Origin of the sequence: Pseudoduganella sp. UC29_106 (assembly GCF_044055365.1) — a bacterium.
In the GTDB taxonomy this organism is placed as follows: domain Bacteria; phylum Pseudomonadota; class Gammaproteobacteria; order Burkholderiales; family Burkholderiaceae_D; genus Rugamonas.
Map to the genome: position 1 here is coordinate 4935668 of NZ_CP171977.1, position 227694 is coordinate 5163361.

A 227694-nucleotide genomic window follows, 5' to 3' on the forward strand; every position below is an offset into this window, starting at 1 on the left:
CTTGAACGGCTTGCTCGCGTTGACCAGGGAGCTGACCAGATAGCGGCGTGCCTGCAGGTCATAGATGACATCGCAAGCGGGCCCGTACGCCGGCGCGGCGCTATACTGCAGGCCGTGCATCTCGTGGACGCGCCACAATTCCCCGCGGCCATCGAAGTTGTCGGCATGGACGAGCGCCCAGCTGTCTTCATCGATGTAAAACACCGCTTGGAATAGACATGGCGTTTGCCCGGCTTGAGCGTCGCCTCCACCACCCAGACGCGATGCATTTCATACCGCACCAGATCCTGGTTCATGTGCCCGGGCCTGACGATGTCCGTCGGCTTGACCTGTTTGGCGATCAGCCGGTTGTTGTTGTAGGAAACAATCATCTCCTTCTTGCCAATCAGTTTCCAGTCAAAACGGTCCGGCGCGCCGTCGAAGCCGTCGAAATCGTCTTGTGTCGCCAACCCGTCGGAACCGATCGCCGGTGAATCGTGAGGAGACATCCGGCGCGCGCATGACACGACGCGACCCCGGGTTGTAAGTCCAGACGAGTCGCTGCTCCTTTGACCTGGTCGAGCGGTTCATAGTCCAGCAATGCCGTGCCCGCCTGGCTTGACGGCGCGGTGTCGGTTCGCATGTAGTACATCAGCCGGTTCGGTTCCGCGTTCTTGACTTTCGAGGCCATCGCAATGTGTTCGATACGCACCACCGGCGTGAAGGCGCCGTTGACCTGCACCGGCAGCAGGGAGGTGTACCGAATAAAGCTTCCCCCGCGATGGCGCGTCATGTGATTCCAGATGGCTTCCACGCCACTTTTCGGCATCGGGAACGGCACCGAGGAATTTTTCACATTGAGGATCCCGTTGCCGCCCTCGGCCAAGGCGGCCTTGCCGGCTTCGGCCTTGATATGGTCGTATTCGCCCTGCTCCAGCGCTGCGGTGCGGTGACTCGGATAGACCAGCATCTTGTACTCCGGGAACCGCTTCAACATCTCGATCTGGCCGGTCGTCAGCTTGCCCTGATACTGTTGCAGGTTGGCCGCCGTGATCGTATACAGCGGCTTTTCCTTGGGGGAACGGATCGGCATACACTTCCTTCGGATCGACACCGGGAGGAATTGTTGGCAACCCGCCGTCCCAGGCGGGAATGCTGCCGTCCTTGTTGCCCGCCTTTTCGGCGCCCATCGCGGGTCAGGTCCTTGCCCAGGCGTTCGAGTTCCTGCGCCGTCATCGTGGCACCCGCGCCGCCGGCGCCGGCCACCAGCGCGGCGATCAAGGTCAGTGAAAATAGTGATTTGGTTTCATTCCAGTATCTCCTTGGTGCTTAGAAATTGATGCCGGCAACCACAGAGTAGCGATCGCGGTCGTGGAAAATGTCGTATTTGGCGCTGCGCTTGTGGCCTGTATAGCTGAAGTCGACGTAATACTGCGTGTTGTATTCCGCGCGCAAGGCCAGGCTGAGAATTTGCTTGTCTTCGACGAAGGTGCCGTCGGCGGAATAGCCTTTCACATCATGTGACCAGAACAGCCGCGGCTTCAGGTTGACACCGGCGAAGACATTCGGATAGCTCGACTCGGCCTGCACACGGTATCCCCAGGCGTTGCTGGTCGCGAATCCCTTGTTCTCGCAATGGTCCGGGTTGGGATTGCCGGTGAATGCGCCACGGGATCGTTGCCGTTTGCGCCAGGCCGAAGACCGAGGCGCGTCCGTAGCGAGTGGACGTGTCGGGGTCGCCGATGCCCGACCAGCGCTGATAGGCGACTTCGCCGACCAGTGTCAACGATTCGGCTGCCGCGATTCGAGGGAAGATCTTGACAGTCGATATCTGCAGCTGTGTCTTGTTCTTCAGATCGTAGCCACGCGCCGCGCTCCCGGCTGGCAGAGCGGCCAGACTTGCCTGCGGGCCGGCGCCCTTGACAAAGCCGGCGACCAGGTCGGTGGAGTTGATCTGCACTGGCAAATCCCTGGTATAGCTCCCCTCGCCCAACAGCGACCAGCCGCCCACGACGGTCGAGGCGCTCAGGCCGAAGACCTTGCTATTCTGCGCGGAATAATCCCAGAAGAATTGGGCCGGGCCGACACCACCGAACGGCGCCAGCGCGCCGGACCAGACCGAAGCACCCGGCGATGGTGATCTCACCATGCTGAAGACCGGACTGCGCGCATGGAAGTTGGCGAAATAGGCGCCGATCTCGGTGTCAATCGCCGCGACCTGGTAACGCGCCGCCAGACCGAATTGGCCGCTATTCTTGGGCTCGACATCGCCGGCGCGCCCCATGCGGAAGTTAAAGGGAGGCAGCCCGGGCGCGACCGGCACACCGTTGTACTGCGCCTGATCCGGCTGCGGATCGCCACCGATGAGCGCTCCGCCGGGGCAGTTCAGGAGGTCGCTCAACGACCAGTAGGTGCCGCACCCATCCAGGTTGTGCTTCTTCCACTTGAACTGATAGAACGCTTCCACATTCACACCGTTTTGCAGGCTCAGGGTGGCCGACACCTGCGGTATGGGCAGCAGGATATCCTTCACCTGCGCACCCGGGCGATTGGCTGCCGTGACGTCGAAGGCGCCGAACTGGTTAATGCCAGGGATGAACAGGCTTTCCCCCCAGTTCACGACATGGTTGCCGAGCTTGACGTTCAACGGCGTGCCCGCGGCCACATCGAAGGTGCCAAACACATAGGCATTATCGAGCGCGACGCCGGAAAACTTCGACAACGGGGCGAATCCGGCATCGTCCAGCGTTGCGCCTGGCACATAGCCATTGGCGAAACTGCCGTGCACGACATTCTTGTCTTTGCCAGCGTAGTCATACCAGCCCTTGGCCCCGATGACCGCGCCGATGTTGTCTTTCTTGAGCTTGACCTCGCCGTTGACCTTGGCAATCGTCGAAAACGCTGAACCCTTGCCATAATTCAGGTTGCCATCGTCATTCAGGCCGACGCTGCGTCCGCCGTTGCCGACGCCAATCAGCGCCGGGTCGGCATCGCGTGCACGCCAGCTGCTGCCGATCGAGGCGCCGAGCGACCATTGCCCCTCGATGCCGTTCGCCAGGCTGAAGTCGCCGGCACTGGCCGATGCCGTGTAACCGGTGCCTAGCAAGGCCATCGCCGCGGCGCACGCTTGCGCCACAGCGCTGGGTTTGAAACGGTTTCGCGCTTCGTCGATCCGTCTTTCGTGAATTTTCCTCATATTCGTCTCCCCTCCTTTTTGGACTGCGAAAAAAAAATTCTTCTTCCTTGAATGCCATGGGAAAAGGCAACAAGCTCCCCTACCGGCGCGCAGGGCGCGTCGGGCGCACAAAGATCAAATAAGCTGTTGAGAAGTGACAAGGCGGCAGCGAAGTCGCATTCAAGCTGTGCCGCTGTTACCCCTTGTTTCGCCGCTGTCGGCTATCGCATCAAATGGACCCGCGACCAGCGGGATGGTCGCCTGTGCCGATTGGAGGATAGGTGTTGAAGTGTGTCCATAGTGTGTCTCCTATATTGTTTGATGTATGGCTGTTCCGCCGTTTGCATCCGTGGATTTAGTTCAGTAATTATTGGTGAGACGCCACCATCGCTAGACGGTGCAGGCTTGCAGCGAAGACGGCAAGGACTGGGCCTCTTTGGCGCCGGCGACCGCGAACAGTCTCGGTATTTCCGCTCCATTCTTGACCGCGACGATTTCGGCCAGGATCGACAACGCAATCTCCGGCGGCGTGCGACTGCCGATGTAAATGCCGGCCGGCCCGCGCAGGCGTGCCAATTGGTCTTCAGCCAACCCGAAGTGTTCCTTGAGGCGTTCCCGCCGCTTCGCATTGTTGACGCGCGAGCCCAGCGCACCGACATAGAAAGCGGGTGTTTTCAGGGCATCGAGCAAAGCCAGGTCGTCCAGCTTCGGATCGTGCGTCAGCGCAATCACGGCGCAGCGCTCATCGAGTTTCATGTCCTGCACGGCGTCATCGGGCATGCAGCGCAGCAGCGTGATACCCTCGACTTCGAATACGTCCAAGTAGTCGCTGCGCGGATCGCACACCGTGACGTCGAAGCCCAGGCCACGCGCCGTTTCGCACAGATAGCGCGAGAGCTGTCCCGCGCCGATGACCAGCAGCCTGAAGCCGGCGCCAAGCACGAGCTCCAGATAGCGGCCATCGAAGCTCAAGGCATCGGCCTGGCCAGCATCGCCCAGGTCCACGATCCCGGTCGCCATGTCAAGCCGGCGCCGCGTCAGCTGACGCGCCGAGATGCGGCTTACGAGCTCGCAAATGGCGCTGTGGTCGCCCAGTGGTTCAAGCACGAGTTGCAGGGTGCCGCCACACGGCAGCCCGAACTTGTGCGCTTCCTCCGCCTTCACACCATAGGTAACAGAACGGGGCAGGCCGTCCGGCGCGAGGGCTGCAATGCCGCCTTGCTGCACCGTGGCGATCAGATCGTCCTCGATGCAGCCGCCCGATACAGATCCGGCCACCTGGCCATCGTCGCGCAACGCCATCATCGCGCCGACGGGACGGGGCGATGAGCCCCAGGTGCGCACGACGGTAACCAGCAGTACGGCGCGGTCGTTCTTCTGCCAGGCCGAACAAGTACGCAAAACATCCAGATCAACCGCGTCCATGACCGATTACCTCCACATGGTATAAGCCGCCGCCACGCCAGCCGCCAACAGACCCCAAAACCACCTTTTTGCCGACGACCCGGTCTTGGCCGGAACCGCGGACCGGTCCGCCGCCATGTTGGCCGTTGCCTGCAACAAGTGGGCCTCGAACGCCGAAAAGAAAGACTTGGCGACCTGCGCCGACACAGCTTCGATCATGCGCGCCCCCACCTTGGCCAAGGGGCCCCGGACCTGGGCCTGGAGCGCGTAGCGCACGCGCGTCTGTCTGCCCTCTTCGATCAACGAGATGTTGGCCGAACCCTTGGTGCCCCCCTCCCCCTCGAACGACAGCACATAACTGGTTGGAATCTGCATGTCGCTCACCTGGAATGTGCTCTTGAAGCGCGCACCGACCGGCCCGATGCCCAGAGCCAGCACAGCCACCAGCGTGTCCGCCCGCAGATGTTCCAGCGACTCGCATCCGAAAATGCAGGACTTGAGCACATCGGCATTGTTCATTGCATTGAAAGTCGGCAAATATCGGTGCCGGAAACACTCTTTCGCCAACAAGCTGGATCGGCGTGGCGGCAACGGCCGGACGCGCCGTGGCCAGCGCGCCGGTCCTGACGAAAACGTTAGCCTCATCCCCCGCCGCTGCAGCCGATACGCGCTGCAACCGCATCACGGCCGCCGGCAAGGAATGAGTGCTGACCTTCGGCGCGGCGGCACTGGCCAGGCGCGATGTGGCAGGCGCTCCGGCTTTGCCGAGGACGGCGGGCTGATTCGCCACCGCTTCGACGCTGGCCGGCAGCAACTGGACTTCGAAGGCGGCAAAGAAAATCCTCAGTGATCTTCGCAGCGGCAGCATCGATCAGCCGCGATCCAACCTGGGCCAGGCGGCCACCCACCTGGGCACGGGCCGAATAGCGCAGCAGCGTCTGATCTCCCTGTTCCGTGAGCGAGACGTCCGCCGATCCCTTGCCAAAACCGGCGATCCCGCCCTGTCCTTCGAAGGACACCACGTAGCTGTGTGGCGGGTTCATGTCGCTCAATGTCAACGTGCCCTTGAAGCGCGCCTTGACAGGTCCTATTTTCAGCGCTACCTGAGCGGCCAGCATGTCCGCCTGCACATGGTCCAGCGACTCGCATCCCGCAATGCAGGACTTGAGCACCTCGGCATCGTTCAGCGCCTCCCAGGTTGCCGAAATCGGTGCCGGTATCAGCTTTTCTCCAATAAGTTCCATACATCCAAGCCCAAGGGCCCCAAAAAGTGATTGATCAAACGGAATCTATTTGCTGACTTCCATCAACAGATTCTTCAGCGTGACGTCGAGTTTCGCGGCGACGTTGTCGATCGTGGCATCGCCGAACAGCCCGAACATCGAGGAGGGTTTGTCGTACTCGAACAACGCGGTACCGTCGGCTCCCTCATACAGCACCACACGGATGGGTGCGTAGAGACCCGCGGCCAGATTGTGTTTGTTTCATGGAGGCCGCGATCAGGACATTGCCAATCCCGTAACCCACGGCTTTCCGGGGGGCGCCCTCCAGGGAAAGCGCGAGGCCATGGTCCAGCGAATACAGGATCGACAGGCCCGTGGGCGCTGCCAAGTGCTCCAGCTCGGCGCGCGCGCCGGCCATGTCTCCCTTCATCACGAAGGGCATCACCCGCTCAATCTGGAACGGATGAATCCGGGATTCAAGCGCGGTTCTCACTTCGTCAAACGACCGTTTCGAAGTGATACGGATATGTTCCACCGTCAAAGGCCGCATGCTCGCGCGGTCATCCATGCCTGCCTCCGCGGCACGACTTGGGCCCGCCAAAAGCGCTCCGCTTGCCAGCACCAGCAGCGCGCCCTTTGCCGATTCCAACGGCACTCGCTTCAGGCGGCTCTGCGTATTCAAGGTTGCCGCCAGCGGTTTGCTCATGGTCATCCCTCCGGTTGTAGTCATTGCCGTCTCCTCGTGTTTTGGGTTATTCATTGGCAATCGCATCTGCCAGCGCACGGCGCAACATGGTTCGGCCGAGCTGGGTGCGGTAGTCCGCGTCGGCGAAGCGGTCCTCCAGTGGAGAAACCCCATCGAACACCAGGTCGAGCAAGCGCTCCGTCTGGTCCGGCTGGCCGGCATATCCCGCCAACGCGGCTTCGGCCCGATGCGCGCGGAATGCATTTTCGGCAAAGCCGGTCACTGCGATCCGCCCACCGCCGCATCGGCCCGACTCGAAGTCCAGCACCACGGCCACGCCGGCGACGGCGTAGCCCGAAGCCGGATGGCGGAACTTGCGGTACGCCATGCGCCGGCCTGGTGCCACTGGAATGCGCACGCGCATGAGGACCTCATCGAGCGCGAGATCGGTTTCGAACAGGCCCTTGAAGAAGGCATCGACCGGAATCGAACGCGAACCTTGCGGCCCGATCACATCAATCATGGCATCGAGGGCCAGCATGGCGGCCGGCCGATCCGCCGACGGGTCGGCGTGCGCCAGCGAGCCGCCGATGGTGCCGCGATTGCGCACCGGCGGGTCCGCAATCAAGTGCGCCGTGGCGGGAATCAGCGGCAGCGCCCTGGCCACCTCGGCGTGGTGTTCCAGCTGAGCGTGAGTGGTGGCGGCGCCGATGACGACTTCGTCCGTACCGACGCTGATGCCTTGAAGTTCGGCAAGCGCGCTGACGTCAATCAAGGTCGACGGCGCGGCCAGGCGCAGCTTCATCATGGGCAGCAGGGAATGGCCGCCACTCATCAGCTTGGCGCCCTCGCCCCCCTGGGCGAGCTGGCCAAGCGCTTCGGCCACGCTGCCGGGTCGTACGTATTCAAAAGCACTGGGGATCATGGGTTCAGCTCCTTTTGTTCAGTGGCTTGCGCTGCGCGAATGGCGCGCCACACCTTGGGCGGCGTCAACGGCATGTCGAGGTGGGTGATACCGAAGCTCTCGAGCGCATCGCACACCGCGCTGACGATGGCCGTCGGCGCGCCGACACAGCCGGCTTCACCGATCCCCTTGACGCCCAGGGGGTTCACCGGGGTCGGCGTCACCTGGAAGCTGGTGCGCATCGACGGGATCTGTTCGCTTTTCGGCAAAGCGTAATCAAGCAATGAACCGGTCAGGAGCTGGCCGGTCTCGTCGTAGTCGACACCCTCGTACAAGGCTTGGCCGATGCCTTGGGCGATGCCGCCGTGCATCTGGCCATGGCACAGCATCGGATTGATCATGTTGCCGACGTCGTCCACCGCGACATAGTCGAGAATCTTCACCTCACCCGTTTCGATGTCGACCTCCACCACAACGGCGTGGCTGCCGAATGGCGCCACCATGTCTTCAGGTTGGTAAAATACGGTTTCTTCCAGGCCCGGCGCCATGCCCACCGGCAGTCCGTAGCTCACATACGCCATGCGCGCGACCTGGCCGAAGCCAACGTTGCGCTCCGGCTGGCCGGCGACACTGAACGTTCCCTGCGCATAGTTGACTTCATCGGGCTGCGCCTTGAGCATGCAAGCGGCAATGCGCTGCGCCTTGGCCAGAATTTTCCCCGCCGCCATGTGGGCCGCGGTGCCGCCCACTACCATGGAGCGCGAATTGAAGGTGCCGTGCCCGAAAGGCACCCGGTCGGTATCGCCCTGGACGACATCGATATGGTCGAGCGGCAGTTGAAGCGCATCGCCAATGATCTGCGCGTAGCTGGTCGCGTGTCCGTGACCCTGCGGCATGGACCCCGAGAACAGTGTGACCTTGCCATCGGAATGCACGCGCAGCAGCGCGCTTTCCCATCCGCCGCGGTCGAATCCGAGCATTTTTTAGCACGGCCGAACTGCCCATCCCAACCAGTTCCATGTAGCAGGTGACGGCAACGCCGATATAGCGCCCCTGCGCCAGCAACTCGGCCTGCCGCTGGCGCCATTCGTTGTAGCCGATCTCCTTCACCGCGGCTTCGAGACAACCCTCGTAATTGCCGGTATCCCACAGCAGAAGCGGGTGTCCGTAAGGCTTATAGGGAAACTGATGCGATCGAATCAAGTTGATACGGCGCAGTTCGACCGGGTCCATGCGCAATTCGGCAGCAACCGCATCCATAGTTCGTTCGATGATATACGCGGCCTCCGGCCGGCCGGCGCCGCGATAGGCATCCACCGGCGTGGTATTGGTCGTCACCAGCCGCATCTCCCCATCCAGCGCGGGAATGTCGTAGTTGCCGCAGGCGAATGACACCGTGTTGATCGTCGGGATGCCGGTCCCCATGTTCGACAGGTAGGCCCCTAGATTGGCGTATGAGCGCAACTTGATGCCAAGCACACGGCCGTCTTTCCTGACCGCAGCTTCCACGTTCTCGATATGCGCACGGCCGTGGGTGGTGGCCATGTGCGCCTCGCTGCGTGTTTCGGTCCAGCCGACCGGCCGCCCGAAGTGTTTCGCAGCGAATGCGACCAGAATTTCCTCGGCATAGAAGTGCATCTTGCATCCGAACCCCCCGCCATATCGGGCGCGATCAGATGGATCTTGTGTTCGGGCCAGCCCAGGGTTTCAGCCAGCCAGCGCTTCGACATGTGCGGCACCTGCGACGGCAGGTAGAACGTCAGCTTGTCGTCCGACGTATCGTAGGCCGCGCGCACAGCCCGCGGTTCGATGGGACTGGGAATGAGGCGATTGTTGACCAGCCGTACCCGAACAATGTGGTCAGCCTGGCTGACAGCCGCCTCGTAGTCGCCGCCACCGGTCCGGTATACGCTGAGAAGGTTGCCGGGCACATTGTCATGCAATTGCGGCGCACCTTCCCGCACGGCCAGTTCCTCGTCCACCACGGCAGGCAACACTTCATAATCAACGACGATCGCTTCGAGCGCATCGGCAGCCTGCTGCCGCGTATTGGCGACCAACAGCGCGACCGATTCGCCAACATAGCGCACCCGCCCATCCGCCAGCGGAGGATGTGCCGGGATGTGAACCTCGCCCACCACCCAGTTGGGGCGGGATATCGCCGACCTTGCCGCGCAAGTCGTCATAGGTCAGGATGCCCACCACCCCTTCCATGGCCAATGCCGCCGACGTGTCGATCGACTTGATCAGCGCGTGGCCGTGGGGCGAGCGCAACACCATTGCGCACGTCAGGCCTGCAATCGCGATATCGTCGGTAAAGCGGCCGCGGCCGGTCAGCAGGCGCGGATCTTCGCGCCGGGTGACGGATTGTCCGACCAGGCGGGCGGACGGCACATCATTGAGCTTGCTCATTGCAGGCCCTCCTTCGAATCGGCAGACGTGCCGGCTGCCTGATACCCGCGGCTTGCCGCCAGCAGGACCGCGTTAACGATGTTCTGATACCCGGTGCAGCGGCACAGATTGCCGTGCAGGGCTTCACGTACCTGCTCTTCGGTCGGGTTCGGGACCCGGTCCAGCAATGCCTGCCCCGCGAAGATCATGCCCGGCGTGCAGAAGCCGCATTGAAGCCCATGCGCTTCCATGAAAGCTTGCTGCAGCGGCGTCAACTCTTTCGGCGTGCCCAGCCCCTCGATCGTGATGACGTCGTGGCCTTGCGCCTGAACCGCCAGGACCGTGCAGGACTTGGCCGTCTCGCCATCAATCCGCACCAGACAGGCCCCGCATTGCGAGGTGTCGCAGCCAATATGCGTCCCCGTCCCCACGTGGTCCCGCAGAAAATGCACCAGCAGCTCGCGCGGCTCGATCTCGGCAGTCACCGGGGCACCGTTGACTGCAATCGTCACTTTTTGCAGCGTCATTTCATCTCCTTCAAAATTTGCGCCTTGCACTCGCCGAATCCGATCGGCCGGAAGCCATCCCGATGGCACACACCGCGCAGCCATATGATGTCGCCGTCTTCCAGGAACAGGCGCGTTTCTCCCGAAGGCAAGCGCATAGGCTCCTTGCCCCCGGCATTGAACTCGACCAGGCAGCCGCTGTTCTCACGCTCGGGGCCAGAGACAGTCCCGCTGGACAACAAGTCTCCAGTCTGCAAGTTACATCCGTTGCTGGTCTGATGCGTCACCATCTGCGTGAGCGTCCAGTATTGATCTTCAAAGCGCGGCTGCGACAGCACCACCGGGTCCATGCCTTTCTCCCGCATGTCCTGCGTCTGCAACAGCACTTGCAGCGCGATCGAGATGCCTCCCTGGGCCGCATGCGCGGGCGACGTCAGCCCCGCCGGCAGCGCAGGCTCGTCTGCTCCCCGCGTCGGCGCGGCCACGCGAAATGGCGCCAGCGCGTCCAGCGTGATGACCCATGGCGACACGCTGGTCATGAAGCTCTTGGCGAGGAAGGGCCCTAATGGATAACTTTCCCAAATCTGGATATCGCGCGCCGACCAGTCATTGACCAGGCATAACCCGAACATGTGGCTCTCGGCATCGTCGATCGAGATCATCGTGCCCAATGGATTGCCCCCCCCGACAAAGCATCCCACCTCGAGTTCGAAGTCGAGCCATTGGGACGGTACGTACCCCTGACCCGCAGCCACTGAGGCGCCGATTTGTCCGCGTGGCCGGACGCATGGCGTTCCACTCACGACCACGCTGGAGGCGCGGCCGTGGTAGCCAATCGGCATGTGCCTGAAATTGGGTGCCACCGGCATGTCGGGCCGCGACAGCTCCCCGGTGCGGCGGGCATGATGGATCGATGTAAAGAAGTCCGTAAAGCCCCCGATACGCGCAGGCAGATGCATGCGCGCGCTGCTCATCGGAACCAGGCGGCGAGCTGCCGCGGCGATGTTCGCATTGCTTGCGTGCAGGAGTTCGAATACGGCCCGCCGCAACGCCAGCCTTGCGCTCGCTCCATGCGACATCAGCAAGTTGAGGCTGTCGCTATGTAGTGCGGCGGTATGGCTTTCAAGCCCTGGCAACAGGCCGCCGTCCAAAGCCGCTGCCAAATCCAGGATCTGATCTCCGATCGCGGCACCGATCCTGCCAGCCGATGCCCCTCCTGAAGAAAAGACCCCAAGCGGAAGATTCTGGATAGGAAACTCGGCGCCTGGCTCATTGGCACTGCTCACCCAACTTTGCGCGCGCGGGTCATGTGTGTGGTCGATTTTCGTGCTCATGGCGCTTCCTGGCGGCCGCTATGCGGCCATAACGCCCGCGGCCGCCGTGCTGGCCCGGTCCGCTGATTGCGTCGTTTGAGGAGCCGGAACGACCGGACTCGAACGCTGATGCTCGACCAGCATGCCGGCGGTCTTCAGTGCATGGATTTCCTGCGCGCTCATGCCGAGGCCGGCAAACACTTCAGCATTGTGTTCGCCGCGGAAAGCGGGCAAGCCAGGCGGATCCAGCGTGTCCTCCGAGAACCGCCATGGACGGCCATGCAGCCGATACGTGCCACCGTGCCGGTTCGAAACGTCGTGCACAGCGCCCCAGTATGCGGCCCATTCAGTTTCCGCAAGCTCCTTCGTGGTGCGGATTTCACCCATCGCGATCTTGGACTCGTCCAACTGCGCGTCGAGCGCCTTCATGTCGCGGAACGTCAGCATCCAGGTTTGGATGATCTCGTGCAGGGCGTCATAGTTTTGAGAGCGCAACGCCGCGGTGGCGAAACGCGGGTCGCTGGCAAGCTCAACCCGGCGCATAGCCATCAGGTACTGGGGAAAGGTCAGGCTGCTGACCAGGCTCGCTGGCGTCAGGAAGCGCTCGCCGCCCGGGCCGACCCAGAATGCGCCATCAGTTGCGCCCAGAACCGCCGGTTCGGCGCCGGTATCGACACCGGCCAGGTCAACGTGCGCGCGCTCGTTGATCGCCAGCATGACCGCCGCCATGGCCACGTCGATGTATTGGCCGCGGCCCGTGGTTGCGCGCCGCTGTACCGCCGCCAGTACGCCAATCGTCGCTTGCAGTCCGGCGTAGACGTCCGCGTGCGATAGCGGGTCCGGCCGCCACCGGGTCAAATTGTCGCCGTAGTGACGGAGGGTATTGTGCGTAAAGCCTGTCTCGGCCTGCACCGTCGGTGCGTAAGCCATGCGCGAGGCCCATGGGCCGCCCTGGCCGTAACCCGAGATCGACACGTAGATCAGGCGCGGATTGTGGCGTGACAGCGCCTCATAGTCGAGCCCAAAGAACTTGAGCGTACCGGCGCGAAAATTCTCGACGAAGATGTCCGCGTCTTCGCACAGTTTGAGGATCAGCTCACGCGCACCCGGTACGTTCAGATCGATGCTGACATTGCGCTTGCCCACGTTCTGCTGCGCGTAGTAGCCGGACATGCCATCATCAAACGGGAAGGAAAAGCGCGAGACGTCGGGCCGCGGCGGCTCGACCTTGATCACCTCTGCCCCCAGATCGCCCAAGGTGCGGGCGCACAGGGGCCCCGCAAGCACGCGGGACAAGTCGACGACCTTCAGGCCTTGCAGTGGTCCGGACATGATTAGCACCCCTCGAACTTGGTCAAGCCGGGGCCTTGCGCCAGGAAGGAGGCGAGACCGGCCTTCACGTCTTTGGATGCCCAGATGGGCTTCTGCAACTCGGCCATGGCCAGATCGGCTGCCTCGACGCCTTCGTTCGCGGCAATGGCCGCGACCTTCTTGGTCGCAGCATCAGCCACAGTCGGTCCGTTCGCGAGTTCCGTGGCCACGCTCAGGGCGACCGTATCGAGGCGGTCGTCGGGCACGACCAGATTGATCAGACCCCAGCGCTCCAGGGTTTCGGCGTCATAGCGGCGGCCAAGCATCGACATTTCCTTGGCGCGCGCCAAGCCGATGCGCTGCACCTGCCGCTGAATGCCGCCCATGAGCGGGTGCAACCCCAGCGCGCTTTCGACCGAGCCCAACTTCGCCGACGCGGCGGCCACGACGTAGTCGGAAGCCAGCGCCAATTCGAGTCCGCCGCCAAGGCAGGCGCCACGAACGCTTGCCACAATCGGGATCGGCAGCGCCTCGAAAGCTTGCAAGATATCTAGCACGCCCAACTCCATCGTGGGGGCAGAGGCTTTCCCAGTAGTGGCTTCTTCGATCAGCGCATCGAACAGCGTGACGTCGGCACCGGCGCAAAAGTTCCTCAGGTTGCTTCGGAGCACAATCGCACGACCGCCCTGCTCGACCGCCTCCCGCATCGCCGCGACCAACGGGGTGAGCAGCCTTGGCCCCATGATGTTGTGCGGATTGGAATTCATCGATAGCACGATCACACTCCCATGCCGCTCTTTGAGGATAACATCATCAGTCATTACTTATCTCCTATTATCGCACCCAATCCTATCAATGATAAGTTCTGTGCGGAAGTTGAATTTTTTTATCTAGCACGACGCCACTGGGCTTGCTTTCCCGGGAAATCCGGCATTAGCTCACTCCCAAGCAAAGCAACATTGATTCGGCCAAGCCGGGCAATCGATACCACACGGTGGACAGGGCCGCATTTCCATGCATCCGATTGAGGAATGCCCCCCTTTGATTCACACATCATCTTATCAATGATAAGATAAACTAAAAAAATGAGCCGGCAGAGGAAAGATATGTGATTGGAATACGAATGTCAAGTGGTCATTTCAAGGGCTAACCTACCCTGAATTGCCGCTGCCAGCAGCTCGTTCCGCCACCCACTGATGGTCCCGATCAGATTCATTCTAAGTGATAAATTTATTCATCTTAGCAGCGCTAATATTGCTACAATCACTTTACTGCGGAAGCTTGTGAGTCCTCGTAGCCCATCAAGACCACGTACGAACGAAGGACCACCGCTTGCGCCAGGAATGGAACACACGCGTATACAATCTCATCATGCAAAAAATATCCCTTTCGACTCCATCCAAAGAGTCTGACGCAGTGGCCGAAAATACTTCCGGCGTTGCGAAAAAAAACGTCGCGCGCATCTAGGGCAGCCTTCACCTCGTATCACCATGGCGACCTCCGTAACGCCCTGATCGTTGAAGGACGCCGTCTGCTGAATGAGATCGGCGCCCACGAATTGAGCCTCAGGCACGTAGCCCGCTCGGTAGGCGTCTCCATTGCAGCGCCATCCCACCACTTCGAGGGCAAAGATGGATTGCTGGCCGCAATCGCTGCAGACGGCTTCCACGAACTTGCCGCGCTGCGCCGCGGTATCGTTGCGTCAACAACCGATCCGCTCCGAAGGCTCTATCGGATTATGGAGTGTTATGTCAGCTTTGCTGAGCGTGAAAAAGGGCTCTTCTACTTGATGGTCGGCCCTCGAACGTGGGACAAGAAGAAGCCCCCCAGGGAACTAAATGCATTGGCAACATCTTCGTTTAACCTGTTTGCATCTGCCGTCTGCGAGTACGCCAGTACCAAAGGATGGGCAGAAAAGGATTTTGAACTGTTGGTACACGCCGCTTGGTCAGTTGAACATGGGGTGGCGATGCTGATCCTTTCAAATCAAGTTCCTGGCCCCGGTCGCAAGATGAAAGCCGAGCACATGGTCCTATTTTCGCTTTCGATGTTGTTGAACGGCATCGCAGCTGGCCCCGAAAATTTTGCCCATATAGAAAGCCAAGTCGCTCCCGGTAGCGCTGCGTTCGATTCTGCCCGTGGCGGCAGGAAGAAGCGGTAATGACCCGGCCATATAATGAACTGGTTACTCGTCGGGCGAACTGAGGATAAGAGGTGAGCTGTTGAACATGAATAGAGCAGCCATATCCCCAAGCCCGGCCCGTGGCCCGATCGACCATGAGGTGCGGGATCGAATCGTTGCGGCAGCGACCGAGCATTTCCGCTTGTACGGCTACGAGAAGACGACCGTTTCCGACCTTGCCAAGGCCATCGGCTTTTCCAAGGCCTATATTTACAAGTTCTTCGATTCCAAGCAGGCCATCGGCGAACTGATTTGCGCAAAATGCCTGCACGAAATCGAAACGGATGTCAGAACGGCCATGGATGCAGTCGACCGTCCGCCCGAAAAGCTGCGGCGGATGTTCAAGGCGATCGTCGAGTCGAGCCTTCGCCTGTTCTTTGAAAATCGTAAGCTCCATGACATTGCGGTCTCGGCTGCCACCGAGCGCTGGGACGCAGTGTGCGCCTTCGACGGGCGCATCCAGGCGATGTTGCTAAACACCCTGCGCCAAGGGCGCGAAACGGAGGAGTTCGAGCGCAAGACGCCACTCGACGAAATGGCGACGGCAGTTTTCCTGGTCATGCACCCCTACTTCAATCCGGCGCTATTGCAGTTCACCTACGATTACGCCGAGGATGCACCGACCCATCTCTCCAGCCTCGTGCTCCGCAGCTTGTCGCCGTGATGCGCTATCCCCGGATTCCCAACCCGCGTAACTTGGTCCGCTGGCCTGGCAGGCGATTCATGTCTGAGGTCAAAGCCTAGCTCGCGCCGCCGGCAGCAGGTGAAGGTGAACGAAGCCGTGGTTCAAATGGGGGAAATTCGATGGAACGACTATAGACCGGCGCTCCTCCAGATTGTTGGAGAGTTACGCCCACAAACAGGCATGCCTGGTTTAGCCCTGTCCGGAATCGAGTTGTCTAATCGGCATTTCATTGGCATGCAGCGTCGGTCGCATTCACAACAGGCAAACCCGCAGGGTGCGCACTCTCGGCACCCATGCTCGTCGAGGCGCCCCACGCCGCCGGAATCTGCGCCATCGCGTGTTCGGCAAGCGCCGTGATCGTCAGCGACGGATTCACCCCGGGATTTGCCGGCATCGCGGACCCATCACACACCAGCAAGTTGCGGTAACCGAACACGCGCAGTTGGCGGTCAACCACGCCGCTCGCTGGATCTTCACCAATGACGGCACCGCCGATCAGGTGGGCTGTCGTCGGAATGTTGCCCAGTGCCTCAAGCGTATTGCTTTGAGCGATGCCGCCGGTGTGCCGGGCCAACCACTGGCCGCCCGGTTGCCGGCTTCGATGTACGTCGGGTTCGGCTTGTCGCGATTCTGGGTGGAGGCAAGGCGGTAGCCGCCGCCAAACCAGCGCTTCCTGGCACGCAGCGCGATGGCGTTGTCGAGCGCCTGCATCACCAGCAGCATGACCATGCGCCGGCTCCAGCCCACCGGCCACAGCGTCTTCAGCCACTGCACCGGGTGCGCTGCGATGCTGCCCAGCCACTTCAGCGGCCGCGTGATGCTGTTGCCCTTGCCGACCAGCACCGTATAAAGCATGCCAACGAAGTCGGCGTTACGGCCATAGTTGATGAACTCGATGTGCGTGTCATGATTGACGTGCACGCTGCAGCTGATGGCCACATCGTTCCAGGTGTTGCGGTCCTCTGGCAGGAGCACGGTCAGGATCGACTCGCTGTTGGTCCGCACCAGCTCGCCGAGACGGTCGCTGATCCGGGGCAACGAGCCGCCGTGTTTGCAGTTGGCCAGCAATTCGTTGGTGCCGAGCGCCCCGCCGGCGAACACCACGCCGCGCGCGGTATGGGTCTGGCGATCGCGCGCAAACCAGGCGCCAGGGCGCTGCGTGGTCACACGATAGCCTTCGCTGCCGTCGGCAGCGCCGAGCGGGGTCACGTCAACGACCTCGCGTTCCGCCAGGATTTTGCACGCCGCGCTTCTCGGCGAACCATAGGTAGTTCTTCACCAGCGTATTCTTGGCGCCGACACGGCAGCCCACCATGCAGGCGCCGCAGCGCGTGCATCCGGTGCGGTCCGGGCCTTCGCCACCGAAGTAGGGATCGCTGACGGTCATACCCGGCTCGCCGAAGTACACCGCGCAGGGTGTGCGGGTGAACGTGTCCTCGGTTCCGAAGTGTTTGGCCATCTCGCGGATCAGTTGCTGGCTGACCGAATCGAAGGGCACGGGCGTCACGCCGAGCATGCGCTCGGCCGTGTCGTAGTGCGGCTGCAGCAGCTCGCCCCATCTGCCGAGCGTGCGCCACTGCGCATTCTCGAAGAATTCAGGCTTGGCGCGGTACAGAGTGTTGGAGTACACGATGCTGCCGCCACCGACGCCGGCTCCGCTGACGGCTAAGGCGTGTCGAAACAGCGCCATGCGAAAGATGCCCTTCAGGCCCAGCGCCGGTGCCCACACGAACTTGCCTAACTGCCAGGCTGACTTGGGGAAGTCTTCGTCGCGATAACGCCGGCCGCGCTCGAGCACGCCAACGCGATAGCCCTTGTCCGCAAGACGCAGCGCCGAGACGCTGCCACCAAAGCCGGAGCCTATGACAAGCCAGTCGAAATCAAAATTGGCGGATTTCATTGATGTCTCCATTTTTTGTAATTAATTCTGGCGGCGCCGGACGCCGCTCATTGCAGTTGCCAACTATTTGTCTAAGTTGCCATCGCCATGGCTCGAACCCGTCCGCCACTCAAGTGGCGACGCGAGCGGCCATCTGCTGACGCTTCAAAACCGACTTTTCCTGTAAAGCAAAACCCAGCGCGCGGTCCGGTGAAGTACTGTCCGAAAACAGTGCTTCCAGACCATCGTCCGCTTCAAGGACTTCCCATGCCCCCTCAGCACGGGAAGGCGGCGGACATACGACCGTCGGACACGCTGGCGTCTTCACCGTAACAGGCATGGCGGGATACTTAACCACGGTGGGCGTGCCAGTCAGCGTCGCCGCCAACGCCCGGCATTGGAACATGATCGGCATAACGAAAGGCAGCACAGAGCAGCCCACTTCGGCGCAGTCGCCTATGGCGAATACCCGCGGGTCGCTGGTCATCAGTTTTCCGTCCGTGACAATTCCGCACTGAACCTCGAGACCTGCCTGCGCCGCAAGCCCAATCCGCGGCTTCAGCCCGATGGCGGACATAATGAGATCACACCGCATCGCCGTGCCATCCGAAAACTCTACCGCTAATCCCGCAGCTGAGCGGTTCACCGATACGACTGCAGCCTTGAACCGGAATGCAGCGCCGGCGTTTTCCAGCCTGGTTTGCAAGCGCCGGCTGGCTTGTGGTGGCAACAGACGCTCCAGCACCCGATTCGCCACATCCACGACGGTCGGATTGAATCCGCGGGCCAACAAATCGTTGGCGAATTCGCATCCGATCAAGCCAGCGCCCAAAATCAGTACATTCCGTGAGGTGTTGCGGGCCTCAAGCTCCGCCAGTGATTTCTCAAACAGAGAAAAGTCGCCCAGGTCATTCACGGACAGGACACTGTCCACGCCATTTCCCTCCAGTACCGGGCGAATGGGATCTGCCCCCATCGCCAGCACCAGCGTGCTGTAGAACTGATTGCCTCCGCCTTCAAGGTGGACGCAATGTGCTTGCAAGTCAATTTTCACTACCTGGGTATGCGAGAGAATCCGCACACTCAGTTCTTCCTCCATCGCCACCGATGATTTCAGGACGAGCGATGCAGCGGATTTCTTTGCGCAGAGCGCGTTGGACAGCATGGGCTTTGAATAAAAATCCCCGGCGTCCCTGCTGATCATCACGATAGGAATAGTGGCGTCGAGCTTGCGCAACTCTTTGGCGAGGCTGTATCCGGCCAGTCCGGTGCCGATAATGACAATAGGTGAAACCATAGTCCAACTCCCAAGTGCTACAGAACCTGATATGCCAGGTACTCGTTGACGCGCGCCCCCCCTCTGTGGCAGAGGGACGGAGCATGGCCATGTTTTAGTCTTCAATAAGACGATAGTCGGACTTGAGTGCGCCGCATTCAAGGCATTGCCACTCGTCGGGAATATCTTCGAAGCGTGTGCCCGGAGCAATGCCGGAGTCCGGATCCCCCTTGGCTTCGTCATATACATGGGCACAGTAGGTACAGCGGAACTTTCTCATGGTGTCTCCAGATGGTCTCTTGTTCGTGAAGGATTCAGTCAGCGATCAGGGGAAGCCGCTCTAAATCACGACAGGATAATTCTCGCGACTTTTTTCGGATTCTCGACCGCCGAGAAATGACCTGTGTTCCGGAGCGTGAACATGCGGGCGTTTTTCAGCGCGTCCTTTGTGCGATTCCGCTCCGGCACGCGTGACCAGTCCTTCTCGCCATAGATGAGCGTCACAGGCGCTTCCACACCGAAATACCTCTCACGCGCCTTGCTCCAAGAACGCCATACTGCCAGCACCCTTCGCTCAACGTAGTGGAAGTTGGGGCGGCTGCCGGTCTTGAAGAATAAAGCAAGCAGGTCAGCAGGCAATTTACGTGGATCCGCATAACCGCCCCCCATGATCTTGCGGACAATCCAGGGAGTGGCGATCGCAGCGGCAATCGGTCCGAAGACAGGGACTTGCAAACTGCCGATAATCATGTTTGCAAACCAGTTGCCGCGGCGGATACCATCACCGTATCGCGTCTCGTAGTCGTAAGTATTGAGCGCGTAGACCGCTTTGATGCGGTCAGGAATATCGGAAGCTGTCGTCAGCGAGATCACGGCTCCGATCGATTCACCCACCATGGTCACTGCACGCAGATCCAGGGCCTTGATAAAGGTGATGATATTTTTTCGCATGTACGGCTCATCGTACGGCTCCGAGGTGTCGATGGAAGACAGACCATGCCCGGGTAGATCCACAGCGTAAACCGTGAACTTCTTTGCGAGAAGCGGCACCAGGTCGCGGAAATACTCAATCTGTGTGCGGATCGTGTGGAGAAGAATCAGCGGCGGGCCATCCCCCGACTGCTCATAGCGGAGGGAGACCGAGTCGGAAACCTTCAGAAACGTAGGTTCGGCGGAATGATTCTTGCCGTTTTGCTTTGGATTGATCATTGTGGTTCTCTGTAATTAGTTGTGTTCCTACGGGGTGAGCAGACTAAGCCGCAAACTTGCTTGCGAAGGTGAGCCACAATCGCGGCGAGCTGCCCGGTACTTCCGTTTATTACCGCTTGCTCAGCGGGCGCCCACAGCAGTCGTGCCGCCGCGGTGCAATGTGGGAATCAGATCGAAGTTGTACTGAATGCGCAGGTCACGCGCGCGCAGTTCCGGCTCCATGAGTTTCCAGACCTTGGCGTGGTTGTAAGACGGAGTGGTGGGCCAGAGATGGTGAATCAGATGATAGTTGTGCCACTGCATCAGGAAGTTCAGAACCCCCTCGCTGCCGAGGCGCATGGTCGTTCCTGCGGTCAGGTTGTCCGCAGTCGATGCGGCGCTAGTGATATGCCCGACTTTGCCGTTTTCATCTCCATCCAGGTGAGGCAACCACAGGAATACAAATGCAATCAGCCCAGACACGATGCGTGTAGGTATGAACCACAGCATCAGCACATGCCAACCATATCCTTGGTCGATCAGCCAGCCTGCGACCAAAGCGGTGGCGATCATATTGGGTAGAGCTTGAAGCATGACTTTTCGGCTGCGCGGGTCATCATTGGTCAGGTTGTACCACGCGTAGCTAAAGTCAAAAGTCATCCAACGCAGCGGCAGCGTCCACCAACTGCCGTGGATATAGTTGTCTGGGTCCCGAGCATCGTTGGTGAAACGGTGATGCATCATGTGCGAATAACGACACAACTCTAACGTGGTATGTGGTCCCACCACGAGTAGGTCGATGCGTCCGATCCAATCATTCAACTTCACATTGGATGACGCAGCACGATGCATCGAGTCATGCATCACATGGAACATGGGAAACATTGTCGCCACATTCAAGAGCATTCCCGCCCAGAGTGGGATAATGCCCCGCACGGCTGCCACGTCGACGGATATCACGCCAACCACGATGTAAGCCAACACCATTACAGTAGGCCACGCCACTTTCGGCGGGTTCGTCAAGCGGTACAGCTCGGCCTTCTTTTCAGGCGGGACCCTGACAGGATTTTTGGACGAAGCGTTAGAGGACATGGCTGCGCTCCTCCAAGGATTTGAATTTTTGTTGATGGTTCATTGTGTCTCCAGATGGTCTCTTGCTAGTCACGGATTCGGTCTGCGGTCCGTGACAGATTATCGAATCCAGAGGCGGCATCAACAATGCTTGATAGTGCCAAATATTTGTCTTAAGATGACACCACTCCTCTCGAATCCATGTACCTAATAGCAAAGCCTTCCATGACCAGATTCAATAGCGCAACGGGCACAAGGAGCAGCGAGTTGCCCTCGTCATGGTTTGAACCCAGCATCCACTCCGCGTACTACCAGATCTTTAGCAAGCTCCTTGCCGCGCATCGCCTTCCCCTGCCGCGCCCCTTTACCGGCCAGCCGCGATTGCTGCCCCTCTTGGACTTTCTTCCTTCAATTGAGGTGTTTCATGCGCTTGATACGCCAGAGGCAGGCATCGAAGTAGGTTTGGCGGTTCCTGGCGCCGCACACGGAGCGATGGGGCTTGTCGCGCTGTCCAGCGATACCCTGTGGGACGCCATGGTGACGATGGTGCGCTATGGGCCCATTCGCAATCACCTATTCAATTACCGATGTCTGCAACAGGCTGACATGGCGGTCCTGGAGGTCCGGCCACGTTTGAACCTTGCCCGTTATGAGCGGTTTCTGATGTATTCAACCGTGCTAGCGATTTTCAATGTATTCAAAGCCATTTCGGAAGATACGGCGTTCAATGCAATGCGACTCACGTTCCCTTGGGAGACGCCATCCCTGCTGGAGCGCACCGCCATACCTGCCAGAGTTTTCGACTTCAACAAGCAGTCCCTCAGCCTCCAGATTCCAATGGAGGTGGCGATACAACCATCTCAAACCGCGGACCCGGATTTATGCATGCGGCTCAAGATGGCGGGCGAAGAAGAATTGTCCAAACTGAAGGGCAGCACGGGAGCCAAGGTTCGCCATTTGCTCCATCAACGAACACCCGCATGGCCATCGCTGCAAGAAGTCGCTGACAAGCTGGCCATGTCAAAAAGAACCTTGATTCGAAAGCTGGAATCAGAGGAACTGAGTTATCAGCTCTTGCTCGATGAAGCCCGTGGTGAATTGGCTTGCTGGTTCCTGCGCAGGTCGGGTTTGCCGCTTCACGAGATCGCCGAGAAAACCGGCTTCAGCGACCAAGCGAATTTCACGAGAAGTTTCCGACGCATGCAGGGCTGTGCCCCCAGTGAATACAGATCCAATTTCCGCAGGGTCCTGGATCTAGACTGATCAGATTTGAATCCCTGGAGGCCCGTCCTCGTCCCCTTCAATGCGTTGGCAACCAGCGTCGCTTCGACCTGGGTGACATCGGCGAATTGGACCTGCCCCGTGCGAAGACAGAGCTGTCGACCACGCGCTCCGAAGTGATTGGCCTGCAGCAGCAGCGTGTAGCGACAGCACATGCGCTGGCGCTCCTCTTGGGCAAGCCTGCGGCATCATACTCTGCGGATCCGAGCCCGGTCCTCGACGTATTGGTAGAAGGGCGTGGAAGTCAAAGAACTGGTGGCTGGAGCCCATCTCGCCTTCCCTGGGTTAGGCCGCATTCGCCATAACGGCAATGGCTACGCTTGGGTACCAGTCAACTACACTCGCATGCGCTAAAGCATGCCAGGTAGGGTCCCGTCGGCTCACGCAGAGTTGGGCGTGAGCCGTTACCGCCGCCATCTATCGAACATTCACAGGCAGAAAAACGAGAGCCGGGAGCGCATACTGGAAGCCACAGCGGTGCGGATAGGCAGTTCGGGCTCGGATAGCCTAGGCATTGCCGACATCATGCGCGAGGCAGAGCTGACTGCGGGTGCGTTTACGGCCACTTCAATTCGCGCGGGCACTTGGTTAACGAGGTGGTGCGGCGCATGATGGAGAAGGGGCGGACGCGTGTGGCGGACGCGTGTGGCGGGCGCGTTTGCCATGCTCCCTGCCGACGCTGGGGCCTACCTCGACGTCTACTTTGATGAGTCGCATATCCGTGATAGCGCTGCAGGTTGCGGCCTATGTGCGTTTGCCCGGGAAGACCGCTTCGCGCCGCCATTTGTGCGCTAAGCGCTGGCAGAACAGTATGAACTCAGCGTGCGCTATATTGTTGACCTACTCGGAACGCGGCCGGACGCAGAGGTGCTGGCGCGGGACGTCATGGCGGCCATCGTGGGAGCAGTCAGGCGCACTAGCCCTAGTTGGGGGCGCCTCTGGCCGTCACCATAAATTCCATCATGTCCTTCGCCGCAGGCCACTCTATGCCTGTATTCCGGCACGAACGACATTTCCTTAGGTATTATTGGGGGGAATTTTCCGTGTCCTCCTGCCATTTCTCAATCACCTTTTCAGCGCACCTGAACGCTTCTGCTGCGAGAGGAACACCACAGTAGATGGCGGCATGTAGCAGTATCTCTCTGATTTCTTGCTGTTTCGCGCCATTGTTAAGCGCGCCGCGCAGGTGTCCGACCAACTCGTGTTGGCGACCTAACGCAGTTAGCATCGCAACGGTAACAAGGCTGCGCGTCTTGAGGTCGATACCGCCTCGACACCAGACCGTACCCCATGCATTCTCAGTAATGAACCGCTGCAGCGGCTCGGGTAAATTCGGTGGCGTTGGCAAATGCGCGATCGACGAAGTCGTCACCCATCACTTGCCTGCGCATCGCCAGCCCATTCTCAAATCCGTCACTCATTATCGTCACTCCTTAAAAAAGCCCCCGCTATGCTCCAGGCATGACGGCGGCGGAGACTGCTCAGCGTTTTGTCGGTCAGAATGAGTGCCGCATGCCGACCATGACACCGTTCCGGGACCCGCTTGTGACGACAGTGGCGCCGGCGCTCAAGGCTATCGCCGCCGCCCCGACTATTTGTCGTCCTACCCACCGCCCCATATACCGCCGTCCGTTTGGAGAGATAGTAAGTCCCGCGTACCACGTACAGGTTGGTGTCATTCGGGCTATCTTTCACATCTAGGCGCGCGATCTGCGCATCGAGCACGAACGGGAGCGTGAAGCTATAGTTGACACCCAGGTAGGCCAAATCACTGCGAGGCGTGATTGCATTGCTTTCGTTCTTGCGGCGCATCAGCCCCCTCCAACTTTTGCTGGCCCAAAACTTGGCATAAGCGCCTACGTGCCAGCGGGAATCGGACTGGTCACTGCGCGTTGGGCCAAAGGCCGCTGCAGCGCCGGGACCGCCATTGTACGTGTCATATCCTCCCACTACGCCCCAGCTGGCAGCGTCATAAGCGAGCATGGCGTTCCATTCCCTGCATGCCTTGCTATCAACTGCGTTTTCACCACCGCAGTTGGTGGCACCGGGTCCACCGGCGTTCGACACATCCCGACCGAAGGTATATCCGGCGCCGACCGTGAAGCCCTTGAATTTGCCCTTATAGGAAATGGAGTTGTCGTTGCGCAGATTCAAAATCAGCGGATCGATCGAGCCGATCGAAAATTGCCCGGTACCGATAACGTCTGTATCGAAGAACGTATAGAACAGCATACTGTACGTTCTACCGACCGTAACCTGCCCCCAGTCTCCGCTGAGCCCCACCCATGCCTGCCGGCCAAACAGCCTACCACCCTGATTGAGGGTACCGCTGTCAGGCGCGAATCCGTTCTCCAACGTGAAGATGGCCTTCAGACCGCCGCCAAGGTCCTCCGTTCCGCGAAACCCGATTCGCGAGGGGAACTGGCCCCCGGAAAGGTTTGGCATGCGGGGTCAGGCTTGCTCCGCCGGACGCCGTGTTGGTGATGTGCTCGACCGCGGTGTCGATCAGACCATAGACCTGGACGGACGATTGTCCAAATGCGGGCACTGCGCCCAGCGCCGCAAATACGCCCAGCACTGCCCAGTGATACTGTTTCTTCATTGCGTCTCCTCCTTTTGAAATCGTCGCGCAGCGGCTACCCGTTTTCCTATGCCGACTGCCCCCCTTATTTGTTCCCATATCGCGAGTTGCATTGCGAGGCACTCAGTTGAGTGGCAAAAGAATCTCCATACCAGCGGCGCTTAGCCCAGGTTCCCTCACATGAAATCTCAACTGGATGTCTTACGAGCAGAAGGTGTGACTACCGGGGAAATAGCCCGTTGTCCTTCCCTTCGCCCGCGAATTGGGCAGTCCTACGACTCGCCGCCGGTCACCCGCCCCGAGCACGGCCCGAATCCAATCGGTACGAATCCGGCTTTCTCACATCGGCCTCGGAAAGTGATCTCGTCGCCGTCTTGCAGGAAGGTCCGGCTTTCACCAGTGGGCAAATAGATCGGGCGGCTGCCACCAATCGTCAGCTCCAGCAGACTTCCCAGCTCATGATCTTCTGGGCCGGAGATTGTGCCCGTGCCAATCAGGTCACCGGCATTAAGTTGCAGCCGTTAATGGTGTGATGGGCGATCATTTGCGCCGGAGTCCAGTACAAATGTCTGGCATTGGAGGTAAGGATTTTTTCGCCTGCTACCGCCTCGGCACGCATACGTTCAGTTGACAGCCACACTGACAGGCCGACGTCGAACCCGCCTGATTGCTGGTCACGTTCATCGAACAAGTACGGCAATGGTGCTGGGTCGCTTTCCGGACGCGGCATCGCAGGCACACGGAACGGTTCCAATGCGTCGACAGTCACCACCCAGGGCGATACGGTTGTCGCGAAGCTCTTGCTCAAAAACGGTCCAAGCGGGAACATCTCCCAACGCTGCAAATCTCGGGCGGACCAGTCATTGAGCAGACACATGCCGGCGATATGCTGGCCAGCTGTTCCGACACTAATGGGCCGGCCTTGGGCGTTCCCCTGTGCGATGTACAGGCCCATTTCCAACTCGAAGTCTAGCCGTTCGCTACCGCCAAATCGTGGCGGAGTGCCGCGCTCTGCAGGCGGCATCTGGCCATGCGGACGAAACACCGGAGTCCCGCTTGCCTGAATGGACGACGCCCGGCCGTGATAGGCAATCGGCACCCATTTGTAATTGACGGGCAGCGGGTTCTCGGGAGTTAGCTGCGCTCCGGCCGCCCGCGCATGATGAATGCCGGCGTAGAAGTCGGTGTAGTTGGCCGATGCCATTGGACGGTGCAGCCCGCATCCGGCGATATCCTGCAGTAATTCTGCGGCATGGGGCCGGGCCCTTCCATCGGTGCCCGACGCATCAAGCAAGTTGGCCAGGCACGCGCGCAATTCCGTCATGATCTCTCGGCCAAGCGAGAACAACGCATTGAGCGAGCTCTGGCGGACCACTTGTGCGGTGATGGCGGGTGGCAGTAGCCGCAATTCCTGTGCGACGGCCAAGTCCAGCACCTGGTCACCAATGGCGACACCTACACGAAGGTCATCGCTGGTCCCGCGGCTAAAGATGCCAAATGGTAAGTTCTGGATTGGAAAGTCCGTGTCAGCGCTATTGGCAGACTCGACCCAGCTGCGGCGCTTGGGATCGTGCGTTTCGTTCAGAGCCATAATATCTCCGTGTGTGCAGGGTCAGACGCGGGCGCCTGGATCATCTTCGGCTTCGCGAAGCAGTTCGCCGCCTTCGAAAACCTGGAAGCCCGGAACCTCAACGAGGAACATGGCAACCTCGGTAACAGGCTCCCCTGTCGCCTCGCTCGATGCTTGCGCCAGCTTAGTGAGCAATTCTCGTTTCAGGGCTTCGGAGCGGCGGCGGATTGTGCCTACCATGCGGGTCCCGCTCACTGACTTACCAGCCAGGAAGAGATTGCTCTTGGGGACGTCGATAAAGACAACGCTCACATAATTGCTAGGTGCCCCCGTGACTTCACAATGGGTGGCAGTAATCGCTTCGGCGATCTGCGCTTTCTTCCTTGCGCTGACGCTGTCTTCGGTCACGGTAAATTGATAGATTGGCATATAAGGTCTCCATTAGAAATTAGTCAGTGAAGTTGGCGCCCGGTCGGCAATGTGCGACCCGATTACATCCTGGGAGAGCCGCGTCTCCTTCGACAGGGACAAGGCGGTAAGCGATATCAGGCACAATCCCGCGGTGTAGTACCCCACGGCAGAGGAGCCGAAATCAACGATCAGCTGGCTCGCAATAATGGGAGTCAACGCCCCGCCGATTACCGTAGCAATGTTGTAGGCAAGCCCGGCCCCGGTGTATCGATATTGGGCGGCAAACAGCTCTGGCAGATACGCGCCAAGTGGCCCATAGGCCAACCCGATTGCTCCCTGCAGCAAAACGAGACCGAGCACCAATGCTGCAGGTTGGCGGGTTTCGATGAGCGGGAAGAGTAAGAGCGCAAACACGAGGCAGGCGGCGTTACCGATTAACAGGACACGTTTGCGTCCAATCTTGTCGGACCAGACTCCACCGATGACCGTGAACACTGCAAGTGACACGCCACCGGCCATGCCGATCGGAAGCATCTGTGACTTGCTCAGGCCAAGGGTCTGCGTACCGTAGCTGGTGATGTACGTGATGGCGAGGTAGAACAGGCCGAACACAGCTATCGTGCTTGCAGAGGCAAGTGCTAATTCCTTGGACTGTTCTCGAAATAGGCTCACAACAGGGAACTTGCGCACGCCATTTGAACCTGCTGCCGCTTTCTGGAACGTCCCGGTCTCCTCCAGCGCGATACGCACTGCCAAACCAACGACGATCAGAATAGCGCTAGCCAGGAATGGAACGCGCCAGCCCCAATCGAGAAATGCCTCATTGGTCATTGTCAACGAGGTGAGCAAGAAGGTCGCGCTGGACAGCAGAAAACCGAGCGCCGGGCCCAGCTGCGGGTACATGCCGTATTTGCCGCGGCGATCAGCGGGCGCACTTTCCGTTGACACCACGCTGGCACCTGCCCACTCGCCGCCCATGGCCAAGCCTTGAATGATGCGCAAAGCAACCAGTAGCACCGGCGCCCATGCGCCAATGGACTGTGCGGTTGGCAGTAATCCTATGCCGACCGTCGCAAGTCCCATCAAGAGCAGCGTGATGACGAGCGTATTCTTGCGCCCTAAGCGGTCACCGAAGTGGCCAAAGAAGATGGCTCCAAACGGCCTGATAACGAAAGCGACGCCGAACGTGGCCAACGCGACGGCGGTGGCGGCAGAGCTACCTAAAGAGGGGAAGAACACTTTACTGAAGACCAGGGCAGCGGCCGTGCCGAAGATTGTGAAGTCATAAAATTCGATCACGGTACCGATGGTGGCGGCCGCTGCGATGCGGGCCATCTGGCCTTTGCGTGGGGCGGAGGATGACATGGCTTTGCTCCTACTCAGCTTGCTTTTGGAGTGCCTTCAAATGCGGCGGCAACTCTTCCAGGAACTGCGCCTTGCCGTTGCCCAGGGAGAAGTCCGCTGGGCCGACTTCGAGCAAGCTGATGAAGACATCCTCCGGCCGGACGTTGGCCGCCTCATTGAGCAACTCGGCGATGCGGGCGTACAGCTTTGTCTTCACTTCGTCGCGGCGGCCTGCGGCCAGCGTGATCTGAATGGCGATGAACCCTTCGGTCCTGTCGATTCCATAGAAGTTGGCGTCATAGATGATTTCACCGGGTGCGTGGCTGGTGATGATCTGGAAGCGGTCGCCCGTGGGGATATCGATGGTGTCCACCATGGCTTGATGCACGGCGTCCCCGATGCGGCGGCGCACGTCGGCCGCGCTACTGTTGAGCGAAATTCGAACGAGTGGCATTGCTTGTCTCCTTGATTGATGGTGTAGCCAGCATAAGTTAACTTCATCTGATATTCAACAAGAATATAGATATTTTGTGGAATTGTTGCTTAACCAGGTTCTCGTCGCTATGATTGAACTATGTCTGATATTTCCACAAATACTGGAGCCGATTCCAGCTCGCTGACACTCTCCACTTACCGGCGCCTGCAGGCGGATGTCGTCACTGGCCGCCTTGCGCCAGGCGCAAAGCTGAAGATCCAGGATCTCGCTGAGCAAATGGCCGTGAGCCCAGGGGTGGTCCGTGAAGCACTTTCCCGGCTGGCTTCAGAAAGCATCGTCATCGCCAGCCCGCAGCGAGGCTTCCGGGTGGCCCCGATCTCAGCAGAAGACGTGCGTGACCTAACTCAAGCGCGCATTGAGATTGAGCGCGCATGCTTGCGGCGTTCACTGGAAAACGGAGACGTGGCGTGGGAAGCGACGATCCTTGCCGCACTCCACCGTTTAAGCCGCACTCCCCATGAGGCAGCTGAACTGAGCGAGCCGTGGGCCGATTCCCACGCGCAGTTTCATAGTTCCTTGGTCGACGCTTGCGACAGTAAGTGGCTTTTGCGAGTCCGTGAACAGCTGTACGTGCAGGCCGAGCGGTATCGCCGGATCAACACGCGCTTGTCCGCTGACATTCGTGACTTGCGCGCAGAACATGAAGAAATCGCCAAGGCGGCTATCTCGCGTGACGTTGAACGCACTTGTGAGCTGATGGAACATCATTTGAAGCTTACCGAAACGCTGACTCTTCAGACGCTAGCGGCCGAATAGCCGAGGTTTCCCTCGGCGTTAGGATGCGCCATTCCATTGCGGGACAAAGCGCACTCAGCAACGTTGCGCGATGTAGGCGCATCTGCGTTACATTGCGCGACAATGCCTGCGATGAGAGCGAGGTTCGCTTCAATGCACAATCCTGAGACCCCGTTGGCCGGGCAAAATCCCCCCACCCCTGGCCGGGTCAAAATCCCCCACCTCCTGACCGAGTAGCGCTGCTGTAGGCTGGCGGTCCCCGGAGAGCAATCCCGCTGGCAGGACGTAACCTTACCCCTTCGACCATCGAAGGGGAGCATGGAGGGTGAACGTCTTGAAACCAAACAAACGCACCACAGTCGCCACGCTGCTGGCAACCGGCACCAGCCAGCGCGAGATAGCGCGGCTGACCGGGGTGGACCGAAAAACCATCCGCCGCCTGGCGCTGGGCACGACCGGGCCGGAACCAAATTCCCCCACCCTGGCCGCCGGATCAGCGACAGCAAATTCCTCCACCCCGGCCACCGGCGCCCCGCTTGAAATTCCCCCACCCCGGCCACCGGCTCCAGATACCGGCCCGCAGTCCCTGTGCGAACCACACCGTGCCTTCATCGAGGCCCAGCTGCGCCTTCGCCGCAACTACACGGCGATCTATCAGGACCTGGTCGACCAATTCGGCTTCACGGGCCGCTACAACAGCGTCAAGCGCTTCGCCGGCCGTCTGGTGCAGCGCGATCCGGAGCAGTTCGACCGCCTTGAGTTCGCGCCCGGCGAGGAAGCCCAGGTCGACTACGGCGAGGGCGCGCTGACGCGCATCGCCGGCAGCGACCGATACCGGCGGCCACGCCTGTTCGTCATGACCCTGCGTTACTCGCGGCGCTGCTTCCGGCGTGTGGTCTGGAAATCATCGAAGGAAACGTGGGCCCAACTGCACGAGCAGGCCTTCCGGTACTTCGGCGGCACCACGGCCTACGTCGTGCTCGACAACCTCAAGGAAGGCGTCATCAAGCCCGACCTGTACGAACCGGAGCTGAACCCCGTCTACAGGGACGTGCTGGCCCACTACGGCGTCGTCGCCGACCCGGCCAGGGTGCGTGACCCAAACCGCAAGGGTACGGTCGAAAACGCGATCCAGCACACCCAGAGCACCGCGCTCAAGGGACGCCGCTTCGAGACCATCGAGGAGCAGAACGCCTTCCTCGAACAATGGGAAATCAAGTGGGCGGCGCCGCGCATCCACGGCAGCGCAAAGCGCCAGGTCGAGGCCATGTTTCAGGAGGAACGCGCCCACCTCGGCGCGTTGCCGCAGCAGGGCTTCGGCTATTACACCGAGTGCGAGCGCACCGTCGCCGACGACACCTGCATCCGCATCGACCATAGCAGCTACGCGGCGCGCCCGGCGAAGATCGGCAGCCGGGTGCTAGTGCGCCTGTTCGAGCGCCACGTCGAGATCCGCGACCGCTTCACGCTGGCCCTATTGCGCACGCATCCGCGCGCCCAGCGCCCCGGCAGCGTGCTGCTGCCCGACGATGAGCGGCCCTTCAACCCCTCACGCGAAACGCGCCGCATCCTGGCCCAGGCCGGCGACATCGGCGACGCCGCGCTGGCCCTGTGCCAGCAATGGTTCGAGCATGAAGGGCGAGTGGGCCAGCGCAAGCTGCGCGGCGTGGTGGGTCTGGCCAAGCGCTTTCCGCGCCGTCTGATCGACCAGGCTTGCGCCCAGGCTTTGCAGGAGAACGTGCGCAACTACAAGTCGATCAAGGTCCTGACCGAACGCTTGCTGGCGCAGGCGCTGGCCAAGATCGACGCGCCGCTCCAGGCCGAACTGGACCTGCAGCAGCACCATCCACTGATCCGCGAAGGCGAGGACTACGCCGACCTGTTCACGCGCGCGGCGAACGCCAGCGCCGCCATTACACCGACCACGGAGGCACCATGAGCATGAGCATGAACGAAATCGAGCGCGCCCTGCGCGAGCTGCGTCTGTCGGGCATCCGCGCCACTCTCGACACCCGCATCTTGCAGGCCCAAGCCAACCAGGAGCCCTTCCTCGACACCTTCTCGCTGATCCTGCAGGATGAACTGGACCGGCGCCGTTCGCGCCTGATGGAACGGCGCTTCCAGCAAAGCGGACTGGATGAACGGATGTCGCTGGCCGACTTCGACTGGCGTTTCAACCCCAAGCTGCCACGGGCCGCCTGCTTCGAGCTGCACACCCTCAAGTTCGTCGCCGAGGGGCAGAACGCCCTGATCATCGGCAGGCCAGGGACCGGCAAGAGCCACATCGCCAAGGCGGTGGCCTACCAGGCCACGCTGCAGGGGCACAACGTGCGCTACCTGGAGGCCGACGGCGCGTTCGCGGCCTATGCGCTGGGTGGCGATGCCGAACAACGGCAGCAGCTACGTACCTTGATCGACGCCGATCTTCTGGTCCTCGACGATCTGTTCCTGGCGCGCCGTATCGGCGACAAGGCCGGTGAGCTGCTGCAGACGCTAGTGCACCAGCGTTACAAACTCAAGCGCAGCATCGTGGTGACCTCCAACCGGGTCGTGCAGGACTGGGGCAAGTACCTTGGCGACAACACGATGGCGACCACCATCTTGGATCGGCTCATGCACAGGGCGCAGATCCTGGAGTTCGAGGGAAAAAGCTACCGACTGAAGGAGGCAGCGTCGCGGCTTACGCGCTTGACGTCTGCCGACGTCAAGCAGGACTGACAAGGCCGGCGGCAGGAACATGAACTACAATCCGGACTGTCCTGCCTGGGGGAATTTGACCTGGCCAAAGGTGGAGGAATTTAACCTGGCCAACGGGGGCCGTAAAAATGCCTGATGGTTTCATGCAATGCCATCCCGTCAATTCCGATACCGCGAATCTGTGGGGGTAAATGTGGGGGGTAAATTTCCCGGAAACGAAAAAGGCCAATCTGACGATTGGCCTAAGTCTTTGATTCTAATGGTCGGGGCGAGAAGATTCGAACTTCCGACCCCCTGCACCCCATGCAAGTTTTCAGCCGTTTCAGGCCATTCCACCCGGTTCCAATTTTCTACATTTATCTTTTAAAAAACAATAAGTTAGGGCAAATAGTTGTTCCGACTCGTTTCATCTGGTTTACTGCGAATTCTGTGAATTGGGGGGGAAATGGGGGGGGAAATCGAGGGTAAAATAGACCACCATTCCCATCCCTCAGCTGTCAAATGCCAAAGCTGACCCAACGAACTCTGGAGTCCTTGTGCGCGGATCAGGAAGGACAAATTCTGCGCGATGGAGGCAAACTAATAGGGACGGTCCGGGCCAGGGCCGACGGCACGATTTCCGTCTCGTTTTTCTATCGGTACCGCTTCGCAGGTAAGTACAGGGATTTCGCCTGTGGCACTTGGCCAGCCGCATCCCTGGCAGCAATTCGCGCAAAAAGAGACCAGGCGCGACTCGCCGTCATTGCTGGAAAAGACCCAGCTGCGGAAAGGAAAATCACCCGTCAAGAGCAACTGCAGGAGACTGCTGCAAGGCTGTCTGCTTTGGAAGAACAGCGCACAGCAAACCTGACCTTCGAGGACATATACAAGGCGTGGATTAAAGACGGCGTGCGCAGAAAAGACGACAACGCGGAACTGAAGCGCACTTTCGCCACCGATGTGCTGCCCAAACTTGGCACCACTCCCGTAAAGGAAGTAACGGAACACCTGCTGCGCGACGTACTTCGGGCCATAGTGAACCGGGGAGCCAATCGCTCCGCGGTGATCCGCCGCAATGACCTGACCCAAATGTTCGCATGGGCGCGCAAGCGCCAGCCTTGGCGCAAACTGCTGGTTGAGGGCGATCCAATGGAACTAATCGAAATCGAAAAGATCGTGGCGCCAGAATATGATCTGGACACCTATCGGAAACGAGTGCTATCAGCAACAGAGATAGCGGAGCTGCGCCAAACCTTCATTCGCCGTCAGGAAGAGTATGATTCGGCGCCGGACAAGCGCAAGGTGACGGAGCCACTGAATCGCACCACTCAGTTGGCAATCTGGATCATGTTGTCAACGCTGACGCGGGTGGCAGAAACGTCAATGGCACGATGGGAGCATGTCGACCTGAGTGCCAGCGAGTGGTTCATCCCAAAAGCCAACGTGAAAGACGCCGTCGGAGACCTGACCGTCTACCTCTCGCCCTTCGCGCTGGAACAATTCAAACATCTGAAGAAAATTACTGGCGACACTGATTGGTGCTTCCCGTCCCGGGACCGAACCTCACATTTGTATGAGAAGGCCATCACGAAGCAGATAACGGATCGACAGTGGATGTTTAAGTTTGATGAAGCAGGCAATCAGCGCAAACCGAAACAAAAGCGCGTTGCCGACAACAGTTTGGTACTCGCCGGCGGGGTGAATGGAAAATGGACGTCCCACGACTTGAGGAGGACCGGTGCGACCATGATGCAGAGCCTTGGCGTGCCACTAGATACAATCGACCGATGCCAAAACCACGTCCTTGGCGGCAGCAAGGTCCGACGCAGCTACCTGCACCATGACTATGCTGCGGAAACGCGTGAAGCCTGGCGCAAATTGGGTGAGCATTTAACTAATATGCTCACCGAGAAGATCAACTAGCGAATCGGCTTAGAAGGCGGCTACGATATGCTTTCCGTTGTTACCAATTCCCTTACAAGGCCTTGATTTTTAAGGATAAATAGCGGAATTTTGAACATAACCTCCCATCAATAGTTTCTGGATTTTGGCGTTATTTTGCTAGAATTTGCCTACGCAGTGCCTACGCAAAAAGCTCGCAGGAACGGTGGCAATGGCAAAGGTCAACTTCACGGCAGACAGGGCCGCGGCCTTCAGTGCGATCCGGGCAAACGACAATCTCTTCTGTGGGACGCAAAGACGCCGGGGCTTGGCATCAGAGCCAGCGACGGCGGTGTCAAATCATACATCTTCGAGACGCGCCTGAACGGAAAGACACTGCGTACTACTATTGGCGACGTCCGCACCTGTACGGTCCCCAAAGCACAGGCAGAAGCGACTCGACTGAAGGCACAGGCCGACTTTGGTTTGGATCCGCGCCAAAAGCGCGCGGAGCAGCTAGCGAGGAATGAAGCGGCATGGGCGCAAGCAAAGCGGCAAGATCTCACTCTTGCTGACGTCTGGCCGATCTATCTTAAAGATAGAAAGCCCCGCTGGGGAGAGCGCCATTATCAGGACCATGTGAATCTGGCTGCGCCTGGCGGTCGGCCCAAAAAACGTGGCAAGGGAAAAACCGTGGCCGGCCCCCTGGCCCCGCTGATGTCGCGAAGGCTAGCGCCGGCAAGTGCCTTCATGTCTCAATTGAAACCATTGCCTTGGAAACGGATACGGCGCCACCGTAAAGCAAATACGAGCCTGCCGCGATTACCAAAAGCCACCACAGCAATGCAGTCGGGCTCGCTTGACCATGCAGCGCAATTGCGACGATCAACGGCCCCGCTGCTTTTGCCAACAGCGCCGGTCCGGCCATCGCTCCCGCTATGGCACCGTAATGTTCTCGTCCGAAAAGCACCTGCGGCAGCGTCCCCCTCAGGATGGTCAGCACGCCGTTGCTGAGGCCATACAGCATGCAAAACACTGACACAGCCCAGGCATGAGTGCCGAACAGGACCAGCGCCAGGAGCGCCGCGGGCAGGCCTGCAAAGGTCAATTTGCCGACCGTCTGCGGGGACAGGCGTTGCGCTCCACTCCGCTCCAGTATGCGCCCGACAACTTGCATCGGCCCGATCAACGATGCCAGCAGCACGGCGAGACTGGTGGCATGGCCGAGATCTTCAATCAGCGGGATCAGGTGGACCGACATGGCCGAAAAGATCGAACGCGTTCGCTGCGAACGCCGCTGCCAATGCCCAGAAGGCGGGATGCCGGATGGCTTCTGCCAAGGTGTGTCCTCGTGCTTCCGCCCTCCCGCTCGTTCTGGTCGGAAGCGGTGCTTCTGCGCCTAGCAGCCAATGCAAGGGCAGACACACGACGAACTGTAATGCTGCAAAACAGAGGCAGGTATGACGCCACCCCAATGCGCCATTCAGCTGCGCCGTCAGGGGCCAGAAGATCGTACTCGCAAAGCCGGCAAATAGTGTCAACGTGGAGATCGCCTGGCGGGCGCCATCAACGACTTTGCGGTTGATGGTTGAAAGGCCGCTTCATACAGGCACAGCGCCATCCCGACGCCCAGCACTGTCCAGGCACCAAAATAGCCAACTGCCCCCTCGCAACAGCCAAGCCAAAGCAAGCCGCCGCCGCAAATGGCGGACCCTGCCGTCATCACGAGCTGGCCGCCGCGCCGGTCCACCGCCATGCCGACAGGTGTAGCGGCCAGACCGGCGATCAGGATGCTCCAGGAAAAGGCGCCATACAGGACCTCCGAACTTAGCGCCAGGTCACGGCCGATCGCGGGAGCGAGAACGCTGAACGCGTAGTACACGGAACCCCAGGAAGCAATTTGCGTTACGGCCAGGATGCCGATCGTGCGCCAAGGATGCTGCATCGGGCTCTCCTCAGTTCACGCCGCGGAACGACAGCAAGTGGGCAGGAACATCGAGGACAGCTGCGCTAGGAATGAGGCCCGTGCCGGATAGTGGCTGCCGACGTACAGCCCGACGCCAGCCGGATCATTGCCTGCAGGCGCGTAGCGGAAGGTGCCGAAAACCTGATCCCACAACACCAGTGCGCGCCCGAAGTTGCTGTCGCCCTCGCCCGCACAGCGCGAATGGTGCCAGCGGTGCACCTCATTCGTACTGAACACGTAATTGAACCAGCCGCTCTGCAACGGCAAGTTGGCATGCTGCAGCATCAGCACTGGATAGGTCACCGCAAAGTACCCGAGAATGACCTCTTGCGGCGTGCCGATAAGCAGCAGCGGCACAATGCCAAACACATAGTTGATGGCGTAGTTAAGTGGATGAATCCGGAAGTTGTTCAGCGCATACAAGCGCTCGCTCCCGTGATGCAGCGCGTGCAGCCACCACAATGCGGGGTGCTCATGATGCAGACGGTGCGCCCAATAACTGGCGAACTCGGCCAACAGCGCAGCTATCGCAATCTGCAAGGCGAAGGGCCAGTGCGACGGAAAGATGGTCACCATGCCGGAAAATGCGGTTCCCGCCAACAACCCGGTGACCACGACCGGCCGAGCCACTTCAGCATCGGATCGACCAGCGTGAACAGGACGGCGGTACTCAGCAGGTCAGTCGCTGTATCGCCCTGGCCCTTCGCCCAATCCTTGCGATATGGCACGCGCCGCTCGGCGGCCATAGCGACAAGCAAAATAGCGGCAGCGGGTACGATCACGGCCAACTGCAGATCCCGCCCTGTCGCATAGGCATACCAGAAAGATGCGACGCTGCCCAACATTGCCAGCGGCAGGAAACCACGCGCAAAGACACTGTGCATGACGACCCCTTTCCGTATCAGGCGCCGCACGCGGCGCGGGCAGCTTGTTTAGGTCGGCACGCTGTGGATGTGCCGCAGCTGGCGGCGCCCCTAGCCTTCTCCGCCACGTCGAGCGCGCAGCAGCTGTCGCTACCAGCCGGTGCGGGACCACCGCAACAGCCATCGGTGCCCACGGACGGCTGTTCATAGGCGAAGCGGGTATTGCACACGCCCGTCTCCGGCAGCTCCAGCTGCACATCGTCGGCCGCCGCCAGGTCGCCGGCCAATGCCGCCACGACCGACCGCACCTGTTCATAGCCGGTCGCCATCAGGAAGTTGGGCGCCCGCCCGTAACTCTTCGCGCCCACGGCGTAATAGCCCGCCTCCGGATGCGCCAGTTCGCGGTGGCCATGCGGCCGGACCGTGCCGCAACTGTGTTCATTGGGATCGATCAGGGGCGCCAGGGCATCGGTGCTCTCCAGCCACGGATCGTGGCGCACGCGCAGCTCGCGTGTCAGCGCCAGGTTCGGTCGCGCCCCAAGTCGCGGCAATGATCCGGTCAATGCCTTCGATCACGCTCGGCTGGCCGTCCGGCGACACACCGGTGACGTCTAATCCGTCGAGCCCTGGCTGCACGGCCTGGATGCGGAAGTTGGTGTGCAGCGCCAAGCGACCCGACTCCTTCAGAGCTTTCAGGCGCAGGCCGAGCTGTCCGCGCGCCGGCAAGCCGTCCGCCTCGCCGCCGCCGAAAACCTTTGCAAGCTGGTCGCCGCGAATGGCCCAGACAATGCACGTACCAGGTGCCTCGTCGGCCAACTGCGCCAGCGCCAGCAAGGTGCCTGCAGCGGAATGCCCGGCACCCGCCACCAGCACGCGCTGTCCGGCATAGTCCGCTCGCGCGCGACCAAGAACATCCGGCATGCCGTAAGCAATGCGGGCCGCCGCTGCTGCCTCGCCGATGGCCGGCAACCCATTGGCGCCGAGCGGATTGGGCTGAGACCAAGTCCCGGTGGCGTCGATGACTGCGCTGGCCAGATAGTCCCGCTCGCCCTCGGCGCTGCTGGTGCGGATCAGGAAGGGCGCGCCCTCCCTGCCCCGGGTCTTAACCTTGTCCACTCCCGCACGGGTAACTTGCAAACACGCGGTGGCCGAGTCTGAGGTGCGGCGCCAGCGCCGGCAGTTGCGCCAGCGGTCGCAAATAGTCCGCCACGATCTCGCCCGCCGTGGGCAGCCCGTCCGCCACCGGTGCCTGCCAACCGTGCGCTTCCAGCAGACGGCGCGCTGCCTTGTCGATGTTGTACTGCCAGGGCGAGAACAGGCGCACCTGCGCATAGCTCGCCAGATTGGCGCCGACCCGCGCTGCTTGCTCGAATACGAGAGGAGTAAAGCCACGGGCAATCAGGTGCGCTGCTGCCGCCAGACCGATCGGACCAGCGCCTAGGACTGCGACGGGAAGTGCAGAATGCGAAGGTGACATGATCCAGTTCCTTATACGGTGAGAGAGGCGGCCATGGCGCTGGCCGAAGCCGGGCAGACGCCCTGGAATTCGCGTGACGCCTGCAGCGCGGCAGGGGTTGCGTTGCGTTCAATCGGGACGAAGCCGCGCTGGGCGAAGAATGGCGCGGCGGTGGTCGTCAGCAGGTAGAGTGTGTCCACCCCTCGGGCACGGGCCTTGGCCTTGATCGCGCCGAGCAACTGGTCGCCGAGCCCCTGTCCGCGCAATGCACCCGCCACCGCCACGGAGCGCAGCAGCGCGGCGCCCTCGTACTGCTCGAAGCCAGCCACGCAACGCACTTGGCCGTCGCCCTCGCCGATCATAAAACTACCCAGATGGTCGCGGGCGCCGTCCAGCGGCAAGTTGGCCGCCACCAGCAAAGCCTCAATGGCGGGCCAGTCCGCGGCAGTGGCATCGCGCAGGGTCGTGGTGCTGTTCATCTCATCCTCCTTATACGCTATTCGTCGAATTACGAATTAATGATTAAAAAAATGCCGCTAAAGGGCATTGATCAACTGCTTGAGCTGCCCGATCCGCTCAGGGTTGATGCAGTAGCACACGCGTTGTGCATCGGATGAACCGAGGATCAGGCCGGCATCCTTCAGGATGGTGACGTGCTGCGAAATCGTGGATGGCGACAAGGGCAAGATGTCCGCCAGATTGCCAAAGTAGCAGGCGCCATAGGCCGCCAGATAGCACAGCAGCTGGACACGGGCCGGATGGGCCAGCGCCTTGCACAGCTGGGCTACTTGTTCTGCATCGACCGCCGGCAGCGTTCCCGTGGACGTGACATCGCAACAGCTCGTCATGACTTCCTCATTCGTTAATCTACGAACGAAGAATAGTTCCCATGTCATCAAACTGTCAAGATAATTCGATATTATTTGAATTGTCGCATCGATGGCCGTAACTGCGCTATTATTTCGACCATCGTGAAATCATCAAAATGAGTGAGCCTATGGAAACCAAGGAAATTCTGGCCGCCCTCGCAGCCCTGGCGCAGGAATCCCGCCTGAACACCTTCCGCCTGCTGGTGCAGACCGGACCACAAGGGCTGGCCGCCAGCAAGATCGCGGAGCATCTGGATATTGCGCCGTCGTCCCTGTCGTTCCACCTGAAAGAGCTGTCCCATGCAGGGCTGGTCACGGCACGCCAGGATGGCCGTTTCGTCATCTACAGCGCCAACTTCGACACCATGAACGGCTTGCTCACTTTCTTGACCGACAACTGCTGCGGCGGCGCCAGCTGCGCGCCCTCCTCCATTCCGGCCTGCGCGCCGGGCCAGGGTCCGTGCTAAGCGCAGCCATTTCCTTTTCAATCGATTCTTGACAGGCACTCACATGAACGTACTGATCCTCTGCACCGGCAACTCCTGCCGCTCCATTCTGGGCGAAGCCACCTTCAACCACTTGGCGCCGGAAGGCTGGCAAGCCGTCAGCGCCGGCAGCAAACCGGCAGGCTACGTGCACCCGCGTTCGCTGGCCCTGCTGGCACGCGAAGGCATCTCGACCGAGGGCTATCACAGCAAGTCGTGGGACAACCTGCCGGTAACCCCGGACATCATCATCACCGTCTGCGGCAGCGCCGCCGGCGAGGAATGCCCTGCCTACCTGGGCCCTGTGATGCGCGCCCACTGGGGCGTGGAAGATCCCGCCCACGCCACCGGCACCGACGAGGAAATCGACGCCGCCTTCATGCAGGCTTACCGCATCCTGCGTGCGCGCATTGAGGCGTTCTTCGCCCTGCCCCTGGAACAACTGAAACATCAGCCGGCCCGCATGAAGGCGGAACTCGATCGTATCGGCACCCTGCAGGCGTGAACTATTCGGAGGCTACAATGACCCAACGAACCTATAACGTGCTGTTCCTGTGCACCGGCAATTCGGCCCGCAGCATCATGGCCGAAGCGCTGCTCAATAGTGCCGACAGCGGCCGTTTCCGTGCCTTCAGTGCGGGCAGCCATCCGACCGGCGCCGTCAATCCGTTCGCCATCGAACAGGTCAAAGCAATCGGCTATGCACCGGGCGATCTGCGCAGCAAGTCCTGGGACGAGTTTTCTGCCCGATGCACCGGTCATGGATTTCGTCATCACCGTCTGCGACAAGGCCGCCGGCGAAGTCTGCCGCATTGGCCAGGCCAGCCCGTCACTGCCCATTGGGGCTTCCGCGATCCTGCCGCAGCCACTGGCACGGACGACGAGATCCGCCATGCCTTTGCGACCATCTGCCGCGAGATCAAGACGCGCCTGGATCTCTTCCGCAGTCTGCCAATCGAAAAGCTCGACAAGCTTGCCTTAAAGCGCGAACTGGCGAAGATCGGCGGAGGACAGACATGACGCTCGCACGACGCCTGGTGGCCGAAGGCCTCGGCACCGCATTGCTGCTGGCGGTAGTCGTCGGTTCGGGCATCATGGCCGAACGCCTAGCCGGCGGCAACGTCGCCATTGCGCTGCTGGCCAACACGATCGCCACCGGCGCCGGCCTGGTGGCGCTGATCCTGATGTTCGGCACCATCTCCGGCGCCCATTTCAATCCGGTGGTGACCCTCTCCGAAGCCTGGCAAAGGAATGTCGCCGCGGCCGATGTGCTGCCCTATGTGGCGGTGCAGGTGGCCGGCGCCTTCGCCGGCGTGGCTGCGGCGCACGCCATGTTCGGCGAGCCGCTGTTTTTCGCGTCCGAGCATGTGCGCACCGGCGGTTCTCAATGGTGGAGCGAATGCGTGGCAACCTTCGGTCTGATCGGTGTGATCATCGGCTGTTCGCGCAGCCGTCCCGGTATCACCCCATTTGCCGTTGCTGCCTACATTACGGCTGCCTACTGGTTCACCGCCTCGACCTCGTTCGCCAATCCGGCCGTGACGCTGGCCCGTGCCGCGAGCAACACCTTTGCCGGCATCCGTCCGGTCGATGCGCCCGGCTTCATCCTCGCTCAACTGGCTGGCGCCACTGCGGCAACTTTGCTGTTCACCTGGCTGTATCCCGCACCGCCCGCCAGCGCCACGGTTGGCGGTACGGTCGCACCTGGCGATTTCGCCAATCAACTCGAAACCCGCTAACGTATGTCCCTGCCTGACCTGCCCAATATCAAAGCTGACTTGCTGGATATTCCCAGCGTGGAGAAACTCGCGCCTGTCGGCGACCTGTCGCACCCGCCCCGCATCCTGATGTTGTATGGCTCCCTGCGCGAACGCTCCTTCAGCCGCTTCCTGACCGAAGAGGCGGCGCGCATTCTGTCCCACCTTGGGGCGGAAGTAAGAATCTTCGACCCGATGGAACTGCCAATGGCGGGCAGCGTCGCCGAGGACCATCCCAAGGTGGTCGAACTGCGCGAACTGTGCCTATGGTCGGAGGGCCAGGTCTGGTGCAGCCCGGAGCGCCATGGCGCTGTCACGGCCGTAATGAAAAACCAGATCGACTGGATCCCGCTTGAACAGGGCGCCGTGAGACCGAGCCAGGGCCGCACCCTGGCCGTCATGCAAGTGTGCGGCGGCTCGCAGTCGTTTAATGTGGTCAATACCCTGCGGCTGCTAGGGCGCTGGATGCGTATGTTTACCATTCCCAACCAGTCGTCGGTCCCGATGGCATATAAGGAATTTGACGAGGCCGGACGCATGCGCCCCTCCGCCTATTACGATCGCGTGGTCGATGTGATGGAAGAGCTGTTCAAGATCACCCTGCTCATGCGCGGACGCACCGACTACCTGACGGACCGGTACAGCGAACGCAATGAGCGTGCCGTCAAAGCGATCGATCGACAGATCCAGAAGTTGTAGCGCCTAACTGCACGCTGAATCAGGCTGGATCCGCTGCTGGCGATGGTGGTGGTGTCCCGCGGCGTATCTGCTGCGGCGCCGTTGGCAGCTATCGCGAGGTGCCTCCACTTAGCATCGGCGCATGCCTGATCTCGGCCAGGGCATGCCGCACGACCGTATACCCTGCCGTTACGCCCAGCAAGCCCATGACGGCAGCAACCGCGAGGTCAGGCCAACCGGAACCGGTCCCGAACACGCCTACTGCAGCGAGCATCACGGCGACATTACCGATGGCATCGTTCCGAGTGCACAGCCACACCGAACGCATATTTGCGTCGCCTTGGCGGTAGGCATATAGCAGCAATGCCACGCCGCCATTGGCCAGCAGCGCAAGCATACCTATCGCGCCCATCGTGACCGGTTCGGGGATAGTCCCGTGCAGTGCTGCCACCCCACCCTGCCAACGATTGCAATGCCATAGGTGCCCATCGTCAGGCCCTTGATCAGCGCGGTGCGCGAGCGCCAGACAGATGCCATTCCAAGCGCGGCCAGGGACAGCCCGTAATTGCCGGCATCGCCAAGAAAATCGATGGCGTCGGCCAGTAGTGAAACCGATTCGGCCCGCAAGCCGGCCGCCAGCTCCACAGCGAACATGATGGCATTGACGAACAGCGCAATCCACAAAAATGCGGCGATAGCGCCGGTCCGGTGGCGGGGTTTGGCCGGCGCAACTGCCAGAGCAGCAAGAAGACATGAGACATTCCTGAAAGTGCGATACTCTGTATTACAAACCCTGTAGTAGCTACAGAGTCAGAACGACCCGCGAGCAAAACGATGAAAATTGGCGAATTGGCAAAGACCACGGACTGCCCTATTGAAACCATCCGGTTTTACGAGCGATCCGGCTTGTTGGCTGCGCCCAGCCGTAGCGAAGGAAACTATCGTATCTATGGCCCGGACCATATCGAACGCCTGGCCTTCATTCGGCACTGCCGCTTGCTGGATATGTCGCTTGACGAAGTGCGGCACCTGCTTCACTTCAAGGACACTCCTGCAGCAGCCTGCGGCGAAGTCAATGACCTCCTGGACCAGCATTTGAATGACGTGCGCTTGCGCATCGCCGCTATGCAGGCTTTGGAGCGGCAGTTGGTTTCTCTACGCGCACGTTGCGGACAACGCAACTGGCCGCACAGTGCGGGATCCTGAAAGAGCTTGCTCTGCCCAATCAAGCGCCAGCAGATTAGTCTGGAGAAGACGTCTAGGTTGGGCTGCGTGCGTCACGTTTGCCATGCTCAATCCCCCATGGCTGTATGGCTGCGTCGACTTTCGCGCAGGCTGTCTGCCGTGATCCTTTTCTCACTATCGCGCGCTCCTCAATCTTCTGCCGCTCTTTGAGTCGTATCGGTCGGCTGCGGCACCACGTCCGGTGCCTTGCTGGCAGGCGAAGTATGCGCGGTTGCCGCAGCCGCCGCGGCAACTTGTTGCATGTGCTCGAGTTTTACTTTGCGTCTGTGTTCGATGACCTGCCAATCGGGACCAGCAAAGGCCGGCAAGATGGCGCGAATTATGAGTAGGCGCGATGTGAGCAAACCAACTGTCGCGCTGCGTCTGCCGTCAGGCTCACATGCAGCCGATCGTTCAGCACGTCCAGCGACGAAACGAGAAAGCCTTCCCAGAACGGGAGGCTGAGACTATGATTTACCATGAAAGCAGTGGATTGAGAATTGGGTTTGGTCACACAAACACAATAACTCTTCCTTACTGCTCTCTTGCGTTTAACGCATGATCATCTCGGAAATCCATGAAGAACCTTTTATTTAACCCATGGTAGAACCTGGTATCTGCCACGTCGTAGTAGGGCAGAGGCCGCCGTGCGGCTTCTGCCTTGGTTACGCCTCAGGTTGCCCGGAAATCCGTGTAGAACCTAAAAATAGGCTGGCCACAGCCCGCCAAAAACACACACTCTGCTGTCACTTACTTGATGTCAAAGGCGGCACTGACCTTGGTCTTCTTGTCCGCCAGCGTCACGACCGTCAGCACTTTGCTGCCCTTCGCCACGCCTGCCGCCTTGCCCGTCAGCTTATTATCACCGGCTGGTGCAAGCGCGAATTCCTTCTTCGCGGCGCCGTTCACGACCGTGAAATTGCCGCTCATGCCGGCGCTGGGCAGATCGTCGCCATTGTCCTGCACGTAGAGATCAACGGCGTCGCCACGCACGACCAGCTCCAGCCAGGTTTCGCCGACTGCCTGCACAATGCCGCCATGGTTAGGCTGCGGCGAACCGTGGGCGCGGGACAGGTTGCCGGTCAGTGCCGCGGTGATTGTGGCGCCACTCAGCAGCAGCGCAGTGAGGATTCGTTTCATGTTTCAGTCTCCAAATTTACTCAGGTGCATGAGGCAGCACGAAGGATAGCGACGCCAGATGCTCGGTGCGGTTGTATTTCGCCGGCTGTTCGGGTTCGGTTTCGTAGATGGCCACGATCACGTTCAGGCCCTGATTGCGGATTTTGATCGTCACGTATCCGTCCTTATCGCTCAGCACCGGCGCGCTATCCGGATCATTGATAAAGTCATGCTGCACCTTGGCGCCGGCGATAGGCTTGCCCTTGTACAGCACGCGCAGCTTGATCGGCTCGCCGAGCAGCACGGGTAGCTTCGCTTCCACCGGCACAATCTGCAGCACCTGGTCCGGCAGTGGTGCCAGTGGCGCGGCCAGCGGCGCACGCAGGTGCACGGCGTACTTCCACGTATGTTCGCTCACCACGGCGGTCGGCACTTCATCCTTGCCCTTCTTGTGCCATTTGCCGTCCGGCGTTTTGCTCCAGGTGCCGTTATCCAGCACAGCAGCGACAACGGCCGGCTGGTTCTCCAGGTTCACCAGCACCAGGCGACCATCCGGTTCCAGCTTGGTCGGCACCGCCTTGCCGCTGGCATCGTAACCGGCCATGCTGGTCACTTGCGGCAGGCGTTTCAGCGAATCCAGGTCGTCGGCGCCAACGCCGTACAGAAAGGCCAGCTGGGTGGCGCGCTGCGCGAACCAGATGCCGTGGGCCTGAACGCTGCCTGCCGTCAGGCCGGCTGCTACCAGGGCGGCAATCGCTAACTTTCTCATCGTCGATCCTTTCAGAACTTGTAATTCAGGTTGAGGGTGATGGTGCGTTCCTGGCCTGGAGCGACCCAGACCTGCTGGTAGGAGCTGGCGTAGTAACGCTTGTTGAACAGGTTGTCCACGTTCAGCGCAAGACGCAGGTTCTTGGTCGGCGACCACGAAGAAATGAACTTGAACGTCGTGTAGGCCGGCAGCTTGAAGTTACTGGTGAAAGCCACGTCGCCCAAGCGCTCGCCGACATAAGTCACACCGCCGCCCAAGGTTGCGGCTTGTCCGTTGACGGTAAAGGCCTTGGTCAGCACGATGCTGCCGCTCTGGCGCGGTACGTTCGGGAAGCGGCTGCCGGTAACGATGGTCACGTCGCCCTTGGTGACTTTGGCGTCGGTGTAGGCGTAGGCCAGCGCCAGGCGCAGGTCCTTATACGATTTCGCCGGACACGTCCAGTTCCACGCCCTTGCTGGCCACTTCACCCGCCGGAATCGAGTAGTCCGTGTTGACCGGGTTCGTGGTCAGCACGTTCTCCTTAGTGATGCGGTAAAAGGCCAGCGTACTGGTCAGCTTGCCGTCCGGCGTTTCCAGCTTCACGCCCGCTTCATAGGATTTGCTCTTCTCAGCCGGGAAGCCCTTATTGTCGATGCTGATGCCACTGTTGGGGCGGAAGCCCTTGGATGCGGTGGCATACAGAGACAGCGTGGGAATTGGCAGGTACACCAGGCCGCCGCGCGGGCTGGTTGCGCTCAGCGACTGGTCATTCACGGCCTTCGTGCGGAAGTTTTCCACGGTCTGGTCGTACTTGTCATAGCGCACGCCAAGCAGCATTTTCCATTGGTCGGTCAGGTCGATCTGGTCCTGCGCGTAGAAGGCGTGCGACTTCTGGTTCTCCTTGGTGTCGATTGAGAGGAGCAGCGGATCAGCCTTGCCGCCATAGACCGGATTGTAAATATCGATCGCGTAAGCATTGGTCGCGCTGGGGTTACGGCGGGTCTGGATGCGGCGGTCATCAAAGCGATAGAAGTCGGCGCCGACCAGCACATTGTGCTTGATTGGGCCCGTGTCGAATTTGCCTACCAGCTCAATACGACCGGACTTGTCGGTCGCTTCGAAGTCGCGATAACGGCGCTGTCGGCGCAGCGTGCGGCCGTCGGCCAACAGATTGTTCGCCTCGGTGGAGAAGCCAATCAGCGAACTGTCGCGGTAGGACACGCCAGTCTGCAGCTTCCACTGCTCGTTAAACTCGTGCTCGAGGAATATCTGGTGGCCGAGCGACTTGACTTCAATCGGCCCGTCAGCCGGTTCACCGAGGAAGCGCGAATTGGGAATCAGTCCCAGCACGCCGTTCACGGCCACCACGCCACGGTCAAATGGCACTTTCTGCACGCTGCGCTCCAGTTCGTACGATACTTTCGTGCTGTCTCCGATCAGCCAGATGAACGAGGGCGAGATGAAGCTGCGCTTGGTCTCAACGGTGTCGCGGAAGCTGTCGCCCTTTTCGTAGGCTGCGTTCAGGCGGTAAGCCACGTCATCGGTGATGCCGCCCGTGAGATCAACGGCGGTGCGGTAGGTATGGAAGCTGCCCACCGACAGGTCGACCGCATAGGCCGGGTCGAAGCGCGGCTTCTTGGTGGTGATATTAACAGTGCCGCCTGGCTCACCGCGGCCGTACAGTGCGGAAGACGGGCCTTTCAGCACCTCTACGCTGGCAGTGCTGGCCGAGTCGCGCAAGCCGTTGTAGCCACGGCTGGAACTAAAGCCGTTCACCAGATAATCGGAACCGAAGTTCGGATCGCCGGTAAAGCCGCGCATCGAGTAGCTGTCCCACAGGCCGCCCAGATTGCTCTGGCGCGTGATGCCGCTGGAAAGGTCCAGCGCGCTGGCCAGGCTGGTCACGCCCACATCCTTCAGCAGGTCGGCCGTCAGCACGCGCACGCTTTGCGGCAGGTCTTTCAGCAGCGTATCCGTTTTGGTGGCGCCGGTGGCGGACAGCGCGCGGTAATTCTGACGCGCACCCTTCACATAAACCTTGGTTCGCTCAGCGTCGGCCTGGGCGCCTTCTGCAGCCGGCGCTGGGGCCGGCGCCGGAGCTACGGCCTCCGCAGCAGCGGGGACTTCGGCTGCAGCGGCTACGACAACAGTCGCTGAAGCTTCCTGCTCTTTCTCGGCATCGGCCTTGGGCTCGGCAGAAATAGCTGCCAGCGGATAGGTCGCGGCCAGGAACAGGGCCAGGGTGCGGTGGCGGGTGGGATGCATGACAAGACTCCTCTTTTATATAGTTGGCTACGTATTTGCTGCTTCTTCTGTAAGCATTACATCACGCGGTTCTTGCCATTTATCCTGTAATCAACCTATCACGAAACAGATTTATATGCTTTTCCACTCCTTCCACAGCACGTCTTGCTGACCTGTGCAAGCTTGCACAGTGAAAGTGCCCCCGGCGCCAATTTGCACACTTCCGGTGCGAATTTTGCCACTCAAATATCGATCAAAACGCTCTTGAAGCGCAAATTTGCCTCGTAAGCCTGCTTGCCGAGGTCCTTTCCGATGCCCGAACGCTTGTAACCACCGGTCGGAATCACGTAGTCGTCGCTGCGACCGTAGCGATCTACCCACACTGTGCCGGCTTCGATGCTGCGGGCGCAGCGCAGGGCGCGGCTGATGTCCGCCGTATGGATGCCTGCGGCGAGGCCATAGGAAGGATGGTCGCCCAGCGACAGCGCTTCTTCGTCGTCATCGAAGACCTGCACGGTCAGCACGGGACCGAAGATTTCGTCGCGCACCACTTCCATTGAAGAGTTCACGCCGGTCAGGATGGTGGGCTGGTAATACGCGCCCTCGCCTGCCGGCTGGCCGATCCTGCCACCGGCAGCGAGCTGCGCGCCTTCCGCCAGACCACGCTGCACCATGCTATCGATGCGCTGCGCGTCTTTCGGCGTAATGATGGAGAGAGCGTGGTGTCAGCGCTCCATGTCGGGCCAGGGCGCAGTTGCGCGAAAGCGGACGAGATGCCTTCTATCAGTTGTTCGGCCACCGCGCGCTGCACGATCAGGCGCGAACCGGCCACGCAGACCTGGCCGGCGTTGCCCTGCGATGGCGCCGACCACCATGCGCGCCACCTTGTCCAGGTTCGGCGCATCAGCGAACACGATCTGCGGGCTCTTGCCGCCCAGTTCCAGCGTGACGGGCTTGGTGCCGGTCTGCGCGCAGGCCTGCATGATGGCGCTGCCCGTGCGGGTAGAGCCGGTGAAGGTGACCTTGGAGATCAGCGGATGGCGCACCAATGCATCGCCCGTGGTGTGGCCCAGGCCCTGCACAATATTGAAGATCCCCGGCGGCATGCCCGCCTCCACGGCCAGCTCGGCCAGGCGCAGCACCGAGAACGGTGTGAGCTCGGAAGGCTTCAGTACCACGGCATTGCCTGCTGCCAGCGCGGGCGCCACCTTCCAGGAGGCCATCACCAGCGGGAAATTCCAGGGTGCGATGGCGCCGATCACGCCATAAGGCTCGGCGATCGTCATGCCCAGCGATTCGCGGCGCGTGGCGGCCACGTCGCCGCCGATCTTGTCTGCAAATTCGGCAAAGAAGCGGATGCCTTCGGCGGTGAACGGCACGTCCCAGGCAATCGCATTGGCGATGGGACGGGTCGAACCCAGCGCTTCCAGCTTCGCAAGGTTCTGCACATCGGCTTCTATTAGATCAGCCCAGCGCCGCATCACGCGTGCGCGCTCGCGCGGCGCTCGCGTCGCCCAGTTGGTCTTTTTGTAAGCTTGACACGCATCCTGCACCGCCTGGTCGACCAGGTCCGCCTCAGCCACCGGCAAGGCCGCGTACGCAAGGTTGTCGGAAGGACGGCGCACGTCCAGGGTATTGGAACCGCCACTTACATAGTGGCCACCAATGAAATGGGCACTGTTAATGGAGAGCTGGTTGGGGTCAAAAGCTAGGCATCGCGTTATCCTTGGAATAAAAAGTGCATTCAAAGATGCTAAGGCCGAACGGCCAGCATTAAATGCGGTCGGAATGCCATGCGAAGGCGCAAGCTTGTGAAGTTGGGCTGGTTTTCGCACATCCTGCTACTGGGGAAAGCCCCTATGGACGCTCCGCACCGGGCCGCAGCAAAGTGTGCTGCCGAAGGATGGAAAAACCGTTCATTCTGTTTCGCGGATCGGGCAATATGGAATAAAGCGCATCGGCGAACATGATGTAATGGCTATGCACTTAACCGACACAGGAATATGCATGAAGCTTGAATCGTACTGGCTCGACACAGCGCCGCCCTTCCTGGCGGCTGCCCAGGGAGCCGTGCCGTCACGTGCAGACGTGGTGGTGGTCGGTGGCGGATTCACCGGCCTTTCGGCGGCCCTTGCGCTGGCTCAGCGCGGCGCAACGGTAGTGCTGCTGGAAGCAGGACGCGTCGCCGGCGAGGCGTCCGGACGCAACGGCGGGCAATGCAATACCGGGCTGGCGCACGATTATGCGGACCTCTCGTCGCGCCTTGGCGAGGATCGGGCCCGCGCTTATTACGATGCCTATAATGATGCGGTGCGCACCGTGGACGCCATCGTGGCGCGCGAAGGCATCGATTGCGATTTCCATCGCTGCGGCAAGCTGAAACTGGCCGCCAAGCCCGAACACTACGACAAGCTGGCGCGCGCCTGCGAATACCTGCGCAAGGTCGAACCGGATGTGAAGCTGGTGCCGCGCGAAGCCCTGGCCTCCGAAATCGGCTCCGATCAGTACTACGGCGGCCTGCTGCAACCGCAGGGCGCCCAGATGCATATGGGGAAGTTCGGCGTGGGCCTGGCCGAAGCGGCGTCGCGCGCCGGCGCCCTGCTCTTTCAGGATGCAGCCGTGAACGATATTCAGCGCGTAAATGGCGGATTCCGCGTGAAGTCCGCCCGCGGCGACATCACGGCCGGCCAGATCTTCCTCGCCACCGGCAATTCCAGCCTCGGCCCCTTCGGCCACTTCCGCCGCCGCCTCGTTTCCGTCGGCAGCTTCATCATCGCCACCGAGCCGCTGCCGCGCGAAGTGCTGGAGCGCATCACGCCGACGCGCCGCAACTATGTGACGACCAAGAATATCGGCAACTACTTTCGCATCACGCCGGACGACCGCCTGCTGTTCGGCGGCCGCGCGCGTTTCGCGTTGTCCGATCCGAAGTCGGATGCCAAGAGCGGCAAGATACTGCAACAAACCATGGCCCATGTGTTCCCCGAATTGGCGAACACGCGCATCGATTACTGCTGGGGAGGTCTGGTGGACATGACCGCCGACCGCCTGCCGCGCGCAGGCCAGCACGAGGGCATGTTCTATTCGCTGGGCTACAGCGGGCACGGCGTGCAGATGTCCGTCCACATGGGCCAGAAGATGGCGGACGTGATGGCCGGACGCGCCGAGAGCAATCCCTGGCGCGACCTGGACTGGCCGGCCATTCCCGGCTATCACGGCAAGGCCTGGTTCCTGCCGTTCGTGGGCGCGTATTACCGCCTGCAGGATATTCTGCACTGAGGGCCGACCATGAACAAGACCATGGCAAATCTCCTGCTGAACCGCGTGGCGCTGGCCTTGCTCACGCTGTTCATTGTCTCTATCGTGGTGTTCGCGATCACCAACCTGCTGCCGGGCGACGCGGCCGAGGAATCGCTGGGCCAGGCCGCCACGCCGGAAACGGTGGCCGCCCTGCGTGCGCAATTCGGCCTCGACCAGCCGGCGCCGGTGCGCTATGCACGCTGGCTGGCGCATATCGTGCGCGGCGATGCGGGCACCTCGCTGGTCAGTGGACAGCCAATTACCGAGATGATCGGCAAGCGCCTGCCAAATTCGCTGGTGCTGGCTGGCGCCACGGCGCTGGTTTCCGTGCCGCTGGCGCTCTCTTTAGGCATCCTGTCCGCCATGTTCCGCGGCTCGATTTTTGACCGCGGCATGAACATGCTGGCGGTGTCGCTGGTGTCCGTGCCGGAATTCCTGATCGCCACGCTGGCCGTGCTGTTGTTCGCGGTGAAGCTGCGCTGGCTCTCGGCGCTGTCGCACACGGCGGACATACAGACACTGGGCCAGTTCCTGCGCGCCTACGCCATGCCGGTCTTCACTTTGTGCTGCGTCATCGTGGCGCAGATGGCCCGCATGACGCGCGCCGCCGTGATCGATCAGCTGCGCTCTCCCTATGTGGAAATGGCGCGGCTGAAGGGCGCGAAACCGGTGCGTATCGTGCTTACTCACGCGCTGCCGAACGCCGTCGGCCCGATCGCCAATGCGGTGGCGCTCAGCCTGTCCTACCTGCTGGGCGGGGTGCTGATCGTGGAAAGCATCTTCAACTATCCCGGTATCGCCTCCCTGATGATCGACGCCGTGACCACCCGCGATATTCCGGTCGTACAGGCCTGTTCGCTGATCTTCTGCGGCGCCTACCTGCTGCTGGTCATGCTCGCCGACATCGCCGCCATTGCATCCAACCCAAGGTTACGCAACCCATGAACATGCCCGCTGCCCTGCGCTTGCGCCGCCCTAGTTTCCCCATCACGCCGCTGGCCCTGCTTGGCGCGCTGATTGTCGGCTTCTGGCTGCTGGTCACCCTGGCCGGTCCGTCGATCGCGCCGCACGATCCGGGCGCCATCGTCGATGCCGACGTGTTCGGCGCCATCAGCGCCGCCTACCCGCTCGGCACCGACTATCTGGGCCGCGATATGCTCAGCCGCGTTCTCGTCGGCGCCCGCTATACCGTGGCGCTGGCTCTGGCCGCGGCCATGCTGGCCAGCAGCATCGGCACCCTGCTCGGCCTGTACGCAGCCGTTTCCGGCGGCTGGGTCGATGCGACCCTGAGCCGCGCGCTCGATGCGCTGATCTCCATCCCCAGCAAGATGTTCGCGCTGATGATGGTGGCATCCTTCGGTTCCTCGGTGCCGCTGCTGGTGACCACGGCGGCGCTGAGCTTCATGCCGGGCGCCTTCCGCATCTCACGCTCGCTGGCGGTCAACGTGCAGGCGCTCGACTTTGTGCAGGCGGCCCGCTCGCGCGGCGAGGGCCTGGGCTATATCGCCTGCGTTGAAGTGCTGCCGAACATCATCCGCCCGGTGCTGGCGGACTTCGGCCTGCGCTTCGTCTTCACGGTGCTGCTGCTAAGCGGCCTGCTCCTTCCTCAGCCTTGGCGTGCAGCCACCGGACGCGGACTGGGGTTCGCTGGTGCGCGAAAACATCGGCGGCCTGTCTGAAGGCGCGCCCGCCGTGCTGATGCCGGCGCTGGCCATCGCCACACTGACCATCGGCGTCAACCTGCTGATCGATAACCTGCGCGGCCGCCGCGGAAAGGGTATGTAATGGCACCACTGGTACAAGTTAGCGGCCTGCGCGTCTGTGCCCGCAACGATGAAGGCGTGGATATCCCCATCGTCAAGGGCGTCGATTTCAGCATCGCGCCAGGCGAGGTGTTGGCCCTGATCGGCGAATCCGGCTCGGGCAAGACCACGATCGCGCTGTCGCTGATGGGATATGCACGCCAGGGCTGCCGCATCGCCGGCGGCAAGGTGCAGGTGGCCGGCCAGGATGTGCTGTCGCTGGACGATAACGGCCTCGCCGCTCTGCGCGGCCGTACCGTGTCGTATATCGCGCAAAGCGCCTCCTCGGCCTTCAACCCCTCGCGCACGCTGATGGACCAGGTGGTGGAAGGCGCGGCCATCCACAAGACCATGCCGCGCGCCCAGGCCGAAGCCAAGGCGGTGGGCCTGTTCCGCGCCCTCGCATTGCCGGACCCGGAGCATATCGGCAAGCGCTACCCGCACCAGGTCTCGGGCGGGCAGCTGCAGCGCGTGATGGCGGCGATGGCCCTCATCACCGATCCCGCACTGGTCATCCTCGACGAGCCAACCACGGCGCTGGACGTGACCACCCAGATCGAAGTGCTGCGCGCCTTCAAGGACGTGGTGCGCCAGCTGGGCATCAGTGCCGTCTATGTCTCGCACGACCTGGCCGTGGTGGCGCAGATGGCGGACCGTATCGTCGTGCTGCGCGATGGCGAGGTGCGTGAAAACGGCGTAACGCCGCAAGTGCTGCGCGCCCCGGCCCATCCCTACACGCAAAGCCTGCTGGCGGCGGCAGCACCCGCCACGCGCGACCTGGGGAAAGCCCAAGCGGCAAGACGCGCGCGCGCACCGCCGCTGCTGGAGGTGCGTGGCCTGGTCGCCGGCTATGGCGCGATCGGCAAGGACGGCCTGCCGGCCAAGCGCATCCTGAACGGCATCGACCTGACCATCGAGCGCGGCGCCACGCTGGGTGTGATCGGCGAATCCGGTTGCGGCAAGACCACGCTGGCCCGTGTGGTGGCGGGCATGGTGCCCAGCGCGCGCGGCGAAGTGCTGCTCGATGGCGGCGTGCTGCCGTCCTGCGAACATGGGCGCGCACGCGCGAACAGCACCAGCGCGTGCAGTTCGTATTCCAGAACGCGGACACGGCGCTCAACCCGGCGCACACCATCGGCGGCATCCTGGCGCGGCCCCTGGCTTTCTACCACGGCCTGAAAGGCGATGCGCGCCGCAAGCGCGTGCTGCAGCTGCTGGACCTCGTCAAACTGCCGGCCGCCGTGGCCAGCCGCCTACCGGGCGAACTGTCCGGCGGCCAGAAGCAGCGCATCAACCTGGCGCGCGCACTGGCGGCGCAACCGGACCTGATCCTGTGCGACGAAATCACGTCCGCACTCGATACCGTGGTCGCCGCCGCCATCCTCGACCTGCTGGCCGAGCTGCGGCGCGAGCTGAAAGTGTCTTATATGTTCATCAGCCACGACATCAACACCGTGCGCGCCATTTGCGACGAAATCGTGGTGCTCTATGCGGGCAACAAGGTCGAAGCGCGGCCGCGCGAGGCCGTCGCCACGCCGCCCTTCCACCCCTATGCGCACCTGCTGATCAGCTCCGTGCCGCGCCTGCAGCAGGGCTGGCTGGACAGCGCCTGCGCCCGCGGCGCCGATGATCTGCCGGTCCTGAGCCAGCCCGCCGCCGAGGGCGTGGCCCTGTGCTCCTTCCTGGACCGCTGCAGCCAGCGCATCGACGGCGTGTGCAACCGCGTGCCGCCACCGCGCCAGCCGCTGCCCAACGGCGGGAACATGCTGTGCCACCAATCGACTGCTGTCCTGATCAGCCAGCAGGCATCGTTAACCTGTTTTGAGGAAGTCGCATGAACCAGCGCTTTGTCCGGCTGGCGGAGACCGACCGCCAGACTGTCCACTTCTCCATCGACGGCCAGCCCGCCACCGCGCTGCAGGGAGACACCTTGCTGGTCGCCATGCTGGGCGCCACGCGCAGCCTGCGCAGCTCCGAGTTTGGCGACGGCCGCCGCGCGGGCTTCTGCCTGATGGGCGCCTGCCAGGATTGCTGGGTATGGACCGCACAAGGCGAGCGCCTGCGCGCCTGCTCGTCCGAAGTGAAGGAAGGCATGGCGCTGGTCACGCGCGATACGGAGGCGGCATGGCTGAACCAGGCGTAATTATCATCGGCGCCGGTCCGGCGGGCGTGCGCGCCGCCGAAGAACTGGTGGCTGCCGGCCTGCGCCCCACGCTGATCGAGGAAGGTCGGCGCGACGGCGGCCAGATCTACCGCCGCCAGCCGGAACATTTCAAGCGCGAGTACGCCACGCTGTACGGCAGCGAAGCGGAACGGGCGGCCCACCTGCACCGCAGTTTCGACGCGCTGCGCAGCGGCATCGACTACCGTCCCGAAACGCTGGCCTGGAATATCTCGGAAGGCTATGTGCATCTGGTCAACGATCAACGCAGCAGCAAACTGCCATACAGCGCCCTGATCGTCTGTTCCGGCGCCACCGACCGCCTGATGCCGGTATCGGGCTGGGAGCTTTCGGGTACCTACAGCCTGGGCGCCGCGCAGATCGCGCTGAAGTCACAAGCCTGCGCGGTGGGCAAGCGCGTCGTGTTCATGGGCAGCGGACCGCTACTCTACCTGGTGGCCTACCAGTACCTGAAAGCCGGCGCCGGCGTGGCGGCTGTGCTCGACACTTCGGGATTCTGGAGTCGTGTGACCGCCCTGCCCAAGCTGCTGGCCCGTCCGGCTGTGCTGCGGCTGGGTATGGGCTACGTGTCCGCGCTGAAGAAGGCCGGCGTGGCGATCATCGGCGGCGTGGAGCCGGTCGAAATCCGCGGTGACCGCGAGGATGGCGTGCAAGCCATCCGCTTCCGCGCGGGCGGCGAGGTGCAGGAAATCGCCTGCGACGCCGTCGCCATGGGCTACCACTTGCGGCCCGAAACCCAGCTGGCCGACCTGGCGCGCTGCGCCTTCCGCTTCGATGCGGCCACGCGCCAGTGGTTCCCGGAAGTGACGATGGAAGGCCGCAGCTCGGTGGCCGGCGTCTATCTAGCCGGCGACGGCGCCCGCATCCTGGGCGCCGAGGGCGCGGAGAACGCCGGCCGGCTGGCCGCGCTGTCTCTGCTGCAGGATATGGGCCGCAGCGTGGACCACAACCGTGTGCACGCCCTGCTCGCCGCGCAGGACAAGATGGAACGCTTCCGCCTGGGCCTGGTCGAAGCCTTCCCCTGGCCTGCCGAGCAGGCCGGTAAGCTGGCCGACGACACCATCATCTGCCGCTGCGAATGCATCACGGCCGGCGAGCTGCGGCGCGTGGTAACGGAGATGGGTGCGCAGGAAGCGAACCGCGCCAAAGCCTTCAGCCGCGTCGGCATGGGCCGCTGCCAGGGACGCTACTGCGGCCAGGCCGGCGCCGAGGTCATCGCCCATGCCTGCGGACTACCGCTGGAGCAGGTCGGACGGCTGCGTGGCCAGGGTCCGGTCAAACCACTTTCCATTCACACTATCGAGGAGCAGGCATGAGCGCGCCACCGCAAGCCGACGTTCTGATCATCGGCGGCGGCATCATGGGCGCCTCCACCGCTTTCTTCCTGCGCCAGCGGGGCGTATCCGTGACCCTGCTGGAACGCGGCCTGGTCGGCCAGCAGGCCAGCGGCGTCAATTTCGGCAATGTGCGGCGCCAGGGACGCTTCCTGCTCCAGCTGCCGCTGGCCAACCGGGCCAACGATATCTGGTACAAGTTAAATGAGCTGCTGGGCGAGGACGCGGAATTCCTGCCGTCCGGCCACCTGCGCTGCGCGTATGATTCGGAGCGCGAGGCCTTGCTCGAAAATATGCCAGCGACTGCCGCGATTACGGGCTGGAGCTGGAATTGATCGACAAAGCCGAGATCCGCAAGCGCTATCCATGGCTGGGTCCCGAAGTGATCGCCGGTCGATGTCGCCACTGGACGGCCACGCCAATCCGCGTCTGGCGGCACCCGCCTTCGGCCGTGCGGCGGCGCGGTTGGGCGCGCGCATCATCGAGAACTGCGAAGTACTGACGCTGGAACGTGAAGGCAGCGAGTTCCGCGCCATTTGCGCCGACGGCCGCGAATTCCGCGCCCCGACCATGCTGGTGGCCAGCGGCGCTTGGGGCGACCGCATGAGCGCCCAGATGGACGAGCCGGTCACGATGGCCGTGCGCGGCCCGCAGATGGCCGTCACCGAGCCGGTGCCATATAAACTCGGTCCCGCCATTGGCGTGGCGGTCAAAACGCCCGAGGAATCGCTGTATTTCCGCCAGGTCAAACGGGGCAATATCGTGTTCGGCGGCTGCGGACGCGGCCCGGCCAGCGCCGACACGCGCCGCGCCTATGTCCTGCCCCAGATCACCCTGGCCCAGTTCCGCCAGATGGCGCGCCTGGCGCCGCCCGTCTCGAAACTGAGAATTATTCGGGTGTGGAGCGGCATCGAAGGTTATATGCCGGACGAATTGCCGGTGATGGGCCCCAGCGCCAAGGTTCCGGGATTACACTATGCATTCGGGTTCTCCGGCCAGGGCTTCCAGATTGGGCTTGGCGTCGGCGACGTGATGGCGGAGCTGATCGCGACCGGGGCGACTTCCACGCCAATTGAACCCTTCAGCATAAGCCGTTTTAACAGCTGAACAACGCATAAATATTCTTCTCCAACAAATCCCGGACGGCTGTGCCAGTATGCGGCAGCGCTTTGCAAAGACAGAGCGAAAATCCGAAGAAAAGAGATTATTGGAGAACGAATCGTGAACGTCTACCTACGGAGAAAACGTGACAGAGAAAAACAATGGCACGGTCCTGTGCTACCGCCGCATGACCGAGGCCGATGTGCCCGCCGCGCACCAACTCTCCCTTGCCGTGCGCTGGCCGCACCGCCTCGAAGACTGGCAATTTGTGCAACGCCTGGGCGCCGGCTATGTGGCCGAAGCGGAAGGACCCGACGGTCCCGTAATCGCCGGCACGGCACTCTGCTGGAGCCACGGCGCTGAATTCGCGTCGATCGGTATGGTGATCGTATCGCCCGACTGGCAGGGCCAGGGTATCGGCAAAAAGCTGATGTCCATGGCGTTGGGAGAACTGAGCCAGCGCACCGTGCTACTGCACGCCACCGAAGCGGGCAAAGCGATGTATGAATCTTACGGCTTCAAAGCCATCGGCGCCGTGCACCAGCACCAGGGCACCGTGTTCAAGACGCCGCTGATGCAATTGACGGTCGGCGAGCGCATCCGGCCACTAGGCGCACGCGACGCAGCGAACATCGCCGCCCTCGCCGCCCGCGCGGCCGGCATGCCGCGCGCCACCGTGCTGTCGGCACTACAGAACGTGGCCGAAGGCGTGGTGATCGACCGCTACAACGAAGTTATCGGCTTCGCCCTGCTGCGCCGCTTTGGCCACGGCTACGCCATCGGCCCCGTTGTTGCACCGGACAACGAACGCGCCAAAGCCTTGATCGCGCACTGGACCGGCGCCTATGGCGGCGCTTTCCTGCGCATTGACGTCAGCACTTCGTCGTGCTTGGGCCCCTGGCTAACGGAGCTCGGCCTGGTGCAGGTAGACAGCGTGCTGGCCATGGCACGCGGCGAACCACCATTATGCGATCCCGGCATGAAAGTATTCGGCATAATCAACCAAGCGCTGGGCTGATCGCAGTGCAGCAGAAAATGCCGGGGCGGAGGCAAATCCGCAATTTCCGCCCGGCTCGGCGGACGCCAATCGGAAGCTTTCGCTGGCGCTCCCACCCTAAGATGGTTCCAGGATCACACCACGGAACCCATCATGCAAAATACATCCCTGATTGACCTTGACCGCAGGCACCTGATTCACCCCGTCACCAATTTCCGCGCCCATGAAAAGCGCGGGCCCACCATCCTCACCGAAGGCAAAGGCGCATGGCTGCGCGACGCTAATGGCAATGAGCTGCTCGACGCCTTCGCCGGCCTGTGGTGCGTGAACACCGGCTACGGACAACAAAGCATCGTTGATGTGGCGATGGAGCAGATGCAGCGCCTGCCTTATGCGACGGGCTATTTCAGCTTCGGTTCCGAGCCCGCCATCAAGCTCGCCGCCAAGCTGGTGGAACTAGCGCCGCAGTCGTTGAAACACGTCTACTTCACGCTGGGCGGCTCGGACGCCGTCGATGCGGCCATTCGGTACATCAACTACTACTACCGCGCGCTGGGCAAACCGGATCGCGACCAGTTCATTTCGCTGCAGCGCGGCTATCACGGCTCCTCGTCCGTCGGCGCTGGCCTGACGGCGCTTCCGGTCTTCCACCGCAACTTCGGCCTGCCACTGCCCAGCCAGCACTACATCTCATCGCCCTACCCTTACCGCCACCCGCAAGGCGCGGACCCACAGGCGCTGATCGCCGCATCGGTCGCCGAACTGCGCGCCAAGGTTGCGGAGTTGGGTAACGACCGCGTCGCAGCGTTCTTCTGCGAGCCGGTACAAGGCTCGGGCGGCGTGGTTGTGCCGCCGCAAGGCTGGCTGAAGGCGATGTCCGATACCTGCCGCGAACTGGGCATCCTGTTCGTGGTCGATGAAGTCATCACCGGCTTTGGCCGTACCGGTCCGCTGTTCGCATGCGAAGCAGAAGGCGTGCAACCGGACCTGATGACGCTGGCCAAAGGCCTGACCGCAGGCTATGCACCCATGGGCGCCCTGATGATGTCGGACGCCATCTACCAGGCCATCGCGGAAGGCGCCGGCCCCGAAACGCCGGTCGGCCATGGCCAAACCTACTCCGCGCACCCGGTCAGCGCCGCTATCGGCCTTGAAGTGCTACGCCTGTACCACGAAGGCGGCCTGCTGGCGAACGCCCAGGCGCAAGCACCACGCTTCGAACAGGGACTGCGCGATCTGCTGGATCATCCGCTGGTCGGCGACGCCCGCAGCCGCGGCCTGCTTGGCGCACTGGAGCTGGTGACGGACAAGGCGAACAAGACGCCGTTCGACGCGTCGCTGCGCATCTACGAGCGCGTGGGCCAGGCAGCCGCGCAACAAGGCGTCATCTTCCGCGCCTTCACCGACGGCAACCTCGGTTTCGCGCCTGCGCTGTGCTACACGGAGGCGGAATTCGACCTGCTGTTCCAGCGTTTGCGCGCCACGCTGGACCTAGTGCTGGAGCAGGCGGAAGTGCGCAACGCCTTGAGCTGATTGCTCTTCCGTCTCGCGCTTTTTTGCATGCTACAATCAAATCGGGCCGCCAGCTCCCGGCGCCCGATTGCCAAGGGATTCTATGCTAGAAGGTGCGTTCAAACTGGACAGGATCGATATCCGAATCTTGGCCCATCTGCAACAAAGCGGGCGAATTGCCAACGTTGACCTGGCCGACGCAGTCGGCCTGTCGCCAAGCCCCTGCCTGATCCGCGTCAAGCGCCTGGAAAAGGCCGGCTATGTGACCGGCTACGGCGCCCACATCGAACTGGAAAAGATCGGCAATGTGCAGCTGGTGTTCACGCAGGTCACTCTGTCCGATCACCGCCGCGAGGACTTCGCCAAGTTCGAAGCCGCGATCCGCAAGATCGATGAGATCGTCGAATGCCATCTGGTGAGCGGCGGCTTCGACTATCTGCTCAAGTTCGTCACCACCGGCGTGGTGCATTACCAAGCTATCATCGAAGGCCTGCTGGACCAGCACATCGGCATGGAGAAATATTTCAGCTACATCGTGATCAAGTCGCCTTTCACCAAGGGCTACTACCCGGTCGAAAAACTGTTTACGCAGTCCGCCACCTGAAGGCATGCGGCGGCGCAGAATATGCCACCGCCGCAGCAAATTCGCAATATAAGCCGTTTAGCACCTGCGATAACGGCCTCCTTCGCTCCTCCTCCAGATTTAGCATGGTCAAACATCCACAGACTAGGATAATTCATGACTACGTCCAACTATATCAATGGCGTCTGGCAGCCCGCGCTGGATGGCGCCAGCTATGACGTCACCAATCCCGCAGATAACAGCCTCATTGCCCGCGTACCGGACAGCTCAGGCGATGATGCACGCGCCGCAGTCGATGCCGCGGCAGCTGCCCTTCCGGCCTGGCGGGCACGAAGCGCCCGCGAGCGCGCCCAGCTTCTGAAACGCTGGCACGCCGCCATTGTCTCCAATGCAGACGACCTGTCGCTGATTATCTCCAGCGAACAGGGCAAGCCGCAAGCGGAGGCGCGCGGCGAAGTCGCCTATGGCGCGTCCTACGTCGAATGGTTCGCCGAGGAAGCCGTGCGCGCTTATGGCGACGTGATCCCCGAACCGGTGCGCGGCAAGAAAATTCTAGTGGTGAAGGAGCCTGTTGGCGTGGTGGCAGCCATCACGCCGTGGAACTTCCCGCTCGCCATGATCGCCCGCAAGATCGCTCCGGCGCTGGCGGCCGGCTGCACCGTGGTAGCCAAACCGGCTGAAGACACGCCGCTGACCGCGCTGGCACTGGCCTCGCTGGCCGCCCAGGCGGGCTTCCCACCAGGTGTGCTGAACATCATCACCTCTTCCCGCGAACGCACGCCGTCCGTGGCCGCCGCCTGGCAAAACGATGGGCGCGTGCGCAAGATCACGTTTACCGGCTCCACCACCGTCGGCAAACTGCTGGCGCGCGGCGCCGCCGACACGCTGAAAAAGCTGTCCCTCGAACTGGGTGGCAATGCTCCCTTCCTGGTATTCGAAGATGCAGATCTTGACGAAGCGGTCAACGGCCTGATGGCCGCCAAGTTCCGCAACGGCGGCCAAACCTGCGTGAGCCCCAATCGCGTCTATGTGCATGAGGCAGTGTATGAGCGCTTCGCGCAGAAGCTTGCCGCCCGCGTAAGCGCGCTCAAGGTTGGCCCGGCCACCGAAGCAGACTCGCAGATCGGCCCTATGATCAACCCGCGCGCCGTCGAGAAGATCGCGGCCCACGTGGCAGACGCCAAATCCAAAGGCGCCGTGGCGCTGTGCGGCGGCGAACGCCTGCGCAACCTCGGCCCGAACTATTATGCGCCAAGCGTGCTGAGTGAAGCTACGCATGAAATGCAGCTGGCGCATGAAGAGACGTTCGGCCCCGTCGTGCCCCTGTTCCGCTTCCGCGACGAAGAACACGTGGCAACGCTGGCCAACGACACGCCCTTCGGCCTGGCCGCCTACTTCTACACCCAGAACCTGGCCCGTGTGTGGCGCATGGCCGAACGCCTGGAGACAGGCCTGGTTGGCATCAACGAAGGCGCCGTGGCCGCTGAAGCCGCGCCCTTTGGCGGCGTGAAGGAATCCGGCTACGGCCGTGAAGGTTCACGCTACGGCCTGGACGACTATATGCACACCAAATATCTTTGCATGGGAGGCCTGAGCCGATGACCGTTGAACGCTATCCGATCGAGGTCGATTTCCCGAACCTGGATGCCTACGCCGAAGGCAATACCGGCATCCCTTACGTCCACAGCTTCGACAGCGGCGTACCGGGCAGCCACACGATGATCAACGCCCTCACCCATGGCAACGAAGTGTGCGGCGCCATCGCCGTGAAGGCCATGCTGGACGCAGGCTGGCGCCCGCGCCGCGGCCGCGTCACCTTCTCCTTCGCCAATGTGGAAGCCTACCAGCACTGGGACCCGGAAGAACCCGACGCCTCACGCTTCGTTGACCAGGACTTCAACCGCGTGTGGAAAGCGGAAGTGCTGGATGACCTGTCTCGCGACTCCACGGAGCTGCGCCGCGCCCGTGCCATGCGCCCCATCGTGGACACGGTCGACTGCCTGCTCGACCTGCATTCGATGCACGAGCGCAGCGCGCCGCTGAACGTCTGCGGCCCGCTGGAGAAAGGCATCACCCTAGCCCAGCATCTCGGCACGCCGGCCCACATCATCAGCGACGAGGGACACTCCGAAGGCCGGCGCCTGCGCGATTACGGCGACTTCGGCCTACCTGAAAGTTCGCGCAACGCGCTGCTGATCGAATGTGGTCAGCATTGGGAAGCCAGCACCGTGGACGTGGCGCGCGATTGCTGCGCGCGCTTCCTGCTGCTGTGCGGGAATATGAATGTTTCGGATATTCCGGCCGGCTGGCTGAGGCCGCTGCCGGAACAACGCCACGTGGTGCGCGCGGCCTGGAAACCTTTGTCGAAAAGGGTACGCTGATCAGTTGGAAAAGCGGCAAGGAAGTGCGCACGCCGTATGCGAACTGCGTGCTCGTGATGCCCTCGCTGCACCAGCTGCGACCCGGCATAACCGTGGTACGACTGGGCCAGCTGCTCGCTTGAACTCATAAGCAAGCGGCCACCGGGCCGCGCTGCTTTCAACGCAAGAACTGCAAGCCGATATACATCACCAAGCTGCGACCTCCCTCCTGATTGCCGGCTATATCCCGCCCAGCGCTCACATTCAGGATCAAACCCTGCTGCAGTCGATATTTACCATACACGCTGGCGGTAGTCTGCCCGCCGTCGTGCGGCACGCGGCTGTGCTTCAGCTCCACACGGCATTCCAGCTCGGGCAGGCATTGATGCAGCGCCTTCAGGCCTACCTGCCATTCGTGCGGACCTTCCTGCACGAAGTTATGGCCGACCTCCGCGTAATACCCTGTGTCGCCGCTCTTGAAGCCTGCGACGAGCGGCATCAGAAAACTGTAACCACGCGTCTCGTGGCCAAGCTTTGCCGCTGCCGATGACGAATTGCAGGACAGCTGGGGGAAGATGGCCAGCGCCGTGCCTCTTTCTTCGTCAGCGAAGAAGCGCCATTTGACGCCGGTGGTGATGTTGCCAACGCCGTTGGAGCGCGGGCCATCGGCTTCGCGCGCCCGTACATAAGTCATGCCAAGCATCGGTCCTGCAGGGAAGAAGTTCGTACCCTATGCCTCATTGCTGGTTACGTGAATCGCACCAGTCACCCATCTGGATCAAGCAAAACCATTGGTGCTCATTTTCGCCCTGACGGCATACCCGCCTCAGAAGCATCTCGGTACCGTCATGCGTCCAATTGACTAGAACAGTTTCATGGCTGCCGCTGGGCGGCTCCAGACCGTGGTGCCTCGCAATTCAGGCGATTCATTTCGTGCTCGACAAAACGTTGGCAGATGGCGTGGTATCTAATCAGATTCCTGGCTTCAGATCCAACCCACGTATATGGACTCGTTTGCAAACATTCCGTCTTTGACTTTGAGGTACGACTGCTCACGTATATCCGGTCTCTAACTGCTTTGCCCGTCTTCGGGCAAGAACCATAATGGGCTATTCGCGCGCCGGCTCCCTATCGCTATTTCGGGCTCGTGGGCCACAGACAGTGTCGGATTCTGCCAGCGCCGGTTCGACCTGTTGGCCATCAACGGCATGTTCTGCAATCTTGGTTGGAAGCTCCTCTCTTTACTACGCGACGTGCTGCAGCTCAGTCCGGTCCTGTGCCAGGGTGATAATCGGTCCCCTTGGTCATCATTGCCCAAGCTATGCGCGCCATCTTGTTCGCCAACGCCACTGCCGCAATGTTGTGATGCCGCGTCTGCGCCAGGTGTGTCACCCAGCGACTCAGTCGGTCATCCTTGTTCGCCGCCGTTCGTAAAACCGAACGCGCACCGTGCACTAACAACGTTCGTAACTGCGTATCGCCCCGCTTGGTAATGCCCAACAATCGCGCTTTGCCGCCCGAGCTGTTTTGCCGGGGTGTCAGCCCCAGCGAAGCCGCCATCTGTCTGCCATTACAGAACTGCTTCGCGTCGCCGACGTTGGCCACCAACGCCGTTGCGATAACAGGCCCCACGCCGCGCATCTGCTCCAGCCTGCAGGCAACCTGATCGGTATCGGCTACCACCTATTTCTTGGTCCAACTCTTTAACGCGGAGATCGAGGCCCAGTAGATCAAGCCATAAGCTGCGCAACAAGCGGCGGAAGCGATACGTCAATCCATTGTCGAGGTCTTCCAGCCAGCAAAGGATGGCGGCCCTCAACTGCAGTAGTTCCCTTGGCGCCACCAGGCCGTATTCGGCGCACAGCCCGCGAATCTGGTTGCCCTTGGCAGTGCGTTGGCTGCACAGCTCTGCCCGGATGCGGTGTATCGCTTGCAGGTCTTGCTGCTCAACCGTTTTGACTGCAACGAAACGCATGTTTGGACGGCTCATTGCCTCGCAAATCGCCTCGGCATCGTTTGCATCGTTCTTATTGCTCTTCACATACGGCTTCACGAAATGCGGCGCGATCAGCTTGACGACAAGGCCGCGCTTCTGCAGCTCGCGCGCCCAATAGTGGGCACCACCACAGGCTTCCATCCCAATCTCGCAGCCAGGCTCAATCTTCTCTAGCAATTCCGCCAGCCATTCTGCCCGGCCCAGCTTCTTACGCCATACAACCTTTTCGCAACGATCTACACCGTGCACTTGGTCGGGTAGCAGCGGTGCATTGCTGCACCACCGCCCCCCTAAGAACCGGACGGGCGAGTCACCTCGCATCCGGCTCAAGCCATTCTTCAGCACCATGGTGTGGCACCGAACAACTTAACGGCACGTTTCGCAGTTCGACGGCGAGCAAAGTACGTGGCCCACACCGGATCGAATGGGTGAGCCAGTCCTCGGATCTTGACATGTCTCATAATCGGGGTCGTCTGTGCGCGGAAGAGTCGAAATTCACTGATGCTGTCATCAGCCGAGTTCTTCGTAGCGAAGTCCCACGACCGGTCTCCATTGACCCGGAAGTACCTGCTCCTTACCCACCGTGCTCCTTTATTGGGGTGCCGACGCCTTGCCCATCTCCAGAGCCTGTTCCAGATGTGTGAGTCTATCGATGAAAAGCTCGCTTTCGCTACGACGTGACGATGATACATGGCCCATCCCCGAATAACTGGATTCAGTTTCTGTATCAACGCCGATTGCGTGACGCTCGCGTTGCTTTTTATGATTTCGCTGACCTTGTCCAGCAGCGACTGCAAGCTCTTCTTTGCCGGCTTGATCAGTAGCTTGCCGTCGTACTTGCGCACGTTCTGGCCGAGGAAATCGAAACCCTCCGTAATGTTCGTGAGCCGGGTCTTCTCTTCCGATAGTTCCAGACCTCGACCGGCCATAAATTGCCTGACCGCCGGAAGCACTTTGAGTTCGAGCACATCTCTTGATACGCCCGTCACAACAAAGTCATCGGCATAGCGGACGACATTGAGTTGGGCTTTGCTGCGTGCGAGTTTCGCTGGTCCCACACTTGCATAAACTGCGGCCTCAAGTCCATCCAATGCCATGTTCGCGATCACCGGCGAGATGATTCCCCCTTGCGGGGTGCCCGCCAGAGTCGCGAACAGAGTTCCCTCATCGATATATCCGGCTTGAAGCCACCTACTCAGGACATCTTTGGCCATCGGTATGTGCTCCAGAAACCAAGAGTGACTGAAGTTGTCGAAGCAACCCCGGATATCACCTTCCAGAATCCACATGGGCGAAGCGCGCTTGGCCAATGTGATGAAGCACTGTTCAATGGCGTCGGCCGTCGAGCGTTCGGGCCGAAATCCATAGGAGTTCGGGTCCGCCAGTGTCTCCGCAATTGGTTCCAGAGCGAGCTTCCATAACGACTGCATCGCACGGCACCGCATACAGGGGATTCCCAGCGGGCGCTTCTTGCCATTACTCTTCGGAATGAAAACGCGCCGCAACGGCATCGCGCGATAGCCGCGATGCCGAAGCGACATCATCCCGTTCCATCTGGCCGCCGACGATGACCATATCTTGCCGTCCACCCCCGGCGTCCTCTTACCGCGATTTTCCGTCACTCGCTTCACGGCCAGCATCTTGCCGCTATGCGAGCGGGACAGCAGACGTTGCAAGGCTTGCACCTTGCCCCATCGGCCTTCCCGCGTTGCCTTAGCGATACGCACCTGGAGTCGTTTCACGGCCGCTTCGATGTGTGACCAGTTCGCCTGATCCCACAACTGCGCGGTGCGCGCGGGTGCACCAGCCACGGACGCTTCCGCGCCAATCGCCGTCATCTGCTTTCCCTCGTATAACGATTAATCAAAGTTCTCTCGCCATAAATGACCGCACGGAAGTCTGCTCGCTTTCGCGCCGAGTGATGTTTCAGCCCGTATCCCGTCCATTACAGCCGGGCGTTCGCTTTCTCCGCATTCCTTTACCCACAGCACCGACAGCGTTCCTTGCGGTTCGCCTGCCGTTCCCCGGCAGCGCTATGGGCTTACCCTGTTCCGCATGAATTTCCGAGCGGGGCGGACCCTTCCTCTTCGCCGGCGGTGTTGTTGTCCATGAGGGTCCAGTATTCAAAGACCATTCCTCACCGCGTACCATTTTGGTTCAAGCCTGACAGCACGTTTGGCTTGTTCAAGATCACGACGTTAAAACGGAAGTTCACATATGTTGGTCGTATCCGCTCATCCCTTGCTCCTCTCCGCCTTCGTGCTGGCAGATTCCGCCTTGCCTCGCGGCTTGGCGTGCCGGATACCCGGTGGCTACGTTGTCCCCGGAGCTTCACACTGAGCTGTTACCGGCTCGGCATGTCCAGGTAGGGAACGGTTGATGGAACAACCGGTTTCATCAAGTGGTATCTACTCCTGTGAAACAGAAACTCAGGCGACTTTCAGGTCGCACAAAGACGTTCTTGGCCAGATCGACGCCGACGCGGATAATCTTCATGATGGACTCCTTTTCCAAACTGGTTGTGTGGAAACTCCAGTTTAGGCGCCGAGGCGCTTACTAGAGAGGAGGAGTCCATCCCATTGTTTATGGCTTGCCGGCCATCGCCAATCTATGTAAAACATCGTTCAACGGAAAATTTTTCTCCGGTTTTTAACATGTGAAAGCAAGCACGGGGCAGCTTATGTGCCACTGCCTTGATGGTAACTACGTTGTTCCGTTTGGCCTTCTTCCGCTGATGGAATTTACGAGCAGGCTCGCAATAGCGGATGGCAAAATTAGCGGCCTCGACGTAGGCCCATGCTAAGTAGCGGTTCCCGTTCTTGGTGTTGCCTTCACCTTTCTTTTTCCCATTGGAGACGTGCGTGCTGTTCACGCATCGGCAGTACGATGCATAGTTGCCTGCGTCGGCAAAACGCTCGATTTTGCCAGTCTCAAGAAGAATGATCGTAGCGAGGATCGGGCCAATGCCTGCTACGCTGGTGAGCAACTTATATTCAGGATTGCTATGGCAGTATGCTGCCAGAACTTATTCAACGATATCGATTTGTTTTTGCAGCGCCCGGAGTACACAAAGATTCGCCCTGATACCAAGCGCTGTGCCTGGATCTACCGCCAGAGCATCGACAACAGAACACGTCAGTCGCTTGATGTCATTGCCTGCGATAGTCTCGCCAGTTTGCTGCATCAAACAAGTCTGTATAGCCACGAGCTGGGATGTGCGTTGCTGGACCAACTGCATACGTTTGCGGGCCAAATCTCGAACAGCACGAATCGGCCGAGGCATGATGTGACCTTCTGGCAGCAAACCCAGGCGAAGGAGATGTGCCAGATGCCGCGCGTCGGATTCATCGCCACGGTGTTTGAGACCGCCGTACTGCTTGATCGCGGTGGTGTTGGCCAAGTGGAGCGAATAGCCAGCGGCCATCACCCCATCAACTAGCCAGTACCAAGTGTAAGTGGACTCCACGACCACACCGAAGAGCTCGTGCTGATATGGACTTAACGCGGCAAGTATGGCAGCAAAGTCGTTAGGGAGCCGTTTGAAATACACGACCTTGTCGGCATCGTCGGAGATGCCGGCGTAGATGGTCCGCGTCGCCGTGCCTGGATCCTGGGGATGCTTCTTCGCCTTGTGCGGCTCCTTGATGTCGGCGTCGTACACGACCAGTTCGACGCCCATTGCGGTGCCACCAACGGCATTGACCTGATCCTGGTTCATCGTGACGGCTGACAGCGACGTGACCTGCGCCCAGGTCTGGCCCGAGTCTGCACTCTTCCACAGGCCGGCCGTGCGCGACCCACAAAACAATGTCGACGGCAGGTTGCGGTCGACCATCAGGCGTTCGCCCATCGCGCGGCCGGCATTGTTGCCTCCGATTGGGAAAGGCAGATCGACGTGCGTCCAATTGGCGCCGCGGTCGTTGGAGATGTACAGGCGGCCGTTGCCTTCGAACGTGTACATGCCGGTGGCCATGTAGACCATCTGGTCGTTGGTCGGATCGCCGGCGATGCTTTCCACGCCGTGGAATCTGCCCTCGGCCGCCCCGAAACCTAAACCGTAGGTGATCGGCGTCCAGGACGACGTCTGTTGGTTCAGCGATAGGCGCCCCCAATGTCGATGCGGGCGTACAGGACGTGCGGCGAAGTCGGATGGAGGATGAGGCCGGTGACATACCCGCCACCGCCATACTTCACGCTGTTCCAGATGGTGGCAGTGGTGGTCGACACCTGGCGGCTCGCGGCGAGCAGGCGCGGGGCCGGGCTGCTATTCGATGCGCCGCTATCACGCCTGTCGCCGCCACAGCCAGACAGAAGCGCGGTCAGCAGGGCCGGGATGACGAAATGGACGTTGTACTTCCTGTTCAAGGTGGTCTCCTCCAAGTAGGGGCGTTATTTTCGATTTGCCGGCTTTACAAACAGCTCATCGCGCCAAACCGTCGGCTGCGCACGACAATAATGTTGCGTGTGGCGGGGCTGACAGCCGCCTTGGGGGACAACGCAAGGCCTCCCGCCGCTATCGGCTTTCTGGTTACGACTTGACAACTGGGGCGACGCACAGAAATGTCAACCGATTGCGTATGTAGCACATGCTGCGGCGAGGGCCGCTGGCATGTTGTCCATGAACCGTTGCCCGGGGCCGTGCCAAGACCGCGCATCAGCGACCGCATGGGCGGACAACCCTGCCTTCGGGTGCGCAATTGGTGCAAACGAATACGCTCTGCCCCACGGCGCTCTAACACTTGCTGCGAAATTTCCATCAGCGTGCAGAAATTGCTAGCCAAGCCTGCAGATTTTTGTAGTTGTCGGAGACGGTGTGGCAAGGGACGCTGAAAGGTCTCTCCGCCATGCTGCCGATCTTGGCCGCAATGGCCTCAATGGCTCTTTGCTGCGATTCAGGCTGACCAACCGATTCCGCGACCATGCGCTCAGCGCGCCCCAGTTCTGTTCACACCGTGGAGCAGTTCCGGGCTGTCCGGCCAAACCAGTTGTGGGTATCCGATTTCACACGTTTCGACTCGCCAAAACGTCATCTATGTAGCTCTTGACGCGTCGGCAATCCTTGTTGCACAAGTGGTTAACTGTTCCTGGTCCTCACCTTTTCTACGCGAGCGGACGGCAAGTGTCATGATCAGTGCCTCATGCGCACCACTGCATTGGGGCCGATGCTGGTTCGGATCCAGTATGCACTTTCTCTCAGTTCCCGGTTTGAAAGGGCGCGCGTAAAATTATTGTATGGACCTGCAACGGTTTTTTCTGCTTTGTAGCACCATCCGAGCGACGACTCACGCCTGAAGATTATCACCGCTCAGCATGTTCTTCGACAGCGCAATCTCTGCTGGCCAGCCGCCCTAAAACCGCCATTTCTGCGCCGTCGGCCTCTGCAAACGCTACAAAGCACGCGCCAAGCCGTGATGTAATGGACATATATCAACAAAACGCATGAGAGGACGCGATGATAGATGGGGATCAGGTAACTCGGCGCGATGTGCTGCGCAGGATTGGAGCAGGCGGCTTGCTGCTTTCAGCGGGCGGCTTGCTGCACGCGCAGGAGCCGCGCCGCGGCGGCGCGATCACTATCGCAACCCACTCCAGCTCCACCGCCGACACGCTGGATCCAGCCAAAGGCGCACTGTCGACAGATTACGTGCGCACCCATATGTTCTACAACTGCCTGACCGCGCTCGATACGCACCTGGCGCCGAAAATGATGCTCGCGGAGGACATCTCGACCGACGACGCCATTACCTGGACCATACGCCTACGCTCAGGTGTGCACTTCCATAATGGCAAGCCACTAAGCGCCGCCGACGTGGTTTTTTCCCTGAAGCGCCACAACGATCCCGCACTCGGTTCGAAAGCCCGTGCGGTCACCCAACAATTCGATTCGGTGCGCGCGACCGCCCCGCTGACTGTGGTAATCGTCCTGAAAGGCGCCAATGCCGACTTGCCAGTGATGCTGGGAACTGCACATTTTGCCATCTTGGCTGAGGGCACCACCAACTTCGGCACCGCCAATGGCACAGGGCCCTTCCGCTGTAAGGAATTCAGCCCCGGCGTGCGGACGGTCGGCGTGCGGAACCCGGATTACTGGCGCCCCAACTTGCCCTATCTCGATGAAGTCAAACTTATCGGCATTCCGGACGAATCATCCCGCGTCAATGCCCTGCTGTCCGGCGATGTGCATTGGGTGAATGAAGTGAACCCGCGCTCCACCCGCCGTATTCGCGGCGAACCTGGCTTCACCGTGCAGGAAAGCCAGTCCGGACTGTACACGGACCTGGTGATTCGCCAGGACATGGGCCTGGGCCGCAATCCCGATTTCACACTCGGCATGAAATGTCTGATCGACCGCGAGCAAATGAAGCGCGCAGCCTTCCGCGGCTATGCGCTGGTTGCCAACGACCAGCCGATTTCGCCATCCAATCGCTATTTCTTTGCCGGCCTGCCTCAGCGGCCCTACGATCCGGAGCGCGCCCGCTACCACCTTCGCCGCGCCGGCGCGCTGGGCATGACGCTGCCGGTCGTGGCATCGGTTGCCGCCACCGGTTCTGTCGACATGGCCATGCTGCTGCAGCAATCGGCGCAGAAGGCCGGCCTGAATCTGGCTTTGAAACGCGTTTCGGCAGATGGCTACTGGTCGAACCACTGGATGAAATCGCCGATGGGCTTCGGCAACGTCAACGCCCGGCCGACTGCCGACATGATGTTCACCCAATTCTTCAAGTCCGACGCACAATGGAATGAATCGGGCTGGAAGAACAAGCAGTTCGACCAGTTGCTGGTGATGGCGCGCGGCGAAAAAGACGACGCCAAGCGCAAGCAATATTACGCCGACATGCAAGTGCTCGTACACGAAAAATGCGGCATTGGCATCCCGCTATTCATAGCCAACCTGGAGGCGTTCAGCAGCAGAATCAAAGGTGCCAGCCCGCATCCGCTGGGAGCGTTCATGGGTTACACCTGTGCCGAGGAGGTCTGGCTGGAAAATTGAGGTCCGTCATACCTGCCGTTCGTTTTCTCGTGTCAATCCTGCTGGTGCTGGGCGCCGTTGTATATCTCGCCCAAGGTGCTGCCGACGACAGCCAGGTCTACTTCGAACAGGCGAACGACGTCCACCTTCTGCCCTTCACCTACTTGGTGCCAAGCATATGCTTACCGGCTACGACCACTTACCGTTTCTGGCCGGCGTTATCTTTTTGCTGTATCGCCTGAAGGGTGTCGGCGCCTATGTGACGCTCGTTCCCGTTGGCCACAGAATCACGCACTGGCAGCGGTGCTGACGGGACATGCGCCGCCATATGGCAGGCCAACCTCTGCACGACTTGGTGCAGCGCCAGGGCGGCTACTTGTGGTCCGCCCTCGATATAAATTGCTGTCGACAAGCGGGAAAACCGTGCTTTCTGTTTCCCGACTCTGACAATATGAAATCTCGCACACAGTCGGCCATGGTGTAATTGCCATGCACTCAAACTACACACAAAAAGGCATGGGCTTGAATCATCCACCATTGGTCCCGCAATACGGAGACAGCATGGCTGAGCCAGGAGTAATCATTATCGGCGCCGGCCCTGCGGGCGTGCGCGCCGCCGAAGAATTGGTGGCAGCGGGCGTGCGCCCGACGCTGATCGACGAAGGACGCCGCGACGGCGGCCAAATCTACCGGCGCCAGCCAGACCACTTCAAACGCAAATACGCAACGCTGTACGGCAGCGAAGCGATGCGCGCCGCCGACTTGCACCGCAGCTTCGAGGCGCTGCGCAGCCACATCAACTACCGCCTCGAAACCATGGCCTGGAATATCTCGGAAGGCCATGTGCATATGGTCAATGGACATCGCAGCCGGAAACTGCCCTACAGCGCGCTGATCGTCTGCTCGGGTGCCACCGACCGCCTGATGCCGGTAACCGGCTGGGAACTTCCCGGCACCTACAGCCTGGGCGCTGCGCAGATAGCGTTGAAGTCGCAGGCCTGCGCCGTCGGCTCGCGCGTAGTCTTCATGGGCAGCGGCCCTCTGCTCTACCTAGTCGCCTACCAATACATGAAGGCCGGCGCCGGCGTAGCGGCGGTGCTCGACAACTCGCGTTTTTGGAACCGCCTGACAGCCCTACCCAAGCTGCTAGCCCGGCCCGCCCTACTGAGGCTTGGTATGGGCTACGTATCGGCACTAAGGAAGGCCGGCGTACCCGTCATAGGCGGCATCGAGCCGGTCGAGATCCGAGGTGACAGCGAAGACGGAGTGCGGGCAGTCCGCTTCCGTACCGGCGGCGAAGTCAACGAAATCGACTGCGACGCCGTGGCCATAGGCTACCACCTGCGCCCCGAGACCCAGCTGGCCGACCTGGCGCGCTGCGCCTTCCGCTTCGATGCTGCCACGCGCCAGTGGTTCCCGGACGTGACGATGGAAGGCCGCAGCTCGGTCCCCGGCGTCTACCTCGCCGGGGATGGCGCCCGTATCCTCGGCGCCGAAGGCGCGGAGAATGCGGGCCGGTTGGCCGCACTGTCGCTGTTGAAGGACATGGGCCGCAACGTGGATGAAAACCGCGTGCAAACCCTGCTCGCCGCCCAGGACAAGATGGAGCGCTTCCGCCAAGGCCTGGTCGAGGCCTTCCCCTGGCCGGCCGAGCAGGCCGGCAAACTCAGCGACGACGCTATCGTCTGCCGCTGCGAATGCATCACAGCGGGCGAGCTGCGTCGCGTAGTGAAAGAGATGGGCGCGCACGAAGCCAACCGCGCCAAAGCGTTCAGCCGGGTCGGCATGGGCCGCTGCCAGGGACGGTATTGCGGCCATGCCGGCGCGGAAATCATCGCTCACGCCTGCGGCGTTCCGCTGGAACAAGTAGGCCGCCTGCGCAGCCAGGCTCCGGTCAAGCCGCTTTCTATTGCCGTACGAGAGGAATTGGAATGAATGAGAATAAAGCAGATGTCATCATTGTCGGCGGCGGCTTTATGGGTGCTGCCACCGCCTTCTTCCTGCGCAAGCGCGGCGTATCGGTCATACTGATCGAGCGAGGCCTGATCGGCCAGCAGGCCAGCGGCGTGAACTTCGGCAACGTACGCCGCCAAGGGCGCCATTTCGAACAGTTGCCACTGGCACAGCGATCGCACGCAATCTGGAACCGGCTGAAGGAGCTGATTGGCGAAGATGTCGAATTCCTGGTCAGCGGCAATATGCGGGCTGGCTATCGCCCGGAACACGTCGAGCGGATGGAAGCTTATGCGCGCGATGTAAAGGCCCACGGTATCGACCTTGAGTTAATCAGCGGCGCCAAATTGCGCCAGAAATTTCCGTATCTCGGCCCCGATATCCTGCTTGCTTCGTACCTGCCCGGCGATGGCCACGCGAACCCGCGCCTGGCCGCGCCAGCATTCGGCCGGGCCGCCGTGCGCGAAGGCGCGCGCGTGTTTGAAAACACCGAGATCGTTGACATCGAGAAGGATGGCGTAGACTTTCGTGTCACCGCCGCGGATGGAAGGGTCTTCAAGGCCCCCGCTGTACAGATCAGCGCCGGCGCATGGGCGAACCGCCTCAGCGCCAAATTCGGCGAGCCGGTACCGATGCAGGCAAAGGGCCCGCAAATGTGCGTCACCGAGCCGGTCCCCTATGCGATCGGCCCGGCGATTGGCGTGCCGTCGGCCATCAAGGAAGAGGTGATTTACTTCCGCCAGGTCAAGCGCGGCAACATCGTCATCGGCGGTTGCGGCCACGAACCGGTGGACCTGGATTTGCGGCGCGCCTACGTGAACCCGCACATCACGCTCATGCAATTCACGCAACTTCCGCGCATCGTACCTGCGCTGAGCCGCCTGAGCATTATCCGCGTCTGGAGTGGAATCGAAGGCTATATGCAGGATGACCGGCCGGTCATGGGTCCAAGCGCGCGGGTGCAGGGCTTGTATTACGCATTTGGCTTCTCCGGGCACGGTTTCCAGCTGGGACCGGGCGTCGGCGACGTAATGGCGGAGCTGATCCACACCGGTGCGACCACGACGCCGATTGCGCATTACAGCATTGGGCGCTTCGCCCAGCCAGAGGCGAAAACGGCCTAAAAATTTCTTCGCTACCTTATCATCGAAAGAACATACCATGTCACATCCGATTCGGGCGGCAGAGCTGCCAGCCAACCCACCCTCCTTTGTCGACCTGCGTGAGTTCGCGCGCGACAAGAAGCAAGGCATACCCGCCGCCGCTTTGGCGGGCGATGACCGCTTCCTTGCTAGCCGCCGCATCCTAGACTGGGCGGATAGCCCCGTGACGGCAGGCGTCATCACCCTGGATGCCGGCAGCGGCGCGGTGCCCTCCCTGCCGGCGGATGAATTCATTATTGTGAACGAGGGAAGCCTGACCCTGGAGCAACCGGATTTCTCGCTAACCCTGGAAGCGGGTCAAAGCGCAGTGATCCAGCAGGGTGCCGCGTTCTCCTGGTCAGCACCACTGCCAGTGTCCATCCTCTTCACGCGCTACAACCGAAGCCAGCCAGGTGACCGCGCCATCGTGCCGATTAAGCAAGATCCGCAGCTCGACGAGACCGGCACACCGCCTGCAGAATTGCTGCTCACGCCGGCGCCGACATGCCGCAATTACACCGACTATCGCTCGGCCGACGGCGAATTCATCTGCGGGACCTGGGACTCGACGCCTTATCAGCGCCGCGCCATGTTCTACCGCCACTTTGAATTGATGTACCTTTTAGAAGGCAGCGTCACTTTTGTCGATGAGGCGAACCGCAGCGGCACTTTCTCGAAAGGCGACATTTTCCTCGTTGAGCAGACCGCGCAATGTAGCTGGGATAGCCAGGAACATGTGGCGAAGGTCTATGTGATCTACCGGCCGGCGTAAAGGTACAAAAAATGAAGACGCTATTGCTCAAAAAGGAAGAGGTCAGCCGGCTGATCAACATGCAGGAAGTCATCGACAGCGTGGAGGAGGCATATAAAGCCTTTAACAGCGGCCAAGTGGAACAGCCTGACTATCTCGGTATCCATCTTCCCTCGCCTCGCGGGGAGATCGACTTCAAACTTTGCTATTTCAGCGAAAATGAAATGATCTCCATGAAGTCATCTTCCGGAGGCTTTAATGACAATCCAACTGCCTATGGGGTGCCCAGTGGCATGGGCACGATTCTTCTGTTTGATGCCCGGACTGGTGGCTTGGCGTGCGTGATGGATGGAAGCCTGATTACGGGTCTACGGACCGGCGCGGCCGGCGCCGTTTCAGTCAAGCTCCTGGCCAGGAAAGACGCTCGGAAAATTACGTCGATCGGTACTGGAAACCAGGCCAGGATGCAAATCCGCGCCATCAATGAAGTAATGAAAATCCAGGAGATCCACGCCTGGGACAGCAGCCCTGAATCGCTTGCAAAGTACAAAAGCGATATCGAGCGCGAATTTGGCACTCCCGTCAAGGCGGCAAAATCCAAGCAAGAGGCGGTTGAGCAGGCCGATATCCTGGTCACGACCACCCGCGGCAAAGGGTCCTTGGTGGAAGCCGCGTGGGTAAGGCCCGGCACGCACATCGTTGCAATCGGCACCGATCAAAAGGGCAAACAAGAGCTCGATCCGGAAATCTTCAGGAACGCCAAGATCGTGAACGACTCCCTTTCGCAATGCACCGAAAAAGGTGAAACGTGGCATCCACTGAACAAGAATATCATCACCAGGAACGATATCCACGCGGAGATTGGTGAGATCCTGCTCGGCAAAAAGCTGGGCCGGGAAGACGAGGAGGAGATCACCATCTTCGATTCCACCGGCATGGCCATCCAGGACAATGCTACTGCATCCAAAATTTATCAGAATGCGGTAGAACAAGGCCTCGGTACATATTTCGCTTTCTTTGAAAAATGACAAATACCATGCGCAACTACCCTACTATCGAAGATATCCGAGAAGCCCAGGCGCGCCTAAAGCCGCACATTCGGCACACGCCTATACTGCGCGCTGAAAAGATTGAGCCGGCCGCCGGCTGTCAGGTCTACCTGAAACCGGAAACCCTGCAAATTACCGGAGCCTTTAAAATCCGGGGTGCCCTGAACAAGGCCCTTTCGCTGTCAAGAGAAGAAATAGCCAATGGCATCATCGCTACTTCTTCCGGCAATCATGCCCAGGGCCTTGCTTACGCCGCCAGAATGCTCGACGTCAAAGCCATTCTAGTCCTCCCAGTTACCACGCCCAAAATCAAGATCGCCAATACCAAAGCCCTTGGGGCGGAAGTAGTTCTTTTTGATGGTGACACTGCCGCGCGATGGAAGAAGGTGTATGAAATTGCAAAAGAGAACCATTATGCGGTGATCCATGCCTTCGAGGACCCGCTAGTCATGGCCGGCCAGGGAACCATAGGCTGTGAAATCCTGGAAGACCTAAAGGACGTGGACACCGTTATTATTCCCATGGGCGGCGGAGGCCTTATCTCGGGCATCGCCACGGCCATTAAGGAAACGAAGCCGTCGGTGCGCGTCATTGGGGCCGAACCCGCCTTGACGCCAAAGTATTACCACAGCCGGATCAATAAGGAACGCACTTCATTACCTTTGGAAAATACTATTGCCGATGGTCTCAGGATCAGCGTTCCTGGGCAGAATCCATATCCCATCATTGAAAAATACGTCGACGAGATCGTTCTCGTTGACGACGCACATATCATCGCTGGCATGCGTGCCTTGGCCAAAGATGCGAAATTGATCGCTGAACCGGCAGCTTCGATTGGTATTGGCGCCTTGCTGGCCGGGACCATCAAGGTGAAGCCAGATGAGAAAGTTTGTGTCGTCCTGACAGGCGGAAACTGGGACCTCTGCGACCTTGCGGATGTCTACAAGCTCATCGAGTGAGCATGTACGAGCTGTCAGTCGTCACGTCCGCGTCGGCCGGCCGCGCTTCGCCTGGCCGGTGCCGGCGCTTAACGCTCCGCCATTTCTGCTTATTATACGTAGCGATCCTTCGCTAGCCGTCGGTGAGATACCGGCCGCTACGAGGCGGCCATCCGACTAGAAATTCCCTCCACCTATGCCATTATACGGGTTGTAAAAAGAGGCGGGCATTACTGCCCGCCGAAGACGCATATGACCATGGATTACTGAATATCGAACGCTGCACTGACCTTGGTCTTTTTATTTTTGGATCAGCTTGATCAACGGGCTCAAGATGCTGGTCGGTTCGCGTTTTGTTCGCGCACTGCGCTCTTCAAGCACCCATGACTGTTCCAGCAGCTCAGTGACGAGTGTTTGAGTCCACACGTCGATTGGACGAAACGTTACTTTGATCCGATCGGTGGTGTTGGGTCCATCTCAGTAAATCAAACCCTAAGCTGAGCTTAAAACCATAGTTGGCAGGATGAGCGTAAAAGTAGTACCTACCCCAACGTCGCTTGCGACTCGGATATGTCCGCCCAGTATGCCTGTCACGATGTTATGGCAGACATGGAGGCCTAGCCCGGAACCACCTACTCCAAGCTTGGTAGTAAAGAATGGATTAAAGATGCGAGGGAGGTTTTCGGGCACGATACCGGTGCCATTGTCGCTGATGGTCAACTCAACCAACCCATCATCATTTTCTTGTGCCGAAACGGTAACAATTCCTGCGTCCCTTCCTTCAAAGCCATGCAGCACAGCGTTGTTTATCAATTGGGTGATGACCTGTCCGAGTGGCTCGGGGTAGCTATCCAACATGATTCCATCCTGGATATTCTGAGCCACCGTGAAGCCTGCTTTGTCAAATGTAGGTAAGAGACTTTGGATAACTTCGGAAATTGCTTTTTTCAGCGAAAATACACGACGCTGTGAACTTCTCTGGTCCACGGCAACTTGCTTGAAACTCGTTACCAGATCTGCAGCGCGCCGCAAGTTGCGCAATAGAATTTCGTTAGCAACGTTGAACTCCATCATGTCGTGTTCCAGGAGAGTACGCTTGAGACTGCGCCCCTCTGCAACAGTTTTCGATAAGAGTTGCATATGGTCGGCAAGAGTACTAGCAACCATGAGGCAATTTCCTATTGGAGTATTAATTTCATGAGCGATTCCGGCTACCATGGCCCCCAACGCCGCCAATTTCTCACGGTGGGTCAGTTCTTTTTGAGTAAGATGAAGCGCACCAATAATTGCAGCATGTTCTGTGGCGCGGATGTCCAACTCACCAAATGGCGTAGTTCCTTCGTCGACAAACACGATCGCGACCAATTCGTCTCGAATTCGAATGGGGCACCCAAGACGACGCGGCATCGTGGCTCCAGGCTGAGCATCTATCAAAATGGGATGCATGCTATGTTGCATCCGGCGAAGGACGACTTTTCTATTGAGCGCCTGCATAAAGGCGTGCTCGTCGCCTTGCCGGCTTCCTTCTCCAGCCGAGGAGCCCAGCACAAATCCGTCGGGATCAATAAAGTTAACCATGCGCCCGAGCAAATTGCCCAATGCTTTTGCCAGATCATCCAGCGAATTCGCCGTTACAGCGGCGTTGGTCAGCGAGCGGTGAATTTCTTCAGACCTTTCAATGATTTCGCTCTGGTGCCGGATGATATTCGCATGAATCTCTTCCGTAATTGTGCTGAATGGTATGTCCCAAGGAAGCTCAAGCAATGGCAGGCCAACTTCATTGGCTGCGCTGGTAGAGCTCTCGGGGAAATGGTCGAGAAAATGTGGAACAGCCAGCACAACACCGGCTAGTTCGCGATCCTTGAGGGAGCAAATGAGGCGTTTGGCATCAGCATCTTCGCGAGGCCAGTTAAAGCCGGTGGACAGCAGCAAGTAGCCCGGTTTGACCCATGCCGCAATTTCGGGATGGTCAACCATGTGAACCCAGCGGACTTCATTGTGCAGGCCCGCATGGCCCGCCACGACGGTGGCGTCGCGAAGCACAGTCGTTTGTAGAGCTGTTGAAATATCCATGTTATACCAACGTACCTCATTCTCGCCCATCGTCACCAAGTCCCCCATATGGGCTTGCCCCCACGCTATGTGCAGATCAGTGCCAAGGTAACCCGATGGTAACCTGGAATGTTCAAGAATTGTTCCACTGTTTCCGTGGAACTATCATTGGATCGAAACGTGGAGGATCGAGCAAGCGTCCTATCTAAATCCTGCGATCGCTTGTATATACTAATAGTAGGCTTAATACACAGCTGGAGCCAGCTACGTTATGCATGAAATTAGTAAGAATGTCGTAGTAAATGTACGCGGAACCGGTAATACCCGGGGTCCTTGTTACACAAAACATGACCACCGCAAGAGCGGTACATGATGGCCTAGAGGCAGGCGCTTCAGCGAATCCAGATCTGCCGCGCCGCCCCGTTACTATAAACAGACCTCGATACTCGGGGTGTTGGCCAGCCAAGTCGGGCATGATTCCTGCCCCCAGTCGCCCATGATCCGGGGGGTGTTGTCACCGGGCTTGGTGGATGGCTGGTGATCGCTGATAGGGACTTGGCCCGGGTAACGCCCGAAGCCATCCGTAACGTGGATGCCGAGACCTGCTGCCATAAGTCGTTGGCCATCGAACTTGCTGTGGCGGGAGGTCGCATGGACGCGATTAAACAGTACGAGACGGTGGACGTTTTTATCGGAGTCGATGTTGGCAAGGGCGAGCATCATGCTGTTGCGCTTGATCGCTCAGGCAAACGGTTATTCGACAATGCCTTGCCCAATGATGAAGGCAGGCTGCGCGCTTATTTCCGCACTGAAGGAGTACGGACAACTATTACTGGTCGTTGACCAACCAGCGACGATTGGTGCGCTGCCGATCACGGTTGCCCGAGCTGAAGGGATTCTGGTCGCCTATCTTCCCGGCCTTGCGATGCGCAGGATCGCGGACTTGCACGCCGGCGAAGCCAAGACGGACGCCAGAGACGCCGCGATTATTGCCGAAGCCGCCCGCTCCATGCCGCATGCATTGCGCTCGCTTCGTCTGGACGATGAACAATTGGCTGAACTGACCATGCTGTGCGGGTTTGACGATGACCTGGCGGATCAAATCACCCAGACAAGCAATCGAATTCGTGGGCTTCTGACGCAGATTCACCCTACGCTGGAACTGGTGCTCGGCCCCGATTGGATCATCCTGCTGTACTTGACCTGCTGCAGCGATATCCGTCACCAACCAAGCTGGCCTCGCTCAGCGAGGCCAGCTTGGCAAACAGACTCAGCAAACTTGCGCCACGCTTCGGAAAAACCCTCGCGCGCAAAATAGGCCAGGTTTCTGAGCAAACTGTCGTGATGCCTGGAACCAATGCCTCGGCCATCGTTTTGCCGCGTTTGGCTCACCAACTGGCCGAACTGCGCAAGCAGCGCGAAGAAGTCGCGCTTGAGGTTGAAGACTTGGTGCATGCGCACCCTCTTTATTCGGTCCTGACCAGCATGCCAGGAGTCGGCGTCAGGACTGCGGCCAGACTCCTCACTGAAGTTGCCGCTAAGGCTTTCGCTTCGGCAGCCCACTTGGCAGCCTATGCCGGGCTAGCGCCTGTCACAAGCCGTTCCGGGTCGTCAATTCGCGGTGAACATCCAACCAGGCGTGGGAACAAGGGACTCAAGCGCGCGCTTTTTCTCTCCGCCTTTGCTGCGCTTCGTGACCCAGTCTCACGCGCCTACTACGCCCGAAAAATGAGCCAAAGAAAGCGGCACAACCAAGCGCTCATTGCGCTTGCCCGTCGGCGCTGCAACGTGCACTACGCGATGATGCGCGACGGAACGCTCTATCAAGCAACACCGATCACAAATCCTTGACTAAACAGATAGGCCCCCCCCACCACGCTGAATCTACAACTGCGCACCAGGCGCATGGAAGCTGCAGACGTATGTTCATTTGAGTTTGTGTACCCGCACGGTCGCAAGCTGCCGGCCTGGACGCCAGGAGCGCTTATCAACGTCCACGTCGGCCCCGGCCTGGTGCGCCAGTATTCGCTATGCGGCGATCCTCGCGACCGCCGCCGCTACCTGATTGCCGTGCAGCGGTGCTCGCCGTCGCGCGGAGGTTCGCAGGCCATGCAAGAGGCGTTGCAGGACGGCGACCGCATGCAGCTTGGCCTGCCGCGCAATCTGTTCCCGCTGGCGCAGGGTGTGCAACACACGCTACTGCTGGCGGGCGGGATCGGTATTACACCTTTGCTGGCCATGGCCGAAGCCTTGTCCGCCGCTGGCGCCAGCTTCGAACTGCACTATTGCGCCCGGACCTCCGGCCAGGCTGCGTTCCTCGACCGACTCGCCGCCCCGCGCTTCCAGGGCCGTGTACAGCTTCACTTCAGCAGTGGCGTGCAGAGGGTGGATTTGGACGGGCTGCTGTCCGCCCCCTCGACGGGGACGCACCTTTACATCTGCGGCTCCGGCGCGTTCACCGACGCAGCCATCGCTGCAGCCGCGCGACAGGGGGGGGCCGCCGACGTAGTCAGCACCGAGCGTTTCGCGCCGGCGCCGGGCTGCGCTGCGGGCAGGGCGATCGCTGCGGAGCCGGCGCGGGGCCGGGCCTTCGACGTCGTCATTGCCAGCACTGGTCGCTTCGTGCACGTTCCGGCTGAGCGCAGCGCAGTGGACGCATTGCTAGGAGCGGGGATCGTCATTCCTACGTCCCGTGGACATGGCATTTGCGGCACGTGCATTACGGGCGTACTGGAAGGCGAACCCGATCACCGCGACCACTGCCTTTCGCCGGAGGCACGCGAAGCGAACGACTGCTTCACACCCTGCTGTTCCCGCGCACGCGGACAAACTCTCATACTGGACCTGTAAACGGAAAACGGCGGCGCTGGCTACAAAAGCCATACGCCGCCGCAAAAGAAAGACGTTACAGGCCGACCAGCGCAGCCAGTCCGCCGATATCCTTGATCTCGCTGTAACCGTAGAACGGCGTACCCGGTTCGTGGCCGCGGTTCACGAAGGCCTTGTTCTTGATGCCCATGTCGTGCGCCGACATCAGGTCATAGCGCATGCTCGACGACACGTGCAGGAAGTCCTCCGGCTTCGCGTCCAGCTGGTCAATCATGTACTCGAAGGCTTGCAGGCGGGGCTTGTAGCACTTGGCCTGCTGGGCCGTGTACACGCGGTGGAACGGCACTTCCAGTTTCTGCACGTTGTGCACCAGCTGATGGTCCATTGCGTTGGACAGGATCACCAAAGGAATTTTGTCGGCAATCTTGGCCAGGCCGGCGACGGTGTCCGGATGCGGGCCCCAGGTCGGCACAGCCTCGTAAATCGCGCTGACGTCCGCCTCGCGGAACGGCACTTTCCACTTGTTCGCCGTGCGCAGCAGTGAGTTGTAGACCACTTCGTAGTAAGGCTTCCAAGCACCCAGCACTTCGTCGAAGCGATACGCCGAGAAATCCTTGCAGAACTGGTCCATGTCTTCTGCGCGAATGCGGTCGGCGAAGAGCTGACGCGCCACCGGCGCCATCTGGAAGTAAATCAAGGTGCCATAACAGTCGAAGCTGATGTATTTCGGCCTGAAGACGATGCTCATGAAAGCCCTTTCGGTGGTTAATCAAAGTATAAACATCATACCCAGCGAGCGTCAGGTGATGGTGCCGCATTAGCCCGTGCAACGTACAGAATGCGGTGTTTGCGCGCAAGTGCGCAGCATTTTTTGCTGCCTCCGCGGCCCTATACGGTCCTGCAATCCAGAGGGCGTAAGCCCAATGCCTGCCACGTTGTGGCATCCAATGAATTCACGCCTTGGTTGCTAATAACTTTACCCCGGAGCAATCCAGATAGGCCGACACCGGACAAAGTCGTGCAAGCGCCGGCGCCTGGAACGTGACGCCTTTATGCTGGCGGTCCCCCTTGGTGCGCGGGAAACAGCAACTCTTACCTTCGCCAGCGGCGATCTGCACGTATTTTGCTTGCAGGCAGCATCGGCGTGGCGGTAAAAGAGAATTCCTTGACCTTCTAGTAGCTAGAAGGTGTTAAATACGAAATGAGAACTATTTTCGGTACGGCTGCATTTTTTGAGTCCGTGGTCTTTTCTTCATTTAACCAGGCTTTTATGTCCATTTTCCGTTATGCCATCGCCTTAAGCATCGTTTTATGGTTTGCGCCACTCGTCGGCCACGCTGAAAGTGCGGCAGCAGAAAACAAGGCAAAGCAGATCTGGCAACTCCTCGACTACTTAGCAGTGGACTACGGCAAGGCAGTGCAGGACGGTCAAGTCAGCAACGCCAGTGAGTACGCTGAAATGCAGGAATTCGCTCGGGCAGCGCAGAAGAGCAACTGAAAGAGCTGCCGCCGGGTGCTGCAACGCCGACACTTGTTCAGCAGGCCGAAGCACTGCGTGCTGCGATCGATCAAAAGGCCACAGCGGCAGCAATCGCCGCCCGCGCCCGCGCCTTGGCGTCGGACCTGGTGGCGGCCTATCCGGTGCCGATGGCGCCGACCCGCATCCCTGACGTTAAGCGGGGCGAAACCTTGTTTATCGCGCAATGCTCCGCCTGCCATGGCGCTACTGGGCATTCTGACGGTCCCTTGGCCGCCACGCTAAATCCACCGCCGATCGCCCTGGCCGACCATAGCCGTGCACGTGAACGCAGCGTATTCGCCCTTCAGCAGATCATTTCGCACGGCGTGGACGGGACGGCCATGCCAAGTTTTGCGCAGCTGAGCGTCGATGACCGGTGGGCGATCGGGTATTTCGCATCGACCCTGTCCTATACGGAAAAAGAGCGCCAGACCGGCGCTAGCCTGTGGACCTCTTCCACCGCATTGCGCGCTGCCGTGCCAAGCCTGGCCAAGCTCAGCGAGCTGACCGAAACCAAACTTGGGGCCGAGGTTGGCGATGCGAATGCGGTCGCAGTGCTGGCTTACTTGCGCAGCGCGCCAGCAATGGCCGCCACATCGTCCGCCGATACTCTGCCATTGGCCAAGGCGAAGCTGAAGGAAAGCCTGGCCGCATTAATGCGCGGTGAAACGGGAGCGGCATCACGTCTGGCGTTGTCGGCATATCTGGATGGTTTTGAGCCGATCGAGCCGGCCTTGGCAGCCAAAAACAAGGGGCTCTTCGAAGAGACCGAAACGACGATGGGCAGATTCCGCAATGCGGTAGTGGCCGGCGACATTCCCAAAGCCAAGGTAATCGAGGTACAACTGCAGGGATTGTTGACCGATGCGCAGACGGCGCTGGCGGGCACCAATGATCCGCTCTCGACCTTCATTGGGGCACTGACCATTTTGCTGCGCGAGGGGCTGGAGGCGCTCCTGGTCGTCGTTGCGATGATCGCCTTCCTCAAAAAGGCAGACCGCCGCGATGTACTGCCCTACGTACACGCCGGCTGGATGACGGCGCTGGCTGCCGGGGGCGCCACTTGGGGCGTGGCCACCTATCTGGTGGATCTGTCCGGCGCTAGTCGCGAGATGACTGAGGGATTTTCGGCGATATTTGCTGCCGTAGTGCTGCTGAGCGTGGGCATCTGGATGCACCAGAAGAGCCTGGCCGGGCGCTGGCAAGCGTATGTGCGCGATAAATTATCGTCGGCGCTCAATAAAAGTTCAGCGCTCATGCTGTTCACGCTGGCCTTCGTTACCGTCTACCGCGAGGTGTTTGAGACGGTACTGTTCTACGCCGCGCTGTGGACCGAGGGCAACGGCAGCTATATGTTAGCGGGATTGGCTTCAGGCGTCGCCATTCTGGCGGTCGTAGCCGCGGTGCTGCTGCGTTCGTCGGCCCAACTGCCGATCAGTCAGTTCTTTGCCTTCAGCTCGGCGCTGGTGGCGGTCCTGGCCACCGTGTTGATGGGTAAGGGGGTGGCAGCCTTGCAAAAAGTCGGTGTTTTCGCCAGTACGCCGATCGATATTCCACGCATAGATGTGCTGGGGCTTTACCCGTCCGTGCAGACCTTGCTGGCGCAATTGCTGATCCTGGCAATCATCGTGGCCAGCGTCGCCTACAACGTTCGGTCACAGCGTCGCGCGGTGTAGTGCACGGCGGCAGTTGCGCCCCCCGGCTAGTCGGACCTGTCCAGTTCGAGCAGAATGCCGCATTGGCGTGCCGGCCGCGTGTCGCCGCACTGCGCTCGCAGCTGTTCGAGCTGCGAGCGCAGGCTTTGCAATTCCTGAATGCGGGTTGCAACGTGCTCAATATGCACGTCGAGCAGGCGATTGACCCCGCCGCAATTGGCGTCCGGCGCATCCCGCAATGACAGCAGCTGGCGGATCTCGTCCAGCGCCATGTCGAGCGAACGGCAATGGCGGATGAATTGCAGACGCTTGATGTGCTCGTCGCCGTAGAGTCGGTAATTGCTCGCTGAGCGCGCCGGCGGCGGCAAAAGACCTTCCTGTTCATAGTATCGGATGGTCTCGGTCGAAGCGCCGGTCGCGGTGGCGAGCTGGCTGATTTTGAGAGGTTCGGCGTGTGACATCGGATTTTCCTGGATTGGCGATCTGCCCGCAATGCGCTTGACCTTATAGTTACTCGAAGGTTTCTAATCTCAGTATAGCGCCAATTGGATTGGCTCACGCGAATGGATCGATATGGACTGTTGTGACGGCAAGAACGAGTGTGGGACAGCATTGCCGACGGTGGACAGCGCTACGACGGTGGACAGCCCTACGACGGCGGGATGCGAGGAGGCGGTCTTTCTGATTCAGAAGATGGATTGTCCAACGGAGGAAAAGCTCATCCGCGACCGGTTCAAGACCATGGTCGGCATTGAAAGTCTGCATTTCAACCTCATGCAGCGCGAATTGACTGTGCGGCACCGGTTGCGATCCACGCACGAGTTACTCACTGGCCTGATCGGACTGGGCCTGGACCCGGTCCTCAAGAACGACTCGCTGGATGGGAGCGCTGCGACAGCTCAGCCCGTCACCGACGTCACAGCCGTTCGGATTCCCGTGTCGAAATGGCTACTGATTGGTTTCTCCGGTTTAGCAGCGATTGGCGCTGAAACCCTGGCATGGACCAGCGGCGCCGATGCTTCCTGGCCAGTCGTCACGCTGGCGTTGCTGGCTATCGCATTGGGCGGACTCGATACGCTGCGCAAGGGTTGGATCGCGCTGCGCCATTTTTCTCTCAACATGAATTTCCTCATGTCGTTGGCGGTCATTGGTGCCGCGGCGATTGGCCAATGGCCCGAGGCGGCGGTGGTCATCTTCCTGTTTGCGGTGGCCGAGATGATTGAGGCGTTGTCACTCGACCGCGCGCGCAATGCGATCAGGCAGTTGATGGCGATGACGCCCGACACGGCCACCGTTCAAGGCATGGATGGAACGTGGAATGAGATCCCGGCATTTCAAGTCATGACCTCGGCGCTGGTGCGGGTCCAGCCCGGTCAACGCATCGCGCTCGATGGCGTCGTCTCGCGCGGCCAGACGACGATTAACCAGGCACCCATCACGGGCGAAAGCATGCCCGTCGCAAAGCGACCAGGTGACGTGGTGTTCGCCGGGACGGTCAATGGCCATGGTGAGATCGAATATCGCGTCAGCGCACCCCAAGGCGACTCTATGCTGGCCCGGATCGTTCGTAGCGTCCAGCAGGCCCAGGGCGACCGCGCCCCCACGCAGCGCTTCGTCGATGAATTTGCCCGGTTCTACATTCCCGCGGTGATGGCGCTGGCCCTGCTGGTGGCGCTCATCGTTCCGTTCATGCTTAACGCCCCCTACCAACCCTGGTTTTACCGCGCACTTGTTCTGCTCGTCATCGCTTGCCCGTGCGCCCTCGTCATCTCCACCCCAGTTACCATCGTCAGCGCGTTGGCGGCCGCGGCCCGCCATGGCATTCTGATCAAGGGCGGCGCCTACCTCGAAGAAGGACGCAAACTCAATGCCATCGCGCTGGACAAGACAGGTACTATCACATGCGGCCAGCCGTCTGTGACCGACCTACGGCAGCTCAGCGACGGCGACGAAGCACCGCTCCTGCGCCTCGCCGCCAGCCTGGCCACACGCTCTGATCATCCTGTTTCGGCCGCAGTGGTGAAGTACTGGGCCGGCACCGCGCAGGGCGGAGACGTGCACGACGTCACTGACTTCATAGCATTACCCGGACGTGGGGTCATTGGTACGATCGAAGGCCAGTCTTACTGCTTCGGCAACTATCGCATGATGCAGGAACGGGGCCTATGTGATGACGCGCTCACGGCCGCGCTGGAGGAGTACGAGCGGTGCGGTAAGAGTGTGGTGGTGTTGAGCTCGGTTACGGCGCCGCTTCTCTTGCTGGCGGTGGCGGACACCCTGCGCGCGAGCAGTGCTGCCGCGATTGCGTCAATACGTGCACTTGGCGTGCATGTGGCGATGCTGAGCGGCGACAATGCACACGCCGCCAACGCAATCGGTCAGCAGGCCGGTATCGCGGATGTCCGTGCCAACCTGCTTCCGGAGGACAAGCTTGCGGCCATCCGTGAACTGCGCGGGCAATACGGCTGTGTCGGTATGGTGGGTGATGGCATCAATGACGCGCCTGCACTGGCCAGCGCCGATATCGGCTTCGCCATGGGGGCGGCTGGTTCCGACACGGCGCTCGAGACCGCCGACGTGGCGTTGATGGATGACGACCTGCATAAGCTCCCCGCCTTCCTGCGCCTGAGCGCGCGGACACGCACGGTGCTTCTTCAGAACATCGCACTGGCGCTATCGATTAAGGCTCTATTCTTGCTGCTCGCGTTGACCGGCCAGGCGACATTATGGATGGCGGTGTTTGCCGACATGGGCGCCAGCCTGCTGGTCGTGTTTAACGCACTTCGTATGCTGCGCACCATAAACTAACGCAACCGTCCCGTTGACGTCTGCGATGTTCAGCATACGGGATTGATATCGGCGTTGCGCGCTTGGCTGGGCGACGAGCCAGCCCACGGCCGCAGCCGCGACAGCGGCTTCAAGCGCTCCCCCCAACAGGCTAAATCAGCATGTCGAGCGTGAATAAAATAATGAAGCCCAAGAAGAACATCGCTGTCTGCAGGGGCGTCTCCGGCTCCTCATGGGCCTCGACCAGCAGTTCTTCCGTGACGAGGTAGAGGAGCGCGGCGACGCCAAATGCGAGCATGGCATCGACATAGGCCGGTTGTACGTGGTTAAGCACGGCGGCGCCGGCAACAGCGCCCGCGAGCAACACGAGGGCCAGGCAAGCGCATGCACCAACGATGTCGCGCCTACCTTTCCCGATCTTGCCGAGCGACGTCGCACACGAAACTCCCAGGAAGAAGAGCTCGAGGACCAGCGCAATGGTTAGCAATGTCCCCTGCCGCTGACCCGCCGCGAACGATAAGCCGATCAGCATGCCATCCAGCGCTACATCGACGCCCATCGCTGTCATCAAGCCGCGCGGGTCCCTTCCCGCGTCGCTGCCGGCATTTTGATCGCCCGCCCACTTCAATGCAAGCATAACGGGGACACCAAGGGAAAATCCCGCTACGGTTACCCAAGGCATACGGCGGTGCACCAGGTCCGGCAGCAGTTCGGTCGCGAGTACGCAAAAAATCACGCCCGCAGCCAAATGTTGCACGGCACTGCGTACTGCCGCGCTCGGCGTGCGGATAAAGGTCACGCCCCCGCCAACTAGCACGGCAGCGGCCGGAAACAGCGCAAATGCCGTCACGCCCGAGAGCGACGTGTTCACGGCGGCGCTCCTTCGCTTGCGGCTTGGCCGCTGGCGACAGCCGGCGCACTCGTCTTAGTCATCGTCAAGGCCGCGCTGTCGCCGTCCGGATCGTGGAACGCCAGCAAGCGCAATGCGTTGATGACCACTAGCAAAGTTGAGCCTTCGTGGAACAACACGGCTGTGCCGATGTTCAGGCCGAGCATGGTTGCCGGGATCAGGACCGCCACCACTCCGAGGCTGACCCACAGATTCTGCTTGATGATCCGGCTGGTCTGGCGCGACAGGCCGACGACAAACGGCAGCTGGGTCAAGTCGTCCCCCATCAGCGCGACGTCGGCAGCTTCCAGTGCCACGTCCGAACCTGCGGCGCCCATCGCGATCCCGACGGTCGCATTGGCCATGGCAGGCGCGTCGTTAACGCCGTCGCCCACCATTGCGACCTTGCCGTGCTGCTCTCGCAGTTTTTTGATCGCGTCGACCTTCTGTTCCGGCATCAGATCGCCCTGGGCCTCCGTCAGGCCAACAGATTTAGTCACGGCATCGGCAACCTGCTGATTGTCGCCGGAAATCATGATCAGGGTTTTGATCCCTAACGCGTGCAGGCGCGTCATCACTGATGCGGCTGCTTCGCGCGGTGTATCCATTACGCCCAGCGCACCAAGGAAGGTGTCGCCGCTACGCACAATCATGGTTGTACGCCCATCCATCATCAGTTGTTCATTCGCTTTTGCCAGCGCCTCCGGCAGCGCGGTCCCGGGAAGTTCGGAAAACAGCACCGGTTTGCCAATGTACACAACTTGACCATCAACGGTAGCTTGGATGCCCCGTCCCGTGATGCTCTTAATGTTGCTGGCTGGAGGCACCTGCGCTTGCTTCGGCAGGCGTTCTTGCGCGCCCGTGACGAGGGCGGACGCGAGCGGATGATCGCTATGCGACTCAACCGATAGCACGACCTTTAGCAGCTCTTCCTCGGTGACGCCTCCCGCCGTCACCACATCGGTCAGTTTGGGGCGGCCCTCGGTCAAAGTACCGGTCTTGTCGAACGCAATCGATGTCAGACTGCCGAGGTTTTCCAGTGGTCCCCCGCCTTTGACCAGCACCCCGCTGCGGCCGGCGCGCGCCACACCGGACAGGACAGCGCTTGGCACCGATATGGCCAACGCGCATGGGCTGGCCGCCACCAACACCGCCATCGCGCGATAAAAGCTGTTGGCGAACGATTCGTCGATGACCAGAAAGGCCAGCATCAACACGCCGACTAAGGCCAGCACTGTCGGTACGAAAATCCGCTCGAATTTATCGGTAAACTGCTGGGTTGGGGAGCGCTGGGCTTCGGCTTCGGCCACCATCTGCACCACGCGCGCCATTGTCGACTGAGTCGCCAGGCGCGCGACCATGACGTCGATCGCGCCGGCACCATTGATCGTGCCCGCAAAGACGCGGCTTGCGGCGGCGACCTTTTCGAAGGCGGCGATTGCCGACTTGCAATCCTCCACCGGCTGCTTGTCGACGGGCACGCTTTCGCCCGTCACAGGTGCCTGGTTGACGCTGGTGTTGCCCTTGACGACCACACCGTCCGCTGGCAGCCGTTCGTTTGGCTTGACCACGACGACGTCGCCGAGTTTGAGTTGTGCTACCGGGATTTGCGCGGTCGCATCGCCGCGTCTGATCACGGCGGTTTCCGGCGCCAGCTTGGCCAAGGCTTCGATCGCACGGCGGGCGCGCCCCATGGCAAAATGTTCGAGCGAATGGCCAAGGCTAAACAGGAAAAGCAGCAGGCCACCCTCGGCCCACTTGCCCAGAGCGGCCGCGCCGACTGCCGCGACCAGCATTAAAGTGTCGATTTCGAATCGGCGCGCGAGGATGTTTTCAACCGCCTCCTTCGTCGTGAAGTAACCACCGAACAGATAGGCACCGCAAAAAAGCGCGACCGGCATCCAGTCTGATCCGCGCCCCGCCCGGCCGACCAGCCAGCCCGCCAAGACAAAGGCGCCGGCGAGCACGGCGAAAATCAGTTCCGACTTTTCTCCAAACATTCCGCCATGCGAATGGTCGTGCCCGGCATGCCCATCATCTGCACCGTCGTGTGCGTGCCCGTGCTCGGTATGGTCGTGATCCTTGTCGTCGTGGGTGCCCGGCGCCTGCGGCTTGAGAGCATGCAGGGAATCAAGGTCGTGATCATGCTCTTTTTCTGAAACAGTCACGCGCTCTGCCATAGACCTGGCAGCTGCGCCCGTGTCGGCGGCGCTCGTACTATTTGTTGTGCTCGCGGGCACCTCGCCCGATACGCCGGCGCGACCATAGTCCCGTTCACCCTGATCGGCAAACCTGCCGCCGAGGGATGCAAGCTGGCGAACCAAGTCGACCCTCGATAGGACCTCGCGCTCGTACTCGATCCGGATTGCTCCCGAGGGGGACACTTCCGCTTCCAGCACTCCCTGTATGCAGCGCAGACGATTCGAAAATAACCTGGCGCTGCGCGCATGCAATGGGATGCTGGTGCGGGAGATGTAGTGCCCGTACTTCGCTGTCAGCTCGGCGCCAACGGCATGGACCAGCTCCCGCAACCGCGTCACGGTGATCTGCGCCGGGTCGTAGTGCAGGCACAGGATCGGTTCGCCGGACTCCGACTGTTTCAGGTGCACACGTTCAAGTCCTGCTCGACCCGTGAGCGCCTGGATCAGTCTGTCAACGCAATGGTCCTCGGGGTCGTCGATATCAGGCAGGACCAGTGGTAATTCGAGCCGGATATTTTCTGACTGTTTCATAAGCACCCTCCTGAATAGTTGCGAATTGTCGGACGGGCTGACTCGCCCGTCTGTACCGTAGCGAACCGAGCATTTGCCCTACCCTGCGGCGAATTCCGTCACCGCGGCGATGGTTGTTACGCACACCCGCCCCGGCCCAGTCTTCCGGCCTGGATGCTCAGCGAGACCTGCAGCGGCGCCCAGGTCTTCACTGCAGTCGTGCTGCCGGCCCTGGGCGGTATCGGATCCCGCCAACGGGCCAACGCTAAGCAGGGTGCCGGCAGCGGGAATCGCTTTCCCTTTGCCCTTCCGACCGTTGCTAGTGACGGCCAGAAGAATGAATTTCAACGACACACAAGCGCCAGGCGTCCGTATCCCGTTGGAAGCCAACTTTCTCGCAGACCGGGCCGTAGAGTTCCATTTTCCGTCGAAGGTTGCTTTCGGCCTGAGCGGACAATTGCGCATCGGACACGCATCCAGCACTGAGCAGTGCAGGTAAAGCCAATATTAGTGCTCGCATGATCTGTATCTCCTAGTTATGCATTAACCAACACCACTCCATTTCGGCGTCGGCGCGGACTCGGCTGGGACAAGGCGTTCCAGGTATTGAAGTCCTCCTCGTGTCCAACCAGCTTCGTCACCGCAGAAGCTCCGTCAGGAGCCGCGCCATACGCCATACCCAAATCCCGAGCACTAAAGCTGCGGCAATCCAGTCAATCTGGCCCCAATTGGAGATAAGGGGCAGCCATGCCGCAAGCGCCGACAAGCCTGCGCACAACAACGCGCAGTGGCTGTCCTTAATGCGCTCGTGATCTTCGATTCCGTCTCCTTTACGCGTGTTGATGAAGAGTGCGGCCGCTATGCCTCCGGGCAGCGCCCATAGCGTCGCAAGGGGCACCGAAACGGCCGCCCCGTGTGCGACGACATGGGCAACTTGAAAAAACGCCATGAAATACGCCGCACATCCGGCGATAACCAGCACATCCAAACCGCCCAATAAGCGTTGCTGCGGCGCCGGCATTGGTTTGCCATCCGAACGGCCATTGATGTCTTGCGTTTGAACTAGGACATTTAATAGCCAGTGCAGACTGCTTACTGCAAGCGCCACCGAACCGATTTGGGCGCTTCCTGCCAACGCCGCCCCGCACGCCACGACATTGGCCAAAATGCTCCGTAGCCTTTGCTGCATATACACAGTGAATCACGCAGGCATGGGCACCGGACTGCTGATTGCCTCCTCATCATCGCGACCATGTGCCAGGCGGTAGAGCAACGGCAGTACGAGCAAGGTCAGCGCAGTAGATGACAAAATCCCGCCAATCACGACGGTTGCCAAGGGGCGCTGAACCTCGGCGCCGGTTCCTGTCGCCAGTGCCATGGGCACGAACCCGAGCGACGCTACCAAGGCGGTCATCAAAACTGGTCTGAGTCGGGTCACAGCACCATTGGTGATCGCGTCGTCCACCGACATGCCTTGTTCGCGCAATGTGCGGATGAAGGAAATCATGACCAGGCCGTTGAGGACGGCAACGCCAGACAGTGCGATGAATCCCACCGCCGCCGAAATCGACATCGGAATCCCTCGGGCCGCAAGCGCAACAATGCCGCCAGTCAGGGCAAACGGGATGCCGGTGAACACCAGCAGGCCATCCTTGACGTTGTTGAACATCACGAACAGCAGGATAAATACCAGAAATAACGCCAATGGCACCACGATTAGCAGGCGCGCCTTCGCTGACTGCAGCTGTTCAAACGTGCCGCCCCAACTGGTCCAGTAGCCTGGCGGGATCTTTACCTGCTGATTGATGGCTTCTTCTGCCTCGGGGACAAAACTTCCGATGTCGCGCCCCCGGACGTTGGCGCTGACGACGATACGGCGCTTGCCATTTTCCCGACTAACCTGGTTCGGGCCAGGTGCCATCGATAGGGTTGCCACCTCCGATAATGGAATGAAGCCAGGACTGCCGCCGCCGGCCACCGCCGGCAAGGATACCGGCAAACGGTTGAGCGCATCGAGGTCGCTGCGTTGCTGTTCCGGCAGACGGACCAGGATGTCGAAGCGGCGGTCGCCTTCGAACATCGTCCCGGCTTCCTGCCCGCCGGTAGCGATGGACAGCGTATCCTGCACATCGCCAATGTTCAGGCCATAACGCGCCGCCTTTTCGCGGTCGATAGCCACGCTTAACATCGGTAGCCCTGTGGTCTGTTCGACTTTGACTTCGTCCGCGCCGGGGACGCGCGACAACGCGTTCGCGACCTGTTTGGCAGTGGCATTGAGCACTTCCATGTCGTCGCCAAAGATTTTCACCGCTACGTCGCTCCGCACGCCCGAAATGAGTTCATTGAAACGCAACTGGATAGGCTGCGAGAACTCATAGGCGTTGCCAGGAAAGCGATCCGCCTCTGCCTGGATGTCGCTTAGCAGCTGCGCGCGGCTGCGGCGTGGCTGCGGCCACTGCGACTCCGGCCTGAGCATGATGTACCCGTCCGAAATATTGGGCGGCATCGGATCGGAAGCGATTTCCGCTGTGCCCGTGCGTGCAAACACACGCTCGATCTCCGGGAACTTCTTTTTCAGGCCTGCCTCTAACTGCTGCTGCAAGGCGACCGATTGAGTAAGGCTGGTGCCGGGGATGCGCAGCGCCTGGATGGCAATGTCCCCTTCGTTTAGGCTTGGCACGAATTCGCTGCCTAAGCGCGTGGCTAGCAGGCCGGACAAGACTACCAGGACGACCGCTGCCGTAACCACCACAGCACCGTTGCGCAGCGTCATGGCCAGTAGCGGCTCATAGTAGCGGCGGGCCATTTGCATCAGGCGATTTTCCTTTTCGCCGACCCGCTTGCCGATAAAGAGCGCGACCGCTGCGGGCACGAACGTGACGGAGAGAATCATGGCGCCAATCAAGGCTGCCACCACAGTGAAGGCCATCGGATGGAACATCTTGCCTTCCACACCGGTGAGCGCAAAGATCGGCAGGTAGACCACCATGATGATCAACTGGCCGAACATCAGCGGGCGACGCGCCTCCTGCGCCGCGGCAAACACTTCGTGGAAGCGTTCGTTCAGCGTCAGCTCACGACGGTGATGCTCCTGCGCGTGAGCAAGCCGCCGGACACAGTTTTCCACGATGACCACGGCGCCATCAATGATGATCCCGAAGTCGAGTGCCCCAAGGCTCATCAGATTGGCGCTGACATGGTATTGCACCATTCCGGTAAAAGTGAACAGCATGGACAGCGGAATGACCATGGCGGTGATGACGGCCGCCCGGAAGTTCCCGAGGAACAGGAACAGGATCGCAATGACCAGCACCGCCCCTTCCAGCAGGTTCTTCTTCACGGTGGCAATCGCCTTATCGACCAGAGCGGTGCGGTCATAGACCGTCACTGCCTTGACACCAGGTGGCAGCGAACGGTTGATCTCCTTCATTTTGCGGTCGGCCGCCTGCGCCACCACGCGGCTGTTTTCGCCGATAAGCATGAACACGGTACCGAGCACGACTTCGCGGCCATTCTCGGTGGCCGCACCGGTGCGCAACTCGCGGCCCAGTCCAACCTCAGCCACGTCGCGGATGCGAACGGCTACACCCTGCACGGAATGCAGAATCGTATTGCGAATGTCGTCGATACCCCGCACTTGGCCCGGTGCTCGGATCAGGTACTGCTCCCCGCGGCGTTCGATGTAGCCGGCGCCGACGTTGCCATTATTGCGGTCGATCGCGGCGATCACATCCTTTAACGTCAAACCGTAGGAACTCAGCTTGGCCGGATCCGGTGTGATGTGATATTCCTTGGCGAAGCCGCCAATGGTGTTGATCTCCGTCACGCCGGGCACATTACGCAACTGAGGCTTGATGATCCAGTCCTGAATTTCTCGTAGGTCAGTGGGCGTATAAGGGGTGCCGTCCGACTTCTTCGCACCTGGCTCGCTTTCCACAGTCCAAAGATAAATTTCCCCCAAACCGGTGGAAATAGGTCCCATCACTGGGGTAATGCCGCCTGGTAGGTTATCGCGCGCCTCCTGGATGCGCTGGTTGACCAGCTGGCGCGCAAAATAAATGTCCGTGCCATCCTTGAAGATTACCGTCACCTGCGACAGGCCATAGCGAGAGATCGAACGGGTCTGTTCCAGGTTGGGCAGGCCGGCCATCACGGTTTCGATGGGAAACGTGACGCGCTGTTCCGTTTCTAATGGCGAGTAGCCAGGCGCCGCTGTATTGATTTGGACCTGGACATTAGTAATGTCCGGCACGGCGTCGATCGGTAGCTTCTGGTAGCTGTAAATGCCGACACTAGCCATCCCCAACACGGCCAGCAGCACGAGCCATCGGTGCTCGATGGCAAAACGAATGATACGCTCAAACATGGTCGTGTCCTCGGTCAGTGTTCATGCTCGGCGGAGTCCTTACCCTGTTCGGCCTTCAAGATGAAGCTGCCGTTGGTGGCATACTGCGTGCCGGCAGCCACGCCGCTGACGACTTCGGTCAGCTGTGGGTCGGCGCGTCCGGTCACAATCGGCCGGGCTTCGACGCCTTCATGCGTCTTGACGAACACACTCGGTTTGCCCTCGACCGACTGAATGGCCTCGGACGACACGGTGACTGGTACCTGCTTTCTGCCTTGTTCCAGAGCGACGTTGACGAACAGACCGGGCCGCCATACTTGGCCGGGGTTATCCAGTACGATGCGGGCCTTGGCCGTGCGGGTCTGCTCGCCGATCAGGGAGCCAACGTAGTTGATCTTGCCGCGGGCTCGTGCGTCGTTAGCGGTCGCCATCACAGTGGCGTCTGCGCCGACGCGGACCATGTTCAGGTCCGCCGCTGTGATCACCAGTTCCACCCATACGCGGGACAAGTCAGACACCAGGAACACGTTGGCGTCTTCCTTGACCGCCTCACCCTGCGCCAGATGCTTTTCAACGATGACGCCGTCAAACGGTGCGCGCAATTCGAAGCGGTTCAAGGCCTCTCCGCTGTTCGGTGTGGCGCCCAACGCCACCAGTTTGGCCCGCGCGCTCTCGACGTTGATCTCGGCTTCACGGAAAGCCTGCCGAGCTTGCAGATAGTCCTGCTCTGCGGAGATCTTGTCCTCCCACAGCTTCTTTTCGCGCTCGTACGTCAAGCGGGCCAGATCCAGGCGCTTCTCGGCCGCGCGCAGCGTGCTGCGCATTTCGGCCAGCTCGGTGCTGGCAATCACCGCCAGCACTTGCCCTTTGCGCACCGACTGGCCCAGAACAACCAGGACACGCTCGGCAACGCCGGCGACGCGCGGCACGATGTGTGCTGTTCGGTCCTCGTCGGCGCGTACTTCGCCGGGCAGCTGCTTATTCGCGATAACGGTGCCTGGCCCGGCAGTGGCAAAGCTGATACCGGCGCGCTGCATCTGCTCATCGCTCAAACGGATCAACTCCGCTTCGCTGTGTTCCTCCTGCGTGACAGCGGCCGCGGTTGCCGGCCTCTTCTCTGCGGCTTCGGCCGCTGGTGTATGCTGATCCGGCTGCCAGGCAATAATTGCTGCGCCCAATAGCGCGCCGGCTGAAAGTATCGTGGCCAGCGTGGTCTTGGTTTTCTTATCGAATGGTTTGAACTTCATGGTGGTCCTGAATTAGGGGGTTACCAGGGCCGCCGGCGGCACAATGCGCTCGAGGTCGGCCATCGCCCGATAGTGCTCGGACATGGATTTGAGGTATTGAGCGCGGGTTTGGAACAACGTGCGCTGTGCATCGAGCACTTCCAGAAAACTGAATTTGCCCATTTCAAAGCCCTTGGTGGCGGCGTCATAAGCGCTGTGCGCGGCGGGAAGCACTTCGCCGCGCAAGTTTTCCAGCTCCTGATGGGCTAACTGTGCACGCTGGTAGGCGTCGTTAAGGTCGACGTCCAGTTTGATGCGTTGCGCCTCGTGCTCGTCCCGGGCCTTGTCAACACGACGACGGGCAGCCAATACATTGCCCTGATTGCGGTCAAACAAAGGCAATGGGATAGAGAGTCCCACCACCGTTTGCGTCCGGCGCGGGTCAGCTTCGCGCTTGGAGCCCAGGACGACCGTCAGATTCGGTACACGGCGAGCAGACTCCAGCGCCAACACGGCCTGCTCGCGTGTCACCTGCGCCTGGGACAACGTCATCTGCGGTGCAGTCTGCGCCAGGCGCCGCAATTCATCCAGCGAGCGTATTGACTGCTGATCCGGCTGTACCGTGTTCAGGGCGTCGATATCTTCTGCCAAGCCGCCCCAGAGGGCAGCCAGGCGTGCTTTACTGCGCTGCAGCTCGCTTTGCGCCTGGGTCAATTCCAGCTTCGCGGTGCTCAACGCCACGTTGGCGCGCATCTGCTCCACCGGAGACACTTTGCCGGCCGTCACGCGCTTGCCCGTTGCTGTCGCAGCAGCAGCGGCCAAATCGACACCTGCGCTGGCGAGACTGCCACGTTCCTGCGCGGTGAGTACGTCGAAGTAAGCGGCCGTGACGTCGGCGCTCAGGCTGGCGCGACGCTGCGTCAATTCGGCTGCGGCGATACCCATGTCACGGTCAGCGGCGGCCATCCGCGCACCGCGTTTGCCGCCCAGCTCCAGCGCTTGGCTGATCTGTATGGTTTGAGTATTGCCGGTTTGCTGAACGCCCTCCGACAGGAAGGACAATTCGGGATTCGGCCGGGCTGCGGCCTGCACGCGTGCGCCTTCCATCACACCCACGTTGGCATGTGCGGCTCGTAGCGCGGCGTTGTTTTCAAAGGCCCTTTGCACGGCTTGCGCTAGCGTCATGCCGGCAATAGCCACGCCCGTGGGACTTTGACTGTAGGGTAGTACACTGGGCTGGGACGGCGTCTGCGCCCATGCCAGATGCGCTGCCAGCCCTAACAGCGAAAAAAGATACTTGGTCTGCATTGGATTCTCCAGAAACGAATAAGGAAGCATCCGGCGCATAGCGCAGTTGCGAACTTATGGTTCGCACCGACCAACTCAAACTATCGGGGAAAGATTACGCGCGGCGCCGGATCAGGCGGCCGCGTGCCACTGAGGGCGCTCTGGAGGCGTTTGGGCAAGCGAATCGAGCGAGGTGTCCCGCTCGGGAGGTGCAAAACCGGACACCGTAAGCTGCGCGGCAGCTGGGGATACGCCGATGATGGCGAAAGAAATATGGGCACACGATGCGCAATCGGTATGCGGAGCGCCCTTCTTCGCCAGCGAAGTACCTGACTCAGCGCTATCTTGCGGCGTCACCTTGTGTTGATGCTGGTGATGACCGAAGTGATTGGCCGCCTTGCCAGTTTCGTGCGTGCAATAAGACGCAACCATACCCCAGCTGATCTGGAGAAGGAATGCGGTGAGCACAGCGAAAAGTAGACGACGAACCATAATGCTCGGATTATACATGGTTGTGAATTAACGTGAAATCAACCATCACGGCGTCGGCGGCGCCGGCGCTTAGGCGACGGGCGGCCCTTTGCTGCCGGCCTCGGTCTCGTTTTGCCACGCAACCGGTCCCAGTTAGCCCACAATAAGACGCCCCCGCCCACCAGCAGCCCCTCCAAGAGGGATATCAAGAAAAGAGATTCGTCGTGGGTTTCCATGAACCGAAGTATCCCACAGCAGCGCACGGTGCTGGCGGCGCACGTGAGTATCCCTTTTGTGGGAACTATGCCAGTTGAACCCTTACTGCCAATTTTGCGATCCGATATTGCGAACCTGCCTACAAATTTTATCAGCGGAAGAAGACCAAACGGAACGGCATCGTGGCCATCAAAGCGGTGGCCCACAAGCTCGCACTTGCTTCCATATGTTGAAGACTGGCGAACAGTTTTCTGTGGGGCGATGCCTCACGTAATCTTCGGAAACGGCCGGTGAGCCAGCAAAACTGATTGGACGCCGCGCCGTTTGCCATCGCTAATTGCTGTAGCAGGAAATAAGTCGTCAGAATTGCAAGCTACAAGGGTTTGGAGCCACCAAGCGGCAGTCAGAGAATAGCCCTTCACTTGGCCACAAGACGGAAGCGAGATGCTTCTGGCGCAGCCGCGCTGCCAGGGAGGAATAGCGCTTCGGATTTCCGCTTGATCCACATGGGTGACTGGTGCGACTCATGCAACCACACGCCGAGGCGCAGGGGACGATTCGTTACTGAGGAACGACAGCATTGGCGATACGCGAGTAACTAATCGCGGAATACAGCGAGGATTTAATTCGTGTTCTTGACTATGGATGATGGCAAGGCTATCACGTGGTGAACGCCGCGACCAGACAACCGATACGGCGTCTTCCAAGCCTGAGCGACCGTTCAATGATGGTGGCCATGTGGACTGGAATTGACGACACACAGACGCCAAGCGTCAGTATCTTGCTGAAAACCAGCCTTTTCGCAAGGGGTGCCGTATGTCGCCAAGCGGCGCTGCATATCCGTTTCCGCTTTGGCCGCCTGCTCCGCTTGAGACGCGCGCCCTGCCACTAGCGCCACGCATGAAGTGATCCTTCTACCATTGGATAGCATACGCTACGTTCGGGTTCCGTACCCAAAGAGCACACTGCCGGCGCCCATGCAACCGGCGGCTGATGCGGCGACCGCTCGACTGGGGTGAAGAAGGAGAACCCGGAATCGCTATGTAATCGGGTCCTACCTTGCGCCCGAGTAGGCAGGTGCTTATATCTTGAAATCGTCGAACGCAACCCGCTGAGCACCAAGCTTCTGCAGCATGTCGCGCGTCGCCTGCAACATCGCAGGTGGCCCGCAGACGTAAAAGTCACAGTTACGGACCGCAGGATGTGCCTGTAATGACTCATCGTGCGCGACTTGGTGCACCATCCCACGCATGCGATTCTCGTCCCGGCCATCTTCATCCGATAGCACGGCATGCCAGCGGAAATTCGGGTGGCGCCGCGCCAGCGAATCGAATTCATCCGCATAGGGCACTTCGCGCATTGTGCGGGCGCCATACCAGAACTGAATTGGATCGTTCGACCCGGACTCAAGCAGCGCGTGGATCATCGCGCGCAGCGGAGCCATGCCGGCGCCCCCGCCGATGAAGATTTTTTCGGCGTGGCCGCGCCGTAACGCAAATTCTCCAAACGGCCCATTGAACGTGACGCGGTCCCCAGGTTGCAGCGAATATACATAGGACGATCCTTTGCCCGGTGCATGCCCTGCGTGGCGCCGCCCTGGAGAGAAACGTACCAGCAGTGTCAGGCAGCCATCCGCATGCACTGGCGGCATGGCCAGTGAATAGGCACGGCGCAGGGGCTGTTTTGAGCGAAATACGGCAGGCAACTCCAGCGCCATCCAGTCCTCGTGATGGTGATCAGGCCGGTGCAAGCCTGCCATGCCGAACTTGTAACGTGGGATTTGCAACTGCACATAGCAGCCAGGCTGGAAATCAGCGCTGGCCTTGTGGTCCGGCCGCAGGACGATCTCGCGCAAAAACGGCGTCACTGCGGTCACTCGCTCGACTGTGGCAGCCCTGCTGGTCATCAGCGCGGCGCCATGGCCCACCGCAATCTCCAGGTCTTCTTGCACGACCATACCGCATGCAAGGCGGTGGCCGCGCCGCAGGCGCTGCTCCGGGATATGCTCGGCGTCGGACGTGGTTGCCACAGGCGCGCGCTGACAAGCGCGAATCTCGCACATGCCGCAGCTCTGGCCACCGCCACAGTTCGAGGGTAACTGGATGCCGGCTCGACCGAGTGCGTTGAACACAGTGTCGCCAATGTGCGCTTCGACGATACCGATCCGTTTGCCGGTCTCGTCGAGCACGCAAATGCTCTTGCGCGGTAACCAGCGCGCCGGCACAAATTCCTGCAGGCGCAGGCTGACGCACAGCAGCCATATGCCTGACAACGCCATCCACAAACCGGCCACGGCGGCTGTCACGACCAGCGCATTATTGAAATCCTGGCGGCCGCTATAATCCATGATGTGCAGCATCCAGGCGATATCAAACCAACGCCAGGTATTATTGCGGCGCTCGAGCACACGGCCATCCTCGCCTGAGACATAGACTGTCGTTGCATCCGTATCGTTGAAATCCACACGCCAGATGGGGCCGCTATGCCGACGGGTCTCCAGGCTGGGGTCTATCATCAAACGCGCGGCGGACGCTGTGCCGCTGCCGGTGTAGTCCGCCCTCGCCAGTTGCGCAGCAATAGTTGGTCCGACAGTAAGCGCTTCGCCCGACTTTGCGCTCACCAGCCACGTGACTTCCTCGCCTTTCAGTCGATACGCAGGCGTGGATCCCAACCAATATGCTTCGACCGATTCGACCGGATGCTTGGCACTCATCAGCACCTCACGCGGCGATAGCAACTCTGCGGCCGGCCAGACTGGCAACGTGCGAGCTGGCGCCCGATGCATCTGGCCGCTCACCACGTGGTGGTCGAACAGGCTCATGGTCAAGCCGCTGGCAAGCCAAATTAGGAATTGCACACCGACCAGCAATCCAACCCATTTGTGTAATTTTCGCAGCATTGGAATCATTGCACGTTCCTCCGACGCAGAGTGAACCAGAGCAACCACAAGCCACTCAGCGCGAACAGGGTCCCGGCAGCGGCCGCTGCACGGAGTAGCGTATTGTTAATGTCGCTGCGCTTGTCGTAGTCCATGATGTGAAGCATCCACAGGAAATCGTAGGCACGCCACAAGGTATGGCGTTTCGCGACGACTTCACCGTTGCTCGGGGAGACATACAGCGTCGTGCCATATTCGTCGTCGAAGTCCGCTCGCCACAGCGGTGCGCGCCGCGTTGCGACTTCCGAAGGCAATTGCCGCAATAACCCAATCTCGCGCAGCTCACCGAGGCCTTGGTAGGCATCGAGCGCCAAGCTGCGCGCCATCGCCTGATCCAGCGGGTCGAGCCGCTTGCCGCTTTGTGCATCGACCAGTCCCACGCCACCAGGATAAGTCACTTCATAGACCACCTTATCGCGCAGACGCTTCAAGCGAAAGCCCGTCATCTCCGAAAATACCGATGCGAGCAGCCCCGGCTGGATTGCCTCCGCCTGCGCCTCCAGCGGCGTCGATTCAACGTGCGACAAATGGTCGCCATGAATGATCTCAATAGAAATTGCGGTCATATACAGGCCGCTGGCCATCCAGAATACGGCCTGGATGCCGACCAACAAGCCGAGCCATTTGTGCGTGCGGCGCGACCAGAATGCTTGCTTCATAAAGTCCCCAGTGATGCGAGTTGCGGTGAACCTGCGGCGCCAGGCGCCGCAGGAAAGGTGGCTTACCTTACATGCGGTAGCTCAGTTTCACGTGCCAGCGCCTGCCCAACAAGTCGTAGGTCATGGTGTCAGTGTTGGCATCGGTCCAGCTCTGGATGAATGGCGCCTTTTTGTCCCACAGGTTGTCGATGCCGAATGCCAGTGATAGGTTTTTGCCAAGCATGCGCTTGATTTGCATATTGTGGTAAGTCACGCTTGGCGCGTGGTCGCCGATGTCGCCGGCACTGGCGTTGATGTCGCGGGCCTTGCCGATGTACTGCAGGCTGTAGGCACCCGACCATTCGCCGCGTGACAAAGTCAGCGTATCGAACGAACGCCATTTGGTGAAGCTGCCTCGGCCACCGGTGATCTTGCCAGCATACGACAGGGTCTCGCCGCCTTCGAATGGCGTGACATCATAATTCTTCAGATATGAGGCTTCCGCATTCAACGAAGCCCTGACACCGGCGAACTGGAACGAATACAACCCGCCGAAATCCAGACCAGAGATATTCTCGTTTGCGGCATTGGCCGGCTGCGCTGACAGGAAGTCCACTTCTCCTGTTAGGCGATTGCGGGTGAAATGCTCGGGACCGCAAAACAGGTGGCTGCGGCCGGGCGACTGGTAGCAGGCGCGCAATTTGGTCGAGCCATCCACCTTGGCGATCGCATTGCTGATCTTGAATCGGAAGTAATCAACCGTTAGCACCAGATCGCGCGCAAAGGCCGGTGTCCACACCACGCCTGCGGTGAGCGTGCGGGCGTCCTCCGGCTTCAGGTTGATGTTGCCACCAGTCGTCGTTAGCACGGTGTTACCCAGCTGCTTATACCCGGCCGGTACACCGGCGTCACGGCAATTTTGGGCGATCACGGACGATCCAGGAAGTGCGCTCCAGCCGCTGCAGGGGTCGGTCGTGGTCAGGTTGCCTTCGGCCGTGCCCCCATATAGTTCAGGGATGCTTGGGATGCGAAAGGCTGTCGAATAATTGGCGCGCAGCTTTAGCGCGGGAACCACCTGCCAGTCCAAGCCAGCCTTGTAGCTGGTGTTTGAGCCAAACATCTTGTACTTGGAGTAGCGCACCGCTGTGTTCAGCCCCAGCGATTCGGCCAGCCAATGCTTGGCCAGCAATGGAATAGCGGTCTCGGCATAGACTTCCTTGGCATCATAGTCACCAGCGATAGGACTTTGCTGATTGGTATTTGCGATGCCCAGCACCGTTAATTGATCCGGATTCAGCCAGCCGCGATCGCGCCGCAGCTCCACGCCGGAAGCAAAGCCGATCGGCCCTGCAGGCAAAGAAAACAGTTGTCCGCGAATATTGGCGGAAGCGCTCTTCTGCTCATTGCCCCCGTGATCCCGCAAATCGGACATGATGTAGCGCAGCACTTGCGGCGTCACATCGCCAAATCCAAGGTAGTCCGCGCACGGGATAGCGGCATCAGCGGCGGTACTGCAAACGGATCGGTTCAGCGTCTGATCCACCCGGTCGAGATTGGCTACATTGGTGGTGGTGCTGACGCCGGTATTTCGGCCGTAGTTGACAGCCACGTTCCAATCCCAGGTGTCCGACAGTTTTCCGTCCATCCCAAGTACCACCCGTGCCGTGTCGACTTCCTGCAGGAAATAGCGAACACCGGCTTCTTGCAGGCGACGGCGCTGCAGCAGGAGGTTTTGGCCCGTCGGGTTGGTCGGATGGTTCGCTGCAATATTGATCGGGCGGTAGACGCCCAGGGAGCCGGGCGTGGCCAGCTGCTGCGAACGGCGGTTGGTGTACATCAGTTCCGCAAACAGACGCTTGTCCCCTTCGAGATTCAAACCGCCGAAGGTACTGAAACTGAGCCGCTTGATCGGGTTGACAGCGTTCAGATACGGATTGCTATTGTAGTTGTGTTTGTCAGCGGAATATCGCTCGTAAAAATTGCCGTTCCCGCCCGGCGTCTGATTGAAGTTTACGCGCGTTCCATCGGCCAGTACAGCGCGGCCACCGATCGTCGATGAGCTGCCGACGCACACCAGCTTGCCATTGGCTTCGCCCAAGCCGCATGGGGCCCGGTCGGCCATATTGACGGAGCCGCTTTCGGCGTAGTCGAGGGCAGTCATCAGGCTGCCGCGCTCACCCGTAATGCCCCACGCCAGACTGGCCGCTTTGTCGCGCGCGTCATCGCGCGTCGTCTGGCCATAGCGTGCCGTCAGTTCCAAACCATCGAAGCCCTTTTTAGTGATCAGGTTGACCACACCCGCCACGGCATCAGCGCCATAAATCGCGGAAGCTCCATCTTTCAGGACCTCGATGCGCTGCACCATGGCCACCGGAATCATGTTCAGGTCCACCGAGCTATTGGCACCGGTGCCGCCACTGACGACCCGGCGGCCGTTTATCAGCACCAGGGTGCGATTAGCGCCCAGGCCGCGCAGATTTACCTGTGTCGTGCCATAGCCATTTTCACCCCAGTACGCATTGGTCTGGTTGCCCGCGAAGCCGGCCGAGGCCGACATACGCTGCAACAGCGTCTCCACGGAGGTGGCGCCGGATCGCTCGATGGCATCCTTGTCGATCACTGTGACGGCGCCCACGCCGGTCATCATGGAGCGGTTCAGACTTAGGTGGCTGCCGGTCACCACGACCTGCTCCAGCTCCTTTCCACCATTGTCTGTTTGGGCACTGGCAGTTACAGCGATACCGGTCATCAAGACGGTATGAACGGCGAACGCCATTCGTTTCTTCTTCAGCAACATCGGAACATCCTTTCGCATCACAACAGCCTCCCGATAGGGTGGCGGCGTCAACGCCGCCACCGAGTCGGACGACGAAATCCATAGCCGTGCGTGGGCACGGTACCAAATTCGGAAATCTCTGACGGTCAGTGCTGCCGTGAGACGGCGCCGTCAGTGGTGATCAGGAAGCGAAGTGACGCGGAGGTCGTTCGAGCCCCTCCGGAATGTAGCCAGGTTGTGAATCAGGTAACGCAGCGAAATGCAGTTCGGAAGATTCAATAACCGAGGCCACCTTCGATGCATTGGGCAAAACAGGCGCTGCGCCGCAGCACGCGACACAGGGAGCACACGTTGCGTGTTCCTCGTCCGCCGTGACGGACACGGCCTTCTTGGCGAGTTTCACGCCATGTGGCGCGCCTTTAGCCAGCATCGACCTTTTGGTGCGCAGGAAGGCTTTCCCATAGACGACGTGCCCAGACTTCGCTGCCAGCCCTGCTGGGCGCTGCTGGTGACTGGCGTTGCAAGACAGCTGAGCCACTGCCGCTTGCACCTGCATTGGCAGGGCAAGGATCAGCAACCACAACACGCATGTCTTGAAAAAACGTATCATATTTTTCGAGTCTAACATGGCTTTTGCGCAAATTAAAAGCAGTTGTTGCAATTACTGCGCGATGCCCCGATCTGCCGCAACACACTATTTTTCGCCGAATTCCGTTTACACGACACCACCAAAAAGGGATTGGCACCGCGCCGCGCAGGGCTTGCACAATGCAGTGCGAAACGGCGCCAATCGGTCTTTATGCGCCAGCCATTTGCTCGCACTGGGCAGCGCAGCTTCGGCATGCCTCGGCGCATTTTTGGCAATGGTCCATCTGGTGTTTTGCGCACTCGTTGGCACAGGCGTGGCAAATATCGGCGCACTGTCGGCAGAGTTCTTTCGCGCGAGGACTCGACCGCGCCATATAGGATGCTGCTACCCTGCAGATCTGGGCGCAATCCATATCCAAGGCAATGCAGTTTGCCAGCGCCGCCACGTCGGGCTCTTTAAGGCAGGCCGTGGCGCACATGCACAGGCATCCGCGCAAGCGTTGCAGGCGTCGATACAACTTTGAAAGGTCATTACATTCATGATGCTCTCCTTGCTAAAGAATGGCCTCGCAACGGCGCTTGGCGCCATCGAGGCATGGGAAGTGTCAATCTCTTTCGATCCGAATTTTGGTGCCGACCATTTGGTGCCGGCATAATCGCCGTGCTGCATATTGTTGATGGCGTTCTTTTGCGCGGTCACGACGTCATCGCAATAGCGCCCTGGCCCGACGTTTTCCAACAGACGCGTGCGCGCGCCTTGGTGTCGGCCCAATAAGGGCACTCGAAAAATAAGAGAGTTTAGGCGGGCGTTTCAACGCCGCCAAGCGCACGGTGCTTGCCGAACGAAGCCATCGTTGACGGCACAGCATTGGCATCGGCACAGTGTTGGGCACCACGCTCAGCGACTTTCCCAAGCGCCGGTTGGACTTGCATTGTCCGCAATGCCGTACGCCAGCAGCAACCGCCAGCTACCGCCGCAGCCCCTTGCAGAGGCACGGTCGCAATCAGTAGCCAGAGGAGCCAAAGGTGTGGAAGCCGTCGTTTCATGATGCATAAATTAGCACTCTACGCATTAGGCAACTCACACAGTACAGCAGGGAAATTTGACGCGCCCAAACAGGTGCAACAAATCCGCAATCGAGTGCGCACCGTCAAAGCATTACTTGCCGGTTACCTCGACCAAGCCCTTCATGCCGGCCTCAAAGTGGCCAGGTTGCAGGCAGGCGAAATCAACCTTGCCGGCGGTATCGAATTGCCAGACGATGACGCCAGACTTGCCGGGCTCGACCGTGGCCTGGTTCGGTTCAGCATGCTCCATCTCGGGAAACTCTTGCATCATCTTGGCGTGTTCTTGCAGTCCACTCATCGAGCCGATGACCATCTCGTGCTTGATTTTTCCAGCGTTGGTGACGACAAATTGAATGATTTCGCCACGCTTCACCGCGATGGACTGCGGCGAGAAGCGCATATTGTCAGTCATGGTGACTTTGATGGTGCGGCTGACCTTTTTGGGGTCCCCCGGCTTGCCAACGGTTGAGTTGCCTTGCGCTTGCTCCGCATGCGTGTGTTCCCCATGGCCTGCATGCATGTCCTGCGCACTGGCGTGCAGGGAAAACATCATCAAGACTGCCAGCGCAGCGGAAGAGATTGTTGGTGCAGCCTTAAACATGGTTGACTCCATAAGACGAAAAAATTATATGGCCATTGGGGGCGGTTGTGTCGTGAGGTAGGACGCTGCCAGTAGGGCGCCCAGCAATAGCACGCTCTCGATCTGCAAAACCAGGCGGACAGTTCTCTTCCCCTGATCGGAACGGGATGCCGCTGGCAGGCCGATGTATTTGTTGTAACCACCGAGCGCAATCGCAAGAAGAACTAGCCCAATTTTGATGAGCAGCACAGCGCCGTAGGCGGAATGAACCAGATGCGTCACCGTCCCCACCCGGTGCAACCCGCTGTAAAAGCCGGTGCCCAGGAGGACGACCAGGGCGGCCATCGCCATGGTTGACATCTGGTCGAGATAAGGGGTGATAGCGTGGCCAGGCAGCGCAGCGATACGCCGCTCCCTGAGCGCAAACCAACCCGAGGCCAGTACGGCGCCAGTCCAGGCGGCGATGCTCCAGTAATGCGCGGCCTCGGCAGCCAGCGGTACCGTCCAGAGTCCCTCTTCGCCGGCGTGCCCCATGGATGCGCGTGTCACGGCAAAGATCACCAGTCCCACCAGCGTCATGGCGTCGCTGGCTGGGCGCGCCTGCTTCGACAGCAACAATACGAAAATCAAGACCATCATGAGAACGGCAATGCAGCCGGCATGGCCGTAATCAGTGGTTGACAGCATCGGCCACACCATAGGCAAGGCTGCCGACAGCGGTAGGCCGCCCATGACGGCCGTCGCAGCCCAGAGGACCGCTATGCCGGCCACAATACCGAGCCCCGCTGCCAGCAAATCAAGGCGCTGCAGCTCCGGCTCGAACTCGGCGCGCGCCACACCGCTCGCAATCATCCAGCGGCGCGCGAGCCACGTGCCAACCAGCCACGTGAAGCCCAGGTTCACTGCCAAGGCCGCCCCGACTTGCAGCAACGAGACTGGATCCAATTACTTCACCGTGAACTTGAAGTCGCCGGTGCGACGATGGCCGTCGTGACCAGCCGCTGCCCACTTCACTGCGTATTCACCCGCATTCAACGGCGGCAGTTCCAGGCGAAGCACCGCATGGTCCTGGCTATCGACCCGCGACTTTTGGGCGGTCACCGGTTTGCCATCAGCCGCATTGACGGTAATAGAGCTGAACGCTTCCTCGACTTTTTCGTTAAACGTCAGCGACACTTCCGGCGGGGCGGTAGCCAATACGGCGCCAGCCTGCGGATTGGATGCCTTCAGCGTGGCGTGCGCGGCGGCGAACGGACTCGCCAGAATTGCGGCCAACAAGGCAGTGGTGGCGAGCGTGTTCTGCAGTGCTTTCATGAATTTCTCCTGGTGTAAAAGTTATTTTGCTGCTTCGATCGACGTGACCGTCAGAGCGCCATCCACCTTGTCGGCGCTAAAACGCACCTTGTCCCCTTGCTTAACCTTATCGAGCATGGCCGCATCCTGCACCTTAAACACCATGGTCATACCCGGCATGCCCAGGTTTTTCAGTTCGCCATGCTTAATGGTCAGCTTTTTGGCGTCTTTATCGACCTTTTTGATTTCTCCGTCGGTCATCGCTGCGCGGGTGGTCGCCGCGTCCTGCGCATGCACGGCGCTACCTGCGGTAGCGAATGTCAGTCCAAGCAGTGCGGCGAAGACTACATTGTTGAGGGTTTTCATGGTCATTCCTTTCATTTCAGTTGATTAATGCTCACCGTGGCCGGTGGGCTTGCGTACGTTCAGTTCCACGTCCGATTTGTTTTTAGCGGGCATCGACTGACCGCCCGCAGTGCTGCTGCGTGTTGGCTCCGGCAAGTCGCCCGTCCATTCATAAGCAACGGTGCCAACCGGATGCTTGTACCAACCTGGGTCAGCATAGTCCCCGCGCTTTTGGTCCTTGCGGACCTTTAACACGGTAAACATCCCGCCCATTTCCACACCACCGAAGGGTCCCTCCCCTGTCATCATCGGCAAAGTGTTGTCCGGCAGCGGCATTTCCATACCGCCCATCGAACCGCCCTTATCACCCATGACCATGTAGTCAGGCACGATCTTATTGATCTTCTCGGCGACGCCGCGGTGGTCCACGCCAATCATCGTCGGCACCTCATGTCCCATGGCATTCATCGTGTGGTGCGACTTATGGCAGTGGAAGGCCCAGTCACCCGGGTCCGTCGCCACAAATTCAATCGCGCGCATCTGGCCAACGGCGACGTCGGTGGTGACCTCGGGCCAGCGGGAGGCGGGTGGGGTCCATCCGCCGTCGGTCCCGGTGACCTCAAACTCATGCCCATGCAAGTGGATCGGGTGATTGGTCATCGTGAGGTTGCCAACACGAATGCGTACCTTGTCACCCTGCCGCACCGGCATCGAAGCAATCCCCGGGAAGACCCTGCTGTTAAAGGTCCACAAGTTAAAATCGAGCATCGTGTTGGTTTTGGGGGTGAAGCTCCCCGGCTCGACGTCATAGGCGTTGAGCAGGAATACGAAATCCCGGTCGACGGCATGCAGCGCCGGATCCTTGGGATGCGTCACCCAAAAGCCCATCATGCCCATTGCCATCTGTACCATCTCGTCAGCGTGCGGGTGGTACATGAAGGTGCCGGGGCGCTTGGCGATGAAGTCGTAGACAAAGGTTTTTCCTGGCGCAATGCCTGGCTGCGTCAGTCCCGTTACGCCATCCATGCCATTGGGCAGCCGTTGCCCATGCCAATGAATACTGGTGTGTTCAGGCAGCTTGTTGGTGACGAAGATGCGGACACGGTCGCCCTCCACCACTTCGATGGTCGGTCCCGGGGACTGGCCGTTGTACCCCCACAGATTCGCCTTCATGCCGGGCGCGAGTTCCCGCACAACTGGCTCAGCGACCAGGTGAAACTCCTTGACACCGTTATTCATTCTCCACGGCAGCGACCACCCGTTGAGCGTGACCACGGGATTGTAGGGGCGGCCGTTGGGCGGTGGAGGCGGTACCTGGGTGTTGGCATGATTCATCAGCACGGCCTCTGGCAACGTTGCTGCCCCAGCCTTCGTCACCGCCGCGGCGCTGACGGCTACCGCCCCGGCGCCCTTAAAAAAATCTCTGCGTGAAATCATGGCGTCGTCCTTGTGTCGGTATTGCTGCCGCCATGGATGGCGGTCTGCAGTTTGGTCTCAGCGATCCAGAAGTCGCGCTGCGTGTCGATCGCTGCGCTGACGCTTTGCAACTGTTCGCGCGAATCGGCCAGTAGCTCAAATACACTGGCCAGCATGCCGTTGTAGCGCAACAGCACCTCGTCGGAGATCTTCTTGCGCAGTGGTACCACGTCGTCCCGATAGTGACGGGCGATATCGTAGGCCGTGCGATAAGCCGAGTAGGCTTCGCGTACCTCCGAGCGCGCCCGCACCGCCGTATCCGTGGTGCGATGCAGCGCCTGCATGTAGAGCGCTTCAGCGCGCGCCACTCTGGCGCCGCCCCAGTCGAAGATGGGCAGTTCGAGCGAAACCTGATACCCGTTTTCGCGCGGCAGACCCGACGTGCTCTTGTTGGCATAGCCGGCGTCAAGCACATTGATGAATGCCGTCGCCTTGGTCAGGCCCAACGCGTCGGCTGTAGCCTCCACGTCCTTGCGCGCAGCGAGGACATCCAACCTCTGCATCATTGCCAGGCTTTCCGCATTGGCGACTTCGCGTGGCGCGGCGGGCAGATCGGGAAGCCGGTCAGGCAGCGAGAAATTCTGCTGCTCTCCCCACAACCCCAGCAACCTGGTCAGCTGCTCGCGGGTTGCCGTCGCCTCGTGCCGCGTCCTGGCTTGCAAGGTCACGGCGTCTTGATAAAACGCGCGCTCCCGCGCCTGGTCAAGCTTGCTCCAGTTGCCCACCTTCGCCATCTGGTCCGCCAATTGAGCTGATGCCTCGGCCGCACCGCGCACTTGTTCCGCGAACGCGGCCGACTGCGCCGCAGCGACCGCGGTGAAGTACACGCGGCATGTCTCGGCCGCCAGTTGCACGGCTTGGGCGGCCGTCTGCAGCTTCGCCTGTTCAAACCGCCGGCCTTCGATGCGCTTGCGGGCCGGCAATGTCACCAAACCTGCGACATCGAACATGATGCTACGGTCGATTTCCGCGTCCCGCCCCCACTGACCCGACTGAAACTAAATCCCGGGTTGCGTAGCCGACCAGCCTGAACAAAGTCGGCCTCCGCTACGCCCAGTTCTGCAAAGCTGGCGCGCAAAGCCGCGTTGTTCATCAGCGCTATCTGCACCGCCGATTCCACGGTCAAAGGCTTGCCAAGAAGTTCCGGCACTTGGTTTTGCGCAGCGACGCCCGTCTTGGTGAAGTGGGTTGCCTGACCTACTCGTTCTTGGGTCAGGGACGACACGTCATTGAGTCCTCCGTCGGCGGACAGGCTGGCACAGCCGGCAAGTAGCACGGCTGAGAGCCCTGCCATCGAGCGACTCATGAGCGGCGTATTGAGTCGTAACATATTCAATGGCCCTTTTCTTTCATTTGGTGCTCCTTGTGGGGCGCGGAGCCCGCGGCTGGTGCCGCCGCCGGGGCGTTGGCCGGGGGCGGGTTCATCTCCAACGACGCATTGCCATGTGCACTATGGTCGGCCCCGCCGGCAGCTGCCTGATTGGCAGGTACCCATTGTTTATCCGGCGCGCCGTCCGGCTCGACAGCGGGTTGGTAGTCGAAAAAAGCCGATTGGTACTTCAGCGGCGGTACCGCAGCGTCGGGGTCCGTGGCAGCGCCCTGCACGCGCAGTGGCTGTGCATAGACAAGCAGCGGCGCGCCAACCACTGCAAGTAGCAGCGAATGGATGCGTTTCATGATTTCTTCCTCTAAGAACGGCGAGCACCTGGTGGTCAAGCTCAGGTGAAGCGCAAATCAGAATGTGAATGCTGTGAAGACTTAGGGATGCTGGCGAGGCGGTCGCTCGAGCATGGCGGGGACGAAGACAGTCATCGCCGGTTCCGCCGCCGCAGTAGCAAAGGTGGCTAGCTGTACCGGCAACAATCCCATCGAAGAGGCGGGAAGGACGGCCGCGCCGATGCAGCAGCTCGCACACTGGCTGCACTTGCTGTGCGAGTTCGCAGCATGCTGCGCATCACCTTCGGCACAGTGCGCCGCAGGCCCGGTCGCGTGCGCCCCGCCCGCCATGCCGTCAACCGCATGATGGACTGGCGGGGCACTTTGTCCCAAACCTGCACTGCAGGACATGGCGGCCACCGCACTTCCCTGCAAAGGGAGTGCTGCGATCAAAATCCAGAGCAGGTAACGGAAAAATATGCGCATATACGGGCAGAAATGGTACAGCAGTCCTTCGAATAATAGCAAGCTCACCTACCATACACCTTCCCATAAGGGGAAGGTCAAGGCCATCCGGTGATGCTACAGCATTTTTACCTCAGGCTTGCCAACTTGCGCAGTCACTGATTAAATTGCGCTGCTGTAAATTTCAACAAGATTTTCGGAGACCTTATGCGCAAAATCATTTCGTTCGCCTTGCTGTCGGCATTTAGCTTTCCCCTTCTGGCCGCCACACCAACGGAAACCCTGGCGGAATTTCATCAGGCGCTTGCCGCTGGAAAATCCGATGTGGTTTCCGCTTTTCTGAGTCCGCAAATTCAAATCTACGAATCAGGCTATGTTGAGCGTTCGCGCGACGAATATACTGGCCATCATCTGAAAGCAGACATCGAATTTGCCAAGGCCACCCAAAACACGGTCCTCAAACATTATGAACGTAGCGACGGCAACCTTGCCGTTGTCATGCAAGAGACTGAAACGACCGGAAAATTCAAGGGCAAGGACGTGCATTCGTTCGGAACAGAGACCGCACTCCTCGAAAAACAAGGCGACAAATGGGTGATTGTGCATATCCATTGGTCGTCGCGTAAAGCGAAGTAATGGTCAAGCGCGTCCTGCCGCTCCCGACCATTGTCAGTTGCGGTAGGTCGGGTTGGGTGCTACGTAGACGCGCACCCCACGGGCATTGAATCCGGCCGGGACAATCGCCGACAGGTTAAAACTGGTATCCGGGCGCAGCGTGTCGAATTGCCAGGTAAAGGCGTTGCCATCGATCTGGAAGGTCACCACGTCGCCCTGATCGACGTTCACGTATTTGGTCCATGGAGTAATTACGACCGTACGGGTGGCCTCGGGCGTTCGAGCAGCGGAGCCGAACGCCGGATTAATGTGAATCTCGCCCTCGTGGGCCATTGCAGCCAACGGGCTCAGCGCAGCTACAGCGAGAATGGCGACGACTTTTTTCATCAGATTTTGCATGATTCGATCCTTTTCTGAATTTGGGTTGCTTGCATTTGTAAAACTGATGTAGCTATTCTACGAAGCCAACCCGCACCCCAGAATGACCCGAACATTACATTTATATTACAGCCTTGCCGACAATGCCTCAGTGCATATCGGCGAACAACTAGGATAAAATGCCTCGCCAACGCCCCTTACCAGTCACCGAAGCGGAGACCCATTGAATCTCGAACCCACAGCGCCTACATCGCACGAACAGCAGCTGCTCATCGAACAATGGAAAACCGATCCGGCCGCCACCTACCGTAGCTGGTTTTTGTGGGAAGAGCGGCTGAAGAACTTCCGATCGATCCGCCGCGGACTGCACGCAGTGGTCAAAGAGATTCGGGACGACACGTTCGGCAGTGCTTATCGCGGGTCCTCGTTGGAAACGGTCGTGCACTCCATCGCGGAGCAGCGCCAAATCTTTAAAGGCGCCGACCATGCGTTCTTGTGGAAGCCCAAGCTGCGTATTCCCGATATTTATGAGGATCGCAGTAACCAGCTGGCGTTCGCAAAATTCCTGGATACCTGCCTTTGCTGCGGAACCGAGGCCGAAGTAGTGGAAGCGGTGCGCGCGCTCGATGCGCAGCAGATCAAGGGCTTGGGGCCGGCTTGCGCGAATTTGCTGTACTTCCTGCATCCGACAATCACCCCTCCGAACAATACGGCCATCGTCAAAGGGTTTAACGCTTTCTTTGGCGCCAATGTCAAGCTGGGCCGCTGGAATGAATACCTGGCCATGCGCGAGCGCATGCTGGCGTTCAACGCGACACATAGGAAGTGGCTGTCGAACGACCTTGGTGCGGTAGCTGGCTTTCTCTTCGATATCGGTTCAGGTCGCTACTCGATCGGTGCCGCCAACGCCGTCTCGGTTGACTGGGAAGCCGATCTCGCGCGTGTGCACGAAGAAAGTGCTGCGGCACATAAGGCACGCCTGGCCGCATCGGAGAACGACCAGAATCACACACAGATTCAAGGCTGGCTGCGTGACTTGGGCGTCTCCCTGGGCTTTCCGGTGTGGATTGCCAACAATGACAAGGGCCGTCCCTATGGGAATGGCCGTCTCGGCGATGGCTGCGTGACTGAGTTACCGCAGGCGATACGCGCTATCAGTGCCTGCGACACCATCGCGCTCATCGACGTGCTCTGGCTGCACCCCACGTCAGGGAAAATCGCCATGGCCTTCGAGGTCGAACACAGCACCAGTATCTACTCCGGCATCGTCCGGATGCTCGATCTGGCGCTTGGCGTCCCCGAACACGATGGCTCCACCTACTTTCTCGTCGCGCCAGATGCACGCGAAGCGGATGTACGGGCACAGTTTGCTCGCCCAGCATTTTCGCGAGTCAAAGAGCTTGACGTGCGCTACATTGGGTACGGCGAGTTGTCCAAGCACCGCGAGGCGATTGCGCGATTCGGCAACGGCGAGAAGGCCATCCTTGCCATCGCCAAATCATTGACCTAAGTCTGTTTGTCGGCGCCGCTGCTGGTCGGAAACCGGAGCGAGAAGCGCGTTGCTCCATGACGCGTACTGGTCACGCTGGCACTGCCTCCGTGCAGCAACATGATCGATTTGACGATGGCAAGCCCGAGCCCTGCCGATGATGATGTGGACGAGCGTGATTTGTCGGAGCGGTAAAACCGGTCAAATAGGCGTGGCAAATGCTCCTCGTAAATACCAGCCCCTGGATTGCTCACCGAGATGGTGGTGCCATCGGTGCTCTGAATGGCCTCCATGGAGATGACGCCCTTGCGCGGCGTATAGCGCACGGCGTTCGCCACCAAATTGCTCACCGCGCGCCGCAGCAAATGTACGTCAGCCAGCACGTAACCGGACGCCGTGATATCGAACGACACGCCGGCGTCTGAGGCTGGCCCTTCGAAATACTCGGCGATTCGCTCCAGTTCAGTTCGCGCGTCAAGCCGCTCGGTTGCCAATGCAATCTGGTCGTGGTCGGCCCTGGCCAGGAACAGCATGCTCTCGACCATTCTCGCCAACCGCCCGACTTCCTCATAATTGGATGCCAGCAGATTCTGGTACTCCTCCGGTTCCCTCGGCTGGGAAAGCATCACCTCCGTCTGTATCATCAGATTGTTAAGCGGGGTACGCAGGTCATGCGCCAGATCATCGGCGAACTGGGACAGATTATTGAAGCTGTACTCCAACCGGTCGAATACCTCATTGAAGGATGTCGCCAACGTCCGCAGCTCCTCCGGCGCCAAGGCCCCATCCAGCCGCGCCGTCAAATTATGCGCCGTCACTTCCCTGGCCTGCTGCGCCAGCGCCTTGACTCTTCGCAAGCCTTGCCGGACGAGCCAAAAGCCCAATAAAGCGGTCAGCGCCGCCCCGACGATAGCTGCCGACAGTACCTTCAGCCGGTATGCCGCCAAGACCACCGCGCGGTCAGCGGCAGTGCGCGCAATCATGATGCGCACGGAGGCACCGGTGTCCCCCACCTGCCCCATTGCGCTAATAACCCGTATCGGTACGCCATTGGCCAATTGAGCGGTTTGTACCATGGCCTCGGAAATGATCGCGCCAGCAGGCAACCTTCCTTCAGGGCGAATTAATACTGGATCATCGGAATTCTGCATCAATACACGGCCGTCGCTGCCCCGCACAACCAACAGCAAACCGTGCCGCCGGTCCACGGCATCCAAAAACCGGTGAGGATCGCTGTGAATCAAAGTCAGATTTGGTGTTTCCTCCAGCAAATGCCGTACCTGGGCCAGCCGATCGACCAGCTCGGCATCGTCGCGCTCCAGGAGTTGCAAGGCCAGCGCTTGGTACAGGTAAAATCCGACCGCCGAAAACACCGTCACGGCGACACAGGCGAACAAGGCGCCCAGTTGCAACGTCAGTGAGCGGTTGGGCCATCTCATCCGCGATCTTCCAGAACATAGCCCATGCTGCGGATTGTGTGGATGGCTTTAGCGGGTACGGTTCATCAATTTTGGCGCGCAGCCTGCGCACCGCTACATCGACGACATTCGTATCGCTGTCGAAATTCATATCCCAGACTTGGGATGCGATGAGCGGCCGGGACAAGACTTGGCCGACGCGCCGCGACAGCAGATGGAGAAGGGCGAACTCCTTCGCGGTTAAATCTATGCGATGTCCGGCGCGCGTAACGCGTCGCTTCGGCACATCAATTTCAAGGTCGGCAATCTGAATGAGCTCGGCTTCCTTGAGCGGGCCGCGCCGCAGCAAGGTCCGGATCCGAATGAGTAATTCGGCGAATGCGAACGGCTTGACGAGGTAATCGTCGGCGCCCAGTTCGAGTCCTTTGATCCGGTCATCCAGTGCATCGCGCGCGGTTAAAAACAACACCGGCGTTTCCACCGTTTTGCGCATTTCACTGACGATTTGCCAACCGTCCAGGCCCGGCAGCATGACATCGAGCACGATCAAGTCATAATGCACGGACGTCGCAGCATGCAAACCATCCGGGCCAGTCTTGGCCCAATCGACGATGAATCCCGATTCGGTGAGCCCTTTCTGGATATACTCGCCAGCCTTTTGCTCGTCTTCGACCACTAAGAGCCGCATTCTTTTGCTTCCCCATTACATTGCTGTCATTAGCGCAACCATCACGTACCGGCGCTCCCGGTCCAGTGTACCCTGCCAGAATGACGTCGACATGGCAGTCACATTACAAAATTGTCAGAAACCGGCGCATAGCGCATTATCCACCAGGCCGGATGAGCATCACATACTCAGATGTGGGGACTGCTGGGAAAGCCAGGGCGCTCCGGGCGGACTGCAAGAGCAACGCTGCACAGCCGCTTGCCGCGCCCGATGCCGCTCCGTTCGTGCCGCGGACGGCATCGCCAGTCGGCTTGTCTCATCAGGATCGGTACCTGCCATGTATCACTTCATGGCCAGCTTGGCGCGCAAAAATACCATGTACGAGGAGGGACTCGATCCATAAATGCCGTCCAGCACGGCCGGTTTCCAGTAGCGGCTGGCAAGGGCACCGGCGCTGAACTTAATATTTCCGGCCGAGTAGAAATCATGGAAGAAGCCGATACTCAGCTTTCTCACATTGAAAATACGGCCATCCAGCGGCTCCCCTGCACGAAACAGTTCGTCGTTCTCCACACGCTCAAAACGGCCGAACAGTGTGGTATCCAGATGAAACAGCCGATGGCCGCACGCCACTGGTGGATCGCCAGCATCCGCATCGGCAGCGCATCCGCGCAATCCGGTGGGATATGGATTGCCGTTATCGCCATGTACATCTGATAAACAAATCCTCTATGCCCGCTAGCGCCAAGGAACCCGGTCGCCAGCGAAGAAATGAAGATCGCCTCCTGCCCATGGCATTTGCTGTCGGCAGCCGGCTAAGTACATCAATCCATTCTTGCATACGGCGTCAAACAGCGACGTCAAGCAATGCTCAATTTCTAAGGAATTCATCATGAACAAGTTCTTCACCACACTGACCACCATGGGCATCGCCATGGTGTTGACAGCCTGCGCCAGCACAGACGTGCCGCAACGCGCCGCGCTGCCACTGGATCATGGTCCCCGCGCCCAAACGACGCCCTGGCTAAACCAGCAGCGCCTGCTGCATGCTGAACAGCAAGCGAAAGTCGGCGCCGAAAAGTTATCACAGGACCCAAATAAATAATCCGCCTGAACTACGATTTAGCTGCGATTCAGTTCTCTCACAATTGAAAGGAAATACCATGAAACCTGTTACCACCTTCTCACTGATCCTAGCGGTGTTCATCTCCGGCCTTGCCTTCGCGCAGACCGATGCCATGAAGGGTATGGACACCCAGGGCATGATGATGATGGATCCGGCGTCGCAGAAATGTGCCGACATGAAAGGCATGGACATGAAAGACATGGCCACGCAGAAGTGCAAGGACATGATGACGCGCAAGGATGGCGAAGGCCACGCCAAGGACGCCAAGATGATGACGCATCAGGCCACGGCGGTCGTCAAGGCTATCGATCCTGCAGCGGGCAAGGTGACACTGGCCCATGAAGCAATCAAAAGCCTGAACTGGCCGGCGATGACGATGGCCTTCGCGGTCAAGGACAAGATGCTGCTAGATAAACTAGCGGTGGGCAAACAAGTCCGGGTTGAACTCAAAAAAAGGAGGGATCGGACTACGTCGTAGTCACCGTGAAGTAAGGTGACACGACGATGAGCGCGAATATGCAATTGCACAATCGCGCTCATCTGCGATGTTGCAGTCGCACGCAGCGTAACGCACGACGGCCGGCCCGATCCTTCTAGTCTGATCTGTCCAGTTCGAGAAGGATGCCACATTGGCGTGCCGACCGCGTTTCTCCGCATTGCGATCGCAACTGTTCGAGCTGCGATCGCAGGCTTTGCAGTTCCTGGATACGGGTCGCGACGTGATCAATATGCTTGTCGAGCAAGGTATTGACCCCGTCGCAACTGGCCTCCGGCACATCGCGCAATGACAGCAGAAGCCGGATCTCGTCCAGTGACATGTCGAGAGATCTGCAATGCCGGATGAATTGCCGGCGCTTGATGTGCTCGTCGCCGTAGAGTCGATAATTGCTCGCAGAGCGTGCGGGCTGTGGCAAGAGACCTTCCTGCTCGTAATAGCGAATGGTCTCAGTTGAGGCGCCGGTCGCGATGGCGAGCTGGCTGATTTTGAAAAGTGCGGCGTGGGACATCGGATGTACCTTGATTTGAAGAACGCGTCCAGTTCGCTTGACCTTATAGCTACTATAGGGTTTCTAATCGCAGTATATCGCCAATTGGATTGGCTGACACGAATGGATCGATATGCAATGTTGCGATGACAAAAACGGGTGTGACACGGTTTTGGCGGCAGTGGAGGAATGCGCGGCGCCGGCGGGAGTGGAGGAAGCCATTTTCCTGATTCAGAAAATGGATTGCCCCACGGAGGAAAAGCTCATTCGCGATAGGTTCAAGACGACTGCCGGCGTCGAGAGCATGCATTTCAACCTCATGCAGCGCGAATTGACTGTTCGGCACCGGTTGGGATCGACGCAGGCGCTGCTCAAAGGGTTGACGGGACTGGGCCTTGACCCGGTGCTAAAGGCGGACTCGCTGGACGTTAGCGCTGCAGCGCTTCAATCCAACAATGCGGTCGAAGGTTTCCGGATCCCAATTTTGAAATGGGTCCTGATGGGCGTCTCTGGCGTTGCCGCGATTGGTTCCGAGGTGCTGGCATGGTCCAGCGGCGCCGACGGTTCCTAGCCGGTGATCGCGCTGGCGTTGCTCGCCATCGCCTCGGGCGGAATCGATACCCTGCGCAAGGGATGGATCGCGCTGCGCCACTTTTCCCTCAACATGAATTTCCTGATGTCACTGGCCGTCATCGGTGCCGCCGCCATCGGACAATGGCCCGAGGCGGCCGTGGTCATCTTTCTGTTCGCGGTGGCCGAGATGATTGAGGCATTGTCGCTTGACCGCGCGCGCAATGCGATCAAGCAGTTGATGGCGATGACGCCCGACACCGCCACAGTCCAGGAAATGGACGGGACGTGGATCGAGAAACCTGCGTCCCAAGTCAGTATCGGGGCGCTGGTGCGCGTCCAACCGGGGCAACGTATCGCGCTCGATGGCGTGGTCACTCGCGGCCAGACGACGGTCAACCAGGCTCCCATAACGGGCGAAAGCATGCCGGTAGCGAAGCAGCCTGATGATGCCGTGTTTGCGGGGACAGTCAATGAGCATGGTGAAATCGAGTATCGCGTCAGCGCCGCCCAAGGTGACTCGACGCTGGCCCGTATCGTTCGCAGCGTCGAGCAGGCCCAGGGCGATCGCGCACCGACGCAGCGTTTCGTCGATGAATTTGCCCGGTACTATATTCCGGCGGTAGTGGCGCTGGCGGTTTTGGTGGCACTCGTCGTGCCATTCGTGCTGGGCGTTCCCTTCCGGCCATGGCTGTACAAGGCGCTTGTTCTGCTGGTGATTGCCTGCCCGTGCGCCCTTGTCATCTCCACGCCAGTGACCGTTGTCAGCGCGCTGGCGGCTGCGGCCCGCCACGGCATACTGATCAAGGGCGGCGCCTACCTCGAACAAGGCCGCAAGCTCAAGGTCGTCGCGCTGGATAAAGCCGGCACCATCACCTTGGGCCTGCCGTCAGTAACTGATGTGCGGGTGTTGGATTCCGGCGACGAGGCTACGCCATTGCGCCTGGCCGCGAGCTTTGCCATGCGCTCCGATCATCCGGTATCGGCCGCAGTGGTCGAATACTGGACCCGCACCGTTCCAGGCGGCGCCTTGCTCGATGTCACCGACTTTATAGCGCTACCCGGACGCGGGGTCAAAGGTGTAATCGAAGGCCAGTCCTATTGCTTCGGTAATCACCGCATGATGCAGGAACAAGGCATGTGCGACGGTGCGCTCACGGCCGCGCTTGAGGAGTACGAGCGCAGCGGTAAAAGTGTCGTGGTGTTGAACTCGGCCACGGCGCCGCTCCTCATTCTGGCAGTGGCGGACACCCTGCGCAAGACCAGTGCTGCCGCGATTGCCTCAATGCGTGACATGGGTGTGCATGTCGCGATGCTGAGCGGTGATAACGCGCACGCCGCCGCCGCGATCGGCAAGCAAGCCGGCATTGCCGACGTACGCGGCAGTTTGCTCCCGGAGGACAAGCTCTCCGCCATCCATGAACTGCGCGCGATACGGCTACGTGGGCATGGTGGGCGATGGCATCAATGACGCCCCTGCACGGGCCAGCGCGGATATCGGCTTCGCCATGGGGGCGGCGGGTTCCGATACCGCGCTCGAAACTGCCGACGTGGCGTTGATGGACGACGACCTGCGTAAGCTCGCCGCCTTCCTGCACCTGAGCGCGCGTACGCGCACGGTGCTCTTGCAAAACATTATTCTGGCACTGTCGATCAAGGCCGTCTTCCTGGTGCTCGCCCTAACAGGTCAGGCGACATTATGGATGGCGGTGTTCGCGGACATGGGCGCTAGCTTGCTGGTCGTGTTTAATGCACTACGCATACTGCGCAATATTAAATAACGCAACCGCTGTGGCGGCGCCTGCGGTGCTCAGCGTTCCGGGGGCTGCGACGGCGCTGCGCGCCTGACTGGACGTTAGCGGCATCGCGGCCGGTCCGGTGCATCTGTTAATCAGCAAGTGCGGTGAGCTGGCCGCGATCTCCCTGGGCGTGGGTAGCGTCAACCCGATCCCGATGCATGCGCGACGCTCGCTGAGCTAGATTGTCTGCCGGAATTGTCCAGTCACAGCCTGCGGCGTGGCATGGCCACCAGCGCCCACGGCGCTGGCGCGGATTTTCGCGATATCAAGTGACAAGGTGGTTGGCGCCACGATGGCAAGGTTCACGGCTTGCCGTGCTCCATTTATCAGGGCCACGCACGCGTTCAATTTCCTGTCGCGTCTTGCGTCGGGACTACCGACGGCGTCGCGTCCGGTGTCTTGCTGACAGGCGGTGCAGGCGTCTTTGCGGCTGCGGACGCGGCCGCAGCTTGTTGCATACGTTCGAGTTTTACCTTGCGTCCGTGTTCGATGATCTGCCAATCCGGACCGGCAAAGGCCGGTAAAGTCGCGCCCATCGCGATTACACTAATAAGGGTTGGAAGTAAGCGTTTCATGTTCAGGTCCTCTATATAGATACAGCGAAAAAATAAGTCGAAGCAATTTGCATCGGTGAGCTGTATTAGACCGCGTTGATGTATCTCATCTGTTTCGAAGAACGCCTTTCATGCAATCTTGTGTATCCGGATGCCGTTCGGATACATTGAGAAACGTCCGGATTGGCTGACTTTGCTCATATGGAAACCATACGGTCCGAACTTTCTACGTTTGCCATGCGGGGACGGAGGCTGAAGGTCCAGTCTGCGGCAAAATGGGCTGCGAAACACAGGAAGAAACAGACCTACCGGCGAGGAAGGCATCAATCTCTGTACCTGAGGCCTCAAGCAGGAGTTCATCACGCCGCACTGCCCGCAGCAAAACGGAATGGTGGAGCGTGTGATCCGTACCTTGAAGGAGCAGTGCACGCATCGGCACCGCTTTGAGACATTGCAGCACGCCAGCCGCGTGATCGGCGACTGGATTCAGTTTTACAATCACAAGCGCCCGCATCAGGCGCTCCGCATGCAAACCCCTGCGGCTGCTTTTTCATTGGCCGCGTAAGTTGAGCAGATTTCGCTGGGTCATTACATTAGTTGCGGTAGAGTGGATTCGGCGCCACGTACACCCGCACGCCGTCCGTATCCAGGCCTTCGAGTGCAATTGCGGCCAGACTGAAGCTCCCGCTTGGACGCAGTGTATCGAACTGTCAGGTGAACGCCTTGCCATCCGCCTCGAAGGTAATGACATCGCCCTGGTCAACGTTAACGCTTTTGGTCGCCGCGGTGATCCGCGAGGCGGCGTGCTGAGGTCCATACCCGGCGCAAGTTCTACGATCTGCATTCGGCGCGGTCGACGGTGCTGACCATCGAGGCGTTGTGCCGGATCGCCGAATTGTATGTGATCGAGGCCGAGATCCTGGGCAAGCCGCCCGATGAACGAAGACGGATTCGGCAGGCCCCGTTCGCGTCCCTTGGTCGATGACCCGGAACGCTGGCTGCGCGCCACGCTCGAAACGCTTTCGCGCAAGTCCGACACGGCCGCTGCAATCCTGTACGCGCCCAAAATCTGGCCGGCGCTGCCGCGCCATTGCGATGGCGGCGCCATCAAGTTTGACAACTCGGCGGACGAACGCGCCTCGCGAGGCGGGGTGATCGGCCGCCGCAACGCCCTGTTCGCCGGCACTGAAACGGAGGCGCGCGCCTCCACGATCTACTCCTTGATCGCGACCGGCGCTGGTGCTGGCCGGCTTACCGCCTATGTGTGAAAACGTACAGACTGAGGAATGAAGTTCATGCATGGTGATAAAGGGAAGGTCTGTAGCATGGTTGTACCATTTCCCCCTTAAAGGTTGGACGTGAAGGTCAGATCCTGTGCTTTTTGATGTAGATCAATCTATTTTCTTGTTCTGTCTTCTAGCATGGCTTCATTGACGTCGGACAGGAGATTAGCATGGATCATGATCATCAGTCACATCAAGTAGCGAACGAGAAATCTATATTTAAATGGACTTTCATCGGTTTTCTCATCGTGGCCGGCTACTTTCTCGTCACGGAACATAGAGCCCACCTAGGCGGCGTATTAAATTACCTGCCCCTTCTGCTACTGGCGGCATGTCCGTTGATGCATCTATTCATGCACCATGGCCACCATGACCATGATGGTCACAGCGAACAACTACCGCCGCAAAGCGACAAGGGTGAGAGAAAATGAACCAATCCAACAGTCCGGCGTATGGTTTGTGGTCGCTCGCAATCATCAACTCGCTGGTGTTTATTATCTTCGCCTTTAGTTTTTCGAAGCCTAAATCGCCGCGGGATTGGCGTACGTTTGGTGCATTCTCGGCATTTTTAGTTGCCCTATTTACTGAAATGTATGGCTTTCCGCTGACGATCTATCTTTTTTTCAAGTTGGCTTTCACGGCACTTCCCAAGCGTGAACTTCTTGTCGCATGACGCGGGACATCTGCTGGAAGTGCTCTTCGGCTGGAGTGGAAATCCGCATTTCGGACCATTTCATGTTACCAGCAACATTTTGATTGCTGCAGGCTTCTGGCTATTGGCATCAGCCTGGCACGTTTTATTCGAAGCCCAGCGACAACACAAATTGGCAACAACCGGCCCCTACGCACGCGTGCGGCACCCTCAATATGCCGGTTTTGTTCTCATTATGACGGGATTTTTATTGCAATGGCCTACACTTATAACGGCCGTTATGTTTCCAATCCTCGTATTCATGTACGTGCGCCTGGCAATGCGAGAAGAACACGAAGCGTTTGCGGAATTCGGCGAGCAATTCAGCTCGTATGCGACCAAGACGCCAAGGTTTTTCCCACATATTCGCTCTCTTCCCACAAAAAAGGCTCTGTCGTAGACATTCGGAAAAGTAATTGCGACGGTAATTTGTCGATGGATATGCAGTGACGGGAAATTGAAAATCTGGAGAATTCAAGTGCGTACATTATGGGTGATTTTGACAGCGACGCTGATGCTAGCCATTTCTGGTTGCGGCTACAATACATTGCAAAGCAATGACGAACAAATCAAATCAAGTTGGTCTGACGTTATCAATCAGCACCAACGTCGTGCTGACTTAGTTCCCAATCTTGTGAATACGGTAAAAGGGTTTGCCGCACACGAAGAGGCGGTGTTTCTTGGCGTAACCAGTGCCCGCGCAAAAGTCGGCAGTATCCAGGCAACTCCAGAACTAATCAACAATCCCGCTGCCTTTGCGAAGTTTCAGGCTGCCCAGGGCGAGCTAACGGGGGCGCTCTCTAAGTTACTAGTGGTTTCTGAAAACTATCCTCAGCTAAAATCTGACGCCAACTTTCGTGATCTGCAGGCCCAATTAGAAGGCACTGAAAACCGTATTACGGTTGCGCGCAACCGTTACATCAAGTCGGTGCAAGAATTCAATGTAACGGTCCGTTCTTTTCCGTCCAATTTGACAGCGATGGCGTTTGGATACACTATCAAACCCAACTTCACAGTGGACAATGAAAAGGAAATCGCAAGGCCCCCGACGGTGGATTTCAATTCCGCGCGAGCCAAACTCCCAGATGACGCTAATGGAGCCGGAAAGTGAAAGCCGCACGCAGGACAGGGGCGACGCTGCTTGCATTTATGCTCTGCTGGTCGTTCGTAGTCGGCGCACAGATTCCGGTCCCGGCTTTGACCTCCCGTGTCACCGATCAGACGTCCACCCTTACTGCGGAACAGAAGGCAACTCTAGAGCAGGCTCTACAGTCCTTTGAGACCAAAAAAGGTACGCAACTCGCCGTACTTATTATTCCGAGCACCGCCCCTGAGCCGATTGAACAATATGCGTTGCGTGTCGCGGAGCAATGGAAGTTAGGGCGAAAGAAAACCGATGACGGCGTCATCCTGGTCGTTGCCAAGAACGACCGCGCGCTGCGCATCGAAGTTGGTTACGGCCTGGAGGGGGCGCTCAATGATGCCGCCAGCAAACGCATCATTAGCGAAATTATTACCCCCCGATTCCAGCGAGGCGATTTTTATGGGGGGATTACCGCCGGGATCATTCAAATCATCGGCGTCGTCGACGGTGAGACTTTTGCCGCCCCCCATAGAGCGTCCTCCAAGTGTCGCAGAGGTTCAGCGGTACGCTCCCGTCCTCTTCATCCTTTTACTCGGCGTAGGCGGAGCGCTGCGCTTGATGCTAGGGAAATTCCCTGGTGCGATTATCACGGGAGGGGCAGTCGGCGTTGTGGCATGGCTGCTAGTAGGTGCAGTCTCCATTGGATTCGGCGCAGGCTTGCTTGCGCTCTTGTTCACCTTATTCAGCGGAGGCATGGTCCGGCGGGGAATTGCAGGCCATCCAAGGGTATTTGGGAGCAGTGGATTGGGCGGTGGATTGGGGGGAGGTTTTAGTGGCGGCGGTGGCGGCTTTGGCGGCGGTGGCGCGTCGGGGAGATGGTAGTCATGGACATCCAACGTATCGTGAGACATCTGTTCGCACCGTACTGGCGTCTGGGTCGTACTTTTCCCCGCGAAACATTGCTCGCGATTGAGGAGGCAATCAGAGCCAGTGAAAGCATGCATGCCGGAGAAATTCGCTTCGTCGTGGAGGGGACCTTGGACAGCACCTCGCTTCTCAAGGGACAAACGGCCAGTGAGCGCGCAATTGACGTGTTTTCTCTTTTGCGGATTTGGGATACAGAGAACAACAACGGGTTGTTGATTTATGTGCTGCTCGCCGACCGGGCCGTGGAGATTGTTGCTGATCGAGGAATTCATGCCAAGGTCGGTGCCCAGGTATGGGAGAAGATTTGCCGCGAGATGGAAGACGCCTTCCGGGCAGCGAACTACGCAGATGGTGTGGTCAATGGAGTGCGGGCAGTGACGCAGCAGCTGAGCAAGCACTTTCCAATGCAAGACCCACGCCGAAATGAGTTGCCGAACAAGCCAGTACTAATGTAACCGCCATCAAGAATGGCGACTTCTTATTGAATATTTATTGGGAGCATCTCCATGCAATCTGAAACTCTTAAAATATCCGGCATGACATGTGGCGGTTGTAGCAGCAAAATCAGTAATGCGCTGAAGGCACTTCCCGGGGTTGATGAGGTTCGTGTATCGCTCCCAAATGGCGACGCCATTGTGCAATTCGACGAGACACTGACTTCCCCCGATCAACTGAAATCGGCCGTGGAAAAGGCCGGCTACCGAGTAAGCGATGCCGCTCAAGTCCGCCCTGGAAAGGCCGGCTGCTGCGGCTAGTCGGCGTCCACCGGAGAGATGTGTCGATATGAATAGCGATCCAAAGCCGTCACGGGCAATATCTAGACTTTCTATGGCGACACTTCTGTTCGCTGTTCTAACCGTGTCGCTCGGCTTTGGTATCGTTCTGCCACTTCTACCCAATCTGATCGAGCGGCTCGTGGGCGCGGAAGTTCACATCGTTCAAGTTTCCAGGCATACAGGACTGTTGACTGCGGCATACACCCTTTCGCTCTTTCTCTTTGCCCCCCTGTGGGGACGCCTATCCGATCGACATGGTCCACGTGGTGTGCTGCTGATTGGTCTAGTTGGCTTTGGCGTGACCATGGTGGTATTTTCGTTCGCAGAAAGTCTTGTTGAGGTGTATGCGGCACGACTTCTCAGTGGCATGTTTGCCGCAGCAGTCACGCCGGTGGCGGCGGCGACTGTCGGCAACACCGCTGCGACCGAGCAGGGGCGCGCTCGTCGACTGGCATTCGTCAGCATGGCCGGGATCACTGGATTCCTGCTCGGGCCGATGTTAAGCGTGCTGCTTATGCGCCTTGCCAAGGATTCTTTTTCCTTCACTGTGACGCCCGGATCGGTCGCGATTCCGCTCGTTGCGACAGCTCTTTTCGCCACGCTGGCGGCCGTTGCTGTCGCATTCACCGTGCCAACCGGAAAAGGCGAACGCCCACAGCGGACTCGTGCTGCCTCTGTCGACGAGAGCGCCTGGCTCCTGCCGAGGTTGCTCGCTCTGACCTTTATTGTTTCGGCCGGCGTGGGAGTGTTTGAAGTCGGCCTTGCGCTGCGCGGCCGACAAGAACTCGGCCTGGCTCCTTTTCAGATCGGCCTCATGTTCAGCGAGTGCAGCCTGGTCATGTTCGTGATGCAGGCGTGCGTTTTCTCACCCTGGTTCAAGCCAGAAGCGACCCGTTGGTTAATAGCGCCCGCCCTGATTGCGCTGGCAGTTGCCTTGTTCCTGGTGCCGCGTGCCTCGGATTTCACGTGGATGCTCATCGTGATTGGCGCGGTCGCGGCCAGCGCAGGTATCCTTTCCCCGATTTTGACGTACTGGATTTCGGCCAAGGCTGGCAGTGCGCAAGGATGGGAACTTGGCAAGCAGGCCGCGGCTGCCAGTCTGGGGGTCACGCTGGGTTCCGCAGGTGGCGGACTACTGTTTAACAGCACCTTGCCGGGAGCATCTTTCGTCCTCACGGCGGGCCTCACAGCGCTCGGCGTCCTAATCAGCCTGGGATTGCCAGCATACTCTTGGGCCGCGAAATGCATGCGCGCGTGCGGTGTCAGCATGACACGGTCAATTTTGATGAGGCGAACACTGAGTCCGGGCGACGTTCGATTTCCACCAGCCGTTCTGGACTGCGCGAGGCGACCGATTCCAGTACGCGACCTTCGAGGGGACAGACATGAATACTGATATAAGCGATATACGCCAAGGGAAAATTCTCGATCATCGCCACGCGACACCGGTAACGCAAGGTGTCGCAGTGGGAACAGGCAATGCCCGATATACCTGCCCGATGCATCCTGAGATCATACGTGATGCGCCGGGTAGCTGCCCTAAGTGCGGCATGACTTTGACACCGATTCTGGAAACCGTCTCGCGTGCAGCCGCCGAGTACACCTGTCCCATGCACCCCGAGGTTCGTAGCGCGCAGCCTGGAAATTGCCCCAAATGCGGGATGGCGCTGGTAGCGATCGCCGGCACGGGCGCGGCGGACAATGTCGAATTGCGCGACCTCAGGCGACGACTATGGATCGGCGTCGCACTGTCAATCCCCTTGCTTGTGCTGGCAATGTCGCCGATGGTCGGCATCCACGAGTTGTTCGGCCTCCAGCCACGGCCACGCGGCTGGATCGAATTTTTGTTAGGCACCCCGGTCGTACTATGGGTTGGTTGGCCCATCCTACGGAAATTCTGGCTCTCCATCGCAACCCGCGCGCTCAATATGTACACATTAATCGGTCTCGGTGTTGGACTGGCATACGTATTTAGCCTCATTGCAGTGCTATTTCCTGGTTTGTTCCCAACGGAGTTTCGCGAACATGATGGCGCGGTAGGCACCTATTTCGAGGCTGCCGCGGTGATCGTTACCTTGGTCATCCTTGGCGACTTCCTGCAGTTGCGGGCAATGGGCCAGACCAGCAAGGCGATCGAGCAACTATTAAAGCTCGCGCCCAATCTGGCATGGCGTGTTGCTGACGACGGCAGCGAAGTGCAAGTCCCACTGGAGACAGTGGTGGTTGGCGATCGCTTACGCGTGAAGCCGGGCGAAAAGCTGCCCGTCGATGGGACGGTACTCGACGGCACAAGCAGAGTGGACGAGTCGATGATTACCGGAGAACCAGTGCCGGTGGCCAAGGTTGCGGGCGCCAAAGTCACCGGTGCGACAGTCAACGGCAACGGCGCTTTGCTAATCCGCGCCGAGCGTGTGGGCGCGGACACGCTGCTGTCGCGCATCGTTCACATGGTGGGCGAGGCGCAACGTACACGTGCGCCGATCCAGCGGCTGGCCGACATTATCGCCGCCTATTTCGTCCAGGTCGTCGTGGCCATCGCTGTCGTAACAGCCATCGCATGGTGGATCCTCGGGCCGGAGCCGCGACTCGGGTATGCCTTGATCAATGCCATCGCCGTGCTGATCATCGCCTGTCCTTGCGCCGTTGGATTGGCCACGCCCATCTCGATGACGGTGGCCATGGGCCAAGCCGCGCGCGTGGGCATTCTGTTTCGCAACGCCGAGGCGATCGAGCACATGCGGGACATCGATACGTTGGTGGTGGACAAGACCGGCACGCTGACGCTGGGCCATCCGGCCTTAACTGATTTTGTCGTCGATGGCATGTCAGAAAGCGAAGCGCTGGCACTCGTCGCAGGGGTGGAGCAGTTGTCCGAACACCCGATCGGGTTGGCTATCGTTGAAGGAGCGAAGGCGCGTGGCCTGGCGCCGAAACCGGCTGACGCCTTCGCGGCCAGCAATGGCCTCGGGGTGCATGCGAATGTCGATGGAAAATCAGTGTTAGTGGGTAGCCGCGGCTTTCTGACACAGCAGGGTATCGATACGCAGCAATGGCATGAGCGTGCCGAAGCTTGGCGCGCCCAGGCGAAAACGGTCGTGTTGTTTGCGGTGGACGGTCGTGCCGCTGGCATGGCCGCTGTGGCGGATCCGATCAAGGAAGGCACGCAGGAAGCGATCACTACGCTCAAGCAAACTGGGGTACGTGTGGTGATGCTCACAGGGGATTCCGGCAGCACTGCTGAAGCCGTTGCGCGACAGCTTGGCATAGATGAGGTCCTGGCAGAGGTTCTGCCCGAAGACAAGGCCGGACATGTAAAGCGCTTACAGTCTGAAGGGCGCCAGGTTGCGATGGCGGGCGACGGCATCAACGATGCGCCGGCGTTGGCCCAGGCAAATGTCGGCATTGCCATGGGAACGGGTACCGACGTTGCGATGGAAAGTGCCGGTGTCACGCTGGTCAAAGGCGACCTGCGCGGTATTGCGCGCGCCACGGTGTTGTCGCGTGCCACGATGCGCAATATCCGCCAGAACCTCGTCTTCGCGTTTGGCTACAACGCGCTCGGCATTCCGGTTGCTGCCGGTGTGCTCTACCCGGCTTTCGGCCTATTGTTGTCACCGATTTTCGCTGGTGCCGCAATGGCGCTGAGCTCGGTGTCCGTGGTTACCAACGCCTTGCGTCTCGCCCGGGTGAAGCTGTGACCGCAGCGCCCATTAACACCCGAATTTGGTCTGCAACGTCCCTGCGAATGATCTCGCCGCCGACAGCGCGAATGCTGTGATAGCACACATTTTTGCAACCCTGAAGGAAAGACCACCATGAAAACCTCAATACTATTTGCCGCAATCGTCGCCTGCGCCCTGTCGGCACCTATCGTATCAGCGCAAGAAAAAACTGTTCCGGTCACGTCGTCGATGGGTATGAACAAACAGATGCAGGAGAATATGAAGGAAATGCAGCACCAGATGGAAAAGTTCCAGGCAACAACCGACCCGAAGGAACGCCAAAAACTGATGCAGGAGCACATGCAGAGCATGCAGGAAAGCATGAAGGAGATGCACGGCATGGGTGGCTCGATGATGAGCAGTGACCAGCACGGCGGCGTGACAAAGGGCGACCATAAAAACATGGCGAAAGGCGACATGATGAAGCATCACGACATGATGGAAAAACGCATGGACATGATGCAGATGATGATGGAGCAGATGGTGCAGCATCAGAAGGCGCAGGAAACGACGCGACAGTGACTCACAAACCGATGTTCAGCGGGGCGCCCATGGCCACCGAATTCGACATGAAAAAGCTGACAACCCCACTCTTGCTTTATATGCTGGGGAAAGAGCTGCGATTTCCATTATTGTTTCTTCTGCGCTGTAAGCTCACGGCCGATTCAAAAAAACGATCGACAAGCGATTTCCACATGAGCTAGTCGAACTCGCCGCGTTGCCGGTTTGGGTCTATCTAAATCTCAAGAAGAAAATTGGGCAACGCAGGGCGTTCGAGATTATGCGTGTCGTACTGCTAACCGGCGGTACGGCCGCGCAAAACCTGCAATTTGACACCGTTCGCAAGGAGCGAAACTTTCAGAACTTCTCGGCATTGGAGATCGAGAATAACCGCACCGGCCTGGTTCGATGGAACAAGATGGAAGTCGTCGAGCGATCTGCTTTACTACATCTGATGCTGGCCCGCCATTTGTTCGATCAGCTGCTGCATCAGATTCTGATGTTCGACAATCCATTCTTCGTGGTGCTGCATGCTCATGCCGGGGCCAGGCGCCATTGCCTTTATTTTGCCCATGATCTCTTCCATCATTTTCATGTGCTGAGCCATCAGCGTTCGCCGTTCCGTTCCATGGGCCACCTGTGCGGCAATCAGTTTTTGCTTGGCGATTGCAGTCTGACGCTGGACATATCGCAAGCTCTCATCCGGGGCGCCTAGCGCGCTGCCGGCCACAAGTGTGAAGCCAATGAAAACGGCTGTTGCAAGGCTGGATTTCATATCGCATCTCCCGATAGTGAGCGCATGGCTGCGCATGCGACCACCATACTCACGCTGATCTTCAACTTCGATGATCTGGATCAAATTTGGGCGGGAATGGCAGGAATAGGAGCGCTCGGGAAGCAGCACGCGCGTTAGTTTGGTACTCCACATTTATAGGAAAAAAACGTCTTGACCTTCCCATTGTGGCAAGCCTTAGCCTCGCGATAACTTGCAGACTCATTCTGGCCGCAAAGAGCGAAAGCTTGACAGTCCGAGCAAACCTGCTTAGGCTAAAAAGAGACAATAGATTTACATTTTTCATGAAAACCTCCGCCAGGACGCGCATTTTGACCTCTATCGTTGCGATCTTCAGCATGCTGTTCATGCAGCTGGCTGTTGCGGCGTATGCGTGCCCGGGTATTTCAAGGGACAGTGCCAATCTCATTGCTTCGGCAGATCTACAAATGGCTGACATGCCAGACTGCGAGAGCATGGATCCCGCACAGCCAGCGCTTTGCCACGTGTTTGCGCATGGTGAGCCGTCCAAACAGTCGCTGGACAAATCGCCTATCCCCGATGTTCAGCCCTTCGTGCCACTGGCGCTGGTAGCCGTATTGTCGACTCTCGACGTCGTTTCGCTGCCTGAGGCAGCACCATTCGCGCCACTCACGTTGGCACGGCCGACAGCTCCGCCAATAGCCATCCGTAACTGCTGCTTCCGCTTTTAACTTTCCAGACTGCTTAGTTCGCCATCGCAGCAGCGCCGTCGGCGCGTGTGGTGTTGTCCATCGCATTCTGGAGGTTCCATGTCATCCCCTTTATTCGCGCGTTCTAGTGCGCGTACTTTCCGTTTCCACCTGCTATCCAAGGGCGTTGTCGTGCTCTCGCTCGTCGCCTGTGCACGTGGCGCGCTCGCTGCGCCACAGTCGCTCACGCTCGGCGAAGCCCAACAACAAGCGGTCGCCCGCTCCTACCAGCTGACAGCCCAAAATCAAGCAACTACCGCAGCACGCGAGATGGCGGTCGCAGCCGACCAACTGCCCGATCCAGTCCTGAAAGCTGGCATCGACAATTTGCCAGTCAGCGGTCGCGACCGTTTTAACGTAGGCAGCGACTTCATGACCATGCGCCGGGTCGGCATATCACAGGAGCTGACGCGTGCCGACAAACGGCATTGGCGTTCCGCACGCCTGGAACGCGAAGCGGACAAGGCGCAGGCGCAAAAAGACGTCGCAACTGCAGCCATCCAGCGTGATACCGCTGTGGCATGGCTGGAGCTCTACTACACGCAGCGGATGGCTGAGTTGATCGCGGATCAGACGACCGTGGCTCGGCAAGAAATTGAAGCTACCGAGGCGGCCTATCGCGGCGGCCGCGGCAGCCAAGCCGATATCCTCGCCGCGCGCTCCGCGCTGCTGGCATTGAACGACCGCAATAGTGAAATTGGTGGGCGCTTACGTGTCGCCCAGACCAAACTGGGCCGCTGGACCGGCGTTACGGGTGAGGTCACTTTGGATGGTGCTCCTGACGTCGAAAAGATTCGGCTAGACCCCGCCACGCTCGACACGGATCTCGCTCACCATCCGCAGATCGCCGTGATGAACAAGCAAGAAGACATAGCGCAGGCCGAGGCAAATCTGGCGCGGGCGAACCGACAGCCTGACTGGAGCGTCGAGATTGCGTTTCAACAACGCGGCTCTGCGTATTCCAACATGGTGTCAGTGGGCATTTCGGTGCCACTGCAGTGGGACCGGAAGAACCGGCAAGACCGCGAACTGAGCGCCAAGCTCGCAACGGTCGAACAGACGAAGGCCGAGCGCGAAGAACTACTGCGCGAGCATGTCGCCGAGGCGCGCGCCATGCTCGCCGAATGGCAGAGTGGCCGGGAACGCATTGCGCGCTATGCCAGCCAATTGGTCCCGCTGGCTGGCGAACGTAGCCAGGCGATGCTCGCTGCGTACCGGGGCGGCAAGGCAACACTGGCCGATGTACTCGCCGCGCGGCGCAGTGAAACTGAGGTTCGCTTGCAGGCCCTTGCCCTGCAAATGGACACAGCGCGCCTGTGGGCCCAACTTAATTTCCTCTTTCCAGTAGACGGGAGCGGCTCGCATCCCGTGGCATCCCGCAACCAGGAATCGCAATGAAGAACAAGAACACACTCGCACTATTGATTACTATTGCTGTCGCTGCCGGCGGCTACGGCGCGTATCGATTCGGCCTGCGCCAGGGCACGCAATCGGCGGCGATGCATGCCGATGCTGCCGCGCCAGCCGGGGAAACGGTCAACAGTGGCCAACCCGGCAAAAAACCACTGTACTGGCATGACCCGATGGTGCCTGGCCAGAAGTTCGACAAGCCGGGCAAATCACCCTTCATGGATATGCAACTGGTGCCAGTCTATGGCGGCGAGGACGGCGACGACGGAAAAGTCGCCATCAGCCCGCGGCTGCAACAGAACCTGGGCGTGCGCACCGCGGCTGTCACCACGGGCAAGCTGGCCGGGAACATCACTGCCGTCGGCAGCGTGGCCTATAACGAGCGTGACGTGGCCTTGATCCAGGCCCGCAGCAATGGATTCCTTGAACGCCTGTACGTGCGGGCGCCACTCGACCCGGTCAGCAAGGGCCAGGCGCTGGCCGATCTCTGACGTCCCCGACTGGATCGCGGCGCAGGAAGAGTATTTGGCGGCCCGCCGCATGCAAGGAGCCGATACGGCATCCTTGATTGACGGGGCCCGCCAGCGGATGCGCCTGGCCGGCATGACCGAAGGACAGATCCGGCTCGTGGAATCGAGCGGCAAGGTCAATCCGCGTGTCACGATTTCAGCCCCCACCAGCGGCGTCGTGGCGGAGCTTGGCGCCCGTGAGGGCATGACCGTGACCGTCGGGGCACCGCTTTTCCGCATCAACGGACTCAGTACGGTATGGGTGAATGCGGAGGTGCCCGAGAGCGTGGCTGCGCGAGTTCGTCCCGGCGACGCTGTCGAAGCGCGTGTCCAGGCCCTGCCCGGCAGCGTCTTCAAGGGCAAGGTCGGCGCCATCCTGCCTGAAGTCAATACGGCGACCCGCACGCTGAAAGCCCGCATTGAGCTGGTGAACACGAACGGACGGCTGGTGCCGGGCATGTTTGCCACGCTCGCATTCGCCGCGGGCGATGCTCCCGCGGTCCTCCTGGTGCCGTCGGAGGCGGTCATCCAGACTGGCAAACGCAACGTCGTCCTGTTGGCGCAAGAAGGCGGGAAATTCCTGCCAGTGGACGTGGAACTCGGTGGCGAAGCCAACGGCTTGACGGAGATCCGCAAGGGCCTGGCTGCCGGGCAACAAGTGGTCGTCTCCGGCCAATTCCTGGTTGACTCCGAAGCCAGCCTGAAGGGAGTTATCACCCGCATGGGCGACGCTCCGCCATCCGGCACAGAAAAGCGGTTCCACTCCATCACGGCGAGGGCAAGGTGGAACAGATTGGGAAAAATGACATCACGATTTCGCATGGCCCTATCGCCTCCCTGCAATGGGGGCCGATGACGATGCCCTTCAAACTGCCAGCGGCGGGCCTGCCGCGCAATGTCAGCAAAGGTGACCAGGTCGCTTTCGACGTCAAGCAGCGCCAGGATGGCAGCTTTGAAATTGCGGCGATCGCGCCGACTGCGGACGCGCCGCCCGTCAGCAACCGCCCTATGCCCGCTCCCATGAAGGGCGAGATGACAATGCCCAAGCCGCCGGCGGGAGTCGCGAAATGATCGCCAAACTAATCCGCTGGTCGATCACAAACCGCTTCCTGGTCTTGCTGGCGACGGTCTTTCTTATCGCCTGGGGAATATGGTCGCTGGCGCGCACCCCGCTGGACGCGATCCCCGACTTGTCGGATGTGCAGGTCATCATCCGCACCACTTATCCTGGACAGGCACCGCAAATCGTCGAGAATCAGGTCACCTATCCGCTGACCACCACCATGCTCTCCGTGCCGGGAGCCAAGACGGTGCGCGGTTATTCCTTCTTTGGCGACTCCTTCGTCTACATTCTGTTCGAGGACGGCACGGATCCCTACTGGGCCAGGTCACGTGTCCTCGAGTACCTGAACCAGGTACAGTCCCGCTTGCCGGCGCAGGCGAAAACCGCGCTCGGCCCGGACGCAACGGGCGTCGGCTGGATCTATGAGTATGCGCTGGTCGACCGTAGCGGCAAGCAGGATATTTCGCAGCTGCGTGCGTTCCAGGACTGGTTCCTGAAGTTCGAACTCAAGTCAGTGCCCAACGTCGCCGAAGTGGCCAGCGTCGGCGGCATGGTGCGGCAGTACCAGATCGTGCTCAACCCCGACAAGCTGCGCGCATATGGCATCCCGCATGGCAAGGTGATCGACGCAGTGCAGCGCGCCAACCAGGAAGCGGGCGGTTCCGTGCTCGAGCTAGGCGAAGCGGAATACATGGTGCGTGCATCCGGCTTCCTGCAGTCGCTTGACGACTTCCGCAAGATCCCACTCATGACGAGCGAGGCCGGCGTATCGGTGCGCCTGGGCGATGTCGCCCACGTCCAGCTGGGCCCCGAGATCCGCCGCGGAGTCGCCGATCTCAATGGCGAGGGGGAAGTGGCAGGTGGTGTGATCGTCATGCGCTCCGGGAAAAACGCACTCGAAACCATCGATGCCGTCAAGGCCAAACTCGCCAAGCTGAAAGCGAGCTTGCCCGCTGGCGTTGAAATCGTCCCCGTATACGACCGTTCCAGCCTGATCAAGCGCGCGGTCGAAAACCTCGAGCACAAGCTGATCGAGGAATTCATTGTCGTCGCGTTAGTCTGCGCGATTTTCCTGTTCCATATCCGGTCGGCGCTGGTGGCAATTGTCTCGCTACCGCTGGGCATCCTGATTGCCTATATTGTGATGTCCTACCAGGGCGTGAACGCCAACATCATGTCGCTGGGCGGCATCGCGATCGCCATCGGCGCTATGGTCGACGCTGCAGTGGTAATGATCGAGAACGCCCACAAGCATATCGAGGCGTGGAACCATGCCAACCCTGGCCAGAAACTGGCCGGCGAGGCGCAGTGGACGGTGATTGGGGATGCGGCGGCCGAAGTCGGCCCGGCGCTGTTTTTCTCGCTGCTGATCATCGTGCTCTCCTTTATCCCGGTGTTCACGCTGGAAGCGCAGGAGGGACGCCTGTTCGCACCGCTGGCATTCACCAAAACCTATGCGATGGCGGCGGCGGCAGGCCTGGCTGTCACGCTGATTCCGGTTTTGATGGGTTACCTGATTCGCGGCCGTATTCCCGATGAACAAGAGAATCCATTAAACCGCTTCCTGATCGCGCTGTACCGGCCCTTGCTGGAAATCGTGCTGCGACGACCCAAGGTGACCTTGGTTGCCGCTGGCCTGATCGCGATCGCTACTATCTGGCCCATGTCACGCCTGGGCGGCGAATTCATGCCACCCTTGGATGAAGGAGACTTACTGTACATGCCGTCCGCGTTGCCCGGCGTGGGCGCAGGCAAGGTGGCCGAACTGCTGCAGCAGACTGACCGCCTGATCAAGACCGTGCCGGAAGTGCAAAGCGTATTTGGCAAAGCCGGCCGGGCAGAGTCGGCCACCGACCCTGCTCCCCTCGAAATGTTCGAGACGACGATCCAGTTCAAGCCGCGCGATCAATGGCGGGCCGGCATGACGACCGATAAGCTTGTCGAAGAACTTGACCGTATAGTCAAAGTGCCTGGCCTGTCGAACATCTGGGTCCCGCCGATCCGCAACCGCATCGACATGCTGGCGACCGGTATCAAGAGTCCGGTCGGCGTCAAGGTGGCCGGCACCAACCTGCAGGAGATCGATCGCATTACCGGAGAGATCGAGCGCGTCGTCAAGCGCGTGTCCGGCGTGTCGTCGGCCCTTGCCGAACGGCTCAATGGCGGGCGCTACATCGATGTGCAGATTGACCGCGATGCCGCGTCGCGCTACGGCTTGAATATCGCCGACGTGCAAAGCGTCGTGTCGAGCGCCATTGGCGGTGACAACATTGGCGAGACGGTCGAGGGCTTGCAGCGCTTCCCAATCAACGTCCGCTACCCGCGCGAGGTGCGCGACTCAGTCGAGAAGCTGCGCGATCTGCCGGTCCTGACCGAACGCGGCGCACAGATCCGGCTGGGCGACGTCACCAATATTCGGATCACCGATGGTCCGCCCATGCTCAAGAGCGAGAACGCGCGCCTGTCGGGTTGGGTCTACGTCGACATTCGCGGACGGGACCTCAGCTCCGCCGTGCACGAGATGCAGCAGCTCGTTACCAAAGAAGTGGCGCTCCCGCCGGGCTATTCGGTGTCCTGGTCCGGCCAGTTCGAGTATCTGGAACGGGCCACCGCAAAACTCAAAATCGTTGTTCCCGCCACGCTGCTGATCATTTTCGTGCTGTTGTACCTGACCTTCAAGCGCGTCGATGAAGCCGCCTTGATCATGGCCACCCTGCCGTTCGCGCTGGCCGGAGGCATCTGGCTGCTGTGGGCGCTCGGGCACAACCTGTCGGTCGCCAGCGGCGTCGGCTTCATCGCACTCGCCGGGGTGTCGGCCGAATTCGGCGTGATCATGCTGCTGTATCTGAAGCATGCGTGGGAAGCGCGGCTGGCGAAGGGTGTGCCCGGCGAGACCGACCTGCTTGACGCCATACGGGAAGGCGCCGTGCTGCGCGTCCGGCCAAAGGCGATGACCGTCGCCGTGATCATCGCGGGCCTGGTGCCAGTGATGATTGGATCGGGCACGGGTTCCGAGGTCATGCAGCGGATCGCGGCACCGATGGTGGGCGGGATGATTACTGCGCCGCTCCTGTCCATGTTCGTGGTGCCGGCCGTGTATCTGCTAATTCGGCGCAGGTCTATTCGAGCTGTGTCCGCATTGACGACGAGGAGCGATTAGCCATGAAGCGAATTGCCGTGTCGCGCACCGCACGATACATCGTGTTTTGTCTGCAGTTCCTGTTCTTACTGTCCGGAGAGCCGTTGACCAGCGCTGCTCAGGGTATGCCATCTCGGACAGAGATGCGCGCAATGGGTCTAGCTGACGCGGTGTCGTGGAAGATGCCGGCGGCAGATTGCCGGTCATTCGCCTTTTGCTGTCTTGCTCCACCGGTCCCGGCGCGTGTATTTGACACTCTGGAACGATTAGATCCCGAGTGCATGTCGACGGAGTGTCGATTTGAAGTCGACAGCGACACGTTTTACTTCTGCGCTGCGGACGACATTATCGTCAACAGTGGCGTTGCGCGTGCTGTATTGCTGTTGGCAAAACTAGATCGCGACCGCACTTTCCCGATCCGATTTGATTGTATGAGGTGCCACCATGAACATTCTAAGACCAGCTTTATCGATGCTCGCCGTCGCTTCTGCGCGTTCTGCACGCGCCACCGATGTTTCGTCGTTGAGTAATCCGCGCCACTTGCGCCATCAGCAGTGCAAGGGATCGACGATGGCGCCAATTTCTACGCCACAAATAGCAACGTCAGAACGCCCTGCCCATCCACGCAGGCGGACAAATGAAGACCGCCATTTGCCCGCGGCACGCGCCACCGGCAGATGGCTAAACATATCACTACCTTATTAACGCCTGTGCCCAAGAGGGGCACTAAGCACTAACCAACTAGATAGGAGTTCATCATGAACAAGCTCTTCACTACATTGACAACCCTTGGCACCGCCATGATCCTGACGGCTTGTGCCAGTACGGACGGACCGAAACGTCTTGCGCTGCCACTCGATCACGGCCCGCGCGCGCAAACAACGCCCTGGGAAAACAAGCAACGCATTCTGCGTGCCAAACAGGAAGCGAAAGCCAAGGAGAATGCCGAGAAATCGTCGCAAGATCCGAATAAATAAGCGCCACGCGATTTCCCCAAGGGTTCTTCCCTTGGGAATTTCCGAGTGAATCGACGATGGTCTTGTTGTGCACATCGCGAACAGAGTCTCATGCAGCAGATCCATCCCAACAAATCCTGGAGAACGGCCATGAACAAAACGACACAACTGACGTCCATTTCCTTGTTGATGATATTCGTTGATGCCTCGTCTGCGCAATCGCAACGTACCGATCCAGTGAAACCCGAATCCTCGTCAGCGGCGGCAGCATGGCCCGTATCTGGCATTTGGATGCCAGCCGATGCCAAAGATGCCGGCGCGCTCACGGGAGAAAGCTGGCTGTCGGGAGTGAAGGTGCGCGGCTGGATTGACGGGTATTACGTAAACAACCGCAACCGCCCTGACCGCGCCACTGTGGATGCGAACCAGGGGGCGTCGGCGGTGAAAGGATCGAACGTGAGCATTGAAGGACGGACCTTCGACATTCAACGTAACCGCCCATCGTTCTCGCTTGCGGAAATCGAGATCGAAAAGATTCCCGCCGTTGGCGGTTTCGGTTTCAAGCTTGACCTGGCTGCCGGCGAGACTCAGAACACGATCGCAAATACGATACGTGGCGCGATAGGTCCCACTGCCTCGCGAAGCACCGTTGTCGGTCCTGGCAAAAACATCCAGCATGCTTCCATCAGCTATCTTGCGCCGATCGGTAGTGGTTTGCGTCTTGATGCCGGAAAACTGGTGACGCATATCGGCGCTGAAACGATCGAGACTGCGAAGAATTGGAACTATTCTCATGCGTTCTTTTTATACCTACGCAATACCGTTTCAGGACACTGGGGTACGCTTGAACTATGCATGGAGCGACACGCTGTACACGGAACTCTACATAGTGCAAGGCTGGAACGTCACGAGCGACAACAACTCGGGAAAGTCGTGGGGACCGAGCGTCGGCTGGACTCCGACGCCTTGGTTGTCCATCGTTGCCAACTATTTGGAGGGACCGGAGCAGAACAACAACACCGCCAATCGAAGGAAGTTATTCGACATGCAGTTGACCGCCGGTCCTTTTAATCGGCTTACTTTCATGCTGAACTATGACCGCGCAAGAGAGGCACGTGTTCCGCCAGCAAACGGCAACGATGCGCGATGGTACGGAACGACTCTCTATGCCAGATACAAGATCAACGATACGTTCGAACCAACCGTGCGGATCGAAGACTATCGCGACCCTGATGGCTTCACAACGGGGCTCGCTCAGACTATGCAGGGATACACGCTCACATGGAATACCAAGGTGGCGGTCGCGCCAACGACCCTGATCATGCTGAGACCCGAAGTGCGTTACGACCGTTCAACTGCTGATTTCTTCACAAATGGAAACCGGTTTCGCAGTGGACGATCACAACTTACGTACGGCATAGGAGCCACGTTGATTTTCTAATCGAATTCGCACAACTAATTTCCGCTCTCTTGATTGATTTCAAATTTCTTACCACTGAAAGGAACTGCTATGAGTCGCACCGCAACAATTTCCCTAATTTTGGCGATGGCCGCATCCGGCCTCTCTAGCGCGCAGCAGCCCGGCAGCATGAAGGGCATGGAGAAGGACATGGACATGCAAAAATGCATGGCCATGAAGAACAGTGATATGAAGGGCATGAACATGAAGGATATGGACATGCAGAAATGTCAAGCAATGATGAATGAAAAAGGCGGCGTGCAGCACAAAGAAAGTACTAAGGCAATGAGCTACGAAGCCGAAGCCGTGGTGAAAGCGGTCGACCGATCCAAGGCGCGAGTAACGCTTGCCCATGAAGCTATCAAGAGTTTGAACTGGCCTGCCATGACGATGAAGTTCGGCGTCAAAGACAAGTCGTTGTACGAACGGCTTGCAGTCGGCAAGAAGGTTCATGTCGAGTTCACGAAGAACGGGCAAGACTATGTCGTCATTGCAGTAAATTGATAGCGTTGGCGGGCGCGGACTGAGCACGGTTGCTAAGTTGCCGTTGCATCCCTGGCGAAAATTGGCGAGGCACCCATGAATATTAATGGACGTTGGATTCCTATTGAGGTCGCCAATAGCATCCTGTTGCTCTGGGCGATCGAGGCAATGCTGATCGTTGTCTTGCTTCTTTGGCTCAGAGGTCAGAGGCGCCCGCCGCGCTCGAACCAAGACAAGAGTTTCTCGATGGCGTGCCGCAGGAAGTCCAACGCGCGCCGCAAACGTTGATTGCCCGGACGTCGACGCAATCACGGAAGTAAGAGTTTGCTGGAAGTGATGATCATGTGCAGCGTAAAGACGAAGGTTCGGCCCCCGTAGACGAACGGCATTTGCGAGCGCTTCCACAAGGCCATCCTGCAGAAGCTCTACCAAGTGGCGTTCCGGCGCAAGATCTATCGAACATCGACGAGCTGCAGGCGGACGTCGACGACTGGCTTGGCTACTACAGCAGAACAAGATGACCACCACCGAGCTGAAAAACCGCGACGGCAAATTCGTTTCGCCCAGCCTCGAATCCTTCCAGTCCGCTGCCGCCAATGCCGAGTGGAGCAAGGTCAAGGACTTCTAGCTGGGCGGCAGGGATCGTCTTCAAATACGGTTTATAAGCGTTAATGGCAATCACCCCGCCGTTCGCCACCAAGGCCGTAAGTTCTTCATCACTGAGACTGCGCGGGTGATTGATTAAACTCCGCACGCCAGAATGCGAGGCAGTCACAGGGGCACGAGATGCCGCAATCGTCTGGAGAGCAGCCGCTCGCGATAACTGCGAAATGTCGATCAAAATGCCGAGTTCATTTAGCCACTTGACGGCAGCCCGGCCGAGCGCAGACAGCCCTCCCCAAGTCTCACCAGGAAGCCCAGAAGGCCGCGACGAATCGGCAAGTGCGTTATTGCCTGCATGGACAAAGCCAAAAATGCGCCCCCTTCCCCGTAAAGTCGGTCAATCTGCGCCAGATTCGCACCAAGGAAATACGCGTTCAAGAAGCTTACGACGACGGCCAATTTTACTGAACGGTGAATTCGGAGGACATCATCTGGCGACAGCGCAATTTCCATCTGGTCTCGATTGCAGAGGGCACTCGTCTTGAGCGCACGTAGTTTGAGGTCGAGCTTGCCCTGTGCGTTGATATAGCCCTCAGGGGAAGATGGCCCCTACGGTACATAGAGCGCGATGGCGACGGCGCCAATGCCGCCGCGGCGGGCCTTGGGGAAGTCGAAACGCATGTCACCGTCCAGCCGTGGATCATGCCCGCCTGTGCTAAAGTCGAACGGAATATCAATATGCGGGTCGACGACCAAAGTCTGCGCATGGATTGCCTTGACTTCAGCCGTGATCGGTGCCGTCAGCATCGACTCAGCTTGGGCGAACGCGAATTGGTTTGCGGAAGCAAAGACTCCAGTGACGATCACAGACGCCACATAGCCGACTATTCTGCGGCGAACAAAACTCACGTGCATGGCATACCCTTACATAGTTGGACTGAAGCTGTTGGATGACAGGTATGTGCGATTGGCACGCTTCAGAAGACGGCCATCGGGCCGCACGCGTGGCCCCGCACCTTGTCTAGGAAAGCGCGCGTGCGGTCATTGCTCGGCTGGGCAAATATCTGTTCTGGCGGTCCCTGTTCAATGATCGAACCTGCATCCATAAACACCATACGGTCCGCTACCGCGCGTGCGAAACTCATTTCGTGCGTAACGCATAACATGGTGATGCCTTGAAGGGCGAGTTCACGCATGACGGTCAGGACTTCATTGACCATTTCCGGATCAAGCGCAGAAGTCGGCTCGTCGAAAAGCATGATTTCAGGCGCCATGCATAAGGCGCGCGCGATCGCCACGCGCTGCTGTTGCCCGCCAGACAGCTGTCCGGGAAACTTGGCCGCCTGCTCCGCGATGTGCACGCGCGCGAGCTGATGCATGGCCAGTTCGACGGCCTCAGCCGGCGCCAGTCCACGCACCAAGCGCGGGCCAAGCGTCAAGTTGTCAAGCACACTTAAGTGCGGAAACAGATTGAACTGCTGGAACACCATGCCGACCTTGCGCCGGATCCGCTCCACCTCGCGCCCCTGGCTATCGAGCGTGAGGTCGCCGACAGTGATCGTTCCCTGCTGAAAGGACTCCAGCCCGTTGATGCAGCGAATCAAGGTTGACTTGCCCGAACCGGAGGGGCCACATATGACAACCGTTTCGCCGGTCGAGATTTCGAGACTAATTTCTCGCAACACATGAAAATGTTGGCCATACCACTTGTTGATGCCGGTGAACCGAATGAGGGACTCAGACATTGAAACTCCTGCCGGACGAGGAAGGTCGAAAGCGTGATTCAAGAAAGCGGCTGTAGCGCGAGAGCGGGAAGCACAAGGCAAAATAGACAGCGCCGACGAACAAGTAGGCCTCGAGCGCGAACGGGCGCCAGGCGGGATCGGCCAGTGCGAACTGCAACGCGCCGGTCAAGTCCTGCAGACCAACCGCAACGACGAGCGAAGTGCTCTTCAGCGCGCCGATGAGGTTGTTGACGATGGCCGGCAACATGGTTCGCATCACCTGTGGCAGCACAATCCGGCCGCAAGTCTGCCAATAGCCAAAACCAAGAACAGCGGCCGCCTCATACTGGCCGGCAGGAATCGCCTGCAGACCGCCGCGCAAGACTTCGGCGAAATACGCCGCCTCGAACAGCGCCAGCGCGGCGAGCACCCGCGCCAGCGGAGACAATCCGGCGCCGGGCAGCAGCAAAGGCACCAGATAGGATGCCATGAACAGCACCGTGATCATCGGCACGCCGCGCAGACATTCGATGTACAGGGTGCAGGCGCGCCGCAATGCCGGGCTGCGGCCGGTTCGCCCGAGCGCTAGCAACGTACCAAGCAACAATCCGCCCGCGCAACCGATCACTGTCAGGAACAAGGTTAGCGGCAACCCGCCCCAACTTTGCACGTCAGTCTGGCCAGCAGTGGTCAATGCCGCAATCGCCGCGAGTCCGATCGACCAGACCGCGCCCAGCCAGCGCCGCCAGCAGGACGGCAGGCTGCTCAACGTCAGCAAGGTCAGTAACAAGCCTGCGGCAAGTGCGGCGTGCCAGCGCTGCTCGGGCGGCGTGCCGCCGAACAGAATGGCGCGGTAACCGTGCGCCACCACCCCCCAGCAGGCGGCACGATGATCAAGCGCCGCGCAGGCCGCGGCGTCCGGCGCGAACACGGCATCACCAACAGCCCAGTGGAACAGGCCGAACGCGCACCATGCCAGCAACGCGCACAAGGCCACCGTGAACAAGCGCATCGGGCTCATAAGCGCACCTGGAATTGCAGGCGACGGTTTATTCGCTGCATCAGTGTGGCGATGGCGAGGTTCAGTATCAGGAACACTACCATAATGATTGCGATGCATTCAATCGCCTGGCCGGTCTGGTTGATTGCGGTGTTCGCCACAGCGACCAGGTCGGGATAGCCGACTAGCACGCCGAGTGAAGAATTCTTCGCCAGATTCAGGTATTGACTGGCCAACGGTGGAATGGCGATGCGCCATGCCTGCGGCATTATCACGTGGCGCAATGCGTGGCTGCGCCCAAGCCCCAAGGTGATGCAGGCTTCCCATTGCCCGGCTGGCACTGCGCTCACTCCGGCGCGCACAATCTCGGCCACGTAGCTGGCCGCATACACGCCCAACCCAACTGCCAGTGCGAGAAATTCGGGCGAGAGAGCCAACCCACCGCTCACACTTAAGCCGTGCGGCGCCGGAACGCTGACCCATCCTTTCCACCAGTTCATGCAAGCCAGCGCCAACATCGCCGCGACGACAAGGCCTCCCACGACGAAACGCCTGCGTGACGCGGCATTTCGCAATGCCAGCACGGCGCTCGCCGCTAGCGCCATCAACAACGCTGCCAGCAGGCCCCAGCCGGCATCCCACAGCGGCCATGGCACCTGCAAGCCGCCCTTTGACAGAAACACACCGGACCACAGTTGCGTGGCCTGGTCGACGGCCGGTGGCAATTCCGTCAGCATCGCGTACCAGATCAACAGTTGCAAGGCGACCGGGAGGTTGCGCGCCAGTTCTACGTAGATGCCGCATAGGCGCCGCAACCCGGCCGACGGCGATACCAGCCCGAGTCCGATCGACACTCCCGCGACGGTGGCAAGCAAGCTGGCCGTAACAAACACGGTAAGTGAATTGAGCATGCCGGCCGCGAACGCACGCGCATAGCTATTGCTCGCGTCAAAGCGCAGCACGGATACGCCAAGGTCAAAACCGGCCTCGCTCCCGAGGAACGCAAAGCCGCTGCGAATCTGGTGCGCGGCCAGGCTGTTGGCTGTATGCTGAACAACCAAACCGATACCTAGCACTACTAGAGACGCCGGCAGTATCATTGCCAGCACGCGGCGCAAAGCAGTCAAATCCCTCATATTCCTATCCTGTCACGGTCAATCGATGGGCGGGGCGTACATCAAGCCGCCGTCGCGCCACTGCGCATTCAATCCGCGCGGCAGCCTTAGAGCCGAACCCGCCCCCAAATTGCGCCCGAATACTTCGCCATAGTTTCCAACTGCGCCCACGACCCGTGCCACCCATGGGCCGTCCACACCGGGAAGCCGCGCGTCGCCCAGCATATGCCGCAGCTGCGGATCGGCGGCGCCCGCCGTCATCGCCGTCACGTTGGCGCGCGTGACGCCCGCCTCTTCGGCCGCCACCAGCGCGAACAACACCCATTTCACGATGGCGAACCATTCGTCGTCACCACGCCGCACGAGTGGGCCCAGCGGCTCCTTGGACAGCACTTCGGGCAGGATCTGGTGAGCATCCGGGTCCGGCATCTTCGCGCGAATGCCAGACAGGTCGGACACATCGGAGGTATAAGCCTGGCAACGACCGGTACTGTAGGCCTTGACCGCGGCAGCAACGTTGTCGAACACAACCGGCGTGTAACGCAAGCGATGCTGGCGAAAGTAATTGGCCAGGTTCTTCTCGCTGGTACTACCTGCCGTCACGCAGACGTGAACACCATCGAGCTGCAAGGCACTGCGACGTTGCAATCGAACCGGGATCATGATGCCCTGCCCGTCGTAGTAGACGACGCCGGCGAATTGCAAGCCCAGCGCGGTATCGCGCGACAGCGTCCACGAGGTGATGCGCGATAGCATGTCGACCTCGCCCGCCTGCAGCACGGCAAAGCGGTTCTGCGAGGTCGTGGCGGTGAAGCGCACGCGCGCGGGGTCACCCAGCACGGCGGCCGCAACCGCACGGCAAACGTCGGTGTCCAACCCGCGCCAGTTACCGTCCGCATCGACCGTCGAAAAGCCCGGAGCCCCGCCGCTGACGCCACAATTGAGCACGCCGCGTGCCTTGACCGCCGCCAGCACGTGCTCGGCCTGCGCCAATGGCGACACGGCGCAGGCAAACAGCACAGCGATCAACAGCGGGCATCGAAACCGCTGTGTCATAGGGCCCCGTTCGCACGCAGGTAAGCGATGAGCGCGTCCGCGACGGTCTCCGCGGTGTGGTTGATGGTATCGGCGCGGCGCATATTGGCACCAAATTCGAGTTGCATGCTGTTCAGTCCGCCCGATTGGGTGATGCCGAAGGTGCGCACAATATTGCCGCCATTGAATCCCGGATTTTCCTTGCCCGACACCGTGGTCGGCTGAACATTCAAGCCACTCGCGATCATGCCAGAGATCAGCCCATTCGGCACAACATAGTAGGGCGCGTTGTCAGCCGTCAGGCCATCCTTGGTACCACGGAAGACCGCATCCTTGTCGGCGCTCTGACCGTGGATGTCGATCAGCATCGCACCTTGGCGACCACGAACCCGACCCACCGCCTGCCACAAGGCGCTGTAGTAGTGTTCGTAGACTGGCGCCACGGCCGGGCTCTCATATGCAGCATCGGCCGCGCGGTTGAAATCCACATACTTGCGGCTGACCTTGGCGCCGACCAGGTAGGCCCGTTTGCCGGTCTTGGCCATGAGGCGCGCCTGGATCGCAGCAGCCAGCTCGTTGACATGGTCATCGGTGACCTTGGTGCCGCCAGTGCGTACAGGCACGCCCGCAAACTCCACATCGCCGCCATGCGGCACCGACAGCACCAGCGGCAAGGCGCCCTCCTCGATCGTCAGATAGGCTGCATCGTCCGGCGTCTGGACTGGCTCGGGCGCTGCGCCGCCCCGGGCACTGACGCAGAGTAGCAGGCAAAACAGAACGGGCGCAAACATTTTCTTCTGGTAACTCATCTCTTCCTCCTTGTCCGAATGATTGTGTTCAGTACCCGACGGCCGCGCCGGCCGGCTGGCGCACGTCATGGGCACCGTAAATGTAGCCACGCCGCACCCGCCCCGATACCGCCGCGTCGTTGCCGGCGCTGGCCACGTCGGTAGAACTGTCTTCGGCCGGTGCCACGTAGATAAGCTCAGCGGAACCGCCTCCGCCCTCTTCGTGGAGAGGATGGCCCATGGCGGTCAGCAGCTTACGCGTATCCGGCGAGAAACCGCCGCGTTCGAACGAGACCTGGTCCGGAAACCACTGATGGTGAAAGCGCGGTGCATCGACGGCTTCCTGCGGCGCCATGCCGTGGTCGATCATGTTCAACGCCAGCTGCAGGGTGATGGTGATGATGCGCGAGCCGCCGGGCGAGCCCAGCAGCATGACCACCTTGCCGTCCTTCTTGACGATGGTCGGCGCCATCGATGACAATGGTCGCTTGCCGGGTGCGATCGCGTTGGCTGCGCCTTGCACCAGGCCGAACATATTCCGCGCCCCCTCCTTCACGGTGAAATCATCCATCTCGTTGTTCAGCACCACGCCGGTGCCCGGCGCCATCACCATCGCGCCAAAGCGGCCATTGATGGTATAGGTCGTCGAAACCGCATTGCCATCCTTGTCAATGACCGCGTAGTGCGTGGTCTCTGGCTTTTCATGCTGGGCGAAGACGGCGGGCAAGGCCGCCGAACGACTTGCCTTGTCCGGGTCAATGGTGGCACGTAGTTGGGCCGCGTAATCCTTGCTGAGCAAATGAGCGAGCGGGTTGTCGATAAAGTCCGGATCGCCCAGTGTGGCGTTGCGGTCACGATAGCCGTAGCGCATCGCCTCGGTCATCAAGTGTACGGATGCGGCCGAATGAAAGCCCAGCCCGCGCAAGTCGTACCCTTCGAGGATATTCAAGATCTGACACAGCGTGACGCCACCTGAGCTTGGTGGCGGCGCCGAGACAAATTCGTAGCCCCGGTAACTGCAATACAGCGGCTTTAGTTCGGCGATCGTATACTGGCCGAAGTCCGCTGCGGTGATGATGCCGCCGCCCGCCTGGGCCGCCCGCTCGACCGCCTGTGGCAGGCCACCTTTGTAAAACGCGTCCGGCCCGCGCCGCGCGATCGCTTCGAGCGTCGTGGCCAGATCCTTTTGCACAAGCCGGTCCCCCGGTTGCCAGCGCGAGCCGTCCGGACGCAGGAACACCCGCGCCATCGCCGGATCATTGCGAAAACCGTCCGCCTTGGTATCGAGTATGTCCGTGTCACCGCGCCGCAAGATGAAGCCTTCACGCGCGAGCTTGATCGCCGGCGCCATCACCTCCCGACGCGACAGCTTGCCATATTTACGCAGCGCCGCGTCCAGTCCCAGCACCGAGCCCGGCACGCCGACCGCGCTGTAACCGCGCAAGCTGGCGCCATCGACAACATTGCCGTTTGCATCCAGATACATCGCCGCGGAAGCTGCCGCTGGAGCGCGCTCACGGAAGTTGAAAAAAGTCTCACGCCCGTCGGCCAGGTGGATCGTCATGAAGCCGCCGCCACCGATATTGCCGCAACATGGATTGACCACCGCCTCGGCATAGCCCACGGCCACCGCCGCATCGACCGCATTTCCGCCCTTTTTCAGGATCTCGACGCCCACCTCGGATGCCAGGTGCTGGGCGCTGACCACCATGCCGTTGCGCGCCTCCACTGCCGGCGCTGACGCGCCATGCGCCATGCCGCCCGTGCCAGCGGCAACCACCAGCGTGGCCATTCCTATCCAATTCCGCTTACTCAATCTGCTCTCCCGTGAAAAAAATGGGGCGCGGCCCGCGCCGCGCCCCGTGTCATCAGAACTTGTAGCTCAGGCGCGCATACAGGAAGCGCCCGGCCCGGCCGAACGGCGAACGGTTCGAGTAAGGCGCAGCGCCGGTCGAATTGAGCGAGGCCGGCAGCATATCGGGATACACGTCGAACAAGTTGTCCGCACCAAATGCCAGGTTGATTTCCTTGCTGACGGCGTAGCGGCCCTCAAGGTTGACGATGACCTTGGGCGTCATCACAAAGTCGGTCGCCGCGGTGCTGCCGGCCGACAGGACTTCGCCATAGCGCGTCACGTTCAACGAACTGCCCCACTGCTGCCCCTTCCATTCGACCGTGGCGCTGAACTTGTTCTTCGGCTGACCGCGTTCCAGGCCGAGCACGTTCGAGCGGCCGAACAGGGTCGGTGCCGGGTTCAATGCGGCAAGTTGCGCGGTCACCGGCACGCGCAGCACTTCGGTCTTATTGTAGTTGCCCGCAAGCGTGAAGTCGAAACGGCCGGCCGAGACGGTCTTGAGCGGTACGTTCGCCACAATGTCGATGCCCTCGGTGCGGGTGTCGACGCCATTGATGAAGAAGCGTCCGCCCCCTACGCCCGTATAGCCTTTGCTTTCCAGGAACTGGCGGACATTCGTCTGGGTCAGGTTCTCTGACAACACGATTCGGTTGGTGATGTCGATACGATAGGCGTCGGCCGTCACGCTGACCGGGCCCAGGCGCAGCACCGTGCCAAGCGAGTAGTTGCGCGAGCGTTCAGCGTCGAGCGGCTTGGCACCCAGCGCGATCGCCACCGGGTCGGAAGGACGGAAGGTTGCGATGTTGAAGGCCGCGCCATCGATGAACGTCATCGAAGTGGAGGTATAGAACTGCTGCTGCGGCGACGGCGCGCGGAAGCCGTTCTGCACCGAGCCGCGCAGGGCAAGCATCGGCGAGAAATCGTAGCGTGCGGCCAGCTTGCCGGTCACGTTGTTGCCGAAGTCGGAGTAGTGTTCGCCGCGCATCGCCAGCGAGATCAGCAGCTGCGAGGTGAGCTTGGTTTCGAGATCGACAAAGGCGCCCATCGAATGACGCCCGCTATCGATCGCATTGTCCGGGGTGTAACCCGGGAATACCTGGGCGCCAGCCGGCGCCGGCGTGCCGCTCGCCAATTTCACCCCGCCATAGCGGTAGGAATCGGGTTCGCCCGCCCAGAGCGTGTAGTTCTCCTTGCGCAGCTCGGCGCCCAGCGCCACGTTGAGCGGCGCAGCAAAGACCGCCATCTCCACCGGATGCACGGCCGAGAAGTTCAGTGCCAGCTGTTCGTACGAAAAGCCGCCGGCGTCGAAATTGGTCTTGCTGGTCGGGCCGATCGATCGGTTCAGGCTGTTCTTGACCTCGAACGACATCTTGTTCTTGCCAAAGCCAATCGAGGCGTCGTAGTCCCAGCCACCCTCGCTCCAGCTGGTGCCGCCGGCCATGCTGTAATCGTCGACGGTCGGCGCGATGATCGGCATGTAGCCGTCGGGATAAATCGACAGAATGTTCTCATCCTGCAGCGGGCGGCGGAAAAAGCCTGCCGATTCTGACTCGCGGCGCTGATAGCTGGCCGAAGCGTACACCTTTCGCCCGCCGGCCATGATGGTACCGGCATTGGCAAAAAAGGTCGCCTGCCTCAGTTCCGGCTCGCCGTACCAGGTGTCGTAACGGTTGATGGTCAGCTCACGCGAATCAAAGGCTTTGTTCACCAGCGGATATTGCTGGCGTAGATCGAAACCGCTGCGCTCGGTGTGCTCCTGTTTCTTAAACTCGGCGGCCACCGTCAAGAAGCCATCCTCGCCCAGACTAAAGCCTTTCCAGCCGCCCACGGTCACGGTACCGCCATCGGTCCGGCTGCGGGTTTTAGGGATGTTCAGCGCCAGTCCAGCGGGCGGTGCGCCGGTGTTGAAGGCGTAGTCGGTCTTGCGCTCCCCGGCATTGACGAACATCGAGCCACCGCTGCGATTTTCGCGCAGGCGGAAGTTGATCACACCAGCAATTGCATCCGACCCGTACTGGGCGGCGGCGCCGTCGCGCAGCACTTCAACGCTGCCGATGATGGCCGAGGGGATCGTGTTCAAGTCAGCCGAAGCCGAGCCGCGTCCAACCGAACCATTGACATTCACCAGCGCCGCCGCATGACGGCGCTTCGAATTGACCAGTACCAGCACCTGATCGGGCGCCAGCCCGCGCAGGGTCACAGGCCGCACCGTATCGGTGGCGTCGGTCAGGCCCGGACGTGGAAAATTAAGCGCCGGCAGCGCGTTCGCTAGCGACTGGCTGACTTCGGTAACGCCCACGTTCCCGAGCGACTCCGCCGACACCACATCGACCGGCGAGGCGGTATCGAGCACCGACCGGTTCGACACCCGCGTACCCGTCACCACCACGGTGGCGGCAGGTGCGCCATCCGCCTTTGAGTCTTGCGCGCAGGCTGGACCGGCCGCGTACAATGAAGCAATCGTCAAAGCCAGCGCACGCAGACGAAGTACCCTTGGTTTCCCTTGCTGATTTCTGTTCATCATTCCCTCTTGGTTGGTTGACCGCATCACGCCGATACCGCATCGGCGTGTGCAGCTTTCTTCAGTGCTACGAAACCTTGGGCCAGGTCGGCCATGAGATCGGCGGGCGCTTCCAGGCCGATGTGCAAGCGGAAAGCTGGGCCGGTGTACTGCCAACGGCTCGCCTCGCGGCCACTGGCGCCATCGAACGGCATGATCAGGCTTTCGAAACCGCCCCAGGAAAAGCCCAGCGCAAACAGTTCGAGGCGGTCGACGAAGGCGCGCGCGGCGGTGTCGCCGCAGGGCTTGAGCACGATGCTGAACAGACCAGAAGCGCCGCGGAAATCGCGCTTCCAGAGCGCATGACCAGGGTCCCCTGGCAGCGCCGGATGGAGGACCCGCTCTACCTCGGGCCGCGCAGCCAGCCAGGACGCCACTTCCAGGGCGCTCTTCCAGTGGCGCTCCAGCCGCAGCGCCATTGTGCGCAAGCCGCGCTGCGCCAGGTAGAGGTCATCCGGGCCGGCGGTCTGTCCGATCGTCAGCACGTACTCGCGCAGCACCGGCCAGTGCTCGCGGTTGGCCGTGATCACGCCCAGCGTTGCATCGGAATGGCCGACGATGTATTTGGTTGCCGCCTGCACCGATACATCGACACCATGCTCGAACGGTTTGAAATACAAGGGCGTAGCCCAAGTGTTATCCATCACGACCAGGGCTCCGTGGCGGTGCGCGACATCGGCGATCGCCGGGATGTCCTGAATCTCAAAGGTTTGTGAGCCCGGCGACTCGACGACCACTAGCCGTGTGTTCGGCCGCATCAGCGCTTTGATGCCGGCGCCCACCAAGGGATCATAGAAGGTGGCAGCGACGCCGTAACGCGCCAGCACGGTCTTGACGAAATGGCGCGTTGGGCCATATACGGTGTCGCTGACGAGAATATGATCGTCGGCCTTGACGAAGGCGGAGATCGCGCTGGTGCAGGCCGCCAGCCCGGAAGGCAGCACCAGCGAGCGGTGGCCGCCTTCAAGCGCCGCAATCGCGTTTTGCAACGCGAAGGCGGTCGGAGTGCCCTTGCGGCCGTACCAGAGCACGTCGTCGCCGCGCAACATCGCCGCTTCGCGCTGCTCCATATCGGCCATGTCGCGGAAGGTGACGGTCGAGGCGTGATACACCGGCGGATTGACCACGCCGCCGTAGTCCGCAGGGTTGATCAGCTCATGACCGAGCGCGGTTTCGGGGTGCCTGAAGCGAGTAGAAGGATTTTCCATGTTTTCGATGAATTGGGCCAATAAGTGCTCAGTGTAAGACGGCGCGGCTAGAATCGGTTTGCAAAAATTTGCATTCTTTAAATTAGTATTAGAAAATAATACTCACAAATTCAACTTACATGGAACGAAATGAAATGGATAAGAAAGATCTTGAAATTTTATCGCTCCTCCAAGAGGATGCCTCCGCCCCGCTTGCCACTTTGGCCGAGGCCATCAACCTCTCCTCCACGCCGTGCTGGCGGCGCATCCAGAAGCTGCAAGAGGATGGCGTCATCCAGCGCCAGGTCGCTTTGTGCGATCCCGAACAGCTCAACCTTGGCCTCACCGCCTTCGTCGCGGTGCGCACCAACCTGCACAATCGCGAATGGACCGAACGCTTCGTCAGCGGCGCACGCGACATTCCGGAAATCATCGAGATCTATCGGATGAGCGGCGACATTGATTACATGCTCAAGGTGATGGTCCCCGACATCAGAGGCTACGACGAGGTCTACAAGAAACTCATCAAGGTGGTCGATCTGTTTGACGTCAGTTCGAGTTTCGCAATGGAAGTGGTCAAGCACACGACGGCACTTCCCTTGCATTACGCTCACATAAAGGGGTGACCGGATCCAATTCCCCCTCCCACTTGGCCACCACCGCGGTTGCAATGCTGTTGCCGATCACGTTGGTCGCCGAGCGTGCCATGTCGAGGAAGTGGTCAATACCGAGCAGAAGCAACAAGCCGGCTTCCGGTAGTTGAAACTGGTGCAGTGTCGCGGCAATCACGACCAGCGATGCGCGCGGTACACCGGCCATGCCCTTCGAGGTCAGCATGAGCATCAGCATCATGGTCAGTTGCTGTCCTGCCGACAAGGACATGCCGTAGGCCTGGGCGATGAACATGGTCGCGAAGGTGCAGTACATCATTGAACCATCCAGATTGAACGAATAGCCGATCGGCAGCACGAACGCGGCGATGCGGTTACTCACACCGCAGTGCTCCAGCCCTTCCAGTGTCTTCGGAAAAGCCGCCTCGCTCGACGCCGTGGAAAACGCCAGCAGCACTGGCCCGCGGATCTGCGCCAGCAAGGCCAATATGCGCCTACCCAAGATCATCGCGCCACCCGCAATCAAGATCACCCACAGCAGTACAATGCTGGCGAAAAACTCGAGCATGAACATGCCATAGGTCGCCATCACACCGATGCCACCGCGCGCGATCGTCGCCGCCACCGCAGCGAACACCGCCAACGGCGCGAACTGCATGATGTAACCAGTCATACGCAGCATCACCTGCGCCAGGCCTTCGACCGCGTCGATCAGAATCTTGCCCGGCTTGCCGACCGCGGCGGCAGCGCAGCCAAAGAAGATCGAAAACACGACGATCTGCAATATTTCGTTGCGTGCCATGCCATCTGCGATTGAGGTCGGCACCAGATGGGCGATGAATTCGGCAGCCGACAGGCTGGTTGCCGTCAGGCCCGTGGCGATGCCTACAGCGGGAACGTGGCCAACCAGCGCATCTCCGGGACGGAACAGGTTAACCATCAACAGACCGAGCGCGAGCGAGACCGCCGACGCCAATAGGAACCAGCTCATTGCCTTTAAGCCGATGCGGCCGATTTCGCTGGCACTTCCCATCTTTGCGATGCCCACGACCAGCGTGGCAAACACCAATGGCGCCAGAATCATCTTAATCAGACGCAAGAACAGTGTACTGACCAGGGTAAGATGCCCGGCGATTGCGACCGGATCGGCCATAAGCCGGTTACATGCATAACCGGCTGCCAGGCCGAGTACTAGGGCGACCATGATGTACAGGGTCAGTTTGTTCTGCTTGTTCATGCGGCGATCCTTCGACGTTGCGGATGGGGGAAGGTGCGGCCGTGGAACAGGTGCCAGCGATAATCCGGCAGGAGGAACGACATCGGCACGCAGCCGCTGCATCGGTAGTTGCAGCACTGCGGGGGCGCAGGCAGGCGGATTCCGCCAAGCCATTAGTTTAGCTGTGACGAATGAGCAAATGTTGCTATATTTCTCTCTGAATATCGTCATTATTAGAAAATATTACCCATTTAACCTTTCAAGGCCAGCGCGGCGAACCGAAGCTTTAGCCCCCTCCATTTCCGGATTCGCTTCCATATTTCGAATATACAAATATGGTCGTATCATCGAAGCAGGAGATAGATGTGAACACAACGGAGGCAATTAGCGCGCTCGCTGCGTTGGCTCAGGACTCACGGTTGGCGGTGTTTCGTTTGCTGGTGCAACTCAAGCCGGCTGGTATGGCCGCTACCAAGATCGCAGAACAACTCGGCGTGCTCCCCTCCTCGCTCTCCTTTCACCTGAAAGAGCTGACCCACGCGGGCTTGATCATCCCGCGCCAGGAAGGCCGCTTCGTCATCTACGCTGCAAATTTCGCAACCATGAATTGGCTGATCGCATTTCCGACCGACAGTTGCTGTGGCAACGTACCCTGCTCGCCGCCACTCCCTCAGGACCGCGCCAGCGACGCCACATTGGCTTGACACTTCAACCACCAAGGACCGCAACGCCATGAACGTTCTCTTTCTCTGCACAGGTAATTCCTGCCGCTCGATCCTGGGCGAAGCTACTTTCAACCATCTCGCACCAGCAGGCTGGAAGGCAATGAGTGCTGGCAGCCAGCCGGCTGGCCGTGTTCGCCCGCGCTCCCTCGCCCTGCTTGCCTGCGAAGGCATTTCGACGGAAGGGCATTTCAGCAAGTCCAGGGACAACCTGCCGGCGACGCCCGATATCGTGGTCACAGTCTGCGCAAGCGCAGCGGGCGAGACCTGCCTTGCATATCTGGGCCCTGTGATGCGCATCCACTGGGGTGTGGAAGATCCTGGCCATGTCACCGGTAGCGAAGAAGAAATCGAAGCTGGGTTCATGACCGCCTACCGCATTCTGCGCGCGCATCGAGGCCTTTCTGGCACTGCCCCTGGATGAGCTAAAAAAATGTCCAGACAACCTGAAGATGGAACTAGACCGAATCGGCAAAACCACGCAGGAGCGCTAACCAGCAGTGCAAGCAATAGAGGTCGATTACGTCCGTCTGCAAATACAGTAAGGGGCTCTCACAGATGCGGTGGATCGCTTCGGGACGGCCATCGATTACGCGGGCGCTTGACGCCACCAGGACCGGCGATGCAGTCCATGCCACATTTGCTGGCCAGCGTAAAGCGCGAGCGGTGCTTCGATAGTACCCGCCCCACCATAGTCTCGCTGGCGCCAAAGCCGTATAGCGCAGCGGTATCGAAATGCGTGACACCCAGGTCCAGCGCCGCCAGCCATGGCCGCTCCACCTCGGGCGCTGATACCAGCTCGATATAGGCATGGCAAAGATACATGCAACCGAGGCCAATAGTCCCGACACGGAACGATCTCCGCGCTCGCTGTTCCATTTCACTCCTTCACTTGCGGTTCGAGCTAATGCAGTACTGCATAGCAAGGCTGCACCTGGGGCACACTGGCATTCGGCTCACGGCCTTCACAATCGGGCTGCCGCTCTGGTAGGCAAACAGGTCACGGGTATGCGCGGCATGGTGCCACACCAAAGGTCCATCCAGCTGCGCAGCTGGCCCAACGCATTCATATTCGTGCGGCGGAAGAAGTAGGTCGGCACATCCATCCGCTAGATATTGAACTCGCCCGCTTCAATCTTCTCGTGCACCCGCTGATGGCTAGGATTGAAGCGGCGCGTATGGCCGCACATGGTAACCGTGCCTCTTTCCCGCTGCACTCGCACCACTTCATCGCCATCGGTAAACGCATCGCACAGCGGGATCTCGACCCACACATGCTTGGCTGCCTCCATGCATGCGATGGCCTGCTTTGCGTGCATCTGCGTTGGCGTGCAGAGGCTAACGGCGTCCACCGCTGCCAGCGCCAGGAATTCGCCCAGGCTCGTCATCACATGCGGAATGCCAGTACTGCTGCGCCTCCGCTACCATGTTTCGATGTGCTAGCAGACTTACCTGGGATTTGAGTAAAGCCAGATGCGGCTTTTGGGTACTCCTTGCGAGTTTGTGAGGTTCATTGAGCGAAACAATCACCAATTCCATGCAGGATCAGCTACTGCTGCCTGGATTCCAATCGCCGAACATTCCGACTTCAAGCCATGTGTACTCGAAAAGAACACATTTCCGGGGCACCTTTCGTTTGGCTTGCCCGCGCCATCCACAGGATCATCGTACAGAATTTCATTGTAGGAGAGCGTATCATGAACCAGGGTAGCTTAGATACCGCATCAACAATGCTGCGCGCACTGATCGCCGGATCGTCATGCGAGCACATCGCTAATTGTCACGGCGTGACCAAGTCCGCCGTCTCCCAGCGGATACGCATATTGGCACTTGAGCTGCAACGAATCGTGGGGGTCGTCGGCGTGGATGAGGAAGAGTCGCCGACCGCTGTCTTAATTCGCCTGAATGGCGACGCTTATCTCGAGGCGCTGGAACACTTTGTGCCAGATGCCGCACTTGCGCTCGACCTGCGTAGAGATCGCGTGGAATCTGAAGATATTGACCTTTGCGTTATGAAGATCGCGCGGCACAGTCGTTGCATCCGGCGTGATACAGCTTTGCTGTTGACGCTGTTTTCCACTGCAGCGAAACCCTTGGAAATATCGCAATTGGAAGTTCGCGACTATCTCGAAGAATCAGGCTGCATCAGGACGCATTCGGCACTTCGCGCAGAAATCGCGATGAACCGCATTTCACGCGATTTGCTTTTCCAGGACCAGGCGACCAATACTGCAATCGATGACTACTTGTCCGAGCGCATTGCGCACGGCATCGGCACACACGGAAGACCGTTTTATCGCGGCTTGCGGCCAGACAGCAAACTATTTCTCTCTCGAAGCGGGAGGGCCATGCAGTTGAGGATGAACGGCGCCGTCGGCCAGCACCTCGTCTGCAAGGAGATTCACGAGATCTATCGCCGCATCTTCGCCTATAGCGGCCTCACAGGCATCAATACAGCACTCGCACGGCGGACGGCAGCGCAGACTCTCCTCGATAACGGAGCAAACTCCGAGGAGATTGGCCGCACGCTTGGCCTCAGGAAGCTCGCGGTACAAAAACTCCTGCGGCATGGCGCGGGCGCCGCCCCTTGATGGAAGTCGACGGACGGGTGCGGCATATCCGCTTCGCATCGTGGCACCGCAGCACAAGCGCAGTGACACGGGGTTGCATCGTCCGGGCGTGATGCGAGCATGGATCCATGTCTCACAGGATCGCCAGGAGGGCACCATGGACCAGCACACACGACCGGCTTTGCCAGCGCACGCCATTCCACACACCATACTAGGGCAACGACAGCCACGCATCCCAACGGCCGGAAAAATCCGCGCGGGCATCAAGGTGCTCACAAAGACAGCTGCGAGCAACCCGAGCATCAAGGCGCTGTATGACGATGGCCTGGTCAGCAATGCCACATTTGATCAGATCGAACAGAAGATCATCGCCGCCTTCCCGGACATGAAAAGTCCATTAGTGCCCAAGAATGTTGCCTGGTTTACCGTGCGCCCGAACGATTTCCCCAATCCGGCTCTTGCAGACCAAATCCTCGACGCCTACGGCGAAGACCGGGGCGATGGCATCGTCCGCCTATACCGGTTTCCCGTCATGTTCCCTGCCGACCGCTGGCAGGCGGTCATGCCGCACGAGCTGGCGTGCTGGTCGCGCAACGAGAAGCGCTACTGGAGCGAGTATGGTGCGGATGACCATACCCGCTATTGCATGATGCATGCCCCCGCCCGTGTTGACGAAAGGACGCGGCGTGTTGTGCGCCCATTCGGCGGCAGGGGCACCCAGCAACGCCCGGAGAATGGCGGTCGTTGCGAACCCGAATCCTGCCCGGAGTTCCAGAGCCGGCAGTGCAACCTGACGGGGCGCTTCGTCTTCTATATCCCCGGAATCAAGTCGCTCGATGCTTTTGAACTGCATACCAACAGCTTCTATGCCCTGAGCCGGGCCATCGAACGCTTCGAGACCATCGCCTTCCTCCGTGGCGGGCGCCTTGCAGGTTTCCTGGACCGCCAGCATACGCCGTTCTATTTGACGAAAAAGCTGCGCGATGTATCACACCTTGATCCCAAGACTGGCCAGCCGGTCAGGAGCGCGCACTGGATCATCGAACTGGAAGCGCCGGTCGACGTCTCCGCGCTGCTGATCGAACATGATCGGGACACCACCATCCAGCTGGCCGAGCATGCGGTGCGCGCGCTGCAATGCGAGCCGTCTCAATTTGAGAGCGCCGCCCGTCCCTCCACCGCTGAATGGACGGCCGATACACCGGCCAGCGAGCCCATGCCAGAAGCAGCGCAGCCTATGCCCGCTGCCGTCATGGAAACTGGTTCCGGCAGGACGACACCCGATACCACAGTAATCTACGCGCTGGCCGCAAGCTACGGCATCCCCCCGGAGCGACTCGATGCCTATGCCGACTGGTCATGGGGCGTCGGCTGGCGCCGCAATGTGCAGGGCTGCGCACGAGTCCAGGCTGAGCTCGATCAATTCCGCGCCGATCCGCAAGGGCTGATTAGCAAGATCGCATCCGAGATCGGGCAGTAATCGAGAGGCTTGAACAAAATAGGAGAATCGCCATGCCACTGTCTATTGCCCATTTTTCGGACCTGCACTATGCCGACGAAACCCTCGCCGAGGCTGACCGATGCTTTTCGCATGCGGTCGACGAAGCGATACGGCGCCGGGTCGATGCCGCCATCATTACTGGCGACACGACCGACCATGCATTGACCGCTCACTCGCCAGCCTTCTTTGCGCTGGCGCGCCAGATTCGGCGGCTCGCCGATCACTGCCCCGTCCTCATGCTACAAGGGACCTTCAGCCATGAACCGCCCGGGATGCTGTCGCTGTTCCCGCTCCTTGGCGGCAGGTATCCGATACACGTCGCCGACCGCCTGCAGCAGGTAGCCCTGACTCCGGCAAACCAATGGGTCGCGTCAGGCCACTGGCGCTTTCAAGCCCTACCCGCCAACATGCGCCTGCTTTGCACTTGCATCCCAACCATGAACAAGGCAGCGCTGGCCGCATCCGTTGGCGCCGCTGATGCGGCCAGCGCTATGGGCGAGCAACTGACCCGCGTCGTGGCCGGTTATGAGTCAGACCACCTCGCTGCCCGCCTACGTGGCGTCCCCGTGGTCGCCCTGTCGCACGGCACGGTCCATGGTTGCGTGACCGAGCACGGTGTCCCAATGGCGGGCGCTGACCATGAGTTCACGACGGGTACGCTGTTCGCTGCCGAGGCGAGCGCTGTCATGCTGGGTCATATCCACAAGCACCAGTCATGGGAGTGCGGCGGACGCCTCGTAGCCTACGCGGGGTCCATCGGGCGCCTGCACTATGGCGAACAGGGCGACAAAGGTTTCCTGCTGTGGGCGGTCGATGCCGACGCGTCCAGCGCTGACTTGCTGCCGACGCCAGCCAGGCGCAGCCACGAAATCGCCTTCGAAGGCCCGCCAGACATGGATGCTCTCGCGCAGTTTGCAGCAAAGCACGACATAGCGGGCGCATGGGTGCGTGTGCGCTGGCAAGTTCTGGAAGAGGAACGAGACTTGGTCGACCGGCGCCGCATCGAGCAACTGCTGGCCGAGGCAGCGGACGTCAAGCTCGAAGGCCGCATTATCCCCGTCACCAGGGCACGTGCCAGCGGCATCGCCCGCGAGCTCTCGCTCCCCCGTCAAATCACGCATTGGGCGACCGTTACCGGCACACACGCGCCAGACCTGCTGGCGTGCCTGGACCAGTTGCGCCAGCACACGCCAGAGAACATCGTCGCGCGCATCTTCCAGAAATCCCCACCGCCACCAGCATCGAAACGTCCAAACACGAGTGCCATATCTGTGCTGCCCGAATAGCGCGGCCGGATGAAGTCCCCAGCGCTGTGCAGTGCCGCTTGCGGTGGCGCCATGCCCCCGCATACTGGCTTCCAGCCATTTAGCAGAGCAAGGAGGTCACCATGGTTCCCATTTCCCTGACGCTCACCGGTTTCAAGGGGATTCGCGACGGACTCGGCCGCGAAAGCGTCACCATCGACTTTGCCAGCCTGACGGAGGGTGCCGAGTTGGTTGCCCTGACCGGCCGCAACGGCCGTGGAAAATCAACGATCCTCGACAACATGACGCCCTATTCGATCATGCCGTCCAAAGCAGGTGCCGACAGCCTCGGCAGCTTTTCCTATTACGAGGAAGTCTACCTTCCGGAGAACCACAAGGAACTGGTCTGGGAGATGGACGGCATCCGCTACCGCAGCCACATCTTGATTCGCGACCAGGGTAAGCGCAAGACGGACGCCTATCTGCATGAACAGACAGACGGCGGCTGGCGACCTGTTCGCCTTGGCGATGGCACCATTTCCGACGGCCGCATGGAGACCTACGTGCGGTGCGTCGAAGGCATCGCCGGGTCCACCACCACCTTCCTGACGACCGCCTTCTCTGCGCAGAACCGCAGGCAGCTGTCGTCCTACCGGAACGCCGATATCAAGTGCCTTCTCGCGGACCTGCTGGGGCTGGACCAGATTCGCGCGCATGGCGATCAGGCCAATGAAGCGCTCCGTTCGATCCGAACGGGGCTACTGACGCTGCGCCAGTCCAGAGCGCATCTGCAAAGCGAACGTGACAAATTATCGGACATGACTGCACGTCTCGGCGAGGTTATGAAGCAGACGGAACTTGCCCGCCAGAACAAGCAGGTTGCGGCAGGGCGCAGAGACGCGTGCCGGGCGGGAACTTGCAGGCCTCCAGGCCCAGCGCGAAATGGGGCAATGCCACGAAGAGCGCCGTGCGCAACTTCAGCACGAACGCCAAAGCACCGTTGAGAGCGGCCGCGCTGCGCAAGAACACTTTGACAGCCTAGAACGCACCGCCCAAGCCGGGTTGGTCCGACTCCATGAGCGCGCAGCCCAGCGCACCGCCCAACGAGAAACACATCTCGCGTCGCTCCGTTCCCAGCGCACCACCCTGCAACGCACCATCTACAGTGGCCGGCACGTCGCGCGGGCGGCAGCCAGGCAAACCCTGCTCAAGACAATCCTTCAGGAACGGGACAAGCGCGTGGAGCAATGGCAGCAAGCGGCCAGGCGACAACAGGCGTTGCAGGGCGACGCGGCACTCAAAGAGTCGCAGTTACTGGCCATTGAACGGGAAGCCGGCCAGGCAGTGCTGGCCGCGCAGGAACTGCGCCGCCGCCTCGGGCTGACCAGTGAAGTGCCCTGCTCCGGCATGGCGCTCCAACAAGACTGCAAGCTCCTCGTCGACGCGCGTGCCGCTAAGCCGTTGCTGCCGGACGCCTCCGCGAAGGTTGCCCGCTTGGACAGCGCGCGCCTGGCCCTACGCGCCGAGCTTGATGCCCTCAGGGCGCAGATCTCGGCAAACGCGGGCGCGGAAGCGTCGTTGAAAACGGTCAAGGCAAGGCGCTGCCGCACCGAGGCCCGGCTGTCCTGGGAGCTCCAGCTGGCAGCGCGGCAGACGGACATCGCACAAGCGCAGGCCAGCCTGTCCGAAGTCGAAGCGCGCTTGACATGCCTGATGACCGACGCGCCGCTTGAACAGACCGTCGAGATGCAAGAGCAGGTGGCACTCCAGGCGCAACTGGATGCCATCGTGCACCAGCGGGCCCAACAGGTCGCCAAGCAGCATGCGCTCCTGCAGCGGATCGATACCTTATTGACTGCCCTGCCCCCGGCATTCGACGAAGCCGCCCTAGCGCGCGCCGTGACGGCAGTCGCTCAGGCCGAAGCATGCCTTAGTAGCGCCGACAAAGCGCTGCTGGATGTAGTCAGCGCAGCACAACGACACGAAGACCTGCTCCGTAGGACCGATGAGTGCGAAAACCAATGCAAGGAGCTCGACCAGCAGATCGATAGGATCGAGGTCGAGATCGGCCGCTGGTCGCTGTTTGCCAAGTGCATGGGCAACGACGGTATCGTCGCCCTGGCCATCGACGATGCCGGTCCCGAGCTTTCGACCAGAGCCAACCAGCTGCTGCTTGCCTGCTATGGCCCCCGCTTCACGGTGTCGATCAAGACCCAGCTCACCACGGGGAAAGGCGAACTGAAGGAAGGCTTCGAAATTACCGTGCACGACGCGTGGCGCAACACGTCCAAGAATGTCGCCAAGATGAGCGGAGGGGAGCGCATCTGGATCAACGAATGCCTGACGCGCGCCATGGCGCTTTATCTGGCTGAGACCTCGGCACGCCGCTCCGGCACCGTATTCTCAGACGAGGCCGATGGCGCATTCGATGCACAGCATAAGCGCCAGTTCATGGCCATGAAGCGTGAAGTGCTGCGCATTGGCGGCTACAGGCAGGAGTACTTCATCTCCCACACGCCGGAGCTCAGCGAAATGGCCGATGCCATCATCAACCTCGATGAATACGTGGCGAGCGACACGCAGCCGATCGACTAGCCGTCCGGACACTGCCCACTAGACAGCGCAACGCATGGCCATACCATGGTCATACGGCTACTCAGACAAGACGGAGGAAAAATGAGCCTGTTCTCTGAACTGTATGCACTGACGAAGGCAAGGCGAATCGCCATGCTGGTCACGTCGGACCATGATACCGGGCTGATGACGATCAGCGTCATGCCCCGGCCCCTAAACGACAACGACGCGCCTTTTTGCAAAGACCTGACGTTGACGGCGCCACCCGACGAATTCGACGCAGGATTTCTGGAGGCCATCGCCACCTATCGGGACAAACTCCTGCCGCTGCTGGAGCAGGCGAAGGCGGCGGCGCGCGGCGATCGACAAGGCGAGCCAAAGTGCTGCGCAGCGATCGGCAGTCAAGAGTGCGACGAAAACTCCAGCCACCAAGGAGTTAGACAAGACTAGCAAGCTGCCAACACCCGAGCCGTCCCGCGACGAAAAAAGCGCGGGAGTACCGCGAGGCATCCGATGGCGAAGCGACACCTGACGACGATCCGGACACCGACTGGATGAAAAACCGCCAGCCCGAACTTTTCTAGAAGGAGCCGCATCATGGCCATGAACGTCAAGGAAATCACCAAACGATACCGTTATAACGGCGTCGAGCTTCCTGCGCCACCCGGACTGACCGATGCCGAGGTACGTGACCTGCACAGCGTCTTTTATCCGGAGCTGGTCAGCGCTGAAATCGTTACAGAAGAACCCAGCAACGGCGTTCAGGAAGTGACCTTCCGCCGGACGGTGGGCACCAAGGGATGAACTTCAACCAATTCAAACGCGAGGTCCGCGCGGTGGCGCAGGGGCAGGTAGCACCGGCCATCGCCGCCACTGACAGAGCCTTACGCAAGAAGGAGCTGACGCGATGCGCACTTGCCTGGACCCAGTTTGCGACCGCTTGCCTGGACGCGCAGCGCCAAGGCGAGCGGCAACAGCGCGTAACGCCGCCGCCGGAGCTTCTCCCGCCCGTGGCCTAGCTATCCCAGCCAACCCAATGATGTCGCCGGACATTCCCGGCATCATCGCTCCATCGAGCAATTTGCGACTCGCAGGCGTGCTGGCGCAATACCTGCTTCAGGCCGGGGCAATCAATCCACGGACTTTCAACAGGGATAGCACCAGCATCCATGAGATCTGCCAGAGCGCGCTGAACAGGTGGTTAAGCGCGACGACCGGCGAGCTGCGCTGCTTCACGCCGCATTTCGAGCTACAGCTGATCGAACATCCCGATCCATGCGTTGCCGGACCGTGTAATACCTCCGGCGCAGTTCCTCACCATACCGGTTCCATCCAGATATGCTGGCGCGAAGCGTCGGTATGTCACTGGGGCGTTGGGACAGGACTGGACTATCTTGAGCAACGTATCCCGCAGCTGGGCTCCACCATCCTCGATGCGATGGAGCGGAAAGGTGCACACGCCTACCCGCTCTTCACGCCCGGCGTCGCGCTGGACGAAGCATCCTATCTCTACTGGCGCGGAGAGGACGATGAAAACCTCATGCTGGATGAGGAGTGCGGCGACGATCTGGAAGCGCGCCAAGCGATGGCTAACGATATTGTGACCCGCGCAGCCATCGAAGCGGCCTTTCCACCTTGGGCGTTGGACTACGACCGCCCTCGCCTTCCGTTAGCTACGCTGGAGCGCATCGGCGGCGACCATCAATGCGCCTACGTCAGGCGCGCGGCGTCCCTGACGCACGCATTGCTGCGCCTGCGGACTACTGCGATGTCGTGTCCCGAGCTGGACGGCCCCTTTACCGGTTTCGGGGCAGTCCTGTGTTGGCGCGACGGCGACCTCGCCGTACAGATATCGGACGACCATGCCAACAATGCATGGCAGGGAGATTATTGCGAAGAGATCGGGACAGTCACGCTCACGCTGGATGATCCGGAAGCCATGCGCGGCTGGATGCGCAAGATGCGCCTCAACCTCAGCGCCATCGGCCTGCTGGACAGGTTGCTGTGGCACTTGGCGGAGCGAGAATGAAGATATTCACAGGAGACGATCATGCCCAACACCTTATTCCGGATCGACCTGCGGGAGGCAGCCAGTATGATGCTGGCGCAAGCCGTCCTGATCTATCGGCCTAGCAGCGCAGCAAATGGCGGTGCATACGCCAGCATGCACGAAGTCAGCCTGGACCAAGGCCGCCCAGTCATCCTGGCAGGGAAACCGATCACGCCGCGCGCGGCCTTACGGCTGGCGCAAAGCATTTCCAACAGTGCGGCCCATGCCGGCTACCTGCCCGGTAATGTCCTGTTTGCCGACGGCGACACGCTGGTCTGGTGGGTGCCAGCGCAGCGCCGCCATATCGCGTTTCGCTGCCCGGAATCGACGCTTGGCGAGCGTAGCGCAGACGTGCCCCACCCCGCACTGGTATTCATGGTGACAGGCTCCGCGTGGATGGTGTGGGCCCATAAGGGAAAGAAGCGCCCTGCACCGGATACCCTGTTGTGGCAAGCGCCCTACTTTAACGTCAATGCTGATGGCGTTATCTGCCGTGGCAACGTCGTTACGCCGACCGGTTCGACCACGGACAGAATCAGCGCATGGGAGGACGCATTTTTCCGCTCGTACTTCACCCATCCCAACGTCCCTAAAGGGCTGGTTCGGCACCGAGGTGGCGCTTATGCGTTCTGGCGGGAGATGCTGGACCAGAAGTTCACCCACTTTCCGCAAGGCGTGCTGGTACCGACCGGCATGACCCTTGGTGCGTTGGTTGACCGGCATGCGCGCGGCCTTAGCTAACATTATCAACAAGGGGAACAGCATGGCTGCACTGGAACACCGCATCGATCAACACCTTCTCGATCACCGCGTGAGCGTCCATCTCGCTGGCGTCGGCGGCAATGGTGCACAAATGGCTTCTTGCCTGGCACGGTTGGATATCGCCATCAGGGCATTGGGGCATCCGCACGGCCTGTTCGTGCAGGCATTCGATCCCGACGTCGTCAGTGAAGCCAATGTCGGCCGACAGCTCTTCAGCCCGTCGGATGTGGGCGGGTCCAAGACGTTTATCACCATGACGCGACTCAATCATTTCTACGGTCTGGACTGGGAAGCACAAGCGACCACGATCGAGGAATACTGGAATCGGCGAAGTTTGCGGTGGGGCCGCGACGGCGATATTCTGATCAGCTGCGTGGACAGCCGCGCAGCGAGAAGGCGCATCCATGAACACCTGTTCTCGGGCGAGCGCTACCGCTACTGGCTCGACCTCGGCAACACGGAGCATGGCGGACAGGCCGTTCTTGGCACACCGCAAGCGTCCCGTTCGGGGACGGATGGCATCCATATTCCGCGCCTTCCCTGCGTCACAGAACTGTATCCCGAACTGCTGGACACGGCGATCAGTGAAGATAATGCGCCATCGTGTTCGGTTCGCCTCTCGCTCGCTGCGCAAGGTTTGTTCGTCAACGACATCGTGGTGCGCCACGCGGCACAACTGCTATACGAACTTTTCTCATGCGGGCGGCTGACCGCGCATGGTGTCGTATGCAATCTGGACACCAAGAGATCGGTGCCAATGGCCATTGATCCGCAAACGTGGGAGCGGCTTATATCGCAATCCTGACCACGCTGCGACGCCCGTTTCGCCGCACCCGGACCATGCTGGGACAACTTAGAACAGCGCCACCGAAATATCCCCGGAGGGATACTTGCAGTGGCGCCGTCTTCTCGTAAATCAATGCCGATTATCGTTCAAACCGACGCGATCGGTCGGGCGCCGGGCGCAATGCCCATAACCCTTGCCCCACATGTAGTTGCGAGAACAATCGCATGGGCATTTCATGGTCAGTGCCTGAGTTTCGGCGACCCGGTACCCGTCGCTCCACATACCTGCGACCAGGGGTTGCACAGCCAGAATCGCCGGCATCACGGTAGCGCCACTGAAATAGGCTTCATACCCCAGCTGGTGAAAGCGCCGAAATGCCTCTAACAGCGCTCTTTCGGATTCTGGTTGCCTGGGACAGTACGCTGCGCGAGCGCACTGGAATGCCATCAGTTCAGCCTGGCCAGCGACCATTTCTGTGTCGTCGGACCAATCGCATGCGGCTGACGTGCACGCGTCGATAGCGTCAGGCCCGCTTGTCATCGCCGTGCTCCTTCGAAGCGCGACCAAGCGCCTCTTCGTCGATCCCGCCATACTCGTAGCAGATGTCCTTTGCCGAACACAGTACGCCCGTCAGCAAATTACAAAAGCAAATGCAGGTCCGATTGGTTCGGATAAACGGGGTTCCATCCCGGGCCCACAAGCGGCAGCCGGGAATCAATGCCTCCAGACGCTCGACCGCCTTATCAGGTTGGGCGAGAAATGGCGAGCTGCACGCAGCTCTTTGTTCTGTCGAATGGTTTGGCTTCATATTGACCTCCATGCTCATTCACGTTGTGCTGCCTCTTTCACGAATATCTGCATCTTCCGCCGAACATCCGGGCAACGAAATCGAAAGCGCCTGCTTGAAGGCGCTGTTTTCCGTGCTTATCATTTGCACTGTGCGCCCCCCAGGACAACGCCGGGATCAGCGCGATTCACTCTGGGAGGCTGCCGCATCGGCAGAGAGACATGCTGCGATTGGGACAACACGTTCGATTGACCTCGAAGGAAGTCGAGTACTTCACGCACATCACCGGCTTTGCACCGGTTGGCATCAAGCAACTCGACGACCTTCAGACCTATATCAAGCGCTGCAAGCGCTATTACTGGGGCACGTCCGACGACACGCTGGCATTGCACCGCATGATTGACGACGCCTACTCGCGCTGCACAGGCTTTGGCAATGCCTAGTCAGGCTTGCTTGGCCTCAGCCTGTTGTCCTTGCTCACGCTTTGCCTCCTGCGATGGTGCGCCTGTCCGGCGAATTTTTCGCATCTGCCTGATTGCCGGCTCCGCTGGCGGCGCCAGCGACGCCATGCTCACGGCCCCCACAAACATCAGTGAGTTGTGCACAAAGCGGATCGGCGTCAGGACCAGGACCGAAACAATGGCCTGAAGCCCGTGAACAGCTGCTCTGACCTTAGCCCTGCGCATCTTCTCCCGCCGAAGCGATTGCCTGCATCGCAGTACAGGCCGAGGTGTCTGGCCTTGACTTGATCATCGAGCTCCATTTGCTCCATCAAGTCTGCGGCGACGGCTGGATCATCGATGCGCCGGTAGAACTCGGCCCAGACCTTCGCCTCTTCGCGGCTGGTCCACCGCTCCGTTTTACTGCTACGGCGATTCTCTCTATCCACGATACCCTCCAATGAAAATATCGGGAGCATCGGCGTCCCGGGCGGGAGTCACTTGCTCCCGCATGAGAACGGAAATATTTGATTGCTGCCACTCAAGCAGCCTGATTCGGTAACGCTCCGCCAAAACTCGCACGCGGGTGCAGCAACGCGGCGCTAGACACTGCGCGGCAAACGGAAACGCGAGCACCGCGCGCCTGGGGCCGGTTGCGATTCATCGGGAATCGATTACGCAGCTCGCAGTGGAAGGCCATGCCCCAATTTCGAAGCAACGTAAGAACACGTTGCGAAGTTGATGCCGGAGGCTGTATGTAGCCACCAACGAGGATGCACAAGGAACTGTGCTGCACGGATATTGCGTTGGCCATGATGATCTCCTTGAACAAAGCGGAGACAGCAGCTCCCAGGCATGGGGAAACTGAAGTCCCCGTGCCATAACGCCGTGGGCGGCGTTACTGGGTTGGCGCGCTACGCGCGAAAGAAAAGAAGGCCCGTGAATCTATCAATCCAGGCCCTCATCTTGGAAGCTATATTGCGAAAACTTCCCACGGAACAGGCGGAACCTGCACCATCTATACCCAGCGTGTGCTGAGTGGGAATCCGCCACCTTGCGATGGCAATAGCAGGCGCGAAGCCTGCTCATTTGAGGACGGGTAACGACCGCAACGCCTACAGCACTAGTGCCACAGGATCCCGCGACATCTCCGCGATGGAGAAGGACGGGAGCATAGTGAGAGCGATTCTCACAGTAAGCCCCCTCATTCTTGCACCAGGGTCGCGGCCCCGCAAGGTAGTTTTCTTGGGCGTACAACGGAAACGCATACTGGCAAGGTCTTTGCAACGGCCTCGCCACTTACTCTATGCGCACCGGTATTGCGCTTCGCTCGCCAAATACTTCCGCTGCGCCCAATCAATGAAGCGCCTACATATCAATGCTTAGACGGTGATGTTGACATGGATAGATGATCATCAACAGAAAGGTTAGCATCAGATGCCCAGTTGGTTTCCCAATTTTGAAACCGAGATGCCGGCATTGGCTTGCCGATGTGAAAACCTTGGGCCAGATCGCATCCCAGCGCCGCCAAGCTATCCCAATGCGCCTGGCTTTCGACTCCTTCGGCCACAATTTTCATGTTCAGATTGTGGCCCAGTTCGATGGTAGAGCGCACGATTATCGCTGAATCATTTGACACCGTCATAGGCATGACAAACGACTGGTCAATCTTGATGTAATCTACCGGCAATTTTTGCAAATAGCCCAGGCTCGAATAGCCTGTGCCAAAATCGTCTATGCACAACTGGACGTCCAGTTGCTTCAGATCTCTGAGCCTCTCCAAGGCGCTAGCCGGGTCCTCCATTAAAGCGCTTTCGGTCAGCTCGAACTGAATCAATTCCGGTGGGATGCCCCAGGTCGAAAACAAGCCGCGCACCCGTTCGACCAGATCCGATCCTCGCAAGTCATGCGCGGAAACGTTTACCGCCAATGGCCATTCCGACCCTTCTTCATGCCAGGCATAACATTGGCTGAACGCAGCTTCCATCACCCATTCCGTGAGTGGCGTGATCAGGCCAGCTTGCTCCGCAAGCGGGATGAATTCACTGGTCGAAATCATGCCATGTACAGGATGTTCCCAGCGCACCAAGGCTTCCGCGCCGCACACGCGGCGAGAAGCGATGTCGACCTTGGGCTGACAATACAAGAGGAGTTGGTTGTGCTCGATGGCATGCCTTAAATCACCCATCAGCGCGAGCCTTCTGGTGTACAGTTCTTCGCGTCCACCTGTGTACACGGCATAACCGCCTCGCGTCGTCCTAGCTTCGCGCACTGCGGCACTCGCCTTGTGCAATAGCACTTCAGCGGTAGTGGCATGACCAGGAAAGAGCGCAATGCCGATGCTCACGCTGGCATCGATCCGGAGCCCGGACACCTCCACGGGATCATGCAGAATACCGGCAAGCCGTTGCGCTCTTTGCGCCGCGCGCTCAGCATTCGCTGCAGGCACCAGCAAGGCGAACTCTGCTTCTCCTACGTGCGCCAGCGTTTCATTTACCGTGGCACTCAGCTGAAGGCGCCGCCCAAGCTCCTGCAGCAATTGATTGCCTGAGCGGTAACCTAGCACTTCATTAATTTCGTGAAAGCGCCCCACGTACAAGTGCAGCAATGCCAGCGCCTGATGCTGGTGCTTGGCTGTCTGCATTGACTCTTCCAGGCGCTCTAGCAGAAACATTCGATTCGGCAGTCCGGTCAGCCCGTCATAGTAAGCCAGGCGGGCGATAGTCGCTTCAGCCTCACGATGCTTTTCGCGGACCCGCAGATTGGCAATGCCGTAAGCTAAATCCGCGGCCAGCTTCCCGAGCAATTGGACTTCTTCCTCATCGAAGGCATCCGGTTCGGCCGCGGCCATGGCCAGGACACCGAGCACTTCTCCTTCAACCAGTAGGGGAAACGCAGCGCCGGAAGAGCAACCCAGCCTGATCGCATCCTCGCGCCAAAAGGCGTAGGTTGGATCGGTAAGAAGATCCGCCCCGACGATGGGCTTACCGGTGCGGATCGCGGTGCCAGGGGCCGCACGACCTACCCCCCTATCCGTCCAGCTGTAATGAAGCGCGTCGAGCCGTTCTTTTTCAATACCGACACTCTCCATCCACTGAACCGTCTGGTATTCATCATGTTCCGCATATCCAATGCATGCCACCCTGTAGCCGCCGGTTTCAACGATGACCCGGCACATATCTCGCAGTAACTGCTGTTCGTCGGCAGCATGCAACAGCGTGTGGTTGCCGTCACCCAGGGTTCTGAGCGCCCGCTGAACGCGCATCAGTTTCCGCGTCTGGTCGGCAATTAATGCGGAACCAGCGAGGTCAGCTGACGGAGCATCGGCAAAGTGCGTCATTGATTGTCCCTTCCGGGAAACGACGTGTCCACATTTTCCAGTCTAGTTCATTGCTCGGTGCAACCCTACACTGATTTCCAACGATGAGCGCCGAAATGAGGCCTCAGCGTAACTTTATAACCGAAGCAATGGAGCCCGCTATGACCACGATCGAAACCGCCCTGTACACCGACCAGACCACCGCAATTCGTCCGTTTCATGTGCATGTCCCGGAAGCAGAAATTATCGAACTGAAAAGGCGCATCACAGCCACGCGCTGGCCCGGTAAAGAAACTGTCTCTGATCAATCACAAGGCCCGCAATTGGCGACGCTTCAGGAACTTGCCCGTTACTGGGTTGATGAATACGACTGGCGTAAGATCGAGTCAAAACTTAACGCCTTCCCCCATTACATTACCGAGATCGACGGTCTGGACTTCCACTTCATCCACGTCCGTTCGAAGCACGAGAACGCGATGCCGATGCTCATCGCGCACGGCTGGCCCGGCTCCATCATCGAGCAAATGAAGCTGATCGGACCGCTTATCGACCCTGTGGCGCATGGCGGCCATGAATCGGATGCTTTCCACCTCGTCATTCCGTCGATGCCTGGTTACGGATTTTCCGGCAAGCCGACGACGACCGGCTGGAACCCGAAACGCATTGCGCGAGCATATGGTGAGCTGATGACGCGACTCGGATATGAGAAGTATGTAGCGCAGGGCGGCGACTGGGGTTCGATCGTGGTCAACCACATGGGTGTCCAGGAACCTGAAGGATTGATCGCCATCCACACCAACATGCCTGAGGTAATTCCGCCGAGGTCGATGCGGCGATCTGGTCTGGAAACCCACTGCCGCCAGGCCTCTCGGACGAAGAGACTAAAGCGTGCGAGCAAGTGCGCGAGAATAAGTTCGCTTACGCCGCCTTGATGGGAACGCGTCCACAAATGCTGGCTGGTCTGGTAGATTCGCCAGTTGGATTGGCAGCCTTTATGATTGATCACGACTGGAAGAGCCACGCCATGATCGCGCGCTCCTTCGCCGGCATCCAGGAAGGTCTGTCCCGCGAAGATATTCTCGACAACATCTCGCTCTTCTGGTTCACGGGCACCGCGGTGTCAGCGGCTCGCCTCTACTGGGAGCACACCGTTGCCGGACTGTCCTTCTTTGCTGTCAAAGGCGTCAAACTCCCGGTTGCGCTTAGCGTTTTTCCGGATGAGATGTACGTAGCACCGAAAAGCTGGGCAGAGAAAGCGTACCCCGAATCTTATCCACTACAACAAACTTCCTAAAGGCGGACATTTCGCAGCCTGGGAGCAGCCAGCCTATATCATTTCTGAAGTCCGCACGGCCTTCAAGTCGCTTCGCCAGTCGGAATCAAATGGTCTAGCGCTGTAACATCGACGCCTTTTTCGGGTTGTGACCGCTCTTCCTCGGCCAAGCAGAAGAGGAAGAGCGGTCGCTGTGGCGTCATAAAGGCACCCTTGCTACTCACCGTCCCAGTAGCCAATTGAGTTACCTGCACGGCCAATGAAAACAAAATCCTGGGGCTGCCCATCCGCGTCAGGCGGCTGCCCGAGGACCGCAAACTTATCCGAATCAGGATACTCCACGATATCCGGCCTGAGCTTTGTACTGACAGCCAGGTAACGCAAGGGCACGGTTCCACTGTTGACGATCTGATGGGCTGTGTCCCTGCCGCCGGGAGGACACGCAATAATATCGCCTGCTCGTATTGCATACGTTTGCTCACCGACGCGAACCTCACCGCGCCCCTCCAGGATGAAGAACATTTCTTCATTCACCCGATGGTTATGAATCGGAAAAGCCCTTTTGCCAGGCGGGACCTCGGTGATGTTGTATCCGAGATGCTGAGCGCCGATTCTGGCCCCGATCGCCTGCGTGCGCGCTTCAAATCGTTCTGCAGCAGCCCCCGTAGCAGTAAAAGCCGCGGATCCAGGTTGAAACTCCACGTCTGCGATGTTGATGATTGGTTTACTCATTCGATCCCCCCATTACTGTGGTGGCATCACGGAAGAGGTGTCGTTTTCGCCATGGTCAGTACTGCTGCCCTCGACTGGGTCTTCCGTAATCTTTGGCACCTCACAGGCTAAATAGTCGATGAGAGCACGTACCGATGGCAACATCCCCCCTGCGGCTCATGAACACCGCATGGATGATGAATTCCCGGCTAGACCAGTCCGGCAGGACATGCAGGAGTTCACCCGATTTGAAGTCTGGCCAGCAGAATCGCTTCGGCAGCAGTGCCACGCCCAAGCCGGCGATCGCGGACGCACGCGCCACATCCAAGTTGCTGCAAAACAGGCGGGGATGATGTCGAACGAGATGCACCTGACCATCCGTCCCCTCCAGTTCCCAGCAATCGCCCTCCACATCTTCTCCCGTCGACAAGGTGGGGAAGTCAGTCAGCCGTTCCACGGTAAGAGGAGCTTCGCCGGCAGCAAGCAGCCCCGGACTCATCACCAGCACGGGTCGGCTGCGGCCGAATTGGCGCACAATCAGTGAAGGATCAGTCTCGAGCCGCATCCTGCTGCGCAGCGCAATATCGACGCGGTCCTCAATGAGGTCAGCCGGCCGGTGGAAAAGTTTCAACTGTATCCGCACCTTGGGATAGCGGGCCAGGAAACCGGGCAGCAGAGTCACCATCATGTACTGGACCAGCCCCGGTGGACAGCTCATCCGCACCAATCCTTGTGGTTCGGCGCGCGACTGCGCGGCCACGGCCTCTGCCGCTTCCGCGCCCGCCAGCATGGCCTGGCAATGTTCATAGAACGCGCGGCCGATATCGGTCGTGCGCATGCTGCGCGTAGTGCGTTCGAGCAGACGAACTTGCAGCCGATTTTCCAGCTGGGCCACGCGCTTGCTCAAGGTTGATTTCGGTACCCCGATATGGCGTGCGCCGGCGGCGAACCCATTACAAGAGACCACCGTGTGGAAAAAATACAGGTCATTCAAGTCATGCATGATTTGCCCCGCTTACGAAGAGCAGCGTGATTGTCTCCTCCGGGAGACGACGCGTCCACATTTCCCAGTCTAGTTCATTGATTGGTGCAGCCCTACACTGATTTCCAACGACGAGCACCAATAGTGGGGCTTAGCGTCACCGGGCCCGACGGGCAGCATTCTTGCCCGAACCGCCAACTCTTCAATCGAACCGAAATGGAGTCCTAAATGACCAAGATCGAAAAAGTCCTTTGCACCGGCAAGACCCGCACGACAGCGAGCAGCAGCGACGGAACCTCTAACAAGCATCATGGCCGCCTCGATATCAAGCTTTCGTCGCCAGGCGGCTCCCATCCGGAGTACGAATTCGCAGCCTCGCTGCCGCATCCAACCGCGGAGCAGCTCTTCGCCGGAGCATGGTCCGCCTGTTACAGCGCTGCGCTCGGGGTTGTAGCCAAGCAGATGAAGGTGGTGCTTCCGCCGGACCTGGCTGTTGAGATCGAGGTGGATCTGGGCCAAACTGGTGACGCCTACTTCCTGCAGGCGCGACTGAACGTCAGCGCCCCTGGCTTGGCGCACGACGTCGCTGCGGCGCTTGCACACACCGCGCACGAAATCTGCCCGTACTCTAAAGCGACGCGAGGCAACATCGACGTGGACCTGAACGTCGTCACTGCCTAAGCGTGCCGGTTGCGAAAACGCCGCCCCAGTTGGCGAACCGCCAGATCCGTGCTGCAGCGCCCGCAGCCGCCCTTGCGGCTTGAGAATTGAAGACCGCAGGAAGAAATTGCAAATCGGCGGTCTTCAATCTTCTCCAGTGTGCTAGGGCGCGCGCACTTTCATTCAACGCGCAACGCATGCCGTTTATAGCCCCTCCATTACTCATAGAGCTGTGACTCGGCAGTATTCACAAGGCCGTGGTAGGTTCAAGCCGACTCATTACATCGGGTAATGACTGTTTCACTCGCCACTGTGTTGATTAGGATCTGCTCCAAGCATAGAGTGCCGACCACCGGACATTCATGAATGCCGGAAGCCAACGGAATTAACTGTACTTGAACCTGCCGTGACGATCCTAGCGAACCAGCGCATTGCCATCATTGTCCCCTGCTACAACGAAGAACTGACCGTCGCGGACATCGTTCGCGACTTCAACGCCTGCCTGCCGCAGGCGCCGGTCTACATCTTCGACAACAACTCCTCCGACCACACCGTGGAGGTGGCCCAGCAGGCAGGCGCCATCGTGCGCCGTGTGCCGCTGCAGGGAAAGGGCAATGTGATCCGCCGCATGTTCGCGGACGTGGATGCCGATATCTACATCATGGTCGACGGCGACAACACCTACGATGCCAGCGTGGCGCCGCAACTGGCCGAAAAGCTGGTGCGCGAGGGCCTGGACATGGTCGTTGGCACCCGCGTGACCGAGGAGCAGGAGGCTTACCGCTTCGGCCACCGTTTCGGCAACCGCTTGCTGACCGGCTGCGTGGCCATGGTGTTCGGCGATACGTTTACCGATATGCTGTCCGGCTACCGTGTGTTCTCGCGCCGTTATGCGAAGTCCTTCGCTGCGCACGCTGCAGGCTTCGAAACCGAAACCGAGCTGACGGTGCACGCGCTGGAGCTGCGCATGCCGGTGGCCGAGGTGGCGACCGTGTACAAATCGCGTCCTGAAGGTTCGTTCAGCAAGCTGAATACCTATCGCGACGGCATGCGCATCATGTGGATGATCCTGAAGCTGTTCAAGAACGAGAAGCCGCTGCATTTCTTCTCGATCGGCGCTGTGCTGTGCGCACTGGCGGCGCTGGGCCTGGCCGTGCCGCTGGTGAGTACCTGGCTGGACACGGGCCTGGTGCCGCGCATGCCGACCGCCGTCCTGTGCACCGGCCTGACGCTGTTCGGCGCGGTGCTGCTGTCCTGCGGACTGATTCTGGATACGGTCACGCGCGGACGCATCGAACAAAAACGTTTCGCCTACTTGTCCCTGCCCGCACCGGGCCATGACTAAGCCGGCGGCATCGCGCCTGGCCCGAGTCTGGGCGGCGTTGAACACTGAGCGTGGCTGGAGCATCGCTCTCGTCGCCGGTCCGCTGTGCTTCGCCCTGCTGTCCCTGTCTTACGGGCAGGACAGCAACTGGGACCTGCGCAACTACCACCTCTACAACCCCTTTGCCCTGCTGCACGGGAAGATCGGCTCCGACCTCGCACCAGGCGTCTGGCAAAGCTACTTCGATCCCACGCTGGACTTGCTGTACTACGGTCTGGCCACAACGCTTTCAGCACGGCTGGCCGGCGCCATCATGGGTGCGCTGCATGGACTGAACTTCGTGCTGATGACTACCATTGCCTTGCACCTGCTTCCGCGCAGCATCTCAGACTCACAGGGCGCGCGGCCGCCCTATCGTGCAGCGCTGCTCCTGTCAGTTGCGGGCTGCCTTGGCCCGGCCTTCCTATCCGAGGTCGGCAACACAATGGGCGACAATATGACCGCGCTGTGCGTACTAGGCAGCCTGCTGCTGATCGCGCGCGCTACGCTGCAGCCAGGCGGCGCATTGCGTGCGCAGACGGTCACTGCAGGCTCGCTGCTGCTGGCCGGCCTCGTGATGGGCATCGGCACAGGCCTGAAGCTGACCAACGCCACTTACGCGCTGGCTCTCTGCCTCGCACTGTTTGCGCTGGGCGGTGGGATTGTGGCAAGCGTGCGCGTTGCATGGCTGTTCGGCCTTGGTGTGCTGGCTGGCATCACAATTAGCGCCGGGCACTGGTACTGGCGCATGTGGACTGTATTCGGCAATCCGCTCTTCCCCCAGTTCAATGATCGCTTCCAAAGTCCGATGGCCGCGCCAATCGGCATCGGCGACACAGGCTGGCTGCCCAAGACCACGCTAGAAAGCTGCCTGTGGCCCTTCCTGTTCACGCTCGATCCAAAGCGTATCTGCGAAATCACGCTGCGCCACCTAATGTGGCCGCTGCTGTACATCGCTGTGATCGGCGCCGCCCTGGTCGCGCTGCGAGCGCTGGTCCTCCGCCGCGAGCAGCCGTTGCGTCTCGCCCCCGGTGCGCGGCTGCTGCTGGTGTTTGGCGTGCTCTCCTACCTGCTATGGCTCAAACTGTTCAGCATCTACCGCTACTTGGTGCCGCTGGAACTAGTGGCGCCTCTAATGTTCTTCCTGCTGCTGCGAGGCTGGAACGCCCGCATCGTCGGTCGCGTGTTGGTCTTCACTGCACTCTCCGGCGTTATCCTGCTCAGGGCCGGCGACGGCAACTGGGGGCATGGCCACTGGACCCGAAAAAGCCTTCGACGTCGAAGTCCCAACGCTGGCCTCGCCCGAGCGCAGCCTATTGGTGATGGTGCAAGCCCCGTCCGGCTGGCTAGCCTCCTTCTTCCCGGATTCGATGGCCGTCGTGTCGCTCGGCGCCGGCTTCCCCGAGTCGGACGGCTACCGCAACCGGGTTCAGTCCCTGCTGGAAGAGCGCAACGCCGGCTGGTACGCACTACTCCCCGTCGATCAAGCCGACGCTGCGGCCGACAAGGACCTCAAGGCCCGCGTGCAAGAAACCCTGTCGCGCTATGCGTTGCAAGCCGACCGCTCCAGCTGCCGCCAATACCGTGCCAGTATGGGCACCGACCACGCGCCGTACCAACTCTGCACTCTCCACCGCCAGAAATAGGCTCCACGCCCTCCCCACCCCGCTGACGAGAGAGGTGCGGCACGGTTTCTTCTTCATCGTCTTGCAAAAGCATGAACACTTCTCCTGACCGGCCCATCTGGGCCATGTTTGATGGCAGATTGGCGCAGCACTGCTGCCGCCACATTATGAGCTCATGCTTCGCGCAGCTTCACCAATGCCACCCGCGCCGTTTTTACGATCTCACTCGTTACACCAGGTAATAACAATAACGCTCTACGTTGCGTTGATCCGATCCCGTCTCCCGCCTAAAGTGTGCTCACTCCGGACATTAATGGTGCCGGAATTCAACGCAATCAACTTTAGGAGTTTCGTATGACTACCCAGCAAAAAACCATCATCGTTACAGGTGCCTCGCAAGGCATTGGCGCCAGCGTCGTTAGCGCCTTCCTGGCACGTGGATACAACGTCGTCGCCAATTCACGCAACATCACCAAGTCCGGAACATTCCAGGCTTCCCAGCATCTGGCGCTGGTTGATGGCGACATTGGTGACGCCAAGACTGCCGCCAAGATCGTCGAAGTGGCGCTGCAAAAGTTCGGAGGCATCGATGGCCTGGTCAACAACGCCGGGATCTTTATCGTCAAGCCATTCATTGACTACACCGCAGAAGATTTCCAGGCACTGGTGCACACCAACCTGGAAGGCTATTTGTACATCACCCAACTGGTCATCAAGCAGATGCTGGAACAGAAGCGCGGTGGCAGCATTACCAGCATCAGCAGCGTTCTGACCCGCACCCCGCACGCCCAGCTGACTTGTGCGGTGCCCATGTTCACTAAGGGTGGCATCGATGCTGCTAGCCTGAATCTGGCAGCCGAATATGCACACGCGGGCATTCGCGTCAACGTGGTTGCCCCTGGCGCGGTGGATACGCCTCTGCACCAGAACACGCCAAAGGATTTCATGAAGTCCCAGGCACCACTGAACACAATCTCCACTTCGGAAGAAATTGCCGACGCAGTCGTGTACGTCACTGAGGCCAAGAACGTGACCGGCGAAATCCTGCGCGTCGATGGCGGCGCCCATAACGGCAAGTGGTAATCAGCCCAACATCCTCACTCGGAGAAATTCAATATGTCTACAAACAACGATGTGCTGTACACCGGCAAAACCCATATTACCGGCGGCCGTAACGGCGTTGCGCGCAGTGACGACGGACAGCTTGACATCAAATTGTCTCGTCCCGGCAGCAATGACCCAGGCACCAATCCGGAACAGTTGCTGGGCGCAGGCTGGTCGGCCTGCTTCATCGGCGCCATCGGCATCGCCGCAACAGCGAACAAGATTGCCGTTCCTGCCGACGTGTCGGTAGATGCCGAGATTGACCTCTGCAAAACCGAAGCAAAAGGCTACTTCCTGCAAGCGCGTTTGCGCGTCACCCTGCCTGGCATGGAGCGTTCTGCCGCGGAAAATCTGGTCAGCGCTGCGCACCAGACCTGCCCATATTCCAAGGCCCTGCATGGCAATGTCGCGATCGAGACAACGGTAGCTGTATAAACAGCCATTCGCGGCCAGCCCGAAACGGCCGGCCGCACAACGCAACTATGAGATCAAAAAATGAACTCCCACGCGCAGATCGCAGCAGCCCTTGAACGCTATTTCGACGGAATTTTTTACGGTGACGTTGAGAAGCTTCAGACCGTTTTTCATCCTGCAGCCACGCTGTTTTCAGAGGTCAACGGTGTCGTAGCAGTGAGGCCGTGGGCCGAATACCTGGAGGTTGTGCGCAGCCGGAAATCGCCCAGCGAGAACGGAGAAGCAAGGGGCATGGAGATTATTTCCATCGAAGTTCAGGGTCCTATTGCGTTCGCCAAGGTCCAATGCCGCATGCTGGGCTTCCATTATCGTGACTTTCTGTCGCTACAATTCGTCGAAGATAATTGGCGCATTGTCTGCAAACTGTTCACGCATGTCCGTCCTGAGCAGCGGTAGTTGGCAAGGGCCACCAGAGAGCAAAGCGGCGAGTTGCCCACCAAGGCCCCAGCTGACCGTCGACTTACTAACCCGACAGTTCCCTACTGCGTGACGAGAAGGCGACCTTAGGCGGCCCGGTGTCGAGCAAACCATTCGACGTCATCCATTGAATTTCGCTTCTGGGCAGGCAAGTTACGCCAGCAATGGACACACCAACGTAGGCTGGTGTTATATTTGCTTTACAAGATCCAGGAGGCATCATGTCCATTCCATTAAGGATCTCAGCAAAGGCGGTGGAGATAGGCGACTTCGTCTACATCTTTGACCGCCAAACGCAGGCTGACGCCTTTTTCGACTGCGTAACCGATAGCAACCTTGGGCATTGTGCGTCTTCGCATTCGTTCAAGAGGGTGCACGTAAGGCGATATCAGCCAAGCGAAATTCGCTGTGACAATGATGACGGCGACATTGAGCTCTAAGTCGAGTCCTCTGCCAGTCAGGCTTAAGCTCTGCGCTTGTAAATTGCCGTGACTACCCCACGATTACCAGCCAATAGCGAATCTACACCTGGCAAAAAGTCGGATTCCAAAACCTGATAGTCAGGTCGCGATCAACAATAGTAACTCCGACCGGCATGTATGCCGGTATTGGATTGGCGCCAAAGATCCCCATCAGGTTCTGCGCATCGCACTGCTATGGTCCTTTTTCGTGAGCGGCGAACGAGCGAAGGCTGCACTGAGCGTATCTCTTGTTGGCCAAACGTACAGACTACAGGTCAGCATTAGTCCCCTGTCGCTCGGTGTCAGTTACCGGCCGACCACCATTGTAGCCCTCCGGCAATAACACCCTTTTAAGGCATTGAGAACAAGCTGTGAATAGGAAAGTTCCTACACCCACCGCGAGCGTCAACATGGTAAATTTGCTCCTCCACACAGGCGGGCCAATTTCATTCGAGCCCAGCTAATAACGACAAGGAGACAAGTATGCCTTTAGGACTAATCGTTGAGGATCGACGGTCTCTAGAAGCTCTAGCCGAAACGGTAGACAATGCCCTTAACTTGGCTGACGAGTGCGGATGGAGATACGCGCTGGCGTACCTCATTAGCGAGCGCGTTCCGTCGCAGGTCATTCAGCGACTCTTGTCGGGTGACGCCCGAGCAAGAAAAACGGCGCTCAATACCAGCGTGGCTTTTCCTGACCGGAGCTATGGTTGGAGAGGTCGCAATATGGCAGAGATGGAGCGTCAGTTCGCCGCGTTGCGAGCGCGAAGCAAGGTTAAGCCACGCACAAAGGACAACTCTCGTCCAGCGTCGCGCCCAAGCGCTCCCTTTGCTGACGCGGACTGATCGGCCGATCATTCGTCGATGTGTTCGGACGCCGGCGCGGACAAATCCGAACACGACGAGTGGTGAGCAAAAGCGCTTTCAGTTTCCGACCGCGCTTTAATCTGGAACTCTGATTAGCTGGGGAAACTCGTCCGCTTGCACAAGTCCGTCATCCGCAACGAAGATATTCAATACTCGTGACCTATCATTTGCCCGCCGAACCATCTCGACCAGTACTTGCGTGTTGGGGCCGCCCTCCGCGAGTCGACGAATGGCCTCGGCGGATATCAAATAATGTCCGCAGCTTGGCGACCGGCATACCACCTGCCTGGCACCATTTTCCACACTCTCATTCACCAAATCTGACGCCCCACACAAAAGGCAATTCATCACTATCAACGCCCTTACTCATGAATTTCCAGCTTCAACTCGATGCAGATTCTACTTCAATTCTTCCGGCGAAAACGTTCAGGCGGCACTGCCCCGCGGCGCCTCCATTTAAACCAATCGTTCGAGCGTAGGCCGGGCTGCTAAAACGCACTATCGATCACCTTGATGCCGGGGCGGGTTGAAGAAGCAAAGCCAAGAACCGTCATAAGCCACTTCGGGTTCCCTCCCGTGTGCGAGCACCCGGTGCAGCCCTCCAAGTGAAAATCTATCCTCGCTCATCCACTGCAGATCGGCATCAAGCAGGCACCGCCGGTAAGCGGTCGATCCAGAGATGTATGAGGCCACCGCGGCATGGCGCCCAAGTTCCGGAACATACTCCTGGTTGAGCACGACGTGTCCCTCCCATCCTTTCTCGCGAACGTAGCGGCTGGCTACCTTTATGCCTTTTACCAGCCGCTCTGCAATTCGCATCTCGCAGACGTCATATGGCGGCGCAAATTTGCAAGCCCAAGTCTGGCTGCATCCGACCAGCTGCTTATGTTCGTTCTGGTGCCTTTCGATGCCAGTCAGGACCAATCCCGAGCGCCGCAGCCAGACTAACCTAGGGTTCTCCAGTTCTGCCATGAGCCGCCTGGTGCCGACTTCGTAGATCCGCGCGACTTTTCCCAATTGCCGCATGCCCTGATCCGTCCCAGTTCTAACGATCAATTCCACTGGCTCTCGTGCCACCGAACTCGCGGACGAACTCTCCACGGGCAAGATCGTGCCAAACCTGCGACGCCGGATCACCCACATCTTCACTTCAGAATCCCTTTTTACTGTATATTTATACAGTGTATGGTAAATATTGACTTTTATCAAATAGCGCACACGCCACTATGTTACGGTCGGGCATGGACATCAATATCAGCTGGAAGATGCAGGTAGTGGCCGACCAATTAGCGGCAATGCATGGGCGCGCCTTTGCGGACGCGTTCCTTGAAGACTATGTCAAGGCCAAGCGCACGCAGTCCGAACAGCGCAGCAGCCAGTTGCTCGCAGTTCCAACCGCTCAATCCGGAGGTGTTGAACACTCGATTACGGCCATTAAACTGGCTCCAGTCGACGCAGCCCCATAAGAATTCGCAGCAACGTCTCGGCTTTCGTGGGCGAGCAACGCACGAAAAGAAGTGCTGAAAATTTCTTCACCAGCGTTCTCGTAAATCAAAACTTTCTGGCCACACCTCGTGCCTCAATGACGACAGATTGGTTCCCCCGATGGGGCAATCCGACCGGGTCAAGTTGCGAGAAAACGAGCAGCCAGGGCGCTCGTCGCTTCATGCCGCAACGTCCTTTGCCGAAGCGTACTGGTGAAGTACACATGTATGCGCGAGCACCAGAAGACCTCTCAACACGCGCCGTCTACTGCTTAATGGCCAGCGCTACGTCCACCGTCAACGTTTAGTATTTCGCCCGTCACGTACGGAGCAAATTCGAGGTACATCACGGCGTCCACAATGTCGCTCGCTTTACCCATTTGCCCCATAGGATGCAGTTTGGCCAAATATTCATGCTTTTCCGGGGTATGCATTGGGGTGTTGATGATGCCGGGAGAGACCGCGTTCACACGAATGCCTCGCTTTGCGTACTCAATGGCCAGCGACTTTGTCGCTGCGGCTATGCCGCCCTTAGTTAACGAAGCGAGCACCGATGGCACGGACTCCAATGGGTGTTCGACCAGAGAGGTAGTGATGTTCACGACGTGGCCACTCTTGTTTTTCTCCATCTCGGCAACCGCTAGTTGGGTCATGTGGAAGAAGCCGGTTAGATTGGTACCGGTAATGGCAGCATAGTCTTCATCAGTGTGGGCGGTGAATGGTTTCATAATGAAGATGCCGGCATTGTTGATCAACGTATCGACTCGGCCAAATTCAGTCACAGCTGCGCTAACTACTTGGCGAGCAGTTTCACGATCAACTACATCACCAGCAACCGTGATCACGTTCGGATTGTCGGAAGGCTTAATGCTGCGCGAATTTGCGACTACGCGATAGCCTTTGTCCAGATACGCTTGCACAATTGCAGCGCCCAGCCCTTGGGATGCACCGGTGATAATGGCGACTTTTGGCGAAGAGGTCATTGGATTGTCCATTTAAAGTTGTTCAAGGAGTTCCCAATATAGATCGACCAAAGGTCTTGATGGAGGGCCTGGTATGATCAAGTGTTTTGCATGCATGTAACAAGCACTTGCCGCCGACGGCCGGTATTTCGATGGTTGCCCCATTCTCCTACACAGTATCAACCAAAGCGGCAGCTACAGTGGCTACGCAGTCGCACCAAGCCGTAGATACATAGCCACGCTTCCTCCCGCCGAACTCCAAGCAGTCCTGATCGACTGTATGGAAAATGACGTCACGGAAGTCATCCCATGTCTAGTGCACGGCACTTAGCATAGACCGCAGAGGTCGTCCCAATGCAAATTAGTGATCATGACGGTGATGGATATCCGGGTAATGCTTGTGAGAGTGAGTCAGCGGCACATGCATATGTGGATGCACGTGTGGCTCACGTCCGTCCCACTCGACATCGTGCTCGTGCTGGTGATGTTCGTCGTGACTATGCTCATGAGTATGCTCCATGAGGTCATGCGTATGCTCATGTTCATGGGACTCTGTCAGGTGCAACCAGATCCCCGTCCCCATCAGTGCCACGGCGAACCAGAACAAGGGACCCGGCCTTTCCGCCAGAAAGACCATCGATATCGATGCGCCGACAAATGGTGCAGCGGAAAAGTATGCACCGGTGCGCGCCGTTCCGAGGTGGCGTAACGCCAGCACAAACATGACCAGGCTCAACCCGTAACCGCAGAAGCCGATCAATCCCGCCCCCAGCGTTGTCAACGGCGCAGGCAAAGACATGCCGAACGCCAGCCCGATGCTCAGGTTGACCGTACCTGCGATCAAACCCTTCAGGCCGGCAATCTGCACTGCGTCGCTGGCAGACACCTTGCGCGTCAGATTGTTGTCGATGGCCCAGCACAGACTGGCGCCGATAATCGCCAGCGCGCCCCAGGACACGCCGAGCGCACCAGAGCCATCCAGGGACAACAACGCGCCCCCAACAACGATCAAGACCATGCCAATGAAAATGCGGCGGTCGAAGTTTTCCCTGAACACAAACCACGCCAGCATGGAAGTAAGAACACCTTCCATGTTCAGCAATAGTGACGCCGAAGCCGCTGCGGTTTTGGTCAGGCCCAGCATCAACAACACCGGCCCAGCTACGCCCCCAGCAGCGATTGCACCCGCCAGCCAGGGCAAATCGCCAACGGTGAGTCCTGCGACATCACGCTGCCGATGGCGCCCTGCGATGGCGCGCACGGCATACACGACAGCCAGTCCCAAGCCACTGCCAAGATAAAGAATACCGGCCAGCACGACCGGCTCAATCCGCCCGACGAGAGACTTGGCGAAAGGTGTGCTGGCCCCAAACAGCACAGCGGCGAACAATGCGTATGCAACGCCTGTGTGTATGCCAGCGTCAGTGAAGCGGTTGAATTTCATTGCATCTGCCTTCTGTCAGGGGCCTTCTCTAAGGATTATAAGGGTGATACTAAAGGGGACACTAACGCCAGGCATACATGTCCCGCTTGAAGCCCGCGATCCCCCCTTGACCTTCCCATGGGGGAAGCCTTTACGCTTACTTTTAAATGCGTTTCCGCCAGCTGCGCCCACGTGCTTTGACAGCCAGATTGATCCGGCATAGGCTAAAAGTGTATTACCAGTTCTGATTTTTCATGAAGACCACTCGCTGCTCACGTATCCTGACCGCCATCGCGGCGATCTTCAGCATGCTGTTCATGCAGCTGGCTGTCGCATCGTACACATGCCCAGCGATGGCAATGCCAAGCCAGGCGGATAATTCTTCGATGAGCAGTATGGCAGGCAGCATTCCAAACTGCGACGGCGAGGAGCCGGCGCAGCCTGTTTTTGTGCCACGCTTACGGTCACGGAGAGCCTTCCAAGCAGTCCCCGGATAAGTCGCCCCTCCCCGACGTCCAGCCCTTCGTTCCACTCTCACTTGTCGCCGTCCTGCAGTGTGTCAATGTCGTCAGTCTGCCCCTTTCAGCGCAGCTCACACCAAATACACTAATGCGGCCGACGGCGCCTCCGATTGCCATCCGCAACTGTTGCTTCCGCTTTTAGTTCTCCAGACTGCCACGTTCGCCATCGCATTCTGGAGGTGCTATGCCATCACCTTTAGACGCGCACGTTGGTGCACGAACTTTCCCCATTTCGCCTTTTATCCAAGTGCGTTGTCGCGCTCTCGCGCATCGCCGGACACTAATCAATTACCAGGAATCCATCATGAACAAGCTCTTCACCACATTAACCACCATGGGCACAGCCCTGGTGCTGACGGCCTGTGCCAGCACGGCCGAACCTAAACGCGTAGTACTACCTCTCGACCATGGCCCCCGCGCGCAAGCGACGCCCTGGTAAAATCAGCAGCAAAAGCTGCATGCAGCACAGCGCGCAAGCACAAGTGCCGCGGATTTGCAGCGCGACGCCAAACAATGAGCAGTGAGAACTGGAGCGCGATTTCGATTCACATTTTTCGCAGTCGTCGAATTTCGCAAAGAAGGGCCGGACTATGTCATCGCTGACGTAACGTAGTCAGGGAAAGGTGGGGCGTGGCCGCCTGCCATGCCCCACCTGCGTCTTAACACGACCTCAGCCTGAGTCGAACAATCGAAAGCCCGACAGCCTAAGACTTCCTGGGGGCTTTAATTGGCATCTGTATTGTCACAGGCTTGGTGGTTACCGGTGAGGGGGCGGGCGGTGGCGCATTCAGTGCTCTGATGGCCTGCCGAATAACCCCCGACGCAGAACTCACGAATAGCGCCGCAATCACTACGCCAACAACGACGTCTGGCCAGTATGAAGCCAGCAAATGGCTACCCGCAGCAGCGAGAAGCACACCGACGTTGGCTATCAAATCGTTTCTGGAACACAGCCAGGTCGAGCTCATGTTCAGATTGTCGCTGCGATGCCGATACAGCAGATAGAAGCAGATCAAGTTGGCGAACAAAGCCAAGAAGCCAATGGTTCCCATTGTCACGACTTCCAGCGTGGGAGGATGCCACAGTTTGTAGCCAGCCTCTGCTAACACAGCCAGACCGAACGCCAGCATGAAGAATCCTTTGAGGAGGGCAGCTCGTGCATGCCAGCGTTCAGAACGCGCCAAAACGATCAAGCTAAAGCCATAGACGAGTGCATCGCCAAACATATCCAAAGCATCAGCCAGCAGCGACGTTGACTGGGCCAGAATGCCCCCAATGCCTTCAACGACAAACATGACGTGTAGTAGTCGCGATCTGATCTGACAGTGCCCCGGTTTGACGTCGGTTCTGTCAGGTCAAATTCCGTCGTTCAATGCGCTGATTTTATCGCGCCAAGCCTCCTTTCCGTCAATTAGGGTTTGAATCGGTGTGCGCCCACAGCACATCTTGCCCTGGTGTGTCCGCTCGTGGTTGTAGCGATAGACCCAGTCATCCAGGTCTACCTGAAGTTCTGCAATGCTGCGGTAGATCTTCTTGCGGAAATTCACCTGGTAAAACTCGTTCAGCACCGTCTTGTGGAAGCGCTCGCAGATGCCATTGGTTTGCGGGTGCCGTACCTTCGTCTTGGTGTGCTCGATCTCATTCAAGGCTAGGTAGAGCTGATAGTCATGGTGCTCTGCCTTGCCGCAGTATTCGGTGCCCCGGTCGGTCAGAATCCGGATGACACCCATTCCGTGTTCTTCCATGAATGGAAGGACACGGTCGTTGAGCAAGTCTGCAGCGGTGATCGGCGTTTTTGTCGTATAGAGCTTGGCGGCTGCCCACTTGGAATAGGTGTCGACAAAGGTCTGCTGGTATATCCTGCCCACGCCCTTGATCGTTCCTACATAGAAGGTGTCCTGGCTTCCGAGATAGCCTGGGTGCGCAGTCTCGATTTCACCGCATGCCAGGTCGTCATCTTGTTTTCGCTCCAATGCTGTTACCTGTGCTTCGGTAAGAACGTCGCCGGTCTTGGCTACGTGACGCTCAAGGGCTAGCAGCCGCTTCTTGAATGACTCAAGGTCGTGGCGCATCCAGATCGAGCGCACGCCGGAAGGTGAAACGAACACACCACGCCCGCGCAGCTCGTTAGAGGCCCGCAGTTGGCCATACGCAGGTTGCTCCAGGGTGAGGGCTAGGACCGCAGCTTCGGTTGCCTCGTCCACCCGATTCTTGATGTTGGGCTTTCTGCGATTGGCATCGATCAGGGCATCCACACCGCCGACTCGACTGCCGACTGATACCGGTAGAAGGTATCACGGGAAAATCCCATCACCTTGCAGGCACGGGACACGTTGCCAAGCTCGGTCGCCAAATTTAGCAGGCCGACCTTGTGTTTAATGACGTTCTGAGGAAAACTACGCATGGGGTTACTCCTTGCGTTTTCACGCTGGTTTAATAAAGATTCGCACCTCTATCAAACCGGGTAACCCCACCCTTGGCAAGGCCCTACTGTACGATCAGATCTGAACTACTACACATGACGGCATTTATCGACAGCACTATCCACAGCACTTTTCCGTGGTTCTGTTGCATCGCTGTGATCTCGCAGCTCTTCTCTTCGCAGCAACTGGACATCTGACTGCCTCTAACATGATTGTTGTTGCCAGTGTATGTCATCTCCGAAAACCGTGTCGGCGCCGCTGCCGCGCGGTCAGCTTCGCTGCAGAAGGCTTCGCGTTTCAAACTCTGAATCCACATCACCATACAGTCCCTGGCGCGGCAAATCACTCCGGCAGAAATAACTCAGCCTATTCAAGGATTTGTGCGAAAACTCGCCTGATCGGTGCTGCAACGAACCAAGTCCGCATGGATCCGAGCGTAGCCTTAGGTATGACCCGCAGATTAAACTACGCCACCGCAGAAAAGATCTCCATTGCGCTCCTGACCCGAGCTGCTTTCGGAAAAGATGCAGGTTTGCGGTATGCGCACTTCTATGGCCTGGACGACGGTTTGCTGTCTGCCGTTTTTGGCAGAGACCGGGATCAGCTCCGGAAAGACGTCCGAGGGGCCCACGTGCTTCCCGATCGACGTCTGGTCAAACGCGCTGCAGAACAATAAGGCAGGTCCCAATATCCAAACTCGTCGCCCTGCAACCAGCCACCTACCTTCAACCTTCAGCGGCAGCCACCGCGCGAACACCGAATGGGTGGACAAGCCACCGAATCTTAAGAGCAAAAAACGCAACGACCGCCCTGCTTCGGTCGCAGGGTGGGGATGGCAGCCCAAGCATTCATCGCGCCACTGGCAAGCACCACGCGCATGGGTTCCAGTTTCGCGTGCCCGCAAGCAGGGCACTTCAAAACAGAGAACAGGATTGCTCCGTTTATTTGGCTTTCCGGCGAACGCAGATTGGGTTCACGTTAAGTGCGTTCAATCCCGGCGCAGCAACGATTCATAGGCAGTTCGGAACTGATCATCGCTAGCCCAACTTGCTGCGATCTGCTTGGCACCTGATTTCGACGAGGCGATGACGAAGGTCGCATTGCCTCGATGACCCAACACGAATGGCCGATCCTGCTCCTGCGCGCGAAAGAAGGCCTGCGCCGCAAGGCCAGGATCGCTATATTCCGTACCGCGCTGGCCACTCTTACAGACCACGGTATACGCTATCCCGCCACCACGGCTATCTTGTCCCACATGCATCGACGAGATCGTCATCGCATCCTCCAACGCATTAATTTTCGCTTCGACAACAGTGTGATCAAACGATCACCACTGAGAAGAATTATTCCACTATCCCGCAGAAATTCATAGGCACCCGCACCGCTGCGCCCTGTGTGGATAAACAGCCCACCGTCGAAGTTCATGTACTGAATTGCATCGCCAAAATCCCGCAGATGGCCCCGGCAAATATGAGCGCGATAGCGTTTCATCTGCACTGCCAACCACCCGCATCGGGGACTCCACACCGCACCATCGATACCACCGTCACCCGTGTAGCTCCGGTTGCGAAGAACCAACAGTCCGGCATCTTCCAGTGCCGACATGACAACTTCCTCGAACACCAAAGGATCAACCTGGCGCAGATAGCACAGGCAACGACCAGCCAGTCCCGGCTCTCGAAAACGTCGCACCGTACGCAGCACCCGACGCGACTTCCGTACATTCCGCTGGTGGTTCGGCAAGCCTATCAAACGCACGACGTTGAGAAACTTCGACAGCAGAGGAATGCAACCGCGAAGTAGGATGGTCATCATTCCCTCCCTTCCTCAGTCGGCTGCGACGCGTGATCACGCCGCACGCGAGGCGAACCCAGGTAGGCGTTGCTGATCTGCGGCCGGTTGTGACCAAGTTGCCGCGCCACCTGCCGATAGGCATCCCTCATCGCAGCGGCATCAACTGAGGTTTGTCCGTCCAGAACCGACGCCTTGACGTGCGCGATGTCGAAGTAAAGATCGCTGGCAAACTGGTGGCGCAATCCGTGCGGCGTTACCCCCAACTCCTTCTTCGTCAGCCCGACCTGGCGCACGACGTTGGAAAAGAGATCGAGCGACTGCTTCAACGTGAGGCCTGGACGACCGATGTGACCGCGCGGGCCGCGGGCGATCGCAAACGCTTCCTGCAATGCCTCGCGTTGATCGTCGCTGCGCACTGCTGCAAATCGCAATCGGCCGCCTTTGGTGCCACGCTTGATTCTCAGGAAGCTGATGTATCGCCCACCTGGAGGATGTGCCGCCGGTAAGGCGTATGCCGGCACTTCGGCCGCGCGCGGACTGAACATGACTGCTTCCTTCCGACGCAGGCCATAGGCAATCATCATCCGCAACTGGACCGCTACATGCCGGTCGATCAGCCTCACCTGCACAATCTTGTCACTCACATCCACTCCATGGCTCGCCCAGCCCTTGTCCTCCGTCGCGCAATAGCTGCGCCGAACCATGCCTGGATCGCCAACATACCTCTCCGCAGCCTTGACCATGCCATCCTTGTCGATCCAGCGGGCAAATGCGCGCAGGAAGCTCATTTGCTGTTGAATGTAGGCAGCGCTATAAGGCATTTTCGGCCACCCTGGCCTGGTCCCACCTGTGCCGGATTCAATCCCTGCAACCGGCTGCGCCGTCCAGTACGACATCAGCACCGCGACATGCCGCGCACTCAAGTTACGCGGAGCCACATGAAACCCTAAGCTTCGCAGCAGCGCAAACATCCGGAACAGGGCTTGCCGGCGCGCGTCCCGCGTGTTGAACGAGATGTCCTTGTCGCGCACAGCATGCCCCTCATTGTGCTCACGAATAATCGCGCTCAGCTGCGCTTTCCACTGGCTGTTGTTGGCCATTCCTCATTTCTCCTTCTTCGTTGGCGATACGACGTGCATACGCGATCGACAATCCCACCACCGGGCAGACCAGCGCATGCGTCTTCCAAGGTGTCGCCACTGCCAGCACACACCTGATGTTGGCCAGATCTGTCGTACCCGGAGCCGGCCATAGCCCCGAGACGCAGGAAAGCGATGCGGCCATCTAGGCTTCCCGGACACAAGATGGCGTTGTGGACAAAGGTTTGCCCGAAGGCGTGGCGTCTTAAAAATGCTTATGCGAGCAGCGAACGAATTTCTTCCGCTTCGCCATTCCCCGCTACTTGAGCGGGCCCTACCGCGAGAGCGCGGTAAAGACATGGGTGCCTGGCCAATCCACCTTGGACCAAGCGAGTAGCCTCCTTCCTCACGGTTGTCCCCAGCCCTGCCACCAGGCCGCTGCGTGATGACGCCCATACTGAACTGGCCGAGGCTTCTATGGCCCCTGTACCAGCAAAGCACCGAAACCTGGTGTTTGGACGACGGAAGGATTGCGAGAGATTCACGGAACCGCATTTCAGTTCCATCGCCACAGGTCGGGCCCGAGGGCGAATCACGACGCACGATGCGTCAGGGCACGCGAACTGCACGGGTGCAGGCCGGCGCATTCGAGTGAATACATCGTTGAGAAGATCGGAAAAGGAACGTGCGCCCTCGCCCTACCCAGTACAGGTAAAAGCATCAGGCACGCTCAGGCCAGAAGTACTGGCCATGTCGATACGACGATTGGGGACAGGCAGGTCACGACTGCAACGGGCGCTATCGAAGCCACCGCCGCATTTAGAACGCGATGTTCATGGAAGCGGGTCCAGACAGTGATGCCAGCTTAGGAAACGAATTTGCCGATGTCAAGGCTGAAAATGGTCGCGAAAAATTGTAGATTGATGCCCGATTTATTTTGTAATCGCGCGTGTGCGAAGTTCGCCCCTATGAAACGCGCGAAAGTAGGATACCTCTGATTGTAGGGAGTCGGCTTGACGAACCTGCAAGCCGGCCTAATCTTCGACTCGGAGCACCTGGTCCACACGAACGCAGATCAGCCCCGCTTCAATTAGATAGGTGAAACGCTCGCGCCGCCGTAAAAACTCGCTCCGAACCACATCCCGCTTGAAGCGTGCAACGGCTCCGGTACAACTTCCCACGAAAGCATCGTGATAAGCGTGCACTTTCGAGTTTCCATGTCCGTCGAACACGGCTATCGTGATCAGCAAATCCGAAGGGAGGAACGCATGGAACTCGTTGTCAGGGCTGTCGATGTGGGACGTGGAAATACGAAGTTCATCGCCGATATCAGGAACGGCGAGCCGCAATGCGCTATGTTTCCTTCACAGGCGCATCCAGCGGAAACGGCATACGAACATGAGGGTTGGGGATCTGGGCGCAAGACTGGCAGCATCCCCGTCGATGGCCTGGTCTACGAGGTCGGCCCTGACGTGCATCTGGCTGCCGACGTATTCAACGCGAACGTACTGCAGCATGATCGATACGCCGAGGCGCCCGAATACCTTGCCCTGGTGCTCGGCGCGCTGCATTACATGCAGCTCGATGCCATCGACCTCTTGATCGTCGGTCTGCCGGTGGCGACCTTCAAACTGAAGCGCCACGTAGCCGCACTTGAACGTCGGCTTACCGGTCAGCACGAACTGGGCAAGGGCCGCCGAGTACAGGTCAAGCGTGTCAAAGCGATCGCACAGCCTGCCGGCGCCCTCATGTATTACGGCCTCATACAAAACCGGGTGGCAGAACTTCGAAAGGAGCGCAGCCTCATCGTCGATCCCGGCCGACGTACGTTCGACTGGATCGTGACCCAGGGAATGCAGCAAATTGAAAAGCGGAGCCACTCGGTCCCGCGTGGCATGTACGATGTACTGCATGCGGTTGTGGAAGGTATCAGCCGGAATACCGGCGCGCATTACCGAGAGTACGAGCTGGTCGACACTGCCCTGCGCACCGGAAAAAAACTGATCGTGTTTCAGAAGGAGTACGACCTGGCCCAACATCTTCCATTGGCGAGGAAAGTTCCAGAGCAGGCGATAGCAGAGATGATGCACTACGTCGGCGACGCAGGCGACATCAAGAATATTGTCCTCGTCGGAGGCGGCGCCTTCTTTTATAAGCCAGCGCTGAAAGCCGCCTTTCCCAACCACGCCATTCAGGAGTTAAAAGAACCGGTTTACGCCAACGTCAAAGGGTTTTCAGTATGCGGGTTCTGAATTGGTCAAATCCTTCACCGGCAATAAACTGCCAGTTGCTGAAGCAGTTCCAGACAGCCATGGAGGTACGACCAGTGGCTGACACGCTGCGGATCACACTGGAGCTGGACATAGCAGACAATCCGCCTCTGTATCAGGACCTGGCCAAGTTCCCGAAAGGACCACGCCGCGTGAACCGGCTGCGGACGCTCGCATATGCGGGCCTCATCGCCCAACTAGTACCGCAAGGTCCGCTCACAGTAAGAACAATTCCGCCGAAACCCGACCAGGATTCCACAATGAAGGCGGCATCGCTGGAGCTCTTTGGACCGGCGTTCGATTTGTAAAAGGAGGAGGCATGCGACAACTTCATAACCACCCGCGCGATCTGGAACACCAAACCGCATCGCAGTTGGCAGAAATGGGCTATTGCGAACGCAAGGTTCTTCTGAAACATAGGTATGGAACCAGAGTGGCTCCCTCACGCTATGTGATGCAGCAACATGGGACAGCGGAGCACGAACGCTTTCTGGCAGCGGCACAAAGGCAAGAACCGCGAGTTAACAGCGACTGTCGACCGTGCACGACGGAGACGGAGACGGTGGCGTCGGTGGCAGATGCTATTCGGAGCGCTCTGAAGCATCTTGCCGTATTTCTTCGCCTCACTGGACGCTGAGGGAGATAGATGCGGTTTCCTTCCAGCGCCGGTTGCACTGTCGCCATCGGCAACGCATTTCGATCGTTCCTCCGACGGATTTACAATTGGTGCCGCAAGCCTCACTGGCTTCTGTTTGAAATGGCGGATAGCCGGCTCATCTTTGCCGAGAAGACGTTCTCGATCCGTCACCCGATCGACCTGGTAGCGCGTATTGACCGCGCTTACGGCGACGGCAACGCGTTGGCTCTCGTTGAGTTAAAAACAAGGCGCGTGAACCAGATCTTCGAGTCGGACGTTATCGAGCTATCGGCACAGCGCGTGGCCATACAATTCGGCACGCAATTTCGAGTGCGCCAACAGGGATACATTTTGCTGCAGAATCTTGTCACTCGCCGCACTATCGCACATAAGGTGTAGTAGTTCAGATCTGATCGTACAGTAGGGCCTTGCCAAGGGTGGGGTTACCCGGTTTGATAGAGGTGCGAATCTTTATTAAACCAGCGTGAAAACGCAAGGAGTAACCCCATGCGTAGTTTTCCTCAGAACGTCATTAAACACAAGGTCGGCCTGCTAAATTTGGCGACCGAGCTTGGCAACGTGTCCCGTGCCTGCAAGGTGATGGGATTTTCCCGTGATACCTTCTACCGGTATCAGTCGGCAGTCGAGTCGGGCGGTGTGGATGCCCTGATCGATGCCAATCGCAGAAAGCCCAACATCAAGAATCGGGTGGACGAGGCAACCGAAGCTGCGGTCCTAGCCCTCACCCTGGAGCAACCTGCGTATGGCCAACTGCGGGCCTCTAACGAGCTGCGCGGGCGTGGTGTGTTCGTTTCACCTTCCGGCGTGCGCTCGATCTGGATGCGCCACGACCTTGAGTCATTCAAGAAGCGGCTGCTAGCCCTTGAGCGTCACGTAGCCAAGACCGGCGACGTTCTTACCGAAGCACAGGTAACAGCATTGGAGCGAAAACAAGATGACGACCTGGCATGCGGTGAAATCGAGACTGCGCACCCAGGCTATCTCGGAAGCCAGGACACCTTCTATGTAGGAACGATCAAGGGCGTGGGCAGGATATACCAGCAGACCTTTGTCGACACCTATTCCAAGTGGGCAGCCGCCAAGCTCTATACGACAAAAACGCCGATCACCGCTGCAGACTTGCTCAACGACCGTGTCCTTCCATTCATGGAAGAACACGGAATGGGTGTCATCCGGATTCTGACCGACCGGGGCACCGAATACTGCGGCAAGGCAGAGCACCATGACTATCAGCTCTACCTAGCCTTGAATGAGATCGAGCACACCAAGACGAAGGTACGGCACCCGCAAACCAATGGCATCTGCGAGCGCTTCCACAAGACGGTGCTGAACGAGTTTTACCAGGTGAATTTCCGCAAGAAGATCTACCGCAGCATTGCAGAACTTCAGGTAGACCTGGATGACTGGGTCTATCGCTACAACCACGAGCGGACACACCAGGGCAAGATGTGCTGTGGGCGCACACCGATTCAAACCCTAATTGACGGAAAGGAGGCTTGGCGCGATAAAATCAGCGCATTGAACGACGGAATTTGACCTGACAGAACCGACGTCAAACCGGGGCACTGTCAGATCAGATCGCGACTACTACACATAAGGTGTTGTTGTATCCTGAGGAGCATGTCATTGCCATTGCCCGTCGTCGCCAACTTGTACTGCAAGGGACCCTTGCGCCAAACAGTCCGTTGGACCCAGCACGCTGCAGGCGTTGTGAATACCAGGCTGAGTGCAGTGCTATTTCAGGCACCACGGAAAAACGCGGGCGCAATATTTGACTTTCTGAGGGCGGTCTGCGGACGGCTACTCCGGTTGCGCGCCCGATCGTTGGCGCGCGCCTTCCGGACAATGCGATGCCAACTCTCGTCGGGAAATGAAACGCATTCGGGATGACAAACATGCCGATTCCCTGCCGCTTGCGGGTGCCGCGTCACCTATTTGCTCCTCGGCGTGCAAGAGAGTGCAAAGCTCCGACAGCTCTTTCTGATAGGACTGCAACCGAGCATATTGCTGGCGGCGGCGCTCGGTAGCCAAGGCGCGCACAAACACCCCGTCGAGAAAGCCCAATTCGGTAACTGGCGGGATCGGGCCTTCTCAGAAGGCCCAAGTCAATCGCACGGCACCGTGCCTATTTTTTCATCGCGTCCTTGCCCATGTCATCCTTTTTCATTTCGTCTTTGGCCATTGGATCTTTCTTCATACCGTCCTTCGCCATCGAGTCCTTATGCATGGCCTTTTTCTTCCCGTCCTTAGCCATGCCCTCCTTAGCCATGCCTTCCTTAGCCATGCCTTCCTTAGCCATGCCGTCTTTGGCCATTCCGTCTTTCTTCATCCCGTCTTTCTTCATCCCGTCTTTCTTCATCCCGTCCTTGGCCATGGCGTCCTTGGACATCTCGTCCTTCTTCATTGCATCCTGAGCATAGCTGGCGCCAGATATCGACAGGCACGCAACGATAAAGGTGATAGCGGAAATCTTTTTCATGTCTATCCTCGGCAACGTTAAGTTAAACAACGCGAATACTACTGTGGCAACGTGCTACATGGTACTCCGGTGCGATTTACGGTCAACTGCCGCCAAACCAGTTATACCCTTGGTCCTCCCAGTACCCGCCAGGGTAGTGATTGGTCACAAAAATGGCCTGTATGTGTTTCGGATTCTTGTAGCCTAACTTAGTTGGCATGCGCAGCTTCATGGGAAAGCCATAGCGCGGAGGCAGAGGCTGGCCGTTGTATGTGAGCGCCATGATCGTCTGTGGATGCAGGGCAGTGGCCATGTCAATGCTGGTGAAATAATCGTCGCCGCATTTGAAGCCGACATATTTCGCACTCAAGTCCGCGCCCACCAGTTTCAGAAAGTGCGAGAACGGCACCCCGCCCCACTTGCCAATGGCACTCCAACCTTCAACGCAGATATGCCGTGTGACCTGTGACTGCTGCGGCAATGCGCGCAGTTGTGCCAGCGTCCACTGCCTGCGATCGGCTATCATGCCACTCAGTTCGAGCCGCCATGCATCGCCGTCGATGGTACGTACCTCATCCTCGCTATAGTAAGCGTTGAATGGGAACGGATCAGTAATCATGGATTCCGGATAGGTCGGCGCCAACCGCGTGGGATCGAACAGCCAGCCCTGGACGAGGTCGTTAAAACGTGAGATGTGCATAAGGGCCACCTCGATGCTTTCCTGGTCGTCGGTGGCGCAACCGGTGAGCAGAGTGAGCCCGCCCAGCGTCAGGCTGCGCTTCAGGAAAGCGCGACGCGATGGCTGTGCGATGTGGCCGATGGCGTCCGCCAGCATAGCGACGCCCTCGCCTGGCATTACGATTTCGCGTTCTTTGAAGCGCTTCATCATAGTCAGTCCTATCTCGGCGCTAGCGACCACGCAGCATGGCAATCAGTGTGCGCGGTACCAACACCACCATCACCACATGCACCACAATGAATGCGCAAAGGCCGGCCATGGCGAAGAAGTGAATCCGGCGCGCCACTTCATATCCCCCCAAAAGCTCGCGCAATATTGGGAATTGCACAGATTTCCAGAGCACAAGCCCAGACAGAACGAGCACTATACTGTCGACCATCACGAACACATAGGCCAGCCGCTGCACACTATTGTAGTGGCGCAAATCCTCATGCACCAGACTTCCCCGCAGAGCAGCACTCAGGTCGTGCAACACCTCGCGTGGCATAATCGGGAAGAACTGCCGTCGCAGTCGGCCACTGAACGCATTAATCAGCAAGTACAGGATGCCGTTCGCGAACAAGAGCCACATTGCGGCGAAGTGCCACTGCAACGCGCCGGCCAGCCAGCCGCCCAGTGTGACGCTGCGAGGGATGCCGAAACCTAAGAACTCCGTAGCGTTGTAGATGCGCCAGCCGCTCGTCACAAGAAGCACCACTGCGATGGCGTTGAGCCAGTGCGTAATGCGTAGCCAGGCTGGGTGGATCGTGCATTCATCAACAGGCATTTCAGACTCCGTACGCAGCGCCGAAGCTCGCGAAGACAGTTAGTTGCATAATGTACTTTGCACTAAGTTGGATGACCGTAACAGTAAGTTCGCAGACAATGAGGCATCGGTTACAGGTTCTGCCAGATATTTCGCATTTTTTTTGCCAAAAGCGGCTGCCCTGAGGCCACAATGCAACGAATACATGAGCTGGATCCTTTGCGCGCGACCGAACTGCGACTGCGCACCCTGCTCCTGCGAGGCCTGGACGGCGACGCCCTCGCCTATCGCCGCTTTCTGCAAGCCACGGCCCCCTATTTACGCGCCTTTCTTCGACGGCGCCTAAGCCGATGGCCAGATGAAGTGGAAGATTTGGTGCAAGAGTCGCTGTTGGCGATCCACATTCAGCGCCAAAGCTACGACACCAGCGTGCCGTTAACGGCCTGGTTGTACGCGATTGCGAGGTACAAGCTGTTCGACTGGCTGCGGCGACATGCTCGGCACGACAGTCTGCATGATCCCCTGGATGATGCGCACGAGGGCGAGAGCGCGCTATTTTCCAACGCGGACGAGGCAGCCGGCGAGGCCCGCCACGACCTAGCCAACTTGCTTGCCATGCTCCCCGAAAAGCAGCGCGATGCCATCATCCTAACCAAGCTTGACGGCTTGTCGATACACGAGGCGTCTGGCATCCTTCAAATATCGGACGCCGATGTCAAGGTTTCGGTGCACCGCGGTTTGAAGGCATTGGCGGCCATTCTGAGAGGCACAACATGAAGACAGAAGACTGGATAGTGATGTTGTCGAGCGGACCGGATATTCGCGTTGCCGCGCGGCCGTTCAGCGCCATAGTATTCCCGTCCCTTGCCGGATTGATTGTCTGCGTTTTGCTAACGTTGGCTTTGTTGGGCGTACGTCCGGACTTCGTACAAGCTCTGGCGACGCAGGCCTTTTGGCTGAAAGTCGTTTTTTCGGCGACGCTGGCCTGGACTGGATGGCTGGCCGCCAAGCGGCTGGCAGTGCCAGGTGCTCGCACTTCCATTCTGCCTGTACTTCTGGCCGTTCCTGTGCTGGTACTTTGGGTCGTAGCCGGTACGGTGCTATGGCAAGCGTCTCCTGAGGTGCGCATGACACTATTCTGGGGCAGCACCTGGCGCAATTGCCCTTTGCTCATCACGCTGCTGGCATTGCCGCTACTTGTCAGCGCACTTCGGATGTTGCGCGATCTGGCGCCGACCAGGTTGCGCCTGGCAGGCGCTGTTGCCGGCTTTGCTGCGGGCGCATCAGCCGCTATGGTGTATTGCTTGCATTGCCCGGAGATGAGCCCAGTCTTTGTCGGCTTCTGGTATGTGATAGGGATGCTGATTCCAAGCGCTATCGGCGCCGTGGTGGGACCCCGCGCGCTGGATTGGTGAGTTCCTGTCAAACTACCGGTCGGACGCTGCTTGCCGACCTGGTAGCGAATCTGAAGTTGAGTAAAATGCTTTTCCTATTTCAACATGGGTAGGGCTTCCACGATAGGTGTATCCGGAGTTCGATATGGCCGCATATATACCATCTTTGGTTTGGGCGATTTCAGCCGTCGTTTGCCTTGGCATTGCTAAACACCGTCATATCAAACAAACAGCCATCAGGGCGATGTTAGTGTCCCTGCTCGGCCCAGTTGCAATCCCTTGGGTTCTACTCGCAAAGACCGAAAAAGGTCAACCCGGCCTAAGCCCATAGCGGAGTGTGCAGTCGATCGAACTTTCTACCGGAGCTGAACTGCCGATGGCGCGTTGGCCTCGCCCAATAAGGAAAGTATCGACTTTGCCAATTGACTGCTCAAGCCTCCAAAACCTTCATCCCTTGGGCCAAAATTGAATTCCTTGAGCTTGGTTTGAGCACCCATGAAACCCTCCATCGTTCCGATTTCGTCGATTAGTCCAAGCGCCTTCGCCTCCATCCCGCTCCAGACCTCGCCGGTGCCATAGTCGACCTTCGCATTTAGGCGCGCGCCACGTTGCGCTTGAAGGTCCTGCACGAATGCCCCTCCGACCTTGTTCACAAGTTCTGTGGCTTTGGCATCCGATTCACTGGTAAACGGCGTGAACGGATTCAAGAATGCCTTCAACCTTCCGGAGCTGTAGACACGCTGCGAAACCTTGACTTGCGCTATCGCCTTATCCAGCTGCCACGGAGCCAGGATGGCGCCAATCGAACCGACCAGGCTGTACTTACCCGCGACGATCCGATCGGCGTGCATCGCCGCCATGTACGCCGCGGATGCTCCCAGGTTTCCAATGATCGCGGTCACCGGCTTCGGATATTTCTGCTTATACAGGACCAGAGCGCTGACAATGCGCTCCGCTTCGACTGGCGAACCGCCAGGACTATCGATCTTTAGAACGACCTGCTTTACTCGTGCGCTCCTGAAGGCAGCTTCCAGCGCCGGCACCACCTTCTCAGCTGATGCGAGCGCACCGTCCTTTATCTCGCCCTTGATCTCGACAACCCCAATGACATCGCCGAACGGACCAAACGAAAAACCGGTGGCCGAGGCAAAATAAGCAGCCGCGCCAGCCAGGGGAGCGATGATCAACACGACTTTCAATCCAACGTTCCAACGCTGCACTGAGCGCCTCTCCGCCGCAGCGAGAAGCTGCTCTTCCCGGAATGCCTTTCGCTGTTCGCGCATTTCGGCCAATAGCTGAACGATAAGCGAATCGCTCCCCAAATGCCGATTGTGGCCTTCTTTCTCCATAGCTCGCTCCGTCGATTTTCGATTATTGCGTGCAGCGACCGCCCATACCTAGAACGACCTGGCCAAAGGACAGTTTTCCCTTGCAGTCTTTTTTCACCACGCTCTCATCAGAAGTATCTTGTCGATGAATCGGTGCGCCTTCGGCGATCATCGCTTCAGTGGACCTGCTTTTCTCGATGTTGTTCAAATAGGCTGACGCCTGCTGAATCCTGCTGATATGACATCTGAGCTGAAAGGAATGCGGTGCCTCAGTCGTAGCCGTCGATTCACGTTGGACATTGGTTGCGTTACATACTTGAACAGATACATCCCGGAAGAACCTGTCGTCGAGTGGATCACCAAAGTCGGAATGCATCAATAGCACCTGTCCGTCTCGGCACTTCGAGGTGATAAACCGTAGCGCGATCCGTGTATAGATTGCTGCCTCATCGCGGGTACCAGCTTCGACAAACAGCACACTTTTGCTCAAGTTATAGGATGTGGAAGGCGACAGATCGCAGACCAATTCGTCACTCGGACGTCCAGAGAGAGAAACAGCATACGCACTGGGAATTGCAACGATTAAGACTAAAATACTGAGTAGTACCTTCATGATGTCTACCTCCAACTAGTAAAACGCAATGGTCAAGGTCTTCCCGCTATGGCCCCTCACAAGAAATTGCTAGCGTGTGCTGTCGTAGCATTCTCCCTATCGGCAATGCTAGCTTTGCAAAACGATTGGGTAGTCGTTATTGCCGCCGGGGCGCTTGGCGCCACGGCGGTATCATTCATCTTCCTTCTCGTGCTTGTTGCAGTCAAGTTGACGCATCTGACAAATTCGACTTCATGTGAACACCCCGACCAAGATGGCAAGCGCCACCGGCTCACAGGCTTCGATGCAGAGGGTAATCTCATGATTCACTCCTGGCTACGTAACGGTGGAAAGTGAACGCCACGGTTCTGATCCTTCAAATTCATCGGCGCTTTTCGATAGAGTTTGCAAGTCGCTTCGCTAGATCCTTCGCTTTTTCAGCGACCACGTCCGGATCGCCTCTAACCTGTCCGTTTGCGTCGCCGAAAAGTGATCGGTTCGTCGAGATATGGCCGTTCCTGTCGACGTCGATGTCAGCCTTTTTACGGAACTCCGCCTCCGCCTTCTCCACTGCCATAACAGTTTCCTGTCCGGCCTTAGACACATCCGAGCGCAACTGTTCCTCTCGAAGTAAGTTAGCCTCTACTCGAGCCGGGCCTCCAACGGATGCACGTTGGACCTTAGTGCCGAATTCTTTAAACTGAGCGCCGATGGTGTCATCCGAAATAGACCGCACGTTTCGCTCGTGTTCCCCTTCAAGATCGCTGAATGAGGCTGGAAGGCTGCTGCTCTTTGTTAGCTGGTGCGGGACTGAAGAAATATTTCCGATGAAGGACTCCATCTTGACTAATTCGGCGGCGCTACCAGCACGCTCATAGCGCAAGAGCTCTTCAAACATTCTCAAGTTTCGAGGATCCTTAGCAATATCTTTACTTACCGATTCCCCACGTTGATAGGCTCCTGAAATGCTTTCCGAGAACTCGGTCTGCCTTCTCAGATTTGCGTCAGCTCGTTCTGATCTCGTGACTGTTTGCCCAAGCTTCGCTGAGAGCTCATGGCCTTTCTTGGCATCCGAGACTAAGGAATCGATTACACCAGTGTTCTTGGTGACAGTGTCCGCAAAGGCCTTGAACTTCGCTTTGTCCTCGCTACTTAGCGCAGTACTTATCAATTGATCCTGCTGTTGTATTGATGCTGAATAACTCTTGCGCCCTGTCGCGGAGATCTGGCCACCGCCATCAAATGGAAGAAACTTCCCTGCCGCACTCGGAATCCCGGCACTGAGATAGGCGCTCCCACCAAAGGCGACTGCTGCTACTTGCTGCTCGCTTGCGCCGGTCGTCTTGGACACATTTCTCGCTATCTGCTGCAGGGCGCCAACTCGCTCCCCCTCCGTCTCGCTGCTCCCAAATCCAGAACCTTCCGAACTACCGTGGCTCATTGATCGGGTTGCAGCGTTCATCACGACTTCACTCAACGCCGCGGCTTTCTCACGGGATGCCGCAATAGACTCAGACCGAGCAGCGGTGACCGCACTATTGGCAGCGATCACATGTTGCTGAGAGACCTTGGTATCAACCACGCGCGACACCGGGCCTTCATTCGCCAGTGCTTTCACCGAGGTTAGGCCACTCAAGGCGTTACTGGTGTAGATGTTCCCAGACGTGTCGTCTTGCCTGCCGTGGAAAAACGCCGATGACCTGGTGGGTGCAATCGCCATCTGATCCATGCTGGTGTTGCCAAGGCTTACGCTGCCAGTGGCAGCGGATCCCGTAGTTGAACTCACCACGCTTTGTAACGTGAGCACACCGCCGATAAGCGCGCTACCAAAGGTCTCCATCCGCTTCAAGCCCGCCCATGCAATAACTGGAATACTCATCGTCATGTAACCGACCACCGCCTCACCTGAGATCGCGCCAGAGTAAATCGATGAGGAGGTCATTAGCGACAGCGCACTAATCCCATTGCCCACCGACGCGGCCGCCGCCAACTCACGCGCGGCATGAACCATGGCCATATAATTAAGGATCGCGTAAAGCGGTGGCCAAAGCTGAATCCAGATCAGGACCGAAAGATAGTTTTTCAGTCCGATCATGGTCTCTCGCCCGCTAGTCATGAGCAATAGCAGAATTACGATAGGGAAGATAGCGTACACGATCGCTTCAATCGTATTCCGTATCACGGGCAGCGCCTGCTCGGCGACTTTTCCGTTATTGAGCCAAGCTGCGTTGGTTTGCGCGACGGACTGAGCCCTACCTACAGCCAGCAACATTGAGGCCGGATCGTTAATTTTCTGCCCCGCCAAAAGACTTGTGTCATTTACCGCGTTGATCAGGGCGTTCTGACGGATAATGTCGGCGGCGCTGGAGGCGGCAGATGCGATCCCGTTTCGTATGTATGCTTGCTGAACCTGCCCAGCAATCAGTGTCGCGGCGACGGTCCCAGACAATGTTGGATTCATCCGAGTCGCGAGTATCCCTTGAATTCGATCCAGCTGGGCGGGCAAGCGCGAGTTCAGCGCTTGGTATGCTTGTGGACACGGTGTAACCGTTGGAGTTCCGGCAGAATCTGTGATCGGTGTAAACCGCGCTGGGTTAGGATTCGCCATCATTGGCCAGACATCCCCAGATGTGGCAAAAGCTTCTGGCGAAATATCTCCAGATGCAAGATCATACATCGTACAGTTGTTGATAAAATTGATCAGGTCGGAGCGAAACGTCGGCTCTTGGAATACAACCCGATTTGTTTCACGTATCAAGCGGTTCCCAAAGAGTAATCCATTCTTTTGATAAGCGAGTTCTTCTGGTAAATTGGCGCGACCTGGCAGCAACTGCATGGCCGTTTCGAAAAGCCCTGTAAGCGTGTTTCCAACAGTACTTGATAGCGATCCGAATACCGCAAGCCCAAACGGAACATTGTCGACAATTGCTACAGCGCTCGAACCTGTCTTGTCTACCACTCCGACTGTGACACGTGGAACGAAGAGAACAGACAGAACCAACGTAACTGATGCTAACCATTGCCAGCCCTGAAGTTTTTGGGGGGCCACGGCATAAGCGACCACTGCGGCTACGAAGCCACAGAACCCCACCACGGCAAGAGCCCCCTTAAAGTCATTCGCGCCTGCAATTGCCGCTACAGCGTTCAGTATCCCGAACAGGCTATCGCTGTTTTGGTACGCGTAGATCTCCCACATATGAATACTCCCCGTGGTCCTGGAAACTTAATGATTACCTGAGGTAGGCGGCTCGGCGTCCAAGCAGATCTTGAATGTGCTGCGGCATGCTGGTTCGTAACTGCCGCTCGATTTGCTCGATGCTCGTCGCCACGGCGTTAATCGAACCGACTTTTTGGTACAGGGCGGACTTCTCTCGAGTGAGCTGAGCCATCATTTCTTGAACACGGCGCCTGAGCTCACGGGAGCGCGCCGCCTGCAGCGAGTTCAATGTAAAGTCCTTTTCAAGGGCGTTCAATCCGATGCGTAAGTTCCGCTCTAAAAATACTGAAGCGTAGTCGGCGGCAATCACATCGCGGAACCGCAAGATCAGATCATCGGTCACGCTCGCTGCCGGAACTGTTGCGCCGACGGATAGCATCCGATACACCGGTTCAGTGGTTTGATTTACGAATCCCACTTCAGGCGAATCGTTTGGTATCGGTGTGCGTGTCAATATCTTTTCTGCGATGGAACGCATCAAGCGCTCGACCTTCAATGTAAATGGCACATGGTTGTAGCTGCTGTCTACCGTGACCTCGTCGCATTCGACGTAGTTGTTGCACCTCAAGATCTCCTGCCGTACGCTGCCGCCAGGCGCATCTGCACTTCCATACAGCAGCCGATTGATCGAGGTTAGAGTTGGCGCGATCGGGTTGGGATCACGCGGTCCTTCGTAATAGATCACCGTGCCTACCATGCTCATGATCATCTCTCGCTCCTGGTCGTCCAGATTCGTGCCGGCGAGTTTCAGCGCTTTCCAAGTCAGATTTCCGACAAAGGGAGCTTTGTTGCGAACCAATGGATCGGACGAGTTGCGCGCCGCGCTCATGACCGAATTTTTATTCGACTGGCAGCGAACCCTTGCCGCCGCGTAGTCTGATTCCAGGCCCAGTGCGACAGCCAAGTCTTCGCATACCTTGTCGGTGCTCACGCCCGTGGCCTCCATGGCCGAACTGACCAAGGACTTCGCGGTGTTGCACGTGCTGATGTTGGCGTTCGTCAGCATGCTCTCCAGGTTCTTTGTCCATTTCGTCACGCCGCCCAGGAGCGGCGACACAGATTCAAGTGCCAGTTGGAAGGCAACGCCAGGAAGCGCGGCCGTGATGTTCTTCAGCATGTTCTTGAACTCGGTGGCGGATATGTGGGAGAAAGATCCACCGAATGCGTCGATACCGCCACAGCCCGCTCTCGCCTCTGGGAAATCAATGGCGAGCAGCTGGTAGGTCTTATTCTGGGTACGCAGCATCATGCTGCCGCCGCTAAACGTATTGAAGACCTGGCCCCTGAATGCGCCAGGCGCGGTGTAGTTGCCGATTGCGCCTAGGTCGTTGAACATCTTGTTGACCTCCGCGTTGAGATCGCCTGCCCTGCCCGCACAAGGTAACAACGCGGCGCCGACAAGGCCAGCCGCAAGCGCTTTTTTGAAAGTGCACATACCGCCCTCCACTTCATCAATTTGGCCAGAACGCGCTGGCCTCGGAAACGGGGCTGCGCGACTGGTCGGCCAAAGCCATGATCCGCTCCACCAGCTGCGCCTCCGACAGGACGCCATAGCCAACAGGAACGATCCGACCTGTGAATGGTTGCGCGAGAAAAACAGCAGGTACTTGTGATACTTTCAGAGCGCGCACGATCCCGTTATCCACACGGGCGCCGGAAATTTCAGCGATCGAACCGCCATCGACGCTGACTGCGACCATCGGTATGCCGTGCCGCTGCCGGAACGTCGTCAACACCGGCGCCATCTTGTGGCAGTATCCGCAATCACCCCGGAAAAAGAAGATCAGCACATGGTCACGCGCGAGGGCCGCCAGCGTACCGGCGCGCAGCCTGCCCTGCTGCTGTTCGTACGCTTCCAGGGCGCTGGCGTTGACGGGCCTGCCCTGCGTTGCGGGATCGAGTTCCGGGCTGGCCCAAGCGATTCGTTGCGCCAGGTCAGCAAAGCGTGAGGCATTGCCCACGACGCGCGATTCCAGTTCCATGTAGCGACGCACGTTTGCCTCAGTCGGCCTGATGATCGCGATTGCGCGCACTTCCTCGACTTCCCGCTGCAGCTGCCGGAAGCGTTCGAGCTCTGGGCGCGCGGCTAATTCAGTCTTTTCCGGCGCGATCGCCCTTGCTGGCCGCTGCGGTTTGGATTCGCGCTCCAGAAGTGGATCGTCATAGAAGTGCCATCCACGGCGGCTGGCGGCCAGAACCGAGGAAGGCGAAGCCAGCCCGGCCTTCTCGTTGTCGATCTGCTGCGCAAACGCTGGGCTGGCGACCAATAGAAAACTCACGGCAATGTTCGTCAGCGACTTCATGACCGCCCCGCCTTAACCAGGCTGCGCGGGGGCAGCCCATCCCGGCAGTAATTGATCCCAAACTCCACCGACTGGCGGACGCCCCCGGCGCCTTCGCGCAAATAAACACCCTCCTGCCATATTAGGACAGACAGGCGTCGGCAACCGTCTTGTGCGTAGCGCTCGACGGTTTTCACATCCACGTTGATAGGAGCTGTCGTCTTGAACTGGCGTCCGATCGCCTCGGCCAGCGCACCAGTGAGCGTGCCATGGGCCGCACCATCTGCAGCATTGATGGCGTCGACGAGGAGTGGACGGACCTCTGCCACGGATCTGCGATCTGTGATGGGCGTCTGCGCCTGTGTCGCCGTGGCACAGGCAATGCTGCACATAATTGCTATCGGCTTCAGCATTTCCCTCTCCCGAAATAGCAGTTTGGCGCCCGCGCCGCGGCAGCCGCCTGGATGGTATTCGCCGATGGCACGGTTGGCACGATGGAGGCGTAGAACTCAGACAGGTCCATCCGGGAAAAGTCCAGTGCTTGCAGCTGCGCGACCGTGAATCCGGAACAAGATGGCTTCCGGGGTCCGCCCCACCCTATGCCAAGCTGGGCTCGCCCCTGCTCGTTCAGGATGCGCGCCAAGTTGGAGTTAAAGCAGCATTTCGACGTCGTGTGCTCGATGCAGCTGACACATTTGCCAAGGACGCGAATGCATTGCGAGCACCACGTCCCGATGGTTCGACACAGCCTGGCGCCTTCTTTCATCGCAAGTTTGCCTTCGGATTCGCTGCAGGACATCATGGACATGGCCATATAGAAAACGACCGTAATCGCTAGACTCCAGGGCGTGATGCCGATAGTGATGCTGTCTCCCGTCATCAGGCTGACAGTGCCAGCCGGTAGCGGTGTTCCGTTGACGGCAACCGTTACGCCATAGCTCGCGAAAGAGCCGGAAAAGCCACTTCCCAGCAAGAGAGATTTGAATCCCTGCAGGAGGAAGTTGCGGTTGTTCGAGTTCATCAGGATGTCGAACACCAGCCGCGAACCGGTGCCGAACAAGGACTGGTTATGAAATCCGGCGCCGGCGTTGTCGCTGCCGCAGCAATTGGTCAGCAGCCGGTCCCGGCAATAATTTTCTTCACCGCTGAACACCCGTACTGTCGCCGGGTCGATATATACCCCCGCCTCCCGGGTCGCTTCGAGATAGGTCATCGCTTTGGCAAAATCAGGATCCTGGACGTGCGCAACATCGAAGCACTGTGTCCCAAGGCAGAATGCGCTCGGCGGACAAGCACCGCCGCTGGGACATCCAGAATACAACGCAGACAGTCCCGCTTCCGCCCCTACCGGGTCGCGCCCAACCGCGCTGGCGCCAGCCACCTGTGGATCCCCAGACGGCACCGGCGGATGCGGTAATGCCGCGGATGCGGCAGCGTTGCGCTGCCCCTCGCAGATCGGGTCGGCTGGCAACGCAGCACACAGCGCCAGGCGAGCCTTGGCTTCAGACGCCAGGTCGGTGCGCCCATAGAGCGCTCGTTCCGGCGGAGTGGCGGTGTAGTCGGGCACCACGGCCGCCGCGGCCGTGGCATTCACACCTGTGCGCACCGTCGCGTTGGCAGCACGGGCGGCAGCCAGGTCGTCCGCCTGTGCAAAGGCCAGCCGGTTCTGGGCGGACAGGAAGCAGCAGGCAGTGAGCAGGAAGATAGCGCGGCGCATAGCTATTCCCGGAAACGTTGGAGAAGCACTTTGGCTTCCCGATTGAAGGACAGCGAACGCTCGGCGATCCACTCGAGTGCGTATTCGATCGTTGCATCGCCCGCTACTTCGGCAAACGATGCCGGCGGCACACAACTGGTATCGGCACAGCGCTGTGCCTGCGTGCCGTCCCTGAGCAGGACAAACGTCGGCACCTGGCTGACGCTAAAGCGATCGAAAGCCTCAGGATCGATCTGTATTGCCAACTTCCGATTTCCCAACAGCTGACGCACGGCGGCGGCGGTCTTGACCATCGAACCCTCCTTCAAGCCGCGCAGGACCAGGGTTGCCCGCGCCCGTTCGGCGTGGTCGACGAGCCGGCGCAAAGAGCCTTCAGGCATGGTGAGGCTGACAAAGACCATCAGCTGTGGCCCTTTCGCCAGTGCCTGGGCGGCATCTGTCGCACCGGCGGCATCAAACCCACGCGCCACAGCTCCCAGATCCACGGACCGGCTCTGCAAGGGCCTCGGCAACCGGTCCAGATCAGGTGCTGATCGTGTCGTGGCGGTTGACGGCGCTACTGCCGGCGCCGTTCGGCTACTGGCATCCGTCTCGCAATACCGGCCCGGCGAATGCGCTGAGTGCATGCCCGCCCACGACGCCGAGCGCCATGAACAGCGCCTTAACGCTCAAGCCCCGGATGCGGCTGGTTGAATAGCTAAAAGCCGACACAGCAGTTCCTTTTTCTAAAGAGCATGAAGGCGAAATCCTCACCCTTCACCGGGTATTCCTTGCCGGCGCCCCATAACACTGTCGTGCGGCCGAACGGCTGGCAGCAACGCCCCGCAATTTTTCCGGTATTGGGTATGGGATAGGTAAGCTGCGTCTTGTAGGCCGCTTTGTCCATCACCGGCAGGAAGTACGGGCCGCAAAGCCCGGCGGAGCCGTGGCTGCCCCAGGCGAGCAGTTCGCGGTGCATCTTGGCGGTCAGCCGCTGCATTAAGAGTTCCGCCGTCCGCACGCCGCCCATGTGGTAAATGCTGTGGCCATCGAGTGGGTACAGGCTGCCCTGGCAGCCCGCACACCAGAACAGTTCGGAGCGGCCAAAGCCGGCTGTCGCCGCGACGCAGTCGGCCGCGCAGGCAGCCAGGGCAACGGGGTTGGCAAACAGCGTCGCTTCCGGATTCAAAATGAGCGTCAGCTCGTCGTCGTTCCAGAGCGGATCCACTTCAGTCAGGTAAGCGAGATCGAACGAGGCGCGCTCCAGGCAAGGGAAATCGGCCACGACCTGCAGCCAGTACAGCACCGGGTTCACATAGAAATGCGCCTGGTAGAAGCTATTCTGGTCGCCGCTGGCGTCCGTGTGGCGCCCGGCATCCGGCGCCGCGATGCCGGGATTGAGGTCCACGCCGCCCAGCGAGACCAGGCAGAAGGAGCGCCGCACCACTTCCACCTGGCGTGCCGGCTCCCAGAAGCCGATCGACAGGCCAATGGTAGGGTTCACGCCGCAGCTGCAGATTGGCGAACCTGGGTTACCGATATCCTCTTGCCCGCCGATGCTCGCCAACGTACCACCGCCCAGCGAGATCGGCATGATGCAGCTCCAGCAGATGTCCGTGATCGGGTTGGGAAAGCGCCCCGGACACGTGGTTACACCCGCCGCGTTGGCGGTCATGGCAGCCAGACCAAGCAGCAGCGTAACCAATGCGCGAAGTGCCTGCATACGACCGAGGGCGAATGCCCGCGCGGCCCGTCGCTCGCGATACTGCGCGCGAAGAAAATCATGCTGATCCATTTCCACGCCTCCTTTCGGGCTTCACGGCGCCGATACGAGCTCGTCGATGCGCAGCTTGCGCCCTTCCTGATAAACCAATGCCGGTACGCGCTCAATGCGCAGGCGCCTGACCAATAAGCCCTTTTGGTCGTAATAGACAGGCGTACGCCAAAGCCGCATCAACTCGAGGTAAGACCCGCCCACCAGCACCGGTTTGACCTTTGCGCCGTCGTTACTACTCATCAGGCGTGCAGCCAATGCCACTTGCTGACCGTCCCTGGCGTCGAAGAACAGCAGGCGGCGGCTCATCGTCACAATGTCCAGCGGATTTGCGCGGGTTCCCGTGGCGAACAACAGGCGACCACCACCATCGACGATATTCCTGTCCAGGACATATGTGGGATCGTAGTAATAGGTGCGAGGCACCTTCGTCGTCGCCAGCGAAAGCGGGGCCGGGGCCAATACCGCCTGACGACCGCGCTCAACGATCTGCGCTTGAATGCGCGCCAGCTCGCCGCTCTGCTCCTTGCTGCGCAGCCGCTGCTCGATCATCTTCAGCAGGTGTTCTTCACCGATGCCATAGGTCGGCCCGATCACGCCCAGCGACTCGGCGCGCGCGGCACTCACCGCGTGGAAGGTTGCGAGGGCCGCCAGCAGGAAGATCGGGACAATACGCATTGCCATCTCCTCAAAAGAGCGGACGCACTACCGCAATCACATCGCGGTCATGCACCAGGCCACTGATCCGGTAGCGCGAATCGAAGCTGTCAGGACTGGTACCCTGCATGTACAGGTAGTGCGCCGGTATCACCAGTGGCTCGATCGGCTCCAGCGGCAGCATCGTGACGGCCGCGAAGCGCTTGGCCTGGCCGACTTCCTTCCCATTCACCAGGACTCGGCGCCCGTCCACCCGCACCTCATCGCCGGCAATACCGCCAACCTGCTTAAAAAAGGGTTGCCGGGAGAGGCCGGGAAGTGCGCCGTCGCCGCCCCGCGAAAGGCATAAATCACGTAGTCGCCGCGCTCGATCCGTTCCCCGCGGCGCTGAACGATCGCGACGGTGTAGGGCAAGCTGGGCGTCACATTGAATAGCAATGGCAGTTGCGGGACAGGATCGACAAACATCCGCAGGCAAGCCAGGGCCCAAATCACTGTCAGCGGCACATACAGATACCAGCGCTGCCTTACATGGACCAGGAAGTCGCCGATCATCGCAGCACCCGCTCGCGCAACATTGGCGTCAGATCGCGCACACCTGGCCGCATGCCGACCACCACTGACCGATCGACAACGAGACACGCGCAGTCTTGCGCCAGTCGCGCCATCTCGCTGGGGAGACGCTCGGCAAAGCGCTGGATTTCCGACGCCGCGCGTGCGCGCTCGCCCTCGCCTGCACTGGCCGACAGCGCTTTCACCAGCTGCGCCTCTTTCTCGCGATACACCTGGACCGCATCCACGATGCCGATGGCCGTTGCCGGCCGCACCACGACGCGGTCGTACGCTGCGATGCCGACAATCGTGGAGGCCAGACACACGGCGATGGTGGCGATCAGTGGCGGCATGACTGCCCCCTGGCCGCCAGCACCATGCTGATCGCTTCGTCGATGCTGTAGCCTTGCGCCCGCAATTCGTCGATCGGTTTGTTGTCCTCGATCTTGTTCGAGAACAGCAAGTGCGTCGCGGGGTCGAGCACCAGCCGCGCAACGCCCTCGCCGACCGGTGAGGACACGTAGATTTCGGCGAACGCGCCGGCCTCGGTGCGCAACGAGTTCAGAAGTCGTTTCTTCGGTTCGTCCATCAGCAGGCGGCCCTTGCGTCCCAACAGCTCAATCGATTCAGGTTTCTGGCGCAGCAAGAACACCCAGTCAGAGCAGTTAAAGGCCGCTTCCATCTGCACTGAGCCATAATAGTCATCACCGCCCTGGGTCGCCGTGACCAAGGAGCCGCCATACTTGCGGGCACGCCGCGCGGCCTCCTCGACCACTGCAGCCTTGACCGGATCGTCGCTGCCGATCTCGCCCAGCTGCTGCTTCAGTTCATCGATGATCAGAACCTTGCGCTTGTTCCGAGTGAGGTACATCTCACCCGTGATCTGATACAGAAGCAAGATGTTGACGACCGCGTGAAGATCAGGACGGCGCTTGAGTTCCTCGTTCTCGATCACGATGAACTCATTGCTGAAATCGACGTTGTTGACGCCTTCGAAAAAGCGCTCGTACTGGCCGCCCTTCGCGTACGGGTTCAGCATGATGGCCAGGTCGCGGATGCGCTGGTCCCCGTGAATGCCCAGATCGGCAATCGAGCCGGTCTTGAAGGCGTCGCGCATGGCAGTCATGGTCATTTCGTGTCCGTACTGTTCCCATTGCTGCAGCAGCACGGTGGAAATCGCCTTGTACTGGACCTCTTCGAGCCTGTGCTGCATCGAGCACATTTTCGCGATGGCCGGGACAAGCATGTCCATATCCTCACGGATATCGTTGATCATCGAGAACGGATTCAGATTGATCGCGCTGTTGGGTGTGAACTCAATGTAGGTGCCCTTCGCCTTTTTGCACAGCTTTTCGAAAGAGCGGCCAAGGTCCTTCATCCACACCTTGGCGCCGATCGATCGGTACGACCAGGCCAATTCGTTGAGAAAAACAGACTTGCCCGATCCCGGCGCCCCAATCACGGCTGCGTTGGCGTTCCCCAGGTCGTTGTCAAACAGGTCAAGTGTCGTCACCTGTCCGCGCCGCCCCGCCAGGACCAGCGTCGGCGTGCGCGTACCGCGCCATTCGCCAATCAGTGGCGCCAGGTGGATCGCGTTCGACATCGATTTACGGGTTACGCGCCGCATCTTCTTCAGGTCGCGATGGAAGGCTGGCGTGAGCGTCATCGGCAGACTGGCCAGTAGCGCTTGCCGGTGCATGTAAATGTCGGCGTTGAGCTCAAAGCCACGCGCCCGCCAGATGGCGCGCGCCGTTTCGCTCGCGCCTACCGCCCGCTCAGGAGTCGTGAACAGGGCCAACTGGTGATACATCGATACCAATGCGCCACCGAGGTCGTAGGCATCGGCCGCCGCCTTCCAGTCGCGCTGCTTCTTCTCCACGTCTGGCATGATGGCGGCCATCTTGCTGCCCGCATTCTGCGTGGCGCGGATGTGGTTCCCCGTCACAACGGACTTCGTTTCAATCGGGTCAAGAATGTGGACTCCCATCGTCAGCAGGAACGGCGCGTTGTATTGCAATGCCGGCTGCATCAGGTCGCCGATCAGCCCGCCCATCTGCCACAGCGCGAACCGCTCCGGGAACGACTTGATCGACAGGAAGCGTGCCTCCATCTTCGATTCAGTGCCAAGGCGGGACAGCAGCAGGCCTTCGGCATGCGCGTCCTGCACGGTATCGAAGTCAACAATCTGATCGCAGATTTCCCGCCCATCGTCGTAATGCAGCCTGAATTGCTCATGCTGCGTCATGCGGTCCGCGTTGACGAACTGCGCGCACCAATTAATCAGCTCGTCGACGCCACAGACGAAGTTGGGGAATGAGGCCGCATTCAGCGTCACGGACATGGTGTCGCGCAAGGCGCATAGCTCTTCGCGCCTGCCGACATCGTCACCGCCACCGGGCAGCGTTACGCTCACCATCAGCCGCAGATCACGTATCGTGAAATGGTAGCCATTGGTCAGCGACTTTTGCGTACCATCGAGCAGGTGCTGGACGCGCTGGCGCGCCAGTTTGCGAAACAGATTCTCATTACGCGCCGGCCGGCCATGCTCCCGGCTACGCTCGTACTGGTCCTCGTCCTCCACGCGCTGATTGGCGTACGACGTGAGAACGGAACGCACTTGTGGCGAGCCGAAAAGGTGGAACTGGATGCCCGTCTCCTTCGGACAGTTCGTGTAGAGGCTGAGCAGCACTTCGACCATCCGTTCATCGGCGCCGCTCTGCGGCATCACTTCCAGCAGGAAGCCCAGGCTTCCATGGCGGTTGATGAACAGTTTGTCCTCCCGCGAATATGCCCGGTATGGCAACCATGAAGCAAATTGCTCGGACGGTGATTCGGATTCGCGCTGCAAACCGAGCCAGTCCATGATGTGCCGCAGCCCGCCTTGTTCGCCTTTTCCTTCAATCTGTGTATGCATGATGCGCCCCTCCCATCCGTTATCGCCCACCCATTGCACCGCCGTTCGCAGTCGCGTCAAGTCCCTGCAACGGTAATCCGCTGCCCGACGAGGCTCCCATTGGCGCTAGTGTGGCGGCAGCCGGCGCCGGGGCGGTTGCCACCTGGTCTTTCGACGGCGGACGCAGCGGCGCATAGGCCTCGCGCACCTGGCGCTGGACGTGATCGAGCATCCATTTGCCCTGATCGACACGGACGTAGACGTAGGACTGGTCCACCAGGTCATGGTCGGCGTCCTCCCAGGGCTTGATCCACAAGCGCAGGATGCGCGATGGAGACCGAAGCGGTAGCGGCTCGTAACCGGAGGGCAACGTGCCGCCCCCATTCTTCACCAGTGCTTTGCGCGTATCGAACGCCGTTGCAGTCAGCGCCGCGGGTCTTTCCGATCCACCGCTGGCGCCGGCGGACGGCAGGCGTCCCGTCCCGCGTATGCCATTAAAGTAGGTCCCCGAAACGGACTGGCACTGCACTCCGGCAGGCGCCTTGCAGCCATACTGCTCGGAGCCGCCCAACCCGGACATGTTTCCGCAGCCGCACAGCGCCACCGCGAGCAGCACGCTGCTAATGGGCATCCGGATCTCATTCGAATGACAACGTTGCATCGCTCACCCCTTCCTTGATTTTCGATTTGTCCAGCATTGCGCTGAGCCGGGCATCCAGTTCGTCGGCAGACATGACGCCTGGCACCAGTGCACCGTCGCCGAACAGCAGCGTTGGTGTTGCCTGCACGCGCAGCTTCGCGGCCAGCGCCTGGTTGCGGTCGATCGGGTGCTCGCAAATGGCTTCCCTGACCACCGACATCGGTGCATCGCCCATCGCCGCTGCGTATGCCGCTGGGCGATCCTTGGCACACCAGATCGCCAGCGGCGCTTCGCGCCCCTGGAACGGGAGCAGGTAGTAATGAATGGTCACGTCCGTGAGCTTTTGCAGTTCGTGCTCCAGCTGCCGGCAATAGCCGCAGGACGGGTCTGTGAACACACTCAGCACCCGCCGGCCGGTACCCCGCTTGACCGTAATCGCATCGGCCACCGGCATCGGCCCGATGTAGGCTGGGCCGTCCGCAGCACGTTCTGACGGTTCGGCCTCGATCACTCGCGCGGCGCGCAGCTTCGCATCCGTCAGGTCGCGCATCGTTTTCAGGTCGACCAGCCGGCCAAACACCATGTAGCGCGGATTCTTGCTTGAGACGAAGGCGACATTGGCGCCCATCCAGATTTCGTACACGCCAGGCATCGGCGTGCGCACAGCGCGATCGACAGCCGTGCCGGGATAAGCCTTCCGCACGGCGGCCAGCACGCGGTCCTCGTCCCGGCGCTGCGCACGCACACTGCAGCGCGCAGGCAAGCGCTGCAAACGCGAGGATTCTAGTCGGACAGATCATTGCCGCTCTCCCTGGGCGCACCCTCGCCCGCCGCGCTGTAGCTCTGTGACGACGACAACGCTGCCGGCATGCGCACACCGCGGGTCAATACAATGTCAACTTCGCGCGTCGCATCGATCTCGATCACAGGGAAGGTCTGTTCGGCCAGCCGGATGTAGTAGTTCGCCAGGTTATCGAGGGCGCGGCCCACGCCTGCCCCGATGCCGCGCCGGATCTGCTCGCCAGTACCCTCTGGCGACGTAACAAGCCTGCCGATGGCGGAATCGGTAAAAGTCGATCCGCCCTGCGAGAATCCCTGACCAATACCGCCCACGATCCCGGCACGCAAAGCATTGGCCAGCAGTTGGCCCTGCTTGGTGACGAGCCGCCCACGCATCCCAAGCTTGCCGTCTTCGCCGTAGACATTACCCTCGATCTTGAGCTCCAGCACGCTCTGGTCCTCGCGAACGCAGGACAAATTACTGGTGCGCATATAGGCGCGCTCCGAGCTGATGTCCCCATATCCAGACGCGATCACGAAACATTCGCGCACGCCGGCCCGGTAATGGTTCGGCAGCACCGCGTTATCGAGCAGCCGGATCAGGACCGGTAATGGATTGCTCTGTGCCTGACCGCCCGTTGGCGCGTCCATCCCGCCCAGCAGTTGCCCGCGGATGAAACTGACGGGCAGATACGACTCCAGACGCTCTCCTTTATTCGCCGCTGTATCGGCACCGCCACTGGCGGAATTGGCACTGGTTTGCTGAACTTGGCCGCGATTGGTATTGCCCAGAACGACCCGGACCATTGCCGGCACTTGTTCGTCTGCGCGCGCGGCGATCGGCGTGCCTGACGCCGGCTGTGGCGGACTGACCACGGTAGGCACACCGGGCGGATAGCTCGTTGGGGAAGTCGGGACAGCAGGCACATGCGCAGGCACCGCCGCTAGCGTCGGTACCTCGCTTTGCACTGGTGCAGGACTGGGCGCCGGGGGTGCCTTCGCGCTTTTCCAATTCGGCCAGGCGTTGGAGGATGGAGGTTTCATTCGCCTTGCGGTCGGCGTTGAACTTCTCCTGCCCCTCGCGCTCGATCTTGTATTGAGCCAGTTCCTTACCGGCCGTGCCAAGCCACTGGTCCACCGCAGCTACCTGCAGCGGTGCCACGCCACCCGAAAGCTCGGGATTGGTGACGACTTTATCGCGTGAGACGGCTGCGGCCGGCTGAGGCGCCGGCTGTGACGACAATGCCAGGAAGGCCCAGAACACGCCTACCCCGGCGCCGATAACGCCTGTGGCAAGCACGTATTGTCGCTGGCGTGGACTGATCCGGTCGAAGAACGTATGCCATTTCGGAGGTAGTTTCATGGCAGCTCCCCGTTCGTGCGGATCACATACACCGTCGTTGTGTCGCCGGGTTGCAGGTTGTGGTGCTCGATGGCGACAGCGACAACGCCGCCCTCCTCGCGGTCAAATTCCTGCTCGGCCAGGACCATCGGCGCGGAACTGACATTCGTCAGCGCGTACATCTCCCCAAGTAGTCCTTGCCCTTCCACCTGCTTAATCAGCTTGAATTCCGCCTCCTTCCACAGCGCCAATGGCCGTTCAAGGTATTCAGCGCGGAACACCTTCGACGGCTGGGCCGAGGCCATGGCGATCAGCATGCTCTTGATCGCGCGCACGTGACTTGCCGACCGCAGAGGCCGTTCCACATTCAGTGCGCCGGCCATGCGCGCGGACCGGTCATCGATGACAATCGTGTCGGCCTCGATATCCGCCCTGCGCAACCGCAGCGTGTAGGTCGCCCGTGGCGAAGAAATGAACAGGCTGATCGGCTTGTCGCCACTACCTACTGGACTGACATACACTTCGCCCTTGTCCATGTCGCAACTGAGCGTCACGTCGCCCCGTGCGTTCGTCGCAGCGACGGGTAATTGCGGCGCGACGGCTGGCTGCCCGCCTTCCGGCGTGCGCGCTTCACAGCCGCTGCTGCTTTGCACATTGCCCACGACATCAACGATCCGGTCACCTTCGATGCGGATGCGCGTCGGCGCATCCCTGGCGATGGCTACCTCAATCGTTGCGCCATCCTTAGCAGGCCGGACCTGGGCGGCGTAACATGTGCCGCTAGCGCACAACGCCATTAGCCATGGCAACGTTTTGCGGATCATTCGGAACCTCCTTGAATGTCTTGAGATGGGTGCGCCCGCCGCGGTAGGAGAACTGGGCCAGGTAGCGCTTCGGCACCACCGACGTCTCCTGGCCATTGATATAGGTACGCAGCCGGCCAGTCAGCACGACGTGCTGTTTTTCTTCGTCGGGCTCCAGTTGCTGCAGCAGGAAGTAGGTGCTGGCATTAAGCTTTTTCAGCCGCTCGGCCTCGAGTTCCTGTTGAATCTTGAGCGCCCCGAAATCGGCTGGCTCCACAAAACTCAGCAGGGCATCCTTCTTCCACTGAATCGTTCCTGGCGTTACATCGAGCACCAGCCATGCGACATAGCCGCCCATTTGCTCGAGGTACGAATTGCTCACGCGCGCGCCCGAAACCCAGAAGGGTTGCGACACCTGCGGCGGCGTCACCACGACGCGCTCGGCGCCCAGGATCTGGTAAATGATCATCAACGCGAGCAGGACCGAGCCGATCAGCCCGCCCATCGCCAGGCGCTGGCCACGCACCAGACGCCTCAGGGTGCGTAAATCTTCCTGGAACTTGTCGTTATCCACGCAAGCCTCCTCATCCCACCATGCGCCGGATGTGCGAGGGCGGTGTCGCCCGCATCGCACTCATCGGGTTGGTCGGTAAATGCCAGTACATCCAGTGCATCGCGAACGCCGGATGTTTGTCACTCTTGATCCGCGCCAACCAGCGACTCGCAAAGAAACCCACTGAAATGGCCAAACAGAAGGCCAACTTGGAGCCGCCCAGATAGCCGACGAACATCATGAACAGAACGGGTGCCGCGACATCGACATCCCACAACCCGACTTTCCATTGGTCGTCCAGCCTGCGAGGTATGTAAGTGTCGGCAAGCATCCCGCTCTCCTCTTGCCGACATCAGATGACGGCACCCATGATCGCGCCGGCGATCACCAGGCCAACGGCAGCGAAAATGGCGAGGCCAACGTAAAACAGGACCGGCCCGAAGTTGCGCAGTGCCGCCAGCGAGATCAGCGCCACCACGAAACCGATGAAACCGACCAGCGCCTTGACGCCCGGCGCCAGGGCCGCTAGTTGAGTAAGAGCCGACACCAGCGGGCCCGTAATGCCGCCGAAGGCGACCAGGTCGATCGCGTGCGTCGGAAATGCGGCGCACAGACCGAATACGATGACAGCGAACAGCACCATGACGTTAAGAGCACGCGACGGCAGCGCCGCTGCCACTTTCGAAACTGCATACATTTTCAAAGCATTCATACACTCCTCCACAATGTAACCAGACATGCGCACCTGTCATGTTCCCCGGCCAGGCCGCCAAAACCGGGCGCCTTGGCTAGCGAGGTGGTCCCCGCGCTATGCCGAGAACGAGTACGAACGCCGCAGACCGCAGCGCCGGTCCGGCACTCATTGCATGTCCTTAGCGGGTTGGTAGAAAGAGACTTCAGCCCGGCGGTTGAACTGGCGTCCGGCTTCCCCATCGTTGTGGGCGGCATAGCAGCAGCGCCCGCGCGCATCGATCTCGACACGATCCATTTCTGCCACACGCGCTTCGCGCAAATAGCCCACGACAGCCAGCGCTCGCGCGTGCGCCAGCGCGTCGTTTCACAGCACTGCCCCCCGTGCTGTCGGTACGCCCACTGACGACGATGCGGTCAGCTCGCCGGGCAATATCCGCGAACTGCGCCAGCGTGTCCCGCGCATGCAGATCCAGCCGCGCGGAACCAATGTCAAAATGAACAATGGCGGTTTCCGTTTGCTCCTCATGAGCTCCGCCCTGCTGCTCCTGAACCGTGGCAGTCGTGGCGACCTGGGAAGCCTGCATGGCTTCGGGCGAAAGCAAGGCCAGGGTTTTCGGCGAGACTCCCGGACACGCCGGTTGCAGGCATAGGGCAAAGTGCGCGTTATCGCGCGTCCCCAGTTGCCGGACTTGATAGGTCTGAGCGACAGCCGGTCTGCTCACATACAGTCCTGCGCGCCCGGCAGGCAAGGCGCTGGTCATTCCGCATCCCGGAATCACGACCAGGAAAGTGCCGCTTGCCAGCAGGGTCAGTCCTGCACGCAGAGAACGCGAGATCATGTTCATCCGAGCCTCACACGGACGATGGGTGAAGGGAGAAACTCTCTGATGACAGGAGGCTTCGTCGCCGGCCATGCGATCAGAAAACGATAGACGCGCCACGCGTAGCGCATGCGCACCCGCAGGCATTGTTGCGTCGTTAAGGAGATGCAAGACGCGTTATACGCGCCAACGGCTTCCCACGTGCGGCCATGGCGCGCCATCTTTTCCGCAAGGATGCGCGCTCCAGCGTCGATATTGGTACAAGGGTCCAGTAGCTGTTCTGCGGTTACGCCCAGATTCTTGAGCGTCCCGCGATCGGAATTGATTTGCATGATCCCAATGTCGACAGTACCCGTCTTGTCCGAGTGGGATCGATTGACCGCGCGTGGATTGAGCGCGGATTCGGCGCGCGCGACGGCAACTAGCAGGGGAACGGGAATGGTATGCTTCTGCGCGGCCTGCTCCCAGCACGCATGGGAAAAGCCGGGAAAAAGAGACGCCGCGACAGCAATACTGGTGAGATTCGCATTCATGGCAGAGAAAGGGCGTACCCGGTAAAAGGTCAGTCAAGTCCCTTGGTTCACAAGGGTCCACTGGTGCAATTCGGGTAAGCCTGGCCTGAATGCCAAGCGAGGTTGCGGCTAAGGCGGCGCGTCCGCGCGCCAAATTACGTCATTTACAGCACGCCGGCCGCGGCACGCTGCGCGATATTTCTCCGGGCATACTCAAACACCTTCTGCGCGGCGCGCGGTTCCTGCAAGGCCAAGGCTACGCATGCCGTTGTGAAGTGATCAAGCTTGAACTGGGGATGCGGATGGCGATTCTGTTCCGACTTCTGCAACGCTAGGAGAAGCAAATACTGGGGCCGCCACATGTCTTCCTGGCGCCTGGCCGTTTCCTGGTCGCGCAGCACCAGCGTCGTATACAGGAAGGAAAAGATGCGATTGACGGGATCGAGTCCATCAAACACCAGCGACACACATCCACTAATCAGGTCGGGATAGCGCAGCTTCGGCGAACAGTTGGCCGCATCGCTGTATAAGGCCTCCAATGCCACGAATTCGTCTATCCATATTCGCGTGGTCACCGTATCACCGCGACGTTGCGCCTCGCCCTGTTGGCCGCTCGCGATGATCGGCCGATGATGTGGAAGATCGATTGTTGAGCGCATGGTATCCATCTCGCGTCCAGTAGGTTGATGTCGAAGTAAAGCCAGCTTACCGTCGTCCGGCTGGTATTTCACCTCGAAAGAGGAGGTCAAAAACGGTGCCTTTCGTTGAGGGCTCGTCCAGCACGCATGCAATTCCCGCGCACACAGCCACAAGTCGCTGGCCGCGGGCACTCAAAGTCGCCTGGGATAGTTCGCAATGCCAATGCTCGCCAGCGCGCCACATGCCACAAGCAGCATGGGAAACAGGATCGCCGGCAGCTGCTCCGGTATGACGCAAGCGATCACGATCGCGCAAGCGATGACGATGACACCACAGCTGCAGCCAGAAAAGACCTCGGGATGATGTCCAGAAAAATCCTTGCCTTTCACAGCGCGTCGCACCAGTCCATCGACAAAAGCAGCCGTGAGGAAAGGCGCGACGCCGGCCAGAAAGAAAAGAAGAACCGCGACCCGATACGTGGCCAAGACAAGAAGCGCGTTCAGCGAGCGGAAGTACTCGTTATTCAAGAGCCGATGTCCGACCGCTGCTACTTCGTTGTGTACCTTGTTGCTGGCCTTGGCATCCGCACTCTGGGCCGGCATCAGCGGTGGATGCGGCGTCGATGCATGCTGGAACTCCAGCATGTTCTCAAGGACCGCTATGGCATGTTCGCTTCCCCAAAAACTGGACAGCGCCGCATGTTCGATGCGCACCTGCGCTATGAAGGCCGACGCCGGTCGTGCAGATGGCAGGTACAAGACCAACACGAGCAAGAAAGCCAAGGAGGTGATGGCAACGATTCGAATCATGCCTGGCCCCCAGCGGTTGTTGCCGCCGTATTCTCGACGTCCATTTCCGGGTCCAGCAAGGTGAATCGCCCTTTGCACAGACGGCCACCGGATACGGAGGCGAAGAATTGCAAGTTGGGGAGCTTACCCAGGAGCGATGTCGGTATCAGCTCGCTCATTTCTTCGGTGACCTGAGTGGACTCGACCATCGTAAAGTCGCCCAGGTGGCCATCGCGCGCCGTGTTGCGACCGACCTTCATGCTGTGGATGGCAGTTTCGCCAAACGTCTCATTGACGAATTCCTGCGTCGGCTGATCCTTGGTCCGGAACGCGATCAGGTTATTGAGGTTACCCAGGGCCATGCGCGCGGCCTCCTGGTTGCCGAGGCGTTTGGCCAGGTCGGCGATCGTCTGCATCGCCGCGGTTGTATAGATGCCGCCTTCCGCGCCCTTGTTCATGATCTCGATCAGCGGCTGGTTGATGACATTCGAGACTTCGTCGACGAACAGAGAAATCCGCCTGTAGCCTCCGAGGTTGTAGCGTATCCCGGACCGTGCGGCCAAGTCGGCCAGGCACATGGCGCCAATGGCCGACGCCACAGACGGATCCGGGAGTGAGTCGAGGCACATCAGCAGGACGTGCCCGGCCCGCTCTATCTTTTCCAGGTTCATGATTGGCCGCTCGTCGTCCGCGTCGAATGGATCGGGCGACAGGCTTCGGCCAAGATCGCCGGACGTGAGCATGGAAAGTATTGGCAGCAGGTTGGCAGTAATTTTCTGGTAGTGTTCGCGGTTATGCCGAAACACCCGCACCTGGGAATCGATCGCCTTATCCCGTCGCGATTCGTGCACATATCTTTCGTAGTATTCAACGAATGCCAGCAATTCACTGCTCGCGATCGGCGAAGGCGATTTGATCGTTCCACGGCGCGCGCGGTCAATCAGCCGGACCAGTTCTGGCTCAGCACGCCAGCCGATGCCAAGTTGCTCCTCGTAGAATCGCTCCAGGGACTGTTCGAGGATCGGTTCAATGCCACCCTCGATATACTTGGTCAGTTTCATCAGGTTCGGCCGCATCTCCAGCCGCACCATCCCTTGCGTCACCACATTGACCGCATCCCATCCGAAAGCCGAAAAAGCACCTGCGGTGTCCGGCGGTAGGATCGACTGGATACGCGAAGCAATCTCGGTCGGCTTCTGCCAGTTGAACGTGAAATCCAGACGAGCGCCAGTCTCGGGAAAAGCTGGGTGGAACCAAAGGAACGTGTCCGGGTCGCGGTAATCAGCGCAGGCGCGCATCACCAGGTTCTTCAGGCGCTTCGAGTTCTTTGGATCGAGAATGATCACGACGTCGCCGCGCCGGATGGCCTGAGTAATCAACCAGCCAAGGCATACGCCCTTACCCGATTGTGTCGTGCCAACGACCAGCGTTCCGCCTTCGAAATTCTGCAGCGGGCGCGATAGCAAAATCTCCCGCTGCTCGACCCCGTGAATGTATGGCAGTCCGATCTCGCCTTCAGGCTGCACAGGGGTGACGTATCCCAACATGCGCAGGACGGGCGGTGGAATCCGTAGCTCACGGTAGTCGATCTTCGCCAGCTCATATAAGCGCTGGGAGTGCAGCGGCTGCCATTCAAACCCAAAACCGAACACCACCTGGTCCGCCTGCTTCGTGATCCGCGCCAGCTTCCGAGTCGTCATCACTTGCATCGCCCTGCCGGACAATGCCGCCCGGATGCCAATGATATGCAAGCCCTGCCATGCACGGCGCGCGGCGATCACGGCGCAGAGCAGGAGCATGACGCAACCGAGGCGTAGTGGAACACGCTCTGGCGTCAATGCGACATATGTGAGCAACGCACCACACCAGGCCAAGGCGGCTATAAGCTCGATCGGGCTGCGCCAGGGCATTTCGTAACGACGTAGTAGCATTTAGCCCTCCGGCACTGGTGGGACGTTCTGCGCCGCCGCCGGCGGCGAGCCGGTTATGCAACGTCCGTCAAGCAGCAACCCCGGCACTTTTGCGCCCGAGACCTCACGGGTATGGATTCGTTCGCCATTGGGCTGAGGCGACAGCATGCCTGCATCACCCAACGCGCGCTGTGCATGCCGCGCATCGACGCCACGCTTGGCCAATTCGCCCAACGGTACAAACAAAATGCCGGCATCAACGTGGCATGCCGGAGGCGCCGTGCCCGCCAGCGTGCCGACGATGTCGGCAAGCACCCGTGCCACGTCAGGATTCAGGCGCATCGGCGCGGACAAGGCGACGCCAACTTGCCTTGCCTTGCCTTTACGCTCGCGCGCTAGCTCCGTTCGCACTGGTGCAGCCGTGGCGGGGCTGGTGTCGTCCTCTCGTCCTTGTGGCTCGCAGCCGGCGGGCACGTCGTCCATTTCGGGTAACCGTAGTTGGGCAGGCTGACGCCGCGAGCTCCAGCCCTCTATCGTGGCAGGTGCCTTGAAAGGTGGCCGACCACCTGGCCTCGTTTGCTCAGGCGCTGTCGTGTCGGTCGCATCGGAGTCGGGCGATTCCGCAGCAGGACGAGGATCTGCCGGCATGACCGTCAGCTGCACTTCAAGCGGCGTCGGCCGCGGCGTCAGGACAGCCAGCACAGTAGCCGGGGCCGCGAACCTGATGGCCTCGACTGGCTCGCGCGACTCAGGCGGGTAAATAGTCCATACCCTGCATTCGGAACTTTGCGCCGTGACCAGATCGGCGCCTTCAAGAATGTCCAGGACACCAGATGCGCTGTCAGGTATGCCGGGCAGCCGCTCGTCCTCCAGCAACTTCACGACGTCATTAATCCCGTTGGGCCAGATCAGGAACAACCCATCCTGCCCGTACCACAAGCGGGATCGGCCAATATTCGGTTGCCAGCCGTGCTGCGACAGCACTAGCTCGCGCATCGCTTCGACCAGATACCGGGCCATGTGCAGCCACGGCTTGCCACTGCCACTCGCCCCTGCCGCGCGGAGATTGCGCTGGATGACCAATGCGGCCGCATGCCCCACCAGCCGGTACATGACATTATGCTCGTGATACATCGTTGCCCCGGCAATCGTGGCCAGCATGTGCGGCACAATCGTGGCATTGTCTTTTGCCAGGTCACACATGGTCTCCGGCGTGATGATCATCGGCAGGGCGAACAAGCCGAGCGCACGCGTCTCCTGCGCCGTGACCCAATGCAACTGGGGCCTGCTGACGCCGTGCTCCTTCGACCATCGCGTCAGCGAGGTGAGGTACGGATGCCATTCCCGACCATGCGCATCGCTGACGCGCACGTGGCTTAATGTACGGTGGATTTCGTTGCACAATCCCGCGATGAAGGTAGCGCGTCGCCAGCGCGGTTCCAGTACCCGGCGGTTGGAGATGGTGGCGCGCCCGGCAAAGATCTGTGAATCGGTAGCCTGCAGGGCGTAGAATGCGGTCTCCAGGCCGATGCGCGCCAGCCCGCCGGCATCGCTGAAATAGCTGTCCATGGTGGCCGGCAGCTGATTGACATACTCAAGATACCTCCGAATGGGGGCCAGCAGATCGGCAGAGAATGTCGCGGCATCGCAGCCGTAGCACAGTTTGATGCGCCCGATCAGTTCCCGATTGACCGTCAGCATCTCATCGACGGACTGTAATTGCAGCCCGGACTGCGGCACCACGGGGACTGCCGCGGCACTACCCGGTACTGGCGCCGCAGGTTCCGCGGCACGTCCCTGCCCATTCATGCGCCCAAGCGGCGCCAGCATGCGTCCGAACCACATCGCCCCCGCCCTCCGCTGTGCTCAACATAAAAGCAGTATGTGGGGTCTACGGCCGATGATCCAGACGAAACCAGCACGTTTCCGAGCCGGTTTCGTCGTAGCGATGCTAATTCGCGCTGCGTTTGCTACCAGTCAGGACTCCCTGTGCAACGAAATGGGCCCGGAGATGAGGTTCTCGTGGATATCGTTTTAGTAGCTTGCAAAAGACGCAGCCGGAGTAGTCCGCAGACTGATCCCCCCACCGCGACGACGTATCTTGACCGGCAAACTCGGCAAGTGTGCAGGGTTAGCTTTGGTGGCCCGCCCTCCCAGATGCCGTGCAACTCGCACGCCAGGGTAAATGCACGTTCAAATGGCAGGCATGGCTTCAAGGGGAAGCGCTCCAGATACAGCCGGTATGCGCACACGAAGGCTTCTGCGGGCTTGCAGCGGTGTTCCACCAGCAGTGTCGCGAGAATCACCGCGAACACCGACGCTTCGGCCTTTACGACCAAGGTGTTGCGGTGATACCAGTCGCTCGACTCCGGCCACCGGCCACTGGCTGAGGCCGAGTCCAGATAGAAGATCGATCGTAAAGTTTTTATGCTCAGCCCTGT

At 59.6% G+C, this 227694-nt stretch carries 209 protein-coding genes and 29 pseudogenes (2 of these 238 only partly in view); 100 read left to right on the forward strand and 138 right to left on the reverse strand.

Going from position 1 to position 227694, the window contains the following annotated elements:
* The 17 genes and pseudogenes from ACHMW6_RS24705 to ACHMW6_RS24785 form a co-directional block, all read right to left on the reverse strand.
* Nucleotides 1-488, reverse strand: a pseudogene (locus ACHMW6_RS24705) (DUF1329 domain-containing protein) (it extends 63 nt beyond the left edge of the window).
* A complete protein-coding gene (locus tag ACHMW6_RS24710) occupies nt 386-1072 on the reverse strand; it encodes a DUF1329 domain-containing protein (RefSeq protein WP_395400773.1) in 687 nt (228 codons plus the stop codon). Before ACHMW6_RS24710 ends, ACHMW6_RS24705 begins: the two are co-directional and overlap by 103 nt.
* A 236-nt stretch (nt 1073-1308) precedes the next feature.
* Nucleotides 1309-1740, reverse strand: coding sequence for a DUF1302 family protein (locus ACHMW6_RS24715; RefSeq protein ID WP_395408702.1), 432 nt, complete (start codon nt 1738-1740; stop codon nt 1309-1311).
* Nucleotides 1721-3175 (reverse strand): annotated as a pseudogene (locus ACHMW6_RS24720) (DUF1302 domain-containing protein); the annotation flags it as partial. The gene ACHMW6_RS24715 and the pseudogene ACHMW6_RS24720, both read right to left, overlap by 20 nt.
* A gap of 369 nt (nt 3176-3544) precedes the next feature.
* Nucleotides 3545-4579: an XdhC family protein gene (locus ACHMW6_RS24725; RefSeq protein ID WP_395400775.1), complete on the reverse strand. Its 1035-nt coding sequence runs from the start codon at nt 4577-4579 to the stop codon at nt 3545-3547.
* Between the two features lie 6 nt (nt 4580-4585).
* On the reverse strand, nt 4586-5077 hold the full coding sequence (locus ACHMW6_RS24730) for a CoxG family protein (RefSeq protein WP_395400777.1): 492 nt from the start codon (nt 5075-5077) through the stop codon (nt 4586-4588).
* Between the two features lie 122 nt (nt 5078-5199).
* On the reverse strand, nt 5200-5802 hold the full coding sequence (locus tag ACHMW6_RS24735) for a CoxG family protein (RefSeq protein WP_395400779.1): 603 nt from the start codon (nt 5800-5802) through the stop codon (nt 5200-5202).
* A 45-nt stretch (nt 5803-5847) separates the two neighbouring features.
* Nucleotides 5848-5997, reverse strand: coding sequence for a hypothetical protein (locus ACHMW6_RS24740; protein ID WP_395400781.1), 150 nt, complete (start codon nt 5995-5997; stop codon nt 5848-5850).
* Nucleotides 5987-6487, reverse strand: coding sequence for a hypothetical protein (locus ACHMW6_RS24745; protein ID WP_395400783.1), 501 nt, complete (start codon nt 6485-6487; stop codon nt 5987-5989). The genes ACHMW6_RS24740 and ACHMW6_RS24745 overlap by 11 nt, the downstream gene beginning before the upstream one ends.
* Before the next feature lie 46 nt (nt 6488-6533).
* Nucleotides 6534-7391 (reverse strand): FAD binding domain-containing protein, encoded by an 858-nt coding sequence (locus tag ACHMW6_RS24750; protein ID WP_395400785.1) that lies wholly within the window; start codon nt 7389-7391, stop codon nt 6534-6536.
* The gene (locus tag ACHMW6_RS24755) at nt 7388-8350 is read right to left on the reverse strand and encodes a xanthine dehydrogenase family protein molybdopterin-binding subunit (RefSeq protein WP_395400787.1); all 963 of its coding nucleotides are present in this window, start codon (nt 8348-8350) and stop codon (nt 7388-7390) included. Before ACHMW6_RS24755 ends, ACHMW6_RS24750 begins: the two co-directional genes overlap by 4 nt.
* Nucleotides 8351-8630: 280 nt before the next feature.
* Nucleotides 8631-9460: pseudogene (locus tag ACHMW6_RS24760) on the reverse strand (xanthine dehydrogenase family protein molybdopterin-binding subunit); the annotation flags it as partial.
* Complete coding sequence (locus ACHMW6_RS24765) at nt 9375-9782, reverse strand: hypothetical protein (protein WP_395400789.1); 408 nt, start codon at nt 9780-9782, stop codon at nt 9375-9377. The pseudogene ACHMW6_RS24760 and the gene ACHMW6_RS24765, both read right to left, overlap by 86 nt.
* Nucleotides 9779-10288, reverse strand: a complete 510-nt coding sequence (locus ACHMW6_RS24770; protein WP_395400791.1) for a (2Fe-2S)-binding protein — start codon at nt 10286-10288, stop codon at nt 9779-9781. Before ACHMW6_RS24770 ends, ACHMW6_RS24765 begins: the two co-directional genes overlap by 4 nt.
* The gene (fahA, locus tag ACHMW6_RS24775; protein WP_395400793.1) at nt 10285-11601 is read right to left on the reverse strand and encodes a fumarylacetoacetase; all 1317 of its coding nucleotides are present in this window, start codon (nt 11599-11601) and stop codon (nt 10285-10287) included. Before fahA (ACHMW6_RS24775) ends, ACHMW6_RS24770 begins: the two co-directional genes overlap by 4 nt.
* An 18-nt stretch (nt 11602-11619) precedes the next feature.
* The gene (locus ACHMW6_RS24780; protein WP_395400795.1) at nt 11620-12912 is read right to left on the reverse strand and encodes a CaiB/BaiF CoA transferase family protein; all 1293 of its coding nucleotides are present in this window, start codon (nt 12910-12912) and stop codon (nt 11620-11622) included.
* Nucleotides 12913-12914: 2 nt separating this feature from the next.
* The gene (locus tag ACHMW6_RS24785; protein WP_395400797.1) at nt 12915-13712 is read right to left on the reverse strand and encodes an enoyl-CoA hydratase/isomerase family protein; all 798 of its coding nucleotides are present in this window, start codon (nt 13710-13712) and stop codon (nt 12915-12917) included.
* Nucleotides 13713-14329: 617 nt separating this feature from the next.
* Here ACHMW6_RS24785 and ACHMW6_RS24790 point away from each other — a divergent pair.
* On the forward strand, nt 14330-15052 hold the full coding sequence (locus tag ACHMW6_RS24790; protein ID WP_395400799.1) for a TetR/AcrR family transcriptional regulator: 723 nt from the start codon (nt 14330-14332) through the stop codon (nt 15050-15052).
* A 67-nt stretch (nt 15053-15119) separates the two neighbouring features.
* The gene (locus ACHMW6_RS24795; protein ID WP_395408705.1) at nt 15120-15737 is read left to right on the forward strand and encodes a TetR/AcrR family transcriptional regulator; all 618 of its coding nucleotides are present in this window, start codon (nt 15120-15122) and stop codon (nt 15735-15737) included.
* Between the two features lie 247 nt (nt 15738-15984).
* Here ACHMW6_RS24795 and ACHMW6_RS24800 read toward each other — a convergent pair whose 3' ends face one another.
* From ACHMW6_RS24800 to ACHMW6_RS24830, 7 genes are all read right to left on the reverse strand, one after another.
* Nucleotides 15985-16332, reverse strand: coding sequence for a GMC family oxidoreductase (locus tag ACHMW6_RS24800; RefSeq protein WP_395400801.1), 348 nt, complete (start codon nt 16330-16332; stop codon nt 15985-15987).
* Complete coding sequence (locus ACHMW6_RS24805; protein ID WP_395400803.1) at nt 16254-16967, reverse strand: hypothetical protein; 714 nt, start codon at nt 16965-16967, stop codon at nt 16254-16256. The genes ACHMW6_RS24800 and ACHMW6_RS24805 overlap by 79 nt, the downstream gene beginning before the upstream one ends.
* A 1-nt stretch (nt 16968) precedes the next feature.
* Nucleotides 16969-17658, reverse strand: a complete 690-nt coding sequence (locus tag ACHMW6_RS24810; RefSeq protein ID WP_395400805.1) for an NAD(P)-binding protein — start codon at nt 17656-17658, stop codon at nt 16969-16971.
* Nucleotides 17659-17767: 109 nt separating this feature from the next.
* Nucleotides 17768-18934 (reverse strand): NAD(P)/FAD-dependent oxidoreductase, encoded by a 1167-nt coding sequence (locus tag ACHMW6_RS24815; protein WP_395400807.1) that lies wholly within the window; start codon nt 18932-18934, stop codon nt 17768-17770.
* A gap of 94 nt (nt 18935-19028) precedes the next feature.
* On the reverse strand, nt 19029-19193 hold the full coding sequence (locus tag ACHMW6_RS24820; protein ID WP_182154996.1) for a rubredoxin: 165 nt from the start codon (nt 19191-19193) through the stop codon (nt 19029-19031).
* Between the two features lie 65 nt (nt 19194-19258).
* Nucleotides 19259-20122 carry an alpha/beta fold hydrolase gene (locus ACHMW6_RS24825; RefSeq protein ID WP_395400809.1) on the reverse strand — a complete coding sequence of 288 codons (864 nt, stop codon included), beginning with the start codon at nt 20120-20122 and terminating at the stop codon, nt 19259-19261.
* Nucleotides 20123-20242: 120 nt separating this feature from the next.
* The gene (locus ACHMW6_RS24830) at nt 20243-21193 is read right to left on the reverse strand and encodes a fatty acid desaturase (RefSeq protein WP_395400811.1); all 951 of its coding nucleotides are present in this window, start codon (nt 21191-21193) and stop codon (nt 20243-20245) included.
* Nucleotides 21194-21397: 204 nt separating this feature from the next.
* On the opposite strand from ACHMW6_RS24830, the gene ACHMW6_RS24835 reads away from it, so the two are divergent.
* Nucleotides 21398-22435: a helix-turn-helix domain-containing protein gene (locus ACHMW6_RS24835; RefSeq protein WP_395400813.1), complete on the forward strand. Its 1038-nt coding sequence runs from the start codon at nt 21398-21400 to the stop codon at nt 22433-22435.
* A gap of 1042 nt (nt 22436-23477) precedes the next feature.
* On the opposite strand, the pseudogene pcaC reads toward ACHMW6_RS24835, so the two are convergent.
* From pcaC to ACHMW6_RS24870, 7 genes and pseudogenes are all read right to left on the reverse strand, one after another.
* Nucleotides 23478-23874: pseudogene (gene pcaC / locus ACHMW6_RS24840) on the reverse strand (4-carboxymuconolactone decarboxylase).
* The gene (locus ACHMW6_RS24845; protein ID WP_395400815.1) at nt 23867-24898 is read right to left on the reverse strand and encodes a porin; all 1032 of its coding nucleotides are present in this window, start codon (nt 24896-24898) and stop codon (nt 23867-23869) included. Before ACHMW6_RS24845 ends, pcaC begins: the two are co-directional and overlap by 8 nt.
* A complete protein-coding gene (locus ACHMW6_RS24850; protein ID WP_395408796.1) occupies nt 24786-25055 on the reverse strand; it encodes a hypothetical protein in 270 nt (89 codons plus the stop codon). The genes ACHMW6_RS24845 and ACHMW6_RS24850 overlap by 113 nt, the downstream gene beginning before the upstream one ends.
* A 251-nt stretch (nt 25056-25306) precedes the next feature.
* Nucleotides 25307-26625: pseudogene (gene fahA / locus ACHMW6_RS24855) on the reverse strand (fumarylacetoacetase).
* Between the two features lie 21 nt (nt 26626-26646).
* A complete protein-coding gene (locus ACHMW6_RS24860) occupies nt 26647-27033 on the reverse strand; it encodes a 4-oxalocrotonate tautomerase family protein (RefSeq protein ID WP_395400817.1) in 387 nt (128 codons plus the stop codon).
* Nucleotides 27034-27045: 12 nt separating this feature from the next.
* Nucleotides 27046-28380: an MFS transporter gene (locus ACHMW6_RS24865; RefSeq protein WP_395400819.1), complete on the reverse strand. Its 1335-nt coding sequence runs from the start codon at nt 28378-28380 to the stop codon at nt 27046-27048.
* Between the two features lie 10 nt (nt 28381-28390).
* Complete coding sequence (locus ACHMW6_RS24870) at nt 28391-28813, reverse strand: tautomerase family protein (protein ID WP_395400821.1); 423 nt, start codon at nt 28811-28813, stop codon at nt 28391-28393.
* A 120-nt stretch (nt 28814-28933) separates the two neighbouring features.
* On the opposite strand from ACHMW6_RS24870, the gene ACHMW6_RS24875 reads away from it, so the two are divergent.
* The 5 genes and pseudogenes from ACHMW6_RS24875 to ACHMW6_RS24895 all read left to right on the forward strand — a co-directional run.
* Nucleotides 28934-29611, forward strand: coding sequence for a GntR family transcriptional regulator (locus tag ACHMW6_RS24875; protein ID WP_395400823.1), 678 nt, complete (start codon nt 28934-28936; stop codon nt 29609-29611).
* A gap of 304 nt (nt 29612-29915) precedes the next feature.
* Entirely contained in the window at nt 29916-31529 is a 1614-nt protein-coding gene (gene istA, locus ACHMW6_RS24880) for an IS21 family transposase (protein ID WP_395400544.1), read from the forward strand.
* Nucleotides 31530-31531: 2 nt separating this feature from the next.
* Entirely contained in the window at nt 31532-32308 is a 777-nt protein-coding gene (gene istB / locus ACHMW6_RS24885) for an IS21-like element helper ATPase IstB (RefSeq protein WP_395408548.1), read from the forward strand.
* 480 nt (nt 32309-32788) lie between these two features.
* A complete protein-coding gene (locus ACHMW6_RS24890; RefSeq protein WP_395400825.1) occupies nt 32789-34189 on the forward strand; it encodes a tyrosine-type recombinase/integrase in 1401 nt (466 codons plus the stop codon).
* A gap of 156 nt (nt 34190-34345) precedes the next feature.
* A pseudogene (locus ACHMW6_RS24895) lies at nt 34346-34651 on the forward strand (integrase arm-type DNA-binding domain-containing protein); the annotation flags it as partial.
* 244 nt (nt 34652-34895) lie between these two features.
* Here the strand turns inward: ACHMW6_RS24895 and ACHMW6_RS24900 are convergent.
* The 9 genes from ACHMW6_RS24900 to ACHMW6_RS24940 all read right to left on the reverse strand — a co-directional run bounded on the left by ACHMW6_RS24900 (nt 34896) and on the right by ACHMW6_RS24940 (nt 39280).
* Entirely contained in the window at nt 34896-35408 is a 513-nt protein-coding gene (locus tag ACHMW6_RS24900) for a hypothetical protein (RefSeq protein ID WP_395408797.1), read from the reverse strand.
* 276 nt (nt 35409-35684) lie between these two features.
* Nucleotides 35685-36092 carry a hypothetical protein gene (locus ACHMW6_RS24905; RefSeq protein WP_395400827.1) on the reverse strand — a complete coding sequence of 136 codons (408 nt, stop codon included), beginning with the start codon at nt 36090-36092 and terminating at the stop codon, nt 35685-35687.
* Nucleotides 36093-36107: 15 nt separating this feature from the next.
* Nucleotides 36108-36689: a sterol desaturase family protein gene (locus tag ACHMW6_RS24910; protein ID WP_395400829.1), complete on the reverse strand. Its 582-nt coding sequence runs from the start codon at nt 36687-36689 to the stop codon at nt 36108-36110.
* Nucleotides 36683-36997, reverse strand: coding sequence for a hypothetical protein (locus tag ACHMW6_RS24915; protein WP_395400831.1), 315 nt, complete (start codon nt 36995-36997; stop codon nt 36683-36685). Before ACHMW6_RS24915 ends, ACHMW6_RS24910 begins: the two co-directional genes overlap by 7 nt.
* Nucleotides 36998-37014: 17 nt before the next feature.
* On the reverse strand, nt 37015-37476 hold the full coding sequence (locus ACHMW6_RS24920; protein WP_395400833.1) for a hypothetical protein: 462 nt from the start codon (nt 37474-37476) through the stop codon (nt 37015-37017).
* Nucleotides 37415-38092, reverse strand: coding sequence for a hypothetical protein (locus ACHMW6_RS24925; RefSeq protein ID WP_395400835.1), 678 nt, complete (start codon nt 38090-38092; stop codon nt 37415-37417). Before ACHMW6_RS24925 ends, ACHMW6_RS24920 begins: the two co-directional genes overlap by 62 nt.
* Complete coding sequence (locus tag ACHMW6_RS24930; RefSeq protein WP_395400837.1) at nt 38079-38453, reverse strand: FAD-dependent oxidoreductase; 375 nt, start codon at nt 38451-38453, stop codon at nt 38079-38081. The genes ACHMW6_RS24925 and ACHMW6_RS24930 overlap by 14 nt, the downstream gene beginning before the upstream one ends.
* Before the next feature lie 11 nt (nt 38454-38464).
* Nucleotides 38465-38911, reverse strand: coding sequence for an arsenic resistance N-acetyltransferase ArsN2 (gene arsN2 / locus ACHMW6_RS24935; RefSeq protein WP_395400839.1), 447 nt, complete (start codon nt 38909-38911; stop codon nt 38465-38467).
* A gap of 57 nt (nt 38912-38968) precedes the next feature.
* Nucleotides 38969-39280 carry an ArsR/SmtB family transcription factor gene (locus tag ACHMW6_RS24940; protein WP_395400841.1) on the reverse strand — a complete coding sequence of 104 codons (312 nt, stop codon included), beginning with the start codon at nt 39278-39280 and terminating at the stop codon, nt 38969-38971.
* Between the two features lie 149 nt (nt 39281-39429).
* Between ACHMW6_RS24940 and ACHMW6_RS24945 the strand changes: the two genes are divergently transcribed.
* From ACHMW6_RS24945 to arsH, 5 genes and pseudogenes are all read left to right on the forward strand, one after another.
* A complete protein-coding gene (locus ACHMW6_RS24945) occupies nt 39430-39768 on the forward strand; it encodes an ArsR/SmtB family transcription factor (RefSeq protein ID WP_395400843.1) in 339 nt (112 codons plus the stop codon).
* 43 nt (nt 39769-39811) lie between these two features.
* Entirely contained in the window at nt 39812-40291 is a 480-nt protein-coding gene (locus ACHMW6_RS24950; RefSeq protein WP_395400845.1) for an arsenate reductase ArsC, read from the forward strand.
* Between the two features lie 17 nt (nt 40292-40308).
* A pseudogene (locus ACHMW6_RS24955) lies at nt 40309-40806 on the forward strand (arsenate reductase ArsC).
* Entirely contained in the window at nt 40803-41525 is a 723-nt protein-coding gene (locus tag ACHMW6_RS24960) for an aquaporin (protein WP_395400847.1), read from the forward strand. The pseudogene ACHMW6_RS24955 and the gene ACHMW6_RS24960 overlap by 4 nt, the downstream one beginning before the upstream one ends.
* Nucleotides 41526-41528: 3 nt before the next feature.
* Nucleotides 41529-42242, forward strand: coding sequence for an arsenical resistance protein ArsH (arsH, locus tag ACHMW6_RS24965; protein ID WP_395400849.1), 714 nt, complete (start codon nt 41529-41531; stop codon nt 42240-42242).
* Nucleotides 42243-42330: 88 nt separating this feature from the next.
* On the opposite strand, the gene ACHMW6_RS24970 is transcribed toward arsH, so the two are convergent.
* Both ACHMW6_RS24970 and ACHMW6_RS24975 read right to left on the reverse strand, forming a co-directional pair.
* Nucleotides 42331-42618, reverse strand: coding sequence for a hypothetical protein (locus ACHMW6_RS24970; RefSeq protein ID WP_395400851.1), 288 nt, complete (start codon nt 42616-42618; stop codon nt 42331-42333).
* A gap of 2 nt (nt 42619-42620) precedes the next feature.
* Nucleotides 42621-42905, reverse strand: a complete 285-nt coding sequence (locus ACHMW6_RS24975; protein WP_395400853.1) for a cation transporter — start codon at nt 42903-42905, stop codon at nt 42621-42623.
* Between the two features lie 150 nt (nt 42906-43055).
* Here ACHMW6_RS24975 and cadR (ACHMW6_RS24980) point away from each other — a divergent pair.
* A pseudogene (gene cadR / locus ACHMW6_RS24980) lies at nt 43056-43465 on the forward strand (Cd(II)/Pb(II)-responsive transcriptional regulator).
* A 730-nt stretch (nt 43466-44195) separates the two neighbouring features.
* On the opposite strand, the gene ACHMW6_RS24985 reads toward cadR (ACHMW6_RS24980), so the two are convergent.
* The 5 genes and pseudogenes from ACHMW6_RS24985 to ACHMW6_RS25005 form a co-directional block, all read right to left on the reverse strand.
* On the reverse strand, nt 44196-44585 hold the full coding sequence (locus tag ACHMW6_RS24985; protein WP_395400855.1) for a hypothetical protein: 390 nt from the start codon (nt 44583-44585) through the stop codon (nt 44196-44198).
* A gap of 16 nt (nt 44586-44601) precedes the next feature.
* Nucleotides 44602-45333, reverse strand: a complete 732-nt coding sequence (locus ACHMW6_RS24990) for a DUF4198 domain-containing protein (protein WP_395400857.1) — start codon at nt 45331-45333, stop codon at nt 44602-44604.
* A gap of 11 nt (nt 45334-45344) precedes the next feature.
* Nucleotides 45345-47577, reverse strand: a pseudogene (locus tag ACHMW6_RS24995) (TonB-dependent siderophore receptor).
* A 221-nt stretch (nt 47578-47798) separates the two neighbouring features.
* Nucleotides 47799-48388 (reverse strand): annotated as a pseudogene (locus ACHMW6_RS25000) (aldehyde dehydrogenase family protein).
* Nucleotides 48282-49391, reverse strand: a complete 1110-nt coding sequence (locus tag ACHMW6_RS25005) for an aldehyde dehydrogenase family protein (protein ID WP_395400859.1) — start codon at nt 49389-49391, stop codon at nt 48282-48284. The pseudogene ACHMW6_RS25000 and the gene ACHMW6_RS25005 overlap by 107 nt, the downstream one beginning before the upstream one ends.
* 172 nt (nt 49392-49563) lie before the next feature.
* Between ACHMW6_RS25005 and ACHMW6_RS25010 the strand changes: the two genes are divergently transcribed.
* From ACHMW6_RS25010 to ACHMW6_RS25065, 12 genes and pseudogenes are all read left to right on the forward strand, one after another.
* The gene (locus ACHMW6_RS25010; RefSeq protein ID WP_395400861.1) at nt 49564-50835 is read left to right on the forward strand and encodes an NAD(P)/FAD-dependent oxidoreductase; all 1272 of its coding nucleotides are present in this window, start codon (nt 49564-49566) and stop codon (nt 50833-50835) included.
* 21 nt (nt 50836-50856) lie between these two features.
* Nucleotides 50857-51801 (forward strand): ABC transporter permease, encoded by a 945-nt coding sequence (locus ACHMW6_RS25015; protein WP_395400863.1) that lies wholly within the window; start codon nt 50857-50859, stop codon nt 51799-51801.
* Between the two features lie 2 nt (nt 51802-51803).
* Nucleotides 51804-52641, forward strand: a pseudogene (locus ACHMW6_RS25020) (ABC transporter permease).
* Nucleotides 52641-54496: pseudogene (locus ACHMW6_RS25025) on the forward strand (ABC transporter ATP-binding protein). The pseudogenes ACHMW6_RS25020 and ACHMW6_RS25025 overlap by 1 nt, the downstream one beginning before the upstream one ends.
* Nucleotides 54493-54801 (forward strand): (2Fe-2S)-binding protein, encoded by a 309-nt coding sequence (locus tag ACHMW6_RS25030; RefSeq protein WP_395400865.1) that lies wholly within the window; start codon nt 54493-54495, stop codon nt 54799-54801. Before ACHMW6_RS25025 ends, ACHMW6_RS25030 begins: the two are co-directional and overlap by 4 nt.
* Nucleotides 54783-56156 carry an FAD-dependent oxidoreductase gene (locus tag ACHMW6_RS25035; protein ID WP_395400867.1) on the forward strand — a complete coding sequence of 458 codons (1374 nt, stop codon included), beginning with the start codon at nt 54783-54785 and terminating at the stop codon, nt 56154-56156. The genes ACHMW6_RS25030 and ACHMW6_RS25035 overlap by 19 nt, the downstream gene beginning before the upstream one ends.
* Nucleotides 56153-57281 (forward strand): annotated as a pseudogene (locus ACHMW6_RS25040) (NAD(P)/FAD-dependent oxidoreductase). The gene ACHMW6_RS25035 and the pseudogene ACHMW6_RS25040 overlap by 4 nt, the downstream one beginning before the upstream one ends.
* Before the next feature lie 181 nt (nt 57282-57462).
* On the forward strand, nt 57463-58293 hold the full coding sequence (locus ACHMW6_RS25045; protein WP_395408706.1) for a GNAT family N-acetyltransferase: 831 nt from the start codon (nt 57463-57465) through the stop codon (nt 58291-58293).
* Between the two features lie 132 nt (nt 58294-58425).
* Complete coding sequence (locus ACHMW6_RS25050) at nt 58426-59805, forward strand: aspartate aminotransferase family protein (protein WP_395400869.1); 1380 nt, start codon at nt 58426-58428, stop codon at nt 59803-59805.
* Between the two features lie 82 nt (nt 59806-59887).
* Complete coding sequence (locus ACHMW6_RS25055) at nt 59888-60388, forward strand: Lrp/AsnC family transcriptional regulator (RefSeq protein WP_395400871.1); 501 nt, start codon at nt 59888-59890, stop codon at nt 60386-60388.
* Nucleotides 60389-60523: 135 nt separating this feature from the next.
* A complete protein-coding gene (locus ACHMW6_RS25060) occupies nt 60524-61969 on the forward strand; it encodes an NAD-dependent succinate-semialdehyde dehydrogenase (RefSeq protein WP_395400873.1) in 1446 nt (481 codons plus the stop codon).
* Nucleotides 61966-62870: pseudogene (locus ACHMW6_RS25065) on the forward strand (M14 family metallopeptidase). The gene ACHMW6_RS25060 and the pseudogene ACHMW6_RS25065 overlap by 4 nt, the downstream one beginning before the upstream one ends.
* 35 nt (nt 62871-62905) lie before the next feature.
* Here ACHMW6_RS25065 and ACHMW6_RS25070 read toward each other — a convergent pair.
* The 6 genes and pseudogenes from ACHMW6_RS25070 to ACHMW6_RS25095 form a co-directional block, all read right to left on the reverse strand.
* Entirely contained in the window at nt 62906-63421 is a 516-nt protein-coding gene (locus tag ACHMW6_RS25070; protein ID WP_395400875.1) for a hypothetical protein, read from the reverse strand.
* A gap of 569 nt (nt 63422-63990) precedes the next feature.
* Nucleotides 63991-64987, reverse strand: a pseudogene (locus ACHMW6_RS25075) (IS110 family transposase).
* 74 nt (nt 64988-65061) lie between these two features.
* Entirely contained in the window at nt 65062-66561 is a 1500-nt protein-coding gene (gene ltrA / locus ACHMW6_RS25080; protein WP_395400877.1) for a group II intron reverse transcriptase/maturase, read from the reverse strand.
* Nucleotides 66562-67331: 770 nt separating this feature from the next.
* The gene (locus ACHMW6_RS25085; RefSeq protein ID WP_395400879.1) at nt 67332-67709 is read right to left on the reverse strand and encodes a transposase; all 378 of its coding nucleotides are present in this window, start codon (nt 67707-67709) and stop codon (nt 67332-67334) included.
* 39 nt (nt 67710-67748) lie between these two features.
* The gene (locus tag ACHMW6_RS25090) at nt 67749-68741 is read right to left on the reverse strand and encodes a transposase (RefSeq protein ID WP_395400881.1); all 993 of its coding nucleotides are present in this window, start codon (nt 68739-68741) and stop codon (nt 67749-67751) included.
* A gap of 74 nt (nt 68742-68815) precedes the next feature.
* Nucleotides 68816-69088, reverse strand: coding sequence for a hypothetical protein (locus ACHMW6_RS25095; protein ID WP_395400883.1), 273 nt, complete (start codon nt 69086-69088; stop codon nt 68816-68818).
* 1147 nt (nt 69089-70235) lie between these two features.
* On the opposite strand from ACHMW6_RS25095, the gene ACHMW6_RS25100 reads away from it, so the two are divergent.
* From ACHMW6_RS25100 to ACHMW6_RS25130, 7 genes and pseudogenes are all read left to right on the forward strand, one after another.
* Nucleotides 70236-71714 carry an ABC transporter substrate-binding protein gene (locus tag ACHMW6_RS25100; RefSeq protein ID WP_395400885.1) on the forward strand — a complete coding sequence of 493 codons (1479 nt, stop codon included), beginning with the start codon at nt 70236-70238 and terminating at the stop codon, nt 71712-71714.
* A gap of 119 nt (nt 71715-71833) precedes the next feature.
* A pseudogene (locus tag ACHMW6_RS25105) lies at nt 71834-71985 on the forward strand (HupE/UreJ family protein); the annotation flags it as partial.
* 269 nt (nt 71986-72254) lie between these two features.
* The gene (locus tag ACHMW6_RS25110; RefSeq protein WP_395400887.1) at nt 72255-73628 is read left to right on the forward strand and encodes an FAD-dependent oxidoreductase; all 1374 of its coding nucleotides are present in this window, start codon (nt 72255-72257) and stop codon (nt 73626-73628) included.
* Entirely contained in the window at nt 73625-74770 is a 1146-nt protein-coding gene (locus ACHMW6_RS25115; protein WP_395400889.1) for an NAD(P)/FAD-dependent oxidoreductase, read from the forward strand. Before ACHMW6_RS25110 ends, ACHMW6_RS25115 begins: the two co-directional genes overlap by 4 nt.
* A gap of 37 nt (nt 74771-74807) precedes the next feature.
* Nucleotides 74808-75560, forward strand: a complete 753-nt coding sequence (locus ACHMW6_RS25120) for a cupin domain-containing protein (protein WP_395400891.1) — start codon at nt 74808-74810, stop codon at nt 75558-75560.
* Nucleotides 75561-75571: 11 nt separating this feature from the next.
* Nucleotides 75572-76567, forward strand: a complete 996-nt coding sequence (locus ACHMW6_RS25125) for an ornithine cyclodeaminase family protein (RefSeq protein WP_395400893.1) — start codon at nt 75572-75574, stop codon at nt 76565-76567.
* An 8-nt stretch (nt 76568-76575) separates the two neighbouring features.
* Entirely contained in the window at nt 76576-77547 is a 972-nt protein-coding gene (locus tag ACHMW6_RS25130; protein WP_395400895.1) for a threonine/serine dehydratase, read from the forward strand.
* Between the two features lie 471 nt (nt 77548-78018).
* Here the strand turns inward: ACHMW6_RS25130 and ACHMW6_RS25135 are convergent, their stop codons facing one another.
* The gene (locus ACHMW6_RS25135) at nt 78019-79647 is read right to left on the reverse strand and encodes a PucR family transcriptional regulator ligand-binding domain-containing protein (RefSeq protein WP_395400897.1); all 1629 of its coding nucleotides are present in this window, start codon (nt 79645-79647) and stop codon (nt 78019-78021) included.
* A gap of 357 nt (nt 79648-80004) precedes the next feature.
* On the reverse strand, nt 80005-80301 hold the full coding sequence (locus ACHMW6_RS25140) for a hypothetical protein (RefSeq protein ID WP_395408798.1): 297 nt from the start codon (nt 80299-80301) through the stop codon (nt 80005-80007).
* Between ACHMW6_RS25140 and ACHMW6_RS25145 the strand changes: the two are divergent.
* Together ACHMW6_RS25145 and ACHMW6_RS25150 are read left to right on the forward strand one after the other, a co-directional pair.
* A pseudogene (locus ACHMW6_RS25145) lies at nt 80230-81429 on the forward strand (IS110 family transposase). The gene ACHMW6_RS25140 and the pseudogene ACHMW6_RS25145 sit on opposite strands and share 72 nt — an antisense overlap.
* Nucleotides 81430-81516: 87 nt before the next feature.
* The gene (locus tag ACHMW6_RS25150) at nt 81517-82428 is read left to right on the forward strand and encodes a PDR/VanB family oxidoreductase (protein ID WP_395400899.1); all 912 of its coding nucleotides are present in this window, start codon (nt 81517-81519) and stop codon (nt 82426-82428) included.
* 55 nt (nt 82429-82483) lie between these two features.
* On the opposite strand, the gene ACHMW6_RS25155 is transcribed toward ACHMW6_RS25150, so the two are convergent.
* Nucleotides 82484-83155 (reverse strand): haloacid dehalogenase type II, encoded by a 672-nt coding sequence (locus ACHMW6_RS25155; protein ID WP_395400901.1) that lies wholly within the window; start codon nt 83153-83155, stop codon nt 82484-82486.
* Between the two features lie 522 nt (nt 83156-83677).
* On the opposite strand from ACHMW6_RS25155, the pseudogene ACHMW6_RS25160 reads away from it, so the two are divergent.
* Nucleotides 83678-85602: pseudogene (locus ACHMW6_RS25160) on the forward strand (FTR1 family protein).
* Nucleotides 85603-85628: 26 nt separating this feature from the next.
* Here ACHMW6_RS25160 and cadR (ACHMW6_RS25165) read toward each other — a convergent pair.
* The gene (gene cadR, locus ACHMW6_RS25165) at nt 85629-86042 is read right to left on the reverse strand and encodes a Cd(II)/Pb(II)-responsive transcriptional regulator (RefSeq protein WP_395400903.1); all 414 of its coding nucleotides are present in this window, start codon (nt 86040-86042) and stop codon (nt 85629-85631) included.
* Nucleotides 86043-86154: 112 nt separating this feature from the next.
* Between cadR (ACHMW6_RS25165) and ACHMW6_RS25170 the strand changes: the two genes are divergently transcribed.
* Nucleotides 86155-88389 (forward strand): heavy metal translocating P-type ATPase, encoded by a 2235-nt coding sequence (locus tag ACHMW6_RS25170; RefSeq protein ID WP_395400905.1) that lies wholly within the window; start codon nt 86155-86157, stop codon nt 88387-88389.
* Between the two features lie 130 nt (nt 88390-88519).
* Here the strand turns inward: ACHMW6_RS25170 and ACHMW6_RS25175 are convergent, their stop codons facing one another.
* The 18 genes and pseudogenes from ACHMW6_RS25175 to ACHMW6_RS25260 form a co-directional block, all read right to left on the reverse strand.
* A complete protein-coding gene (locus ACHMW6_RS25175) occupies nt 88520-89239 on the reverse strand; it encodes a ZIP family metal transporter (protein ID WP_395400907.1) in 720 nt (239 codons plus the stop codon).
* Nucleotides 89236-91989: a heavy metal translocating P-type ATPase gene (locus ACHMW6_RS25180; protein ID WP_395400908.1), complete on the reverse strand. Its 2754-nt coding sequence runs from the start codon at nt 91987-91989 to the stop codon at nt 89236-89238. The genes ACHMW6_RS25175 and ACHMW6_RS25180 overlap by 4 nt, the downstream gene beginning before the upstream one ends.
* A gap of 616 nt (nt 91990-92605) precedes the next feature.
* The gene (locus tag ACHMW6_RS25185) at nt 92606-93133 is read right to left on the reverse strand and encodes a hypothetical protein (RefSeq protein ID WP_395400910.1); all 528 of its coding nucleotides are present in this window, start codon (nt 93131-93133) and stop codon (nt 92606-92608) included.
* Nucleotides 93134-93169: 36 nt separating this feature from the next.
* Nucleotides 93170-96334 (reverse strand): CusA/CzcA family heavy metal efflux RND transporter, encoded by a 3165-nt coding sequence (locus tag ACHMW6_RS25190; RefSeq protein WP_395400912.1) that lies wholly within the window; start codon nt 96332-96334, stop codon nt 93170-93172.
* 14 nt (nt 96335-96348) lie between these two features.
* Entirely contained in the window at nt 96349-97560 is a 1212-nt protein-coding gene (locus ACHMW6_RS25195; RefSeq protein WP_395400914.1) for an efflux RND transporter periplasmic adaptor subunit, read from the reverse strand.
* Nucleotides 97561-97572: 12 nt separating this feature from the next.
* Nucleotides 97573-98847 carry a TolC family protein gene (locus tag ACHMW6_RS25200; RefSeq protein WP_395400916.1) on the reverse strand — a complete coding sequence of 425 codons (1275 nt, stop codon included), beginning with the start codon at nt 98845-98847 and terminating at the stop codon, nt 97573-97575.
* Nucleotides 98848-98958: 111 nt separating this feature from the next.
* The gene (locus ACHMW6_RS25205; RefSeq protein WP_395400918.1) at nt 98959-99336 is read right to left on the reverse strand and encodes a hypothetical protein; all 378 of its coding nucleotides are present in this window, start codon (nt 99334-99336) and stop codon (nt 98959-98961) included.
* 1258 nt (nt 99337-100594) lie between these two features.
* Entirely contained in the window at nt 100595-102421 is a 1827-nt protein-coding gene (locus ACHMW6_RS25210) for a PepSY domain-containing protein (protein ID WP_395400920.1), read from the reverse strand.
* The gene (locus tag ACHMW6_RS25215; protein ID WP_395400922.1) at nt 102418-103110 is read right to left on the reverse strand and encodes a PepSY domain-containing protein; all 693 of its coding nucleotides are present in this window, start codon (nt 103108-103110) and stop codon (nt 102418-102420) included. Before ACHMW6_RS25215 ends, ACHMW6_RS25210 begins: the two co-directional genes overlap by 4 nt.
* 67 nt (nt 103111-103177) lie before the next feature.
* Nucleotides 103178-105886 carry a TonB-dependent receptor domain-containing protein gene (locus tag ACHMW6_RS25220; RefSeq protein WP_395400924.1) on the reverse strand — a complete coding sequence of 903 codons (2709 nt, stop codon included), beginning with the start codon at nt 105884-105886 and terminating at the stop codon, nt 103178-103180.
* A 160-nt stretch (nt 105887-106046) separates the two neighbouring features.
* Nucleotides 106047-106526, reverse strand: coding sequence for a hypothetical protein (locus ACHMW6_RS25225; protein ID WP_395400926.1), 480 nt, complete (start codon nt 106524-106526; stop codon nt 106047-106049).
* A 1086-nt stretch (nt 106527-107612) separates the two neighbouring features.
* A complete protein-coding gene (locus ACHMW6_RS25230) occupies nt 107613-108122 on the reverse strand; it encodes a plastocyanin/azurin family copper-binding protein (RefSeq protein ID WP_395400928.1) in 510 nt (169 codons plus the stop codon).
* A 24-nt stretch (nt 108123-108146) separates the two neighbouring features.
* Nucleotides 108147-109004 (reverse strand): copper resistance D family protein, encoded by an 858-nt coding sequence (locus ACHMW6_RS25235; protein WP_395408707.1) that lies wholly within the window; start codon nt 109002-109004, stop codon nt 108147-108149.
* A 42-nt stretch (nt 109005-109046) separates the two neighbouring features.
* On the reverse strand, nt 109047-109415 hold the full coding sequence (locus ACHMW6_RS25240) for a copper resistance protein CopC (protein WP_395400930.1): 369 nt from the start codon (nt 109413-109415) through the stop codon (nt 109047-109049).
* 21 nt (nt 109416-109436) lie between these two features.
* Nucleotides 109437-109760, reverse strand: a complete 324-nt coding sequence (locus ACHMW6_RS25245; RefSeq protein ID WP_395400931.1) for a copper-binding protein — start codon at nt 109758-109760, stop codon at nt 109437-109439.
* A gap of 24 nt (nt 109761-109784) precedes the next feature.
* Nucleotides 109785-111176, reverse strand: a complete 1392-nt coding sequence (locus ACHMW6_RS25250) for a multicopper oxidase family protein (RefSeq protein WP_395400933.1) — start codon at nt 111174-111176, stop codon at nt 109785-109787.
* Nucleotides 111173-112545, reverse strand: a pseudogene (locus ACHMW6_RS25255) (TolC family protein). The gene ACHMW6_RS25250 and the pseudogene ACHMW6_RS25255 overlap by 4 nt, the downstream one beginning before the upstream one ends.
* Nucleotides 112546-112547: 2 nt before the next feature.
* A complete protein-coding gene (locus ACHMW6_RS25260; RefSeq protein WP_395400935.1) occupies nt 112548-112892 on the reverse strand; it encodes a hypothetical protein in 345 nt (114 codons plus the stop codon).
* A 267-nt stretch (nt 112893-113159) separates the two neighbouring features.
* On the opposite strand from ACHMW6_RS25260, the gene ACHMW6_RS25265 reads away from it, so the two are divergent.
* Both ACHMW6_RS25265 and ACHMW6_RS25270 read left to right on the forward strand, forming a co-directional pair.
* Nucleotides 113160-113393 (forward strand): hypothetical protein, encoded by a 234-nt coding sequence (locus ACHMW6_RS25265; RefSeq protein WP_395400937.1) that lies wholly within the window; start codon nt 113160-113162, stop codon nt 113391-113393.
* A gap of 150 nt (nt 113394-113543) precedes the next feature.
* On the forward strand, nt 113544-113972 hold the full coding sequence (locus ACHMW6_RS25270) for a YybH family protein (RefSeq protein ID WP_395400939.1): 429 nt from the start codon (nt 113544-113546) through the stop codon (nt 113970-113972).
* A gap of 33 nt (nt 113973-114005) precedes the next feature.
* Here ACHMW6_RS25270 and ACHMW6_RS25275 read toward each other — a convergent pair whose 3' ends face one another.
* Complete coding sequence (locus tag ACHMW6_RS25275) at nt 114006-114350, reverse strand: CzcE family metal-binding protein (protein ID WP_395400941.1); 345 nt, start codon at nt 114348-114350, stop codon at nt 114006-114008.
* 202 nt (nt 114351-114552) lie between these two features.
* Here ACHMW6_RS25275 and ACHMW6_RS25280 point away from each other — a divergent pair, with 202 nt between their 5' ends.
* Nucleotides 114553-115839: a type II restriction endonuclease gene (locus ACHMW6_RS25280; protein ID WP_395400943.1), complete on the forward strand. Its 1287-nt coding sequence runs from the start codon at nt 114553-114555 to the stop codon at nt 115837-115839.
* Here the strand turns inward: ACHMW6_RS25280 and ACHMW6_RS25285 are convergent.
* Both ACHMW6_RS25285 and ACHMW6_RS25290 read right to left on the reverse strand, forming a co-directional pair.
* A complete protein-coding gene (locus ACHMW6_RS25285) occupies nt 115836-117257 on the reverse strand; it encodes a heavy metal sensor histidine kinase (protein WP_395400945.1) in 1422 nt (473 codons plus the stop codon). The genes ACHMW6_RS25280 and ACHMW6_RS25285 overlap by 4 nt on opposite strands.
* Nucleotides 117254-117924 (reverse strand): annotated as a pseudogene (locus tag ACHMW6_RS25290) (heavy metal response regulator transcription factor). The gene ACHMW6_RS25285 and the pseudogene ACHMW6_RS25290 overlap by 4 nt, the downstream one beginning before the upstream one ends.
* Before the next feature lie 465 nt (nt 117925-118389).
* Between ACHMW6_RS25290 and ACHMW6_RS25295 the strand changes: the two are divergent.
* The 3 genes from ACHMW6_RS25295 (at nt 118390) to ACHMW6_RS25305 (ending at nt 119507) form a co-directional block, all read left to right on the forward strand.
* Nucleotides 118390-118620: a hypothetical protein gene (locus ACHMW6_RS25295; protein WP_395400947.1), complete on the forward strand. Its 231-nt coding sequence runs from the start codon at nt 118390-118392 to the stop codon at nt 118618-118620.
* Nucleotides 118621-118795: 175 nt separating this feature from the next.
* The gene (locus tag ACHMW6_RS25300) at nt 118796-119008 is read left to right on the forward strand and encodes a hypothetical protein (protein WP_395400949.1); all 213 of its coding nucleotides are present in this window, start codon (nt 118796-118798) and stop codon (nt 119006-119008) included.
* Nucleotides 119009-119066: 58 nt separating this feature from the next.
* Nucleotides 119067-119507: a copper-binding protein gene (locus tag ACHMW6_RS25305; RefSeq protein WP_395400951.1), complete on the forward strand. Its 441-nt coding sequence runs from the start codon at nt 119067-119069 to the stop codon at nt 119505-119507.
* A 115-nt stretch (nt 119508-119622) separates the two neighbouring features.
* On the opposite strand, the gene cadR (ACHMW6_RS25310) is transcribed toward ACHMW6_RS25305, so the two are convergent.
* Nucleotides 119623-120036 (reverse strand): Cd(II)/Pb(II)-responsive transcriptional regulator, encoded by a 414-nt coding sequence (gene cadR / locus ACHMW6_RS25310; RefSeq protein ID WP_395400953.1) that lies wholly within the window; start codon nt 120034-120036, stop codon nt 119623-119625.
* A 187-nt stretch (nt 120037-120223) separates the two neighbouring features.
* Here cadR (ACHMW6_RS25310) and ACHMW6_RS25315 point away from each other — a divergent pair, with 187 nt between their 5' ends.
* From ACHMW6_RS25315 to ACHMW6_RS25325, 3 genes are read left to right on the forward strand one after another with little or no spacing between them, the layout of a single operon-like run.
* The gene (locus ACHMW6_RS25315) at nt 120224-120586 is read left to right on the forward strand and encodes a hypothetical protein (RefSeq protein WP_395400955.1); all 363 of its coding nucleotides are present in this window, start codon (nt 120224-120226) and stop codon (nt 120584-120586) included.
* Between the two features lie 3 nt (nt 120587-120589).
* The gene (locus tag ACHMW6_RS25320; protein WP_395400957.1) at nt 120590-122056 is read left to right on the forward strand and encodes a heavy metal translocating P-type ATPase; all 1467 of its coding nucleotides are present in this window, start codon (nt 120590-120592) and stop codon (nt 122054-122056) included.
* Nucleotides 122034-122366: a hypothetical protein gene (locus ACHMW6_RS25325; RefSeq protein ID WP_395400959.1), complete on the forward strand. Its 333-nt coding sequence runs from the start codon at nt 122034-122036 to the stop codon at nt 122364-122366. The genes ACHMW6_RS25320 and ACHMW6_RS25325 overlap by 23 nt, the downstream gene beginning before the upstream one ends.
* Before the next feature lie 362 nt (nt 122367-122728).
* On the opposite strand, the gene ACHMW6_RS25330 is transcribed toward ACHMW6_RS25325, so the two are convergent.
* Complete coding sequence (locus ACHMW6_RS25330) at nt 122729-122959, reverse strand: hypothetical protein (protein WP_395400961.1); 231 nt, start codon at nt 122957-122959, stop codon at nt 122729-122731.
* 331 nt (nt 122960-123290) lie between these two features.
* Between ACHMW6_RS25330 and ACHMW6_RS25335 the strand changes: the two are divergent.
* The 12 genes and pseudogenes from ACHMW6_RS25335 to ACHMW6_RS25390 all read left to right on the forward strand — a co-directional run.
* Nucleotides 123291-123503, forward strand: a pseudogene (locus ACHMW6_RS25335) (integrase core domain-containing protein); the annotation flags it as partial.
* A gap of 294 nt (nt 123504-123797) precedes the next feature.
* On the forward strand, nt 123798-123923 hold the full coding sequence (locus ACHMW6_RS25340) for a hypothetical protein (protein WP_395400963.1): 126 nt from the start codon (nt 123798-123800) through the stop codon (nt 123921-123923).
* The gene (locus ACHMW6_RS25345) at nt 123874-124206 is read left to right on the forward strand and encodes a transposase (protein ID WP_395400965.1); all 333 of its coding nucleotides are present in this window, start codon (nt 123874-123876) and stop codon (nt 124204-124206) included. Before ACHMW6_RS25340 ends, ACHMW6_RS25345 begins: the two co-directional genes overlap by 50 nt.
* Nucleotides 124207-124391: 185 nt before the next feature.
* Complete coding sequence (locus tag ACHMW6_RS25350) at nt 124392-124652, forward strand: DUF2933 domain-containing protein (protein WP_395400967.1); 261 nt, start codon at nt 124392-124394, stop codon at nt 124650-124652.
* Nucleotides 124649-125312 (forward strand): annotated as a pseudogene (locus tag ACHMW6_RS25355) (methyltransferase family protein). The gene ACHMW6_RS25350 and the pseudogene ACHMW6_RS25355 overlap by 4 nt, the downstream one beginning before the upstream one ends.
* Before the next feature lie 114 nt (nt 125313-125426).
* Nucleotides 125427-126023, forward strand: coding sequence for a LemA family protein (locus ACHMW6_RS25360; protein ID WP_395408708.1), 597 nt, complete (start codon nt 125427-125429; stop codon nt 126021-126023).
* 38 nt (nt 126024-126061) lie between these two features.
* A pseudogene (locus tag ACHMW6_RS25365) lies at nt 126062-126878 on the forward strand (TPM domain-containing protein).
* Nucleotides 126879-126880: 2 nt separating this feature from the next.
* Nucleotides 126881-127378 carry a TPM domain-containing protein gene (locus ACHMW6_RS25370; protein WP_395400969.1) on the forward strand — a complete coding sequence of 166 codons (498 nt, stop codon included), beginning with the start codon at nt 126881-126883 and terminating at the stop codon, nt 127376-127378.
* 51 nt (nt 127379-127429) lie between these two features.
* On the forward strand, nt 127430-127678 hold the full coding sequence (locus ACHMW6_RS25375; RefSeq protein ID WP_395400971.1) for a heavy-metal-associated domain-containing protein: 249 nt from the start codon (nt 127430-127432) through the stop codon (nt 127676-127678).
* A gap of 28 nt (nt 127679-127706) precedes the next feature.
* The gene (locus tag ACHMW6_RS25380) at nt 127707-129095 is read left to right on the forward strand and encodes an MFS transporter (protein ID WP_395400973.1); all 1389 of its coding nucleotides are present in this window, start codon (nt 127707-127709) and stop codon (nt 129093-129095) included.
* Nucleotides 129085-131397, forward strand: coding sequence for a copper-transporting P-type ATPase (locus tag ACHMW6_RS25385; RefSeq protein ID WP_395400975.1), 2313 nt, complete (start codon nt 129085-129087; stop codon nt 131395-131397). The genes ACHMW6_RS25380 and ACHMW6_RS25385 overlap by 11 nt, the downstream gene beginning before the upstream one ends.
* A gap of 117 nt (nt 131398-131514) precedes the next feature.
* Complete coding sequence (locus ACHMW6_RS25390) at nt 131515-131943, forward strand: hypothetical protein (RefSeq protein WP_395400977.1); 429 nt, start codon at nt 131515-131517, stop codon at nt 131941-131943.
* Nucleotides 131944-132367: 424 nt separating this feature from the next.
* Here the strand turns inward: ACHMW6_RS25390 and ACHMW6_RS25395 are convergent, their stop codons facing one another.
* The gene (locus ACHMW6_RS25395; RefSeq protein WP_395400979.1) at nt 132368-132697 is read right to left on the reverse strand and encodes a hypothetical protein; all 330 of its coding nucleotides are present in this window, start codon (nt 132695-132697) and stop codon (nt 132368-132370) included.
* A 302-nt stretch (nt 132698-132999) separates the two neighbouring features.
* Here ACHMW6_RS25395 and ACHMW6_RS25400 point away from each other — a divergent pair, with 302 nt between their 5' ends.
* The 12 genes and pseudogenes from ACHMW6_RS25400 to ACHMW6_RS25455 all read left to right on the forward strand — a co-directional run.
* Nucleotides 133000-133407, forward strand: coding sequence for a hypothetical protein (locus ACHMW6_RS25400; protein ID WP_395400981.1), 408 nt, complete (start codon nt 133000-133002; stop codon nt 133405-133407).
* A 150-nt stretch (nt 133408-133557) separates the two neighbouring features.
* On the forward strand, nt 133558-134823 hold the full coding sequence (locus tag ACHMW6_RS25405) for a TolC family protein (RefSeq protein WP_395400983.1): 1266 nt from the start codon (nt 133558-133560) through the stop codon (nt 134821-134823).
* Entirely contained in the window at nt 134820-135326 is a 507-nt protein-coding gene (locus ACHMW6_RS25410) for an efflux RND transporter periplasmic adaptor subunit (RefSeq protein WP_395400985.1), read from the forward strand. The genes ACHMW6_RS25405 and ACHMW6_RS25410 overlap by 4 nt, the downstream gene beginning before the upstream one ends.
* Before the next feature lie 49 nt (nt 135327-135375).
* Nucleotides 135376-136200 (forward strand): efflux RND transporter periplasmic adaptor subunit, encoded by an 825-nt coding sequence (locus tag ACHMW6_RS25415; RefSeq protein WP_395400987.1) that lies wholly within the window; start codon nt 135376-135378, stop codon nt 136198-136200.
* A complete protein-coding gene (locus tag ACHMW6_RS25420; protein ID WP_395400989.1) occupies nt 136128-136415 on the forward strand; it encodes a copper-binding protein in 288 nt (95 codons plus the stop codon). The genes ACHMW6_RS25415 and ACHMW6_RS25420 overlap by 73 nt, the downstream gene beginning before the upstream one ends.
* Nucleotides 136412-139567 (forward strand): efflux RND transporter permease subunit, encoded by a 3156-nt coding sequence (locus ACHMW6_RS25425; protein ID WP_395400991.1) that lies wholly within the window; start codon nt 136412-136414, stop codon nt 139565-139567. Before ACHMW6_RS25420 ends, ACHMW6_RS25425 begins: the two co-directional genes overlap by 4 nt.
* Nucleotides 139568-139569: 2 nt before the next feature.
* Nucleotides 139570-140076, forward strand: coding sequence for a hypothetical protein (locus tag ACHMW6_RS25430; RefSeq protein WP_395400993.1), 507 nt, complete (start codon nt 139570-139572; stop codon nt 140074-140076).
* 228 nt (nt 140077-140304) lie between these two features.
* The gene (locus tag ACHMW6_RS25435) at nt 140305-140523 is read left to right on the forward strand and encodes a hypothetical protein (RefSeq protein ID WP_395400995.1); all 219 of its coding nucleotides are present in this window, start codon (nt 140305-140307) and stop codon (nt 140521-140523) included.
* 270 nt (nt 140524-140793) lie between these two features.
* Nucleotides 140794-141288 (forward strand): annotated as a pseudogene (locus ACHMW6_RS25440) (outer membrane beta-barrel protein); the annotation flags it as partial.
* Nucleotides 141289-141295: 7 nt separating this feature from the next.
* Nucleotides 141296-141943: an outer membrane beta-barrel protein gene (locus ACHMW6_RS25445; RefSeq protein ID WP_395400997.1), complete on the forward strand. Its 648-nt coding sequence runs from the start codon at nt 141296-141298 to the stop codon at nt 141941-141943.
* Nucleotides 141944-142012: 69 nt separating this feature from the next.
* Nucleotides 142013-142465, forward strand: a complete 453-nt coding sequence (locus ACHMW6_RS25450; protein ID WP_395400999.1) for a copper-binding protein — start codon at nt 142013-142015, stop codon at nt 142463-142465.
* Between the two features lie 330 nt (nt 142466-142795).
* A pseudogene (locus tag ACHMW6_RS25455) lies at nt 142796-142962 on the forward strand (integrase core domain-containing protein); the annotation flags it as partial.
* 164 nt (nt 142963-143126) lie between these two features.
* On the opposite strand, the pseudogene ACHMW6_RS25460 reads toward ACHMW6_RS25455, so the two are convergent.
* From ACHMW6_RS25460 to metC, 10 genes and pseudogenes are all read right to left on the reverse strand, one after another.
* A pseudogene (locus ACHMW6_RS25460) lies at nt 143127-143420 on the reverse strand (membrane dipeptidase); the annotation flags it as partial.
* 236 nt (nt 143421-143656) lie between these two features.
* The gene (locus tag ACHMW6_RS25465; protein WP_395401001.1) at nt 143657-143962 is read right to left on the reverse strand and encodes a hypothetical protein; all 306 of its coding nucleotides are present in this window, start codon (nt 143960-143962) and stop codon (nt 143657-143659) included.
* 62 nt (nt 143963-144024) lie between these two features.
* Entirely contained in the window at nt 144025-144792 is a 768-nt protein-coding gene (locus tag ACHMW6_RS25470) for an amino acid ABC transporter ATP-binding protein (protein ID WP_395401003.1), read from the reverse strand.
* Nucleotides 144785-145792 (reverse strand): amino acid ABC transporter permease, encoded by a 1008-nt coding sequence (locus ACHMW6_RS25475; protein WP_395401005.1) that lies wholly within the window; start codon nt 145790-145792, stop codon nt 144785-144787. The genes ACHMW6_RS25470 and ACHMW6_RS25475 overlap by 8 nt, the downstream gene beginning before the upstream one ends.
* Nucleotides 145789-146907 carry an amino acid ABC transporter permease gene (locus tag ACHMW6_RS25480; RefSeq protein ID WP_395401007.1) on the reverse strand — a complete coding sequence of 373 codons (1119 nt, stop codon included), beginning with the start codon at nt 146905-146907 and terminating at the stop codon, nt 145789-145791. The genes ACHMW6_RS25475 and ACHMW6_RS25480 overlap by 4 nt, the downstream gene beginning before the upstream one ends.
* A gap of 18 nt (nt 146908-146925) precedes the next feature.
* Complete coding sequence (locus ACHMW6_RS25485; RefSeq protein WP_395408709.1) at nt 146926-147906, reverse strand: amino acid ABC transporter substrate-binding protein; 981 nt, start codon at nt 147904-147906, stop codon at nt 146926-146928.
* Nucleotides 147907-147938: 32 nt separating this feature from the next.
* A complete protein-coding gene (locus ACHMW6_RS25490) occupies nt 147939-148730 on the reverse strand; it encodes a hypothetical protein (protein ID WP_395401009.1) in 792 nt (263 codons plus the stop codon).
* 28 nt (nt 148731-148758) lie between these two features.
* The gene (gene ggt, locus ACHMW6_RS25495) at nt 148759-150501 is read right to left on the reverse strand and encodes a gamma-glutamyltransferase (RefSeq protein WP_395401011.1); all 1743 of its coding nucleotides are present in this window, start codon (nt 150499-150501) and stop codon (nt 148759-148761) included.
* Between the two features lie 76 nt (nt 150502-150577).
* Nucleotides 150578-153016: a TonB-dependent receptor plug domain-containing protein gene (locus ACHMW6_RS25500; protein ID WP_395401013.1), complete on the reverse strand. Its 2439-nt coding sequence runs from the start codon at nt 153014-153016 to the stop codon at nt 150578-150580.
* A 95-nt stretch (nt 153017-153111) separates the two neighbouring features.
* Complete coding sequence (gene metC, locus ACHMW6_RS25505) at nt 153112-154332, reverse strand: cystathionine beta-lyase (protein ID WP_395401015.1); 1221 nt, start codon at nt 154330-154332, stop codon at nt 153112-153114.
* A gap of 134 nt (nt 154333-154466) precedes the next feature.
* Between metC and ACHMW6_RS25510 the strand changes: the two genes are divergently transcribed.
* Complete coding sequence (locus tag ACHMW6_RS25510; RefSeq protein ID WP_395401017.1) at nt 154467-154937, forward strand: Lrp/AsnC family transcriptional regulator; 471 nt, start codon at nt 154467-154469, stop codon at nt 154935-154937.
* Here ACHMW6_RS25510 and ACHMW6_RS25515 read toward each other — a convergent pair.
* Nucleotides 154888-156159, reverse strand: coding sequence for a dicarboxylate/amino acid:cation symporter (locus ACHMW6_RS25515; RefSeq protein WP_395401019.1), 1272 nt, complete (start codon nt 156157-156159; stop codon nt 154888-154890). The genes ACHMW6_RS25510 and ACHMW6_RS25515 overlap by 50 nt on opposite strands.
* Before the next feature lie 344 nt (nt 156160-156503).
* Between ACHMW6_RS25515 and ACHMW6_RS25520 the strand changes: the two genes are divergently transcribed.
* Entirely contained in the window at nt 156504-156842 is a 339-nt protein-coding gene (locus ACHMW6_RS25520) for an ArsR/SmtB family transcription factor (protein WP_395401021.1), read from the forward strand.
* 28 nt (nt 156843-156870) lie between these two features.
* Nucleotides 156871-157354, forward strand: a pseudogene (locus tag ACHMW6_RS25525) (arsenate reductase ArsC).
* 58 nt (nt 157355-157412) lie between these two features.
* Here the strand turns inward: ACHMW6_RS25525 and ACHMW6_RS25530 are convergent.
* Complete coding sequence (locus ACHMW6_RS25530; protein WP_395401023.1) at nt 157413-157685, reverse strand: aldo/keto reductase; 273 nt, start codon at nt 157683-157685, stop codon at nt 157413-157415.
* Between the two features lie 81 nt (nt 157686-157766).
* A pseudogene (locus ACHMW6_RS25535) lies at nt 157767-158263 on the reverse strand (Gfo/Idh/MocA family protein); the annotation flags it as partial.
* A 294-nt stretch (nt 158264-158557) separates the two neighbouring features.
* Here ACHMW6_RS25535 and ACHMW6_RS25540 point away from each other — a divergent pair.
* From ACHMW6_RS25540 to ACHMW6_RS25585, 10 genes are all read left to right on the forward strand, one after another.
* Nucleotides 158558-159451: a hypothetical protein gene (locus ACHMW6_RS25540; RefSeq protein WP_395401025.1), complete on the forward strand. Its 894-nt coding sequence runs from the start codon at nt 158558-158560 to the stop codon at nt 159449-159451.
* Nucleotides 159452-159587: 136 nt separating this feature from the next.
* Entirely contained in the window at nt 159588-160910 is a 1323-nt protein-coding gene (locus ACHMW6_RS25545; protein ID WP_395401027.1) for a hypothetical protein, read from the forward strand.
* A 32-nt stretch (nt 160911-160942) separates the two neighbouring features.
* On the forward strand, nt 160943-162217 hold the full coding sequence (locus tag ACHMW6_RS25550; protein WP_395401029.1) for an exonuclease SbcCD subunit D: 1275 nt from the start codon (nt 160943-160945) through the stop codon (nt 162215-162217).
* Between the two features lie 101 nt (nt 162218-162318).
* Entirely contained in the window at nt 162319-163179 is an 861-nt protein-coding gene (locus ACHMW6_RS25555) for a hypothetical protein (protein WP_395401031.1), read from the forward strand.
* Entirely contained in the window at nt 163118-164770 is a 1653-nt protein-coding gene (locus ACHMW6_RS25560) for a hypothetical protein (RefSeq protein ID WP_395401033.1), read from the forward strand. Before ACHMW6_RS25555 ends, ACHMW6_RS25560 begins: the two co-directional genes overlap by 62 nt.
* 81 nt (nt 164771-164851) lie before the next feature.
* Nucleotides 164852-165199, forward strand: coding sequence for a hypothetical protein (locus ACHMW6_RS25565; protein ID WP_395401035.1), 348 nt, complete (start codon nt 164852-164854; stop codon nt 165197-165199).
* 147 nt (nt 165200-165346) lie between these two features.
* Nucleotides 165347-165553, forward strand: a complete 207-nt coding sequence (locus tag ACHMW6_RS25570) for a PRTRC system protein C (protein ID WP_395401037.1) — start codon at nt 165347-165349, stop codon at nt 165551-165553.
* Nucleotides 165554-165785: 232 nt separating this feature from the next.
* On the forward strand, nt 165786-166778 hold the full coding sequence (locus ACHMW6_RS25575) for a PRTRC system protein F (protein ID WP_395401039.1): 993 nt from the start codon (nt 165786-165788) through the stop codon (nt 166776-166778).
* Between the two features lie 21 nt (nt 166779-166799).
* Nucleotides 166800-167540 carry a PRTRC system protein B gene (locus ACHMW6_RS25580; RefSeq protein WP_395401041.1) on the forward strand — a complete coding sequence of 247 codons (741 nt, stop codon included), beginning with the start codon at nt 166800-166802 and terminating at the stop codon, nt 167538-167540.
* Between the two features lie 22 nt (nt 167541-167562).
* Nucleotides 167563-168366: a PRTRC system ThiF family protein gene (locus ACHMW6_RS25585; protein WP_395401043.1), complete on the forward strand. Its 804-nt coding sequence runs from the start codon at nt 167563-167565 to the stop codon at nt 168364-168366.
* A gap of 505 nt (nt 168367-168871) precedes the next feature.
* On the opposite strand, the gene ACHMW6_RS25590 is transcribed toward ACHMW6_RS25585, so the two are convergent.
* Nucleotides 168872-169156: a hypothetical protein gene (locus ACHMW6_RS25590; protein ID WP_395401045.1), complete on the reverse strand. Its 285-nt coding sequence runs from the start codon at nt 169154-169156 to the stop codon at nt 168872-168874.
* Between the two features lie 200 nt (nt 169157-169356).
* Between ACHMW6_RS25590 and ACHMW6_RS25595 the strand changes: the two genes are divergently transcribed.
* On the forward strand, nt 169357-169578 hold the full coding sequence (locus ACHMW6_RS25595; RefSeq protein WP_395401047.1) for a hypothetical protein: 222 nt from the start codon (nt 169357-169359) through the stop codon (nt 169576-169578).
* A gap of 1372 nt (nt 169579-170950) precedes the next feature.
* On the opposite strand, the gene ACHMW6_RS25600 is transcribed toward ACHMW6_RS25595, so the two are convergent.
* The gene (locus tag ACHMW6_RS25600) at nt 170951-172915 is read right to left on the reverse strand and encodes a putative bifunctional diguanylate cyclase/phosphodiesterase (RefSeq protein ID WP_395401049.1); all 1965 of its coding nucleotides are present in this window, start codon (nt 172913-172915) and stop codon (nt 170951-170953) included.
* Nucleotides 172916-173055: 140 nt separating this feature from the next.
* Between ACHMW6_RS25600 and ACHMW6_RS25605 the strand changes: the two genes are divergently transcribed.
* On the forward strand, nt 173056-173826 hold the full coding sequence (locus ACHMW6_RS25605) for an epoxide hydrolase family protein (protein WP_395401051.1): 771 nt from the start codon (nt 173056-173058) through the stop codon (nt 173824-173826).
* A 17-nt stretch (nt 173827-173843) separates the two neighbouring features.
* On the forward strand, nt 173844-174188 hold the full coding sequence (locus ACHMW6_RS25610) for a hypothetical protein (RefSeq protein WP_395401053.1): 345 nt from the start codon (nt 173844-173846) through the stop codon (nt 174186-174188).
* A 195-nt stretch (nt 174189-174383) separates the two neighbouring features.
* Here the strand turns inward: ACHMW6_RS25610 and ACHMW6_RS25615 are convergent, their stop codons facing one another.
* On the reverse strand, nt 174384-174899 hold the full coding sequence (locus ACHMW6_RS25615) for a cupin domain-containing protein (RefSeq protein WP_395401055.1): 516 nt from the start codon (nt 174897-174899) through the stop codon (nt 174384-174386).
* A gap of 100 nt (nt 174900-174999) precedes the next feature.
* Nucleotides 175000-175881, reverse strand: coding sequence for a LysR substrate-binding domain-containing protein (locus tag ACHMW6_RS25620; protein WP_395401057.1), 882 nt, complete (start codon nt 175879-175881; stop codon nt 175000-175002).
* 207 nt (nt 175882-176088) lie between these two features.
* On the opposite strand from ACHMW6_RS25620, the gene ACHMW6_RS25625 reads away from it, so the two are divergent.
* From ACHMW6_RS25625 to ACHMW6_RS25650, 6 genes are all read left to right on the forward strand, one after another.
* The gene (locus ACHMW6_RS25625) at nt 176089-176541 is read left to right on the forward strand and encodes an Ohr family peroxiredoxin (RefSeq protein WP_395401059.1); all 453 of its coding nucleotides are present in this window, start codon (nt 176089-176091) and stop codon (nt 176539-176541) included.
* A gap of 385 nt (nt 176542-176926) precedes the next feature.
* Entirely contained in the window at nt 176927-177865 is a 939-nt protein-coding gene (locus ACHMW6_RS25630) for a glycosyltransferase family 2 protein (protein ID WP_395401061.1), read from the forward strand.
* Nucleotides 177858-179555, forward strand: coding sequence for a hypothetical protein (locus ACHMW6_RS25635; RefSeq protein ID WP_395401063.1), 1698 nt, complete (start codon nt 177858-177860; stop codon nt 179553-179555). Before ACHMW6_RS25630 ends, ACHMW6_RS25635 begins: the two co-directional genes overlap by 8 nt.
* 307 nt (nt 179556-179862) lie before the next feature.
* Nucleotides 179863-180591: an SDR family NAD(P)-dependent oxidoreductase gene (locus ACHMW6_RS25640; protein WP_395401065.1), complete on the forward strand. Its 729-nt coding sequence runs from the start codon at nt 179863-179865 to the stop codon at nt 180589-180591.
* Nucleotides 180592-180624: 33 nt separating this feature from the next.
* Entirely contained in the window at nt 180625-181047 is a 423-nt protein-coding gene (locus ACHMW6_RS25645; protein ID WP_395401066.1) for an organic hydroperoxide resistance protein, read from the forward strand.
* 60 nt (nt 181048-181107) lie between these two features.
* Entirely contained in the window at nt 181108-181482 is a 375-nt protein-coding gene (locus ACHMW6_RS25650; protein ID WP_395401068.1) for a nuclear transport factor 2 family protein, read from the forward strand.
* Nucleotides 181483-183329: 1847 nt separating this feature from the next.
* Here ACHMW6_RS25650 and ACHMW6_RS25655 read toward each other — a convergent pair.
* The gene (locus ACHMW6_RS25655) at nt 183330-183893 is read right to left on the reverse strand and encodes a hypothetical protein (RefSeq protein ID WP_395401070.1); all 564 of its coding nucleotides are present in this window, start codon (nt 183891-183893) and stop codon (nt 183330-183332) included.
* Between the two features lie 179 nt (nt 183894-184072).
* On the opposite strand from ACHMW6_RS25655, the gene ACHMW6_RS25660 reads away from it, so the two are divergent.
* Nucleotides 184073-184297: a hypothetical protein gene (locus ACHMW6_RS25660; RefSeq protein ID WP_395401072.1), complete on the forward strand. Its 225-nt coding sequence runs from the start codon at nt 184073-184075 to the stop codon at nt 184295-184297.
* A gap of 290 nt (nt 184298-184587) precedes the next feature.
* Here the strand turns inward: ACHMW6_RS25660 and ACHMW6_RS25665 are convergent, their stop codons facing one another.
* From ACHMW6_RS25665 to ACHMW6_RS25675, 3 genes are all read right to left on the reverse strand, one after another.
* Nucleotides 184588-185298, reverse strand: a complete 711-nt coding sequence (locus ACHMW6_RS25665; RefSeq protein WP_395408710.1) for an SDR family NAD(P)-dependent oxidoreductase — start codon at nt 185296-185298, stop codon at nt 184588-184590.
* A 340-nt stretch (nt 185299-185638) separates the two neighbouring features.
* Nucleotides 185639-186721 (reverse strand): DMT family transporter, encoded by a 1083-nt coding sequence (locus tag ACHMW6_RS25670; protein ID WP_395401074.1) that lies wholly within the window; start codon nt 186719-186721, stop codon nt 185639-185641.
* 214 nt (nt 186722-186935) lie between these two features.
* On the reverse strand, nt 186936-187109 hold the full coding sequence (locus ACHMW6_RS25675; RefSeq protein ID WP_395401076.1) for a hypothetical protein: 174 nt from the start codon (nt 187107-187109) through the stop codon (nt 186936-186938).
* A gap of 416 nt (nt 187110-187525) precedes the next feature.
* Between ACHMW6_RS25675 and ACHMW6_RS25680 the strand changes: the two genes are divergently transcribed.
* Nucleotides 187526-187660 carry a hypothetical protein gene (locus ACHMW6_RS25680; RefSeq protein ID WP_395401078.1) on the forward strand — a complete coding sequence of 45 codons (135 nt, stop codon included), beginning with the start codon at nt 187526-187528 and terminating at the stop codon, nt 187658-187660.
* 265 nt (nt 187661-187925) lie between these two features.
* On the opposite strand, the gene ACHMW6_RS25685 is transcribed toward ACHMW6_RS25680, so the two are convergent.
* The 5 genes and pseudogenes from ACHMW6_RS25685 to ACHMW6_RS25705 all read right to left on the reverse strand — a co-directional run bounded on the left by ACHMW6_RS25685 (nt 187926) and on the right by ACHMW6_RS25705 (nt 192538).
* Nucleotides 187926-188516: a cation diffusion facilitator family transporter gene (locus ACHMW6_RS25685; RefSeq protein ID WP_395401080.1), complete on the reverse strand. Its 591-nt coding sequence runs from the start codon at nt 188514-188516 to the stop codon at nt 187926-187928.
* A gap of 60 nt (nt 188517-188576) precedes the next feature.
* Nucleotides 188577-189625, reverse strand: a pseudogene (locus ACHMW6_RS25690) (IS481 family transposase).
* Nucleotides 189626-190632: 1007 nt separating this feature from the next.
* A complete protein-coding gene (locus ACHMW6_RS25695; RefSeq protein WP_395401082.1) occupies nt 190633-190920 on the reverse strand; it encodes a hypothetical protein in 288 nt (95 codons plus the stop codon).
* The gene (locus ACHMW6_RS25700; protein WP_395401084.1) at nt 190917-191459 is read right to left on the reverse strand and encodes a restriction endonuclease; all 543 of its coding nucleotides are present in this window, start codon (nt 191457-191459) and stop codon (nt 190917-190919) included. Before ACHMW6_RS25700 ends, ACHMW6_RS25695 begins: the two co-directional genes overlap by 4 nt.
* Nucleotides 191456-192538: an integrase domain-containing protein gene (locus ACHMW6_RS25705; protein ID WP_395401086.1), complete on the reverse strand. Its 1083-nt coding sequence runs from the start codon at nt 192536-192538 to the stop codon at nt 191456-191458. Before ACHMW6_RS25705 ends, ACHMW6_RS25700 begins: the two co-directional genes overlap by 4 nt.
* 1247 nt (nt 192539-193785) lie before the next feature.
* Here ACHMW6_RS25705 and ACHMW6_RS25710 point away from each other — a divergent pair.
* The 4 genes from ACHMW6_RS25710 to ACHMW6_RS25725 all read left to right on the forward strand — a co-directional run bounded on the left by ACHMW6_RS25710 (nt 193786) and on the right by ACHMW6_RS25725 (nt 196981).
* On the forward strand, nt 193786-194769 hold the full coding sequence (locus ACHMW6_RS25710; RefSeq protein ID WP_395401088.1) for a PRTRC system protein D: 984 nt from the start codon (nt 193786-193788) through the stop codon (nt 194767-194769).
* A gap of 74 nt (nt 194770-194843) precedes the next feature.
* On the forward strand, nt 194844-195095 hold the full coding sequence (locus ACHMW6_RS25715; RefSeq protein ID WP_395401090.1) for a hypothetical protein: 252 nt from the start codon (nt 194844-194846) through the stop codon (nt 195093-195095).
* A 338-nt stretch (nt 195096-195433) separates the two neighbouring features.
* On the forward strand, nt 195434-195823 hold the full coding sequence (locus ACHMW6_RS25720) for a hypothetical protein (RefSeq protein WP_395401092.1): 390 nt from the start codon (nt 195434-195436) through the stop codon (nt 195821-195823).
* Nucleotides 195824-195931: 108 nt separating this feature from the next.
* Nucleotides 195932-196981 (forward strand): IS481 family transposase, encoded by a 1050-nt coding sequence (locus ACHMW6_RS25725; protein WP_395401094.1) that lies wholly within the window; start codon nt 195932-195934, stop codon nt 196979-196981.
* Between the two features lie 589 nt (nt 196982-197570).
* Here ACHMW6_RS25725 and ACHMW6_RS25730 read toward each other — a convergent pair.
* From ACHMW6_RS25730 to ACHMW6_RS25740, 3 genes are all read right to left on the reverse strand, one after another.
* Entirely contained in the window at nt 197571-197924 is a 354-nt protein-coding gene (locus ACHMW6_RS25730) for a pentapeptide MXKDX repeat protein (protein WP_395401096.1), read from the reverse strand.
* 82 nt (nt 197925-198006) lie between these two features.
* On the reverse strand, nt 198007-198789 hold the full coding sequence (locus ACHMW6_RS25735; RefSeq protein ID WP_395408711.1) for a molybdopterin-dependent oxidoreductase: 783 nt from the start codon (nt 198787-198789) through the stop codon (nt 198007-198009).
* 22 nt (nt 198790-198811) lie between these two features.
* A complete protein-coding gene (locus tag ACHMW6_RS25740) occupies nt 198812-199408 on the reverse strand; it encodes a cytochrome b/b6 domain-containing protein (protein WP_395401098.1) in 597 nt (198 codons plus the stop codon).
* A gap of 171 nt (nt 199409-199579) precedes the next feature.
* Here ACHMW6_RS25740 and ACHMW6_RS25745 point away from each other — a divergent pair, with 171 nt between their 5' ends.
* Complete coding sequence (locus ACHMW6_RS25745; RefSeq protein WP_395401100.1) at nt 199580-200164, forward strand: sigma-70 family RNA polymerase sigma factor; 585 nt, start codon at nt 199580-199582, stop codon at nt 200162-200164.
* The gene (locus ACHMW6_RS25750) at nt 200161-200802 is read left to right on the forward strand and encodes an NrsF family protein (protein WP_395401102.1); all 642 of its coding nucleotides are present in this window, start codon (nt 200161-200163) and stop codon (nt 200800-200802) included. The genes ACHMW6_RS25745 and ACHMW6_RS25750 overlap by 4 nt, the downstream gene beginning before the upstream one ends.
* A 335-nt stretch (nt 200803-201137) precedes the next feature.
* Here ACHMW6_RS25750 and ACHMW6_RS25755 read toward each other — a convergent pair whose 3' ends face one another.
* The 28 genes from ACHMW6_RS25755 to ACHMW6_RS25890 form a co-directional block, all read right to left on the reverse strand.
* Nucleotides 201138-202130, reverse strand: a complete 993-nt coding sequence (locus ACHMW6_RS25755; protein ID WP_395401104.1) for a S49 family peptidase — start codon at nt 202128-202130, stop codon at nt 201138-201140.
* Between the two features lie 22 nt (nt 202131-202152).
* The gene (locus ACHMW6_RS25760) at nt 202153-202722 is read right to left on the reverse strand and encodes a hypothetical protein (RefSeq protein ID WP_395401106.1); all 570 of its coding nucleotides are present in this window, start codon (nt 202720-202722) and stop codon (nt 202153-202155) included.
* A gap of 361 nt (nt 202723-203083) precedes the next feature.
* The gene (locus tag ACHMW6_RS25765; RefSeq protein WP_395401108.1) at nt 203084-205897 is read right to left on the reverse strand and encodes a conjugal transfer protein TraG N-terminal domain-containing protein; all 2814 of its coding nucleotides are present in this window, start codon (nt 205895-205897) and stop codon (nt 203084-203086) included.
* A gap of 34 nt (nt 205898-205931) precedes the next feature.
* Nucleotides 205932-207353 (reverse strand): conjugal transfer protein TraH, encoded by a 1422-nt coding sequence (locus ACHMW6_RS25770; RefSeq protein WP_395401110.1) that lies wholly within the window; start codon nt 207351-207353, stop codon nt 205932-205934.
* 16 nt (nt 207354-207369) lie between these two features.
* Complete coding sequence (traF, locus tag ACHMW6_RS25775; RefSeq protein ID WP_395401112.1) at nt 207370-208221, reverse strand: conjugal transfer protein TraF; 852 nt, start codon at nt 208219-208221, stop codon at nt 207370-207372.
* Nucleotides 208218-208613, reverse strand: a complete 396-nt coding sequence (locus tag ACHMW6_RS25780; protein WP_395401114.1) for a hypothetical protein — start codon at nt 208611-208613, stop codon at nt 208218-208220. Before ACHMW6_RS25780 ends, traF begins: the two co-directional genes overlap by 4 nt.
* Complete coding sequence (gene traN, locus ACHMW6_RS25785; RefSeq protein ID WP_395401116.1) at nt 208607-209917, reverse strand: conjugal transfer protein TraN; 1311 nt, start codon at nt 209915-209917, stop codon at nt 208607-208609. Before traN ends, ACHMW6_RS25780 begins: the two co-directional genes overlap by 7 nt.
* A gap of 2 nt (nt 209918-209919) precedes the next feature.
* Nucleotides 209920-210402 (reverse strand): type-F conjugative transfer system pilin assembly protein TrbC, encoded by a 483-nt coding sequence (gene trbC / locus ACHMW6_RS25790; protein ID WP_395401118.1) that lies wholly within the window; start codon nt 210400-210402, stop codon nt 209920-209922.
* Between the two features lie 212 nt (nt 210403-210614).
* Nucleotides 210615-211619, reverse strand: coding sequence for a TraU family protein (locus ACHMW6_RS25795; protein WP_395408712.1), 1005 nt, complete (start codon nt 211617-211619; stop codon nt 210615-210617).
* Nucleotides 211620-211712: 93 nt separating this feature from the next.
* On the reverse strand, nt 211713-212348 hold the full coding sequence (traW, locus tag ACHMW6_RS25800; protein WP_395401120.1) for a type-F conjugative transfer system protein TraW: 636 nt from the start codon (nt 212346-212348) through the stop codon (nt 211713-211715).
* Between the two features lie 10 nt (nt 212349-212358).
* Nucleotides 212359-212586 carry a hypothetical protein gene (locus ACHMW6_RS25805; RefSeq protein WP_395401122.1) on the reverse strand — a complete coding sequence of 76 codons (228 nt, stop codon included), beginning with the start codon at nt 212584-212586 and terminating at the stop codon, nt 212359-212361.
* A complete protein-coding gene (locus ACHMW6_RS25810; protein ID WP_395401124.1) occupies nt 212556-212882 on the reverse strand; it encodes a hypothetical protein in 327 nt (108 codons plus the stop codon). Before ACHMW6_RS25810 ends, ACHMW6_RS25805 begins: the two co-directional genes overlap by 31 nt.
* Nucleotides 212879-213232 (reverse strand): hypothetical protein, encoded by a 354-nt coding sequence (locus tag ACHMW6_RS25815; RefSeq protein ID WP_395401126.1) that lies wholly within the window; start codon nt 213230-213232, stop codon nt 212879-212881. The genes ACHMW6_RS25810 and ACHMW6_RS25815 overlap by 4 nt, the downstream gene beginning before the upstream one ends.
* Nucleotides 213220-215793, reverse strand: coding sequence for a type IV secretion system protein TraC (traC, locus tag ACHMW6_RS25820; protein WP_395401128.1), 2574 nt, complete (start codon nt 215791-215793; stop codon nt 213220-213222). Before traC ends, ACHMW6_RS25815 begins: the two co-directional genes overlap by 13 nt.
* 19 nt (nt 215794-215812) lie before the next feature.
* The gene (locus tag ACHMW6_RS25825) at nt 215813-216403 is read right to left on the reverse strand and encodes a TraV family lipoprotein (protein WP_395401130.1); all 591 of its coding nucleotides are present in this window, start codon (nt 216401-216403) and stop codon (nt 215813-215815) included.
* A 7-nt stretch (nt 216404-216410) separates the two neighbouring features.
* Entirely contained in the window at nt 216411-217184 is a 774-nt protein-coding gene (locus ACHMW6_RS25830) for a DsbC family protein (protein ID WP_395401132.1), read from the reverse strand.
* 11 nt (nt 217185-217195) lie between these two features.
* On the reverse strand, nt 217196-217999 hold the full coding sequence (locus ACHMW6_RS25835) for a TraB/VirB10 family protein (protein WP_395401134.1): 804 nt from the start codon (nt 217997-217999) through the stop codon (nt 217196-217198).
* Nucleotides 217905-218555 (reverse strand): hypothetical protein, encoded by a 651-nt coding sequence (locus tag ACHMW6_RS25840; protein WP_395401136.1) that lies wholly within the window; start codon nt 218553-218555, stop codon nt 217905-217907. The genes ACHMW6_RS25835 and ACHMW6_RS25840 overlap by 95 nt, the downstream gene beginning before the upstream one ends.
* Entirely contained in the window at nt 218552-219358 is an 807-nt protein-coding gene (locus ACHMW6_RS25845) for a type-F conjugative transfer system secretin TraK (protein ID WP_395401138.1), read from the reverse strand. The genes ACHMW6_RS25840 and ACHMW6_RS25845 overlap by 4 nt, the downstream gene beginning before the upstream one ends.
* Nucleotides 219315-219911, reverse strand: a complete 597-nt coding sequence (gene traE / locus ACHMW6_RS25850; RefSeq protein ID WP_395401140.1) for a type IV conjugative transfer system protein TraE — start codon at nt 219909-219911, stop codon at nt 219315-219317. Before traE ends, ACHMW6_RS25845 begins: the two co-directional genes overlap by 44 nt.
* Nucleotides 219912-219921: 10 nt before the next feature.
* On the reverse strand, nt 219922-220221 hold the full coding sequence (traL, locus tag ACHMW6_RS25855; protein ID WP_395401142.1) for a type IV conjugative transfer system protein TraL: 300 nt from the start codon (nt 220219-220221) through the stop codon (nt 219922-219924).
* Nucleotides 220222-220242: 21 nt separating this feature from the next.
* Nucleotides 220243-220602 (reverse strand): hypothetical protein, encoded by a 360-nt coding sequence (locus ACHMW6_RS25860; protein WP_395401144.1) that lies wholly within the window; start codon nt 220600-220602, stop codon nt 220243-220245.
* 822 nt (nt 220603-221424) lie between these two features.
* Nucleotides 221425-221937, reverse strand: a complete 513-nt coding sequence (locus ACHMW6_RS25865) for a lytic transglycosylase domain-containing protein (RefSeq protein ID WP_395401146.1) — start codon at nt 221935-221937, stop codon at nt 221425-221427.
* A gap of 143 nt (nt 221938-222080) precedes the next feature.
* Entirely contained in the window at nt 222081-222665 is a 585-nt protein-coding gene (locus tag ACHMW6_RS25870; RefSeq protein WP_395401148.1) for a hypothetical protein, read from the reverse strand.
* An 81-nt stretch (nt 222666-222746) separates the two neighbouring features.
* Nucleotides 222747-223364, reverse strand: coding sequence for a DUF4400 domain-containing protein (locus tag ACHMW6_RS25875; protein WP_395401150.1), 618 nt, complete (start codon nt 223362-223364; stop codon nt 222747-222749).
* A complete protein-coding gene (gene traD, locus ACHMW6_RS25880; RefSeq protein ID WP_395401152.1) occupies nt 223361-225274 on the reverse strand; it encodes a conjugative transfer system coupling protein TraD in 1914 nt (637 codons plus the stop codon). The genes ACHMW6_RS25875 and traD overlap by 4 nt, the downstream gene beginning before the upstream one ends.
* A complete protein-coding gene (gene mobH, locus ACHMW6_RS25885) occupies nt 225275-226996 on the reverse strand; it encodes a MobH family relaxase (protein WP_395401154.1) in 1722 nt (573 codons plus the stop codon). It abuts the gene before it with no gap.
* 227 nt (nt 226997-227223) lie between these two features.
* On the reverse strand, nt 227224-227694 hold the 3' portion of the coding sequence (locus ACHMW6_RS25890; RefSeq protein ID WP_395401156.1) for a FlhC family transcriptional regulator. It continues 96 nt past the right edge of the window; the window shows 471 of its 567 coding nt (coding positions 97-567); the start codon falls outside the window, past its right edge; its stop codon occupies nt 227224-227226.

What these genes read in the sequence shown, in the direction of transcription:
- ACHMW6_RS25530 (WP_395401023.1), bottom strand. Translation starts at nt 157,685, where the DNA reads ATGTATCTTTGCCATGCCTATATCGAGCTGGTATCAGCGCCCGAGGTG.
- ACHMW6_RS25325 (WP_395400959.1), top strand. Translation starts at nt 122,034, where the DNA reads ATGGTGGGCGATGGCATCAATGACGCCCCTGCACGGGCCAGCGCGGAT.
- ACHMW6_RS24845 (WP_395400815.1), bottom strand. Translation starts at nt 24,898, where the DNA reads ATGCCAAACCTTTCCGGGGGCCAGTTCCCCTCGCGAATCGGGTTTCGC.
- ACHMW6_RS25220 (WP_395400924.1), bottom strand. Translation starts at nt 105,886, where the DNA reads ATGTTGCTGAAGAAGAAACGAATGGCGTTCGCCGTTCATACCGTCTTG.
- ACHMW6_RS25190 (WP_395400912.1), bottom strand. Translation starts at nt 96,334, where the DNA reads ATGTTTGAGCGTATCATTCGTTTTGCCATCGAGCACCGATGGCTCGTG.
- ACHMW6_RS25250 (WP_395400933.1), bottom strand. Translation starts at nt 111,176, where the DNA reads ATGATTTCACGCAGAGATTTTTTTAAGGGCGCCGGGGCGGTAGCCGTC.
- ACHMW6_RS25580 (WP_395401041.1), top strand. Translation starts at nt 166,800, where the DNA reads ATGCCCAACACCTTATTCCGGATCGACCTGCGGGAGGCAGCCAGTATG.
- ACHMW6_RS24830 (WP_395400811.1), bottom strand. Translation starts at nt 21,193, where the DNA reads ATGTCCTCTAACGCTTCGTCCAAAAATCCTGTCAGGGTCCCGCCTGAA.
- ACHMW6_RS25540 (WP_395401025.1), top strand. Translation starts at nt 158,558, where the DNA reads ATGAACCAGGGTAGCTTAGATACCGCATCAACAATGCTGCGCGCACTG.
- ACHMW6_RS25130 (WP_395400895.1), top strand. Translation starts at nt 76,576, where the DNA reads ATGCGCAACTACCCTACTATCGAAGATATCCGAGAAGCCCAGGCGCGC.
- ACHMW6_RS24750 (WP_395400785.1), bottom strand. Translation starts at nt 7,391, where the DNA reads ATGATCCCCAGTGCTTTTGAATACGTACGACCCGGCAGCGTGGCCGAA.
- ACHMW6_RS24755 (WP_395400787.1), bottom strand. Translation starts at nt 8,350, where the DNA reads ATGCTCGGATTCGACCGCGGCGGATGGGAAAGCGCGCTGCTGCGCGTG.
- ACHMW6_RS25560 (WP_395401033.1), top strand. Translation starts at nt 163,118, where the DNA reads ATGGGGCAATGCCACGAAGAGCGCCGTGCGCAACTTCAGCACGAACGC.
- ACHMW6_RS25475 (WP_395401005.1), bottom strand. Translation starts at nt 145,792, where the DNA reads ATGAGCCCGATGCGCTTGTTCACGGTGGCCTTGTGCGCGTTGCTGGCA.
- ACHMW6_RS25680 (WP_395401078.1), top strand. Translation starts at nt 187,526, where the DNA reads ATGAACAAGCTCTTCACCACATTAACCACCATGGGCACAGCCCTGGTG.
- ACHMW6_RS25600 (WP_395401049.1), bottom strand. Translation starts at nt 172,915, where the DNA reads ATGACGCACTTTGCCGATGCTCCGTCAGCTGACCTCGCTGGTTCCGCA.
- ACHMW6_RS24710 (WP_395400773.1), bottom strand. Translation starts at nt 1,072, where the DNA reads ATGCCGATCCGTTCCCCCAAGGAAAAGCCGCTGTATACGATCACGGCG.
- ACHMW6_RS25010 (WP_395400861.1), top strand. Translation starts at nt 49,564, where the DNA reads ATGAAGCTTGAATCGTACTGGCTCGACACAGCGCCGCCCTTCCTGGCG.
- ACHMW6_RS25070 (WP_395400875.1), bottom strand. Translation starts at nt 63,421, where the DNA reads ATGACTTATGTACGGGCGCGCGAAGCCGATGGCCCGCGCTCCAACGGC.
- ACHMW6_RS25435 (WP_395400995.1), top strand. Translation starts at nt 140,305, where the DNA reads ATGAACAAGCTCTTCACTACATTGACAACCCTTGGCACCGCCATGATC.
- ACHMW6_RS25515 (WP_395401019.1), bottom strand. Translation starts at nt 156,159, where the DNA reads ATGAACAAGCAGAACAAACTGACCCTGTACATCATGGTCGCCCTAGTA.
- ACHMW6_RS25110 (WP_395400887.1), top strand. Translation starts at nt 72,255, where the DNA reads ATGGCTGAGCCAGGAGTAATCATTATCGGCGCCGGCCCTGCGGGCGTG.
- ACHMW6_RS24940 (WP_395400841.1), bottom strand. Translation starts at nt 39,280, where the DNA reads ATGACGAGCTGTTGCGATGTCACGTCCACGGGAACGCTGCCGGCGGTC.
- ACHMW6_RS24820 (WP_182154996.1), bottom strand. Translation starts at nt 19,193, where the DNA reads ATGAGAAAGTTCCGCTGTACCTACTGTGCCCATGTATATGACGAAGCC.
- ACHMW6_RS25570 (WP_395401037.1), top strand. Translation starts at nt 165,347, where the DNA reads ATGGCCATGAACGTCAAGGAAATCACCAAACGATACCGTTATAACGGC.
- ACHMW6_RS24835 (WP_395400813.1), top strand. Translation starts at nt 21,398, where the DNA reads ATGACCAGATTCAATAGCGCAACGGGCACAAGGAGCAGCGAGTTGCCC.
- ACHMW6_RS25705 (WP_395401086.1), bottom strand. Translation starts at nt 192,538, where the DNA reads ATGGCCAACAACAGCCAGTGGAAAGCGCAGCTGAGCGCGATTATTCGT.
- ACHMW6_RS25550 (WP_395401029.1), top strand. Translation starts at nt 160,943, where the DNA reads ATGCCACTGTCTATTGCCCATTTTTCGGACCTGCACTATGCCGACGAA.
- ACHMW6_RS25390 (WP_395400977.1), top strand. Translation starts at nt 131,515, where the DNA reads ATGAAAACCTCAATACTATTTGCCGCAATCGTCGCCTGCGCCCTGTCG.
- ACHMW6_RS25410 (WP_395400985.1), top strand. Translation starts at nt 134,820, where the DNA reads ATGAAGAACAAGAACACACTCGCACTATTGATTACTATTGCTGTCGCT.
- ACHMW6_RS25385 (WP_395400975.1), top strand. Translation starts at nt 129,085, where the DNA reads ATGAATACTGATATAAGCGATATACGCCAAGGGAAAATTCTCGATCAT.
- ACHMW6_RS25860 (WP_395401144.1), bottom strand. Translation starts at nt 220,602, where the DNA reads ATGAATGCTTTGAAAATGTATGCAGTTTCGAAAGTGGCAGCGGCGCTG.
- ACHMW6_RS25735 (WP_395408711.1), bottom strand. Translation starts at nt 198,789, where the DNA reads ATGAAGCGCTTCAAAGAACGCGAAATCGTAATGCCAGGCGAGGGCGTC.
- ACHMW6_RS25120 (WP_395400891.1), top strand. Translation starts at nt 74,808, where the DNA reads ATGTCACATCCGATTCGGGCGGCAGAGCTGCCAGCCAACCCACCCTCC.
- ACHMW6_RS25620 (WP_395401057.1), bottom strand. Translation starts at nt 175,881, where the DNA reads ATGCATGACTTGAATGACCTGTATTTTTTCCACACGGTGGTCTCTTGT.
- ACHMW6_RS25210 (WP_395400920.1), bottom strand. Translation starts at nt 102,421, where the DNA reads ATGATTCCAATGCTGCGAAAATTACACAAATGGGTTGGATTGCTGGTC.
- ACHMW6_RS25825 (WP_395401130.1), bottom strand. Translation starts at nt 216,403, where the DNA reads ATGCCCATTAGCAGCGTGCTGCTCGCGGTGGCGCTGTGCGGCTGCGGA.
- ACHMW6_RS25585 (WP_395401043.1), top strand. Translation starts at nt 167,563, where the DNA reads ATGGCTGCACTGGAACACCGCATCGATCAACACCTTCTCGATCACCGC.
- ACHMW6_RS25275 (WP_395400941.1), bottom strand. Translation starts at nt 114,350, where the DNA reads ATGCAAAATCTGATGAAAAAAGTCGTCGCCATTCTCGCTGTAGCTGCG.
- ACHMW6_RS24825 (WP_395400809.1), bottom strand. Translation starts at nt 20,122, where the DNA reads ATGATCAATCCAAAGCAAAACGGCAAGAATCATTCCGCCGAACCTACG.
- ACHMW6_RS25430 (WP_395400993.1), top strand. Translation starts at nt 139,570, where the DNA reads ATGAAGCGAATTGCCGTGTCGCGCACCGCACGATACATCGTGTTTTGT.
- ACHMW6_RS25015 (WP_395400863.1), top strand. Translation starts at nt 50,857, where the DNA reads ATGGCAAATCTCCTGCTGAACCGCGTGGCGCTGGCCTTGCTCACGCTG.
- ACHMW6_RS24785 (WP_395400797.1), bottom strand. Translation starts at nt 13,712, where the DNA reads ATGACTGATGATGTTATCCTCAAAGAGCGGCATGGGAGTGTGATCGTG.
- traD (WP_395401152.1), bottom strand. Translation starts at nt 225,274, where the DNA reads ATGCTACTACGTCGTTACGAAATGCCCTGGCGCAGCCCGATCGAGCTT.
- ACHMW6_RS25030 (WP_395400865.1), top strand. Translation starts at nt 54,493, where the DNA reads ATGAACCAGCGCTTTGTCCGGCTGGCGGAGACCGACCGCCAGACTGTC.
- ACHMW6_RS25610 (WP_395401053.1), top strand. Translation starts at nt 173,844, where the DNA reads ATGCTGGCTGGTCTGGTAGATTCGCCAGTTGGATTGGCAGCCTTTATG.
- ACHMW6_RS25170 (WP_395400905.1), top strand. Translation starts at nt 86,155, where the DNA reads ATGGACTGTTGTGACGGCAAGAACGAGTGTGGGACAGCATTGCCGACG.
- ACHMW6_RS25760 (WP_395401106.1), bottom strand. Translation starts at nt 202,722, where the DNA reads ATGAAGGTACTACTCAGTATTTTAGTCTTAATCGTTGCAATTCCCAGT.
- ACHMW6_RS24985 (WP_395400855.1), bottom strand. Translation starts at nt 44,585, where the DNA reads ATGAAACGAATCCTCACTGCGCTGCTGCTGAGTGGCGCCACAATCACC.
- ACHMW6_RS25450 (WP_395400999.1), top strand. Translation starts at nt 142,013, where the DNA reads ATGAGTCGCACCGCAACAATTTCCCTAATTTTGGCGATGGCCGCATCC.
- ACHMW6_RS25660 (WP_395401072.1), top strand. Translation starts at nt 184,073, where the DNA reads ATGGACATCAATATCAGCTGGAAGATGCAGGTAGTGGCCGACCAATTA.
- ACHMW6_RS25780 (WP_395401114.1), bottom strand. Translation starts at nt 208,613, where the DNA reads ATGCTGAAGCCGATAGCAATTATGTGCAGCATTGCCTGTGCCACGGCG.
- ACHMW6_RS25635 (WP_395401063.1), top strand. Translation starts at nt 177,858, where the DNA reads ATGACTAAGCCGGCGGCATCGCGCCTGGCCCGAGTCTGGGCGGCGTTG.
- ACHMW6_RS25685 (WP_395401080.1), bottom strand. Translation starts at nt 188,516, where the DNA reads ATGTTTGTCGTTGAAGGCATTGGGGGCATTCTGGCCCAGTCAACGTCG.
- ACHMW6_RS25375 (WP_395400971.1), top strand. Translation starts at nt 127,430, where the DNA reads ATGCAATCTGAAACTCTTAAAATATCCGGCATGACATGTGGCGGTTGT.
- ACHMW6_RS25350 (WP_395400967.1), top strand. Translation starts at nt 124,392, where the DNA reads ATGGATCATGATCATCAGTCACATCAAGTAGCGAACGAGAAATCTATA.
- ACHMW6_RS25555 (WP_395401031.1), top strand. Translation starts at nt 162,319, where the DNA reads ATGGTTCCCATTTCCCTGACGCTCACCGGTTTCAAGGGGATTCGCGAC.
- ACHMW6_RS25200 (WP_395400916.1), bottom strand. Translation starts at nt 98,847, where the DNA reads ATGCAGACCAAGTATCTTTTTTCGCTGTTAGGGCTGGCAGCGCATCTG.
- ACHMW6_RS25240 (WP_395400930.1), bottom strand. Translation starts at nt 109,415, where the DNA reads ATGAAAGCACTGCAGAACACGCTCGCCACCACTGCCTTGTTGGCCGCA.
- ACHMW6_RS25480 (WP_395401007.1), bottom strand. Translation starts at nt 146,907, where the DNA reads ATGAGGGATTTGACTGCTTTGCGCCGCGTGCTGGCAATGATACTGCCG.
- traN (WP_395401116.1), bottom strand. Translation starts at nt 209,917, where the DNA reads ATGCGCCGCGCTATCTTCCTGCTCACTGCCTGCTGCTTCCTGTCCGCC.
- ACHMW6_RS25695 (WP_395401082.1), bottom strand. Translation starts at nt 190,920, where the DNA reads ATGACGATCTCGTCGATGCATGTGGGACAAGATAGCCGTGGTGGCGGG.
- metC (WP_395401015.1), bottom strand. Translation starts at nt 154,332, where the DNA reads ATGGAAAATCCTTCTACTCGCTTCAGGCACCCCGAAACCGCGCTCGGT.
- ACHMW6_RS25415 (WP_395400987.1), top strand. Translation starts at nt 135,376, where the DNA reads ATGCAAGGAGCCGATACGGCATCCTTGATTGACGGGGCCCGCCAGCGG.
- traW (WP_395401120.1), bottom strand. Translation starts at nt 212,348, where the DNA reads ATGCGTATTGTCCCGATCTTCCTGCTGGCGGCCCTCGCAACCTTCCAC.
- ACHMW6_RS25470 (WP_395401003.1), bottom strand. Translation starts at nt 144,792, where the DNA reads ATGTCTGAGTCCCTCATTCGGTTCACCGGCATCAACAAGTGGTATGGC.
- ACHMW6_RS25395 (WP_395400979.1), bottom strand. Translation starts at nt 132,697, where the DNA reads ATGAAATCCAGCCTTGCAACAGCCGTTTTCATTGGCTTCACACTTGTG.
- ACHMW6_RS24765 (WP_395400789.1), bottom strand. Translation starts at nt 9,782, where the DNA reads ATGAGCAAGCTCAATGATGTGCCGTCCGCCCGCCTGGTCGGACAATCC.
- ACHMW6_RS25740 (WP_395401098.1), bottom strand. Translation starts at nt 199,408, where the DNA reads ATGCCTGTTGATGAATGCACGATCCACCCAGCCTGGCTACGCATTACG.
- ACHMW6_RS25270 (WP_395400939.1), top strand. Translation starts at nt 113,544, where the DNA reads ATGCGCAAAATCATTTCGTTCGCCTTGCTGTCGGCATTTAGCTTTCCC.
- ACHMW6_RS25300 (WP_395400949.1), top strand. Translation starts at nt 118,796, where the DNA reads ATGAACAAGTTCTTCACCACACTGACCACCATGGGCATCGCCATGGTG.
- ACHMW6_RS24970 (WP_395400851.1), bottom strand. Translation starts at nt 42,618, where the DNA reads ATGCTTGCGCTGCTGGCCAATGGCGGCGTGGCATTGCTGCTATATGCC.
- ACHMW6_RS25840 (WP_395401136.1), bottom strand. Translation starts at nt 218,555, where the DNA reads ATGAAACTACCTCCGAAATGGCATACGTTCTTCGACCGGATCAGTCCA.
- ACHMW6_RS25810 (WP_395401124.1), bottom strand. Translation starts at nt 212,882, where the DNA reads ATGATCGGCGACTTCCTGGTCCATGTAAGGCAGCGCTGGTATCTGTAT.
- ACHMW6_RS25835 (WP_395401134.1), bottom strand. Translation starts at nt 217,999, where the DNA reads ATGGTCCGGGTCGTTCTGGGCAATACCAATCGCGGCCAAGTTCAGCAA.
- ACHMW6_RS24990 (WP_395400857.1), bottom strand. Translation starts at nt 45,333, where the DNA reads ATGAGAAAGTTAGCGATTGCCGCCCTGGTAGCAGCCGGCCTGACGGCA.
- ACHMW6_RS24870 (WP_395400821.1), bottom strand. Translation starts at nt 28,813, where the DNA reads ATGCCACTCGTTCGAATTTCGCTCAACAGTAGCGCGGCCGACGTGCGC.
- ACHMW6_RS24900 (WP_395408797.1), bottom strand. Translation starts at nt 35,408, where the DNA reads ATGTCGGTCCACCTGATCCCGCTGATTGAAGATCTCGGCCATGCCACC.
- ACHMW6_RS25265 (WP_395400937.1), top strand. Translation starts at nt 113,160, where the DNA reads ATGCTGCGCATCACCTTCGGCACAGTGCGCCGCAGGCCCGGTCGCGTG.
- ACHMW6_RS24735 (WP_395400779.1), bottom strand. Translation starts at nt 5,802, where the DNA reads ATGGAACTTATTGGAGAAAAGCTGATACCGGCACCGATTTCGGCAACC.
- ACHMW6_RS25625 (WP_395401059.1), top strand. Translation starts at nt 176,089, where the DNA reads ATGACCAAGATCGAAAAAGTCCTTTGCACCGGCAAGACCCGCACGACA.
- ACHMW6_RS25490 (WP_395401009.1), bottom strand. Translation starts at nt 148,730, where the DNA reads ATGAGTTACCAGAAGAAAATGTTTGCGCCCGTTCTGTTTTGCCTGCTA.
- ACHMW6_RS25425 (WP_395400991.1), top strand. Translation starts at nt 136,412, where the DNA reads ATGATCGCCAAACTAATCCGCTGGTCGATCACAAACCGCTTCCTGGTC.
- ACHMW6_RS25795 (WP_395408712.1), bottom strand. Translation starts at nt 211,619, where the DNA reads ATGCAGGCACTTCGCGCATTGGTTACGCTGCTGCTTGGTCTGGCTGCC.
- ACHMW6_RS24745 (WP_395400783.1), bottom strand. Translation starts at nt 6,487, where the DNA reads ATGAGCAAACCGCTGGCGGCAACCTTGAATACGCAGAGCCGCCTGAAG.
- ACHMW6_RS25115 (WP_395400889.1), top strand. Translation starts at nt 73,625, where the DNA reads ATGAATGAGAATAAAGCAGATGTCATCATTGTCGGCGGCGGCTTTATG.
- ACHMW6_RS25155 (WP_395400901.1), bottom strand. Translation starts at nt 83,155, where the DNA reads ATGAGCATCGTCTTCAGGCCGAAATACATCAGCTTCGACTGTTATGGC.
- ACHMW6_RS24865 (WP_395400819.1), bottom strand. Translation starts at nt 28,380, where the DNA reads ATGTCATCCTCCGCCCCACGCAAAGGCCAGATGGCCCGCATCGCAGCG.
- ACHMW6_RS25330 (WP_395400961.1), bottom strand. Translation starts at nt 122,959, where the DNA reads ATGAAACGCTTACTTCCAACCCTTATTAGTGTAATCGCGATGGGCGCG.
- ACHMW6_RS24905 (WP_395400827.1), bottom strand. Translation starts at nt 36,092, where the DNA reads ATGCAGCATCCTTGGCGCACGATCGGCATCCTGGCCGTAACGCAAATT.
- arsN2 (WP_395400839.1), bottom strand. Translation starts at nt 38,911, where the DNA reads ATGAACAGCACCACGACCCTGCGCGATGCCACTGCCGCGGACTGGCCC.
- ACHMW6_RS24950 (WP_395400845.1), top strand. Translation starts at nt 39,812, where the DNA reads ATGAACGTACTGATCCTCTGCACCGGCAACTCCTGCCGCTCCATTCTG.
- ACHMW6_RS25140 (WP_395408798.1), bottom strand. Translation starts at nt 80,301, where the DNA reads ATGATGCTCGCCCTTGCCAACATCGACTCCGATAAAAACGTCCACCGT.
- ACHMW6_RS24860 (WP_395400817.1), bottom strand. Translation starts at nt 27,033, where the DNA reads ATGCCAATCTATCAATTTACCGTGACCGAAGACAGCGTCAGCGCAAGG.
- ACHMW6_RS25305 (WP_395400951.1), top strand. Translation starts at nt 119,067, where the DNA reads ATGAAACCTGTTACCACCTTCTCACTGATCCTAGCGGTGTTCATCTCC.
- ltrA (WP_395400877.1), bottom strand. Translation starts at nt 66,561, where the DNA reads ATGACGGCGATTGGCGCGGAAGCGTCCGTGGCTGGTGCACCCGCGCGC.
- ACHMW6_RS25615 (WP_395401055.1), bottom strand. Translation starts at nt 174,899, where the DNA reads ATGAGTAAACCAATCATCAACATCGCAGACGTGGAGTTTCAACCTGGA.
- ACHMW6_RS25845 (WP_395401138.1), bottom strand. Translation starts at nt 219,358, where the DNA reads ATGATCCGCAAAACGTTGCCATGGCTAATGGCGTTGTGCGCTAGCGGC.
- ACHMW6_RS25045 (WP_395408706.1), top strand. Translation starts at nt 57,463, where the DNA reads ATGACCGAGGCCGATGTGCCCGCCGCGCACCAACTCTCCCTTGCCGTG.
- arsH (WP_395400849.1), top strand. Translation starts at nt 41,529, where the DNA reads ATGTCCCTGCCTGACCTGCCCAATATCAAAGCTGACTTGCTGGATATT.
- ACHMW6_RS25545 (WP_395401027.1), top strand. Translation starts at nt 159,588, where the DNA reads ATGGACCAGCACACACGACCGGCTTTGCCAGCGCACGCCATTCCACAC.
- ACHMW6_RS25195 (WP_395400914.1), bottom strand. Translation starts at nt 97,560, where the DNA reads ATGAAGTTCAAACCATTCGATAAGAAAACCAAGACCACGCTGGCCACG.
- ACHMW6_RS25575 (WP_395401039.1), top strand. Translation starts at nt 165,786, where the DNA reads ATGATGTCGCCGGACATTCCCGGCATCATCGCTCCATCGAGCAATTTG.
- ACHMW6_RS25750 (WP_395401102.1), top strand. Translation starts at nt 200,161, where the DNA reads ATGAAGACAGAAGACTGGATAGTGATGTTGTCGAGCGGACCGGATATT.
- ACHMW6_RS25640 (WP_395401065.1), top strand. Translation starts at nt 179,863, where the DNA reads ATGACTACCCAGCAAAAAACCATCATCGTTACAGGTGCCTCGCAAGGC.
- ACHMW6_RS25380 (WP_395400973.1), top strand. Translation starts at nt 127,707, where the DNA reads ATGAATAGCGATCCAAAGCCGTCACGGGCAATATCTAGACTTTCTATG.
- ACHMW6_RS25400 (WP_395400981.1), top strand. Translation starts at nt 133,000, where the DNA reads ATGAAAACCTCCGCCAGGACGCGCATTTTGACCTCTATCGTTGCGATC.
- ACHMW6_RS24850 (WP_395408796.1), bottom strand. Translation starts at nt 25,055, where the DNA reads ATGAAGAAACAGTATCACTGGGCAGTGCTGGGCGTATTTGCGGCGCTG.
- istB (WP_395408548.1), top strand. Translation starts at nt 31,532, where the DNA reads ATGAGCATGAACGAAATCGAGCGCGCCCTGCGCGAGCTGCGTCTGTCG.
- ACHMW6_RS24730 (WP_395400777.1), bottom strand. Translation starts at nt 5,077, where the DNA reads ATGAACAATGCCGATGTGCTCAAGTCCTGCATTTTCGGATGCGAGTCG.
- ggt (WP_395401011.1), bottom strand. Translation starts at nt 150,501, where the DNA reads ATGGCCACGCTGGTGGTTGCCGCTGGCACGGGCGGCATGGCGCATGGC.
- ACHMW6_RS25345 (WP_395400965.1), top strand. Translation starts at nt 123,874, where the DNA reads ATGAACGAAGACGGATTCGGCAGGCCCCGTTCGCGTCCCTTGGTCGAT.
- ACHMW6_RS25565 (WP_395401035.1), top strand. Translation starts at nt 164,852, where the DNA reads ATGAGCCTGTTCTCTGAACTGTATGCACTGACGAAGGCAAGGCGAATC.
- ACHMW6_RS24810 (WP_395400805.1), bottom strand. Translation starts at nt 17,658, where the DNA reads ATGAAATCCGCCAATTTTGATTTCGACTGGCTTGTCATAGGCTCCGGC.
- ACHMW6_RS24815 (WP_395400807.1), bottom strand. Translation starts at nt 18,934, where the DNA reads ATGGTTTCACCTATTGTCATTATCGGCACCGGACTGGCCGGATACAGC.
- ACHMW6_RS25755 (WP_395401104.1), bottom strand. Translation starts at nt 202,130, where the DNA reads ATGGAGAAAGAAGGCCACAATCGGCATTTGGGGAGCGATTCGCTTATC.
- ACHMW6_RS25215 (WP_395400922.1), bottom strand. Translation starts at nt 103,110, where the DNA reads ATGAAGCAAGCATTCTGGTCGCGCCGCACGCACAAATGGCTCGGCTTG.
- ACHMW6_RS25605 (WP_395401051.1), top strand. Translation starts at nt 173,056, where the DNA reads ATGACCACGATCGAAACCGCCCTGTACACCGACCAGACCACCGCAATT.
- ACHMW6_RS25230 (WP_395400928.1), bottom strand. Translation starts at nt 108,122, where the DNA reads ATGTTTAAGGCTGCACCAACAATCTCTTCCGCTGCGCTGGCAGTCTTG.
- ACHMW6_RS25510 (WP_395401017.1), top strand. Translation starts at nt 154,467, where the DNA reads ATGGATAAGAAAGATCTTGAAATTTTATCGCTCCTCCAAGAGGATGCC.
- ACHMW6_RS25050 (WP_395400869.1), top strand. Translation starts at nt 58,426, where the DNA reads ATGCAAAATACATCCCTGATTGACCTTGACCGCAGGCACCTGATTCAC.
- ACHMW6_RS25465 (WP_395401001.1), bottom strand. Translation starts at nt 143,962, where the DNA reads ATGCACGTGAGTTTTGTTCGCCGCAGAATAGTCGGCTATGTGGCGTCT.
- ACHMW6_RS25770 (WP_395401110.1), bottom strand. Translation starts at nt 207,353, where the DNA reads ATGTGCACTTTCAAAAAAGCGCTTGCGGCTGGCCTTGTCGGCGCCGCG.
- ACHMW6_RS25815 (WP_395401126.1), bottom strand. Translation starts at nt 213,232, where the DNA reads ATGCCGCCACTGATCGCCACCATCGCCGTGTGTCTGGCCTCCACGATT.
- ACHMW6_RS25590 (WP_395401045.1), bottom strand. Translation starts at nt 169,156, where the DNA reads ATGAAGCCAAACCATTCGACAGAACAAAGAGCTGCGTGCAGCTCGCCA.
- ACHMW6_RS25725 (WP_395401094.1), top strand. Translation starts at nt 195,932, where the DNA reads ATGCGTAGTTTTCCTCAGAACGTCATTAAACACAAGGTCGGCCTGCTA.
- ACHMW6_RS24945 (WP_395400843.1), top strand. Translation starts at nt 39,430, where the DNA reads ATGGAAACCAAGGAAATTCTGGCCGCCCTCGCAGCCCTGGCGCAGGAA.
- ACHMW6_RS25180 (WP_395400908.1), bottom strand. Translation starts at nt 91,989, where the DNA reads ATGAAACAGTCAGAAAATATCCGGCTCGAATTACCACTGGTCCTGCCT.
- ACHMW6_RS25135 (WP_395400897.1), bottom strand. Translation starts at nt 79,647, where the DNA reads ATGGGGGACTTGGTGACGATGGGCGAGAATGAGGTACGTTGGTATAAC.
- ACHMW6_RS25710 (WP_395401088.1), top strand. Translation starts at nt 193,786, where the DNA reads ATGGAACTCGTTGTCAGGGCTGTCGATGTGGGACGTGGAAATACGAAG.
- ACHMW6_RS25360 (WP_395408708.1), top strand. Translation starts at nt 125,427, where the DNA reads ATGCTAGCCATTTCTGGTTGCGGCTACAATACATTGCAAAGCAATGAC.
- ACHMW6_RS24910 (WP_395400829.1), bottom strand. Translation starts at nt 36,689, where the DNA reads ATGGTGACCATCTTTCCGTCGCACTGGCCCTTCGCCTTGCAGATTGCG.
- ACHMW6_RS24960 (WP_395400847.1), top strand. Translation starts at nt 40,803, where the DNA reads ATGACGCTCGCACGACGCCTGGTGGCCGAAGGCCTCGGCACCGCATTG.
- ACHMW6_RS24795 (WP_395408705.1), top strand. Translation starts at nt 15,120, where the DNA reads ATGAATAGAGCAGCCATATCCCCAAGCCCGGCCCGTGGCCCGATCGAC.
- ACHMW6_RS25665 (WP_395408710.1), bottom strand. Translation starts at nt 185,298, where the DNA reads ATGACCTCTTCGCCAAAAGTCGCCATTATCACCGGTGCATCCCAAGGG.
- ACHMW6_RS25720 (WP_395401092.1), top strand. Translation starts at nt 195,434, where the DNA reads ATGCGGTTTCCTTCCAGCGCCGGTTGCACTGTCGCCATCGGCAACGCA.
- ACHMW6_RS24930 (WP_395400837.1), bottom strand. Translation starts at nt 38,453, where the DNA reads ATGTCACCTTCGCATTCTGCACTTCCCGTCGCAGTCCTAGGCGCTGGT.
- cadR (WP_395400953.1), bottom strand. Translation starts at nt 120,036, where the DNA reads ATGTCCCACGCCGCACTTTTCAAAATCAGCCAGCTCGCCATCGCGACC.
- ACHMW6_RS25700 (WP_395401084.1), bottom strand. Translation starts at nt 191,459, where the DNA reads ATGATGACCATCCTACTTCGCGGTTGCATTCCTCTGCTGTCGAAGTTT.
- ACHMW6_RS25765 (WP_395401108.1), bottom strand. Translation starts at nt 205,897, where the DNA reads ATGTGGGAGATCTACGCGTACCAAAACAGCGATAGCCTGTTCGGGATA.
- ACHMW6_RS25285 (WP_395400945.1), bottom strand. Translation starts at nt 117,257, where the DNA reads ATGAGATGGCCCAACCGCTCACTGACGTTGCAACTGGGCGCCTTGTTC.
- ACHMW6_RS25675 (WP_395401076.1), bottom strand. Translation starts at nt 187,109, where the DNA reads ATGCTGCCTGCCATACTGCTCATCGAAGAATTATCCGCCTGGCTTGGC.
- ACHMW6_RS25260 (WP_395400935.1), bottom strand. Translation starts at nt 112,892, where the DNA reads ATGAAACGCATCCATTCGCTGCTACTTGCAGTGGTTGGCGCGCCGCTG.
- ACHMW6_RS24915 (WP_395400831.1), bottom strand. Translation starts at nt 36,997, where the DNA reads ATGCACAGTGTCTTTGCGCGTGGTTTCCTGCCGCTGGCAATGTTGGGC.
- ACHMW6_RS25745 (WP_395401100.1), top strand. Translation starts at nt 199,580, where the DNA reads ATGCAACGAATACATGAGCTGGATCCTTTGCGCGCGACCGAACTGCGA.
- ACHMW6_RS25730 (WP_395401096.1), bottom strand. Translation starts at nt 197,924, where the DNA reads ATGAAAAAGATTTCCGCTATCACCTTTATCGTTGCGTGCCTGTCGATA.
- ACHMW6_RS25875 (WP_395401150.1), bottom strand. Translation starts at nt 223,364, where the DNA reads ATGATTCGAATCGTTGCCATCACCTCCTTGGCTTTCTTGCTCGTGTTG.
- ACHMW6_RS24780 (WP_395400795.1), bottom strand. Translation starts at nt 12,912, where the DNA reads ATGTCCGGACCACTGCAAGGCCTGAAGGTCGTCGACTTGTCCCGCGTG.
- ACHMW6_RS25370 (WP_395400969.1), top strand. Translation starts at nt 126,881, where the DNA reads ATGGACATCCAACGTATCGTGAGACATCTGTTCGCACCGTACTGGCGT.
- ACHMW6_RS24890 (WP_395400825.1), top strand. Translation starts at nt 32,789, where the DNA reads ATGCCAAAGCTGACCCAACGAACTCTGGAGTCCTTGTGCGCGGATCAG.
- ACHMW6_RS24725 (WP_395400775.1), bottom strand. Translation starts at nt 4,579, where the DNA reads ATGGACGCGGTTGATCTGGATGTTTTGCGTACTTGTTCGGCCTGGCAG.
- ACHMW6_RS25445 (WP_395400997.1), top strand. Translation starts at nt 141,296, where the DNA reads ATGCGTTCTTTTTATACCTACGCAATACCGTTTCAGGACACTGGGGTA.
- traF (WP_395401112.1), bottom strand. Translation starts at nt 208,221, where the DNA reads ATGAAGTCGCTGACGAACATTGCCGTGAGTTTTCTATTGGTCGCCAGC.
- ACHMW6_RS25595 (WP_395401047.1), top strand. Translation starts at nt 169,357, where the DNA reads ATGCTGCGATTGGGACAACACGTTCGATTGACCTCGAAGGAAGTCGAG.
- ACHMW6_RS25645 (WP_395401066.1), top strand. Translation starts at nt 180,625, where the DNA reads ATGTCTACAAACAACGATGTGCTGTACACCGGCAAAACCCATATTACC.
- ACHMW6_RS25295 (WP_395400947.1), top strand. Translation starts at nt 118,390, where the DNA reads ATGGAAGAAGCCGATACTCAGCTTTCTCACATTGAAAATACGGCCATC.
- ACHMW6_RS25035 (WP_395400867.1), top strand. Translation starts at nt 54,783, where the DNA reads ATGGCTGAACCAGGCGTAATTATCATCGGCGCCGGTCCGGCGGGCGTG.
- ACHMW6_RS25670 (WP_395401074.1), bottom strand. Translation starts at nt 186,721, where the DNA reads ATGAAATTCAACCGCTTCACTGACGCTGGCATACACACAGGCGTTGCA.
- ACHMW6_RS25055 (WP_395400871.1), top strand. Translation starts at nt 59,888, where the DNA reads ATGCTAGAAGGTGCGTTCAAACTGGACAGGATCGATATCCGAATCTTG.
- traC (WP_395401128.1), bottom strand. Translation starts at nt 215,793, where the DNA reads ATGCATACACAGATTGAAGGAAAAGGCGAACAAGGCGGGCTGCGGCAC.
- ACHMW6_RS25650 (WP_395401068.1), top strand. Translation starts at nt 181,108, where the DNA reads ATGAACTCCCACGCGCAGATCGCAGCAGCCCTTGAACGCTATTTCGAC.
- ACHMW6_RS24875 (WP_395400823.1), top strand. Translation starts at nt 28,934, where the DNA reads ATGTCTGATATTTCCACAAATACTGGAGCCGATTCCAGCTCGCTGACA.
- cadR (WP_395400903.1), bottom strand. Translation starts at nt 86,042, where the DNA reads ATGTCACACGCCGAACCTCTCAAAATCAGCCAGCTCGCCACCGCGACC.
- fahA (WP_395400793.1), bottom strand. Translation starts at nt 11,601, where the DNA reads ATGAGCACGAAAATCGACCACACACATGACCCGCGCGCGCAAAGTTGG.
- ACHMW6_RS25125 (WP_395400893.1), top strand. Translation starts at nt 75,572, where the DNA reads ATGAAGACGCTATTGCTCAAAAAGGAAGAGGTCAGCCGGCTGATCAAC.
- ACHMW6_RS24770 (WP_395400791.1), bottom strand. Translation starts at nt 10,288, where the DNA reads ATGACGCTGCAAAAAGTGACGATTGCAGTCAACGGTGCCCCGGTGACT.
- ACHMW6_RS25205 (WP_395400918.1), bottom strand. Translation starts at nt 99,336, where the DNA reads ATGTATAATCCGAGCATTATGGTTCGTCGTCTACTTTTCGCTGTGCTC.
- traL (WP_395401142.1), bottom strand. Translation starts at nt 220,221, where the DNA reads ATGCTTGCCGACACTTACATACCTCGCAGGCTGGACGACCAATGGAAA.
- ACHMW6_RS25060 (WP_395400873.1), top strand. Translation starts at nt 60,524, where the DNA reads ATGACTACGTCCAACTATATCAATGGCGTCTGGCAGCCCGCGCTGGAT.
- ACHMW6_RS25865 (WP_395401146.1), bottom strand. Translation starts at nt 221,937, where the DNA reads ATGAATGCGAATCTCACCAGTATTGCTGTCGCGGCGTCTCTTTTTCCC.
- ACHMW6_RS25245 (WP_395400931.1), bottom strand. Translation starts at nt 109,760, where the DNA reads ATGAAAACCCTCAACAATGTAGTCTTCGCCGCACTGCTTGGACTGACA.